A 230,686-nucleotide genomic window follows, 5' to 3' on the forward strand; every position below is an offset into this window, starting at 1 on the left:
CCCCCGCCCCCCGCCCCCCCCCGCCCCCCCCCGCCCGCGCCCCCCCCCCCCCCCCCCCCCCCCCCCCCCCCCCCCCCCCCCCCCCCCCCCCCGCGACCGGTAAAAGATTGGGAGCCGAAGACCGGCCCGAAAACAAAGAGAGAGTAAAATGAAATTTTACTCTCTCTTTGTTGCAGGGACACGCCCAAAAATTCTTTTATAGCCAACCCATTTGCTGCATCCACTCGTCATTATAGATTTTACCTACATAACGCGAGCCGTGGTCGTGCAGCAAAACAACTACCACGTCGTCTTTCGTGAACTGGTCTTTCATCTGAACCAACGCTGCGATGGCGCTACCAGCCGAATATCCGCAGAAAATGCCCTCTTCTTTAGCCAGTTTTCTTGCGTAGATAGCACCGTCTTTGTCGGTCACCTTTTCGAAGTGATCAATCACCATCATGTCGTAGTTTTCAGGGATGATATCTTCGCCAATGCCCTCTGTCACGTAAGTGTATGCGTGATCGTAATGCAGCTCGCCGGTCTCGTGAAACTCTTTAAGAATTGATCCGTAAGTATCTACACCGATGATTTTTATGTTCGGATTTTTCTCTTTGAAAAACGTTCCGCAGCCCGTTACCGTGCCACCCGTTCCGGCCCCGGCCACAAAATGCGTCAGTTTTCCGTCTGTTTGCTCCCAAAGCTCAGGCGCTGTCTGTTCATAATGCGCCTGACGGTTCGAGAGATTATCGTACTGATTCACGTACCAGCCGTTTTCGGTTTCCGCCGCCAAACGCTTTGAAACCGAGTAATAAGAACGCGGATCGGTAGGTTTTACGTCGGTAGGGCAGACAATAACTTCTGCGCCAACAGCGCGTAAAATATCACATTTTTCTTTAGATTGCTTTGAGTTGGTCACGAAGATACATTTGTAACCTTTCACGATCGCGGCCAACGCCAGTCCCATACCGGTATTGCCGGAAGTCCCTTCAATAATGGTTCCGCCGGGTTTCAGACGTCCGTCTTTTTCGGCATCTTCCACCATTTTCACGGCCATGCGGTCTTTCACCGAGTTTCCGGGGTTGAAAGTCTCAACTTTCGCCAAAACCAGCGCCGGAAAATCATCGCCCAGTACTTTGTTAAGTTTCACAAGCGGCGTATTTCCGATGGTTTCGAGTATATTTTGCGAATATTTCATATGATTTTTTTATTTATTTTCAGGAGCCACAAAAGTACGCATTCTCAGATATTTGGTACGCGCTTTACGCTGCAATCTTTTTTGCCGGCTTCGCATGCCTCAGCCGTCAAAAAAGGATTTCCGCTGCAATCGCGGCTAGAGGCGAGGGTAGCGCGCTTTCCGATGGTACTGTTTAGGTGTATTTAAGCGATTTCACAGGCGAAATCTTGCTGATGAGATAACTCGGTAGTATTAACGCAATCCCGGATACAACAAGGATTCCCAATGAGATTGCCAAGATATGCACGGCATTCAGTTCCACGGGAACCACGCTTATATAGTAGTTCTCAGGATTCAGTGTGATGATGCCGAAATATTTCTGGATAACCAGGAAACCGAGTCCGATAACATTCCCGAGAATTAAGCCGGGTACCATGATCAGCAATGTATAATTGATAAATATGGTGCGGATTTGCCCGTTTGTTGCGCCTAAAGTCTTAAGTAACCCGATAGATTTCGTTCGCTCGATAATTAGAATCAGCAGAACCATTACAATGTTGATAATTACTACGATAAGCATAATGCTGATAATCAGTGCGATATTAGTGTCGAAAATCGCGATGAAATCCATGATTTGCGGATATTCATCGGTCGCTTTTACGGTATAATTCCTGTAACCAACGAGCCTGTCGATTTTGGGTGCGTCTTCGTCAATGTAATTGATGTTTTTAAGGAAAACGTCGATGCCGCCTACTTCATTTCTTTTCATTCCCTGGATTCGGCGCGCATGATTGATATCGCCGATGATGAAGAGATCGTCAATCATCTTGATATCGGTTTTGTAGATTCCTACCACTTCAAACTTCCGGTAGAGCGGGCTTTGGTTACCTTTTGAAAATACGGCCACGATGCTGTCTTTCACGTTCAGATGCATGTCCTGCGCAATTTTCTGCGAGATGGTAATGCCGCTGTTGAAACCGTCTTCTGAGATTTTGGGCGTTTGACCGGCAACTAGGAATTTTTTGAACCGTTCAGCGTCGAAGTCCTTGCCAACACCTTTAAAAATAATTCCGGCGAAATTATGCTCATTCCGCATGATACCGCTTACAGCAACGTAATTTTGGGTGCCCGCGACATCCGGAATTTCATTTATTTCCTTAAGTTTTAAACCTTCTTTCTCCAGAACAGAGGAATTATAGGAATTGTTCGATTGCTTGGACTTTATCGAAATATGACCGGAAAAGTCCGCCATCCTTTCCTTGATCGCCCGTTTAGAACCGACTCCGGTAGAGACTGTGACCAGTGAAACGATTACGCCAAGTGCCACGGAAAGCCGACCAATAAAGACAATAACCCGTGAGAGATTATTTTTGTTATCTTTGGAAAAAGCTATTTTTTTTGAAAAATATAAAGGAAACTTCAAGCGATGATTTTAAGGTTCAAAATTAAAGATTTACTTCTGACTGTGCTAATTTATTTTGGACTTGCCCAAACTGGATTTGCTCAAAATACCGATAGACACTGCTTTAAGACCGGGGCAGACCGGCCGGAGCTCTATCTTCCTCAACTTCGGAACAAAAACATTGCCGTTGTAACGAACCAAACCGGCCGTCTGGCAGACGGAACTTTCCTCATCGATTTTCTGGTGAAAAACAATGTTAAGATAAAGTCGATTTTCGCGCCTGAACATGGTTTCCGCGGTGATGCCGACGCCGGCGAACACGTAAAGAACGGCACCGACAGCAAAACCGGAATTCCGGTAATTTCATTGTACGGCAGCAATAAAAAACCTACACCGGCGCAACTCAAAGATGTTGATCTTGTATTATTTGATATTCAGGATGTTGGCGTAAGATTCTACACTTATATTTCTACACTTACTTATTTGATGGAAGCTGCCGCCGAAAACGGCGTAGAAGTAATGGTGCTAGACCGCCCAAACCCGCACGATGGGTACATTGACGGTCCCATTTTAAAAGATAAATGGAAAAGTTTTGTCGGGATGCACCCTGTGCCTGTTGTTTATGGACTTACAATCGGTGAGTATGGACTCATGGTGAACGGCGAAAAGTGGCTTCAGAACGGTGTTGAGGCCAAATATACTTTAATTCCGATGTTAGGCTATCACAAGACGCAGCGCTACCAAATTTCGGATAAACCATCGCCAAACCTACCGAATGATCTCTCAATCAATCTGTATCCAAGTCTTTGTTTTTTCGAAGGCACGCAGGTTTCGGTCGGCCGCGGCACAGATTTGCCGTTTCAGGTTTACGGCAGTCCGTGGACCAAAAACTTGCCTTACCGCTTTACTCCAAAGCCGAATTTTGGCGCGAAAGATCCGTTTCTGAACGGCAAATTATGTTTCGGCGAAGATTTGTCTAATGAAAAGCGCGACCTGAGAGAATTAAATTTATGCTGGCTTTTGAAAGCGTATAAAAATTACAAAAATCCTGCACAGGATTTCTTCCTTAAAAATCTGTTTTTTGACAAACTCGCCGGTAGCGACGAATTGCGGAAACAGGTAATCGCAGGAAAGACGGAAGAAGAGATCAGAGATTCGTGGAAAAAAGATCTTGAAGATTACCAGAAAATCCGCAGCAAATATATCATTTATACAGACTGAGCGGTACTATAGTTCGCTTCCGAATCCTTCTAAAAACTCGCCTTTACCTGCATGGATCCGATATGGATCGTGCGTTCATTGCTGCTCCGACCCTCGTAATTTACGTTGAGCTGAATGAAAGAATTGATGCTTTGCTGCAGGAACACGGACCAAACCTGATTTTTTCCCGGTTTCAGACCATCGAGCATTTGGTTTCCGACAATCGAAAAACTGTTGCCCGTGAAATCATTATTAATAAATGAGAAGTTGCCGCGAACCGAGGTCTTCTTATGGTCCCACTGCAAACTTCCGGTGATATCGTAGGTTTTCAGAAGTTCTTCACCGTCCGTTCTTTGCTTTTGGCGGAGCGCAGACGAAAGTTCTGCCTGCAGCGTCGTTGTGAGTTTGTATGTGGCTTTCGGCTTGGTCTCAAAATTATTTAAAATGTAGTCGCGCGTTTTGAACATTTGCGACGAATTTTCAATGTAATGAAGCCCGTTTTCCCAGTCGAGACGGAAATCTTTATTAAACCAATATCCCACATTTAAAAGGTGTGAATTCTGGCCACGCTCTTCATTGCTGAAATTGGCGTTGATCAGATTTTGGTTGTCTATAAAACGGTAGTTTCCATTCCAGCCAGATTTGTCCGTGGGATTAAACTGTAGCGAAAGTAAAACATTCTGGCTTTTTAAAATCTGGTCGGCGTTTCGTTCAAATGGATTTAGAACCAAAACTTTCTCGCGTTTAAAAAAGGAGTTTTGAGAGTTGAGCGAGAGATTGACATTCCAGCGTTTCAAAAACTGATTATTTGAATTAAGGACTACGGAAGGATTCACGAAAAGTGCAAGTTGCAACTTGTTTTTGTTAGACGGGAGATAATTTACTGTATTAGTATAAATGCGGATATATTGCGCTAAATCGGCATATTCGGCCGTTTCAAATTCGTCGATTTGCTGCACGCCGTCACCGTTATAATCTGTCCATTTGTAGATTCCCTGACCATCGGTCACTTTGATGTACTGAAATTCGCGTTGTGCTTCCTGGCCGTTTCCAAGCTCGTAGAAAGTCTGCAAACGCATTCCGTTCCGGAAAAGCTGCTGGTTGTAAAGGATGTTGCCCACCACAAAATCATCATTGAATGTTGCTGCCAGGTCGCGGTTCTGAAAGAAGAATTTTCGGTAATGAACCAAAGCGTTAAGCGTGGTTTTTTCAGTTTTGATGATTTGGCTTTCCGCCATAAAACCTAAAATCTGGTTGATGTTCTGCAGCCTATTGTCGCGAACCGAATCATTGTCCCTAAAATACAACCTTGCAAGCAACCGCGTGCGCGTAGAATCACTTATTTTTTTCTGTACAAAAACTTCTTTCCAGCTAAAACTCGTAACATCGAGTTGGTTTGTTTCGTTGAATTTTTTCACATTGTGCTCCATGCTTGCGCCAACAGCCCAGCTACCGTTCGGACGTAAAATTTCCGAGATTATCCCGCCGCGCACAAAACGTGTGTCTTGAAAATCCTGTTGCGTGTCGAGGTACGAAAAGTTGCCTTTTGTGGTAAATTTCTCCCGGATCCAGCCAAAATCAAGGTCATTTTTTATACCGGTATAAAAATCTTGCTCATCAAGATAATTAAGACGGTAATTAAGGTAAGAGCGCTCTTTCCACTGGTTTAAAAAACTGAAAATAAAACGGTTCTGCGTCCGCTGATTAAATTCCTGTGTCAGGTTGAAATCCCGCGCAAATTCTACATCATTTATTCGGTCCAGGACATGGAAGCGTGAACTGATTCGCTGATACTCGAAATGAGGAGTTCCTTTCCAGTCCTTATACATATAGGTTTGATGCCCGAAAATTCTCGCTGCAAAACCCGTGTTTTCATCACTGTCTTTCGAAGAAAAGAGATTGGGATCGAAATTGCTAAGTGACACGTCCGCACCAATCTTTCCGCCGCGCAGCAGATATTCGGTATTTGCCGAAAAAACCTGCGTTTTCTGTGGTGCAGGTAATTTCCGGACGGCGCGGTAATCGCCCATGTTTTCGCCTACAAACTCAAAGACACGGCCATTGTTTGTGGTTTGCTTCAGGCGGTAATCGCCAAGGTTTTGCCCGAAGTAAGTAAATGCTACGGTGTAAAGTGTGTCCGCGCTGTCCGTCGAAAATTCATAGAAAAATCCGCCGGCAAATTCCGTTCGTTTGTAAAGAATCTTGTTTACATCAAATTCTGAGATGGTTCCGGATGGCGCGTACATCAATCCGGGATTATTGCCTGCATTCACGAGTATTTGTTGGTCTTCTTTGCTTATATTTAAGGCTAAAGGCGCGTTCTTATTGTCACTTTCAGTGAACCAGCTGAAACCGGTTTTTAGCCTTTCGCGCTCGTGGCGTAGATTTCCTGTAACTAAAAAGCGGGTGTAGTTGCGGTTGGTATAATTATACGAAACCGTAATAAAATTCTGACGTAAAATCGCGCGGAAGCTCGTAAAAGTAAGTTCGCCGGTGTTATAATTAATGATATAATCCTGGTTTTCGCCGCGCTTCATCAAAATTCCGTCGATGTAAACCTGTTCAGAACCTGAAATGATGGTGATAAACTGCTCGCCGTTTTTGCCTGTGAGACGGTATGGACCCTGATTTCCTTCGATTCCCTGAAACCTTATCCTGTGAAACTCGCTGCGCGCCACGCCACCGGAAACATCGATTGTGGTGAGATTCTCTTTTCCGAAAGCGGTTTGGAACTGAAGTCCCATGCTGCGTCTCTGGAACCGTCCGAAGTAGGTCTGCTCATCTGCAAGGTCTAGATGTCCGGCCCGCAGGATGGATTTATCGCGGATGTTGAGTTGCATGTAGATTTTATCGAATTCTTCCAGCGTCTGCGTATAACCATCCGCCTGAATTGGGAGGTTGTGGTCAGAAATCGAAGCCAAAATGGAGACATCGGGCGATAGTTTGCCGGAAATCTGAAGATCCATCGAACTCTGTACGCTTTGTCCCTGATTATTTCCGAATGTAATACCCCGAACGATGGAACCTTTGCTTTGAAGATCGCCTAAGACACCTGAACGCGACGGTTTTACAAGAATTCCCTCATCAACAATGACCTGGTTTTGCAGTCTGATGAAATCCAGGGTGTCGCGGGTGAAAAAATCGGTTTCGATCCTCGCGCTAAGTATTGAATCTTTCTTGGCTGAATCCGATGGGACATTTGGATTTTTCCAACTGAAAACCTGCGCATCTGTCCACAGGACTGCGAAAATTAAAGAAAGGGAAAAAAACGATTTTTTAAGCAATGCGATAAGCTACAGGCTGTAAAAATAACGAAAAAGTAGATTTAAAATTATGGGATATGTTAACGGTTAATTAACCTTAAAATTATGATATTACTAAAAAAGGCCGTATTTTTGCAGTATAAATTATTAATTATTTAAAATTTTAAAACAATGAAAAAATTCTATTCATTATTGGCAGCAATTGCAGTATCTGCTACTGTTTCTGCACAAGCTTTCACAGCAACTTATTCGTTCGACGGAACTCCGCCTGCAACAGCAGCGGCGACAACGGGCTCTAACTTCACTGCCTCTGCATTTTCGCAATCCGGCTACGCATCTACTACTACAGGTAACAGATATGCATGGAGCGACGCCCCTACAGCGAATACGCCAAGTGCTACCAAATATCTTCAGGTTACTGTAACACCTGCAGCAGGTTATTATTTAGACGTTTCTTCTATCACTTTCCGTGCACAGAGATCGGGGACAGGCCCAAGATATTATGCAGTAAGATCAAGCGTTGATGGTTATACAGCTAACCTTCCGGCGAGCATCGTGCCAGCAAACCAGGAATTGGAAGTCGTACCAACAAACCAGTTTCATTTTGTAAACGATATCAGTGTAGGTCAGGATGGTTCTACTGTTCAGCCAGCAGTTGTAGATCAGCCGGGAGCAGTAACTTTCCGTTTCTACTTCTATGGTGCTGAGGCATCTGGTGGTACTTTCAGTGTTGATGATGTAGTAATTACCGGTAATGTAGATACAACAGTTTTGGCTGTAGGTGATGCTTCTGCAACTAAAGCTTCTTTAGTAAAAAACACTGTGGTAGCCAATAACATCATTTTCAATACAAAAGCTGATGTACAGATCGTAAACATGAACGGACAGGTTGTAAAAAGCGCTTCTGTAAATGAAAATACATCAATTGATGTTGCTTCATTACCAAAAGGTACTTATGTTGTGACTGGCGTTGTAAACGGTAAGTCAGCTTCACAGAAAATTATCAAAAAGTAATTTAAAATTACTGTTAAACTTTAATACTTCCTCGGTTGAGGAAGTATTTTTTTGTAATTTTGGGCTAGAAATAAATTTTTAATACAATGAAAAAAATCTTTACTATTTTAGGATTAGCGGCATTCACTGCGGTTGCTACTGCACAAGTGAATTTGGTGCCAAACCCTGGTTTTGAAAACTGGGCTGACGGTAAACCTACAGACTGGTTTATCCCGACAGGAGTGACTATGGTGCAATCTACTACTGCTCATTCAGGACAATTTTCTGCAGGTCTTCCTTCACCGGCAACTGGAAATAGAACAATGAGCCCTACCGCTGATATTCCGGTAACACAGGGTCAGACTTATGTATTCTCTGGTTGGTATTTGGATAACACGCCTAATGCGCGTTTCAGATACTGGGGACAGTTCAGAACTGCAACAGCAGATACAGGTTCAAACAATTTGCAGGGTGCAGATTATTCTACAGATTCTCCAGCTTGGGTTTTCTTCACAGCAGAAGCACAGCCAAACCCAACATCAACTCTTTTAAGAGCTGGTTTGAGAGTTTATCCTGAGAACAACCAGGGTGACGGTGTAATTCTTTTCGATGACGTGATGGTTTATGACAAAGCTACAATGGCCGTTACAGACGTGAAAGCATTCGATAAAGAAGTGAAAATGAACACCGTGGTAGGTAACGAATTGAGAATTATCCTTCCTGGCAGAGCTACTGTGAACATCTACTCCGCAGAAGGACGATTGGTAAGCTCTAACCGTGTAAACAGCGGCGAGGGTATCAACACCTCTTCAATGGCGAAAGGTAACTATGTAGTGACTGTAGATAACGGTTCTGCAAAAGTGAGCAGAAAAGTTATTAAGAACTAAGAATACTTTTTTCAATACATTGCATGCCGCTTTTTTAAATGAAAGCGGCATTTTTAATTAAATTTTGCGCCTACCGTATCCGCAGTACCGCTTCAAAAAAATATTATCTTTGCTGACATGCAAGACAACCAAGACAAAAGGCTTTTCCTGATCGATGCATATGCGATGATCTTCCGTGGCTATTACGCCTTGATCCGTACGCCAAGGATGACCAGCGACGGTCGTGATACCTCTGCAATCTTCGGCTTTACCAACTCTTTGATAGAACTTATCCGGCGGGAAAAACCATCGCACCTCGCGGTTGTTTTTGATGTAGGTCAGGCCAGTGTGCGTACCGTAGATTTTGCCGAGTATAAAGCCAACCGGAATGAAACGCCGGAAGCTATCCAGCTGGCAATCCCATACATTCACCGCATCCTTCAGGCGATGCATGTCCCGATCCTGGGTGTTGAAGGTTATGAAGCCGACGATATAATCGGAACCATTGCCTGCAAAGCGGAAAAAGAAGGGTACACCACATTCATGGTAACGCCCGATAAAGATTTTGCTCAGCTTGTTACCGATAAAATTAAAATTTACAAACCGGGTCTCAAAGGTGCCGAATTCACCATCCTCGGCGTTGAAGAAGTTAAGGAAAAATACGAAATAGAAGATCCTAAACAGGTAATAGATTTTCTCGCAATGATGGGTGATTCCGTGGATAATATTCCCGGTTTAGACGGCGTCGGCGAGAAAACCGCTAAAAAATTCCTTAAAGAATACGGAAGTCTTGAAAACCTTTTGGCAAACACGCATGAGATCAAAGGTAAACTGCGTGAAAAAGTAGAGGCGAGCGCCGAGCGCGGAATCCTTTCAAAAAAACTGGCCACAATCATCTGCGACGCTCCGCTGGAGTTCCACCAGGAACAGTACGACCTCGAAACGCCCGATTGGGAAAAGGTAAAGGAGGTTTTTGATGAAGTGGAATTCCGCAGACTATATGAAAATCTCTACCGGGCTTTTGCCACGCCTACAGAAAATGTTCAGAATGTTCAAAAACCTTCTTCAACACCCGCCGGAAGTTCCTTGCAGCTAGATCTTTTTGCCAATTTTGAAGAACTCGATCATGCAACGCGCACAAAATCTACCTTTGAGGACAACGACGTCCTTTATCAGTACATTGATCTTCCAAAAGCCCAGAAGACACTAGCCTGGAACTTAATGTCGCAACCCGCAGTCGCTTTTGATACGGAAACCACTTCACTTGATGAAATGGAGGCCGAACTTGTGGGCATCAGTTTCTCGTACCGCAAAGGTCTGGCATATTACATTCCGCTTTCCGCAGATCTGGAAGAGGCTAAAGCGACTATTGAAATCTTCAGGCCATTTTTCGAAAAGCAGAATGTCATTAAGATCGCTCATAACTTAAAATTCGATTACAAAGTCCTGAAGCGCTACGGCGTGGACATGCAAGGCGCAATGTTCGACACCATGATCGCACATTACCTGCTGAATCCTGATGGGCGGCACGTAATGGATTATCTTTCAGAGGTTTATTTGAATTACAAACCTGTTGCCATTGAAACTTTAATAGGAAAGAAAGGTAAAAACCAGATTACGTTGCGCGATCTTCCCGTAGAAGAGCAAACAAATTACGCCGCTGAAGATGCCGATATCACTTTCCAGTTATACACTGTTTTTGCGCCTCAACTTCAGAAAGAGAACCTCGAAGATTTGTTTTATAAGGTTGAGATGCCGCTGATGCAGGTTTTGGCCAAAATGGAGCTCGAAGGTGTAGCGTTGGATAAAGAATGGCTCGAACAGGAAAGCACGGATCTTGAAACAGACCTGCGTGATCTTGAAAGGAAGATTTTCGAGATGGCAGATGTAGAATTTAATGTGAATTCACCACGACAGCTAGGTGAGATCCTCTTTGAAAAACTGCAGCTGGATCCGAAAGCCAAAAAGACTAAAACCGGTCAGTATGCCACGTCCGAGGATATTTTGCAGAAACTTTCGGCAAAGCACGATATCATCAAATACATTCTTGAATACAGAACTTACCAGAAACTGAAATCTACTTATGTTGATGCGCTTCCGCTACAAATTGACAAAAACGATAACCGCGTTCACACGAGTTTCTCGCAAACTACGGCAGCAACAGGCCGCTTGGCTTCGGTGAATCCGAATTTACAGAACATCCCGATCCGAACAGTGCGTGGACAGCAGATTCGCGGCGCGTTTGTCGCGGCGCCAGGGCACAAAATTATTTCTGCAGATTATTCACAGATCGAACTTCGCCTGATTGCGGAGATTTCGAATGAAGAAAATATGATCGAAGCCTTCCAGAATGGTGAAGATATCCACGCGTCCACCGCCGCCAGGCTGTTTGATATTCCATTGGAGGAAGTCTCAAAAGTCCAGCGCGGACAAGCTAAGACGGTGAATTTCGGAATTCTTTACGGCCAGGGCGCGTTTGGTTTGGCAGAACAGACCGGCCTTTCGAGGGCAGAAGCCAAGCAGATGATTGAGGCATATTTTGATACTTATCCAAGGCTTAAAAAATACATGGCCGAGCAGGTGGAAAAAGCCCGTGAAATAGGTTATGTGGAGACTATTTTGAAACGTAAACGCCATCTGAAAGACATCAATTCCGGAAATTTTGTCGTGAAAGCACATGCAGAGCGGAATGCCGTGAATGCTCCAATACAGGGAAGTGCTGCGGATGTGATCAAGCTCGCGATGATCAACATCGATAAAAAACTGACGGAATTAAATTTAAAGACAAAAATGCTGCTCCAGGTGCATGACGAACTTCTTTTTGAAGCGCCGGATGACGAAATCGATGTAGCCACGTCACTTATAAAGTCTGAAATGGAATCTGCGATTGAGACCAAAGTTCCGATGTTAGTAGAAGTGGGTGTTGGAGAAAACTGGCTCGAGGCTCATTAAATCTAAACCTAAACTCAGATTATGAAAACTGTAATTTTCTACGAAAACCGTGCAGATGCGACTATGGAACAGTTCATGGAGGTTTATCCGCGTCATCAGGAAAACGAGGAGAAATTTGTGAAAGCCGGAAAAGTTATCGGCATCGGTCCGTTTTCGGTGCCGGGTGAAGGCGCGATGGGCATTTTTGTGGACCGCGAGTCGGCAGAAGATTTTGTGAAGAACGATCCGTTCGTGCAGGAAGGTCTTGTCGCTAAAGTGACGATGCGCGAATGGCACGATGAACTGCTATAGCCAATGAAATTTCTGATCATTATCCCCACGCACAACGAGGAAAAAAATATCATTTTCTGTCTTAAGTCTTTGAAAGACCAGGCTTTTAAGGATTTTGAGGTGATCGTCGTCAACGATGGCTCTACGGATAATACACAAAATTTAGTTGAGGATTTTATACTGAATGATTCGCGATTTAAAATTTTGAATCTGAAAACGTCAGCACACGAACCTGGTGCAAAGGTGGTCCGGACTTTTAATAAAGGCTTACAGACAGCACATTTGAACAACTTCGACATCATCTGTAAATTTGATGCGGACATTATTTTTCCAAATAATTACCTCGAAGAATTGAATGCAGTTTACGTCGCCGATCCGAAAGTGGGAATGGTGTCCGGAATCGTAAAAATCAGTAAAAAAGTATTCGAAAAGTCGCTGGCTTTCGACTTTAACGACGAAAAAAAGCAGTGGATTTTCGAAGATATCTCCTCTAAAACGCACGTACGCGGACCCATAAAGTCTTATCGGAAAGAATGTTTTAATGAGATGGATGGCCTCAGAACTGTTCTTGGCTGGGATAACATTGATGTTATGCTCGCAAAAAAAGCGGGTTTCCGGACCGTCACGCTCAAGGATTTGTGGGTGAAACATCTTCGGCCCACCGCCTTTAAATATAAAAATCAGAAGGCTGAAAAACTTGGCGAATATTTTTACAATATTGGTTTGAATTTACCTTTAGCCATAGTTTCATCGGCAAAATCTTCACTGAAAAACCAGTCGGTTTCCGAGTTTTTTATAACGATAAATTCTTTCCTGAAACAAAATGAACCCAGACAGCTTGCAGCAGAGGAAGTAAAATTTATCCGGAATCTGCGCTGGAAACAAATGTTTAGAAAAAAGTAATTATGAAATATTTATTTGGAATTTTGGCCCTCATGATTTCAGTTTTCGCAGCGGCACAGAAATCGGTGGATCTGATTATACACAACGCAAAAATCTACACTGTAAACCAAAAATTTGACGTTGCTGAAGCGATGGCTGTGTCGGATGGTAAAATAGTTTCCGTCGGGACAAATAAATCTGTACTTAAAGATTTTAAAGCTAAAGACATTCAGGACTTCCAGGGGAAATCTGTGTTTCCGGGCTTTATTGATGCACATTGCCATTTCACCGGATACGCCACAGACAAATGGAAGTGTGAACTTTGGGGCACAAAATCCTGGGATGAAATCATTTCTAAAATGACCGAATATGCCAAAACAGCCCCGACGGAATGGCTTTATGGCCGCAGTTGGGACCAAAATGACTGGCCGGTAAAGGAGTTTCCAAATAAAAGCAGACTCGACCAATTGTTCCCGGACCGACCGGTTTATCTGAAAAGAGTGGACGGGCACGCGGCTGTAGCCAATCAAAAAGCCTTGGATATTGCGGGAATTACCACGGCTACGACGGTTGCCGGCGGCGAAATTGAAAAAATCAATGGAAAACTCACTGGCATCCTGATTGATAATGCGATGCTGCTTGTGGAGAAATACATTCCGGAGATCAGTGACGAGATGGCGATCGGATATTTTGCTGATTTGCAGAAGGTTTGTTTCTCGTACGGGCTTACCTCGCTGCACGACTGCGGCATTACGCCACACACATTTTCACTGCTAGAAAAGGCGCAGGACCAAAAGATTCTCGATATGAAAATTTTCGCGCTGCTGGAAGATAATCCTGCCACGTATGACGAGTGGATCAGGAAAGGTCGTTTCACGAACGGCAATATAACATTCGGCGGCTACAAAGTATTTTCTGACGGCGCACTGGGGTCTCGTGGCGCATGTTTGCTGCACGACTACGCTGACAAGAAAGATTGGAAAGGTTTTATGCTCCGCGACCCGGAACAATTCGGTAATTTAGCTAAAAGACTGAAAAACAGCGACCTGCAAATGTGTACGCACGCAATAGGTGACTCCGCGAACCGAACCATCCTGAAAATCTATGGCGAAACGCTCGGAATAAAAAGCGATAGAAGATGGCGGATCGAGCATGCACAGATCGTACAGGAACCGGATTTTGAACTGTTTGGAAAATATGGAATCATTCCGTCTGTTCAGCCTACCCACGCTACTTCTGACATGTATTGGGCGGAGCAGCGCATCGGTAAGGAGCGTCTGAAACATTCTTACGCGTACCAGAAATTGCTTCAGCAAAACGGTTGGCTGCCTCTCGGAACTGATTTTCCGGTGGAAGAAATTAATCCTATCAAAACATTCTATGCGGCTGTTGCCCGCAAAGATGCCAAACATTTTCCACCAAACGGTTTTCAGAAGGAGAATGCATTGACGCGCGAACAGGCCCTGCGCGGAATGACAATTTGGGCCGCAAAGGCTGGTTTCCAGGAAAATGAAGTTGGAAGTTTGGAAGTGGGTAAGGCGGCTGATTTCGTGGTGCTGAACCAGGATTTGATGAGAGCTGAAGAAGATGACATTCTGCAGACTACGGTTTTGGAAACCTTCTCGAACGGTAAAAAAGTGCATTAAAAATTGGAAAGAATCGCTTACATCGAGCTCGATACGCACGCGGAAATTGCGGGCAACTTTATGGAGTTGATGAAAGATTCCGAACAGTTTTCGGTTGATTATTATTTCAGTCCGAAAATCTTTAAGCAAATTGGGACCAATTCTCAGCGAGTTTTTGAGATTCGACCTGAGGCCCTTTTGGCAGTATTAAAGGAAGAAAAATACGCTCTTGTAATTATTGGCACTGTCCATCGATATTTCGATTTGTTTTTTAAGGTCACAGCACATTTCAATACGTCCGTAATAATTCATAACCTTAATTTCACAAAGATCTCAAGTCTTCAGCTGCTGGAAAATGTCTTTAAAAAAGACTTTACATACCGATTAAAACTTTTGCTCAAAGAAGATTTATTGTCTGCGCCGAAAGTATTTGAGAAGGCCGCAAATCTTTTGGTTTTGGATGAATCTTTACTCAAGACAAATCCTCGATCTAAATTGAATTCTTTGCCGGTTTTCTTTTTGAATGAATACGAAAGTGAAAGAAAATCAAATATTACGGTCGTGATTCCGGGAGCAGTTTCTCAGGAACGCCGGAACTACCGTCGTCTTTTGGAGCGCATTAAAACCTTCAGCGGAGAAAGGCATTTTCAGTTTGTTTTTTTAGGGAAAGCCGCCGGAAAGGAACTTCAATGGCTAAAGGATTTTGAAAAGGACAAACTTCAGAATATTTCCTTAAAGTATTTCACGGAAAAAGTTCCGCAGAAGCTGTTCGATGAATGGATGCAAAGAGCTGAGATTTTATGGTGTCCGTTGCAGCCTGAAACCGAATTTTTTAGCCAAAAAGAATATTACGGGATAACCAAGTTGAGCGGAAATTTGGGTGACGCCATCAAATATGGAAAAATCGCTGTTTTTCCCTCCGACTATCCAAATTCAAATCGATTTATCATCCCCGAACATGAAAATGTGGAAGACCAGCTTTATACTTTAACAAAAGTCACCGCGTACGATTTTAAGGAAAAATATGCAAAAGAAAAGGTGTTGAAAACTTTGGAAGAAACGCTCCGGAAATTTCTTTAAAACCTGAATAAACTTTTCAGAAAGTTGCGGTTAATATATTCTTCGATCGGGAATATTTTCAGGAAATAATTGCCTACAAAAAACATCACGAGTACGATTCCGGGTTTGTAGAATAAATTCAGCAGACTTTTCTCGAAATCAGGTAACAATACTGCGACAGTAATGCCTAAAGTTCCGATAATGAGCGCGTAAATCATTTCAATCGTCAAAGGAAAGACACGGAATTTTATGTAATTGAATGCGATTTTCGCAATATTGAACAGTGTGAGTGAGATGGCAGTGGCAATGGCAATTCCGAAAAGTTCTAGATTGGTATTTTTGAGGAAATAAATGTTTAATAAAACGGTAGTCAGCGCCAAAAACAGCATCACGACAATATTAAAACGGTAGTATTTGGAAAGCGAGATGATATGGCCATTGAAGCCGGTCGCCAAATCAAATAGCATCGCAAATCCCAAAACCCAAATCACAGGTTCAGACTGGCGCAGCAGTTCCCCGTTTTTGATGAAATGCGTCAGGTACGGAAATCCGACAAGTACGCAGGAAAGCAGGACGAAACCCAGAAAGAACAGAACCAAGGACGATTTCTTGTGCAGCCTATCAAGTTCTTCAAATTCATTATTTGCAATATGTCTGTTAATAATCGGGGCCGAAATACTGTACAAGCCCATGGCCGGCACGGTGATGAGTGAAATGATGGAGTAGAGCGTGTTGTAAACCCCGTTGGGTTCAAAACCGAGGAATTCACCGATCATCACGCTGTCTATACGCACCGCAATGAAATTTCCGATGTTGCCCAGAAATCCGTAGAAACTGTAATTCAGCACATCTTTCCAAAGGCCGTCTTTTTTAATGTAATCTGTTGAAAAATCGGGTTTCAGCTTCTCTAGACGGTTTGCATAATAGATGTAGCCGAAAAGTCCCACCACAAACATCCCGATAAAAAAGAGATATGCGGCCTTTTCGGGTAAACCGATGAAGAAGAACAGGCAAAAAGCGCCGAGATTGGCAATTTTGGGCAGTAAATTTTCAAATATATTCGGAATTACAATCCGCTTGAAATTTGAAAGGTATTTATTGAAAACCGTGCTGAATGCAAGAACCAGAATCAAAGGAAGAATAAGTCTTTTCATCTGCCACATCTCGGTATTCCGAAGATCGGGGAAAAGGAAATTTACAGCGAAGTAACCTAAAACAAAGAGGCTGAAATTAAATATGATACCCAGCAACGAAAGCGAAAGAAAATTTTGGTGTTTGCCGTCGTCGTGCGTTTTCGTGAAAAATTTCACGTTCGAAAATGAAAGGCCGAAAACTACGATGGGCAGAAGCATTTCAGCAGTAGGCAAAACGTAGCGGAGTTTACCGTAAAACTCCATGTCGTGCGGAAACACGAAAATTGCCGAAAAAGTTCCGAGTAGGAATCCGAGATAACCGATAACCGAATATTTGAATCCCTGTCGCGCGACCACACTCATCCGCTTAAATTTTTTAGGTTTGGCAATAGCTGAGTTCCGCGAATCGAAACTGTTCTTCTTGTTAAGCGGACAAAGATAATAAAATATGTTAAAGTAATGTTAAAATGATGTTCGTGAACGGTTCATTTTTCTTTAAAGATTGCATTTAGGCTACCTTTAGCAATCAATTTTTTACTATGAAAAAAATATTGCTTGTCGCAACTGCAGCTCTTTTTACATCATGTGCATCGGTTAAGAATTCCGAAAAACAACCGTTTACCTGGGAAGGCGCGAATGTATATTTTCTGCTGACCGACCGTTTCGCAAACGGAGATAAATCAAACGATGTGAATTTTGGCCGAACCGGAAAACCAGCTGTTCTTCGCGGTTTCGAAGGTGGCGATCTGCGTGGTATCATTCAGAAAATTGATGAAAATTACTTTACGGATTTAGGCATAAATGCAATTTGGATGACGCCCGTTGTGGAGCAGATCCATGGCGCGACAGATGAAGGAACGGGCAAAACATATGGTTTCCACGGCTATTGGACGAAAGACTGGACGGCGCTTGATCCCAATTTCGGTACAGAAGCTGACTTGAAAGAACTGGTAGAAAAAGCGCATGCAAAAGGTATCAGAATAGTTTTAGATGCGGTGATCAATCATACCGGACCCGTGACGCCACTCGATAACGTTTACCCGAACTCCTGGGTAAGAACTTCGCCGCAATGCCAATACAACAGTTATGAAAGCACCACTGCGTGTACATTAGTTGCGAACCTGCCGGATATTTTAACAGAGTCTGACGCGTCGGCAGAATTGCCACAAATGCTGGTTGATAAATGGAAAGCCGAAGGACGGTACGAAGCTGAAATGAGTTCGCTGAATGACTTTTTCGTGCGAACAGGCTTCCCGAAAGCGCCCAAATATTACATCATGAAATGGCTTGCCGATTATGTGGAAGAATTTGGAATCGATGGATACCGCGTTGATACAGTGAAACATACGAATGAGGATGTGTGGAAAGAATTTCAGCAGGTTTGTCAGCAGGCGTTCGATATTTACAAGACCAAAAATCCTGCGAATGTTCTTGATAAAAATCTGTTTTTCACCGTAGGTGAGGTTTACGGTTATGGAATTTCGCAAAAACAAAATTATGATTTTGGCGACAAAAAGGTCAATTATTACCAGAATGGTTTTAAGTCTCTGATCAATTTTGATTTTAAAGGTGACGCGAATAAACCATACGAAGAACTTTTCTCCTCTTACTCGAAAATGCTGAATGCAGACCTGAACGGCAAAACGGTGATGAATTATCTTACGTCACATGATGACGGTTCGCCTTTCGATAAAGACAGAAAAAGAACATTTGAAGCAGGCACAAAACTGCTTCTTGCACCAGGTATTTCGCAGGTTTACTATGGCGACGAAACCGCGAGAGATCTTACGATTGAGGGAGCGACCGGTGATGCCACGCTTCGCAGCAATATGAACTGGAGCGACATACGCTACAAACCTGCGACGGCAAAGTTGCTGTCGCACTATCAAAAATTAGGAAAATTCCGTGCAAATCATCCTGCGGTCGGCGCCGGAGTACATCAGATGATTTCGGACAAACCTTATTGGTTCTCGCGGGAATTTCAGAATGACAAAGTGGTGATCGGCCTTGAACTTCCGAACGGACTTAAAACAGTGAATGTTACCGGAATCTTTGAAAATGGTGCAAAACTTCGCGATGCTTATTCAGGAAAGACAGTGAAAGTGCAGAACGGCGCGGTAATGTTCGAGACCGAATTTTCAACGGTACTTTTAGAAAAAATTTAAATATTTAAATGAAGAAAATCCTCCAGATATTCGTTTTGCTGATGGCGACATGTGTTTTCGCACAGAAAATTCCCAAAACAAGCAAAACCGAGTTTTCAAAAGAATCATTAGCTCAGAAAATTACCTCCCAGAACGGAAAGAAGATTACTGTGGCAGATGTAATTAAAAAGCATGAAGGCAAGATCCTGATCATCGATTTCTGGGCGAGCTGGTGCCAGGACTGTATTCTCGCCTTGCCGGAAACGAAAAAACTTAAAGAAAACAACCCCGAGATTGAATTCGTTTATTTTTCACTCGACCGCTCGCATGCGCAATGGGAAAAAGGTCTGGCGAAATACGGAATCGAGGCGGAGGAAAATTATTGGTTTGATGAAGGCTGGAAGAACAGTTTTAATAATTTCATTGAACTCAACTGGGTTCCGAGGTTTATCGTGGTGGACCAAAACGGTAAGATTGCCAATTATTATGCGGTCAGCCCCGCAGATTCGGAAATGCGCGAAACGATTGAAAAACTCAAATCAAAAACCAATTAAATAAAAGGAGCATTCAGATAATCGTTCAGCGGTTTGATGCTTTTAAAAACCTTGGTAAAATCCGGGGCGGCAGTCTCAGACATTAGTGCTTCGTCTGAAATGGGATGAATCACATTGAAGCTTTTCAGTTTTAAAAATTCTGCCATCGGGTGGTCTTTATCATAACCGGCAGGCACGCGTTTCAGTTTATCTTCCACACTTAGTCCACGAAAATTGTTCCGGAATTCATTCTGGTTCAAAATTGCCAAAAATTCTTCCTGATTTTCTGCTATTTCTGCGCGGATTTTTTTCAATACTGCACTTTCAGGATGGTAAACACCGCCGGCCAGAAAAGATTTCTGCGGTTCTATATGCAGATAATATCCTGAAATCCGGTTGCCTTTTCCCATGCCAAGACTCGCGCCAAAATTGGTTTTGTAAGGTGTTTTGTCTAATGAAAACCTGGTGTCACGGTAAATCCGGAACATCGTTTTTTTGGCATCCAGTTTTTGGATCTCGGCATCAAACTTACCGGTTTCTTCGATTAGCAACTCTACAAATTCAGCCACGTTAGCCTGCGCCGCGAGATACCGATCTTTATTTTCGGAAAACCATTCGCGGTTGTTGTTTTTATTTAAATCTTTTAGAAACTGTAGGGTGGAATTGCTGACTGAAACTGACATCGAAATTGTATTTAGATGCAAATTTAATGTTTAAAGCTCACTTTACATTCAAAATAGTGCTTTAACAAAAGTTTAATGAATCGAGCTATTTTTTATCAATTCAAAAAAGCCTATCTTTGCAGAATATTTAAAATACTTAATGAATTTATTTACGGAAACCAATTTAAGTCCTGAAATCTTGAAGGCAATTGGCGAACTGGGCTTCGAAAGTCCCACAGAAATCCAAAAACAGACCATTCCATTTATCTCTACAGATATTCGCGATCTTATCGCACTTGCGCAGACTGGGACGGGCAAAACAGCAGCTTTTTCGCTTCCGATTTTGGATATGATTGACGAGGGTAGTCGCAAAATCCAATTTTTGGTGCTTTGTCCGACAAGAGAACTGTGTCTTCAGATTACAAAAGACATTAAAAATTATTCAAAATATATGCAAAACATCAAAACCACAGCGGTTTATGGTGGCAGCAGTATTATGGATCAGATCCGCTCTCTTCGTGATAAACCACAGATCATTGTGGGAACTCCGGGACGTGTGATTGACATGATTAACCGCAAGGCACTTGACTTCTCTGAAGTTCAGTGGGTTGTGCTTGATGAGGCCGATGAGATGCTTTCAATGGGTTTCAAAGACGATTTGGAAACCATCTTAAGCGAGACGCCAGATACAAAACAGACTTATCTGTTCTCGGCAACGATGAACAAGGAAGTAGAAAGAATTTCGAAGAACTATCTTACCACGCCGCACCGTATCTCGGTAGGTTCTATCAATGAGGTGAAGAAAAACATCAAGCACGAATATTATGTGGTAGGATACCGACATAAGAAGGAAGCTTTGAAACGTTTGATCGACGCAAATCCTAATCAGTATTCAATTCTTTTCTGCCGTACACGTATGGAGACGCAGGAAGTTGCGGACTTTTTGATGCAGAACGGTTATGCTGCCGATGCCCTTCACGGGGATCTTTCACAGGCACAGCGTGACACAGTGATGAAAAAATTCAGACTGAAAAACATCGATATCCTTGTAGCGACTGATGTTGCTGCACGTGGACTTGATGTAAATTCACTTACCCACGTTATCCATTATTCTTTGCCGGATGATCCTGAAGTTTTCGTTCACCGAAGTGGACGAACCGGTAGAGCAGGGAAAGACGGAATTTCAATGGCCTTGATTAAGCCTGAAGAGCAGCGCAAGCTTAAGCAGATCAAATCTTCCACGAAAATTGACATTCAGGAGAAAAAAATCCCGACCGGTGAGGCGATCATCAAATCGCAGGTGGCCGGAGTTTTCGAAGCTTTATTCACGGTTCATGAAGAGTTCTTCACGTTTGATGACGCTTTGATCCCGGATTTGTCTGAATTTTCTAAAGAAGAGTTGGTACACAAGCTTCTTCAGCTCCAACTTCGCGACGTGGCAATGTTCTACAAAGACAAAAATGACCTAGCGGACCAGAAATTCAACGCTGACGATCGCGGAGGAGACAGCCGAAGAGACCGTGACCGTGGTCGTGACCGAGGAAGAGACCGTGACCGTGGTGACCGCAGGGAATTCAGCCGTGACGGTGGTAGAGACAGAGACCGCAAGCCGCGCAGAAACAGTGGCGACATGGTGAGATTCTTCTTTAATTTGGGTAAAAAAGACCAGCTGAAAAAGATGGATATGCTTGAAATCATCAATAAGTCGACGGCAAAATCCAAGAAGCGTCCGGACATCGGCGATATCGAGATCCTGGAGAAATTTTCATTCTTTGAAGTAGAAAAATCGTTTAAAGATGAGGTTTTGAGAGGTATGCAGTCTCAGAAATTCAAAGGAAAAGAGATGCGCGCAGAGATAGCGGGCTAATCTTAGACTATACATTTTAAAAATCAGTTTTGTTCATTCAAAGCTGATTTTTTTTGTTATTCTGCAAATAGCGTTTTTGCTAATATGAATAAAAGTTAATATAAAAAGCGCTTTGTTTGAGACCTTTTTCGGAAATTTGCACCATAGAATTTAAAACGAAAAATTATGGGAATCGGTAACATTTTTAAAGCCTTCCAACCTAAAGACAAAGTGTTTTTTGTACTGTTTGAACGCGTTGCAGACACCTTAGTAGACATGTCTAAAGAGTTTCACGAAGGTCTGCTCGACTTTGACATCAATGATGACACCATGTTGACAAACATGAGTGACTACGAACACAAAATGGATGATATCACCCATGAAATTTTCGTTCAGCTTGGCGAAAACTTCATCACACCGTTTGACCGTGAAGACATCAGTCATTTGGCGAGTGGTTTAGATGATATTGCAGATTACATTTATGCATCTGCGAAGTACATTTATCTTTACAAGGCACCGCTTGATCCCGCTTACACAGAGTTCAGTCTTCTCATTTACAAATCCTGTATGGAGATCAAAACCGCAATGGAAAACCTGAAAGATTTCAAAAACGGCAAAGCGGTAAAAGAGTCTTCCATTAAAATTAATTCGTATGAAAACATCGCGGATGACGTACTTAGCCAGGCTATCGTAAGACTTTTTGAAACGAATGACGCCATCAATATCATCAAGGTGAAATCTGTGCTCGAATATCTGGAAATCGTGACAGACAAAGCCGAAGATGTGGCCAACACGATGGACAGTATTGTAATAAAATACGCTTAATCTGTTTCGCAATCTTTATATAGTGTAGAATGGATTTACCAGTATTATTAATAGTCATTATCGTCCTCGCGCTGATCTTTGACTATATCAACGGATTTCATGACGCGGCAAACTCTATCGCTACGATAGTTTCTACTAAGGTACTTACGCCGTTTCAGGCTGTACTTTGGGCTGCTGTATGGAATTTTGCCGCTTTTTTCGTCGCGATGTATATCATAGGCGAATTTAAAATCGGAAACACGATAGCAAAAACCGTCAATGAGGATTTCATCAATCTTGAAGTCATATTTTCCGGATTGATCGCGGCTATCGCCTGGAACCTGCTCACATGGTGGTTCGGAATTCCCTCATCATCATCACACACGCTCATTGGCGGATTTTTAGGAGCTGCTTTGATGCACGCTTTCGCGATGGATTATCACCAGGTAGTGCTCGCTCATCCAGATTTCACACTTTGGCAAAAAATAAAAGCGGCGCTTACCGAACTTATGACCCAGAATGTAGTGAAGCTAGAGAAAGTAATTCCTATTTTCCTTTTCATATTTATGGCACCGTTCATTGGGATGCTCGTTTCGATTGTGATTACGCTAATCATCGTTTTCTTCGCAAGGAACAGCAACCCGCGCAAGGCTGATGGACAGTTCAAGAAATGGCAGCTTGTTTCTTCAGCGCTGTTCAGTTTGGGTCACGGCCTGAATGACGCGCAAAAAGTAATGGGGATTATCGGTGCGGCTGTGATCTATTATCACGTAAGTATGATCGGCGGAACAGATGTATATGCTACGATGCCTTCTGCGGAGCGCTTCGCGCACTTTACCACCGACTATATGTGGGTACCGTTCGTATCCTTCCTTGCGATAGGTCTGGGAACTATGAGTGGTGGCTGGAAGATTGTGAAGACAATGGGGACGAAAATTACCAAAGTAACGCCGCTTGAAGGGGTAAGTGCTGAGTCTGCAGGGGCAATCACGCTGTTCCTTACCGACCATCTAGGAATTCCCGTTTCCACGACGCACACCATTACCGGTGCAATCATTGGGGTAGGGCTTACAAAAAGGGTTTCGGCAGTACGTTGGGGAATTACCGTGAGTCTGCTTTGGGCATGGATACTTACGATCCCGATTTCAGCGATTGTTGCAGGTGTCACCTATATGCTCGTAACTTATTTTACTTAAATTTTTTAAGGATTTTAATATCACTAAAACCACCGTCATGGTGGTTTTTTTGTGCCTTGGGAAGTCGAAAGCTTTTTTAAAATCGTATTTTTGTTCAAATACTATTTACCTATGCATTTTTTAGAAGAATATCAGGATATCGTCTCCAAAGCTATCGAGCGCTATACCTTCAAAGATAAGCCAGCGGAACTGTATGAACCGATGAATTATATCATTTCACACGGTGGCAAAAGATTGAGACCTATCATGGTGCTGATGGCCAATGATATGTTCGGTGGCGATATGAAGAAAGCCATAAAGCCCGCGCTCGCAATCGAGTTCTTTCACAATTTTACGCTGATTCACGATGATATCATGGACGAGGCACCCCTTCGACGAAATATGCCGACGATCCATACGCTGCACGGCATCAATACCGGCATCCTGTCGGGTGATGCACTGCTGATGAAGTCTTATAAGTTTTTCGAAGATCTGGAGCCGGAACTTTACAAAGCCTGCGTGCGCGTTTTCACGCATACCGGTTTGCTGCTCTGCGAAGGTCAGCAGTACGACATAAATTTCGAGACTTTGGGTGACGTGACTTTCAATGATTATATCCGGATGATTACGTACAAAACCGGTGTCTTAAGTGCGTCATCTTTTGAAATCGGAGCTTTGATCGCCGGAGCTGACTTCAAAGCGGCAAAAGCGATATTTAATTTTGGTAAAAACGTGGGGATCGCCTTCCAGATCATGGATGATTATCTTGATGTATTCGGTGACCAGGAGCAATTTGGTAAGAAACACGCCGGCGATATCTACGAAAACAAGAAAACCGTACTTTACCTTTTGGCAAGGGAGCACGGAACCGAAGAAGAGCGCAAAGAGCTTGATTTTTGGTATTCTAAAAAAACAGACAACGTCGATAAGGTATACAGTGTTGAGAAAATTTTCCGCCGCACGAAAGTAGACGAAAAAACATTGCTGCTGATCCAGAAATACAACGAAATCGCGCAGGGTTACCTGAACCAAATCGATGTTCCGGACGAAAAAAAGAAGCCGTTCATTGAACTGGCAAATTATCTTTTGCGTCGAGACAGCTAAATATTAGTTAAAATCAAAACTGTTAATTCTAATGAAATTTAGGACTGAAGTTGAATTACCGGTTTCAGAGGTGAAGATTGGCTTTGAAGACCGGCTCTTTTCGATGGGTTCATGTTTTGCGAGCGAGCTGTCTGCTTTGCTTTCAAAAGGTCAGCTTCAAACGCTGAACAATCCTTTCGGAACGCTTTTCAACCCGTTTTCGATAAATCAGGCCTTAAAAAAGCTTCACAAATCTGAGTTTTATACCGAAGAAGACCTGATAAAGTACAATGATGAGATCATCTCGCTCGATCACCACAGCGAGTTTAATTCGCGGTTTCTGCATCAGACATTAGATAAAATCAACAAAAATATCGAGGCCGGAAATCAGTTCCTGCAGTCTTCAAAATGGGTCATTATCACGTACGGAAGTTCATTTATTTACGAATTTCTGCCGAAGAATAAACTCGTCGCCAACTGTCATAAGATTCCGGCGAAACATTTCGAAAAAAGGTTGCTCACCCAAAACGAGATTTCAGAAAGCATTACGGAGACCATAAAAGTCCTGAAAGACATCTGCACACCGGGTGTGCAGCTACTTTTTACAGTCTCGCCGGTTCGGCACACCAAAGATGGCCTCATCGAAAATTTGCTGAGCAAATCGAAGGTCATCACCGCTCTGCACGAGGTGATTCCGCAGTTTGAGAACTGCCGTTATCTGCCGGTTTACGAGATAATGATAGATGATTTACGCGATTACCGCTTTTATAAAGAAGACCTAATTCATCCTAATTCGCAGGCGATACACTACATTTGGGAAAAGTTTGGAGTGGCCTATTTCGGTGAAGAAACCAGTGCTTTTGTGGACGAAAATTTTAAGATTGCCCAGGCATTAGCACATAAACCTTCCGATGATAAAAGCCCGAAACATCAGGAGTTTATGGAGAAAATCGAACAAAGAATCGCTGCGCAGCGCTCCAAAGTGAAGCATAAGATATTTTAGATTGATTTGGCAGCTTATCCGCCTTCCACTCCCGCTTTTTTGTTCCGCTTCGCTTCACAAAAAGAGCTCCGTTCAAGTCGGGCTGCATTTAAAACCATAAACAAATTATGATAGATACCCACACCCATCTATATTCCGATGAATTTTCAGATGACCGGCATGAAATGATTGAGAGGGCGCTCCACAAAGGCGTTTCAAAATTTTATCTTCCGGCCATAGATTCTACTACACATGAAAAAATGCTTGATCTGGAAAGCCAGTACCCGGAGCGCATGTTTGCGATGATGGGCCTTCATCCGTGCTCGGTTCAGCCCGAATCCTGGGAAAATGAACTGAAAACCGTGGAAAAATATCTGAACGAAAGGAGTTTTCCCGCTATTGGTGAGATCGGGATTGACCTCTATTGGGATAAATCAACCTTAGATATCCAGGTCAAAGCATTCGAAAAGCAGATCGATTGGGCCATTGAACGGGACCTGCCGATTGTGATCCATACCCGCGAAAGTTTTGATGAGGTTTTTGAGGTTCTCGAAAGAAAAAAACATCCGAAGCTTCGGGGAATCTTTCACTGCTTTTCCGGAAATCTGGAGCAGGCAGAACATGCCGTTGAAATAGGGTTTTTACTGGGGATTGGCGGCGTTGTAACATTTAAAAACGGAAAGATTGATCAGTTTTTGGACGAAATCCCATTGGATAAAATCGTCCTCGAAACCGATTCACCTTACCTCGCACCGGTTCCGCACCGCGGCAAGCGTAATGAAAGTTCTTACCTTGAGCTGGTGGCGGGCAAATTGGTTGATATCTATAAAGTAGATTTTGCGGAAATTGACCGCACTACCACCGAAAACGCTGAAAGACTGTTTGGCAAACAGTAACAAAATAACCGCGAATCTTTTCGCGGTTATTTTATTTTAAGCCCTAATTGTTTTATTTGTTTCTTGAGAAATTGCTCTTGTTCTTCGGTTTTTTGAAACCGATGTTTTCTTTTGTCTGCGGTTTTGCGCGCGGCGTGAAAGGTTTGTTGTTCGAATCGCGCTTTTCTACCACAAGATTATCGGTGTGGAAAGGATGGTCTTTTTCCACCGGAATTTTCTTCCCAATGAGTTTTTCCGTGCTTTTCAGGTTTAATAGGTCCAAACCGTCAACAAACGAGATTGAACTGCCGTCTGCACCCGCTCTGCCAGTTCTGCCAATTCGGTGAACATAAGTTTCAGATACGTCTGAAAGTTCAAAATTCACCACATATTTCAGTTCGTCAATATCAATCCCGCGTGCTGCAATATCTGTAGCGACCAAAATCCGTGTTTTGCCGGATTTGAAATTATTAAGTGCGTTCTGCCGCTGATTCTGGGATTTGTTACCGTGAATGGCTTCAGCGGAGATCTTATGCGACTGAAGTTTACGTGCTATTTTGTCGGCTCCGTGTTTCGTTCTCGAAAATACGAGTACTGAATCTGAAATGTCGTTTTTCAGGATGTGGGTCAGCAAGTCTAGCTTGTTTTCCTTTTCTACAAAATATACCTTTTGCTGTATGGTGTCGGCAGTTGCAGAAACCGGCGCAACTTCCACTTTTACGGGATTGGTAAGCATCGAATTGGCAAGTTTGCTGATCTCATCCGGAAAAGTAGCCGAGAAAAACAGGGTTTGTCTTTTCGGCGGTAAAAGTTTGATAATCCGCTTCACATCGTGTACGAAACCCATATCGAGCATACGGTCAGCTTCATCAAGAACGAAAATTTCAAGATGTTTTAGCGAGATGATGCCTTGTGAAATGAAATCGAGCAATCTTCCAGGAGTAGCTACCAGGATATCTACTCCGCGTTTTAGTGAAGTTTCCTGCGCGCCCTGCTTCACACCACCGAAAACCACGAGGTTTCTCAGGCGCAAATGTCGGCCGTACGCATTGAAACTATCCTCAATTTGGATGGCGAGCTCGCGCGTTGGCGTCAGAATTAAGGCTTTGATATTGTTGTTCCGAAGGTCTTTCTCGGTAAGGTTCTGCAAAATAGGGATTGCAAATGCGGCGGTTTTTCCGGTTCCGGTTTGTGCGGTTCCCAGGAGATCGCGACCCTGTAAAATGCTTGGGATTGCTTTCGCCTGAATGGGCGTCGGCTGCGTGTAACCTTCCTCCTGAAGCGCTTTGGCGATAGGATCAATAAGGTTTAAATCGTTGAAGTTCAAATGAATTGTTTTTTGATTAAATTAAAAATGACAGTGTCATTCTTTAAGTAATGAAGCGAGTGAATGAAAATGGAAACCGTGAAATTTCCAGGATACTGCGTGGCAGTTTTTTCATCAAGAATGACCCCGTTCATAAAAAATCCTTCCGCGCAGGAAGGAATTTTTCGTTTGGCAAAGATAAACTAAATAAATTTAGCAGGGAAACGCCTTTCAGTCAACTTTCGTCCAGGTTTGGGTTTTGCGCAGGCCTTCTACAAATTCATAAAACATCTGCAGTTTTTCGGTGCCGTGTTTTCCGTAATCTTCGATCTCTTTTGTGCTGCCGTCAGCAAAAGTAATTCTAAGTTTTGAAGTAGGGAGGTCGGTTACATTTTTGTTGCCGTAATAGGTTTTCAGCGTCTTCACATCAAGGTCGTCGAGCATTGAGATCATTTTTTGATAGTCAGTTGGTGTGATGGTGGCTGTGAAAATCCCTTCTTTTGGTCCGGAAAATTCGTCTTTTGAACGGCCTTCTGTAAATGTGAACCTTTCAGCATCAATCACCGCAGTGCGATCTGGATTCACAGTCATTTTATAAATCGGACAAAAACCAAAGCAAGCGCCGGCTTCATACTCAATTTTTGAATATTTAGAAGCATTACCGGCCGTGCAGGCCATTAGAAGTAAAGCGGAAAAAAGGGCTGCTATTAATTTCATTTTTAAATTTTTCAAAAGCCATCTCAACTACTATTCCAAAAAAAACCGGAACTGAGTCCGGCCTGTGTTTTTATCTGAATTGGTTTATCCGTGCAGTTTCTTCCAGATTGCATCTTTAAGTTCCATCAAGCCTTCCTGCGTAACCGCTGAAAAGAAGATTGGCTGGCGGTTTTCAGGGAATTTACCTGAAATTTCCTTCTTTAATTCTTCATCCAGCATATCTGCTTTAGAGACCGAAACAATGAAATCTTTATCTAAAAGCTCGGGATTGAATTTTTTAAGTTCATTCTCGAGAATCTCAAATTCTTTCAAATAATCTTCAGCATCCGCCGGAATAAGGAAAAGTAAAATAGAATTACGTTCGATATGTCTCAAAAAACGGTGTCCCAAGCCTTTACCTTCCGCCGCACCTTCGATGATGCCAGGAATATCGGCCATTACGAAAGATTTGTAATTCCGGTAATCTACGATCCCGAGATTCGGTGTAAGCGTGGTGAAGGCGTAATCTGCAATTTTAGGCTTCGCTGCGGAAACCGCTGCCAACAAAGTAGATTTTCCGGCATTCGGAAAGCCGACAAGACCAACGTCTGCCAATAATTTAAGCTCAAAAGTGATATAACCTTCCTCACCGGGCAACCCTGGCTGCGCATAGCGCGGCGTCTGATTGGTTGCTGACTTAAAATGTTCATTACCTAAACCGCCTTTTCCGCCGTGCATCAGGATGATTTCCTGGCCGTCTTCCAGGATTTCAGCGATTACTTCACCGTCTTCATTTTTCGCGATGGTGCCAATGGGAACTTCGATATAAACATCTTCGCCGTACGCGCCGGTAAGCTGGTTTTTGGAGCCGTTTTGCCCACGTTCAGCTTTGATGTGACGTGTAAAACGCAGTGGCAGCAGCGTCCATTCGTGCGCGTTACCTTTCATGATCACGTGGCCGCCGCGCCCGCCGTCGCCACCATCGGGACCGCCTTTGGGAATATATTTTTCACGGCGAAGGTGCGCTGAGCCTGCACCGCCATGGCCACTTTTGCAGTGGATCTTTACGTAATCTACGAAATTTGACATTTATATCTGATATTTTTTGAATTTGAAGAATGTTCTGCTATGAAGCTAAAGACAGTCTCAAATTATTTTACTTTGTCTACTTCGGCAAAAAGTTTGGCCGAAATTTCATCTATCTCTCCCACGCCATTTACCTCTACATATTTACCCTGCTGCTTGTACAGTTCTGCTACTTCGGCTGTTTTCAGGTAATATTCTTTGATGCGGTTCCGAATAATTGCCTCGTTAGAATCGTCAGTCCGGCCGCTTGTTTCACCTCTTTTCAGAAGTCTCTGCACCAGCACTTCATCATCTACAACCAGGGAAAGGCAAACTGTAATGTCTGCATCCAAATGGTCTTTTACGATTTTTTCCAGTGCTTCCGTTTGATTCGTGGTGCGCGGATAACCATCAAAAATAAAACCTTCGGTATCTGTGGTTTTTCTTAATTCTTCAATCAGCATATCCGTGGTCACCTGGTCCGGAACTAAATGTCCCTGGTCGATATAGGATTTGGCCATTTTGCCAAGTTCAGTTTCATTTTTCATATTGAAACGGAAGAGGTCGCCTGTTGAAATCTGTTTTAGCTTATATTTTTCTATCAGATGCTGCGCCTGTGTGCCTTTGCCGCTACCCGGAGGACCGAAGAGAACGATGTTTATCATTATTATTTATTGAAAATTTGACATTTTTATGTGTGGCCTTGAATTGACGTTAATTATTCATTTATTCTGCCTTCTTCAAGCTGATACAGGTCTTTAAGGTTGCGGCCCAGTTCATCATAATCCAAGCCGTAACCGAGAACAAATTTGTTTGGGATTTCCTTTCCGATGTAATCCAGCTTAAAATCTTTCTTATACACATCAGGCTTAAGCAGAAATGAAGCCAGTTTTACAGATTTTGGGCGTTGCGTCTCCGTAAAATATTTAAAAAGGCTTTCCACCGTATTTCCTGTATCCACGATGTCTTCAACCAAAATAATGTGACGGTCTTTGATGTCTTTGGTAAGTTCCATTTTCTGGTACACTATTCCCGTAGATTGCGTGCCGGCATAAGAACTCATCTGTATGAAGGCGATCTCGCATTTGCCGGGATAATGCTTCAGCAGGTCTGAAAAAAACATGATCACGCCATTCAGCACGCCTACGAAAATAGGTGTTTCGTCCTTGTAATCTTCATAGATTTTTTGGGCGGTGGCTTTTACTATTTCCTGTATTTCTGCATCCCGCAGGTAAGGGATAAAGGTTTTGTCGTGAATTTGAATTGATTCCATAGGTTTTTTTCCAAAGCGCAAATTTAGGCATTTTTTAAGGAATTTTTTTTCTAAAGATTTTGTGGTCTAATCTTGAGATTACTCAATTTCATAACTATAAAATCCTCCTTATTCTTTGCCTGCCTTTTTTTAATAATCTATTTTTGCACAAACCAATATTAAACCAATATTTTATGTCAACATACGTGGTGGTGGGTCTGCAGTACGGCGATGAAGGTAAGGGCAAGATAACCGATGTCCTTTCAGCTAAATCTGATTATGTGGTACGCTTTCAGGGCGGCGATAACGCCGGCCATACCGTTTACGCGGGAGAAGAGAAGTTTGTTTTGCACCTTTTGCCGTCGGGCGTTTTGCAATGCAGGGGCAAATGTATCATCGCAAATGGTGTGGTGGTGAACCCTAAAGCTTTCCTGAAAGAAATTGGTCAGATCGAAGAAAAAGGTCTTAAAACAGACCACGTTTTCATAAGCCGCCGCGCGCATGTCATCATGCCCTACCATATTTTACTCGACACGTACCGTGAGGAAGAGGCGGGCGGAACCCACATCGGAACCACGAAAAAAGGCATCGGACCGTGCTATGAAGACAAAATCGCGCGGGTGGGCATCCGTATGATCGATCTGCTGAATCCGGAGGTCTTAGCTGAAAAAATCCAGAAAAATTTAAAGATAAAAAATTCGCTCTTCGAGAAATATTTTGAGAAGCCAGCACTGGAGTTTGATGAAATTTATAACGAATTCCTGCAGCTTGGTGAGAAACTTCGGGACCGAATTGTGGATACGGAAGTGGAGCTGAACGAGGCGATTCGTGATAACAAAAATATTTTGTTCGAAGGTGCGCAGGCTGCCATGCTCGATATCGATTTCGGAACCTATCCGTTCGTTACGTCATCTTCTCCTACCACCGGCGGTGTATGTTCAGGCGCCGGCGTTCCACCGACAAGTCTGCAAAATCTCATCGGCGTAGCCAAAGCTTACACCACGCGTGTCGGCGAAGGTCCTTTCCCCACGGAGCTTGATAACGAATTGGGCGAAAAGATCAGAAAAATTGGTTTTGAATTTGGAGCTACCACCGGAAGACCGCGCAGAACGGGTTGGCTGGATTTGGTTTCGCTGAAACACGCCACGATGATCAACGGGATCAATAATTTAGTAATTACAAAACTGGATGTGCTTTCAGGGATTTCTCCGCTTAAAATCGCGACGAAATACCGCACGGAAGACGGCAAGATCATCGATTATTTCACATCATCTACAACCAAACTTTACAATTACGAGCCTATTTATGAAGAACTTGAAGGTTGGGACGAGGACATCACGCATGCACGAAGCTATGACGAATTGCCGCTAAACGCGAAAAAGTATATCGAGTTTATTGAGCACCATCTCGGGATCAATGTTTATCTGGTTTCGGTAGGGCCGGAAAGAAGCCAGAACATCATCAGGAAAGAATTATTCTAAAAATATAAAGCTGCGGATTCCGCAGCTTTTTTTCATTATAATCGGTTTACGAATATTTCTCGTACGCTTTCCGCAATTTTTCGTCGTATTTGTTCTGCTTATAGGCCGGACCGTTATATTTCTTCGCAACATTCGCCCAGTTCTTGTTGCGGAGATCGGTCATGATATTGTTGATCTCCAAAAATTTGCCGAAAGCTTTCAGATGTTCACGTTCATGGATGTGCATTCGGTCTACAAAATCCTGCACAGATGCGTATCCCAGGCTTTTCGCATGAAATCCCATGATCTGGAAACTGCCCCACGAACATGAAGCCAGCGCGGCCTCTTTCACTTTGGGATCGCTGCTGATGGCGATCGCTTCATCAAGTCGGTCATATTCTTTCGCGCCGCCCAGGTAGAAGGCTTTGGTCCATTTTTCATAAAGCACGTTTCTATTTGAACTGGTCAGCATTTTTTCCGGTTTCAAGGCTCTTTTCTTAAGTTGTTGCCAGAAAATATGCCCTTCGAAAAGGATTTTTGGTTTGCCGTTTATCAAAAAACCCTTTCCGCAACTTTCCACCTCGTTTACGGCTTTCACCGCGGCGAGTTCAAGATTAAAACTTTTAGCAAAATCTTTCAGATCCTGCTCGCTGAGGAAAAGATCGTTCGTCTTGAAGATCTTACTGCTCTTATCCAGCAGTACTTGCCAGGTTTTCATACCTACCACGCCATCTACAACAAGCGCGTTTTTTTTCTGGAAATCTTTCACGGCTGCATCCACCTCAGTCGTAAAAGAATCTGAAATCATGATGGGGTAACCTAATTTACTGAGCATCTCACACAGCGTGAAAACCGCTGCGTTTTTCGATTTTAGTTTAAGTGTGTTCATGGTATTGTGTTTAGTTTTACAAATGCAGTGCTTGAACAGGAAAAAGAAGTGGGGATTTGTCTTTTAATTCTGGAAAAATATAAATTTTTATGATCAAAATTATGAAATTAATTAGTTGATTTGTTCTAAATGTGTCATTTTATTAGTGACATTCAGTGGTTTATATAAATCATACAATCTGAAGCATTTACTTTAGTTCTGATATGTATTATGAGGTAAATAACGGTTTTTTAATATTGATGTAAATGTGGTAGTAAAATTGCTTTAATTTTATTGATGATATACCAATTATTTTAGATTGGTATTGATATCGAAAACGTTAGTTAACCTTTAAATTTTTAATGTTATGAAAAATCATTCAACCTTCGCACAGGAAGACCGGCTTACAGAGCTGCTTTTCGAAAACCGAAATAAAAATTACGGTGCCTACACATTACGGAAAGAACACGGAGCTGTGCAGCAGAAAGCGATGTTCATCGGCATTGCAATATTTGCCACTATAAGCCTGACTCCGCTTGTGATCAATTCCTTTATGCACAAAGATGTAAATGTAACTTCGGATAAAGGCGGATTTGATTTAACGCCAATAGATGAAGTTCCGGAAGTTCAACCTCCCGTAGAAATAGTGAAACCGCCCGCAGAGACGCAGGTCTCCACTGTGAAAATCGAGGTTCCGACACCCACGAAAAACCCACCGGTGGAAACGCCACCGCCTTCAGTTAGCGAAATCAACAACACCAATATTGGTCTCGATAATGTGAAGGGCGAAGATAATGTCACGAGCTATCTGCCACCGGTAACTGCGCCGAATGTTGGAGTCGCTCCCCTTGCGCCTGTGGCACCGGTTTCAAACGAACCTGCGACAGTTGTTGACGTTGAGGCGGGTTTCGCAGGCGGAATCAATTCTTTCAGAACTAAAGTGGTGCAAAACTTCAATGCAGACAAATTTGATGGCAGCGGTGACCTGATGCGGACTACGGTGACTTTCATCGTAGAGAAAGACGGAACCATCTCAAACATAAAAGCGAATGGTAAGGATGCCGCCTTCAATGCCGAAGCCGAAAAAACCATTAAAAAAATCAAGGGGAATTGGACGCCGGCAAAACTGAACGGTCAAAATGTTCGCAGCTATTTCAAGTTCCCGATCAGTATGCAGTTTGAATAATCGGGCAAATAACTAATCAATCTCACCTTATCCACAAAAACCCGCTTTTTGTGGATAATTTTTTTATTGTCTAAAATATTCATATTCAGTGAGGTGTGTACAATCTGAAAATGCATGTAGCTTTGAAAAGTGAGAAAAAAGTGTACTTTTGAGGATTAAATTTTAAAAGAATGGCTAAAATAATCGGCGTTGCAAATCAGAAGGGTGGAGTGGGTAAAACTACTACGGCCGTCAATTTGGCTGCTGCACTTGGAGTGTTGGAAAAAAAAATCTTGCTAATTGACGCGGATCCGCAGGCCAATGCAACTTCCGGTTTAGGGATTGACGAAGCGGGAAATTCCACTTACGATTTGCTTGAACACAGCGCCGATGCACGCAGCTGCGTACAGAAAACCGCATCGCCAAATCTGGATATCATACCGTCACATATCGACCTTGTAGCTGCCGAAATAGAGCTTGTAGACCGCGAAAACCGCGAATACATGCTGAAAAACGCGCTAAAAGACATTCGTGATGACTATGATTTTATCATTATTGACTGTGCGCCAAGTTTAGGGCTGATTACAATTAATGCGCTTACTGCGGCGGATGCTGTCATCATTCCGATTCAATGCGAGTATTTTGCACTTGAAGGTTTGGGTAAATTATTAAATACCATTAAAAACGTACAGAAAATCCATAACAAAGATCTCGATATCGAAGGTTTGCTGCTTACAATGTACGATTCGCGCCTTCGCCTTTCAAACCAGGTTGTAGAAGAGGTGAACGCACACTTCCCGGAAATGGTTTTCGAAACGGTGATCAGCCGCAATGTACGCCTCAGCGAAGCACCGAGTTTCGGGGAAAGTATCCTGAATTATGATGCCGAAAGCAAAGGCGCCATCCAATATTTGCAGCTGGCTGAAGAAGTACTGCTGAAAAATGATAACTTAGTAGATGCAAAAGCCTGATAAAAAGTTGTTTTTATAAAACATATGAGAGACAAGAAAAGAGCGATGGGGCGCGGACTAGGCGCGATATTGAGTGCTGAATCAAAGGCAAGTGTGAATTCGGCAACAGACGCGGGCGCTGATAAATTCGTAGGCAATATTGTGGAGGTTCCGCTGGAGGATATTTACCCGAATGCTACACAGCCACGTACCTATTTCGATGAAAAAGCACTGCAGGAATTAGCTGAGTCTATCAAAAGCTTGGGCATCATTCAGCCGGTGACATTGCGCAAAGATGGCGACCGCTTCGAGATTATTTCAGGTGAACGGAGATTCCGCGCGAGTAAGATTGCCGGTTTGGAGACCATTCCGGCATATATCCGTTTGGTGAATGATCAGGAGCTGCTCGAAATGGCTTTGGTTGAAAATATTCAGCGTGAAGACCTAGATGCGATCGAGATTGCGCTTACTTATCAGAGGCTTTTAGATGAGATCGGCATGACACAGGAAAACCTGAGTCAGCGTGTTGGTAAAGAACGGAGTTCCATTACGAATTCTATCCGTTTGTTGCGATTGAGTCCCGAGATTCAGGATGCGATTCGGGGTGGTGAGATCTCCGCAGGACATGGCCGCGCGATCATTAGTTTAGACGAGCCAGCGAAGCAAAATGAGCTTTTTCAAAAAATAGTCGATCAGAAACTCAGCGTAAGACAGGCTGAACAGGAATCTGCCAAACTTAAGAACAATGCCACCGCTGCGGTGAGACAAAAGGCTGCGCTTCCAAATAATTTCAAGAAAGCCGAGAAAAACCTGGCCGATATTCTGGAAGTGAAAGTGGAGATCAAAGCTTCCGCGAACGGAAAAAAAGGCAAGATCGTCCTCGATTTCAAGAATGAGCAGGAACTAGAAAACATCCTTTCCCATTTCAGATGATGTACAAATTTTTCGTGCTTTCATTTCTAATTTGCAGCATGCAAATCTTCGCGCAGATAAGTCCGAAAGACACCATTCGCGTTGAAAATTATCCGCGCGATTCCGTTTCTGCCACGACGCCTAAATCTGAGATTGAAGTATATGCCGATATTGAGGAATCTAATGCGCCTGTTGCAGTTCAAAAATTTAATCCCACAAAAGCAGGACTTTATTCCGCGGTACTGCCGGGTTTAGGACAATATTACAACCGAAAGTACTGGAAGATTCCGATTGTTTGGGGCGGAATAGGCACAGGAATCGGCATTACGCTGTGGAACCAGAAACAATATAACCGTTATCGCGATGCATTTGTAGCACAATTGAACGGGCAGACGCACGAGTTTTCCGATATTCCGGGCATCACGGCGGAGGCCTTGGGACGCACGCAGGATAGGGCACGGCGGCAGCGCGATTATGCAATCGCCGTCACGGCACTGGTTTATGTGCTGAATATTGTAGATGCGGTGGTAGATGCGCATCTTTACGAAGGCCGAAAAGATCCGGATCTGGCTTTAAATCCAACCTTTATTTTCGATGAATTCAGCTCGGATAATTCAAAAGCAGGACTGAGTTTTACGTATAAATTCTAAAATTAAAAATGAAAATAGCACTTGTAGGTTACGGCAAAATGGGCAAAATAATCGATGGTATCGCCACATCGCGCGGCCACGAAATTGTGTCGCGGCTCAATGAAACGCCTACTTCAGAAAACCTGAATGATCCGGATGTTGTAATTGAGTTTTCGAACCCTGAAGTTGCTTTTCAAAACATAAAAACCTGTCTGGAGCAAAGTATTCCGGTAATTTGCGGAACAACCGGATGGTTAACTCAAAAGCCCGAAGTGGAGCGGATAGCGGCCGCAAACAATACTTCATTCCTCTATGGTTCCAATTTCAGCCTTGGCGTAAACCTGTTTTTTGCATTGAATGAAAAGCTGGCTGACCTGATGAAAAACTTCAGTGAGTACAATGTCCAGCTTGAAGAGATTCACCACACGCACAAGAAAGATGCACCGAGTGGCACCGCGATTTCTTTGGCTGAAGGTATCATTAAAAATAACCCAAACTTTTCGGCCTGGAAACTTGAAGAAACCGCGGAGGACCAGCTGGGGATCTTTGCCATTCGCGAAGATGAGGTGCCGGGTACGCACAGCGTTTTTTACCGAAGTGATGTTGATGAAATCGAAATAAAACATACTGCCTTCAGCCGTGACGGTTTTGCGCTTGGAGCCGTAATCGCCGCAGAATGGATTCAGGGAAAAACGGGAAATTTCACCATGAACGATGTGCTTTTCGGGTAAAATAGGCTTCTGTACCACCACATTCCCGGATTTCATGTAACAAAAGGCCATCTTTGCAGCACTAATTCGCAACTTCAGCCTGCTAAAACTCTTAATTATGAATTATTTTCTTACCTACGCGGTCTATGTCCTCATCTTATCAGTATTGATGGGAATTTCTACGTGGAAACTATTTAAAAAAATGGGTTACAATCCGCTTTTTGCGTTTGTACCTTTCTATAATTATTTCATTATTCAAAAAGAAACCGGTCACCCGAAATGGTGGGTTGCCATCGCGTATCTACCGATTGTCGGCCCGATCATGATGACGGTTTTCCATCTTTTTTTAATGAAACACTTTGGCAAAAGCAGTTTCAGCCAACAGTTGCTGACGGTTATTTTGCCTTTCCTCTATATGGCCTTCGTTAACTATTCTAAAGATGCCGAAGTTCATAAGGAAGACGAATTATATCTAACGGAAGAAGAAAAACAGGGCAAAAAGAAAGAATCGTTTGTAGGTTCGATCACTTTTGCAGTGGTTTTTGCGACAATAGTTCACGTTTTTGTGACGCAGCCTTTCGGCATCCCGACAGGATCGATGGAAAGAACACTTCTGGTGGGCGACTTCCTGTTTGTGAATAAATGGACTTACGGTTTCAGAATGCCGATGCGTCCAGTAGCGATTCCTTTCCTGCAGGGAACGATAATGGATACCGGCGAAAAAGGCAATCCAAAAGATGATCCTAAATCTTATGTTGAGGGCATCAAACTTCCTTATGAGCGCATTTTCCAGTTTAAAAAACCACAGAAAAACGACATCGTAGTTTTCAACTATCCACAAGATTCGGTGCATAAGGCCATCGACAGAATGGATCCATATGTAAAACGTTGTGTGGCGGTTGCGGGTGACATAATCGAGATGCGCGCGGGCAGACTGTTTGTGAATGGTAAACCAGAGACAATTCTTGGTGACCAGCAAAAGCAACACAAATTCATCGCCGTGACCGGCAGTCAACTCGATATTCCGTCGCTTTACAGACAATACGGTTTTCTGCCGGTGCAGGAAATTCAGACGCAGACCGGTTTTATGTACGATTTTCAGGGACTGACGGATCAGACCGCGCGTGAAATCAAGGCTTTGCCACAAATCATAGAACTGCGGGAACATATTTGGCCAAAAGATTCTGCGGCGGTGGCTTACAAAGTAAACTCGACGCGTGATGCTTACACGAAGAATATTGACACTACACAATCCATCTTTCCGGTAAATAAAAAATGGAATCAGGATTGGTATGGCCCATTGAAAATCCCGAAAAAAGGCGATGTGGTAACTTTAAACCAGGAAACTTTGCCCGAGTATCAGTGGATTATATCAGAATATGAACACAATAAACTTGAAAACCGCAACGGTAAAATTTTCATCAATGGAAAGGAAACCACGCAGTACACCATTCAGCAGGATTATTATATGATGATTGGTGACAACCGCGATGCATCGCTGGATGCGCGTTTCTTTGGTTTTGTGCCGGAAGAGAATATCGTGGGAAGCCCGATGTTCACGTGGCTGAGCGTGGAAGGACTTTTCGCGGACAAGAGTTCAAGCTACCAGCCTGAAGGCAGGAAAGTGCGTTGGGACCGAATGTTTAAGGCAACAAACACCGGTGAGGCCCACAAAACCTCGTATTGGTGGGTTGCAGCCTTGATACTGATTCTCTTTTTCGGTTGGGATTACATTGCACGTTTATTTAAGAAAAAACCAAAAGAAGACTAATTCTCAGGAGCTTTTACCCGCTGTCCGCTATATCTTTTGCTCCGCTACGCTCTGCAAAAGGATGCCGCTGCCATCGGGGCTAGGGAGAATTTCCCAATTACAGAACCTTCAATATTTTGACATACATGAAAGTCCTTTTACCCATATTTTACCTACCGCCAATCTCGTGGTTTTCAGTTTTTCACAATGCTGAAGAGGTTTATTTTGAACAGTTCGAGAACTTTCCGAAGCAAACCTATCGAAACAGAACGGTGATTTATGGCGCCAACGGGCGCCTGCCGCTTATCATTCCGATAAGCCACAAGGGAACTCGTGCGCTGAACACGATTGAGATTTCCGAACGTGAAGACTGGCGAAGCCTGCACTGGAAATCTATTAAAAATGCTTACCAGAGTTCACCTTATTTTGAGTTCTATGAAGATCGTTTAGCCGAAATTTTCAGTTTTGCGAGCAGCTCGTTAGTAGATTTTAATCTGAACGCAATCAGCATCATCCAGAAAATTTTAAAAACAGAAAAACAGTTTCATTTAACTAATAGCTACGAATTTACTCCAATACAGCAGGATTTCAGGTCTGAATTTTCGGCAAAACAACCGAGTGCGTTTGAGCTTGAAGAGTACTATCAGACATTTTCGGATAAATTCGGATTTGAGCCGGATCTGTCTGTAATCGATCTTATTTGTAACAAAGGCCCTGAAACTTTGACTTATATCAAAAATATTATCACCAAATAATTATTAAGAATGAAGAAAATATTGTTGGCTGCCTCTTTTATGAGCGGGATGGTAGCGTTTGCACAAAATACCGCTGAGGCGCTTGATCCGATGAAAGACCGGGACTTGATGACCTGGTATCATAAGGATTTCTCGTCCGCAAATGTGTATGGCGTAAATACAGAGAACGCATACAAATATCTTGAAAGCAAAGGTCTAAAGGCTAAACCGGTAATTGTTGGGGTTTTAGACAGCGGTGTGGAAGTAGATCACCCGGGACTCGTAAAAAATATGTGGACCAACCCCAACGAAATACCAAACAACGGCAAAGATGACGACAAAAACGGCTATATAGATGACGTTCATGGCTGGAATTTCATCGGCGGAAAAAACGGCGATATCGATGTAGATAACATGGAAGTTACGCGGATCGTTAAAAAATATCAGTCAGTTTTCGAAGGTCCTGATTCTGCGGTGAACAAAGCAAATCAGGCTAAGATGCCCGAAGAATTTGCGATGTATATGAAGTCCAAAGAGATTTTCACCAAAAAAAGCATTGAGGCAAAACAGGGTTACGAAACGTATTCGAGGATCCAGAAGATGATCCCATCAATGGTAGCCATGCTGAACGGCCAGAACCTATCCGCGGAAGCTGTCAGTTCCATCAAACCTTCAACTCAGGAGCAGGCAATGGCGGTTTCCGTCCTTAGCCAGGTGGCAATGGATCCTGCTGTGCGCGGAAAATCACCGGCGGAAGTGCAGACATTCCTTGAGGCGCAAATGAAAGAGGCGCTTGATTATTATGGTCCGCAGGCCACAAAACAATATAATCTTGAGTTTGATCCACGCGCTGAGACCGTAGGTGACCGTTATGATGATTATTCGGAGAAGTATTACGGCAACAATAACTATGAAGGACCGGATGCTCAGCACGGAACTCACGTTGCCGGAATTATTGCAGGTTTACCAAACGGTACCGAAACTCAATATGGAGTAGGATATAAAACCGCAAAGATAATGACGGTGAGAACCGTTCCGAACGGAGACGAACGTGACAAGGACGTTGCAAATGCTATCCGATATGCGGTTGACAACGGTGCTAGAATTTTGAATATGAGTTTTGGCAAGCCGGTTTCTCCCGGAAAGAACGTCGTTTGGGAAGCATTTAAATATGCGCAGGATAAAGGTGTTTTGCTTGTAAAAGCTGCCGGAAACGAGAATGAGGATATCGCGGAAAATGTTTACTTCCCTACGAATTTTAAAAATGCTTCGGATCCGAAATCTTTTGTTGATAACATGATCGTGGTAGGAGCATCAACCAATAACAACGAGTTTCTGAGAGCAGGTTTCTCAAATTACAACCAGAAAATGGTGGATGTATTTGCGCCGGGTGAGAAGATTTACTCTACGGTTCCAGACGGCAAATACGAATATCTTCAAGGTACCTCAATGGCGTCACCGGTCGTAGCGGGCGCGGCCTCTGTACTTTTGGCTTATATGCCAAACCTTACGCCGGCACAGATTATAGAAGCACTTGTGATGACTTCGAACAAATCTACTGTCAACGCGATGCTGCCATCAAATACCAACAACAGATTTGATATGGTTTCGCGCGCCGGGGGTGTGATCGATGTAAGAAAAGCTGCGGAATATGCTTTCACTAATTTCTATAAAGCAGGTACGGCAACTAAGGCTTCACCGAAACAACCGGTGAGAAAGCCAGCGCAAAAAGCGAAAGCGCGCAAGTAAAAGGACAATTTAATATCTGAGCCCGGTTTTGTCCGGGCTTTTATATTTAAGGGTTTTTTAGAATGGCACAGTTTTTTGTAAGTGTATGGTAAATAATTTTATTACTATGAAAAATTTATTACTGGCCGGGATTTTGGGAGCATTCACCCTTTCCTGTAGTACTGCAAAGACTGCCCAATCTAACAGAGCTGAATTCTTGAAGCTGAAGGGCGACTGGGAACTTACAAGCGTGAATTACGACAATAACTATAAAGTAAAACCCTTTGATGAAGGTGCTGACGCGCAGTGCTTCGTTGGAAGCCACTGGAGACTGATCCCGAACAACTGGAGCGGTTCATACACCCTAAATGGTGGCGGTGCATGCCCGATCATAATTCAGCCGATCAAGTTTGAAGTAGTGAACGGAAATGAATTTAAATTCAAAAAACTTCTTGAAGGTTCAAAAGCAAAAGCAGTGACAGAAGGCTATTCACTTAATCTGATCAGCCAGACCGAAGACAATTTCAGTCTTGAACAGAATGTGCCGGCTGCCGGAGAAAATGTTAGAGTCGTTTATAATTTCGCGAGAACCGGAATGAAGTAATAATTATCAAAATAAAGAATATGAAAATTTTAAATAGAACTAACGTAGCAGCTCTTTTTCTGTCAGCTGGACTACTGCTGACGAGTTGTGAATCTGTACAGAACGCAAACAATCAGCAAAAAGGAACTGTGATCGGTACTGCCGCAGGTGCAGTAATCGGTGGTGTACTGGGTAACAACCTGGGGAAAGGTAAAAATGCTCCTGCAGGCGCTGTTTTAGGCGGAATCGTAGGCGGTGTTGCGGGTAACGTCATTGGCCGTAATATGGACAAGCAGGCGAAAGAAATCAAAGAAACTTTGCCGGGTGCTGAAGTGGAAAGAGTAGGAGAAGGAATCCGCGTAACCATGAAAGAGAATATGGTGAACTTTGGATTCGATTCTTCGGACCTTACTTCTTCTGCAAAAGCTAACCTTGATAAGCTGGCGGAAGTTTTAAAGAATAATCCTGATACCAATATCAATATTTACGGACACACAGACAGCAAAGGTACTGAAGCCTACAACCAGTCGCTTTCCGAAAGACGTGCCGCTTCTGTGAGAAGCTATCTTATTTCGAAGGGTGTAGCATCAAGCCGTATGATCACGATGGGCGTGGGTGAAAACGAACCTATCGCAACCAACGATACAGATGCCGGACGTGCAGAAAACCGACGTGTGGAATTTGCGATTACCGCAAATGAGGATATGATCAAAGATGCCGCTGACGGAAACTAACCAAATCACCCACATTATATTATTAAGGTCTGCTTCGGCAGGCCTTTTTTTATTTTAAAAAACACTATTTTTGTGAAACATTGCTTGCACGAATGACGAAATTTCTAAAGCTACTACGCGTGGAACAGTGGGTGAAAAACCTTTTCGTTTTTGTGCCTCTGTTCTTTTCCGGAAACATCACCAACTTAGATTTATTGCTCAAAAGCATTTTTGCTTTTGTTGTCTTTTCGATGATAGCCAGCAGCGTTTATATCTTAAATGATTATACCGATATAGAGTCGGATCGCAGGCATCCCGAGAAGAAAAACAGGCCGCTCGCCAGCGGCGCAATATCAAAAAGCACAGCGATTCTGGTTTTTATACTCCTAATGCTTTTTTCTGTAGCCTTGATTTTCTTTGGTCACGACTATTTTGCACGCGATCTTTCCCGGTTTGCAGCAGTAATTTATTTTTATTTTGCAATGAATCTTACGTACACGTTTAAGTTAAAGCATGTAGCGATCATCGATGTTTGCATCATTTCAATAGGATTTGTCCTAAGGGTTTTGGCGGGAGGATACGCGACCGGAATTTACATATCGCAGTGGGCAATATTGCTTACGTTTGTGCTTGCCTTGGTATTAGCGCTCGGAAAACGGCGCGGCGAACTGATCAACGCGCAGATTTCAGGGAAAACCCGCCGTGCACTAGATGGCTACAATGTACAGTTCGCAGACATCGCGCTGAGTATTAGCTGCACTTTAGCCATAATTTGCTATCTGATGTTTACGCTTTCCGCGGAAGTTCAGCAGAAATTTCACTCGCGTGTTTTTTACACGGTTATTTTTGTGGTTTTTGCTTTCCTAAGGTATCTGCAGCAGACTTTGGTGTACAACAAAACCGAATCGCCCACTAAGATTATTTACAAAGACCGTTATATTCAGATTACTCTTGTTCTTTGGCTCGCCGCATTTTTACTTCAAATTTATTTTAAGAAATGAAGGTAGATTTTGTGCAGAAAGTGAGCAACTGGGGAAATTTTCCTGTGGTGGAGAAAGAACTGAAATCTGAAGACTCTTTAATTAAAATTCAGGATTTCATAAAGTCCCGGAATGAGGTCATCGCACGCGGAAATGGCCGCTGCTACGGCGATGCTTCATTGTCAGAACATATTTTTTCGACAAAAAGACTCAATAAGTTCATCAGTTTCGATCGCCTGAACGGTATTATAGAATGTGAATCCGGCGTGCTGCTTTCGGAAGTTCTGAAAGTGATTGTGCCGCAGGGGTTCTTTCTGTATGTAACTCCGGGCACAAAATTCATCACCGTTGGTGGTGCAATAGCTTCTGATGTTCACGGAAAAAATCATCACGCTGAAGGCTGCTTTTCAGAGTACATTATTGATTTTTCGCTGTTGAATGAAACCGGTGAGGTCCTGCGCTGTTCGAGGACTGAAAATGAAGATAAGTTTTGGGCAACCATCGGCGGAATGGGCCTTACAGGCATTATTTTGCAGGCCAGATTTCAGCTTAAAAACATTGAAACCGCTTACATTTGCCAGGAATCTGTGAAAGCCAGGAATTTAGATGAAATTTTCAGGCTTTTTGATGAGAGCGAAAGTTGGACGTATAATGTAGCCTGGATTGACTGTCTTCAGAAAGGCGAAAATCTCGGAAGAAGCATCCTGATGCGTGGCGAACACGCTTTCCGCCATGAACTGGGTGCGAAAATGGCGCAGAAGCCATTAAGACTGAAAAAAAAATTCATACCAAGGATACCATTTTATTTCCCGGGATTTGTACTGAATAAATTCACTGTCAAATTATTCAACTACTTGTATTACAATCAACAGCGTCATACAAAACTCAAAAATATTGTAGATTACGAAACCTTTTTTTATCCGCTGGATGTGGTGGAAGACTGGAACAGAATCTACGGCAAGGCGGGTTTCATACAATATCAAATGGTGATTCCGAAGGAAAATGGGAAAGCCGGAATGCGGAAAATTCTGGAAACCATCGCAGCTAGTGGCAACGGCTCTTTCCTGGCGGTGCTGAAACTTTTCGGGAAAAATAATCCGCTTGCGTACAATTCTTTCCCGATGGAAGGCTACACGTTGGCGCTTGATTTTAAAGTAAATTCGAAGCTGAAAAAACTCGTTTCGCAACTTGATGAAATCGTGGAAGAATACGGTGGCCGCATTTATCTCACGAAAGACAGTATGAGCAAGCCTTCACTGACCAATTATCTGCAGAATGTGCAGAATCCTAAATTCGTGTCATTGCAGCAGAAACGTATTTCATCCAACCAGCAAAATTCTTAACACATGATCGTCCTTGGCAGCAATTCTGAAATAGCGCAGGCTTTCGTGGAAAAAGCCCTGGAAAGCGGTGAAACCTATCCGAAAATCTATCTTTTCAGTTCAAATCCGGAAACCACAGCCAAATTTGCGCGTCATATCGATGTTAAATATTTGCAGCCATCGGAGATTTTTCCACTCGATCTGCTCGAAACAGTTAATTATTCAGCGTTTGATCATATAAGTTCCGAAGTATTGTTTTGCGCATCTGGTTTTTTGGGTCAAAACAGTGAAGAAGGACTGTACAACGAGAAAAACACCACGCAGATCATTGATATCAATTTTTCAAAGCTTATTCCCGTACTCAATTTCTTTGCGGAGAAAATGGAAAGGCAGCGCACCGGGACAATGATCGTTTTGTCTTCTGTTGCTGGTGAACGCGGAAGGCAAAGCAACTTTATATACGGAAGCGCAAAAGCGGGTCTGTCGGCTTATTTAAGTGGTTTAAGAAACTACCTTTATCCACGCAGGGTGCATGTTCTGACAGTAAAACCGGGTTTTATGCAAACCAAGATGACGGAAGGTCTGCCTCTGCGTCCCAAACTCACCGCCACGCCGAAACAGGCCGCTGAGGTTATTTTTAAAGCTTTCAAAAATCGCAATAATGTGGTTTATGTATTGCCAGTCTGGTCTCTGATCATGCTGATAATTAGAAACATACCTGAATTTATATTCAAGAAAATGAAGCTGTAACTGATGAAGAAACTGTATTTATTCGATTTTGACGGGACGCTGACGCATACGGACACGATGTTTCTGTTCCTGAAATTTTACAGTCCGAGAAAATTCTATCTTCAGTTTATGAAGCATATTCCGCTTTTTATATTGCTCAAAACAGGTCTTGCCGACGCAGAAAAAGTGAAAAAAAGTTTCATAGGGTCAGTTTTAAAAGGTGAACGGAAAACCTCAATTCAAAAAAAAGCACAGGACTTCTTTGAAAAGCATGGAAATGAAATTCTGCGCGAAAATGCCCTCGAATTCATCAAAAAAATAGATCGTGCGCAAACCCAGTCTTATATTGTGACCGCTTCGCTGGATATTTGGGTACAGCCGTTTGCGGACAGCCTGAAGATGAAGTTGCTGGCCACGCAGGCCGAATTTCGTGATGAGATCTTTACGGGAAATTTCGTGGGCAAGAACTGCAACGGCGATGAGAAAAAATGCAGGATTGAAAACGAACTTGCAGGTAAAAAGTTTGATAAAACCCTCGCATTCGGTGATACCAAGGGCGACCGCCAAATGATGGATTGGGCTGACGAAAGCCACTTCAGATTTTTTCACTAATTTTATGACCTCTAAAAACCGGTAATTTACATGGACAAAATATATCTGGATAACGCCGCTACAACGCCGCTTTCAGCGGAAGTGATAGACGTAATGGTAGATGTGATGAAGGTGAACTATGGCAATCCGTCGTCCACACACAGCTTCGGGCAGGAAGCGAAGATTCTGATCGAAAATGTTCGGCGCAGCGTGGCAGATTACCTCAAAGTTTCGCCGTCAGAGATTATTTTTACCTCGTGCGGAACCGAATCGAACAACATGATCATCAAGTCATGTGTAGAACATCTGAATATAGAACGAATCATCACTTCTCCCCTCGAACACAAATGCGTGGCCGAAACCGTGCTCGACATGAAGAAACGCCACGGTGTGGAAGTGGTTTATTTAAGACCAAACCCAGAGGGTGACATCGATTTGGATAAATTGGCAGAAGCACTGAAAAGTTCCGAGAAGAAGACTTTGGTGACGCTGATGCATGCTAATAATGAAATTGGAAATATCCTCGACATCAAGAAAACAGCCTTAATCTGCAAAGAGCACGGCGCGCTTTTCCATTCAGATACCGTGCAGACAATGGCACATATGGAACTCGATTTTTCCGATATTCCGGTTGATTTTGCCTCTTGCTCTGCTCACAAATTCCACGGGCCGAAGGGTAGTGGTTTTGCTTTTGTGAGAAAGTCTTCGGGCTTGAAAGCATTGATTACAGGTGGTCCACAGGAAAGAAGTTTGCGGGCGGGCACGGAAAATGTGTGTGGAATAGTAGGTTTGGGCAAGGCTTTAGAACTTTCTGTACTTCACATGACAGAATATTCCGGACATATCAAAAACATTAAAAAATACTGTGTAGACAGACTTACGGAAGAGATTTCGGGCGTCAAATTCAATGGCCGGAGTGCGGGAGAAGAAAGTCTTTACACAGTTCTGAACGTTTTGCTCCCATTTAAAGACCCGATGATCGGTCTGAAACTCGATATGCGAGGCATCGCGATCTCGCAGGGAAGCGCATGCTCCTCAGGCGCCGCGAAGCCATCTATGGTGCTTATGATGCTGCTCAGTGAAGACGAATTGGAGAACTCCACTCCGCTTCGCGTTTCATTCAGCCATCTGACCACCAAAAATGAGATTGACGCGCTGGTGACCGCCTTAAAAGAAATCGCGAAAGATTTCACTATAGAAAATACAAATTCCGCTTATAGACAGTAATTGGGCCTATTGGGTTTAATTGTTGTAATTTTGTAGCTTAATATTAATTTTAAAAATATATATAATGGCATTAGAAATCACCGATCAATCGTTTCAGGAAACGGTACTATCATCAGACAAACCAGTATTAGTAGATTTTTGGGCAGTATGGTGCGGACCGTGCAGAATGCTTGGCCCAATCGTAGAAGAACTTGCCACCGAATTCGATGGTAAAGCTGTGGTGGGTAAGGTAGATGTAGACAACAACCAGCAGGTTTCTGTAGATTACGGTATCCGCAATATCCCTACACTTCTTATCTTCAAAAATGGTGAAGTGGTTGACAAAATCGTAGGTGTGGCTCCAAAAGAGACCATTGCTGCTAAATTGTCAGCTCATTTATAAAAATTTAATGTACTGAGACTAAATGCTTTCATGTTTTGAAGGCATTTTTTTTTGCCTTAATGTTTTGTAGATAGAAAGAAAGGTGTATTTTTGCACTCACCAAAACGGAAGAAGTTCTTTAGGTATTAATGATCCGGTAGTTCAGCTGGTTAGAATGCCGCCCTGTCACGGCGGAGGTCGCGGGTTCGAGTCCCGTCCGGATCGCATAAAGTTTTATTAATTACTTTTCAAAAAATTGATCCGGTAGTTCAGCTGGTTAGAATGCCGCCCTGTCACGGCGGAGGTCGCGGGTTCGAGTCCCGTCCGGATCGCAAAAAAAATCTCCCTTCAAGGAGATTTTTTTGTTTTGTATAAGATTTGAATTTGGGTTATATCACTTTCTGAATGTTCGGCGTGTAAGATTTCGACCTCGGATTTAGATTTCAAAAATTTTAGACTCCTCATTAATCTTTCTTACTACCGCTTCAGTTCTTTCTTTACTCGTATCGGTAATGAATATCTGGCCGAAATGCTCACGGTTCACAAGTTCAATAAGCTGTGCCACGCGTGTGTCATCCAGCTTGTCAAAAATATCGTCGAGCAGAAGGATTGGTGTTTTGCCGGTAAGCTCTTTTACACGGTTCATCTGCGACAGTTTCAGCGCGATCAGGAAAGATTTCTGCTGACCCTGACTGCCTGTTTTTTTCAGAGGTTGCCCGTTCATGTTAAACAGCAGGTCATCTTTGTGAATCCCGCGCGAGGTGTAGGTCAGAGCCCTGTCTTTTTCCAGATTTGTGCTGAGTAGGTCTTCAAAATTTTGATGAATAAGATCTGACCCGTATTCTACCGTGATCTTTTCGTTTCCTTTGGAGATGATTTCGTAATAGTTCTGGATGAGTTCGAGAATGGAATCGGTAAATGCGCGTCTTTTTTCAAAAATACGGCTGCCGAATTTAACAAGCGGTTCATCATAAATCTCCAGGCTTTCCGCATCAAAATATCGGTTTTTTGCAAAACTTTTCAGCAGTGCATTCCGTTGCTGAACGGTTTTCTGATACTGGATCAGGTTGAACAGGTAATCTGAATCGGTTTGCGAAATCATAGCGTCCAGAAACCTGCGTCGGCTTTCACCGGAATCGGAAATAAGGTTCGAGTCGTAAGGTGAAATGATAACGCTCGGAAGAAAGCCAATATGATCGGCCATGCGGTCGTAGGTCTTGTCGTTTTTCTTAATGATTTTTTTCGCGTCGCGCGGCATCTGAACTTTGACAATGCTTTCCTTTTCGCCATCAGAGATTATTCCTTCAATGCTGAAGAAATCTTCACCGTTTTCAATATTGTTTTGATCGGTGTTTCCAAGAAAACTCTTGCCCACCGAAAGGTAGTGCAGCGCATCCAAAACGTTGGTCTTACCCGCGCCGTTATTGCCTACAAAACAATTGATTTGCGGTGAAAATTCAAAATTTCTTTCGGGATGATTTTTAAAGTGGATGAGTTGGAGCTTTTGGATAACCATTTGTCAAAAATACTTCATTAAAATGGTAATTAAAAGCGGCATCGCCGAACATGATTCTACGCCAAAAGAAAAGTACGCATCCTTATTGGTGTTTTCAGAAAAGTAAACGAAGATCATGGAGATGACGTTGGTGATGACAAAAGCCGCAGCAAATTCTGTTTGGAGCGTAAAAATTGAAATAACTGCACCTGCGGTAAGCATTAGACTTGCCAGGTACTTCGTTTTCTGAACCCCAATCAGCCGGGGAAATGTCACAACGTCGTCGTGTTTCATATCGCGTATGTCGAAGGGAAGGACCAGCGCAGTTACGAAGAGCAGGCTCACTATAAATATGCCGGGATGAAAGTAGGGCAGTATCAACCAGGAATTAACCAGGGCCCATGTAAATCCCACATAAAACACCTTGAGAAGCGGAATTTTGCGGATGTAATTTTCCAGAAAAAAGGAATTATACAGCAATCCCAGAGCAACGATGCAAAGCCATTTCAGCAGCCGCACCTCATTGTGATTCAGTAGAATAAGTGCTCCGGATAAAACTCCGCAAATCATATTAAAAACCAGGATCTTGTTAAAGTGCCTGTGCTTTTGGTATTTGGTATACAGATAGCCGCTGAAGTAGGTGATGAAGATGAGCAGTACCGTGGGCCAGCGCAATACGTTCTGTTCCAGCATGAAGAACACAGCCATCGCAGTTCCCATAAGTGAAACGTAGAGTTGACTGTCAATGATATATTTTTTTGCTACTTTTAAGAACTGCATCGGCGCAAATTTAACCAATAAATGCCGGCTGCATCTTACTTACATTCAATTATAGATCTATGAAAAAGTTCATCCGGGTTTTTATGCTTTTGCTGCTCACCGCAGTCTTCTCACCACTTTTCGGCCAGAAGTACTATGACGACCAATGGAAGAAGGTAGCAGAAAACTATAAATCAGGTAAATTTAAGTCCAACCTCCCAATCATTTTAGAAATCCAAAAACAGGCGATGAAAGACGATAATGCCAACCAGCTTATACGCTCGCTGAAAGCGGAATTCAGCATTGTGAACCAAACGCAGGACGATGAGAACAACGATTCGGCCAGCCAGTTCTTTACAAAACTTTCTACGTTTGGCGACAAACTTAAAGGTGAACAGAAATTACTTTATGAGGTGCTTTTGGGCGAATTTTTTATTGATTATTACGAGAATGAATCATGGGAAATTAACCAACGTACGAACATTAACAATCAGGATTTCGCGCAGATTGAAACCTGGAGCAAACTCGATTTCAAGAATTTCCTCACCATACACTTTGCTCAACTCGAAACCAAAAAAGCAGCTTTACAGCTGGTTAAGCTGGGCAAATACAAAGATATTTTTGAAGGCACTGAAGATCTCGATTACTTCCCGACACTGTTTGACTGGAACACGGTGAATCAAATTGAGTTTTTAAAGAACAGTAACTTTTTCACACCAAATGAGCTCAAAGTTAATCATGCAAAAATCATAACTCTTTATGATGAACTAATCGCTAAAAATGCGGGTAATGCGAAGCTTTATTTTCAGCACAAGAAAATTAATTATAACTGTGGGTTCCTGAACTGTAAGGATAAATTTGAACAGCTTCAGACTCTTGTAAATTCCGGCATTGATGGCGATTACAAAGTATTGGTTATCGCAGAGATGATGGACTTGCTAACGGCTGACCAGAAGTTTACTCAAGCGCTTCAATTGGCTGACTCTGCAAAGAAACAGTATCCGAAATCTAAATTTCTCGATAATATTAAGAACCGCGAAAACCAGATTACCAATCCTTTGTTGATCATTAAATTTGAGGACCATACCCAATCCAATCGTCCAATACACCTTGTTGCCGAAGCAAAAAATGTAAATCAGTTTTCACTGAATATTTACGAGGTAAAAGAAGATGTACAGAACTTTATGAAGTATGTGCGCAATTCCTACGATAAAAACAGTTTTGCGGCGGTTAAAAAGTCTTTGGTCCGAAAAGACCTGTTTGAACTTCAGGACCTTAAAGATTATAAAACACACAAAACTTCACTTGAAATTAAGCCTTTGCCTTCGGGAATTTATATGGCTGAATACGTTGTGGATGGCGCCATCCAGGAACATTTTTATTTCATTGCGACCCAATCCCGTATTTTATATGATAAAAAGGACGACAGAAAGCCGCTCGAAAATCAGCTGAAGCTGGTGAACCGCGAAAACGGACAGTCGGTCTCAAATGAAGGACTTAAAATCTACGAATACAATGGCGCTAATACAGTAAACATAACGAGCCAAAACACGGATAAGGCCGCCAATTTTAGGTTTCCTGATTCCGGAAGTAAGGAGTATTACCGCTATTATCTGGTTCAGCAGCCTAAAACCAATGACTTTAACCTGATGCAGGTTTATGGCGACAGGTATTATGGCGGAGAGGATAATAACGACCGCGAAACTGCTCAAATATTCCTTGACCGGGCGATTTACAGACCCGGGCAGACGGTTTATTTTAAAGTGATTGCAACGGCTTTCAACGGAAAATCTAAAACAGAAAATGTAGTTTCAAAATCAAAACTGAACATAACGCTAAACAATGCAAATGGCGATGAAGTAAGTAAGCAACAGCTCACCACCAATGAATTCGGCTCTGTAAACGGATCATTCGTGCTTCCGCTTGGAAAACTGAACGGACAGTTTTATATTGAGGTTGACAATGATGATGAAGATTCGGATTTCTTGATTGATGGAACCAAATATTTTCAGGTTGAAGAATACAAACGACCCAAATTTGAGGTGACGTTTGAGCCTGTAAAATATGAATATAAGTATGGGCAGACAGTAGAAGTCAAAGGAAAAGCCATGATGTTTTCAGGCGTTCCGCTTAGCAATGCTACTGTGAACTATGAAATCAAAAAGAAGAATATCCGCTGGATGTACTTTTGGTGGTATCCGCGCGGAAACGACAATGAGAATTCCATCCTTGGTGATGTAAAAACCAATGAAAAAGGTGAATTCACGATCAGGATCGACCTTAAAAAGGATGAAACCCTGGACGGAATTCAGGTGGATAATTATGAAATTAATGCTTCGGTGACCGACATCAATGGCGAAACCCAGTCGGAAACCACCAATGTAAAGGTGGCCTCCGTGTCGCATTATATTAAAGCTGATGATATAAAAGACAGCTTCACCGATGAAAATATTAAGGTTAAGGTTGAGACTAAGAACTACAACGACCAGAACTTTAACAAGCCTTATCAGGTTAAACTGTCGAAGCTGCTGCCGCCTGAACGAATCTTCAGAAGTAATTTCCAAAATGAAATCCAGGATTTGCCTAAATTGTTAAAACAGGAATTCATCCAGAAATTCCCGCATGATTACTTTTCTATTGACGAGAAAGAACCTGCTGTTCAATCTGTCATTCTGAATGGAGTGCAGAAAACTGATGAATCTCTTGACTTGGGCAAACTCGCCGCCGGAAAATACAGTCTTGAACTCTACAATATTGAAGGGAAAGACACGATCAAAACGGAAAAAACCTTTGAAGTTTTCGACAAGAGATTTCTGGTAGATACCCAGAAACCTTTCCTCAAAGTACTTCAGCCAAAAAGTGAATTTAAACGCTCTGAAAAAGCAAGGATTTATGTGTATTCGGCCATACCGAATGCGCTGGTCAATGTATATGTGCAGAACGGAAACGGGGAAACCATTACTGAGCAGCGAAAGCTTAAGAACGGTGTTTTGGAATATGACATTGCCTTTCCTAAAGATGAAAGTATTGATCAGCTGAATGTTCAGTTTCAAATTGTCGCGTTCAATGATGTACAGACCGAAAGCATCAATCTTAAGATCAGTTCCGATAAAAAACCTTTAAGAATTGAGACCGTCACCTTCCGCGATAAACTGCAACCGAATTCAAAAGAGAAGTGGACTGTAAAAATCCTGGGTGATGACAAAGAAAAAGTAAGCGCCGAAGTTTTGGCAAATATGTATGATATGTCGCTCGATCAGTTTGCGGTAAACCGTTGGTCGTGGCAGCAATTATACCAGAAATATTTCAGAATGACTTCTTACGATGTCGATAAGAACCTGGCGCAGGAACATTATAGCAAAAGAGTTCCTTACATAAACCAGAAGAATATAAATATTCCTAATTTTAATTGGTTTGATGGTGGAGTATACGGAAGAATGGTTCGCCAGAATGAGGTCGTAGCCTATGCGGCCGATTCCGCAATGGAAAAACAGCAGATGAGTGCGCCATCTGCTTTACAAGGTAGGGTTGCTGGTGTTCAAATTTCCGGTCAAGGCTTGAAGGACACAGCGAATGTCAGACATGAAATTGAAGCAGTTGTTTTGGCTGGCGTGGGAAATGTGAATAGAGATTTAGGAGCTATTTCGATCCGCCAAAACCTAAACGAAACGGCATTTTTCTATCCGAATTTAATGACCGATAAAGACGGAAATGTCACCTTCGAATTTACTTCGCCCGAAGCGCTGACGCAGTGGAAACTCATGTTCCTGGCGCATACGAAAGATGCAAGAGCGGCAACTTTAGAAAAAGAAGTTGTAACGCAGAAAGAATTTTCTATTACACCAAATTATCCAAGATTTTTGCGTGAAGGAGACGAGCTGAACTTGCAGTCCAAACTTTCGAGTCTGGTAAGCCAGAGTTTAAATGGTACCGCACAACTTCAGATTTTGGATGCGTTTACCAATGAAGATATTTCAGGGAAATTCAGTTTAAAAGAAACTCAGAAATCATTTGAACTGGCTGAAAAAGGAAATTCTGTTGTCAACTGGAAATTAAAAGTTCCGAATGACGTTTCTTCAATTATCATTAAGGTAATCGCTCAGGCCGGAAACTTTTCTGATGGTGAGCAGAAAGCAATTGCTGTTCTGCCAAACAGAATGTTGGTAACCGATGCAGTTCCGATCTTCGTAAAAGAAGGCCAGACGAAAACGTTCACCCTGGAGAATTTAGCTAAAAACAATTCAACAACCGCCACGAACGTTGCCAATACTTTAGAGCTGACGACAAACCCGATTTGGGAAATCATGTTTGCCTTACCAAGCCTGAAAAACGATCAGAACGGTTCGGCTGATGTGGTTTTCAACAAATGGTTTGCGGATGTTCTGGCTTCAGAAATTTTTAAAGCCAATCCGAAACTTAAAACGGTTTTTGATGAATACCAGCAGAAAGGTTTATTAACTTCAAATCTTGAGAAGAATCAGGAGTTGAAACAATTATTGCTCGAAGAAACGCCCTGGGTGCTGGACAGTAAAAGTGAAACCGAGCAGATGCAGAAACTGGCCCGTCTTTTCGATGCCAATACAATGCGGAACTCCATTCAGACGGATTGGGCAGAACTGAAACAACTGCAGAATCCCGATGGAGGCTTCTCCTGGTATCAGGGTTATCCGAGTTCGTATTATACTTCACTATATATTCTTAAAAATCTGGGAAGGATCAATGAATGGCTGAAAGGAAATACAACGGATTACCAGTCCTCAAAACAGAACGAACTGGTTTCAAAACTCATCGGTTATGTAGATCAGGAAGTTATTAAGTATGGGAACATTGACAAAAAATTTGTGGTGAATAATTTCGTACTGGATTATCTGGATACCCGCAGTTATTGGGAGGCTCAGTATCCGCTGAAAGCAAAAGGAACAGCCCTGAAAAATGCTGTGATTTCAAAAGCCAAAACCGAGAAAATCACTGATTTCACCTTCTTTGGCCTGCACCGTCTGGCGTTGTTGTTTGATAAATATGGAATGAAAACGGAGTCCAAGAAATTCCTGAATTACCTAAAGGAAACCTCTACAGATACCGAAACTCAGGGCGTGTACTGGAAACAGAACCTGAACAACTGGGGTTGGTATTCGTCCAAAACGGTGAACCACGCCGGCGCTTTGGAAGCCTTTAACAAGCTTACTCCAAACGATACGGATTTCATTGAAGAAATGAAAATATGGCTCGTGACCCAGAAGGAAGTGAATTCCTGGGGAAGTTCGCGCGGAACGGCTGAAGTTATTTTTACGATGCTGAATTCCGGAAAATCATGGACAAGTCCGGAAAGTGATAAGGCAACAATTGTGTGGGGAGGGAAGGAGCTTGTAAACCCGGACACCAAAGCCACAGGTTATGTGAAAACATCTGTAAAGCCAGAACAGATTGACAAGACCTTAGGAACGGTGACCGTTACTAAACCCGGCCCCGGTGTTGTTCAGGGCGGACTGTTCTGGCAGTATTATGAAGATCTTGATAAAATTAAATCGTCCGAATCGTATATTTCCATCACCAAGGAACTCTACAAAAAAGTAAAGACCGTAAATGGGGAGGAACTTCAGAAAATAACCGCTGCAACACCTCTGAAAGTTGGCGATAAAGTTACCGTAAGAATGATCCTGAACACCGACAGGAATATGGAATTCATCCACCTGAAGGACATGCGCGCTGCCGGATTTGAGCCACTAAACGTGATTTCCGGTTATGAGTGGAAAAACGGATTGGGTTATTATCAGTCGACAAAAGATGCATCAACCAATTTCTATATCGAATATATGCCGAAAGGGAAGTATGTGTTTGAGTACGACTATATCTGTAATGCCTCCGGAACCTTCAGCAACGGAATTACGACGCTGCAGAACTATTACGCACCTCAGATGAGCGCGCATACGATGGGAACACGGGTGACAATTTCAGAATAGATTTAACTAAAAAAACGAGCCGTTTTACAATTTGTGAAACGGCTTTTTTTGTGTTTAAAACAGGCTTTTACCAGGACAGAAGTTTCCGGATCAGTGAAAGTTTTTTGGCTGTATATGGCGGATATTTAATGGCCGGTTCACCCCAGTTTTTCCTGTGCAGCACCGCCTTTTTATGTGAAAATGCCTCGAAGCCATATTTCCCGTGATAGTTGCCCATTCCGGAATTTCCCACGCCGCCGAACGGCAGCGCATCGTTGCTGAGGTGCATCATCACGTCGTTTATACAGCCGCCACCAAAAGAATAGTTGTCTTTAAAGAATTTAATCTCTTCCGGATTGTTCGAAAACAGGTAAGCTGCCAGCGGTTTTTCGAGTTGCGCCAGGTGATTCATCGCCTCCCGAAAATATTTATAGGAAACAACCGGCAGAATGGGCCCGAAAATTTCCTCGCGCATCACTTCATCATCCCAGTTTACATTGTCCAAAACAGTTGGCTCGATGTATCGTGTCCCGGGGTCCGTATTTCCGCCGAAATAAATTTTCCCGCGGTCAATCAGTTGCATAAGCCTCGCGTAATTTTTGTCATTAATGATTTGCGCATAATGCTCGCTACCAGCCTTATAATCGAATTTTTTAATATAATCCCGCAGATAATCGAGAAAATGATCCTTGATTTTCTCTTCTACCAGCACGAAGTCCGGCGCCACACAGGTCTGTCCGGCATTGATGAATTTTCCCCACACGATCCTGCGTGCGGCCACTTCCAAATCTGCGTCGGCCGTCACGATCGCCGGTGATTTTCCGCCGAGTTCCAAAACTACCGGCGTCAGGTTTTTTGCCGCGGCTTCATAAACAATCTTGCCGACCTGTGTACTTCCGGTAAAAAATATCTTGTCGAATTTTTGCTTTAATATTTCCGTAGTTTCCTCCACACCGCCTATGCACACGTGGAAGAAATCTGGTTTAAAGTGTTGGTTGATGAGATTTTGGATGACCAACATCGTGTGATGTGCGATTTCGCTGGGTTTTAGGATTACGGTGTTTCCGGCTGCGATTGCGGAAATGGCCGGCAACAGCGAAAGCTGAATAGGGTAGTTCCACGCACCAATGACCAAAACGGTACCCAAAGGTTCACTGTAAACCCTGCTTGAGCCCGGAAGATTCGCTAGGTTCGTCCATTTTCTTTCGGGTTTAGCAAGCTGCGAAAGGTTGCGCAAAAAATACTCAATTTCTTTATTGATGATTGAAATTTCAGTGGTGAAAGTATCGAACGCGGATTTTGCGAAATCTTTATAGATGGCCTCGTAGAAGGCTTTTTCGTTATCATTAACCAGTTTTTGCAGTTTTTTCAGTTGCTCTTTCCTGAAACGTATATCCTTGGTTTGGTGCGTGCGGAAGAATTCGCGCTGATTTTCTATGAGTTGCGTATAATCCATTAGTTGTTGGTATATTTCAGTTGAACTAATCAAAAGCGCTTCAAAATCCGCGCCTCACGCCGTCGATGCTGTTTTAACACAACTTGCAATGAGATTTAATTTTAAAAATAAAATTTAAAATCATCAAAACAACCTATTGAAAATGATCAATTCGGTCCCGAGCCCAATGTTTGAATGACTAAGCTAAAATTTTAGGCTCACCAGTGAAAGTTTTAGCTTGATGTGCTAAACATTTAGCTTTAAAACGTAATCATTTAGGTTAAAGACATAATCATTTAGGTTAAAGGCGCAATGGTTTAGGTTATGAAGCTAAAGTTTTAGGTAAAGGACGTAAATGTTTAGGTTCCTGACGTAAAAATATACGTCGCGGACGTAATCGTTTAGCCTGCGGCCTTAAACATTCCGCTGATTAACCTAAAGCTGTATGTTCCGATAAAAAAAATCCGCCTCCACTGAGGAAACGGATTTTGATTTTATTTAAATATGCTTTCTGGATTGGTTTTAGCCGCACTTGCTCGAGCCACAGTTTTTGCAAATCAGGCAACCTTCCTGATAAACCACCTGGTCGGAGCTGCAGTTGGAGCATTTTCCGGCAGCCTCAGTACCGTCGGCGATATACCGCTTCAGGGCGCGTGCTACACCAGCTTTCCAGTTATTGATCGATTCGGAATCGAGTTCGAGACGGTTGATCAGTTCCACTACGTTTTCAATCGGCATTCCGTGTCTCAAGGTGCCCGAAATCAGTTTGGCGTAATTCCAGAATTCAGGATTAAACTTATGCGAAAGCCCTTCAATTGTAGTTTTATAGCCACGAAGATTCTTAAACTGGAAATCGTAGCGTGATTTGCCGTTTTCGTCGCGGTTTTTAATGATGACCCCGTCATTTACCCAGCGTGGCAGCGCGATACCTTCTTCATCATCGGCCAGTCCGGTGAAGATTTCGTACGGTTTTTTATCGATCAGACCGATGAAGGCAATCCATTTGTCTTTATTGTTTTGGAAACGCACAATGTCGGTTTCCAGGATCTGAGGTCTTTTTTTCGGAAATGCAGTGCTGGCCGGAGATTCTTCTTTCTTTTCGTCGTTCGAAATCAAAACGCCGGAACGCGAACCGTCGCGGTAAACTGTCACGCCTTTGCAGCCCACTTCCCAAGCCTTGATGTAAAGCTGATTCACCAGTTCTTCTGTTGCATCATTCGGGATGTTGATCGTTACGGAAATAGAATGATCTACCCATTTTTGGATTGCACCCTGCATTTCCACCTTGCTGAGCCAATCAACGTCATTCGAAGTAGCCTTATAATACGGCGACTGCTCGATGATTTTGTTGATTTCTTCCTGGGTATAATTGCGTTCGGTATCGATACCGTTCACCTCCATCCACTGCTTGAAACGGTGGTGAAAAACGATGTATTCTTCCCAGTGATCACCCACTTCATCTACGAAATCTACGCGAACTTCCTGGTCGTTCGGATTCACTTTGCGGCGGCGTTTATACACTGGCAGGAAAACCGGTTCAATGCCGGAAGTCGTTTGAGACATCAGCGAAGTGCTGCCCGTAGGCGCAATAGTAAGCAACGCGATATTCCTTCTGCCGAATTTTTGAAGGTCTTCAAACAATTCCGGATCTGCATCTTTAATTCTTTGAACAAAAGGATTGTTTTTCTCGCGTTTCTCATCATAAATCGCGAATGCGCCGCGTTCTCTTGCCATTTCAACGGACGAACGGTAGGCTGCCAGCGCCAATGTCTTATGGACTAAAGTTGAAAATTCGTTCCCTTCTTTGCTGCCGTATTGTATGTTCAAAGCCGCCAGCATATCACCTTCTGCGGTAATCCCAACACCTGTTCGGCGGCCTTCGATCGTCTTTTTGCGGATGCTGATCCAAAGATTTCTTTCGGTTGCCTTAATCTCGTCGCCTTCCGGATCTGACTCGATTTTTTCTAAAATCGCATCAATTTTTTCAATCTCAAGATCGATGATATCGTCCATCATCCTTTGTGCATAACCGACGTGCTTTTTGAAAAGTTCGAAATTGAATTTTGCTTTTTTGGTAAACGGATTTTCTACATACGAGAACAGGTTCACCGCAAGAAGTCTGCACGAATCATACGGGCAAAGCGGAATTTCACCACATGGATTCGTGGAAACCGTTTCGTAACCCAGATCTGCATAGCAATCCGGCAAAGACTCTCGGATGATCGTGTCCCAGAAAAGAATCCCGGGTTCCGCAGATTTCCAGGCGTTGTGGATGATCTTATCCCAAAGCTCGGTCGCTTTCACTTCCTTTTCGAACTTCGGATTTTGGCTGTGTATTGGGTATTTCTGAATGTAATTTTCCTTGGCTACCACCGCGTTCATGAACTCATCATCAATCCTCACAGAAATATTGGCGCCCGTAATCTTTCCCTGCTCAAGTTTAGCATTCACGAAATCTTCAGAATCGGGGTGATTAATCGAAACCGAAAGCATCAGTGCGCCGCGTCGGCCATCCTGGGCTACTTCGCGTGTGGAGTTAGAATATCTTTCCATGAATGGCACCAAGCCCGTAGAAGTGAGCGCCGAATTTTTCACTGCGGAACCTTTCGGACGGATGTGAGACAGGTCGTGGCCCACACCGCCGCGTCTTTTCATCAGTTGCACCTGCTCCTGATCAATTTTCATGATGCTGCCGTAAGAGTCGCTTTGTGTGCCGCTGCCGATTACGAAACAGTTGGACAGTGAAGCAATCTGGAAATCGTTTCCGATTCCGGTCATCGGGCTTCCTTGCGGTATGATGTATTTAAAATTTTTAATCAGGTCAAAAACTTCATTTTCAGGTAAAGCATTGGGATAATTGGCTTCAATTCTTGCGATCTCTGACGCAATTCTTCGGTGCATATCATCCGGTGTGCGTTCGTAAATGTTGCCGTCGGAATCTTTCAGCGCATACTTGCTGACCCAAACTTTTGCAGCTAAATCATCGCCGTTAAAGTACTGTAATGTTGATTCATACGCATCCACGTAACTATAAATTGTGCCTTTGTGCTCGAGTTCCAGTGTATCCATAAATCTATCTTTATTAATTAAATAAAAATAGAACATTATTTCCACAAGGCAAAAAGTTTACAAACTTTAATTGTTATATCATTGATAACGAATTAATTAATTTTTCAAAAAGATTAAAAAGTTTACAAAAATGAAAACCGACTTGTTCTATTTAATTAAACTAGTTATCAGATTTTCGTATTTAAACATGATAAATTCTTTTGAAAACCGTGTGGCGATTGAGTGTCTGATTGAATCGCGGTCAAATTCCGCATTTACAAGTTCCCGGATTCGTCCTGCAAAAATTTCAGCCTGGTTGATGTCAAGTATTTCCCCGTTGATTTGATGCTCGATAATTTCCGAAATCCCACCCGGACAGTTATTTGCCAACGCGTAGGTGCCGCATGCGCCCGCTTCAAGAAGTACATTCGGAAAACCTTCGTAGCGTGAAGACAGCACGAAAAGATCCGCGAACAGTAGAAAGCGGTAAGGGTTTTCATGCTGCCCATGGAAAATGATATTTTCTAAGCCATGGTGCCTCCTCAAGTGCTGGAGCAACGCATAATCGCGACCATTTCCTACGATATGCAATAGAATTTTTTCGTTTTTAAGGTGTGAAAATACTTTCAGCAAATTATCAAAACCCTTTCTAGCAGAAAGATTGCCTATTGCCACCACATTTTTAAAATCGGGTTTAAAACTTTCGCATTTCTTCGCATTTTCCGTTTGGCTTCTAATGAAATCAAAATCGACCGGATTATTTATTTTGACGATTTTATGCTCGTCAATCCTTAAATTTTCGATGAGGTCAGTTTTCATATCATCGCTTTGTGCAATGATGCGGTGAAAATTATTATAAAAGCGGTAAAAGAACCGGATTTCCGGACGTTTTACGTGTTCCGAAACTACGTTTGTTTCGCGCGCAATAAATTTAGTTTTCGGAAAAAGCGGGATGAACAGGGAGATGTATGCGTTTATTTCACCATATCCGGAAAATACGATGTCCGGTTTCCGGCGTCTGATTTCAAGCAGAATGGGTTTTAAGGCAAACCGCATTTTCTGTGTTTTGATGTCGATGATTTCCACGTCTTCCTTCAAATGTTTCAGATAGCCACCTGCTCTCCTCATAAGCAGGATTTTTGGTTCAAAGAGTTCGCGCGGAAGATGATTCGCGATCGTGGTAATTACGCGCTCAGCGCCGCCGGTTTCAAGGTCGGGAAGGATGAAAATTATTGAGGTTTTGCTCATGAAGTTTATGCAGAAACTTTCAGAATGTGTTGCGTGCAGCTACAAAAGTTCAGGATATTCCTGCGAATGGTTGTTGAGAATGTGATTAACGGGGACGCGGTCGGCTTTCCGGTAAAAGAATACCAGGTCGTGCGCTGGTTGGCTTTGTATTTTATATAATGATGGCCGGAGTGTTTTAATTTACCACTGCTTTTTCCTTTCATCAAAATCATCTTTTACAGGATACGCAGTCGTTTCTTCGGCCACCTGCGGAACTTCCATCCGGTTTTTAATCCTTAAAATCTCCAGCAATACAGATTCGTCTTCAAGTGATTTTAGCCAGTCAGCGATTTCTGTTTTTAAAGTTTCCATGTTGTTTTCCATCTTTGTGCTATTTTGTGTTAAACGAATCAGTTAGCTACATCCGAAATAAATTTAATCCTAAGCATTCTTACCTCCTCGTCACTTAGATCGTCGCCAAATTCTGCCAGTAGAACCTTCATACTGTCACTTTCGCTTTCACTCATGAATTCCATGAAGCCTTCTACAATGTCTTCGTCGAAATTCTCGTCGATGTAATAATCAATATTAAGTTTAGTACCCTGATAAACAATACGTTCCATTTCTTTCAGCAAATCTTCCATCGAAAGGTTTTTTGCTTTTGCTATGTCTTCCAGGTCGATTTTCTTGTCCGTGCTTTGTATGATGAAAACTTTATGCGAAGATTTGTTAGCCACCTGCTTGATCACCATATCTTCATTACGTTCGATGCCGTTTTCTTCCACGTACTTCCTTATGTACTCTACGAATTCCTTTCCATAACGTTTCGCCTTGCCTTCGCCAACACCATATATTTTCGCCATTTCCTCAATAGTAGTAGGGTATTGAACCGTCATGTCCTCCAAACTTGGATCCATGAAAACAGTGTATGGTGGAACGCCGTGTTTCTTCCCGACGCTTGCCCGTAATTCCTTTAAATTGGAAAAAAGCACTTCATCCATGCTGCTGCCCTGCTGAGACTGTTCAGAATCTGCTTTTGTCTGTGCGAGGTCGTACTGGCGGTCTTCGGCAATCAGGAACGGTGTTTTATCTTTTCCGTTAATTATTTTCTGACCTTTTTCTGTGATTTTTAAGACACCATAAGTTTCAATGTCCTTTTGCAGATAATTTTGTACCGTAGCCTGACGGATGATCGTTTTCCAGAAATTCTCCGCGTGTTCCTTGCCAAAACCGAACTCTTTCCGCAATTCAAGCTTATAAGATTTTGTCACGGAGTTTTCTTTGCCTGCAATGACAGAGATCAGATCTTTAGTTTTAAATTTTTCTTCCAGGTCTTTCACAAGGTTCAAAACCTGTTTCAATTCTTTTGTAGCATCCTTCAGAACCGGGGGATTCGCGAAATTATCACACATCTGCGCGCCCGCACCGTTCACCGGATCGAACTGTTCGCCGAAATAATAGAGGATGTACTGCCGTCTGCTCATCGAAGTTTCGGCGTAACCTACCACTTCATTCAGAAGCTGTAGGCCGATTTCCCGTTCCGAAACGGGTTTTTGAGCCAGGAATTTCTCGAGTTTTTCAATATCTTTCGGGTCATAAAACGCCAGACAGTACCCTTCACCACCATCGCGGCCTGCGCGTCCGGTTTCCTGATAATAGCTTTCAAGCGATTTTGGGATGTCATAATGAATCACAAAACGCACATCAGGTTTGTCGATACCCATTCCGAAGGCTATTGTGGCCACAATGACGTCGGCTTCTTCCATCAGAAACTTATCCTGGTTCAGCACGCGTGTCTTTTGGTCCAGACCGGCGTGGTAGGGTAGTGCATTGATACCGTTGACCTGTAAGAGTTGCGCAAGTTCCTCCACTTTGCGGCGGCTAAGACAGTACACAATTCCGGATTTTCCTTTGTAGCGGTTGATGAATTTTACGATCTCGCGGTCAATATCTACTTTAGGTCGTACTTCATAAAACAGGTTTGGGCGGTTAAAACTTTCCTTGAACACCAGCGCGTTCGTCATGCCTAGTGTTTTCTGGATGTCATCCTGTACTTTTGGTGTCGCGGTAGCTGTAAGCGCAATCACAGGTACATCGGCAATTTTGTCTATGATGAGTTTTAGATTCCGGTATTCCGGACGGAAATCATGTCCCCATTCCGAGATGCAGTGTGCTTCGTCTATCGCGACAAACGAAATTTTCACTTCGCGCAAAAACTCCAGGTAATCTTCTTTTATTAATGATTCCGGCGCCACATAAAGTAGCTTCGTCCTTCCACGACGAATGTCGTCAAAAACCTGCTTGATCTGGGTTTTATTAAGTGACGAATTTAGCACGTGCGCCACGCCTTCGTCTGAAGAAAGCCCATTCACGGCGTCAACCTGATTTTTCATCAGAGCGATCAAAGGCGAAACCACAATCGCAGTTCCTTCCGAAATAAGTGCCGGCAGTTGATAGCAGAGCGATTTTCCGCCGCCGGTTGGCATCAATACAAATATGTCGTTGCCTTCGAGAAGACTCTTGATGATTTCCTGCTGCTGTCCTTTGAAGGTTGAAAAACCGAAATACTTCTTAAGTTCTTGCTGTATATCGGCGGTATTGTTTTTCATTAGTCTCAAGGTATTTTATGCATTTTTTCATTTTTAATTCTCCTTTTCATCATTGACAGAGGGAATGAATTAGTTTGCTAAATTTGCATATTACTCAAAGTTAAAAAATAATAATCAGAATAAAAAAAATCGGTGCCCGGCAGCGAAAATTAAGTTTCCCGCGGCACCTGATTTTAAATTTTAAATATGAACGACGAGTCTATTCTAAATGTTGCCCGTAAAGCCCTTGAGATCGAAATTACCGAACTTCAAAGTCTAAAAGACCGACTGGGAGACAGCTTCCTTAGAGCCATTGAAACAATCAACGGGAGCAATGGCAAACTCATCATCGTGGGCATCGGAAAATCGGCACATGTCGCCAACAAAATAGTAGCGACACTGAATTCTACCGGTACACCTGCGCAGTTTCTGCATGCATCCGAAGCGCTGCACGGTGATTTAGGCGTCATCCAGAAAAATGATGTGGTGCTTTGTATATCGAATTCAGGCAACTCACCGGAGATCGTAAACCTACTGACTTTTCTGAAACAGTATTCCTCAGCATTGATCGGGATGACCGGAAATTTAAATTCTAAACTAGCAGAAGCCTCAGATGTGGTGTTGGATACTTCCGTGGAAAAAGAAGCGTGTCCCATAAAACTCGCTCCTACAAGTTCCACTACAGTTCAGATGGCGCTCGGAGACGCGCTTGCGGTGTGTCTGATGGAAATCAACGGCTTTAAAGAAAGCGATTTCGCAAAGTTTCATCCCGGTGGTGCACTTGGGAAAAATCTTACGGCTACAGTGGAGCAGTTTTTATCCATCCAAAAACCTCAGGTCGCAGCCGATGCCGGCATTCGGGAAATAATAATCTCCATCAGCAGCTCCACGCATGGGGTTACCGTCGTGGCTGAGCATGATGAAATTTTAGGCGTAATCACAGACGGTGATCTTCGCAGGATGTTGCTGAGTCAGCAGAATCTTTCAAAAGTACGTGCGGGAGACATCATGAGTAAAAATCCGAAAGCGGTGGACAAAAACGCGCTCGCAAAAGAAGCGATGCAGATCCTGAAAAGCAACAATATCGGCCAGCTGATTGTTACCGAACACGGAAAATATTACGGCATCATCGATATCCACAGACTTTTAGATGAAGGTATTGCGTAACTCTCTGCCAAAAACCTCTTCCCGTGCAACATCTGATTTCGCAGATAATTCAGTAATTTCGCAGCGCTTTTCAGCAGCTGTATTAAATGAAATCATCTCAAAAATAATTTTTCCGTGAGCGTAAAGAAAGAAATGTCATTCTGGGGCCATATCGGCGAACTGCGCGGCCACATCATCCGCTCGCTCATCGCGATTGTCTTGGGTGCAATAATCGTTGGTATGAACGTGAACTGGATCATGGATCACATTTTCTTTGGGCCCACGCGCAACGATTTCTTTACTTTTCGGGTCGTGAATCACTTCTCGCGCGAACTTTTAGGCCATGACAGCATAATTTTGCCTGACCATTTTGCGGTTCAGCAGAAAAAGCTCTTTCAGCAATTCAATGTAATGATGTCTGTGTCTATTTTTGGCGGTCTCGTCGCGGCATTCCCTTACATAATCTGGGAATTGTGGCGTTTCATTTCGCCGGCGCTGCACCCGAATGAAAGAAAAAATTCGGTTTTCCTGATCAATTTTGTGTGGATATTGTTTTTGGTCGGTATTCTCTGCGGCTATTTTCTGATCCTGCCTTTCGCCATTAACTTTGGTTTACTCTTCAGTATTTCCGAATCAATCACGCAGTTATTTGACCTGAGTGATTATACAGCACTTTTCCTGCAGGTCGTGCTCGGGATGGGCGTCGTTTTTCTCTTTCCGGTCATCGTGTATTTCCTCACGTCAATCGGCATCCTCACCCCTGTTTTCATGCGTACTTACCGTCGCCACGCTATTGTTTTGATCATGGTGGTGGCCGCAATCATCACGCCGGCGGATGTGCTGAGTATGATGATGGCTGCATTGCCACTGCTTTTGCTGTATGAATTCAGTATCATGATGAGCGCATACACCTTCAAGAAAGTTCAGGCGCGCGATGCCGCACCGCGAATCTAAATTTTAAAGAGCAACACATTTTCCGCAGTTTCCGCAAAGGGTACCCGCTGTCGCTACTCGCTTCCTGCCACCTTTTCAGGTAGCGGGAGAGCTCAAACAGGCCGCTCCATCGGGGCTACAAACACGGAAACTTCACCTTTTGAGAGTTGTCACTTTGGAAAAAAGCGGAAATATCCGCTTACTTTTTCTCCACAAATTCTTTCAGGTCCGTACCTACAATTTCGTTCCAGCCTTCCTCAAAACTTTCGCGGCGAAAATCACTGCCAAGATGGTTTAAGTTTTCAAGGCCTTTATGCATCAGCGTGACGAGAGTTCCGTCCCCATCTTGCTCCAGACGCCATTTAACGATGGTTTTTTCTTTAGAAAATTCCGGATAACTCCACGTGTGTTTCAGTTTTTCGTTCGGAATCACTTCCAGGATTTCGCCGTGGTGATGAAATTTCTTCCCTTCACCAGGCTCGAAAAAATTAAATTCGCCGTGCTCAGTCAGTTCAAAATCAGGAATGTCGAAATACCATTCCTTCATCTGCTCTTTGTCAGTAAGCGCGGCCCACACCTTGTCTACCGGAGCCTCCATTTTTTGTTTTACAACTATATTATCGTGCATAATATTGGTTTTTTAAGTCTATTAAAATTAGTCAAAATATGTGAACATTTCGTGCAATCTGTAACTGACTTTATTCAGTATCTTATTTTAAAGTAAATTTGCCCGCATTTTGCAACCGCTTTTTTTATTTTAAACAAAAATGAGATTTCCGAAGATGATTGTATTTATAATTGCCGTCCTTATGCTGCTTACGGCCGGCACTTTACTGTTCCTCGCGCAGTCTCAGTTTGGAAAACACCCTTCGGGAGCACGTTTGGCAAGAATCTTGAAATCCCCTCATTACCAAAACGGCCGGTTTGATAATCTTAATAAAACACCACAGTTTGCAGAAGATACGTCGATGCCGGAAGTGATGTTTCGGCTTTTGTTTGGCAAAAAAGAAAATACGCGTCCGTCCAAACCATTCAAATTCAAAAAGACCGACCTGAATACACTTCGCCCCGATGAGAATGTCTTTATCTGGATGGGTCATTCGTCTTATTACATCCAGCTTCACGGTAAGAAAATTCTTGTAGATCCTGTTTTCAGCGGCAACGCTTCGCCGGTTTCATTTACTACAAAAGCATTTGCGGGCAGCGACATTTATTCAGCAGCGGATATCACCGAGCTTGATTACCTGATTATCACGCACGATCATTGGGATCATCTCGATTTTGAAACGGTAAAAGAACTGAAACCGAAAGTAAAGCACGTCATCACAGGTCTCGGAACCGGGGAACACCTGGAAAGTTGGGGTTATGAAAAGAACATACTGACCGAGCTCGATTGGGGTGAAAGTGCCGATTTGCAAAATGGTTTCAAAATCTATTGTGAAGCTGCGCGGCATTTTTCCGGGCGCGGTCTGCGGCGCGACAAGGCAATTTGGGCAAGTTTTGTGTTAGAGTCTCCCTCCCAAAGAATTTACATCGGTGGCGACAGTGGCTATGACGATCACTTTAAAAAAATTGGCCTGAAGTACGGAATTTTTGATCTCGCAATCCTGGAAAACGGTCAATACAACCGCGATTGGCGATATATCCACTTCCTCCCCGGTGAAAATATTCAGGCGATGAAAGATCTCAACGCGAAACGCATGATCCCTGTCCATAATTCCAAATTTGCATTGGCTTCTCACCCGTGGACGGAGCCATTAGATAAAATCATGGAACTTAACACCGAAAAACTACGCATCATCACCCCTGAAATAGGCGGGAAAGTAATGTGGCAGGACGATACGCGTGTTTATCCGCGCTGGTGGGACAAATACCGATAATATTTGGAATGATTTTTACTTCAGTGATGGTTAAATTCCAGCACTATGACCAGAACATTACAAATTGCTAACGGTATTGCGTTAGTTTTCACCATTTTATTTAATTATTTAAGTAATACTGGGGTTTTCAACGGAAAAACCATCGGCAATGTTTCCGATGAATACCACAATCTGTTCACGCCCGCGGGCTATGCATTTTCAATTTGGGGCCTGATCTATATTTTACTGTTCGCGTTCGTGATCTACACCGGAAGAAGCCTCTTCAAACCTGAAAAAAATGGAGGTGAGACCTTCGTGACCCGAATGGGCTGGTGGTTTGTGGTTTCCTGTATCGCCAATTGTCTCTGGATTGTCACCTGGCTTTTTGGCTACACGGGGCTTTCGGTACTTGTACTCGCCGCAGCATTCATTTCATTAATGGTAATTGTTCTTGAGGCTTTAAAATATTACCGCGGAAGTGCCGAAAAATGGTTTATCAATATCCCGTTCCAGATCTATGCAGGTTGGCTCAGCGTAGCATTGATCGCCGCGGCCGCGTCGTGGCTACAGAAGATTGGTTGGGAAGGTTTCGGATTGTCAGAAGAGGCATGGACGGTCATAATGATCACAGTTGCGGTCGCTGTTCACCTATTCATGACCTGGCAAAAAAGAGCTTTGGCTTTCGCGTTGGTCGCGGTTTGGGCATTGGTGGCAATCGCCGTCTCAAATCAGGATATAAATTATACCGTTTATGCTGCAGCACTTGTGGCAGCACTTATAATTGCGGTCAGCAGCGTCATCTTCCTTTTAAAACGAAGAGCGTTTGGGCCTCGATAGATTTTCGTAAATTGGTGGGATATGAAAATTCAGAATTTTAAATTTTTTACGCTTCTTGCGCTTCTTTTTTATGTAACTGTCTATGCGCAGGACGTTAGTAAACTTCAGCCACTTGATGCTGAGCTTTCGACGGTACAATATCCGTTTTCGGTTCATTTTAAGCGTATTGTAAATCAACAGCAAAAACTTAAAATGGCCTATATGGATGTGTTCCCTGCCAAACCAAACGGAAAAACCATCGTGCTGCTCCACGGTAAGAATTTTAACGGCTACTACTTTGAAGAAACCGCGATCCGCCTGCAGCAGGAAGGTTTCCGCGTGATCATGCCCGATCAGATTGGCTTTGGAAAGTCTTCGAAACCGCTTCAGTTTCAATACAGCTTCCAACAGTTAGCTGAAAACACGAAATCAATCCTTGACTCGCTGAAAATTGACCGGTTTGCGCTTTTGGGACACTCGATGGGCGGAATGCTCGCCACCAAAATGGCTGTGATGTATCCGGAGAATATTGATAAATTGGTGCTTGTGAATCCGATCGGACTCGAAGACTATAGGGATTTTTCTCCTTATCAAAACATCGACAAACTTTATACTTCCGAGCTCAAAAACACTTACGGGTCTTACAGGGATTATCAGCTAAAATATTACTATGACGGCAAATGGAAGCCGGAATATGACAAGTGGCTGAATTTACTTGCGGGCTGGACAATCCACAAAGATTTTCCAATAACAGCATGGAATGCGGCGCTCACAACCGATATGATCTATACGCAGCCTGTAGTGCAGGATTTTGAAAAAATTACCAGCCCGACCCTTCTTATAATCGGAACCCGCGACAGAACGGCGATCGGAAAAAATAATGCGCCTAAAGAAATTCAGCCCTTGATGGGCCAGTATCAGAATCTCGGCAGGCAAACACATCAAAGAATTAAAGGTTCAAAGCTTGTAGAGCTTCAAAATGTAGGGCATTCGCCGCATATCGAAGTTTTTGGCCGTTTTATCCAGCCACTGCTCGATTTCCTCAAATAACTTTTAATGAAAGGCTTCCCGCGGAAGCCTTTTTATTTTAATTTTACGCGACAAACTTAAATTTAATAATGGAAGACGCATATATCATATCCGGCACACGCTCGGCCATCGGAAATTTTAAAGGAAGCCTTTCTCACCTCCGCACGGATGACCTCATAGCAAATGTCATCAAAAATCTGATCGATAAAAACCCGGATTTTCCTTTTGATAAAGTGGATGACGTCATCATCGGTTGCGCAAACCAGGCAGGTGAAGACAACCGAAATGTTGCCAGAATGGCTTTGTTGCTTGCTGGCCTACCGGTGAACGTTCCAGGTGAAACTGTAAACCGCCTTTGCGCCTCAGGCATGAGTGCGATAGTGCACGCCGCGAGAGCTATAAAATCCGGTGAAGGTGACCTTTTCATTGCTGGTGGTGTGGAAGGAATGTCGCGGGCGCCTTACGTGATTTCAAAAGCAGAAAACGCTTTTGCGACTGACCAGAAAATGTACGACTCAAGTTTTGGCTGGCGTTTTATCAATCCTAAGATGGAAGATATGTACGGCACCGAAGCCATGGGTAAAACGGCTGAAAACCTTGCCCAGAAATACGAAATAAGCCGAGAAAGACAGGATGCTTTCGCGCTGAACTCTCAGCTGAAAGCTGCAGAAGCACAGAATAAAGGAAGGTTGGCGGAAGAAATATCCGCGGTGGCGGTCCCGAAAGGCCGAAAAGAAACGGTCTTTTTTGAAAAAGATGAGTTTCTGAAACCGGCGTCGAATATGGAAATTTTAGGTAATCTGCGGGGCGCGTTTTTAAGAGAAAACGGTACGGTGACGGCGGGTAATGCTTCGGGTTTGAATGACGGTGCGGCCGCAGTGATTGTCGCGTCTGGTGAAGCAATAAATAAATATTCCTTAAAGCCCCTGGCTAAAATTGTCGCATCTGCAGTGACCGGAACTAAACCCGGCATCATGGGAATCGGGCCGGTGGAAGCGAGCAAACTTGCGCTGAAACGCGCAGGGCTGACTTTGGACGAGATTGATATCATCGAACTGAACGAAGCTTTTGCTGCGCAAAGTATCGCCTGCCTGATGGAACTTGGAATTGCCGACGATGATCCACGTGTAAATGTGAATGGTGGCGCCATTGCATTGGGTCATCCGCTTGGTATGAGTGGTACGCGTATCACTTATTCGGCAGCGCTGGAGCTTTCCAAAACCGGAAAGCGCTATGCTTTAGCCACGATGTGTGTGGGTGTAGGGCAGGGATATGCGGTGGTTTTAGAGAATCCTGCCGTTTAAGAATGTCTTTAAAATATGAAAAGCAAAGCCGGAAATTTTCCGGCTTTTGTTATTCTAAATTAATCCTGGGGAAAGGTGCTCGTCCCTAACTTTTAGCCCCGATTGAAGCGGCCTCGCCGCCGAGGCGGGATATAGCGGAAAGCGGGTATGCTTTTCAGAAGAAGCTAAAATTTGGTAGCTCCTCAATCGAAATTTAATTGTGTTGCGAAGTTGCGGGTTCGTCATAATTGACCATCCACCTGATGCCGAATTTATCCGTCCACATGCCGAAGTACGCGCCCCAAAAGGTGTCAGCGAGCGGCATTGTAATGTTGCCACCTTCGGCCAGCCCGTAGAAAATGCGCTCTGCTTCTTCGCGCGAATCTGTGTTTATGGAAAGCGAAAAATTGTTTCCTGGTGTAAAATCGCCGTTCGGGTCCGCATTGGTGTCAGAACCCATCAAAACGGTTTCCAGCGAAATTGGAAGCGAGACGTGCATGATTCTGTTTCTGAGTTCTTCCGGCATCTGCTGACCGTCCTGCGCCGGCATATCGCCGAAGCGTGAAAATTGGCCGAACTCACCGCCAAAAACGGATTTGTAGAATATAAATGCATCTTCGCAGTTACCGTCGAATGTCAAATAGGCGTTAATCTGTGCCATTTTTTTAGTTTTTTTGAAGTGAAGTGGTGCTTCGTGCCAACGATCGGCCGGCCATTACGAGCCCCCAGGACGCAAGGCCCAGAACCCAGAACCAAAATGGTGTGGGCAGCGTAAGCATCATGTAGATTGAAATAAGTGCGAAGAGCGCACCGATGATAAATGCGGGTGCACGACTGCTGTCGCGCGCAATTTTAGTTGCTGTGAAGCCACCGCAGAACGCGCCGGCGGCGTAGGATAAAATGACGAAGAACAACGCCATGAACGGCGCGGTCTCCACATATTTTTTCAAAGATTCTGTATCGTTGAGATCAGCGCCCATTGGCGGCGGGTAGGCCTGCCGACCGAGCCACTGTACAATTCCCAGTACTACTGCAGTGACAATGATGCCTGCGATAACGGCTGCAATTTTTCTTAACATAGGTTGTAGTTTTTTAGGGTTGTACTTTTTAAACGCCAAATTGCTGAAGATGATGGTTTAAATGTTTGGCGAACATATTATTCCATTCCTGCGCGGTAAGTTTGCCAAATGAATGGTTTTCTTTACCGTCAAACGCATCCCGGCCCAGTTGCTGTGTTTTTTGGATGTAACCGATGAGTCTTTTCTTTTCAGCCTCGAAATCTTTTATGCCGGCAATTTTAAAAAGTGGGCTGGTAGGACCATTTTGAGGGTATGATTTTTCACCCATGACCTTCGCTTTTACAAAATTCTTCATGATAAACTTCGCGATGCCGCCCATTTTCTTAAACTTTTGAGGTTCGAATGCCAGCTCATAAGCCACGTTAAGGTGCGCCAACATTTGATCTACGGTCATCTGGCCCCAATTTGGGCTGCTTTCCGGTGTAAGTTTGTTGATTCTCGCGATGTAATCCTGCGCAGTGGAGGCATCGAAAATATTTTGCATGCGGGAAGATTTATTTCAACAAATGTATTTAAAAATTAAGTTTAAAGAAATGGGCGTACCGAATTTTAATTAAATACAGCACTTCAATGTTGTTCTAAAAGTCTGGTGTTTTGCGGCCTGTCATTAAATATATTTAAAGTACTAAAGGCTAAAGCCAAAGGCAAAATTTTCGTAAATTCGCGACACTTAAAGCTAACGTTTAAATACAAATAAAAATAACAATGAGTCAATTCGATGTTACCGTTATCGGTTCAGGACCTGGAGGATATGTTGCTGCAATACGCTGTGCGCAACTGGGTTTGAAGACCGCAATTATTGAGAAATATCCAACGATGGGCGGTACCTGTCTGAACGTGGGCTGTATCCCGTCAAAAGCTTTGCTGGACAGTTCGGAACATTTCGAGAATGCCAAACATAATTTTGCCAGCCACGGTATCATCATCGATGAGCCGAAAGCCGACCTTGCCCGTATGATCGCGCGTAAGAACGAAGTGGTGGACCAAACGACCAAAGGAATCCAGTTCCTGATGGACAAAAATAAGATCACCGTTTTTGAAGGTGTAGGTAGTTTTGAATCTTCTACGCAGGTTAAAGTAACTAAAAAGGACGGTTCATCGGAAATCATCGATTCAAAATATATCATTATCGCAACCGGCTCGAAACCAAGTTCGTTGCCCTTCATCAGCCTGGATAAAGAGCGTGTGATCACCTCAACCGAAGCATTGGAGCTTAAAGAAATTCCGAAACATCTTGTTGTGATCGGAGGTGGAGTGATTGGATTGGAACTTGGTTCTGTGTATAAAAGACTTGGTTCAGAGGTTACCGTGGTTGAGTTTATGGATAAAATCATCCCAACGATGGACGGTGCACTATCAAAAGAGCTTAATAAAGTTCTGAGAAAGCAGGGTATCAAATTCATGCTTTCAACCGCAGTTCAGGCTGTTGAAAGAAACGGAGATTCGGTGAAAGTTACCGCAAAGGACAAAAAAGGTGCTGAATTAGTTGTAGAAGGTGATTATGTTTTGGTTTCTGTTGGAAGAAAACCTTATACAGAAGGTCTTGGGCTTGAAAAAGCAGGTGTGGACCTTGATGAGAGAGGCAGAGTGAAGACAAATGCACATCTTCAAACCAATGTTTCAAATATCTATGCGATAGGGGATGTAGTAGCCGGCGCAATGCTGGCGCACAAAGCTTCTGAAGAAGGCGTTTTGGTAGCTGAGCAGCTTGCCGGACAAAAACCGCACATCAATTACAACCTAATTCCAGGCGTGGTTTATACATGGCCGGAAGTTGCGGCCGTGGGTAAAACCGAAGAGCAACTGAAAGAAGAAGGTGTTGCAATAAAAGTCGGTAATTTCCCTATGAGAGCGCTTGGCAGAAGCCGTGCCTCAGGTGATATCGATGGTTTCATCAAAATCATTGCAGACGAAAAAACCGATGAGGTTTTAGGCGTTCACATGATTGGCGCAAGAGCAGCGGATATGATCGCTGCTGCGGTTACAGCAATGGAGTTCCGCGCTTCAGCGGAAGATATCTCGCGCATGTCTCACGCACACCCAACATTCGCAGAAGCTATTAAGGAAGCGGCGCTGGACGCAACGGGTAAGATTGCGTTGCATATGTAAGAACAAAGTAAAAAGTGAAAGGAGCCAAGTAGGGACAGATTTGGCTGTCGTATAGGCAAAAAATAAAGAGAAGTTTCGGCTTCTCTTTTTTTGTACTTGATCTTACCATTATGAGGAGGCAGTAACTTTAATGACAATCATAGTTTAGAAAAAATATAGAGTATTTGTTTTGATGATTTAATAACTCAAATCCTGTTTTACTATCAAATATTTTAAAAACAAATGCATTATTTGAATATACAATTACGGAAATTGTTCCGCAATGTTGTTTTGCCATTTCTGGAGGTTGCGGAACCGTTTCTGACGACTGCTGGCCTGTTTCGCACGCACAAAATTTTATTTAAGCATCAGAAACTTTCGCGTATTTGAAAAAGGGTTTAATCTTTTTATTCAGATAAGTTCCTTTCGAAAAAGCCGCCCGGAACTCATCGAAAACTTCCTGCGGCACATCCAAATAATCGTAAATTGCGCCAGAAACATAGATGATGCGCAGGATTTCGAGCTCAGGTTTGTAAAAATATTTTCGGATGACGGAGGAAGGCATGCCGTGATTCTACAATTTCTGTTCCTTTAGATTTCATACCTTTGCGCATCTATATTACATTCCTTTATGATCCCAGGCAAAACTCAAATTCTAAAAATCGCAGAAAAAAACTACTCCGGACTTTTTCTTGAAGACGAAAACGGCGAACGGGCCTTTCTTCCGAAAATTTTCGCTTCTGAAAGTGCCGAAATTGGCGATGAAATGGAGGTATTTGTGTATCAGGATGATGATAAACTGAAAGCTACGACCGAAAAACCAAATGCCGAAGTGGGCGAATTTGCGGTGATGTCCTGCGTGCAGAGCCTTCCGAGCGGCGCATTTATGGATTGGGGAATCATCAAAGATCTATTTGTGCCGTACAAGCAGCAGAAGCAAAAGATCATTGAAGGAAGGCGATATCTTGTTCATGTTTTTGTGGACGAAATTTTAGGCCTGATAACCGGTACAACAACGTTCAAACGCAACCCGACTTACGAAGATCTACCTTTTCGAGTAGGGGATAAGGTGAGTCTGATCATCATGGGTGAAAGCGAACTGGGTTGGAATGTCGTCATTAATAAAAAATACATCGGGCTGGTGTATGCTTCCGACGTTTACAAAAAACTGTTCCCGCTTTCGGAGGAAACCGGTTATATAAAAACCATTCGCGAGGACGGAAAAATCGATGTGTCGCTGCAGCCGCAAGGTTATGAGAATATCGATGAGTTCCAGCAGATCATCTTGCAGAAACTTAAACAAAATTATGGTTTGCTTTATCTTTCGGATAAATCTGAGCCTGAAGAAATCAAAGACGAACTTCAGATGAGCAAGAAAAATTTCAAGAAAGCAATCGGTGGACTTTACCGCGATAAAAAAATCGAGATTTTTGAAGATAAAATTCGGTTGATTGACGAAGCTGAAGAAAATTAGATTGAAATAAATACAAAAAGAGCAGTGAATCACTGCTCTTTTACTGTTTGTCGGGATGACTGGATTCGAACCAGCGACCCCTTGCACCCCATGCAAGTACGCTACCGGGCTGCGCTACATCCCGAATTGCGGTACAAAAATATTAAATAGTTTGGCACTCTCAAAATGATTTTCGTATCTAATTTCTGTTTTTAATCAGCAGCCAGCCGTTGAGAATTCGGCCGTCGGAAACTTTAATCTGGTACCAGTAATTTCCGGTGGGAAGCGGGCGTGAATTTAATTTTCCGTCCCATTCGAAACTGCCTGTTGACACTTTATATAGAACCGCATTTCCCCAACGGTCTAAAACCGTGATCTCAGAATTGGGATAATTTTCGAGACCTCCAATTTTCCAAGTGTCGTTTTTACCGTCGCCGTTCGGACTGAAACTGTTGCTTACATTGAAAATCGTAAAATCCATCTGGCCGATCACGCAGCCACCGCTTGTTTTTACATAAACGGTATGATTTCCATTTGAAAGATTTGAAAATATATTTGAAATTTGCCACGTCCTGTTATCCAGAGAATATAGGAAGTCGCCGGTTTCCGACATTTGTACGGTTGCAGTATTGTTCACGATCTGAACCCTGGTAATAGAAGCTAACGGAGATTTTGTCACCGTAACGCTTGCGGAATTTTTACAGTTAAATGCGTTCGTGACAGTAACAGTATATTTTCCGATTTCAGCAGCCGTAAGTGTTTGGCTTGTTGAGATTACGTTCAAATCACTGTCTTTTGTCCATTCATATGACGAAAATCCCGCGCCGGCATCAAGCGTAACGGATTGTCCGTTGCAGAATTCCGCATTTGCGGGCAAGTTAACTACAGGTTTTGGGTTTAAGGTTAAATTAAGTTTTACGGATACAAAACAGCCTAAAGTATTTGAGATCTTTACATTGAATTCATTTGAACCAATCGTAAGCGTAACATTCGAAGGATTTAAAATAAGCTGATTTGAAGCGGTATAAAATTCGAAAATTAGTCCGGCGGTATTGGCATTCAATCCTGTTTTAAAATCATTAAGATCGACAATTTTAGAAGTTGAAACCGTGTCATTGCAAATGCTTTCAGCGTGATCCTTTGCTGGAATTCCGCCGTTCGCAACAGAAACCTTAACCGCCAGTTTCTTCGTGCTTTTGCAGCCGCTCACGGTTTGTGTGGCGTAATACGTTTCGCCATCAGTCAGTGGAGTTGAAATGGGAATAACGTTTCCTAGCGAATCATACCATTTAACATTAGTTCCGGAAACCGCGAGGTTTGAAAGGTCAGGATTCTGGGCTGAACAGAAATCCTGTTGAATATTTCCGGTTGGAGGCGCGGTATCATTGAGCGCAACGGTGATTTCAAATTTTGCGCTTTCGCAGCCACTCAAAGTTTGTGTCGCAAAATATTTAGTACCGTCGGTTAAAAGAGTGTTTGTGTTTAAAGCGTTTCCGGCTGCATCGTACCATTTAATAGATGTTCCCGCAATCTGAAGATTGGAAATTTTTGGAACATCGATTTTGCAAAAGGTTTGTATTGCATTTGCAATGGGCAACGGCTCACTAATGATCATTACATTCTGGTTTTGCGTGGAGATATTCCCGTTTCCGTCGTCATAATTCCAGGCAATCACATAGTTTCCCGGAAGCGAATACTGCAGCGGATCGGAAGTTGTTCCAATAATATTACCCATACAAACATCAGTTGCTGTTGGGATGGTGGAAATTACGGTTTTGCAGTTTCCGGTAATTGTTGGAAGTACGGCAATATTGGGGATGGGAGCGGTTTTGTCTTCTAGCTTAATGGTTGTTTCTGCTTTTTGACTTTCGCAACTGTTTATTGTTTGCGTTATAAAATATTTTTTACCGTTGATAAGAATAGTTTCCTCATCCAAAAGGTTGTTCAGTGAATCATACCATTTGATATTCTGCCCATTTATCTGGATGTCCTTTATTTTATAAGTTTTTGCCGGGCAAAGTTCGGTGACGTTACTGACGATGGGTTTTGGTGCAGTGGAATACACGGTAAAAGTGGTGGATAGTCCTTTGCACACTATATTTTGGTTGAAATTTACAAAATATACAGTATAGGTAGAATTAGCGACAATTAAAGTCTGGGGAGGGATGTCGCTGTTAACATTATTGGAAAATCGGAGATTATTGGGATTAATTGTTGGGAAGAGATCTTGAAGTCTCATAGTTCCCATATTGCATAAATACTGGTTTTGAATGTTGGGCTTATCTGGAGTTACTATGACATTTGCCCGAACTTTTAGTCTTGTAGGATTGATACCACATGATGCATCTGTAACAGAAGCATAATAATCCTTACCATCTTCTAAAATTGTATCATTTGAAAGTGGTATCGTTGAAGTTGGTGAATCGTACCAAGTCGTGTAAGAAGTCATAGGGTATAAATTGCTTATTCGTGCATTCGACGTAGAGCAATAGTTGACTACGCTATCACCATCTGGAGTTCCTGTATAACATTTTGATAGTTTCTGGACTGTTGAACCAAAGTATATCGTCGGTGCATTTGACACAATATCCTGATCTGGATCTAGATCAATAGCCGACATTGGTACAGCAGTATAATAATAGTGGTCGTTTTTTTTATCAAAAATAAGTGAATGGTTCCCACTGTAATAAGGGAACCCACTCTTGTTGTAAATTAATTTACCATCGAGATTATACCTTAGCCATATTGCTTCGCTAGTACTTTGTGTTTTTAAATATTCGATTTTGGAAAATTGATCCTTTGACTGCAGCGTTCGGTCAGAATTAAACGTCATGACATTTACTATTCCTCCATGTGAAAAATTTACTGATCCTTGTGAGAAACCACTTTCATAAATGGAAGAATGCCAGATATAATTTTTGTTTTCATCCATTTTCAGTACGATAACAGCATCTTTATTAAAAGCTTCAAAATTTATTGATTTATTGCTAAAAGCTATAGTCTGCTCTATACCGTTTTGGCATATAAGAACTATATTATTCTGTTCATCAATATCTAACTTATCATTATTTGCAGTATTGTAGTTTAAACTTCCGGATGGCAAGTATTGGAACCATTTGAAATTTCCGTTTTTATCTATTTTGCACAGATAATGTAAGTATGTGTTAGAGTTCTGAACTCGATATGGCGCGAGATTTTCGAACTGAAAATAATTTTCATTTCTACCACTTAAAACAATACTACCATTACTGTCAGTTTTAAGAGAGGTGATAATCGGGCTGTAATGTCCCTGCACGCTCACTGCCCATTTAAAATTTCCATTTTTATCATTTTTTAAAATGAAACCGCTTCCATTCGTACCCTGTAAGTTATAAGTTGCGTTAGGGTCGCTATCGAAATCCACATTGTCGTTTCCATATGATAGATAATTTCCGAAGGTGATAATATTGTTCTCGGAATCTAAGGAGGATTTGGCACCATCGCGTACTCCTTCATAGAAATTACCAAATTTATATACTCCGTCTTTGTCCAATTTTACGACAAAAGCGCCATATGTCCACGGACCTGAGTGGGTAGCTGTAACTATGTCCTGTTGAAGCGGATCCGGATTTAAATCAAATGTGTTTTGGAATTGACAGTAACCGGTTACAATTATATCTCCATTATTGTCAGTATTAAGGGAATAAACTTTACTTGAAAGATTAGAGTCGAAAGATTTTGACCATATATAGTCTTTGTCTTTGTTTAATTTATATATAAAACCAAAAGAATTAGCTGTACCGGTCAACTGGTACGTAGTGGGATCGCTGCTTGCGAAACCTATCTTATCACTGTAAGTGCCACCTGCATATAAATTTTCCCCATCATCCGTTGCAACGGAGAAAATGGCATTGTTCCGCAACATTGCAGGATCAAAATATGTTTCAGAATGCCAGATTAATTTTTGGGAAAAGACTAGGACAGAAATTGAAGTAAAGACAAGTAAGTAGATTTTTTTCATCAAATAAATTGTGCCCAAATATATATCATTCCTTTCGCACGAGCAATATCCAGTCTTCCTCAAGTAGTTTGTAGCCGATGTCGTACACGAAGCGGTATTCAGCGCCGTTTTTGTAGATTTTCAGGCTGGTGAAATATTCAAAATCGAAACCTTCGGAAGTGAGTTTGTTCCGCGTGGTTTTGGCCTTGCCTTCGGTGAATTTCTGCTCAGAAAGTATGCGGTGGTTTTTGCGCAGCTTGTTGTTGATGTTGCGCATCAGGTTAGACGAATCTTTATTGTGTTTGTTGTTGTAGGCGTTTCGGCAGCTGTCGTTGCAGAATTTCTTATCGCTTCGGCCGATGATCTTTTCGCCACATTCCAGGCAGTCTTGCATAGCAAACATTTGATAATCAAATATATAAAATTTATCTATGCTGGCTTTAAATTTTTCTGAATATTGGCTCTTAGCAATGTCTTAAGCTTCTGCGCTTTTATAATTAAATTTGCTGGATGGATTCACTTGAACAGATTATTGAATTTAAGACTTCACCCGAACTCATCTCAAAACTGCGCGAGCACAGCGTGGTGAAAACTTATACCGCCGGCGACCTGATCCTTGACGAAAATTCTGCAATCCGCGCCATCCCGATTGTGACAAAAGGGACGCTGAAAGTGATGAGAACCGAAGAAGACGGCCGCGAAATCCTGCTCTACTATATCACGGCCGGCGAAAGTTGCATCATGTCTTTCCTGGGCGGTATGCACGATGAAAAAAGTAAAGTGAAAGCGGAAGTGGAAGACGATGCCGAAATCATGTTCCTGCCAATGGAGAAAGTGCATCTGTTCATCAAAGAGCATCCCGAGTGGCTTGATTATATCTTCAGGCTTTACCATAAACGTTTTGAGGAACTGCTCGAGATTGTTAACGCAATCGCATTCCGGAAAGTGGACGAAAGACTGCTTTCACTTCTTCACAAAAAAGTGGAACTTACCGGTAGCAATACCTTAAATATCACACATGAGCAGCTCGCCAATGAACTCGGAACCGCAAGGGTAGTGGTCTCCAGGCTGCTTAAGCAGCTTGAGGAAAACGGTAATCTTCAGCTCGGACGCAACAAAATCATCCTTATGTAACCAAAGTAACTGTGCAGCGTTCTGGCTTGGTGCAATTTTGCAGCATCAAACAGAATTATGGACACAATAGGTTACTTCGCTTCAATATCCATCGGCATTTCATTAGGACTTATCGGCGGTGGTGGCAGCATACTCACCGTTCCTGTGCTGGTCTATCTTTTCCGTATAGACGCGGCGCTAGCAACGGTTTATTCACTTTTCATCGTCGGAATGACCAGTGTGGCGGGCTCATTTACCTATTTCAGAAAAGGTTTGGTAAATATGAAGACTGCGCTCATTTTCGGCATTCCTTCGATCATCTCCGTATTTCTGACCCGAACTTTTTTCGTTCCCGCCATTCCGGATGAGGTTTTTACACTTGCAAATTTCAGCTTGACCAAAGACATCATGCTGATTCTGCTTTTTGCAGTGCTGATGATTTTCGCGTCTTACAACATGATCAAAAAATGCAAAGGTGAAGACTGTTTTAAAACTGATAATAAGCCCGTAAGAAACACGGCAATTGTGCTGCAGGGCGCGGTGGTAGGCTTTGTAACCGGTCTTATCGGTGCAGGTGGCGGTTTTCTTATTATTCCGGCATTGGTTGGTTTGCTGAAACTCGACATTAAAAATGCCATCGGAACTTCACTTTTCATCATCGCGATAAATTCTCTGTTCGGCTTTGGTGTTTCCGTTATACATTTCATGATTGAGTGGAATTTAATCTTAAAGATTCTGGGTCTGGCAGTACTCGGCGTACTCATTGGGAGCTGGCTTTCAACGAAGATCGACGGCAAGAAACTGAAGCCCGCGTTCGGCTGGTTTGTCCTGGTGATGGGCGTCTATATCCTCATCAAGGAGACTTTAATTTAATTGAAATCAATCAATCAATCATTAACCATAAATAAAATTATTAATACCATGTCACAACCGCATTATTATGAAGTGAAAGCAGACTGGAAAAACGGTCGCGAAGGACTTTTGTCATCTCCCGTACTGAATGAAACAATAGAATGTGCCACGCCGCCGGAATTCCCAAAAGGTGAACCCGGAATCTGGTCACCCGAACATTTGTTCGCAGCCGCCATCAGCAGCTGTTATCTCTCGACTTTTTTGGCAATCGCTGAAAATTTCAAGCTCGATTTTCAAAGTTTTTCATGTAATACAATTTGCAAACTTGAATTGGTGGAAGGCAAATTCCAGATCTCTGAAGCGGAAATCACGCCTGAACTTGTACTTGCAGACCCCGAAAATGACCGCAAAAAAGCACTCAAAGTCTTGGAAAAATCTAAAGCGGCCTGCCTTGTGACCAATTCAATGAAAACGGCTGTGACACTTAAAAATCCCTTTAACTAAACCGTTATGTTCAATTTCATTAAAAATATTTTCGCAGGGCCAGCCAGCAGCGAGCCTGCTTTTGCCATCACCAGCGAAACTTTTCTTGTGGATGTGCGCACGCCCCGCGAATTCCGTTCCGGAAGCGTAAAAGGTGCCGTGAACATTCCACTCGATTCTATTACTAAACAATTGGGTAAATTTGCGGGAAAGAGCAGCACCGTGGTGTTTTGCAGGAGCGGCAACCGAAGCAGCCAGGCCAAAAAAATACTGGAGCAGAACGGCATAAGCAACGTGACCGACGGTAAAACCTGGCAAAACGTAAATAATTTGTTAAACAATTAAAAAAAAATATGTTAGAATTTCTTCAGCAGCCGTGGCCATGGTATGTCGCGGGCCCACTGATCGGTCTTACCGTCCCGGCGCTTTTAATCCTCGGGAACAAATCTTTCGGAATTTCGTCTTCGCTGCGGCACATCTGTGCCTCGTGTCTGCCGGCCAATATTCCGTTCTTTAAATACAACTGGAAGAAAGAAGCCTGGAATTTATTTTTCGTCTTCGGAATTTTCCTGGGCGGCATCATCACGATGATGTTTTTCTCAAATCCAAACCCTATCGAGGTTCATCCAAATCTGGTAAAAGAACTTGCCGGCTACGGAATTACAGATTTCAGCAATTTGGTTCCTACCCAACTGATGAACTGGGAATCACTGTTCACGCTGCGTGGCATGATCATGATGGTCGGCGGCGGATTTCTGGTCGGTTTCGGTACCCGATATGCAGGAGGTTGCACCAGCGGCCACTCCATCATGGGAATTGCGAACCTGCAGCTTCCGAGCCTAGTCGCCACAATCTTCTTCATGATTGGCGGATTTTTAATGGCCAACGTGTTACTTCCAATCATTCTTTCACTTTAAATTTTAAATAATAAATGTCTCAAAATATAAATCCACAGGAAGATCTGGACCTTAGGTCACTGGATACGATGTGTGTGAATGAAAGCCGTTTGCAGCACCAATGGTATCATAATTTGAAATATCTTGTGATGGGCATCCTGTTCGGCTTCGTTTTCATCAAAGCGGAAGTGATCAGTTGGTTTCGCATCCAGGAAATGTTCCGGCTGCAGTCTTTTCATATGTACGGCATCATCGGAAGCGCTATTTTGGTTGCGATGATCTCGATATTTTTAATTAAAAAATTCAAAATAAAAACCATTTATGGCGAAGAAATCATCTTCCATAAAAAAGAATTCAACAAAGGCCAGATCTACGGCGGACTGATCTTTGGTTTTGGTTGGGCAATCACCGGAGCCTGCCCGGGACCGCTGTTCGCGCAGATCGGAACAGGCGCGACAGTTATCGTTGTGACGCTTCTCAGCGCGATTGCCGGTACATGGGTTTATGGCTATTTCCGCGAAAAATTGCCGCATTAAAAGCTCAGCCAACAGCAACTAGCCGAAAAAACTTTCAATTTTATTTGCGCAGGCGGATAAATAAATTATAAATTTGTCCCACAAAATAAACAGAATGTTCAATCAACTACATCATCATCATTTTCATACTTGCACTCTCGCGAGCTGATTATGATATGCTGTAAATTCAACAAATATTTAATCCCGCCTGAGTAAATCAAGGCGGGATTTTTTTTGGTTTAGATCTAAAAAACCCACGTTTCGGTTTACTCACGCATTTAGAAATATAAAAATGAGTAAACTTAAAATTGCCATCCAAAAAAGTGGTCGACTCAGCCAAAAATCAGTCGCTCTTTTGGAAGAGTGTGGCCTGAAATTCCCCAACGGCGGCGGAAAACTGATTACCGAATGCACCAATTTCCCTGTTGAAATCCTTTTTCTGCGAGATGATGATATTCCGCAGTACGTGGAGCAGAATGTTGCACACATCGGCATCATCGGTGAAAATGTGTTTCTCGAAAGTGAAAAAGCGATTACAATCGTTGAAAAACTGAATTTTTCGGTTTGCCGTTTAAGTCTGGCAGTTCCGAAAGAGATTGATTATCCGGGTATAAATTTTTTCAAAGGAAAAAAAGTCGCCACTTCTTACCCCAATATTCTTCAGAAGTATTTTAAAGAAAATAGGATCGAAGCGACTGTTGAAGTCATCTCCGGAAGTGTGGAAATTGCGCCGGGTATTGGTTTGGCTGACGGAATCTGCGATATTGTAAGCAGCGGCTCTACCTTACTTTCCAATGGATTGAAGGAAGTGGAAACGGTAGTAAAAAGCCAGGCCGTGATGGTTGCAAACCCAAATCTGGATGAGGAAGCTCAACAGATTTTAAACAAACTGCTTTTCCGCATCCGTTCTGTCCAAAAAGCGAAAGAGAACAAGTACATCCTGCTGAATTCTCCTAACAGCCAGCTTGAAAAAATCATCCAAATCCTTCCCGGGATGAACAGCCCTACCATTCTTCCGCTCGCAAAAGATGGCTGGAGCAGCTTACACTCTGTCATCAGCGAGGATAAATTCTGGTACGTCATCGATGAGCTGAAAAAAGCTGGTGCTGAAGGCATCCTGGTGGTTCCTATAGAAAAAATGATTCTTTAAAATCAAAAAAAACCAAATGAAAAATATAACCAACCCGACAATTTCTGATTGGGCTAAAATTTGTAAAAGACCGGTTTTTCCCGCTGAAGATTTGGAAGACAAAGTCAAAAATATTCTTGAACTGGTGCAGCAGAAAGGCGATACGGCACTTAAAGAATTAAGTTTAAAGTTTGATAAAGCCGTAGTTGAAGAGCTGAAAGTAAGCGAAGCTGAAATAGAAGCTTCAAAAAAGCAGGTTTCAGAGGAGTTAAAAGTAGCGATTTCGGTTGCCGCAAAAAACATCAGATCTTTTCACGAAGCCCAGCAACTCACCGAAACCATTGTGGAAACAATGCCGGGAATCCAGTGCTGGAGAAAAAGTGTTGCGATCGAAAATGTTGGATTGTACATTCCTGGTGGTTCCGCGCCTTTGTTTTCAACAGTTTTGATGCTGGGAATTCCGGCGCTGATTGCTGGCTGCAAACAAATTGTATTATGTACACCTCCTGATAAGGACGGCAATATCAATCCCGCAGTTTTGTACACGGCAAATTTTCTGGGGATTACCCAAATATTCAAAGTGGGTGGCGCACAGGCCATTGCAGCATTGGCTTACGGGACAGAAACGGTTCCGAAAGTGGATAAAATCTTCGGACCCGGAAACCAATTTGTCACCAAAGCCAAAGAACTTGTTCAGAAAAACGGTATTGCCATCGATCTGCCGGCGGGTCCGAGTGAAGTCCTGGTGATTGCAGATTCAACTGCGGATGCGGATTTTGTTGCCTCCGATTTGCTTTCCCAAGCAGAGCATGGCCCAGACAGTCAGGTTGTTTTGCTTTCAGATTCTTCGGAATTTGTTGAGAAAGTTAAACTTGCTGTTGATGAACAACTGCGTGTTTTACCCCGAGCTGACATTGCAGCAAAAGCGCTTGAAAACAGCTTTTCGGTGATTTTCAATTCCATAGGAGAATGTGTGGAATTCAGTAACCGTTATGCACCCGAACACTTAATTCTGGCCATTGAAAATGCGCAAGAATTTGCCTACAAGATTCAGAACGCAGGTTCGGTTTTCATTGGAAACTATTCCTGTGAAAGTGCCGGCGATTACGCGAGTGGAACCAATCACACCTTGCCGACCAACGGTTATGCCCGAAGTTATAGTGGAGTTTCTTTGGACAGTTTTGTGAAGAAGATTACTTTCCAGAATATCAGTAGATTAGGTTTACAAAATATCGGCAGAACGGTGGAAGTGATGGCCGGGGCAGAACAGCTTTTGGCGCACAGAAATGCCGTTTCCATCAGATTAAAAAAAATACAGGATGAAAAGTAAAATTAATGAACTCGTAAGAAAAAATATTCAGGCTTTGAAGCCGTATTCGACCGCGAGAGACGAATATTCGGGGAAAGAGGGAATCTTTCTGGATGCCAATGAAAACCCTTTTGGAATCTACAACCGCTACCCCGATCCGTATCAACCGGCTTTGAAAAAGAAATTGGCAGAACTCAAAAATACGTCTCCCGAGCAGATTTTTATCGGAAACGGCAGCGACGAAATAATTGATCTGGCGTTCAGGATTTTCTGCGAGCCTGGTCAGGATAAAGCCTTGACTTTTGTTCCGACCTACGGGATGTACGAAGTTTCTGCAAACATCAATGATGTGGACCTCATTAAACTTCCTTTGAATGATGACTTTCAGATTGAAAAAGACCTTTTGCAGCCTTACTTTTCAGACCCAAATCTGAAACTCGTTTTTATCTGTTCGCCGAACAATCCGACAGGAAATTTATTGCGAACTGAAGATATTGAGTTTATTCTCAATCAATTCTGCGGAATTGTGATTCTTGACGAGGCTTACATTGATTTTTGTGACCGACCTTCCTTTATCGAAAAACTTACGGATTATTCGAACCTAATCATCATCCAGACTTTAAGCAAAGCCTGGGGTTTGGCAGGAGTACGCCTCGGAATCGGTTACATGAATGAGGAAATTCTGTCTTACTTCAACCGCGTGAAACCTCCTTATAACATCAGTTTGCTCAATCAGCAGACCGCGCTCGAAATTTTAAATGATAAAGCGGCTTATGATGATAAAGTAAAAAATATTTTAGCAGAAAAGGAGCAGATGATTCAAAGACTTTCCACTTTAAAGATGATAAGAAAAATTTATCCTTCTGATGCCAATTTCATTCTTGCAGAAGTGGAAAATGCAGATCAACTGTATGAAAAACTCGTTGAAAGAAAGATCATCATCAGAAACCGGAACTCCGTCATCAAAAACTGCGTGCGGATTTCAGTGGGAACATCCGAAGAAAATGAACAGTTATTAAATGCCTTAAAAGAATTCAGCAATGACTAAAAAAGTTTTATTTATAGATCGCGACGGGACCATCATCCGCGAACCCGAAGATTTCCAGATTGACAGTTTCGAAAAGCTCGAATTCTTACAAAATTCCATCAGCAATCTTGCTAAAATTGCCCGCGAATTGAGTTACGAACTGGTAATGGTGACCAATCAGGACGGTTTGGGAACCGATTCTTTTCCGGAAGACACTTTCTGGCCAGTGCAGAATTTCATCATCAATATGCTGAAAAATGAAGGTGCGGAATTTGCGGAAATCTTTATTGATCCGTCTTTTGAACATGAAAATAAGCCCACAAGAAAACCGGGAACGGGCATGCTTCAGAAATACATTTACGGAAACTATGACCTCGGAAATTCCTTTGTAATCGGTGACCGTGAAACGGATATTCAATTGGCAAAAAATTTAGGTTCAAAATCGATACTCATCAGCGATACTGAAAATGAAGCGGCGACCTTTTCCACTAATGATTGGAGCAAAATCTATCAGTTCTTAAAATCTGTCCCCCGAATTGGTAAAGTGAAAAGGGAAACCCTCGAAACTTCCATTAAAGTTGAAGTGAATCTGGACGGAACTGGCGTTTCAGATATCGATACAGGTCTGCCTTTTTTTGATCATATGTTGGAACAAATTTCCCGACACGGTAACCTCGACCTTAATGTCAAGGTGAAAGGTGATCTCGAAATCGATGAACACCACACCGTAGAAGATACCGCGATTGCTTTGGGTGACGCTTTTCTGCAGGCGCTTGGCAACAAAAAAGGCATTTCACGTTACGGTTTTTTATTGCCAATGGATGATTGTCTGGCGCAGGTAGCGGTAGATTTCGGCGGTCGGCCGTGGATTGTTTGGGAAGCGGAGTTTAAGAGGGAGAAAATCGGTGATGTGCCGACCGAACTTTTTTTCCATTTCTTTAAATCCTTCAGCGATCAGGCGAGATGCAACCTGAATATCAAAGCTGAAGGCGAAAATGAACACCACAAAATCGAATCTATTTTTAAAGCGTTCGCAAAAGCAATAAAGATGGCGGTAAGTAAAACCCAAAACTATAACATCCCCAGTACAAAAGGAATTTTATGATCGCAATATTGAAATACAACGCCGGCAACTCGCTATCCGTGGAAAATGCGGTAAAAAGGCTCGGTTATGAATCGGTTATCACCGATGATCCTGATGTTTTAAAAAATGCTGAAAAGGTCATCCTTCCGGGCGTTGGCGAAGCAGCCTCAGCAATGGAATATTTGAAGGAAAAGGGTTTGGATGAAGTAATTAAAAACCTTACGCAACCGGTTCTGGGAATTTGTCTGGGGATGCAGCTGCTCTGCGAATCTTCAGAAGAAGGTGATACTGAAACTTTGAGGATTTTTAAAACTAAAGTCAAGAAGTTCCCGCCTGAAGATCTTGTTCCTCACACTGGCTGGAACAATTTCACTTCCGTTAAAGGAAAGCTCTTTGAAAATGTTGAGACTGACGAAAATTGCTATTTTGTTCACAGTTATTACGCCGAACCCAGCGAGGAAACCGTGGCGGTCACAGATTATATCCTGCCTTTCAGCGCGGCCTTGCAGAAAGATAATTTCTACGCAACCCAATTTCACCCCGAAAAATCAGCTGCCACTGGAATGCAGATTTTAAAAAACTTTTTAAGCTTATGAGAATTATTCCGGCCATCGACATCATCGGTGGTAAATGTGTAAGACTGACGAAAGGCGATTATTCGACCCAGAAAATTTATAGTGAAAATCCGGTGGATATGGCGAAAATGTTTGAAGATAACGATATTAAATTTCTGCATGTCGTAGACCTTGATGGTGCAAAAACGAAGCAGATTGTCAATTATAAGACGCTGGAAATGCTTTCCTCAAAAACCGGACTCCAAATCGATTTCGGAGGCGGAATTAAATCAGAAACTGATATCAAAACCGCTTTTGAATGCGGCGCGAAACAGATAACCGTCGGAAGTGTTGCGGCGCAAAATCCAGAGTTGATGTTGGAATGGCTCGTGAAATATGGTGCTGAAAAAATCATTCTGGGCGCCGACTGTAAGAACAGGATGATTGCGACCAACGGTTGGCTCGAAAGCAGCAGTCTGGACGTGGTTGAATTTATTAAAGAATTCAATAAAAATGGCGGAACATACAGCATTGTAACCGATATCGATAAAGACGGAATGCTTCAGGGGCCGGCTTTTGGGCTTTATGAAGAAATCCTGGACGAAACAACAATCAGTTTGATTGCCAGCGGCGGAATCACCACGATTGAAGATTTGCAAAAGCTGAAAAAACTCGGCTGCGAAGGCGCAATTATTGGAAAAGCGATTTATGAAGGGACGATTACTCTTAAAGAACTAACAGAATTATGCTGAAGAAAAGAATCATTCCGTGTCTCGACATAAAGAACGGAAGGACGGTAAAAGGAATCAATTTTGTTGATATTCAGGACGCGGGCGATCCTTTGGAACTTGCGAAAAGATACGTTGACGAAGGCGCAGACGAGCTTGTTTTTCTCGACATTACCGCAACACTTGAGAACCGTAAAACACTCACGGAACTCGTGACCCGAATCGCTTCAGAAATTAATATTCCATTTACGGTCGGAGGTGGAATTAATACATTGGAAGACGCCAAAAAAATTATCGATTCCGGCGCGGATAAAATCAGTTTGAATTCCGCGGCAATTCTCAGACCTGAACTGATTACGGAGATTGCGCGTAAGTTTGGAAACCAGTGCGTCGTTTTGGCGATCGACACAAAGTTTGAAGATAATGAATGGAAAGTTTTCCGCAGTGGCGGTACAGTTTCCACAGAATTAAAAACCGTTGACTGGGCCAAAAAAGGTGCAGAATTAGGAGCTGGAGAAATCCTTTTGACGTCGATGAACAACGACGGAACAAAGAATGGTTTTGCAATTGAAATCAGTAAAGCGGTTTCGGAAGCGGTTTCCATTCCGGTGATTGCCTCTGGTGGCGCCGGAACGATGGAACATTTTGCGGAAGTTTTCAGCCAAACAAAAGTCACCGCCGCTTTAGCAGCCAGCGTTTTTCACTTCGGTCAGATCCCGATACCGGAACTTAAAAAATATTTAAAAACTCAAAATATCCCTGTGCGACTATGAAACCAAATTTTAATAAATCCAACGGCCTGATTCCCGTCATCATTCAGGATGAAATAACGCTGCAAGTTTTGATGCTGGGTTATATGAATGCAGAAGCGTTCAATAAAACCGTTGCAGAACAAAAAGTAACCTTTTACAGCCGCAGCAAAAACCGACTTTGGAAGAAAGGCGAAACTTCCGGAAACTTTCTTTGGGTAAAAGACATTAAGTTTGATTGTGATGACGATACTTTACTCATTTTTGCCAAAGCCGACGGACCAACGTGCCACAAAGGAACGGTTTCGTGTTTCAATACAGAGCCTAAAAAGGGATTTCTGTACCGTTTGGAACAAACCATCCATGAAAGAATTGATCAGAATGTAGAAAATTCCTACACGAATCAACTTTACAAAAAAGGCATCAACAAAGTCGCACAGAAAGTAGGCGAGGAGGCCGTAGAACTCGTGATAGAAGCTAAAGATAATGATGCAGAGCTCTTTAAAAATGAAGCAGCGGATTTACTCTATCACTATTTAATTTTGCTGAAATCGAAAGGTTTTACATTGGAAGAAATTGAAGCGGTTTTAAAAGAGCGGGAGAAGTAAATTTACGCCTTTTCAGTAACCAAATATTCCGGATCTTCCAGGATATTCACTTCGATAATTGCGGAAGCATTCTGCAAAAGCGTGCGGCAGTCTTTACTTAAATGTTTCAAGCGAACCGTTTTACCCAGTTTTGAATAGCGCGCTGTCAACGCATTTAAAGCATCAATCGCTGACATGTCAACAACGCGGCTTTCCGCGAAATCGATGATAATTTCCGGAGGATCATTCGCTACGTCAAACTTTTCAGCGAAACCCGTTACAGAGCCGAAAAATAATGGTCCATAGATTTCATAATGCTTTACACCGTTTTCATCAACATGCTTTCTCGCACGGATTCTTTTGGCATTGTCCCACGCGAAAACCAGAGCAGAAATAATCACGCCGATTAAAACCGCCAGTGCTAAATTGTGAAGGAACACCGTAATTAACGTCACCACAATCATCACGAAAATATCGGATTTTGGCATCCGTTTGAAAATCTTTAAGCTGGCCCATTCGAAAGTCCCGATCGCGACCATGATCATCACGCCTGTTAACGCCGCCATTGGCAGTTTCCCGATCACCGGAGCGCCTATTAAAATTATCACTAAAATCGTTAAAGCCGCCACAATACCGGATAATCTTGCGCGTGAACCAGCCGAAAGATTTACCAAAGTCTGCGCAATCATTGGGCAGCCGCCCATGCCGTAGAAAAATCCGTTCAGGATATTGGCGCCACCTTGCGCAACACATTCGCGGTTGCTGTTGCCTTTGGTTCCGGTGATTTCATCTACCAAATTCAGCGTTAAAAGTCCCTCCGTTAAACCTACCGCCGCCATAATTGCCGCATACGGAAAAATGACCTGCAGTGTTTCGAAGTTAAATGGAATATTAGGGATGTGGAATGGTGGCAAACTTCCGCTTACCGACGCAATGTCTGCCACACGTTTCGTATCGATGTTGAAAATCATTACCAATGCGAATACGACCATGATCGCAACAAGTGACGCCGGAACTTTTTTTGAGAATTTCGGCCACATCACTACGATTGCTATAGTCAGTGTTACAAGTCCGGCCATGATCAGAAACGGAGTTCCCGTAAGCCATTCCGTCTGTCCGTTGGTTGAGATTTTAAACTGCTCGAACTGCGACATAAAGATGACGATCGCCAGACCGTTTACAAAACCGAACATGACGGGTTGCGGAACCAATCTCACAAATTTCCCGAGTTTAAATACGCCCACCAGAATTTGAATAACGCCCGCGAGTGCAATCGCGCCGAAAACATATTCCAGTCCGTGAGATTTCATCAGTGCGATAAGAACAATCACCGTCGCGCCAGCTCCACCGGAAATCAGTCCCGGTCTTCCGCCAAAAATGGCGGTGACCAGACCCATGATGAAAGCACCGTAGAGTCCGACCAATGGAGGGAAACCGGCGAGTATCGCAAACGACAGTGATTCCGGAATCATGGTCATCGCCACGGTAAGTCCGGCTAGGATTTCGGTGCGGTAGTTTACTTTCTGAGAGAAATCGAATAGGTTGAGTGCTGCTTTCATGCGGTTTTGTTGCCGCAAAAGTAAGCGTTTAGAAGAAAAAAGCCATAAGTGGTGAAGGGTTTAAGTTGCGGAGAAATTTGCATTTTCATCCATAATCTTCTGCCGGAATCTGGCAGGACTTTCGCCCGTCGTTTTCCTGAAGTATTTTCCAAAATGTGACTTATCCGAAAAACCAAGTTCGTAAGCGATTTCAGTTACGGAAAGCGGCGTGTTGAGCAGAAGCCGCTCCGCCTCTAGCACCACGCGTTCACGGATGAACTGTTCGGCCGACATATCAGCCTTGTCTTTTACGATCGAGTTGAGGTAATTGGGCGTAATGTTCAGTTTTGCAGCGTAATCTGAGGTCCGTTTCAACTCCTTGAAGTGGATGTTCACCAGACTTTTAAAATCTTCGATATAACTCAGCGTGCGGCTGGCCCTAAACCCTGTAAAACCTCCACCACCCGTGCAACGGATGTACTTAAGCATGGCCGTTTTAAGCAATAAACAAATAATTTCCCGGCTCAGCACATCATCTTTCTGGAATTCGGTTTCAATGTCTTTTACGGTGTGAATAAAGGCGGCGAAATCGGGTTTAGAAAATTCGGCCAGCGAAGGTAAGTCGGAAAATGCGGTGTCAGTCTTGATTTTGCGGTTACCCGTATAAATTCGGTTGTAAAAAGAGCGCGTAAACAGAATAATTCGTGCAGAAAAGCTACCACCTTCAGTGAATTGGAAAATTTGGTTATAATTAATGAAAACAACGCGATTGGCCGCCAGTTCGTAAGACGTGTGATCAACTACTATTTCACACTTTCCTTTGTCGCAAATCAACAGTGTGTAAAATCTGCTTCGGTATGGCACACCTGCTTTAAATGCCTCTTCGGCAGCGGTCATTTTAGCCACGGCAAAATCGTCATCCAGGGATTTTAAGCCTTTCAGTTTTCGGATCGTGACAGATTCTACGGGTTGGTTTCCTAACATTAAAATACTACATTTTTCAAGCTGAAACGGTTTTCAACTCACTTGAGAAGTAAAGTTAATGTTTTCAGTTTGAATTTTCGGCCAGGCTTATCGCGGCACCCGATAGGACGTTTACCACTTTCTTGTCGACATAATCTGAATTCATCGCGCGCAAAACGGCCATATAATTCATGCTGAATTCTACATTATCACCGGTTTTTAGTCCGCGCTCATTTTCACCTAAATCCAGGATAAGCATATCGGAACTCGCGCCGATAATCTTAATGTCAGCGAGCATGGGCGTGATGTTTTTGGCGTCGATATCCAGCAGTCCGACGTCTACGATGGCACGAACGGATGTCTGGTCATATTCAGACTGATCGAAAGCCGGTGTGTCCCCCGTGAGGTTTGTTCCGGCCGTGCCAGAAGGTACACGAGGCTTTTCCGATAGTTCGATCACTTCTGCATTTAAGGTGAAAACTTCGCGATACATACCGTGGATATAGCCGTCAGCAAATACATCTGTGCCGAAAAACAGCGTTTCTCCCACACGGAAATGATTGATTCCTTCCGGCACTTCATTTCGGTAAATCAAAGGAACGGTAACGGATGATCCGCCTGAGATATACGGAATTTTCACACCGAATTTCTTTTCAAGAAGCGTTTTATACTGTGCCAGCGTTTTTAGTTTTTTCTCATCCGGTAAGATTCCGTTAAGACAACAAAGGTTTGTCCCGAGACCGACAACCTCCATATTAGGCAGTTGCAAAACAGCCCCGTAGAATTCCATTAACTCAGCAAGCAAAATGCCTTCGCGCAGCTCGCCCATTTCCGCCATCAAAACGACGCGGTGTACTTTATTTTGCTGCACAGCTTCTGCTGAAAGTGCTTTGAGTGTTTCGAGTTCGGTATTGAAACTTACATCGGCAAATTCCACGATACTTTTTGCCAGTCGCCTTGCGGGCGGTTTGATGTAAATGGTAGTGGTTTCTGGCGATAACTTTTTGATCGTTTTTAAATTGCTCAAACGGGAATCACAAATTTCCTTGTCTGAAATATTCAGCAAAACATCGAGGAATTTCTCATTCCCACACAGGAGTTTTGCCACGATTGCCCATTCGATGTTGTGTTGGCTGAAAAGGTCTTCGAGGAAAGTAAAATTGTGATATAGTTTCGCAGAATTTAGTGTAATATAAGACATGATTATTTTTTTAACCTCATTTCGAGGTATTTACTGGTGAAACCCAGCTTTGTATACAGGTTTTTGGCTGGATTATCGGGCTCACAATGCAGCGCAATATCACCTTCGCTTCGGTTGATCGCTTCCTGCAGAAGGGCTTTGCCGATGCCGGTGCCCCGTTTGTTGCTGTCTGTCGCGATATAAACGAGGATATTTTCGGGGATAAAACCTTCCATTCCCGTCTTGTTTACTACGACAGCGCCGGCTAATGCCTTTTCGTGTGTAGCAGTAATAATCAAACCGCCCGGTTTTCCGTTTTTCCCCATCGCATAATGAAGTGATTTTTCAATATCGGTTTTGCTGTCGCCATACTGTTCAAGATGCAGGTGCAGGAAATCCTTCACTTCTTCGAGTTGCGAATCTTTGGCGGTGTCTTTTTCGGTAAAAATTGTAAATGTTGTCATAGCTGTTCAGCCCGGAATCGGCATGGTTAGATCGTAGCCTGAATAAGTGGCAGGCTCGATGGTCACGGTATTTTTAGGTTTGATGAAAAGCAGTGCGCTTTCAGTATTGTTAATTATTTTTTTAAAGAAATTCTCCGCGAAAAGTGACTTCCATTTCATTTCATCTTCATAATTCAGCATCACGATATCGCAAGGTTTTTCAATGGAAAGTTTTGAGATCGTTTCCGCATTGTCGTCTGTGAGAACCAATTCGGATTGAAAGCGTTGTTTGCGGTTGCGGAGCGATCTTTTAAGCAATAAAAATTCCCGTTTAAGTTTAGGAAAGTTGTTGCTGCTACCGATTCCCGAGAGATTGATGATGCCGTCATTACGGTTTGCGATGGCGATGGCCAACCTAAGCTTTGTACGCAGATGATTGAGCGTGCGGACCGGAAAAAGAATATGCTTAAATGAAGTAGTTTTGAATTCTTCCGGCACCAGCATCACCGAACAGTTCAGGCTCGTCAGCATCGTATAAGAATAGGAGCCGAGTAACGCCTGTTTGAGTTTCTGATGGCCGGATGTTCCGATAACAGCGAGATCAATGTTGTGACTCACCACAATATCATTGAGCGCATCTGTTACCAAACCGGTTTGTACGATGGTTTCAATCTTCAGATTAGGATGTCGCTCGCTGAGAAGATCACGAAGACCCTCAAGCCTCCGTGTCGCAGCATCAATGTCCTGACTGATGCTTTCTCCACCAATGATCTGGCGGCCCGCACGGTCGCTTATAAAATAAGGATTCACCACGTGAACCAGGAAAATCTTCGCACGGTGCCGTAGTGCCATCTGCACGGCGGTCTTTACCGCGTTTTCACATTTTGGTGAAAAATCGATCGGTACAGCGATTTTCTTTATTGGTGATGCAGAAGTAGTAATTGATTCCATGGCTGCAAAATTAGGGTTTACAGCGCCTAAACCGTGTTAGTAATAAATGCAATCGTGGTATGAATTACTTATTATGTTGAGCGGAAATTGGATATAAGTGTTTTTAAGACGGACTTTCAATTCTTAGGCGATTAATTTAGACTTTTAAAAATCGATGGATTAAGAAATGACAAAAAAAACACGGTTGTTAACCGTGTTTTTGTTTTAATCCTGGTGGCCGTACATCTTATTGTAAAGCTTGATATACCGTTCTTTCAGTGCCTTCCGCTTCAGTTTGAGCGTTGGTGTGAGGATTCCCTGCTCAATACTCCACGCTTCAGGAGTAAGCTCGAATTTTTTGATCTGTTCCCAATTTCCAAGCTTGGTGTTTAGGTAATCAATCTCTTTACCAATACGCTCTTTCAGCTCGGTGCTATTGGCCATTTCAGCTGGTGTAGTTCCTATTTTGAAACCTTTTCTTTCAGCCCAGTGACCTGCAAAATTGAAATCTGGCTGCACGAGTGCACACGCCATCTTCTCACCGTCGCCCACCACCATGATCTGTTCAATAAATTTAGACGCTTTTGCTTGGTTTTCAATAACCTGTGGCGCGATATATTTTCCGCCGGATGTCTTGAACATCTCTTTTTTACGGTCGGTAATGTGCAGATAACCTTCGTCATCGATGTGCCCGATATCGCCGGTCTTGAAGAAGCCGTCTTCGGTGAATGCCTCTTTGGTTTGTTCTTCGTTTTTAAAATAGCCTTTGAAAACTGAAGGACCTTTTACCGTAATTTCGCCGTCCTCCTGAATCTTAACTTCAAGATTTTCAAGGATATGGCCTACAGTTCCAACTTTAATTTTACCGAAACTGTTAACCGAGATAACCGGAGATGTTTCCGTAAGTCCGTAACCTTCGAGAATTGGGATTCCCGCATTCTGGAACATCTTGTTGAGTCTTGGTTGAAGAGCCGCAGAACCGGAAACCAGCGTGATAATGTTGCCGCCAAGACCTTCACGCCATTTTTTAAAGACAAGTTTGTCGGCGATGATTTCTTTCAGACCAGAAGGCTTACCAATGTTCTGTTTCGCTTTGTTGACACCCAATGCCCAAAGGAATATTTTAGATTTTAATCCGCCCGCGCTGGTACCTTTATCGTAGATTTTATCGTAAACTTTTTCCACCAATCTTGGTACAACAGACATGATGTGCGGCTGCACTTCCTTGATGTTTTCGCCCATTTTATCGATGCTTTCGGCAAACGAAACCGAGTAACCATTATACTGATAAAGGTAAAACAGCATCCGTTCGAAAATATGGCAGATCGGCAAAAAGCTCAGGATTTTGATGTCCGAATATTCCAGTCCTTTGATTCGCGGGATTCTAGGGTTTGAGGCAAGTACATTGGATACAATATTGTGGTGGGTCAACATTACGCCTTTTGGCCTGCCGGTTGTTCCCGACGTGTAAATGATGGTGGCCAAATCCTCAGAATTGATGCTGTTCGCCAAATCTTCCACTTCGCCCTGTGTACTGTCATCGTTCCCAAGATCAAGCACTTCATGCCAGTTTGCGCTGCCTTCTATCAGATCAAAGGTGAAAATTCCTTTCAGTGAAGGCACATTTCCTTTAATTTTCAATACCTTATCAAGCAGGTCACGGTCTGAAACAAAACAGTATTGGATTTCAGCATTATTAAAGATGTAATCGTAATCTTCAGATGAAATCGTAGGGTAAACCGGTACAGATACCGCACCGATCTGCGAAATTCCCATATCCATCACTGCCCACTCAGTGCGCGTTGCGGTGGTGATCAGTGAGATTTTGTCCCCCGGCTTAATTCCTAGTTTCAAAAGTCCGCGCGAAATTCTGTTCGCCATGTTATGGAATTCCTGCGTGGAGGTCTTTTCCCACTTGCCGTTGTATTTCGTCACAAACATATCCTCACGCGGATAGTTTTCAAGGGCATGTTTTGGAAAATCGAAAATTCGTTTTATTGTCATCTTATATTTTTTAATGTAGAGCTAATTCCCCGTAAAAAACTATTGGGATAGTGGTAAAAATATCAATTTTATTTTAAACAGCAAAAAAGATTTGTTCAGCTTTATTCTTTATAGAAACGGGCTAAATTTTACTTTGTTTCTGGATATTTATACATTTTCCCGAGAATCTTCTAAACCTACTCTGTTTATTTTATACTTTTTAGAAAAATTGTAGCTTTACGCGCAAACAATTTTAAGATTTATGGACTTTAATTTATCCGAAGAACAGCTGATGATTCAGCAGGCTGCAAGGGATTTTGCGCAAACGGAACTTTTACCGGGCGTGATAGAAAGAGACAATGAGCAGAAATTTCCGCATGAGCAGGTGAAGAAAATGGGGGAAATGGGTTTCCTCGGAATGATGGTGGATCCGAAATATGGCGGTGCTGGTATGGACAGTGTTTCCTACGTTCTTGCAATCGAGGAAATCGCTAAGATAGATGCTTCGGCAGCCGTGGTGATGTCAGTAAACAATTCACTGGTATGCGCAGGACTTGAAAAATATGCGAGCGAGGAGCAGAAAATGAAATACCTGAAGCCACTTGCGAGTGGTGAGGTGATAGGCGCATTTGCGCTTTCTGAGCCGGAAGCCGGATCTGATGCAACTTCGCAAAAAACAACAGCGGTAGATATGGGCGACCATTATGTGCTGAACGGTACCAAAAACTGGATCACAAACGGTGGAAATGCAACGTACTACATCGTGATCGCGCAGACCGATCCTGAGAAAAAACACAAAGGAATCAATGCTTTCATCGTAGAACGCGGCTGGGCAGGTTTCGATATCGGACCTAAAGAAGACAAGTTGGGTATCCGTGGCAGTGACACGCATTCTTTGCTGTTCACGGACGTGAAAGTTCCAAAAGAAAACCGAATCGGTGAGGACGGATTTGGGTTTAATTTTGCAATGGCGGTTTTGAACGGCGGCCGTATCGGTATCGCTTCACAAGCGCTTGGAATCGCTTCCGGAGCTTACGAACTTGCCTTAAAATATGCCAAAACCCGTAAAGCATTTAAAACCGAAATCATCAATCACCAGGCGATTGCATTTAAACTGGCCGATATGGCGACCAGCATTATGGCGGCCCGGATGCTTTGTTACAAAGCAGCGACTGAAAAAGACGAAGGCAAAGACATTTCCGAAATCGGGGCGATGGCTAAGCTTTATGCTTCACAGGTTGCGATGGACGTTTCAGTGGAAGCTGTTCAGATTCATGGTGGTTACGGTTACGTGAAAGAATACCATGTAGAAAGAATGATGCGCGATGCCAAAATTACTCAGATTTACGAAGGAACTTCTGAAATTCAGAAAATCGTGATCTCGCGCAGCATTGCGAAATAAAAGCTAAATTCTTAAACCCAAATTGTGATGAAATACTTCTGGATCATTCTCGCTGCGGTAGTTTTGCTGCTTTCAGGCGTGCTTTATTACCGCTATTACTTTGTCTTTGGCGAAGGCGTGAAATCGGGCGTGCTCAATTATGCCGTGAAAAAAGGCAATGTCTTCAAAACTTACGAAGGCAAACTGATCCAGCAGGGTTTTGGCGCAAATCCGCGCACGGGAAGTCTCACCAGTTACGAATTTGAGTTCTCCATCGTGGACGAAGAAATTTTCAAGACGCTGGAGGTGAACAACGGCAAGACTTTCGATCTTCATTACAAAGAATACCATGGCGTGCTGCCGTGGCGCGGAAATACGGTTTACGTTGTAGACCGTATTGTCAATATGAAATAAACAAAGCCTTCCATTTTTTGGAAGGCTTTGTTTTTATTTGGGCATGTATTTAGAATAATCTGTATCGTCATCCTGTTTCGCATCTGGTTTAGGGTTTTCTGCGCTTGAGGTTTGGTTTTCAGTCGGATACATTGTAGTGTCAGTGATGATTTCCGCTTCTGTAATGGCCTGTTCCCTGCGTTTTCTCTGATTTTTCCGATGGATGAAATACCAAATCAATCCACCAATCACAAATACAGGCCAGAAGGGCAGCAGGAAGAGCAGTGCAGCGCCCAGCATATTGAAACCTTTCATGAACGCGGCGCTGAAACCTTCATCTTTTGGTTGTTCCTCGGTCTGCTGTGCGTCCACAGCCGCGATATTTTCGTTTTGCGCAAGTACAATTTCCACGTCGCAATACTGAGAAGCTACATAGTCAGAACCTTCTGTTTCTGTGTTTTTAGATTTAATGTCACCCAGATTTGAGGAGATATCGCTGACGAACCGGTCGAAATACTGCAAAGGAACTTTGGCGGTCACACGCTGACGCTGAATGCCTTCGTTCTGACTGAAATTATCGCTTACCAGATCAGCGTTATTTTCGCGGATTTTTTGTCTTAAAATTGCCTGAGCAGCAGCCAAATCTTCAACCTGTATTTCAAGTGTCGCAGTTTTTACAACCGGGTTCCGCTCGGGTAGTGGAGTAGGCACAGGTGTGCTTGCTGTCGGGTTGTTTTCCGGGGCGGTCTCAGCTTTATTTTTCGCAGGTTCCGCTGCTTCCGATTGCTTTTTTGTCTGTTTTAAAAGTTTATCGGCGGTTCGCGTCAGCACCTTCAAAGCATTTTCCCCATTCTGTAAAGACGTGTTCGCTGAATCAAGCGTCTTCGCGACTTCAGTTCCCACTACCACATTTTTGGTGATCTTCTCGATCTGTTTGTTAATTGAGTCTATCCGCCAGCCGCCTCTTTTAATCGTGGAATCAATGGATTTTTTTTGTTTCTGGATTTCGGGAATGATCACTTTTTTCGCAATTCCGTTGGAGTCGCTGATCGTCTTTGAAATCGAATCCAATGTTTTAATTCCCTGATTTGCTTTGGTAAAGAGGCTGTCGGCTCTTTTTATATTATCCGTGGTCTGCTGCAGGGTGTTTTTCTCACAGGAGACAAACAACACCGTTGTAAGCAGGATTAAGAAGAAGTTTTTCATTTATTTATTTAAAAAAATTAAGAACGCGAAATATAATCAAATTGTATTCCTCAATAATTGCTTTAAAAGGTAATCCGTTGATTTAAAGTAGATTGTAAAATATTTTGCTACCAGCTTTACAAAAAAATCTTCAGACTGGCTGAAGATTTTGTTTTTAAATGTTTTCGGTGCCGAAAATTTACGATGTATGCGTGCGGAATTCGCTAATGAAATGCAGTTTCACATTCGGGAATTTTTCCTGCGTCATATGGATCGTAAACGACGAATCTGCGAGGAAAACACGCTGGCCATATTTGTCACGCGCCATAAATCTTTGTTTAAGCCGCGCAAATTCCTTGAATTCTTCAGACTTTTCATCTGCTTCAATCCAACACGCTTTATGTATCGAAAGTGGCTCATAAGTGCATTTCGCGCCATATTCGTGTTCCAGACGGTACTGGATCACCTCGTACTGTAGTGCGCCTACGGTACCGATGATTTTTCGGTTGTTCATTTCGAGGGTGAAAAGCTGTGCTACACCTTCGTCCATGAGTTGGTCTATACCTTTCGCAAGTTGTTTTGCCTTTAATGGATCATCGTTGTTGATGTATCGGAAATGCTCCGGCGAGAAGCTCGGAATTCCTTTGAAACTGATTTTTTCACCTGCGGTAAGCGTGTCACCAATCCGGAAGTTTCCGGTGTCGTGCAGCCCGACGATATCGCCCGGGAAACTTTCGTCTACCACTTCTTTTTTATCTGCGAAAAATGCATTTGGTGAGGAAAACTTCATTTTTTTGTTTTCACGGACCAAAAGGTAATTCTCGTTTCGCTTGAACGTACCCGATACAATCTTTACAAACGCAAGCCTGTCGCGGTGTTTCGGGTCCATATTGGCATGAATTTTAAATACGAAACCGGTGAAGTTTTTTTCCTCAGGCTTCACGAGTCGCGTTTCAGATTCTTTAGGCTGTGGTTGCGGCGCAATGTCGATGAAAGCGTCAAGAAGTTCGCGCACACCGAAATTATTTAAAGCCGAACCGAAAAATACCGGCTGCAGATTACCGTTCATGTAATCTTCGCGGTTGAATTCCGGATAGACAGATTCTACAAGTTCAAGCTCGTCACGCAGTGTGGCAGCAGCCTTTTCGCCAATTACTTCATCGATTTTCGAGTCATTGATGTCTTCAAACTTAATGGTTTCCCCAACTTTCTGTTTTTTTTCTTCGAGGAAAAGCTGGATGTTTTTCTCCCAGATATTATAGATTCCCTGAAAATCACTTCCCATACCGATGGGCAGAGAAAGCGGGCAAACCGTCAGGCCTAATTTCTGTTCAACTTCATCTAAAAGATCGAATGCGTCTTTACCTTCACGGTCAAGTTTATTGATGAAAACCAGCATCGGGATGTTTCGCATGCGGCAGACCTGAACGAGTTTTTCCGTCTGTTCCTCCACACCTTTTGCCACATCGATCACCACGATTACGGAATCTACCGCCGTTAGAGTTCGGTAAGTATCTTCGGCGAAATCTTTGTGTCCGGGTGTATCGAGGATGTTGATTTTGTGATCCCTGTATTCAAATGCCAAAACCGAAGTAGCCACCGAAATTCCACGCTGGCGCTCGATCTCCATAAAATCGGAGGTTGCGCCTTTCTTGATTTTATTCGATTTTACGGCACCTGCTTCCTGAATCGCCCCACCGAAAAGCAGCAACTTTTCAGTAAGTGTTGTTTTCCCGGCATCGGGGTGGGAAATGATTCCGAAGGTTTTACGCCTTTCTATTTCTTTGGTGAAGTCTGCCATATACAAATTTGAGAATGCAAAAATCGTCTTTTTTTACCGAACATGAAAACTGCCTGAAAAGGCCACGCAAAACTTCGCTTTTGTCATATTTAAATTATATTTGTGCGCATTTACAGGTCTGTTGAAACCTGTATTTATTTATTTTATTATTTCAATTTCACCTATTCAACGCTAATGACTGAACCAAAATACCAGCCGGAGCACACATTCAACTGGAAAGGCGCACTTGCACTGATTGTCGGCATGATCGCGGGAACATCAGTTGTTTCTTCCATAAATGTGATTTCGATCTTTGTTTTCAATACCAACTTTCAGTACTCGAACTTTTACCTGATGGTAGTGAACGCCGCGGGTTTTTTAGGTGCGATCTTCACCTATGATTTAGCCATTGCACGTCCGCAAACCGGGCAGAAACTCGGTTTCAATCTGTCTGTAACTGATCTAAGTACGCATCTCATCATTTTTCCCTTCATGTTCGGCATGATGCTCATTGCGGAATTCATTACCTCGCAAATTCCCATCAGCGGACCGTTTTTCGGACCTTTTTATGAATTTTTTCAAAATCTGATGGCGAATATGACCGCAGACAAGAAAACCCTGCTTGTAATGGCGGTAGTGATGGCGCCACTCTTTGAAGAAATTATTTTCCGCGGAATCATTCAGAAAGGATTAATCAATAAGGGTATGAAGCCTGCAGCGGCAATTCTGATCGCGTCGGTCGTTTTCGGAATCGTACACGGAAATCCCTGGCAGTTTGTGGGCGCGGTATTGCTTGGCGTAGTGCTTGGTTTGGTTTATCACAGAACAAAGTCGCTGCTGCTGCCGATTTTGCTCCATGCGTTTAACAACCTTTGTTCCGCACTTCTTATTTTTTACGGTGATACCGAAAGTCTTGCCGAAGTGTTCAAAGTTTCAGAGTTTAAGGTTTTAGCTTTGGGAATCGTGCTTTTCAGTGTATTCTATTATCTTTTTAGCCGAAAGTTTTCTGTTAAACATTCCGAAAAATAAGTTTGTGCATTAAAAATAACTGTCAGTTTATGTCTAAAGAAATCCTTATCGCCACGCATAACCAACACAAGAAAGAAGAAATCCAGCAGATTTTGGGTGAAGAGTTTAAAGTAACTTCACTTACAGATTACGACCTGCATGACGAAATCATCGAAGATGGTAATACTTTTCACGCAAATGCGCTGATCAAAGCAAAATATTGCTTCGAAAAAACCGGTAAAGCAAGTCTGGGTGACGATTCCGGACTGGTGATTGACGCGCTCGACGGCCGACCGGGTATTTATTCCGCACGGTACGCTGGTGATCACGATTTCGCAAAAAACATGGCAAAAGTACTTGCTGAGCTAAAAGATATAGAGAACCGCGACGCCTATTTTGTGACCGTGATGTGTCTTGTTGACAACGGAGTTGAGGAATACTTTGAAGGCCGCGTCTATGGAAAGATCATCCATGAGATTCGTGGTGAAAAAGGTTTTGGCTACGACCCGATTTTTATTCCGAATGATTATGCGATCACATTTGCAGAAATGCCCGCCGAAGAGAAAAACGCCATCAGTCACCGCAAAAAGGCATTATCCAAATTTTTGCAATACCTGCAATAAGAATTAAATAATTTGAGAAAACGCAGGGTCCGCGCAATTTTTACAAGGGCTCTTTCAGCATTAAATTGTATTTTTGCGCTTCGATATATTACGAAAAGATGTTACAGAGAATAGACGATTTATTGGCCGAGGTGCAGAACTTTCAGACTTCTGAAAAAGGGGAAATAGAACAGTTCCGCATTAAGTTCAGCGGTAAGAAAGGGATTTTGAATGATATTTTTGCGCAGTTCAAAGATGTTCCGAACGAGCAGAAAAAAGAATTTGGCCAAAAGATCAATACTTTGAAACAGGCCGTGGAAGCCAAACTGGAAAGCCTGAAGAACAACGGTACACAAAATCTGATCCTCGAGAAGGAAGATCTTACGCGACCGGGTTTCCCGTCCGAGCTCGGCACGCGGCATCCGATCAATATCGTGAAAAATAAGATCATTGATATTTTTAAATCTATTGGTTTTGCTGTAGCAGACGGCCCTGAAATAGAAGACGACTGGCACAATTTCACCGCGCTGAACCTTCCCGAATATCATCCGGCGCGCGATATGCAGGATACATTTTTCATTGAAACCAATCCGGATGTGCTGCTCAGAACGCACACGTCGTCTGTGCAGATCCGTTATATGGAAGAAAATCAGCCGCCGATGCGTATTCTTTCGCCCGGCCGCGTTTTCCGTAACGAAGCCATTTCGTCACGTTCGCACTGCATCTTCCACCAGATCGAAGGTTTGTATATCGATGAGAATGTGAGCTTTGCAGATTTAAAACAAACCATACAGTTTTTCACCACAGAACTTTTCGGTAAATCAAAAATCCGTCTCAGACCATCTTATTTCCCGTTCACAGAGCCAAGTGCTGAAGTAGATGTGTATTGGGGACTCAATTCTGAGACCGATTACCGCATCACCAAGGGAACCGGCTGGCTGGAGATCATGGGTTGTGGAATGGTGGATCCGGCTGTTTTGCAGAACGTAAATATCGATGCCGACAAATATTCCGGTTATGCTTTTGGGATGGGCATCGAGCGGATCGTGATGTTGCTTTATCAGATGAGCGACATCCGCATGTTCTTCGAGAACGACAAGCGAATGCTGGAGCAATTCAGATCACTTTAAAAATACAGAAAAGACCGTTTCAATAGCAGAAACGGTCTTTTTTATTTGGGCGCTTTTTCCGGCTTTCACTACTCGCTTTCCGGTTCCTGGCGTCACCGGAAGAGCTCAGACAGGCCGTTCAATCCGGAGCGCGGAAACCGCACTATCCTGGTTTTGTTTCAATCAACCGATTTTATATCAGCCTTTCTTAAGCCACGTCTTCGCCTGGTTATAATCAATGTAGTAGGTAAGTTTTAGTGACAAACTGTTGATCATGGGCTCATCAAAAAGTTTCTCGAAGTTTTTGCTGAAACCGATGCGCGATTCTTCCAGATAATTTCCCACGGCATTTCGGTACAGTAAAGTGAGTTGGCTACCCGGTGCAAACCACCATGAATAGCGCAAATCTACATTCCAGGAGTTGAAAGTTCCATCCCGGTTTTCATTGAACAGATCAGTCTCTGTCACATCTCCGTCTACGTTTAAAGTTTCAAATTTTCGGTAGTGAACTTCAGAGAAATAATGGCGGAAAGAAAGATTCAGCGCCATTTTATTGTTGAATGTGTACTGCGATGATATGCCGTTTTCGGCAGTGAATCTGTTGCGGCTTCCCATGAAAATGTGCTGTGCATTTTTACCGGCGAAACCGCGGTCGTTTTGCTGATAATTAAAATTCGCATTATAGTAAAGACGAAGTTTGTCCGAGAACTTGTAGCTTGGATTTAGCTGGTAAATAAGTTGATATCGGCCCTTTTCATCAAATGCATAATAATCGATGTAGGTATTGATGCGGAATTTTCTGCGGTTGTCTGTATTGATAAAAATCCAGGGATTAATCATGGCCGGCACGTGCATAAAACGGCCTGCAGTTCGCGGTTCGTAGATATCGTTTTCGCCAAAAGGCCAAATCATCAGCCCTCCGCCAAAATTGAAAAATTTTTTGGTCTGCATGTCGATGCTGTTGTGAATTACAAACTGCGTGAAAAGATCATCATCCAGACGGCGGTTGTGTGAGACGTTCAGGTTATAATTCAGCGAATTCAGGTTGCCGCGCGGCTGCAGATAACGGTAAGAGTAGTTCGTATTCAGGCTGTGAAAGTTAGTCCGGTCATAATAACCAAGGTCCCCGATGTCATAATCTTTCGTTCGTACGAAATAATTCGCGCCGAAACGGTGTACACCGGCAACTTTATTAAAACCTAAAGTGCTTTCGTTCCCGAATTTGTTTTCACCGTTCATCACTAAACTTCCTTTGGTAGCACCAAAATAGCGGTATTTATTTTTGCGGTTCCTGATGTCGAAAAGCAGCGCCGTAGCGTTCGCATCCCGAAAATCGCCGTCCCGGATCACATTGGTGTTCACAAGCGAAACGGATGAGTTGCCGCGGAACCTTTGGTCGAGAACGAATACGTTATAGTTTGCCCACGGTTCGGTGGTTTCATATCTTGTTTCACCGGTTGCTGTATTGTAGATTTTTGCTGATGTTTTTTCGGTAACCGCATTGAAAAACCCGATTCCGAGGCCTTCGTTTGTCCGGCCCGAAACTTTTATCGCGTTGAAAAGTTTTACTTTTTCCGGATTTTCGATGATTTCTTCGTCTTCATTCAGGGTCGTGCTTCCGCTCGGATATCCACCTATTCGCCTGGAGTAGAACAAATCACCTTTGCTGAAAAGCTCGGTCCCTTCTGTGAAGAATGAACGCTGTTCCTGAAACTGCACTTCGAACGGCGAAAGATTCAGCACCGAACGGTCAAATGACGTTTGCCCAAAATCCGGAATTAGCGTTAAATCGAGCGTGAAAGCATCGTTGATGCCATATTTTAAGTCCATTCCGCCGTTTACATTCGCCGTGGTTTTACCGTCGTAATTGTTCACATACGTGGAGAAATAGGGCAGGAATGAAAGTCTGGTCGGTGGATTGATGTTTTTTATGCCATTGAGAACACCGTCGTACAGCATGTAGCTTCCTTTTTTGTTGTCCACGAAATTCCAGTCATAAACGGAGCTTGTACGGTTTACAAGCCTCAGGATGTTGATGCCCCATTGCTGAACTTCGCTTTTCGGAAAACGCAATTCTGAGTAAGGAATCTTCATCTCCACCGTCCAGCCGGTGTCGGTGATCTTTACCGCTGAAAACCAAACTGCATTCCAGCTGAAATCTTCGCCAAAATCGGTTGTCAGCTTCGCATCAGCCTGAACCCCTGCGGCGGTTACCAGAAATTCAAGGCTTTGCTGATGATCATTATAACCGTTCAGCGTAACGCCAAAAATATCATCGTTTTCCAAATTGTCGCGTTCGGTGAGTTCACGTGCAATCTTATCGGGTTGATTATCGTACAGTGTAGCGCCAATGTAGATTCCGGTATCGTCGTAAAGGATTTTGACCACACTTTTAGTTGTCGCCGGTTCCGGCTGGCCATTATTTGGACGTCTTTCTACGAAATTGCTGGCTTCCGACGCTGTTTGCCAGCTCTCTTCATCCAAAATTCCGTCAATTTTTATTGAGGTACTTATTGGGGAAGCCTGAATTCTCTTACGCTGTATGCTGTCGCTGCCGTTCTGTGCCGCGTACATGGCCGAAACCAATGTGAATGCGAAACATTTAATTATAGTTTTCATGGAAATTTAGTTTGCTGTGTATAAGACAGCAAAGCGCCTCATTTTGTTACAATGAGGCGCTTATTAAAAAGGATTATTTTCTATTTCGCAAATTTCAGAGGATATTTTACGTTTTTGTAGGATTCCAGACTGGCTTTCAGCGAACCCACCGCCAGTTCGGCTTTGATGGCTATCGGTACATAATTCCGGTCGTTGCTCACCCAGAGTGTCACGCCTTCCTTATCCCGAAAGACCCGGCCACTCATCACCTGCGGAACGATTTTCAGACAGTTGATGGTACCGAATTTCGTCCTGATGTTTTCGGTTCCCACCACTTTCACCTGAAACGGGAAAAGTTCGTCATCAATCCATACATTAAGTTTTTTGACGCTTCCGACCTTTAATTCAGACTGTTCCAAGCTTCTTAAGTAGTAAAATGCTGACAGCATGTCCTGTACACCTTTCACCGATTTCATATTCCTCGAAGAATTTTTCTCCTTATCAGTAAGAATCAGCGTTTGGCTGTCATGATTAAAAACCGTCTGCAAGTGCTGTGTGTACCCGCCTTCCTGCACATTCCGCACGTAATAGCTGGGCAAACCTGTTCGGTAATTGATGTAACTTTCGTAGTTGTCTTCTACCTTAAAGAACGCTCGCACAGCCCCTGTGGTACGTCCGTAACCTTTTACATAAATATGTGGCTGGCCCCTGTAATTGGTTTTCTGGGCAGAAAGAGTTGCTGTACCTGCATTAAGTAAACCGTAATGTATTCTATAGTTTAAAACCTCGCCGGACTGAATATTATCTAATTTTTGGGAAAACCCGAGGGCAAAAAAAAGGATGCCCCACAAACTAAAAAAATTTCTCATGCACATAGATTTGCAAATAATTTGCCACAAATATAAAACATCGGCTGGTACGCCGTTTTGACGCACATGTCCATATTTGTCGCCCGGCTTTTTTCTATTATTTTTCTTAAATTTGCCGAACTAAATTTTAAATATGATATCTACTGATATATTGATTATAGGTGCCGGCCCGACCGGTCTTTTTGCAGTTTTCGAAGCGGGTTTGCTGAAGATGAAATGCCACATTATTGATGCACTGCCCCAGCCGGGCGGTCAGCTTACAGAACTTTACCCAAAGAAACCTATTTTCGATATTCCAGGTTTTCCCTCGATCAACGCAGGGGATTTGGTAGATAATCTGATGGAACAGATCAAGCAGTTTCAGCCTGGTTTTACTTTGGGTGAAACAGCACAGACACTTACAAAACTTGAAGACGGCACTTTTGAAGTAATAACGAACAAAGGTACTGTTCATCACGCAAAAGCAGTGGCTATCGCAGGCGGATTGGGTACTTTCGAACCAAGAAAACCTACGATTTCGAATATTGACCAGTACGAGGAAAAGGGTGTGGAATATTTCATTAAAGAACCCGAACATTTCCGCGGTAAAAAAGTGGTGATAGCAGGTGGTGGTGACTCTGCACTTGACTGGAGCATTTTTCTGGCTAACGTGGCTGATGAAGTGACTTTAATTCACCGCCGCAACGAATTCCGTGGCGCGCTGGATTCTGTAGAGAAAGTGCAGGCGTTAAAAAATGAAGGTAAAATAAACCTGATAACGCCCGCAGAAGTGGTTGGAATCAAAGGTGACGGTAAAGTTTCCGCGATTACGATTGAAAAAGAGGGCGAATCTTTCGATTATGAAACCGATTATTTTATTCCACTGTTCGGTCTAACACCGAAACTTGGTGACCTAGCCAACTGGGGCCTTGAAATAGAAAAGAATGCAATTGTTGTAAACAACGCGCTCGATTACCAAACAAATATTACGGGTGTGTACGCAATCGGCGACATCAATACCTATCCCGGAAAACTCAAACTGATCCTTTGCGGCTTCCACGAGGCGACGCTGATGTGCCAAAGCGTTTACAATATGCTGAATCCGGGTAAAAAATATGTACTTAAATATACCACTGTAAGCGGAGTGGACGGTTTCGACGGTAGCCGGAAAGAAGCGGAAAAAGCCGTGGTGAAGAAGATTGAGTAGAGCCAAGGAATCAGTGACTGAACTCAATCAATAATTCAAAATCAAAAAATTAAAATTTTTCGATGCAGGATATTAATATAAAAATTACAGACCGACACGGTGAAACGCACGACATAGCTGCACCCACAGACATGTCGATGAATCTGATGGAAGTTATCCGCTCTTATGAACTGGCGGATGAAGGCACTATCGGCGTTTGCGGCGGAATGGCCATGTGCGCGTCCTGTCAGGTTTACGTGATCGACGGCGCAGAAAAACTGGTGGAAATGGATGCTGAAGAAGACGCAATGCTGAGTGAAGCTTTCCATGTAGAACCTAATTCACGCCTGAGTTGCCAAATCCATATCACGGAGCAGATTGACGGATTGGAGGTTCAGATCGCGCCATATCCGTAGGGTTTGAGTGTTGAAGAGCGGGAGAGTTTGAGAGTTTGGAGTTATTGAATGTGAGTCTTTGAGTGTTTGAGTTCGGTCAATAGAGTTTAGAAATTAAACCCGCAATTTTCCGCGAAAGCCTCGTGCGGCGTAGTAAGAATCGGCACCGTTGTGATAGATAAATACGTTTCCATACCGGAAATCGCCGAAAATGGCGCCACCAAGATTGCGGATGTCTTCGGGCGTTTTTAGCCAGCTCGATGTCTTATTATCGAAGCGTCCAAGGGTTTGCAGGAAGCGGTAATCTGTTTCATCCAGCAATTCTATTCCGATTTCAGCCGCGGCATCCAAAACGTTATTTTTTGGTTTATTCTCCTTTCTTCTTTCAAGCGCAGCTCTGTCATAACACAAACTTCGGCGTCCGCCGGGACTTTCGGTAGAACAGTCAATGAAGATGAACTCACCAGAATTTTCATCGATTTTTACGACGTCGGGTTCACCACCTGAGGACTCCATCTTTAATAAAATTTCAATTTTCTCCGGATTTGACCTTAATTTCTCCTCAATTGCTTTCCAATCGAGTTCATTACGCCGTTCAGGATGCGTGTTGAAGCGGTTTTCCAGTACTTTAAGAAATTCATCGTGAGTCATTGCATTATTTTTTATTTAAATGTACTTGACTTATTTTCAAATATTTATTTAAAATTAATTAAAATTTTAATTTGAAAAAAGGTCAATAAAAAGCTGTTCCCTTTTGAGAAACAGCTTTTATAAATAATTCAAACAGCCCTAATCTTCAACGTCCAGTTCGCCGATGAGCGACCGTAAATCAAGTGGCCGCGTATACATGATGATACTACCGTCGGATTCATATTCCCACAAATCTTTCGGGCGGTCCCAATACAGTTCCACGCCGTTTCCATCGGGATCATTCAGATACAGTGCCTCCGAAACACCGTGGTCGCTGGCGCCGGTAAGCGGATATTCGGCCGCACGCAGACGCATGAAAATAGCCGCCAGATCCTTTCTTGTAGGGTACAGGATTGCGGTGTGGTACAAACCTACGCTATGCGGCGGGGCAGGTGGTTCATTTTTGCTTTGCCACGTGTTCAGACCAATATGATGGTGATATCCGCCGGCGGACAGAAACACTGCCTGGTCACCATAATACGTGGTCACTTCAAACCCGAGCAGATCACGGTAAAATGCAAGTGCACGTTGTAGATCTGCCACTTTCAGATGGATGTGGCCAATGCGCGTTTGCGCGGGAAGTGTATATCCGTTTGACATGATTTGTGTTTTTAAAATGACTTTAGAAACTTATTATTTTTTTGGGATCTCCTTTAAAATTTCTTTCAGGAATGCCCAGAATTTCTGTGCTGAAGGTATGTTCGCTCTTTCATCGGGCGAGTGCGCACCACGGATTGTCGGGCCGAAACTCACCATTTCCATTTCGGGATAGTTGGCGCCGATGATGCCACACTCAAGTCCTGCATGGCAAGCTACGACGTGCGGTTTTGCACCGAAATCCCGTTCGTAAAGTTTTTCCATCAGTTTTACGATGTCCGAACCCGGTCTTGGTTTCCAACCCGGATATGAACCGCTGAATTCCACTTCCATACCAGCCAGTTCGAAGACAGATTTAAGCTGTTCCGCTACTGCAAACTTCGTGGATTCTACAGAAGAGCGGGAAAGGTTCAGTATTCTTAAATTACCATCCTTAAGCTCAACACGTGCGATATTGTTCGATGATTCCACCAAATCCGCGACGTCCGGACTCATCCGGAAAACACCGTTATGTGCAGCTTTCAGCGCTAAAATGATCATTCGCGAATCATTTTCACTGATTGCTTTGTCAGTACTTGAATAAGTTTCGATATTAACGTGAAGGTCTTTTTCGACGGCCGCGAATTCTTCCAGAATTGCATTTTTCAGCGTAGTGGCGCCTTCGATGAACTCCGCTGAATTCCGGACAGAGAGAATTGCTACAGCTTCACGTGGAATCGCGTTGCGCAGACCGCCGCCGTCTATTTCGATCAGTTGGATATTCTGATTTTCAACTCCTGTGTAAAGCAAACGGCCCAAAATCACATTTGCATTTCCGAAACCCTTATGGATGTCCATGCCCGAATGTCCGCCCTGCAGGCCTTTAATCTCAATTCTTACAATCTGTCCTTTAGATTCGGTGAGGTCATAGGTTTGCGATGCCGTGACATCTACACCGCCGGCGCAGCCGATATCGATCTCGTCATCTTCTTCAGTATCCAGATTAAGTAAGATTTCGCCCTGGAGCTGACCGGGTTTCAGACCCATGGCGCCTGTCATGCCGGTTTCTTCGTCGATCGTGAACAATGCTTCCAGGTCAGGGTGTGCAATGTCATTACTTTCGAGAATACTCATGATGGCCGCCACACCCAGGCCATTGTCTGCACCCAGCGTGGTTCCTTTTGCTTTCAGCCAGTCACCATCCACTTCCATTTCTATTCCCTGGCTCTCAAAATCGAATTGTATATCCGAATTTTTTTGGTGAACCATGTCGAGGTGAGATTGCAGGATCACTGCTTTCCGATTTTCCATACCCGCAGTTGCAGGTTTTTTGATGATCACATTTCCTACATCGTCAACCATGGTTTCTAGTCCCAGGTTTTCACCAAAATTCTTTATAAATTCTATTACTTTTTCTTCTTTTTTTGAAGGTCTCGGAACCGCATTCAATGCTGCAAAGTTTTTCCAGACGATTTTAGGTTCTATTTGAGAGATATCCATATTGGTTTTTATTTAAATCAAATTTACAATTATTAAAAGGCTTCAAACTCAAAATAAGTTATTAGCAGCCACATTCTCCGTAGATTGGGCTCAAGGTTTTCTCGCCTGTTTTCTTATTTTCAACGGTCATTTGGCCGCTAAACATCATCACTTCTTCCTGCTCGCTCAGTTTCTTTCCGGTCATTTTTACTTTAAAATCACCGTTTTCAATCGTTTTAGTGAAATTTGAAGGATCAAAATCGCCTTCTTCCATCGGAATTTTTATCATTTTACCGGCAATCTGAACGTACGCACTGTTTCCGTAATCATCCACATAGATATACCGCTCGTTTTCAAAATTCTCTTTCGTATCGCTGAAATAGCACGAACAGCCTTCCACCTGCGGCGGCATCCCGAATTTATCGAGTTTCAGGGTGCTTATAGCTGCAACGGAATCCGCAGGAACGGGCGCTGTGACAGCGATACTATCTGTGGTCGTGTTTTCTGTCACGGCAGGTTCTTTCGAACAGGATTGCGCAGTTAGCAATAAAATCAAACCAAAAAAAATTGTTTTTACGGTATTCTTCATTTTTGAAATTAAATTTTTAAAGTTTAGCCCCGGCTTCTTTCTAAAAGTACCATCATCAATAAGCTGAGGATTACCAGCGATTCATCTTCACCATCAATATCGATCAACCGATCAAGCTGAAAGCGGCGCCCGAACAGTGACGGCATCTTTTTGAGCCTGAAATATTCTTTACCTGAGCTGTCTTTTACGGTGTAAGACGGATTAAGGAAATAACCTGAAAACATGCCCACGACAGGAATCTCACCGATGATGCCATCGATGACTTTTATCCACGCATTATCCTCATTGATCTGATATTTGGTCTGATCGTTTTCATCGTAGATGTCATATTGAGACTTCCAGAGGGAGCGCATTCCGCGCCGTGCCATACGCCCGAATTTCTTGCCTGAACCAGGTTCTGTGATGGCGTAGGAAGCATTAAAATCAATCCATTGATTTGCCTGGATGCGAAACATCTCCTCCACACGCCGTTCGTCACTGAAAACGATCACGTCTTCTTTTAGTTTGAACATTTTCTGCCGCACATACGCCACGTAATTGCCGTTGTTGTCGGTAATGTTGAAGTCGCTGGAAAGGGTGGTGATTTTGAATTTGAAATCCAGCGGATAGTTGAGATTTTTAAGTACCATAGAAAGTATTAACCTCAAAGATAATAAAAGAGGGGAAATTTGTGGTGTGAGGGATTAAATTTTATTTTTGTGGAATGGACTATCCGAGTAAGGTTTTAGCGAAAGCAGTAGAAGAGATTTCCGGGTTGCCGGGAATCGGCAAAAAATCGGCTTTGAGGCTTGCGCTTCATCTTCTGCGGCAGCCGCAATCTCAAGCTATTGCCCTGGGTGATTCTTTAAAAAAACTTGTGACAGACATTAAGTATTGCCGGGATTGCTATAACTTTTCGGATACTGAAATCTGCGAGATTTGTTCTGATCCGAAACGCAGCGAAGATACGCTGTGCGTGGTGGAAGATGTACGCGATGTGCTTGCGATAGAGAATACCGGAAAATACCGCGGAAAGTACCTGGTGTTGGGGGGCAAGATCTCCCCGATCGAAGGCGTGGGCCCCAACCAGCTGAATATTTCGGCTCTCGGCCGCAAGCTCGAATCTGGCAGTACGAAAGAACTTATCTTTGCGCTCAGCGCCACGATGGAAGGTGATACCACCTCTTATTATATTTTCCGCAAATTTAAGAACCTGAATGTGAAGTTTTCAACCATTGCACGCGGAATCTCGGTAGGCGATGAGCTGGAGTATGCTGACGAAATTTCGCTCGGACGTTCGATCCAGAACCGTTTGCCTTATGAGGAAAATGCATAATTCTTTCTAAATTTAAATTTGAAAACGCACGAAGTGACTGATCTGATTTCGGTAATAATTCCGGTTTACAATGCTGAAAACAGCATCGGAACTACTTTGGACTCTGTGCGGAAACAGACTTGGAAGGGAAGTTTTGAAATTATCATCATCGACGATGGGTCTACGGACCGCAGCATTGCGATTGTGGAAAGTTTCCGTTTAAATAATCCGTCTTTGGACATAAAAATCGTCCGCCAGTCAAACCGTGGAGTTTCGGCAGCCCGAAATAGAGGTCTGAAGATGGCCACGGGAAATTTTCTAGCACTGCTGGATGCTGACGACGTTTGGCTCCCGGAAAAAACCAAACTTCAAATGCATTATTTGAAAAACGATTCCCTAGATATCGATTTTCTATCATGCGTGCGCGTGGGTCACCGCGTGAAATTTCCCTATTCCGCAGATCAAAATGGTCTGATACCGGTTACTTTTCAAAAGTTGCTGCTTCGGAATGAAATTCCAACCCCGACGGTTATTTTTAAGAGAAAAATTCTCGAAAACACGGGCTTTTTCAGTGAGTCGCACAGGTTTGCGGAGGATCATAATTATTGGTTGAAGATCGCGCGCAAAAACCGTATGTTTATTTTGAATAAAGAACTGGTCGTTGCCGGCGGCGGAAAAAGGTCTTTCGGCGCAAGCGGATTGTCTGGAAATCTCCGGGAGATGGAAAAGGGTTTCCAGAAAACACTGGTTGAGATGAAGGAATTGACATTTTTAAGCCCTTCGCAATATATTTTCTATAAAATTTTCTATTCTTCAAAATATATTTTAAGACTTGCGCGAAACCAGTATTATAAGCTAAAGGGAAGATGAAAGTATCGATAATAATTGTCCATTACAACGTGGCTTCGCTTCTGCGCAAGTGTCTGCAATCCCTCGCAAGATATGCGCAGGATGTCAGCCATGAGGTGATTGTAGTAGATAACCAATCGCCGGATGCGGAATGGAAAGATTTGATCAAAGAATTTCCGGATGTAAGGTTTATCGAAGCTGAAAAAAATGCCGGCTTCGCTGTGGCGAATAATTTAGCTGCAAAAGAAGCAGGTGGTGAATACATTTTACTTTTGAACCCCGATACCGAATTTGAAGGATATTACCTCAATGAAATTTTAGATTTTGCGGACAGTAAGCCGCGTTTTGGTGCGTTGGGTGTCCGTATGCACGATTCTCAGGATCGTTTCCTGCCCGAAAGCAAGCGTTCTGTACCTGATATGTTCAATTCTTTCCAAAAACTTTTCGCAGGATTAAGCCGCAACAAAAACCGAAAAACCTATTATCGTAATGATATTGGCGAATTTGAGATTGCGCAGGTCGAGGTTCTTACCGGCGCCTTTTTGCTGATGAAAACCAACGTTTATCTGGAAGTTGGCGGTCTGGATGAGACTTACTTCATGTACGGCGAAGATATCGACCTGTGTTACACGCTGCTGCAGAAAAACTACACAAACTGGTACTATGGAAAGGTTTCGATCTTACATCACAAAGGCGAAAGTACCGTGAAAGATCATACTTACCTGGAAAGGTTTTATGGCGCGATGCAGATTTTTGTGGATAAATACTATAAGACAAAGACGATTCAGCATGCCTTTCTTTCAGCCGGTCTTAAGCTGAGACACAGGATCGAGCTGCGCCGTTACCAAAAAAAATGAGACCCCTTTTGGAGTCTCACTGTATATTTTATTGTTTGCTGATTAATTTCCGGCTGGCGTAGCTGGAAGTGTTGCAGGGCTGTTCGTTCCAGGCGCAGTTTGAGGAGCCGGGCTTTCAGTTCTAGCCGGAGCTGCTTGCTGTGGAAGCGCGATCGACGGTTTTGCTGTAAGAATTACACTTAAAAGGATAAGGAAAACAATACTTCCGCCTAAGATCCAAGTTGCTTTTTCCATGAAGTCATTGGTTCTCTGTACGCCAAACTGCGCTGAAGATGTTCCGCCGAAAGTCCCGGAAAGGCCGCCACCTTTGGGGTTTTGTGCCATAACGATGATGATTAGCAAAACGCTCAGGATCATGATGAGGATCATGAATAAGGTAAATATTGTGCTCATTCTGTTTTTAAATATTTTTAAGAGTTTGCAAATATAATATTTTTTTCCCTTGGTGAAAGAATAATATATAGAATGCATCGCGGGCTAATCGGAAGATTTATTTTAACTGGTAAAAGAAGAATTGCATTTATTTAACATAAAATATGCTAATTTCGTATTTATGAAAAATCTTCTACTCAAACACGTCAATTTCGATTCGCTTATTACGCTTTTCAGCCAAGCGCCTGTTGCCCTGGCGATGCTGATGGGTGATGACCAGAGGGTGGAGGTTGCCAATAATAAAGTACTGGAACTCTGGGGCAAGGATGAAAGCGTGATTGGTCTGCCTATTTTGGAGGCACTGCCCGAAATTCGTGATCAGGAATTCCCAGGTATATTAAAAAACGTCTATGAAACCGGAATACCGTACAAAGGTGACGGTGTTCTGGCAAAGCTTGTTCGCAACGGCATCATCACAGATTGTTATTTTGATTTCGTTTATTCACCGATCCTCGATTTTGGGAAAATCACCGGTGTCAGCGTAGTTGCGACTGAAGTAACGGAAAAGGTGAAATCTGAGTTAAAATTGCGTGAAAGTGAATTGCGATTCCGGAATCTCATGGAGATTTCCGACTATTCTACCGCTATTTATCGCGGAAGTGATCTTGTGATTGAATTTGCCAATAAGCAGATGATCAAAACCTGGGGCAAAGATTTATCGGTAATAGGTAAAAAGTTGGAGGACGCTCTGCCGGAACTTGCCGGTCAGCCTTTTGTACAGATTTTGCACGATGTTTACAATACGGGCCGGTCATACGTGGCCAAAGAAGACAGGGTAGATTTAGTGGTAGACGGGGTACTGCAGACGTTCTACTATAATTTTTCATACAAAGCACTTCGCAATCAATATGGTGAGATCTACGCAATAATGAACGTTGCGATGAATGTAACCGAACTGGTGCGCGCGCGGGAAAATCTTCGTTTGCAAAGCGAAGAGTACAGCACGCTAGCTGAAGCGATGCCGCAAATGGTGTGGACAGCTACCGCTGAAGGTAAAATAATCTACGCCAATAATAATATGTGCACAAGTTTGGGTTCCTCGCCCGAAGACCTCGTGAGAGAGTATTTTGCGACATTAATTCATCCGAATGACGTACGGCAGCTAAAGCAGGAGTGGAAGACAGCGTCATTAACGAAGCAGGATTTTGAACTTGAGCTCCGCATGCTCGAAGCTACGACCGGCAAATATATGTGGTTTCTCAGCCGCGCGAAACCTGTGATTGTGGATGGCGTCATCACAAAATGGGTAGGAACATGTACGAATATCAATGAATTTAAAAATTTATCAACCCAAAAAGATACCTTCCTCGGTATTGCGAGTCATGAACTGAAAACACCGCTCACCTCGCTGAAGCTTTACGCCCAGGTTTTGGAGCGAATGTTGATCAAAAGTGGCGACGAAAAAAATGCAGATTTGGCCCGTAAAATGGATCTTCAGGTTGTGAAACTTACCTCACTGATCTCAGACCTTCTTGATGTGACTAAGATAAACGCGGGCAAAATTCATTTGAATGAAGCTTATTTCGGTTTCGATGAATTGATAAAAGAGACCATTGAAGAGCAGCAAATGTCAACATCGAAAAAAATTGAAACAAACCTTGTTGTTACAGGTACGGTTTTTGCAGACAAAGAGCGGACCGCGCAGGTAATGACGAACCTGATCTCTAATGCGATAAAATATTCTCCGGCAGCGGACAGAATAATTGTAAGCAGCAAGGTGCAGGATGGCAATGTGATTTTTTCAGTGCAGGATTTTGGCATAGGGATGCCAGCCGATAAGTTAGAGAAAGTTTTCGACCAGTATTACCGCGTAGCTGAAGACCAAAACAATACATTTCCCGGCTTGGGCCTTGGCCTTTACATTGCTGCGGAAATTATAGAGAGGTCAAATGGTAAAATATGGGTTGAGAGTGAACTGAATAGGGGCTCTACATTTTATTTCTCTCTCCCGCTAGCTCAAAATGATTGAAAAAATGCACGCGAAAAGGATAGCGATTGTAGATGACGATACGTCAATTTTAGATAGTTTAAGTGTAATGCTCGATTTTGAAGGCTTTGAAGTAAAAGCTTTTGAGCGGGGATCTGATATCTTCTCGATGCTTGAAACACGTTTGATTCCTGATGTAATCATGCTTGATATTTCGTTGGCCGGCGAGGATGGACGTGATATTTGCAAAAAACTTAAGCAAAATGAAGTGGCCAAAGATATCCCTGTAATAATGATGTCGGCAGGACGCGAAATGAAGGATGAAGCTTTAAATTCCGGCGCATGCGAATTCATTGCGAAACCCTTCGAACTTGAGGATGTAATAGGCAAAATCTACCAACTTACATCCTAATGTTTTTTTTTTGAATTTAAACCCTTACCACGTCAAAATTGAATGACGTGTTAAAATTCATTTGGAAATTTGAGTTGAGTCTGTATTTCAGCTTTTTTGAAATTTCACTCAGCAGATTGAAATAATCTGTCTTTTCCAAATCATCATCCAGCCGCTGTTGACTGTTCAGCAGGATGCCGCTGTCATCAAACCTGATGTATTGTAAACCGTACGTGGTGTGCAGTTTTTCCAGGAATTTAAGATCTTCTAAAGAGAGTATATTTTCAGACATGATTTCAGTTTTAGTTAATACAGTTTAACAATTTTTATGCCTTTTCTCTTTAAGTTACATTCTTTTAACAATAAATCTTAAAACAAAAAAAACGGCAGCTTTCGCCACCGTTTACTCAATATGTTTAAATTTTTTTTATTTAAAGTCTGCGTCTTTTGCCTGATTGAGTTGGTAAGATGACACCGTGAACTCAAGCGGCATTCCACCGATATTCTGTGATATCTTATAAGGAAACAGTACGCCTGAAACTGTTTTGTAATCGGAGAAATTAGTGGGAATTGCCATTTCACCCTGCGGACCTTTCTGCATCTTTATCTCGCCAATCTTTATACCGGTTTTGGTGCTGTAGAAATAAGAATTAGAACCTTTTTTTACAACATACGCATCTTCGTTCTCGATTTTTTCAATGCCATTTAATGTATAAGCTCCGGACGTTGCAAAACTAAGTTCAGGAAAAAGGTCAGACGCAGCAGCAAGTTCCTTCTTCATTTCATCTGGCAAAGGCGTTTTCTGGCCCTGTGCCTCCATGTAGCCGTCTTTTCCGTCAAAAACCATTTTCTGAAGCGTGTTTCCCATCATCTTAAGTTCCATCTTCATCTTTCCGCCACGGGCCTGTACCATATTCATATTCACGTCCATGCCCTGAACTTTGGCTGATGCGTCTGTGGTGATAGAGTTTACTTTTTGAACTGCAGCCAAACCACCGATAGCCGTAATGTATTTATCAGCCACGGTTTTCAGTGTAATACTTGGATCCAGTTTTTTGCCTGAAGGTTTCCCTACGGCATTGGCTTCATTGTCAAAATAATTTACAGGATATCCTAATTTATCAAGACCTTCAGCGATATCAGCGGCTTTTCCGGCCACGAAAATCCTGCTCTGATTCTGTAGAATGTTGGCTTTTACAGCGTCTGAAACCTGCGCAGCCGTTACATTATCGATCGATCTCAGATAATTGGTATAAATATCAGCACGTAGATTCTGCACTTTCTCGTTTACTGCAAACCTTGCAATTGTTTCCGGTCTTTCAAGCGAGCGGATGAAATCTCCTTTAAGTTTGGCTTTTGCGTTTGCCAATTCATCAGGTTTGATGGTTGAAATATCCTTGATTTCATTCATAAATTCCTTCACTGCTTTGTCCGTCACCTCATTTCGTACGCTCGCATTTGCAGTGAAGCCAGGAGTATATTTGCTCGCTGTCATTGATGAGTAAGCACCATATGTGAAACCGTTCTTTTCCCGCAGGTTCATGAAAAGACGTGATTCACCGCCACCCCCGAGGATGTAATTCGCGATCATTGCAGGGAAATACTGCGGATCGTTCATTTTCAGGTTGTTGATGTTTCCAACCATTACCACAGACTGCACCGCTGTTGGGACATCCACCACATTGATTTCTGTCTTAGCGACATTTGCGGCCGGCTCCAAAGCTGGGAACTGCGTTCCGGCTTTATTCCAGTTGGAAAAGGATTTTTCAATCAGTTTCTTCGCATCATTAAATTTTACATCGCCAACAATCACGAGGTATGCATTGTCTGGAGCGTAATATTTTTTATACATATCCTGAACATCGGCCAACTGCACGTTCTTGATCGTACTTTCAGTTTCAAATTCACCACGGGATGTATTTTTACCGTATGTCAGCGCCGTAGAAACGCGGTTTGCGATGCTGCTTGCATTTTTTTCGTCGGCTTTGAGGCCTTCGATCATGCGGTCTTTCGAATTCTGCACTTCCGATGCCGAGAATTTTGGATTAACTATAGCGTCGGCCATCAAACCTAAAACCTGCGGAAAATATTTTGAAAGTGTGTTCGCGGAAGCGCCGGTGGCAGAAAAATCGAGGTTTGCGCCCAGGAAATCGATTTTTTTATTGAACTGGTCTTTGGTCAGGGTAGTGGTTCCGCTGCCAAGCTGATCAGCCATTATCTGGCTTAGACCTGCCTTATTACCTTCTACAATTGGGGGTCTGTCCATCGTAAGGCTCATGTTTACACGCGGCAGTTTGTTATTTTCCACCACCATCACTGTCAGACCGTTTTTCAGGGTGAAAGTTTTGGGTTTGGTGATGTTTATCGTAGGTGTGGGGCCGGGTTTCGGCATTTCGTCCCGGTTAATTTTCTGTGCAGAAAGTGCACCTGAGATCAGGAAAGCGGCTGCTATATATTTAAAATTATATTTCATAGATTATTTTTTTTCAGGTAAGTAATTGACAACAACTCTTTGGTTCGGGTTCAGATATTTTTTCGCAGCATTCATCAGATCCTGGCGCGAAACCGAACGGTAAACCTCCAGTTGCTTGTTAATCAGGTTGGTGTCACCCATCAGGACGTAATTGGTAGCAAGTGAAGACGCAATTCCCTGGATAGATGAGTTGGCATTCACAAACTGGTTTTCATATTGGTTTTGAAGCTTTTGATAATCTTCTTCAGAAATCATCGTAGTCTGAAGTTTTTTTATTTCTGCGTCGATGTCTTTCTGAAGCGTGTCCTTAGACGTTGCTCCCATCGGAATCGCAAAGAATGCGAAAATACCCGCATCTTCAAGACCCATGTTGAAAGCCTGAACCTGAAGCGCTTTCTTCTCTTCATCTACCAGTTTTTTGTACAGGACAGAAGATTTTCCGCTGCTCAGGTAAGATGACAGCATATCAAGCGTATACGCATCTTTTTCTTTGTTTGAAGGTGTTCTGTAGGCAAAAACATACGCCGGAAGCTGAATGTTTTTGTCAGTAACGGTCACTTCTTTTTCCTTCGTGATGGGTTCATCTTTAGGGAAGTTCTTCGGGTAAACAGTTCCTTTCGGGATGTCACCATAATATTCGTTGATCCATTTTTTGGTCTGTTCCGGATTAATATCGCCGGCTACAACAAGCGTGGCGTTGTTTGGAACGTAATATTTCTTATAAAAATCCTGGAATTCTGCCAGCGTAGCTGCGTTCAGGTCATCCATAGAACCAATGGTGGACCAGTGGTACGGATGCTTTGTGAAAAGGTTGTTTTGCACAGCAGTGAAAAGGTTTCCATAAGGTTGGTTGTCCATTCTGAGACGTTTTTCTTCCTTCACCACTTCGCGCTGCGTATCAACACCGATCTGGTTCACAGTGCCGCTTTTTAGCCTTTCACTTTCCATCCAAAGTCCAAGCTGTTCATTATTTGACGGGAAAGTTTCATAATAATAGGTGCGGTCATTCGTCGTGTTCGCATTGTTGGTTCCGCCGTTTGACGAAACGATTTTAAACCATTCACCGCGCTTGATGTTTTTTGTCCCTTCAAAAAGCAGGTGTTCAAAAAAATGCGCCATGCCGGTTCGTCCTACAGCTTCATCTTTTGCGCCTACATGATACATCACACCAGTTGTGACTACCGGTGCTGAATTATCCTGATGCAGAATGACGTGAAGCCCGTTGGGCAGATCGTACTCTTCAAATTTAATTTTCTGTGCCTGCAGCGCTATTCCGAGAAAAGCCACAGCAGCAGCAGATAAAAGTCTTTTTTTCATAAACTGTACAATTTTTAATTATTGGTAGGTCTTCTTTGGCTAAAGTTACACAAACTGTGCTGTTGTACGGGTTTCTTTCACGGAAAATGTCCACGAATGCTGTTCAAAAAGCAATATGGATATATTTCCGTATCTTTGTGCTAGAAATCAGAAGTTCTGCAACTACCTGTTTACAATTAGACCGATTTAGCGGTTTCCACCTTTTTATTATCTACTTTACTTTTTGCAGGCTTCTTTCTGGCGAACTTTTCGTAAATTTAAATCTGCGTTGTTACACTTCGGTTTAGTAAGCGCAATTCATCAAACAAACTTTTTAATACTCATATAATTTATGGCAGATTCTTTTTCAAAAAAAGAAAACTTTAAGAAAAAACAACAGAAACTAAAGGAGAAAACGGCGAAACGCGAAGAGCGCAAAACCAATAACAACAAAGGCAAAGGCCTTGATGAAATGTTTCTTTATGTGGACGCAAACGGGCAACTGACCTCTACACCACCGGATCAGCAAGACCGTGAAGGCATCAACCTGGATGATATCCAGCTAGGCGCAGCGCCAATAGAAGCTGAAGAAACAGTGAAAACAGGTGTGGTAACTTTCTTAAGCGACAAAGGTTACGGATTTATCACGGAAGCCGGCTCGCAGGAAAACATCTTCTTCCACGAAAACAATTGTGCGCACCAGGTGAAGAAAGGCAACAAAGTGTCATTCGAAAAAGAAAGATCGCCAAAAGGTTTCTCCGCGATCAATATCCAGATCGTCAAATAAGTTTTGTTTGCTAAATTTTTAGCACTGAATATATTCAAAGCTCCTTTTTTGGAGCTTTTTTCGTCCCAATCATTGTCTTAAAAATGGCCAGCCATTGTCTTGAATGATTTGGCTTCCGTTTATATTTCACTAAATTTGTGTCCCAAATTTTTTTGCCCTGATGGATTACTTAAAAGGATTAAATGAAGCTCAATATGAAGCGGTTACCACACTCGAAGGCCCGCTGATGGTGCTTGCTGGCGCAGGTTCCGGCAAAACGCGCGTACTTACGATGCGCATCGCTCATTTGATCACCAATCTGGTGGATCCGTTCAATATACTTGCGCTTACATTTACCAATAAAGCGGCGAAAGAAATGAAGGAGAGGATCGCAAAAGTAGTCGGGCAAAGCGAAGCGCGCTCACTTTGGATGGGAACTTTTCACTCGGTTTTTGCGCGCATTTTACGCAGCGAGGCGCACTATCTTGGGTTTCCATCGAACTTTACGATCTATGATTCTCAGGATTCGCTGAATGTTCTTCGGAAAGTATTGAAAGATTTAAGTATTGATGCAGATCTTTACAAGCCTAAAAAAGTTCAAGCGCGTATTTCAAGCTATAAGAACAATCTGATTACGGTTAAAGCTTATTTTAATAATCCCGAACTTATTGAAAATGATGAACGCGCCAATATGAAGCACATGGGCGCCATTTATCAGAAATATGTGGACGCATGTTACCGCAACGGTGCGATGGATTTTGATGATCTTTTGCTGCGTACGAACGAACTGCTGACGCGTTTTCCGGAGGTTTTGGCGAAATATCAGGACAGGTTCCGTTATATTTTGGTTGATGAGTACCAGGATACCAACCACTCCCAATATCTCATTGTGAAAGCATTGGCTTCCAAATTTGAAAATATCTGCGTCGTGGGAGATGATGCACAATCGATTTATTCATTCCGTGGAGCAAACATTTTTAATATTTTAAATTTTAAGAAAGATTATCCGGACGCTGTTACGGTCTCGCTGGAGCAAAACTACCGTTCCACACAAAATATCGTAAATGCGGCAAATGTTGTTATCTCTAAAAACGTACAGCAGTTTAAGAAAAACGTCTTCAGCGATAACGAAGAAGGCGAAAAAATCAAGGTTTACCGCTCACTTTCAGATGCGGATGAAGCCAATTTCGTAGCGTCAAACATTTGGGAACAACACAATTCTTTGCAGCGCAGATTCAGTGATTTTGCGATTCTTTACCGTACCAATTCGCAGACCAGGGCGTTCGAAGATGCGCTGCGACGAAAGAATATACCTTATAAAGTTTATGGCGGCCTGTCTTTCTATCAGCGAAAGGAAGTCAAGGATTTGATCGCTTATTTGCGTTTGCTGGTTAACGAAAACGATGCAGAGGCGCTTACAAGAATTATAAACTATCCTGCGCGTGGCATTGGCGAAACCACCCAAAATAAACTCACCGTTTTTGCTGACAAAAAAAGTGTGGCGATTACTGAAGTTCTCGGCAATCTGGGTCATTACGCACCTGAATTGGGGTTGAATAATGGAATCCTAACGAAACTTTCTGATTTTTGGGCCATGATCAAAGCCTTTCAGGTAATGCTGAAAAGCGAAAACGCCTACACCGTCGCGATGGAAGTAGCGAAACGGAGCGGCTTAATTAAGTTTTTAAAAGACGACCAGACACCCGAAGGCATTTCACGCGTTGAAAACGTTCAGGAACTAATGAACTCTATGCAGGGTTACATCGAAGAACAGCAGCAGCTTGAAGACGGAGACCCGTCGCTTTCGGGATTTCTAGAGAACATTGCGCTGTCTGCAGATACGCAGAATGACAAAAATGAAACCGGCGACCAGGTTTCTCTTATGACAATTCACCTTTCAAAAGGTCTTGAGTTTCCGGTTGTACACCTGGTGGGTCTTGAGGAAAACCTTTTCCCGAGTTTTATGAGTTCGTCTACGCGCGAGGAAATAGAGGAGGAAAGACGTTTATTTTACGTTGCGCTTACGCGTGCGGAGAAGCAGGCGTATTTTTCGTATGCCGTTTCGCGTTTTCAGTGGGGCAAAATTACGGATGCAGAACCTTCACGCTTCCTGAGTGAAGTAGATTCACAATATTTGGAATTCATTAATCCGGCCGTGGAAAGCAGGTTTGTGAACCATTCCGGTTTAAAATCGAATATATTTGATGAACACCCGTCAGAGCCGCGGTCATTCACCAGGAAATCGGAGAAAAAAACAATTGAGCGCAGCGAGCCTCAACCTGTGCCGCAAAACCTGAAACCTGTTGCTACCGCGAGAATCATCAATCCGAGTGGCGCTTCATCAGAAAATATCGAGGTGGGCGATCAGGTACGTCATGACCGTTTTGGCGTGGGTGAGGTGATGTTTCTGGATGGTACCGATCCGCAGAATATTAAAGCCAAAGTAAAATTCCAGCACGAAGGCGAGAAGAATCTGATTTTAAAGTTTGCGAAGCTGACGAAGATTTAATTTCTGGATTTTATTGAAATTTTACCAGAACTATTTGATTTAAAGTGCAGTGGCCGATTTTAAATTAAAACTATTTCACTAGTTCTTCGAACAATCTCTCAAACGTAGCATCCAAATCCTTGGTTTTGCCCGGATGCGGGCGTGAAGTCTGAATCACAGAACTCCTAACCGCTGTCAGCCACCGGAATCTTTCCGGAATGTCAAAAGCTGCAATTTCACCGCCTGCTTTGCTGCCTTGTGCAACATGATTGAAATTTTCGAGATTTTTCATCACATCCTCATAATCAAGTTTTGAATGCATCAGCTCGAATTTTTTAGGACACAGATGGAATTCTGCGCGGATGTATTTTTCCTTTTTCGAAAACATCACGAGCCCGATATTGAAAAACTCTTCGCGCTCCACCTTAGGTACCAGGCGGATGACGGCGTATTCGTAAATTTTAAGCTCTTGCATTTTTTGCTTCGTTTACAAAGTTAGACGAGTTCTCTAGACGGGTTATGAGGAAATTGTAATAAATGTCTTTTATTTCTTCCGGCGAATCATCAGTGTCGCGCCACTCCAGCCAGTCGGGTGGAATAAGTTCTACGATTTCGCGCAGGATTCTTTCATTTAAAACAGATTTTGCGAAAGCATCGGCTTCATCGAGCATCGAAGCCTGAGACAGAAGCACGTGATCTTTCACATAAACAAACGGACTTAGCGCCTGTTTTTCAAAGTTCATCCACGAGTGGTGGAAGAAGAATGACGCACCGTTGTCAATCACCCAAAGTTCTTTGTGCCACAAAAGCAGATTCGTGTTTTTGTGCGTCCGGTCAATATTGGTGATGAAGGCGTCGAGCCACACGATTTTCGAAGCAAGCAGCGGATCAACTTTCACCGACGCATCATAGGCGATGGCTCCTGAGAGGAAATGCAGCGCGAGGTTTAGACCTTCGGAAAACTTGAGAAGGTCCTGAATTTCTTCATCTGCCTCCGTTCTACCGAAATCTACATCGAGATTTGCAAAAACGAGTTCAGGAATTTTCAAGCCTAAAACTTCCGCAATTTTACCGCCCAGAAGTTCAGATATCAGCATTTTCACGCCGTGGCCGGCGCCGCGGAATTTTAAGACATATTTGAAATCGTCATCGGCTTCGGCGAGTGCCGGCATAGATCCGCCTTCGCGCAGAGGCAGGATGTAGCGCATGACGGTGACGGTGCGTAAAGAAAGATCCATGGCTTCAAAAGTACGCAAAATAGGCGACGTGAAAAGTGGATAGTTGATTTTACCGGGCTTATTTCCTGCGGATATTTAATCGTTGTGGTACGGTTTCCTCTGCAAAATTTGGTCTGCACGGTAGAGCTGTTCCAAAATAAAAAGGCGAATCATCTGGTGTGTGAAGGTCATTTTGCTCAAAGACATCTGCATATTTGCACGCTGGTAAATTTCAGGCGAAAAGCCATAAGCGCCGCCGATAAATATCGAGACTTTCTTCACGGCCGAGTTCATCCAGCTGTCAATATTAGCCGCAAATTCCCGACTGGTAAACTGTTTTCCTTTTTCATCGAGCAAGACGATAAAATCCGTACTTTCGGTTTGGGCGAGGAACAGTTTTGCTTCTTCTTTTTTCAAAAGCTCCGGCGAAAGATTACGCGCGTTCTTTACGTCGGGAATTTCGGTCAATTCGAAGTTCCAGTGCCGTGGTAGCCGGTTTTGGTAATATTTCACGAGGTGAGCGATTTCTTTATCATCGGTTTTGCCGATGCAGACCAAATTGATTCTCATTTCTTACCTTTGAGCTGCAAATATAGATTAATGGGCCTTAAAACTCCTAAATTCCTCCTCCGAATCCACGACTATCTCGACGATCTGCACATCCCTTTCCTGGGCATTTCTCTCTGGAAAATGTTCGAAATTTATGGGCAGGGCGTGTTCAAGATGCAGATCGGGAGAAGTGCTGCGAGCATTTCGTGGAGTTTTTTCCTGAGTCTTTTCCCTTTCATCCTTTTCCTGCTGTCGGTTTTGCCGAATCTTCCGCACTACGACAAACTCCAGTTTTATATTTTCGATGTGTTGATGCTCAATATCTTTCCGGCTCACATCCAGAAAGACGTCACAGGCTATATTAACACCTTCATCGTGCCGAACATGAAGAATATCAGCAACCTCACGATTATTTTTGCGATGATTTTCGCAGTGAACGGTACGCATTCGCTTATCAACGGATTTAACCTGAATACCAATCTTCAGCGTGGGGTTGTAAAAGAATATTTTGTGGCGTTCGGCATCACCATCGCGTTTGTCGTTTTGGTCATCGCATCACTTTTTGGCGTGTATTACAGTGAGGTCGTATTAAAACTTTTCACGCCAGAGATCAATATCTCCTGGTTGGTGAGAAACATGACGAAGATCATCGGATTTATCTCGTTTCCGGTTTTTTATCTGATTTTGCTGGCGCTGTTCTACTGGGTTGGTTGTCTGAAAATCACCTCGTTTAAACAAGCGCTGCCGGGAGCCGTGCTCACAACGGTGCTGTTTGTGATCCTGACCTATATTTTTGCCATTTATGTCCGGGATTTCGCGCGCTACAATGTGATTTACGGCTCCATCGGAACCATTATTCTTGTGATGGTTTGGGTGAATTTAAATATCATTCTCATCCTGCTGGGAAATGAACTAAACATCGCGATCAAAAAAGTGCGAGTAGAAAAAATGATTGCCGATGAAATGAAAGCCAATGCAAAGCATTTCGATACCGCAATTCTTCCGGAACTCGAAGAAGAACCGTCGAATACTCAGACGCTGAAATTATAGTGTTACGAAACTGATTTCGCTGAAGCTTTTAGCAGTAAAAATCCGCTTGCACCTGCGATTAAGGAAGCTACAAGAATCGCAAATTTGGCTTCATCCTGAATTTCCGGATGTCCTTTGAATGACAGCAGCGCGATGAAGATCGACATTGTAAAACCGATTCCGGCTAAAAGTCCCGTTCCAACCATCTGAGTCCAGTTGCTTTTATCTGGCAGCGAACTGATTTTCAGCTTGATAAAAATCCAGGAGAACAGATTGATCCCGACTACCTTCCCCAAAATAAGTCCTAAGATAATGCCGTAACCTAATGATCCGAAAAGACCGTCTACCATGCCGTCCTTGAATGTAATGTTGGTATTGGCGAGCGCGAAAAGCGGCATCACGATAAAATTCACCGGTAAGTGAAGCTTCTGTTCGAGTTTTTCCAAAGGTGAGATTTCGGTGTCGGATACATTTGTAGGAATGGTAAATGCAAGCAGAACCCCGGCGATAGTTGCATGAATCCCGGAATGGTGCATGAAGTACCAAAGCAAGATACCCGGAACTACATAAAATACGTGTTTTTGGAATTTAAAGAAATTAAGCAGAACCAACACCAAAACCATCAGCGCGCTCCACAACAGATACATCCAGTGGATCTGTTCAGTGTAAAAAACCGCTATAACGACGATGGCACCCAGATCATCTACGATGGCCAATGCCGCCAAAAATATCTTTAACGAAAGCGGAACGCGTTTCCCCAGCAGTGAAAGAATAGCCAGAGAAAATGCGATGTCGGTGGCCATCGGTATTGCCCATCCTTTTGCATATTCCGTGTCCTGATTAAAGAAGAAATAGATCGCCGCAGGCACTATCATTCCGCCAAGCGCGGCCACAATGGGAAGTGACGCGTTCTTAAAATTTGAAAGTTCGCCTTCTACGATCTCCCGCTTTATCTCGAGCCCGACAAGCAGGAAGAAGACAGCCATTAGACCATCATTCACCCAAATACTCAGCGGATACCGCAGGCCAAACAGGTCTGTACCGATATTTTTATCCAATATATGCTGAAAACCTTCAGCGAGAGCAGAGTTCGCAATAACTAAAGAAAGGGCAACGCAGAAAATCAACAAGATGCCTGATGACTGCGAACTGTGTAGAAATTTTTTGAAATACGTGGTAATCAGCATAAATTAGAAAATATTTATAACCTTCGGACGCGTGATACGCCATTTATGTTTTTAAGTTGTTTGAAAGTTTCTTCCAGTTGACTTTTGTTACGGACCTCAAGATTGATGTTGCCCAGGAAAATACCGTTGTTTGATTCTATTGACATGCTCTTCATGTCCATGTTCATTGAGTTTGAGATGACCGCGGTGATATCGTTGATCATCCCCATTCGGTCCAGACCTTCAATCTCTATTTTGATTCGGTTTTTGAAGCTTTCTTCATTTACCCACTTGGCGGGAAGTACGCGGTAATCGTACTGTGCACGGAGGTTTATGGCGTTGGGACAATTGTCATTATGCACTTTGATTCCTTCGGAAATAGTGATGAAACCGAAAATTTTATCGCCCGGGATTACCGTGCAGCATTTAGAAAAAGTATAGTTCAGTTTTTCTTCATCCTTTCCGAAAACAATCATATCAAGATTAGATTCCGGATGTTCCGTGAAAACTTCGTTTTTACTTGGCGACTTGCGGAAACGCTGAATGATATTGCTGAAAATTCCCTTGCCTTCCGTGTATTTTTTGATGTCGCTAATGTCAAGTGACCCGTTTTGGAAGCTCAGGAAAAGGTCCTGTGAAGTTTTAAGGTTGAAGAATTTCTGCATTTTATTGATTTCTTCATCATTAAAATTCAGCTTTGCATGACGCATTTTTCGCTGCAGGATTTCTTTCCCTTCCTCAGACAAATGGTTTTTCTCTGAATTCAGAATCGCCTTGATTTTCGATTTGGCTTTGGAAGTCACCACGAAATCCAGCCAGTCGGGCTTCGGTTTTTGATTTTGGGAAGACAGGATGTCAACCTGGTCGCCGTTCTGCAACACGTACGAGATGGGCACCAGTTTACCGTTCACTTTAGCCCCGAGACATTTCGTGCCGAGGTCTGAATGGACTGAGAAGGCGAAATCGAGCGCGGTAGAACCGATTGGTAGGATTTTGATCTCACCTTTTGGCGTGAAAACAAAAACTTCCTTCGAATATAGATTGAGTTTTATGTTATCCAGCAGTTCTGTGGTGCTAAGCGCCTGTTGATTTTCCAGCACTTCACGTATTTCACGTACCCATTTCTCAAAGTTTTTCTCATCCGTATTCTGGCGGAAGCCTTCTTTGTATTTATAATGGGCAGCTACGCCTTTTTCGGCGATATCGTCCATCCTTTCGGACCGGATCTGCACTTCAATCCATTTTTTGTCCGGACCTAAAACCGTAAGATGCAGACTCTCATAACCAGTGGACCGGGGACGTGTGATCCAGTCGCGCATCCGCTGTGGATTGCTGTGATAGAGGTCGGTAACAACGGAGTAAATCTTCCAGGCCAGGAATTTTTCATTCTTCGCATCAGAACGGTAAATGATGCGTATCGCGTAGTTATCATACACTTCATCGAAAGTGACACCCTGTTTCAGCATTTTCCGGTAAATGGAAGAAATCGCTTTTGCTCGGCCTTTGATTGAAGTTTTTAATCCTTCAGCTTCCAGCTGTTCTGAAACTTCTTTTTTAAATTCTTCGATGTATTTTTCGCGGCTTTCCTTTGCAAGTTCCAGGCGTTCGGAAATGTCAAAATAAACCTCAGGATTGTTGAATTTAAGCGAAAGATCTTCAAGTTCAGACTTGATATTGTAGAGTCCGAGACGGTGCGCCAAAGGCGCATAGATGTAAACCGTTTCGGAAGCGATTTTTTTCTGCTTTTCCGGCGTCATGCTTTCCAAGGTACGCATGTTGTGCAGCCTGTCAGCAATTTTGATCAGTATCACACGGAAGTCCTCGGAAAGTGTGAGCAAAAGTTTACGGTAATTCTCAGACTGTATGGAAATGTTCTGATGGTTCATTACCGAAATTTTCGTCAAACCATTGACAATTCCGGCGATTTTGGCTCCGAAAAGCTTTTTCAGATCCTCATAGGTATAATCTGAATCTTCTACAACATCGTGCAGAAGCGCACACGCGATGGATGTCGCACCCAGGCCGATCTCGTTCGCCACGATTTTCGCCACTTCGATGGGGTGATAGATGTACGGCTCGCCCGTTTTCCGGCGCTGGTCTTTGTGCGCATCCAGCGCAATATCAAAAGCCTTCCGGATGAGTTTATTGTTCTCCTCATCCAGCGTGCGGTAAGTATTCGAGATCAAATCTTTATAGCGCGCAAGGATTTCCTTATTTTCCTGTTCTAGATCATAAACCATTTAAGAAAGTGCTTTAGGTAACGAAAATAGGGAAATTAAATAAAAAAATCCGTCTCATCGGAAACAGATTTTAGTGGAATTTCTCAGGTCTTGCCGAATGTCACTTCCGCATTCATGCCATTTGCCTTTTCGTGATGTCGCACTTCCGGTGTTCTGGCAATCTGCGATTTTGCCCGAAGTGAAACGATCCGCTTCAGGAACTGCAGTGACATGGCATCCCGGAATCTGATATTTTCGAAAAAATGGCTGCGAATTACGCCATTCGCTTCAAAAATTCTATACGTTTTCTGTTCGCATTCCAGTGTACGCACACGGACGCTCACTACGAGGCTGTCGTCTTCAAGTTTGGTCTGGTCGCGAAAGAAAGACTGCCAGATAGAGGTTTTCACTTCTTTGCTCACATTTTTATCCTGAAGATAGATTATGAAGTCTTCGCTCGCGAAACCTGCCTGCTCTAAGTCTTCGGAAATCTTGCGTGCCTGGGTTTGGCTTTTGAACAAGCCCGTAATAATTGAGGCCATAACGATAAATTTTTAAGATTTTCATACAAATTTTACAAAAATTTTAGCAGATGTGCAAGCATTTACATTAAAACTTTAAGAGTTCTGGTTGAGACATGTAGGCGCATAATTATTAATATATTTGAACAGAAAATGTTTCAAAAATATGCACAAACTACTTGCAATAGCTCTTTTAAGCTGCAGTTTTACATTCGGACAAGGGACCGCACAAAAATTACAGCAGGCAACAGCAGATCTTATGGCGAGTTCGCCGGCGTACTCTGCAAACCTTTCATTTTTTGTAAGTGATGAATCAGGTAATTTGGTGTACGAATATCAGGGTAATAAAGGGCTTTCCTCAGCTTCCACACAAAAGATTTTCACTGCGGCGGCGGCGCTCGAAACTTTAGGTTCAGATTATCAATACACGACTACGGTTTTACATACAGGCGCAATAAACGGAAACACGCTGGACGGAACTCTGATCATCAGTTCAAATGGCGATCCCACGTTGGGAAGCTGGCGCTATGACGGCTATAAACCGCAAAACTTCAAGGCCAAATTGCTCGCAGCACTAAAAGAAAATGGTATCCAAAAGATCACAGGTGATCTCTATATAGACGATTCATATTTTGATTTTCAAACGGTGCCTGGCGGCTGGCCGTGGAATGATATCGGCAACTATTATGGAGCCGGCGTGTGGGGAGTAAACTGGCGCGAAAACCAGTTTGATCTGGATATGACCGGTAAACAAATGAATGGTGTAAATGTGGAACTGCCCGGTGTAAAATGGATTAATGACCTGAAAACAGGCGGCTCGTCTGACCAAAGTCTCATTTATACAGCACCGTTTTCAGAAGCAGCGCACATCAACGGAGTACTGCCTGCAAGACGTATTACAGTTTCGGGTTCGATGCCTAATCCGCCATTAACATTAGGAACAGAAATCGCAGCGTGGTTTAAAGATTCGGGTGTTACGTTCACTGGAAATATTCAGTCGGCGTCGATGCAGCGACTCAATGGAGAAACATCGCAGCCAACGCAGGGTAGTAAGAAGATTTTGGAATATAAATCGCCCACACTCGACAAGATTATCTATTGGTTTATGCGTAAAAGTGTGAATTTATACGGCGAAAATTTAATAAAGACACTTGGCAGGGAAAAAAAGAATGAAGGAAGTTTTGATGCGGGAATAACTTTTCTCAAAGACTTCTGGAAAGCCAAAGGTATCAACACTTCGATGATCAATTTTGCCGACGGCAGCGGACTTTCTCCTCAAAACTATGTGTCGGCCAGAGCCGAAGTGCAGGCGTTGCTATGGAGCAAAAAGCAGCCCTGGTTCAATGATTTTTTCGAAGGTTTTCCCACACAGGGCAACGGGATGAAGATGAAAAGCGGCACCATGAAAAACACCAAGTCTTTTGCGGGTTATTATACTTCCAAAGACGGCAAAAACTATGTTTTCGCAATCATCATCAATAATTATCAGGGTGCGAACAGCAGCGATGCGTTGTATAAAGTGCTGAATATTTTAAAGTAGAAAACCAGCATGAAACGCAGAAGCTTCCTTTCAAAAATTAATAATTGGGTCATCTATATCCTTTTAACGCTCGCTGTGACAGGTGTCGTCGTGGCCTCCGTAATCCTTATCGATTACCTGCGCAAAGAGGAGATAAAGCGGATCGAACTGTTCGCCACTGCGATGAAATACCAACAGGAAGAGATTATCGAAGATCCGATGACGCTGGACCTGTTGCTGCAGATCAGCAAGACAAACAATACGATACCCGTGATCGTTACCGATAAGAACAAGAAACCCATCGGTCCCGATTTCCAAAAGAATATTCCTCAAAATGTACTGGAAAGCCCGCAGAAAATGCAGCAGCTGCTGAGTAAAATGGAGAAATCTTACAGACCGATCGAGCTGCAGATGCCGGACGGGAACAACCAGTATGTTTTCTACATGAACTCCAACCTTCTCAATAATCTCCGTTACTCGCCGTATATCCTTGGACTTTTGATAATTGCGTATATTTCCTTCTCCTTTTGGTTTCTGCGCACCATCAAGAAAACCGACGAAGGCTATGTTTGGGCAGGATTGGCGAAGGAAACCGCTCACCAGATCGGTACGCCTCTCTCCTCGATGATCGGTTGGATCGAGATTCTGCGGATGGAAAATGAAGAAAGCGAAGGAGTGCGCGAAATTGAAAACGACATCAACCGTCTGAAGACCATTTCCGAAAGGTTTTCAAAAATCGGTTCGGTGCCGGAACTCAACGATCTCAATATCAATGAAACGCTGCAGCAAAATTTCGACTATTTAAAATCGAGGATTTCTACTAAAGTGCGGTTTATGCTGATTCTTCCGCCGCACGAAGTTCTGATTCCGCATAACCGAATCTTGCTGAGCTGGGTTATCGAGAACCTCGTAAAAAATGCCGTAGATGCAATGAAAGGCGAGGGAAGGCTGGAGATCGAACTCTACGAAAAGAGCAAATCTATTGTCATCGATTTCAAAGACAGCGGTTCCGGAATGACAAACTTCCAGGCCAGCAATGCGTTTAAAGCCGGATATTCTACGAAAAAGCGCGGCTGGGGCTTAGGTCTTTCTTTGGCCAAAAGGGTAATAAAGGAATACCACCGCGGCGATATAAAAATAGTGCATACCGAAATCGGGAAGGGAACAACGTTCCGGATTTCCATTAGAAACGTGTAAATCCGCTCTAAGGCTTTACGTCTAAATATTCCACATAATAATTTCGGTTCCACTGCACGGTTTCGGCGCTTTTAAGCTGAACAGTCTGCCATTGATCTGTAGGTATTATGGTTTGGCTTTCACTGATTCTAATTGGGAGTTTTAAGCCTTTTACTGTATTTACATATCTAAATTTCAGCGTTTTACCGTTTTGAGAATATTCCAGTGCCGGAATTTTTGTGGTACGCAGATACTGATCAAAAACGGTGGAAAAATCGATGCCGGATTTTGTTGTGATATAATCCTCAACCTGCTTCGTAGTGACCGTCTGCAGACCAAAATCTCTGTTCAGGCCCCGAAGTATATGTCGGAATTTTTCATCATCACTAATCACCTGGCGAATCATATGCAGCATATTTGCGCCTTTGTAATACATATCACCGCTGCCTTCATTCCGCACACCGTATTTTCCGATGATTGGGATGTCATTTTCTATGTTGCCCCGAATTCCCTGCACGTAAATTTCACCTGAAGCTTTGTCCATATATTTTTCGGTAAAGAGCGTTTCGGAATAACTGGTGAAACCTTCGTGAACCCACATATCCGCCTGGTCTCTCGCGGTGATGTTGTTCGCGAACCATTCGTGTCCTGTTTCGTGGATGATGATGAAATCCCAGTTCAAACCTACGCCCGTTCCGGAGAGGTCACGCCCGAGATAGCCATTTTCGTACCGGTTGCCGTACGCCACATTGCTCTGATGCTCCATACCGAGGTAAGGCGTTTCAACCAATTTGTAAGAATCTTCGTAAAACGGATAAGGACCAAACCAATATTCAAAGGCCTGCATCATCGGTTTTACCTGCTGAAACTGCTTTTTTGCCTTGTCTAAATTATAATCAAGCACCCAATAATCAAGGTCGAGCTGACCTTTCTCTCCGTTGTAAGTTTCTTTAAAATTGACATATTTACCAATGCTCGGCACGATACTGTACGCATTGATGGGGTTCTTAACCTCCCACACAAAGATGTTTTTGTTTTTTTCGGTGGTTTGTGAAATCAGCCTTCCGTTTCCGACGCCTGTTAAATCTCTTGGCGTTATGATTTTCATTAAGATTCCGTTATCCGGCTCGTCACTCCAGATATCTTTTACCGGCAACCAAACCGAAGTGCCAATCCCTTCCTGAGCCACACTGACGAATGGGTTTCCGCTTTCGTCTTTTTTGAAGACCCAACCGCCGTCCCAAGGTGCATTTTTCGCCACAACAGGGTTTCCGGAAAATTCAAAAGTAAATGAATGCACTTCGCCTTTTTTGTAAGATTTATTGGTTTCTACAAATATAAAATCGCCTTCACGTCTTGAAGTACAGAGTTTGGTGCTGGAATCTACAATCTTATAAGTCATAGGCTGCTGCAGGTCGATTTGAAAAACAGGATTTACAACATCTTTTGTGATTTCGAAAATTATCCTGTTCTGGCCCGCAACGCTTTGGCTTGCAAAATCTGCTTCTACAGAAAGTTCATATTTTTTCACATCCCAGAAATCGCGGAATCTGGTGTTTGAACCTTTTAAAGTATCCTGCCGCGTGAAGTTTTGGGCTAATGACATCGCAGAAATAAAAATTAGTGGTAAGAAAGGTTTTTTCATTTTTTTGGCTGTAGAAAAGCAAAGATAAATAATTCGGCAATGTGCTTCAGCTAATCTTACATAGCTTCGGAAGTAATAAAATTTAAGTATTTTTGAAAAAAATATTTCAATGAATAATCGCTTTTTGCTGCTGATGCTGGCATTTTTGTTTTTCACCGCATGTAATAAGGATAAGGAAATCCTAAACACGCTGAACGATTATAACCTGTCTATGGAAAGCAAAGGTTACCATTTCGGTGACGCGCTGAATTTGCCCGCAGAAGTGACCGAAAACGCGGAAAGTATCTCAATAAGTTTTGGCGACAAAGAAACTTCCAAACTTTTCGTGGACCCGAATTTTTTCACGCTCGGCGACAACGCGGTGACATTCAATATCAAAAAGAAGAACGGTGAGATCATCACGCAGGATGCTACCATCAACGTTTTTGCTAAAAATCCCGAAGTTCAGCTTAGCTACGAGATAATAAAAGAGTATCCGCATGATCCGGCCAATTTTGTGCAGGGATTTTTGCTTGAAGGAAACACGATCTATGAGTCGGACGGCCAAAAAGGTTCGTCCAGAATTATTAAATACAGCCTTGGCAGTACCACGCCGATTGTCTCTACACCGCAACCTGCGGAAATTTTCTCTGAAGGCGCGGCTATCGTGGGTGACAAGATTTACCAGTTGACGTGGATGCACAAAAAAGGCTTCATTTATAACAAAAGTGACCTGAGCCTTATCGGTGAATTTGCCTATCCGAATGTGGTTGGCGAGGGTTGGGGACTTACGTACGACGGTAAAAACCTGATACTTTCAGACGGTACGAAGAATATCTATTTCCTGCAGCCGAACAATCCTTCAGTAATTGACAGATTTATTTCTGTAGCGGGACATACCGAAGCTTACGACAGGCTGAACGAACTTGAATTCCACAAGGGTTTCATCTACGCAAATGTTTGGCAGAAACCGATCATTTTAAAAATCAATCCCGCGAACGGGGAAGTGGTGGGTAAATTTGATTTTACGGAAATCGCGAAAAAACATACCACCAATGAAGACGATGTCTTGAACGGAATCGCTTTCAAGGGCGAAAATATGCTTGTGACGGGAAAAAATTGGGATAAGATCTACGAAGTAGTCATTAAAAACTAATACACGCAGAGCGAAAATGAAAACCTTTTATTTCATATTGCTTTCGCTCTTTTCGCAAGTTTCGGCGCAAGAGATTTTTAACGAAAAACCTTTCGCGTTTGAAAATATTTCGGATTTATTTGCAGACGATTACGGCAATATTTATATCTACAAAAAGGCTGATTTCAGCTTTACGAAGTACAGCCCGGCCGGAAATCAGCTCGGAAAGCTGATGTTTACGCTGCCGTTCAAAATCCAGTCTGTACAGAATCCGCTCAGCATTCCCGCGTTTTCGGAAAATGCGCAGGAACTTCGCTTTTATGACCAAAATCTCAATCTTGTTCAGACGGTGGAGTTTACGCCGAGATTCGGTTTCGTGAAAATGGCGTACGCCGAAGATCTGCAACAGATTTGGTTGCTGGATGAAAGCTCGAAAAATTTGATTCTGTATAATTTTCGCGACGATTATGTGATTGCTTCGTTTCCTTTCAAGGCAGATTTTGATTTGATTTTGGATCTCTTGGTTTACGAAGATGTCGCTTATATATTACATCGTAACGCATTAAGTATCTTTAAATTTAAATCAGGGGAAATACAGGAAATCCCGGTAAGTAATCCGCGCAGACTGTTGCGTGAAAACTCGCAGATATCATTAGTGACGAAAAACAGTATTTTAGGTTTGGAGAATAATTCTTTCAAAGTGGTTTTTGAGAGTGACACTGCAGATTTTGTGGATAAAAACAGCAACGCTTTCTTTGAAATCAAGGATAACAAACTTTATCTTTACCCGATTAAAAAATAAGCTTGCCACAGCCAAAAAAACTGTGCCGCAGCCCTCTTCAACCATCTAAAATTTTTTTATGCACATCGCGGTTACAGGAAACATTGGCGCCGGAAAAACTACGCTAACTACCATGCTTGCAAAACATTACGGCTGGCATGCACAATTCGAGGATGTAGATCACAATCCTTATCTCGAAGATTTTTACGCCGATATGAGCAAATGGAGCTTTGCGCTGCAGATCTATTTTTTAGGAAGCCGTTTCCGCCAGGTGAAAGAAATTCGCGACAGCGGAAAAAACATCGTTCAAGACAGAACGATCTATGAAGATGCGCATATCTTCGCGGAAAATCTCAATGATATGGAACTCCTTACAGACCGCGATTTCAACAACTATTCGGCTATCTTTGATCTAATGAAAAGTTTTGTATCGGCACCGGATCTCTTGATTTATTTAAAGTCTGATGTTCCGAATCTTGTAAAGAAAATCTATAAACGCGGACGTGACTATGAAGCGTCGATCTCGATAGAATATTTGGCAAAACTTAACCAAAAGTACGAGAAATGGATATCCGGTTACAAAGAGGGGAAACTTCTGGTCATCGAAGTTGATGATCTGGATTTTGTTGAAAGACCGGAAGATTTTGGCTATATCCTCGAAAAGATAGAAACAGAGCTGCACGGCCTTTTTTAAATTTAATATTAAATCTTACTTCCAATGATCAAAGTGCTTCACAACAATTCATGCTCGAAATCCCGCGCGATCCTTGAGCATCTTGATGAAAATAATGTGGCTTTTGAAATTATTGACATCATACAAAACCCGCTGAGCGAAACAGAACTTAAAACTGTTCTGAAAAAAATGAATGCCGATGTGCATGCAATTATCCGCAAGAACGATCCTTTATTCCATGAAAAGTTTGAAGGGCAGGAACTTTCTGAAGAGGAATGGATTAAAATTTTAGTTGAAAATCCGTCACTGATCCAAAGACCCATTCTCATCAAAGGACCTGTGGCGATGCTCGGTCGCCCTATTGAAAATGTACGTTTGTTTATTGAATAACGGTTAGAATCTTGATTCTCAGACCAAATCTTTGAAAGCTTTTTCTAACGTAGAAAATTTAAAATCAAATCCCAGCGATTTGATTTTTTTGTTGCTTACCCTTGAACCTTCCAGAATGATCGAACTCATTTCGCCCAGCGCAAATTTCAGCGTCCATGACGGAACATTAAATGGTAAAAATGGTTTTTTTGCCGCGCCGGCCAGGCTTTTCGTAAAATCTTTGGCTCGAACAGTATCATCAGCAACCGCATTGAAGTTGCCGGAAACCACCTTGTTTTCAACTGCGAAAACGTACAGATTCACCAAATCTTCCAGATGGATCCAGTTCATCCACTGCTGTCCGGAACCCGTGGCAGCGCCGGCATAATAATCAACACTTTTTTTTAATAGTTGGAATGCGCCAGCGTTTTTAGCCAAAACCATCGCAGTTCTAACACACACAACGCGGTCTGAAATATCTGCAAACTCGTATGCAGCGGCTTCCCAGTCTTCACAGAGCTTTGCAAGAAAGTCTTTTTTGATGACGCCGTCATCTTCCGTTAAAATGCGGTCTGAAGTAAAAGTGCCGTAGTAGTTGACACCGGATGCTGAGATAAAAGATGTAAGACGGACGTTCAGGCGCTCGCAGTATTTTTTAAGTAGCGCGGCTGTGGAAATCCGACTTTCATACAGCTCTTTTCGATATTTTGCAGTCCAAGGTTTGCTGATGCTGGCGCCGGCGAGATGTATTATTGAATCTAGATTTTCAAACGCCCCGTCATCGATGTGATTTTCTGCGGGATTCCACTGAAATACATCGGGCTTACTGCTTTCCTGGCGTGATAAGATGCGCACATTATGATTCCGGCCACGAAGCACATTCGTGAGCGATTGGCCAATCAGTCCGCTTCCGCCGGTGATTAAAATGTTCATCTGGAGGGTTTACTGAAATTATTTAAAGCATCATTACACCCGGAATTTGCCCAACTTCCTTGTATATCCGGATCACCTGATCGGCATCGAGCACAAATGCGCTGATGCTTATGGCGCTGTATTTTCCGTTTTTGCTTTCACGGGTATTGAGCGTGAATTTTATCCCGTCGAAAATTCTGTAAATCTCGGTATGCCGCGAATCTTCGTTGGTAAGTATAAATTTGAACAGATAGTCTTCGGGGAAATTGTGCGTGGCCTCCAGCTTTTCTTTCAGTGAAGCATAAAAATCGTCGGGATTGATGTTCTCATGTGGTTCCGAAATATTAATCATGACATCTTCTTTTAAGTTTAAAAAAAATTCCGGACCAGCCGGAATGTAAATTTATGAAATATTTGATGACTATTTTACTGAGGTAAGCGAATTGAGAATCGCAGTTTGGTTTTGCTTCTCGTGGTTTTCAATAATATTAAACAACCCATTCACCATTTGCTGCGAAGCAAAACGGCTCAGGCCTCCAGTCACAGAACTTGTAGAATTCTGGTTTCCAAAAAGACCGCCTAAGAGATTCGTTCCGGAAAGTGCTGAATTTAATGAACTTACCAAGCCAAACTCATTAAGCTTAGCATCTACTTTTGGCGCAATGGCTGCCATCAACTGTTCAGATGTACGTTCCCTCAAGATTTGCGTTGCTGCGCCGCTGCCACCCTGGATGATTCTTGCGGCATCATCGGCAGTAAGACTGTTCACGGCATTCACCAAAATAGGTTTTGAAGTTTCCACGGTAAAAGCTGCGGCTCTTGCGATATATTCTTTCTCCTTTTGAACAAGGCTGTTAAGCCCCAATTTTTGCAGGGTACTGTTGAGGTCTTTAAGTTGCTGGGGAAGCGCAGCATCAATGAGCTGATTCGCCAAAAAACTGTCTTTATCACTGAAGATATTGAGGCCTTTTGTGATTCCGCCCAATAATATCTGTTTCAAAACTGCTAATCCTACACTTGAAGTGGCAAGTGCCAGGCAAGATTGTGTAGTAGTGCCTAGTGTGGCAACGGCCATGGTGGCAACTAAAATCGTATTTCTGTTCATTACTTTAAAATTTAATGATAATTGAGCTGATTTTCAAATATTAAGCCAAATGGAGTTTGTGTCTCTGCGGAACAAATTGAAATTAATATTTTTTTAACGTTTAAAAATAATTTTTAACTTTGAGTGAACATAAGGCGAAAGCGCTTCTAAAGAGAAAAATAAATTAATAATTATATGAAACACAACATCTTAAAGTTTCCTTGCATGATCGCTGTTTTTTATTTCGGCATGAATGTAAGCGCGCAGGAAACACCGCGGGACTCCAGCAGTCGGGAACAAAAAATTGAGGAAGTAGTGGTGATCGGGTACGGTACCGCCAAAAAGCGGGATCTCACCGGATCCATCGTGAAAGTGTCTGGTGCGGAGATCAATGATAAGCCGGCTTCGAACCCGGTAAACTCATTACAGGGGAAAGTAGCTGGTCTTTCGGTTGTAAACTCCGGTCAGCCGGGATCGCAGGCCGATGTTCGGATCCGCGGTACGGTGACCATCAACCAAACGCAGCCTGTATACATTGTAGATGGTGTTTTCGCTAATAATATCGATTTCCTGAACCCAGCAGATATTGAATCGATGGAAATCCTCAAAGATCCGTCATCACTCGCCATTTTCGGTAACAGAGGCGCGAACGGAGCGATCATCGTGACGACCAAAAGAGGTCGTTCGGGCAGAACCAGTGTCACACTTACGTCATCGCTTGGTGTGAAATCATTGGACAACCGGCCCGATTTGGCTGATGGAGACCTTTTCCGTACACTTTTCAATGAAGATTTAGCATACCAGGGTTTACAGCCTTACGATTTTTCGCTCTTTAACGGGAATACGAATTGGATCGATGAAATAGCGCAAAAGGGTGGGATCATTAACCAGCATAACGTGACAATCTCTAATGGAAGCGAAAAGAACCGTGTAAGTTTCTCATTCGGTTATCATGATGAGGATGGTTCCATCAAATATGAAAAATACCAGCGTCTCACATTCAAATTTAATGATGACCTGAAAATATCTGACCGTTTGCGTGCGGGAATTGGCCTGAACGGTTCTTACTCAAAATTACCGCAGCTAAGAAGTTTCGGCAGCGCACTGAATGCCACTCCGGTAGTGACGCCGCGAAATATGACGGCAGGTGAGTTCTATGGCTATTACAACTCTTTGCCACAGCAGATTGGTGGGCCGCAAATCGGCAACCCATTAGCGGCAATAGAAGCGACGCAGTATACGCAGCTCAACCGCGACATCCAGTTTAACCCAAATGCATATCTGGAGTTTGATTTCCTGAGAAATTTTACGTTCCGCTCTAATTATTTTGTGAACTACCGAAGTAATTATGGACGTGGTTACAGCCCGATCTTCGATATTTATATTCCGGAAACGAATACAATTGCACCTTACTCAGGACAACTTCTTACAAGTGTAAATCAGTTTGAAAGACGCAATCTTGTTTTCCAACAAAGTCAGTTATTAACTTACAAAAATGAGTTTGGAAAACATGATTTGACGGCATTGCTGGGTTTCGAAACTACGGATGACAATCTCACAGGGATGAATGGTTCCGTTCGCAGTAGCCTTTCCGGGCCGCTTGGACAAATCCCAAATGACCCGCGTTTTTGGTATTTAGGAACAGATTATGGAGACACCAACACGCGCTCGGTGAATAGTGAGCAATCAAGACTCCGAACCGCATCTTACCTCGGCCGCGTGCTGTACAATTATGACAGCAAATATCTGCTAAACGCATCGCTGCGCTATGACGGGTCATCTGCACTCGCAGCGGGCAAGAAATTCGATTGGTTCTGGTCTGTAGGTGCTGGTTGGGAGGTTTCGCGTGAAGAATTCCTTAGAGAAAATCCGGTCATTAATTATTTAAAATTAAAAGGATCTTATGGCGATTTAGGAAACCAATATGTACCCTACAACTACTTTGCATATCCGCCATATGTGCCAGGGGCTACCGGAGTTTTCGGTGACAGTGTTTATCCGGCACTGAGTTTCGCGTGGCGTCCGGGTCTGGGAATAGGCTGGGAGCACGTGAAGTCCTACGAATTTGGCTTCGAGTCTCAACTATTTGACAGAAAACTGTCATTTGATGCAACCTATTACAACAAAGAAACGTACGATCTACTCAACCTTGTAGAAGGTAATCCTGATTTTTTCCTGAATTCAGGCGCAATACAGGCAAAAGGTTTTGAATTTACCGCAGGCTGGAAAGATAATGTTACAGATGATTTCACCTGGTACGCCAATGCGAACCTTACTACGACCAAAACAAAGGTTTTGGAAACTCGGGGCGAAGGATATATCGGATACTATGGCCCGGCAATCTATCAGGTGGGGACACCGATCGGTGCTTTTTATGGCTATGATGTAGAAGGCATTTTCCAGTCCTATGCTGAGATCTTAGGATCGCCAGCATCAACCATAGGCGATGTAGCTCCGGGCGATTTTAAATACCGTGATGTAAACGGTGATGGTAAGATTACACCTGATGACAGAACAGTGATTGGCGACCCAACACCGGATTTCACTTACGGCTTCACGCTGGGTGCAGACTACAAGGGCTTTTTTGTTGACGCAGATTTCTACGGCGTTTATGGAAATGAGGTTTTCAGAACCTGGGGCAATGGAAGTTCATTTGCACCGTTCAATTATAGAGCAGAACGCGCTGACCGGTGGACAGGACCGGGAACTTCAAACTGGGAGCCGCGCAGCTATACCGCATCTGGATATAACCGTGAAAACTCCTCGTATATGATTGAAGATGGAAGCTTTTTCAGAATCCGTAACGTACAGCTCGGGTATAACTTTAATAAAAACCTTATTGCAGGTTTAAGTTTGGAAGCACTGAAAGTGTACGTCAACGTACAAAACCTAAAAACTTGGGACAATGTAAACGGTTTTACCCCTGAAGCCGGCGGTAGCGCAACTTCATTTGGGATCAACGGTGCAGGGTATCCTAACCCGCGAATTGCCACATTTGGTATAAATGCAACTTTTTAAAATAAAAACAATGAAAATAATATCTTTTAAAAACCTGCTCTTTCTTGGAGCGTTATCTGCCGCAAGCTTCTCGTTCCAGAGTTGCACGGAAGACTGGCTTGATCTGAGACCTGAAGGCCGTCCTACCGGCGATGAGGTGCCTATTGGTGGTTTGGAAGCTAGCGCATTTGGTCTTTATGCGAGTTTGAGAACCAACAGTGGCCTCAGCGATTTTTCCTATTTGTGGACACACAGCATACGTGCAGATGATAATGAGAAGGGAAGTACAGCGTCTGATGCGTCTACCGACGGCAATGTCTTTAATAATTTTGCATACGTAGCCACGAACGGACACATTGCAAACGCCTGGAACGGACCTTACAGACTTATTTATGATGCGAATGACCTCATAACAAAAGGTGAAGCCCTCACAGATGCCACCACCGGTACATTGGTGAATATTGCAGAAGCCAAAGCCATCCGTGCTTATGCCTTTTTCCAGCTTAGACGTGATTTCGGCGAAGTTCCTGTAAATCTTAAACTGATCACTTCTCCTGAAGACGAGATCGCACCGAAAAATACAATTGCGCAGGTAGAAGCCCAAATAATCAGCGACCTGATGGCTGCCCGCGAACTTTTACCTGTTCAGTGGCCTGCTGCGTACCGTGGCCGCGCCACAAAAGGAATGGCGAATGCACTTTTGGCCAAGACCTATTTGCTTCAGAACAATTATCCGAAAGCACTTGAGCATTCAATGGAAGTTATCAATTCTGGTGCATACACGCTGAATCCTTCCTACGATGCCGAGTTTACAAAAGCCGGGAATAATTCTACAGAGTCAATCTTTGAAGTGCAGAAAAATTATAGCAACCCTACCAAATATTCCAACAACTATTACGAAAGCCAAGGCGTTCGCGGTTCCGGAGTTTGGGATCTTGGCTGGGGCTTCAACGTACCCTCTGAAGGTTTGGTAGCGGCTTACGAACCGGGTGACAAACGCAAAAAAACAACCATTTTGGTATCCGGTGGACCTGATATCTATGATACCCCAAATCTTGTGCTTCCTGCTTCCCCGCCATTGGCGCAGCAATACTGGAACGGAAAAGCGTATACTTTGCCGGCCGAAAGAACACAGTTTGCGGAGAACAAAAACCATTGGGAAAATATCAAGCTGATCAGATACGCTGATGTATTGCTGATGGCTGCAGAAGCTGCAAACGAAATGGGACAGATAGCCACGGCTACTACTTATGTCAACATGATCCGCAGCAGAGCCGGTCTGCCTGCTACTACGGCACTTAACCAGGGAACAATGAGGGATGCAATCAAGCATGAAAGAAGGATTGAATTTGCGATGGAATCTGAAAGGTTCTATGACCTGGTGCGATGGGGTGATGCTACCACCGTCCTGGCAGGTTTAGGCTACGCTCCGCGTAATATGTATTTCCCGATTCCTCAAAGTGCCATAGACAAGAGTCAGGGAATCCTTGTTCAAAATCCTAATTATTAATTTAAAGTCATGAAAAATAAAATTATCAATATAATCGGAGCCTGCGCGATGGCACTTTTTGTCTTTTCGTGTCAGGATCTGGATCGTCCTGAACTCGGAAATTATCCGAAGGACGCCGCTCTACCTGGCGGTCCGCTAAAATTTTATGTTGCTTTTGATGGTACTTCGAGCAACCCGCTGATGAATGCCGTAGACAGCATAAAAGCCAAATTTCCGTCTGACAATCCGCTGACCTCTATTGACGGTATATCTGCGAAAGGTGTGCAGGGCGAAAAGTATAAATACATCAAGTACACCAGCGCAAACGATTTCGCACAGACTGCCGGAAGTTTCACCGTATCAGTTTGGATGCAGAAAAATCAGCAGCGAACAGACCATATCTTCAGTATGCCCGCTGCATCCGACTATCATTGGTCCGGAGGTTCTATGTTTTTATTGACAGAAGGTCCGGTTTCAGGTCCGGTGGTAAAATTTTTCGTCAAGGATAAAACCGGCGAAAAATGGTTCGAATGGGTGGGCGCCAATGCTGTGAACGGACTCTATAACGGACAGTGGCATCATCTGGCTTTTGTGTATGATGGCTCAACATCTGTAATGACACTTTATGTGGATGGACAGCCTCATTCGTTTAAATCTGAATGGGCAAACCACGGAAACATCGTTCTTGAACCTTCCAAAATTACCGCACTGAAGATTGGCGCAGGACCACAAGAATTCACCGCGACGGAAATCGCAAATAATGGCGATGACTGGCTCAAGAATTCTTTCGTCGGTGGTATAGATCAGTTTAGAATGTATTCTTCTGCGCTTACCGCCACCGAGGTTCAGACTTTATTCACCAAGAAAAAGTAAATGAAATTTAACCGTATATTAAGTTTTTCTTTAGCAACTGCCATACTTTTCAGTTATGGCAGTTGTTCTAATGAGCGTACGCCATCTGCGCCCGAACCACCCATTGATCCACCAAAACCTGCTACATACACCGATGTTCAGATTATCGACATGGTTCAAAAAGAAACCCTTAAATATTTCTGGGATTTCGCTGAGCCGAATTCAAAGCTTGCACGCGAACGCTATCATACCGACAATCCGGGTATGGATGCGGGCGTCATCAGCACGGGCGGGTCGGGTTTTGGTTTAATGAATATATTGGTGGGAATAAAAAATGGACATATCCCGCGTAACGAAGCTGTCTCGCGTCTCACCACAGCACTGACCTTCCTGGAAAATGCGGACCGGTTTCATGGCGCCTGGCCACATTGGCTCAATGGAAGTAACGGCCAGGTAATCCCATTCAGTACCATGGATAATGGCGGAGATCTTGTCGAAACAGCATTTCTGGTACAGGGATTAATATGTGTCCGTGAATATTTTAAAACATCAGCAGACAGCGCCGAACTCGCTTTAGCTCAAAAGGCTGACAATCTTTGGAAAGGAGTAGAGTGGAACTGGTACACCAAAGGTGAAAATGTCCTCTATTGGCACTGGTCTCCAGACTATAGCTGGCAGATGAACCACAGATTGCAGGGCTTTGACGAGACACTGATCACTTATATTCTGGCTGCTGCATCACCCGATTTTTCCATTTCAAAAGAAGTCTACACACAGGGTTGGGCAAGAGGCGGTGCAATAAAAAGTGCCGGTTCCCAATACGGAATCCCGCTCATTGTAAATCATAATGGCGCTGGCCAGACCGTGGGCCCGATGTTCTTCTCGCATTACAGTTTCATCGGTCTTGATCCGCGCGGTCTGACGGATGAATTTGTAAATTATGGCGCAGCAACTGCCAACCATGCAAAGATCATGCATCAGTATGCCGTCGCAAATCCCAAAAACTGGAACGGATATTCCGCTAAAAATTGGGGGCTCACCGCAAGCTATTCGCGGAATGCAGATGGTACCACTGGCTATGCTGCTCATCAGCCGGGTAATGATTTGGGAGTGATTTCGCCTACTGCCGCCATTTCCAGTTTTCCGTACACACCCACAGAAAGTATGGATTATCTCCGTTTCCTGTATAATGAAAATCCAAAATACATCGGTATCGCGGGACCTTACGATGCCTATTCGGTTCATCATAACTGGCTCACGCCACGATATCTCGCTATTGATCAGGGACCCATGTCACCCATGATTGAGAATGCAAGGACCTCATTCCTCTGGAATTTATTTATGAATGCTCCCGACGTTAGGCAGGGATTAGTGAAGCTTGGCTTTCATTCCACCCAACACGGTTTTTAACTTAAATAAATAAAAAATTAAAAATGTTTAAATTTTTCACTGGTATCGCTTTGTCTTCTGCTGTTTTGCTGTCGTGCGGCAGTGCTGCAACGGCTGATACCGCTTCGGTTACGCAAAAGCTTACAGATGAACAGCTAATGGATAAAGTTCAGCGTGAAACACTGAAGTTTTTCTGGGATTTTGCGGAACCTAATTCCCTAATGGGGCGCGAACGCTATCACGAAGATTTTTATCCGAGAAATGACGCGAATGTTGTGACAACAGGTGGCTCAGGCTTCGGATTGATGACAATCATTGTCGGCGTAGAACGCGGTTTCATTGCGAGAAAAGAAGCGGTGAAAAGACTTACGCACATCGCCGATTTCCTTGCAAAGGCTGACCGCCACCACGGTGCCTGGCCACATTGGCTTGATGGTGAAACCGGGAAAACGGTGTCATTTGGCAAAAAAGACAATGGTGGCGACATTGTGGAAACCGCTTTTTTAGTGGAAGGCATCATCACCGTCCGGGAATATTTTAAAAATGGCAACGCCGAAGAAAAAGCGTTAGCCAAAAAAATGGACGAACTTTGGAAAGGAGTGGAGTGGAACTGGTACACAAAAGGCGGCGAAAAAGTGCTTTATTGGCATTGGTCGCCGGTCAACGGTTGGGAAATGAACCACAAACTTCAGGGTTACGATGAAACGCTGGTAACGTATATTCTGGCCGCTTCGTCGCCTACGTATCCAATCGATGCCGAAACCTTCTATCAGGGCTGGACGCGCAACGGAACATACGCCACAGACCGCGAGAAGTATGGTTTGCCGCTTTACGTGAAGCACAATGGTGCCGAAGAATACGGCGGGCCACTCTTCTGGTCGCAATATTCATATCTTGGGTTGGATCCTACGGGCCTTTCGGACCGTTTGGTGAAAAACTACTTCGATCTGAACCGTAATCACGCGCTCATTCAGTACAATTACAGCCTTGAAAATCCTAAGAATTTCAAGGGTTACGGTAGCAATTATTGGGGCTTCACGGCGAGTTATACAAGAAATCCTGATGGTACGGTAGGTTATCGTGCGCACAATCCGAAAGAAGATAATGGCGTCATCACGCCTACCGCTGCACTGAGCAGTTTCCCGTACACACCCAAAGAATCGATGAACGTATTGCGCTTTTTATATGAAGAAAAACCCCATTTCATCGGGTCTGCGGGGCCTTATGATGCCACTTCGGTGCATTTTGACGACTGGTTTACGCCGCGTTATCTGGCCATCGATCAGGGTACTATTGCGCCGATGATCGAGAATTACCGCACGGGTCTGATCTGGAAACTATTTATGAACGCACCGGAAATTAAAGCCGGACTGAAGAAATTGGATTTCAAATCGACTAAGTACGGGTTTTAGAAGCTTTGGTTCGGTTCGAAAGGTTTTTTTTGGAGCTATTTCCCGCTTTCCGTTGCAATCTTTTTATTTTTCCTTCCGGAAAAAATAAAAAGGATTTCCACTGCAATCGGGGCTAGGGGACATCTTTTAATAAGAAGTTTAAGCCTGGAATCGATTAAATATTAATGTTAAAATATCTGAATTACATGAAAAAATTTAAAATATTATTCCCGCTGAGTTTGCTGCTGATTTTTGGCAATCTACATTCGCAGGAAATCAAAAGTTCGCTGAATAAGGAAATAAGTAAAACCAAACAGATATCGTACATTTTAGATTATCCCGCCAACGCTAAAGGCAAAGTGCCGCTCATGGTTTTCCTGCATGGCTCTGGAGAAAGGGGAAACGACCTTGAAAAAGTGAAAGTGAACGGTCCGTTTCAGTATAAAAATCTGATTCCTGAGCCCGTCGCTATCCTTGCGCCACAGTGCCAGGCCGGCGAGTGGTGGGACACGGAAGCGATCTTCTATCTGATCAAAGAAATCCAGCAGAAATACAGGATAGATGACTCGAAAATCATCCTTACCGGCCTTTCGATGGGCGGTTGGGGAACTTTGAAATTAGCCATGGAGCATCCGGAAGTCTTTTCGGCCGTGGTGCCTGTCTGTCCGCCGGTTGACCGACTGATGAAGGTTCGCGCGGCGCAGTATTCAGAATTGCCCATGAAAATCTATCACGGTGCCAATGACGATATTGTTTCACCGATGAATTCAATCGAAATTTATCAGGAAATAAGGAAAACCAATAAGAATGTGGAACTTATTCTATTCCCGGATGATAATCACAACTCCTGGGATTCTACCTATTCGGATCCTAAACTTTATGAGTGGATGCTCGCTCAAAGCAAGAAAAAGTAAATTGTTATATTATGAAAAAATTAGTTTTAGTAGCGGCGCTGGCACTCTCGCACGTGGTCTCGGCGCAGGAAACCGTCTCGAAACCGGTACAGTCTTACCAAACGCAGCAATATAAAACCAAAAAGGAGGCTTTCGTCAATTCGCTTTTAGCCAAAATGACGCTGGATGAAAAGATTGGACAGCTCAATTTACCGAGTGCCGGCGACTTCACCACAGGTCAGGCCCAAAATTCCAACATCGGCAAGAAGATAGAAGAAGGTTCGGTAGGCGGACTTTTTAATATCAAAGGTGCTGAGAAGATACGGGCGGTACAGAAAGTGGCGGTAGAGAAAAGCCGTCTGAAAATACCTTTGATTTTCGGTATGGACGTGATCCACGGCTATGAAACCACGTTCCCGATTCCACTGGGTCTTGCCGCCTCCTGGGACATGAACCTGATTCAGCAGACGGCGCGTGTTGCAGCTAGTGAAGCTACATCGGACGGTATTTCGTGGACATTCTCTCCCATGACTGACATTTCACGTGAACCACGATGGGGTCGTATTTCGGAAGGTTCAGGTGAAGATCCTTACCTCGGAAGTGAGATTGCGAAAGCGATGGTTTACGGTTATCAGGGCAAAGATTTATCGCTTAAAAATACCATCCTGGCATGTGTAAAACACTTCGCACTCTACGGAGCCGGTGAAGCCGGAATGGACTACAATACCGTTGACATGAGCCATGTGCGCATGTTCAATGAATATTTTCCACCTTACAAAGCTGCGGTAGATGCAGGTGTAGGAACAGTGATGGCTTCCTTCAACGAAGTAGATGGCATACCGGCGACCGGCAACCGCTGGCTGCAGACTGAGGTTCTGAGAAATCAATGGGGCTTCAAGGGTTTCGTGGTAAGCGATTACACCGGTATCAATGAGATGATCGATCACGGAATGGGAGACCTGCAACAAGTTTCGGCATTGGCACTGAAGGCAGGTATCGATATGGATATGGTAGGTGAAGGTTTCCTGACGACTTTAAAGAAATCATTGCAGGAAGGTAAAGTCACACAGGCTGAAATCGATCTTGCTGCAAAAAGAGTTCTGGAAGCGAAATACGATTTAGGTCTTTTCGATGATCCATACCGATATGGTGATCCTAAAGCTGCCGAAAAGGAAGTCTATAGCCTCAAAAACCGCGAAATCGCGCGTAGTGCGGCCGCACAGTCGGTGGTTTTAATGAAGAATGAAAACAATGTTTTACCATTGAAACCCGGTGGAACTGTTGCAGTAATCGGACCGTTGGTTAATAATGCACTGAATATGGCCGGAACCTGGAGCGTGGGTGCAAAGCATTCAAATTCAGTGTCTTTAATGAAAGGTCTGCAGGAAAACTTTGGAAAGAATACTAAGTTTATCTCCGCAAAAGGTGCGAATATCGATTACAGTGAAAAATTGGAGAACATCTACGCCGCACACGGCAAACTGACGGACCGCGATAACCGCCCAGCAGATGTAATCTTAAAAGAAGCGGTGGAAGTTGCGAAAAAATCGGATGTTATCGTTCTGGCCATTGGGGAATCTGCCGAAATGAGCGGTGAATCGTCATCAAGAACTGAAATTGATATTCCAAAATCTCAGGTTGATCTGTTGATGGAACTAAAGAAAACGGGCAAACCAATTGTAATGGTGCTGTTTACTGGCCGTCCACTCGCGCTTACCAATGTAAAAGAGGTTCCAGATGCCATATTAAATGTTTGGTTTCCGGGAACTGAGGCCGGGCATGCGATCACAGACGTTCTTTACGGCAAAGTGAACCCTTCCGGAAAATTACCGGTAACCTTTCCACGTAGTTTAGGCCAGGTTCCGATTTATTATAATCATAAAAATACGGGCCGTCCGCTGAACAGTGAGAAAGTGGATAAATGTGAATATGAGCGTTTCCGCGCCAATTATATGGATGAATGCAACACACCGCTGTATCCGTTCGGCTACGGACTCAGTTATACAACATTCAGCTATTCGGATATGAAGGTCTCAAACACCAATCCGAAAGGAGACACCTCTGTCACCGCAAGTGTAAACCTGCGCAATACCGGAAACTATGACGGTTCCGAAGTAGTGCAGCTATACATTCGTGACTTGGTGGGAAGCAACACCAGACCGGTGAAGGAGCTTAAAGGTTTCGAAAAAGCATTCCTGAAAAAAGGCGAAAGCAAAACGGTGACATTCACCATCACGCCGGAGGACTTGAAGTTCTACAATCACGAACTGAAGTTCGATTGGGAACCCGGGGAATTTGAGATCATGATCGGAACCAACTCTGCCGATGTGAGCAAAACCAAAATAAACTGGAGTAAATAGATGCTTTTAATAAAACCACTTTCTATAATGAAAGTGGTTTTTTTAGTCGGTTTATTATTGGTAAATTTGAGGTCATTTTTTAATCAAAATAATAATGAGAGACAAGTTCATTAAATATGGTATTATCGTGCTTATTTTGGTGTGGGCAATCTCACTTCTCATAAGAGCACACTACTGGATCCCGATTCTGCTGACATGCATCTACGCAATTGGGATTTACAACGCCTTCCAGACTAAACATGCAATCCTGCGGAATTTTCCGGTTTTGGGTTACTTCCGTTATTTTTTCGAAAGTATCTCCCCCGAAATGCAGCAATATTTCATCGAGCGTGAAACAGACGGTAAACCATTCCCGAGAAACGAAAGATCCGCAGTATACAGACGCGCCAAGAACATCAGCGATACTGTGCCGTTCGGGACGCAGCTGGAAGTGAACCACCGGAAATATGAAGGGATAAAACATTCCATTTACGCAAAGTCACCGAACGAAGAGTTACCCAAAGTTTGGGTAGGCGGCGAGCAGTGTACACAGAAATACGAGGCTTCATTGTTTAATATTTCTGCGATGAGTTTTGGTTCCCTGAGCGACCGGGCCCAGATGGCACTTAACAAAGGCGCAAAAAAAGGTCAGTTTTACCACAATACAGGTGAAGGCGGAATTTCACCTTATCATCTGGAAGGCGGTGACCTGTGCTGGCAAATCGGTACCGGATATTTTGGCTGTCGTGATGATGACGGACGTTTTTCACCTGAAATCTTTACTAAAAATGCTTCGTTGCCCAACGTGAAAATGATTGAAATCAAGCTTTCACAAGGCGCGAAACCAGGCCATGGTGGCGTATTGCCGGGTTCGAAGAATACGCCCGAAATCGCGGCAATCCGACATGTACGTCCTGGACTGACGATTATTTCTCCGCCATCACACTCGGCATTTTCTGATCCGGCTGGTTTATTGAGATTTGTGCAGCAACTGCGCGAACTTTCAGGAGGAAAACCTGTTGGTTTTAAGCTTTGCATCGGTGATACCAAAGAGTTTGAGGACATTTGCGTCCAAATGAATGTACTGAAGATCTATCCGGATTTCATCACCGTAGACGGTGCGGAAGGCGGTACTGGAGCTGCTCCGCCGGAATTTTCGGATGGTGTTGGTATGCCACTGGAGCCTGCGCTGATCTTTGTCAACAGAACCTTAAAAGATCTTAATCTGCGTGATAAGATCAGGATTATTGCGAGCGGAAAAGTGCTTACAGCTCTTGATATCCTGCGCGCTGTGGCGATGGGTGCAGATATGTGTAACAACGCGCGCGGTTTTATGTTCGCACTGGGTTGCATTCAGGCTTTGAGATGTAATACGAATAACTGTCCAACCGGCGTTGCTACTCAGGACAAAATGCTCATCAAAGGCCTTGATGTCACTGATAAGAGCGAACGTGTGTATCATTTCCATAAAAATACGCTCCGTACATGTAATGAACTGATTGCCGCAGCCGGTCGCAGTTCATATGATGAGGTAGATGCTTCAATGTTTATGCGCGGTGACGAGTTTGAGCATCTTTCAGACCTTTATTTCCCGGATATTTTGGGGAACATTAAAGAAAGGCTTACGAAATACTAAACGCAAATTTTTTTACATAAAATAGAATCCGATAATTTATTGTCGGATTTTTTTATTTGAATTTTCCAGTGCGGTCTCGCTTCTTATTTCTGCCAGGTATGTTGTTTTTAGGGCGTCATATAATGACCTGCGGCTGATCATTAGTGAAACAATCGAAGAAACCATTCCGGCAAGCATCAGATGAAATATAAGCGAATGACGGTCGGTCATTTCAAGTACGATAATCGCAGATGTAAATGGTGCGCGCGTAATTCCCGTGAGAAATGCGACCATTCCGGAAAGGATCACCACATTGGTCTCGTTCGGCGTCAATTCAATCCAACCTGAAATCACGGATCCAATACTCGCGCCTGCAGAGAGGGCCGGTGCAAAGATACCGCCGGCACCGCCTGAAGTGAACGAAACTGCGGGCCCGATCATCCTAAACAACGGCATGTACCACTCTTCATGTTTATCGTCGCTGAAGAGCGTCCTGTCCATGATTTCCTTTCCTGAGCCAAGAATTTCACGGTTGACAAAGTAGGCGAGTGACGCGATGAAAAGCGCGGACAGCACAAGAAATAGTATATGTGCCCTCTGTGTTTTTAAATTTTTCTTCCAGGCATTTATTTTAAGCATCAAGACCGAAAGCTGGCTTGCAAAAACACCCGAAACACCTGAAACCAGCATCACGGGAAACATTACAGTCAAAGCTACATCTGATGTTTTGGGATAACCAAGGTAGAGATAGGAACCGGCAAGCGTCTGGGCAGTGAGGCCGGCGATGATGACGGCGGTAAACAAAGCGGTTTTAAAGTAATTGATATGCGTCTTCGAAAGTTCCTCTACCGCGAACACGATTCCGCCCAGCGGCGTATTGAATGCCGCTGAAAGACCGGCCGCCGCGCCAGTCATAATCATGTTTTTCTTCGATATTTTCGGCCACCATTCCGGCAGGTATTCATTTACTTTCCGGAAAACGGAGCCTGCAATCTGTATCGTCGGGCCTTCGCGGCCCACCGCGCCACCTCCGATGATCAGCGAGAGGCTCGACAGAACTTTAAGGATGATGATCTTTAAGCTTAATAGATTCCGGATTTTTTTGTGTTCGCGCGGATTGGCCAAATCTACGGCTGCCATCACCTGCGGTATTCCGCTGCCTTTGGAATAGGGCGCAAATTCTTTCACCAACCACCAGGACAGTACAAAACCAATCGGTGCAATTATGAAAATCATCCACGCGTTCCAGTCGAGGATAAAATTCATTAGTTTTTCGCCCCAGGTGAATATTTTCGCGTACATCACCGCAAATACGCCGGTGATCAGCGAGCCAATCCAGAACGGAATGGCCTGCAGCAGATTATGTTTTAGCTTTTCATTGTGAAGGTTGTCGAACGCTTTTTTTAAACTGCGTCTTAAGTAAACGAGGATCCGAAGCATAAACAAAAATAACCTTTTAATTAAAAATCAGCGCTGAACAAACACAAAAAAAGAATCCGGCAAATAAATTTACCGGATTCTTTTAAAAATATTGTGGAAGAATTAAGCTTCTTCTGAAGTAGTTTCCTCTTCTGTCTGCTTTTTCGCAGGAGCTGCTTTCGGAGCTGCCGGTGCAGGAGGCGCATCAGATACGATTTCGAACTCGTATGTGTGCTCTACATTTCTGTGGAGTCTGATGATTGCTTCTACTTTACCAGTTCTCTTGATTGTGTTCCCTGGAATTTTGATGTATTTTTTGTCAACGTTTACACCTGCTTTCGAAAGTTCGTCTGAAAGGTCAGCATTGTTGATAGATCCGAAAAGTTTGTCACCTGCACCTACTTTGGTAGCGATAGTGATGTTTGTTTTCTTCAGTTGCTCAACGATCGCGTTAGCGTTTGCTACCAATTTCGCTTCTTCATCTTTACGTGCTTCAAGAGTTGCTTCAAGATTCGCTTTGTTCTTTGGCGTAGCCAAAAGTGCCAATCCCTGTGGAAGCAAATAGTTTCTTGCGTAACCAGGTTTTACGTTTACTGTATCAAACTCAAGTCCTAAGTTTTCTACGTCTTTTTTTAAGATAATTTCCATTGTTGTTGTCTTGTTTAGATTTTAGAGGTTAGAAGCTAGAGCTTAGAAATTAAAAATAGGAAACGAATCGTAGATCTAATGGCTAAAATCTAAAGTCTAATATCTAAAACAGTTAGAATTAATTAGTATTCAGCAACAAAAAGCCAAAAGCGAAAAACTAATGGCTAATTGCAATTTTTTTTTATTTAAGCAAGTCAGCTACGTAAGGCATCATCGCAAGGTGTCTTGCTCTTTTGATGGCTGCGGAAACTTTTCTTTGGTATTTCAAAGAAGTTCCTGTGTATCTTCTTGGTAAAATTTTACCCTGCTCGTTTACGAACTGAAGAAGGAAGTTAGCGTCTTTATAATCTACATGCTTGATTCCGTATTTTTTGAATCGGCAGTATTTTTTGTCTGTTTTTGTATTGATGTCAAGCGGAGTAAGGAATTTTACTTCAGATTCTCCACCGGCTGAGGCTTGTTTAGCCATATCGTCTATTGCCATTGTTGTAAATTTTTGTGTGGGTTAAAATTAAGCTTTCGCAGATTTGTTTTTAGATCTTCTCGTCACGGCGTAATCGATCGCGTGCTTGTCTAATTTTGTTGTAAGGAAACGGATGACTCTTTCATCACGTTTGAAAGCAAGTTCCAAATCTGCAACCACAGTTCCTTCACCTTTAAACTCAATCAGCGTGTAGAAGCCATTCTTCTTAAGCTGAATAGGGTAAGCAAGTTTCTTAAGTCCCCAATTTTCTTTGGCAACGATCTCGCAATTGTGTGAAGTCAATAGATCTTCGAATTTTTGCACTGCTTCCTCCACCTGAGTATCAGACAGAACGGGAGTTAAAATGAAAACAGTTTCGTAATTGTTCATAATGTTAAATAAATTGTTAGATATTTCGAGGTGCAAAAGTAATCATATTTTGATAAACTACCAATGTTTCAATTAAATAAATCAAAAAAAGGCCTGCTAAATTGCAGGCCTTCCTATTGATTCAGATTAAATTATTTTTTAATCATTTTTACTGTCTGTACACCTTTGTCAGTTACAATATTCACTACATAAACTCCTGAAGCTAATGCTGAAAGATTAACCTGGGATTTTGATGCATTCAGAACATGTGTGGAAACTGATCTTCCGGTAGCGTCAAATACGGTTATTGATTTCACTTTATCCGGTGATTCAATGTTTAGAACATCCACTACAGGATTTGGATAAACTTTCACAGCGTTTTTAGCCTGATCGCTTACGCCAAGAGCACCCACGGTAAGCGTATAATCTTCGATCTGGCCGAATGAAGCTCCTGCGCAAGGGTCAAGATAATTGGTAGTTCCGAAGATCTTTTTCACTCTCATTCTGGTATTACCAACCACTGCATCTGTAGGTACTGCCAGGGTCTGTACAGCCTGCACACCATCTGTTCCGCTGGAATTCACGATGGTTTGTGTGATCTGATACACTTCACCGGCATCATTCAGTACACCGTTTTGGTTCCAGTCTATAAACACCACGAATCTGTTGGTGAAGTTTCCGTCTGTATTGCCTTTTAGCGTAATGGTGTGAGAGCTTCCCTGTGTTACGTCGCCTACAATACTTGTAAAGTTCTCGTGATCCGGCGTTCCGTTTACCGTTTCTGAAGTTGTGTTATTTATTCCGGCAAAATTAACAAGTGTGATCGGTTCCGTATTGGATGTGAAAGCAATCGGTCCGCAATATGGCGCAAAAGGATTGTCCATCGTAGTGAATGAAAACTCTGTACATCCAGTCGCGTCTCCGGCGCCGTTTTTAGCAATTACCTTCCAGTAGTAGGTAGTAGAAGCAGCGAGTCCGTTTGCTACCGTACTTGTACCTGTAACATTCGCAAGCAGGGTGGTAGGGTTTGGCGAAGTGCCGAGATACACATCGTAGCTTGATGGAGTAGTTCCGGTAGTAGCGGCAGACCAGGAAAGGGTTACCGGCGCAGTGTAATCTATTCCGGTTGCCGCGTTTGCAGGAGCAACCTGCGTTACACAGTCAGGAGGCGAAGTTGGCGCCAGGTTCACTGAAATGTTATCAATTAACAGGACAAACTTATCATTTGAATTATTAACAAATGCAACGCGTACTGTTGTCCCTGAATAGGCTGCGAGATTTACAGTGCGTGTAACCCACGTAGCGCTTTCAGCAGTAGTGTTGTATAGCTCTACAGTAAAATCGCTTACGGTATTTCCTCCGTTCGGAGCCAACATTACCTTGTAACCGTCGGGATAAAGTGCATCCTGTGCTTTAGAATCCCATTGCAAAAAAGTGTTTGCAGCAGGAAGTGTGATTTGTGGCGAAATCAACCAGTCATTCGAAGCTCCCGGAGGGCTGTACCACGACGAACTCATGGCAGCATAATCATTATCCGGTCCTCCGTAATTCGGAGTTGGTCCACCTCGGTCTTTTCTGATCCAGGCACCGGCATCAAACTCTGCTACAGTGGCATCGTGGGTAAGACCATCGACGTCAATCAGTGTCCAGGCTGAGAAACCGGGTCCTGCTCCGTCAAAATTTTCCTGAAAAATTTGCGCGTTCCCGAAGAACGGAATTGCCAAAAATGAGGCAAATAGTAAAATTTTTTTCATAAGAACTAATTTAATTTGGTTAAACTTACTCTCAAAGCTAAGTATAAAAAATTAAATCACCAATGAAAACGAGCAATTTTACCGAAATTAATATCTTATTTAATTAAAGTTTATTAATTTATCAATGACGTTATGATTGGAATCATACCTGACCTGACTGTTTAAAAACAATTAAAATCCCAGCTTCCGACGAAAGCAAACGGACATTATTTATCCTACTATAGAAAAAATTTCAGGGCCGCCCTCAATTTTTTTGCAATGTTATGCGGAAATTATTTAAAGGCTTTAAAGCTGAAAAAATGCATTTATTTACCCAATTTAACTTTCAGGTTTTTAAGCATGTCTTGGGTCATAGAGGTTACATCAAAATCATATGTCAGTCCCCAATCTTTCTTCGCTACCGAATCATCTATCGATGCCGGCCAGGAGTCTGCTATTGCCTGTCTGAAATCGGGTTTATAGTCAATTTCGAAATCCGGTATTTCTTTTTTGATTTCTGCTGCGAGTTCCTGCGGTGTAAAAGACATCCCACCCAAATTATAGGCGGTGTGTACGGTAAGATCTTCCTTCGGTGCATGCATTAACTTCAAAGTCGCATTGATGGCATCATCCATGTAAAGCATTGGCATCGCGGTACTTTCTGAGATGAAACTCGTGTATTTGCCTTCTTCCACTGCTTCGTAAAAAATCTCAACTGCATAATCGGTTGTGCCGCCTCCTGCGGGCGTTTTCCAGGAAATAAGTCCCGGATATCGGATGCTTCTTACGTCAACACCGAATTTGGTATTGTAGTATTCGCACCATTTTTCGCCGGCCATTTTAGAAATTCCGTAAACAGTGGTTGGGTTCAGCACCACGTCCTGACCAACATTTTCTTTGGGAATTCCGGTTCCAAATACGGCGATAGAACTTGGCCAGAAAATTTTCTTCAGCAAACCTTCTTTCGCCATCTCACAAAAATTCAGCAATGGTTCCACATTCAGTTTCCAGGCGAAAAGTGGCTGTTTTTCCGATGTTCCTGAAAGCAGTGATGCAAGGTGATAAACTGTAGTGATTTCATAATCTTTAATGATTTGTCTCACCAGCTGCGTGTTCGAAACATCCATCCTCTCATAATATCCGGCGGATGTGAGGTGTTTGTCCCACCGGTCCAATCCGGAAGCGATCACATTTTCAGCGCCGTGAATTTCTACTAATTTATTGGTAAGTTCGGTGCCGATCTGGCCGAGTGCACCGGTTATGAGGATTTTTTCCGTGGTGGAGTTCATATCAGGGTTTGCTTTTAAGCAAATTTAAAAAAATAAGGGTGGAAAACGAAATCTGCCGTTCATTAAATTATTGAATAGAGTTTAGGCAGCCAGTTCACGCGCATAATGCTTTGGAACACTTCTGTTTTTAGTACTTTTGATAAAATTCTTTCAATGAAAAAGTTACTTGTTATTTGTCTGTTTCTGAGCAGTTTGGCCTATCCCCAATTCACGGATATCAACATTGTAAAAGAGATCCGCACGAAAAGCAAAGGTTTGGTTGTCTCGGCACATCCGCTGGCAAGTGAAGTAGGCGCGATGGTGATGAAAAATGGCGGGAATGCTTACGATGCGGCCATCGCAACGCAATTTGCACTGGCCGTGGTCTATCCGCAGGCCGGCAATATTGGCGGAGGCGGATTTTTAGTGGGTGTGAAACGAAACGGCGACAAATTCACCATTGATTTCCGGGAAACTGCGCCTGCAAAGTCTTCGCGGGATATGTACCTCGATAAAAAAGGTAATGCAATTACCGATCTTTCGCAAAACGGAAGGTTGGCTGTTGGCGTTCCGGGTTCTGTAGCTGGTTTTTATGCTACATTAAAACATGCAAATCTCCCGATGGAGAAACTCATTCAGCCTGCGATCGATCTCGCGGAACAGGGTTTTGCAATCACTCAAAAGGAAGCGGATTTGCTCAATCATCAAATGCAATTTATTAATGAACATAATAAAATTCCCACTGTTTTCCAAAAAAATTCCGACTGGAGACAGGGTGATATTTTGATTCAAAAGGAGCTGGCCGAAACACTTAAACGGATTCGAAAAGACGGCCCAAAAGGCTTTTACGAAGGTAAAACCGCGGAACTGATCGTAGCGGAAATGAAGCGTGGCAACGGAATTATTTCGCTTAGTGACCTAAAAAATTACAGAGTTGTCGAACGTGCGCCACTTACATTTAACTATAAAGATACCGAGATTGTTTGCATGCCTTTGCCTTCAAGCGGTGGAATTCTTCTGGCGCAAATGCTGAAGATGTCGGCGTTTGAGAATTTGTCGCAATATCAGCAAAACTCCGCGGAAGCTGTACAGATTATGGTTGAAGCCGAACGTCGTGCGTATGCGGACCGTGCAGAATATATGGGCGATCCTGGTTTCATCAGGGATCAGACGACAATGTTGATTTCGGAGGAATATTTAAAAAACCGCTGGAAAAATTTCAGTAAAACCAAAGCGACAGCCAGTGCTGACGTGGGCAAGATCATCTCGCAGCCAAGAGAATCTGCGGAGACAACGCATATTTCGATTGTGGATAAAGACGGAAACGCAGTAGCTGTCACCACCACGCTTAATGGGCTCTATGGAAGTAAGGTGGTAGTCGCCGGTGCGGGATTTTTTCTTAATAATGAGATGGATGATTTTTCAATCAAGCCCGGCGTCCCCAATATGTTTGGCGCTGTGGGTGGTGAAGCCAACGCCATTTCGCCCGGCAAACGGATGCTGAGTTCGATGACGCCCACAATTGTCCTTAAAAATAACCGGCCATACATTATCGTGGGAACGCCGGGTGGAACTACGATTCCGACCTCTGTTTTCCAATCCATTGTAAATATCGTCGATTTCAAACTCAACCCGAATGTTGCGGTGAACGCGCCGAAATTTCATCATCAATGGCTTCCGGAAAGTGTTATGGTAGAGAAAAACTTTCCCCAAAGTACAGTAAAAGCTTTAGAAACGATGAATTATAAGTTGGAATTTGTGTCGCAAATTGGCCGGACGGAACTCATTGTTATCGACGAAAACGGCAATGCAACCGCCGTGGCAGACGGGCGTGGAGATGATTCTGTGGCGGTAGAACAAAAATAATATGATAACAGACAAAGCGAATAAAGATTTTGCAAGAGCAAAAGTGCTTTCATACAAGCCGGATTTTGATTTGGAAATCCTCGAGCTGGGTTTAGATGAATTCGAAGTTTGGGACTGTAAAAGCGGAGCCTTCATTTTAAAAGCGGGTGAAGTGTGTAAAAGGATTTTTATGGTTGAAAATTCTATTACGCGCTGCTATTTCGTAGATAAAGACGGCGAAGAAAAAACTATGTGGCTGGAGCAGGAAAGTACCGTGATCACGGAGTATGAAAGTTTCAGTTCACAAACGGTGAGCAAATGTGATATCTGCTGTTACGAAGATTCGATGGTATATTCGATCGAAAAGGAAAAGTTGATGAAACTTTACGCAAAATACCACGATTGGGCCCTATTCGGACTACTTGTGATGGAGGAGCATTACGTGAACCTGCTCAAATTCAGCAATACAAGAAGTTTTAATAAGGCAAGCGAAAATTATGATCTTGTCGAAAGCTATTTTTCCCGCTATCTGGATGTGGTTCCGCTGAAGCATCTCGCTTCCTGGCTCAATATTTCTCCTGTTCATCTGTCCCGCATTCGCAAGGAAAGAAGTAAATTAAAGTAAATTAACAAATGTTAAGTGGTGTTTGATATCCGCATAATATCTTTGTTGAGATTGCAGAACACAAATGATGAAGAGAAATTGCAGTCTGTCTTATTTCTTGCCTTTGTTGCGTTAATTTTAAAATAATTCAACAAAGCGCAAGATTTTTCTTTTCACAGCTATTATTTCCCGGCCAGCTTCTTCAGCATTCCATTAAAAATAAGTCCGTGAAAAGGCAAAACGGAATACCAATAAAGTCTTCCGGATAATCCTAACGGCCGGAAAGTCGCTTCCTGATGCAGGATTCCGTCTTTTATTCTGAATTCGAGCCACGCCTCACCCGGCACTTTCATTTCCGCGAAAAGCAAAAGTCTTCTCTCGGCTTTGTCTGCATACAGGACACGCCAAAAATCGACCGAATCGCCCGCTTCCAAATCATTTAGATTGCGTCTTCCACGGCTTACGCCTACGCCGCCAACAAGCCGATCCAGGAATCCGCGGATTCGCCACAGAAAATCTGCATAATACCAGCCGCGCTTGCCACCGATGCTGAATATGCGCTCCATAGCCAACTCTTCGTCGTCAACTTTCATCTGCCGGACATCTTTGAAGGTGCCTTTGCCCGGAACTTCCAGATATTGCCAAACATTCCGGTCGTGAAACGGTGCCGAAAACGAGTCGTACCAACTTGAAAGAACGTCGTTTTGCTTTATTTTATCGAACGCCAGCGCTATGGCTTCTCTGTATGAAAACAACTCGATTCCCAGTTGCGCCGATAGATCATTTGGCTTCGCGATTACGTCTGTCTTCATACTGCTCACCAGATTTTTTGCTAACGGATAGGTGGTGCTGGTAATAAAATAAAGCCAATACGAAGACATTCTCGGCGTCATAACCGGAACTGTGTAAATGTGCCGTTTGAGACCTCGGACTTCCGCATATTGTAGCAGCATTTGTTTATAGGTGTACACTTCAGCACCGGCGATATCGAAATTGCGATTGTAAGTAAAGGTTTTGCCCATCACACCGATGAGAAACTGGATGACATTCCGGATCGCAATAGGTTGGCATTTCGTACTGAGCCATTTTGGGGCAATCATCACCGGCAGTTTTTCGACAAGGTCGCGGATGATTTCAAATGAGGCGCTTCCGGAACCCACAATTATACCCGCCCGCAAACTCGTAAGCGCATATTTTTCACTGTGCAGGGCTTCTTCAACGTTTTTTCTCGACTGCAAATGCTTCGAAAGTTTGTCATTATTAATGATTCCTGTGAGAAAGATGACTTGTTTAACCGCGGTTTTTTCTAAGGCTTTCCTGAAATTGTCTGCGCTCTGTTTCTCTTTTACCGCAAAATCACCCTCTTCTGAAGACATCGAATGAATCAGATAGTACGCGAAATCAATATCATGTGGAATGTTCTGAAGTGAGGATTCAATCAGGAAGTCGTTTTCAATTATTTCAAGTTGCTCAAGATGACTTTTGTAAAGTTTGGTGCTGAACCTTTTTCGGTCACGAACGGAGCAAACCACGGTGTGGCCTTCTTCCAAAAGCTGGATCAGAAGCCGTTTACCGATATAGCCGGTAGCACCGGTGAGAAAAATTTTCATCAGCCTAATATTTTAGTGAGTATTTGCCGCCGACCTTCAAATATGCGCGTGACTTTATCGGAAACCAGTTTGCCCGCAAGAATTTGACCTAGAAATCCAAGCGGCATCTTATAATTTACGATGTCGGTCATTTTTACATTTCCATTTTCAAGTTCTTCAAAATGGTGCTCGTGATGCCACATTGCATACGGCCCGAAGCGCTGTTCATCTACGAAAAAAGCTTTCTTTAAATGAATTCCGGCTGGCGTTTTCAGATGTGTGATCTCGGTGATCCAGTTGCTTTTAATGAAAGGCAAAATACCAATTTTGTAAGTGATGATCTGGCCTTCATACGTTTCGGAACCCGGGTTATTGGTGATAAAAAACTTCATGTCAGCCGGCGTAATCTTATCCAGATTTGTGGGTAACGAAAAGAAATCCCACGCTTCATCCATCGTTATCGGTAAGACCTGTTCTGAAGTGAGCGTATAGATTCCGGACTGGCGGACGGTTTTACTTGGCATATTCAGCTTTTGAAGGTGGATAATTCCATTTATTCTTTAAATATTCGAAGACCAAAACAATACCGTAAAGCAGTGTGAAGCAATAAAAACTGTCTTCGAGAGGCATTGTGCCCACGCGGATTCCAAGGTTCTCCGTATCATCATAAAACACGACCGGATTTTCCGAGTAATTACCGGTAAGTGCATTGTTCACAAAATAGAAAGGGATGTAAATAATGATGAAACTTAGGTAAAACCGGTTCGCATCTTTCCATTTAAAAATGATCTGACCCAGCATGAGCAGGGCAAAAAGCCCGAAACTGCAAAGTGTATAAATCTTATTTAAATTGAAAACTGCAACACCCAAACCCACCGCGAACAGCACATACGTAATGGCGTTGGTGATTTTTTGGTTCAGTATGATTTTTGGATAAAAATATTCGAGGGAATAATGAATGAAAACGCTCGCATATGGTATCAGCAGGAAGAAAAGGTATTCCTCGAGCGGCATCCGGAATATCCTCAAACCTATCAGATATTCATCGTTAAAACCCCAGACGTTCATGTAGGTAAAATAGATGTCCCACGCGATAAAAAACAGCCCGACAAGCAGAATGGCGCTGAAAAATGCTTTCCAGTACTGGATGAAATACATCCGCTTGCGCTCAAAACTGAACAGAAAGGGAACCGAAAAACTTAGGATGTCAAGAAGTAAGTAGTAATATGCCTGCAAAATATATGTTTTAGGAACGGATCGCTTTTGCTTCACGGAAATATTTAAACGGAACGAAAAGCATCCCGAAACATTCACCGTGCTCTTTGTTTAAATGTTTGTGGTGGATCTTATGTGCCTTGCGCAAACCCCGAAAGTACCAGTTGTTGGTCTTGTCAAACCATTTGAACCGTCTGTGAATCAATACATCATGGATCAGGAAATAGCAGATTCCGTAAATCAAAATGCCGAGACCCACAAAAAACATCCAGTTTAGTTCGCCACGGGAGCCGAAATAGAAAAGCAGGATGCTCGGAATGGCAAAGATTACGAAAAAGAAATCGTTTTTTTCAAACACATGCGGATATCCCGGCTGATGGTGATCTTCGTGAAAATACCAGCCAAGCCCGTGCATAATGTACTTGTGTGTGAGCCAGGTGACGGCTTCCATGCCGACAAAAACGCTCAGCGTAATCAGTATAAATCCAGTAGTTTCCATCATTAACCTATTTTGAAGTGACGTTTTATTCTCTGAACCAAATCTTTATCCTCTAAATTTTTGTACTCTCGCAGAATAAGTTCTTTATCCGCTTTCATGTCTTTATTGTAGCCCAAAAACGCCGGCGCCTGCTGTTGTGTAACATATCGCAGAAATCGGATCTCAACATTCTTCGGATCTGTTTTTGCGGCATTGTCGAGCGCAGTTTTCCCTTTTCTGAAATAGGAAAACCGCTTCATCGGATTGCCCGCATGCTTGGCCAACAGTAAATTTCCCATCGCATAGAATGCTTCAAAAATGGGTTTTTTAGTAGACTCAAATGCTTTTTTGGAATTTTCTACCAAAGTTTTGGTTGCGGTTTCGCTTTCTACGCCTTTCTTCATCAAATCCCGGTAAGAAACCAGATTTTGTGCATTCAAAGTGAGTGTAGAGACTGAAAATATTAATATAAGGAGACTTTTCATTAAACTAAATTAAGGTTTTTATTAATCATCATTTCGCCGAAAAGATAGATTTTGCGGGCATTGGATACGCTGATGCGGCTCGTCAGCAGCAGTTCGGGCTTCGTCTTACGGATTTTTTTAAGCAGATTGTTATAATATTTATACGCCATGAACACTGCGATACGGCTGGATATCGGCAGCATCTTGATGCCTTTGTACGCGTGCGCAAAGTCTGATGCAATGTCCGCCTCGATTTCCTGCTTGTCCTTTAAACTAAATTTCCGGAAATCAACATTCGGGAAATATGTTCGGTTCAGATCATTAAAATCTGCGCTGATATCACGAAGAAAATTGATTTTCTGGAATGCGGCGCCCAAACTCTGGGCATATGGTTTCAGTTTCTCGTATTCCGCCACGTCTCCGTTCACGAAAACTTTTAGGCACATTAAGCCTACAACCTCCGCTGAGCCGTAGATGTACTCATTATATTTTTCGTCATTGAGGTCCTTTATCTCGCCCAAATCCATCTTCATGGAGTGTAAAAATGAATCTACGAGATGCTGCGGAATGTTTTTCTCCCGCTGCGTCTGGCAGAACGAGTGCAGTATCGGATTCAGCGAGATTCCGTTTTCAAGCGCTTGGCGGTAACCGTTTTCGAACTCGTCCATCAGCTTTGCTTTATCAAACTCATGAAAAGTATCAACGATCTCATCGGCAAACCGCACAAATCCATAGATATTATAGATGTGCTGGCGAATCTCCGGCTGAAACAGGGTAGAAGCGCGCGCAAAAGAGGTACTGTATTTTTCAGTCACCATTTTGGAAGAAAGTCCGCAAACCGAGTGGTAGATTTCTAAATTATTCATCGCTTATGTATTTGCTAAAATTTTATGGGTACGCTTCAGGATATAATCGGTCACTACTTTCGCAGAGATAAGCGCCGGAGGCACACCCGGACCCGGAACCGTAAGCTGCCCGGTATAAAAAAGATTCTTTACTTTAAAATTATTGATGGCGGGACGCAAAACCGACGTTTGCCGCAGTGTATTGGCAAGTCCGTACGCATTGCCGCGGCACGAATGATACCTATCCTTGAAATCCTGCACGCCGAAACTTTTCTTGAAAAGTACCGAAGACCGTAAGTCAACGCCGATATTTTTCTCGATACGGCTCATGATCACTTCAAAATACTTTTCATGGATATCCTCCGAATCTTCGAGATCTACTGCGACCGGAACCAGAAAAAATCCGACTTCCTTGCCTCTAGGGCAAAGCTCGGGATCCGTTTTGCTCGAAAAGTTCGCGTAAAACAAAGGTTTTCTTGGCCACTGCTGGGTATCGTAGATTTCTTCCGCATGTTTTTCAAAATCGGTATCGAAAAATAAATTGTGATGCTGTAGTTCCGGCACCATTCTGTCAAAAGCCACGTAATATAAGAGTGAAGACGGTGCGAAAGTTTTCTTATTCCAGTATTCACTGGAATAATTCCGGACTTCTTTGTTTAAAAGACTTTCGGTGTGGGCATAATCGGCACCGGAAATGAAGATATCTGCTTCGTATTGGCCGTTTTTGGTTATAATTCGCGTCGCAACACGATCTTCATTCACTATTTCAGTGATCTCTTCATTAAGAAGAAACTTCACGCCCAAATCTTTCGCGAGCCTTGCAATTCCTTTAGCTACGGCATTGAAGCCGCCTTTCGGATACCACGTTCCGAGACCGAAATCAGCATGATTCATAAAATTATAAAAAGCCGGCGTATCACTGGGTTTCGCTCCTAAAAAAAGCACAGGAAATTCGAGGATGCTTCTCAGTTTTGGATTTTTAATATTCCTGCGGACAGTTTGCGAAATATCCTGTACAAAAAGCGGCAGACGTTTTGCGGTCTCTACGGAAACCAGCTCTAGCAAAGATTTCCCGGGATTGTAAACCAAGTCCTGCATCGCAATCCCGTAGTTTGCTTTTGCCTTCTTCATGAAATCCTGCAGATGCTTGCCGGAACCTGCTTCGTGGCGCTCAAAAGTTTTTACAATTTCCTCCGGATCGTCGGAAATATCGATGAAATCGTCTTTCCCGAAATAAACCCGGTAGGCAGGTGAGAGTTTTTCCAGCGAATAATAATCGGACACCTTTTTGTCAAAATCCGCAAAAAAACGCTCAAAGATGTCGGGCATCCAGTACCAGCTTGGTCCCATGTCAAATTTGAAACCATCCATTTCAAGCATTGAAGCACGGCCACCAATCTGCTCGTTTTTTTCGATCACAGTCACATCAAAACCGGCCTGCGCCATGTAACAGGCTGATGCAAGTGATGAAAATCCGGAACCCAGGACGATGACTTTTTTCATAGTTTCAAATTATTAGTACAAAAATATACTTTATTGTTTAAAATGGAAATATTATTTCCTAAATTTGTCTTAAAATTTCAGGATAGAAATTTTTCAGAAGCGGTGTGCTTTTGTTTATATTGTATAATATTGTCATTAAAATTAGTAAATCAACTAAGATAAATTGTATTTTACAGATATTATTTACTTTTTTAATTTTGCACGTCGCGCTTCAAAGCCAATTTTTAAGCCATATTGTATCTGAACATACTTTTATGTGGCTTATCTTTGCAATATTGTTAGTTTACCGCATTCATGCCTATTTAGTAAGGATGAAGCGCAGACTTTAAACCGGAATAAATGGAATTAAATCTAATCATTGAGACGTTAACGCAGCTTGACAATTACCTTAAAGGTGCGCCTTCGGGTGGTGGCAATCTCGATGATTTCCGGCTTTATCTGAACCAAAAGGCTTACGAGCACGAAAACCCGCGCAACTTGACCGAAAAGTTCGACCTTGATGTATACGACCTTGAAAATGAGATTGCCAAACAGGTGATTTTGCTGGGCAGATATTCAAAACAACTGATCCGAAAGTCGCTTGAAAATCATCCGGCACTGGTGAACGAAGACTTTACCTATCTTTTCCGCATGATGGATTATGACAGCCTCACGAAAATGCAGCTAATCGAAAAAAATGCCCATGAAAAGCAGACCGGAATCGAAATTATAAAAAGGCTTGTAAAGAACGGACTGTTCGCCGAAAGTCCCGATGAACACGACAAACGAAGCACACGCATCACCGTGACGCCAAAAGGTAAAAAAGTCTTCCGCGAGTCTATGCAGGATATCACGGTTGTTTCTAAAATTATGTGCGGACAGCTCGATACAAAAGAGAAGGAAGCGCTTTTGGCCTCGCTGAAAAAGCTCAACACCTTCCATCACACGGTATATTGCAACTTCAAGAATGAGGATACGGCAGAAATCCTTAAACTTATTTAGCCGCTGGCCGAACTACTGTAAAATATTCAGGCTTTTCGGCTGCACGACAATCCGCACCGGGGATTCTATTCGTGTGTATTCGCCGTCTAGATGCCAGTTCGTCGTACTTATTTCCAAATTGGCTTCACACACCGGAACATACTTGATGTACTGATCGTCCTCAAGCTTTTTAGTGAACATTTTATAGGCAAAAACAGGCGCATAACGCACGGGAAATTTCCGCACCAGAACCAAATCTACAAGACCGTCACTTTTGCTGGCTTTCGGCGCGATGTAGGCGTTGTTGCCAAACTGGCGCGTGTTTGCGACATTCAACATTAGATATTCGCCGCTGTATTTCTGCAGATTTTGGCTGATGAAGTTGATGTTGATCGGCTTGTAACTCAGATACGTTTTGAGCGAAACTTTGATGTAATTTTTAAATCCACGTGTTGTTTTTTCAAATTCTTTCGCCACTTTTCCGTCAAATCCGGTTCCGGAAACATTGATTGAAAGTTTACCGTTTACTGTAAAAGTATCCACGCATTTGATTTTTCGTGCTTTTATTTTCCGCAGAAGTTCATCCAAATCTGCATTAAAATGGGTCTCCTTTGAGAAGCCGTTTCCCGATCCAGCCGGATAAATCGCTAAAATACGGTCTGTATTGATGATTTTTTGTGCAACAGTGGAAATGGTGCCGTCTCCTCCAACAGCCACGAAGATATCGACAGTTTCCCAATGACTTTCGATAAATTCAAACGTGCCGTTAATGGATTCTGAAATGTAAACCTTAGCCTCCGGAATTTTCTGCTTTAAAGCCTCGAAGAATGGCTCGTAGTTTTTTTTGGCCGAAAACGGGTTGATTATAAAGGCAACATTTTCCATTCTGAAATTTAAAGGCTAACTATCAATTACTTAAGATTGATTCTGGTTCTGAAGTTGGGCTGCAGAAAGGGTTTAATTTCGCTGAACGGAACTTTTATCAACACCGGACCGGCTGCATACGCCGCAATTTCATACTGATTATAAAGAAAATAAAGATTCGCATTATCGAAATAAAAGTTGTTATTCAATGGAATGTCCTTTACCAAAAGCATTTCAGCCTGACCTCGGTCTAAATCTCCCTGCAGGAACTGAGTCATCAGGATCCGTGACCAAACCTGCGCATCCTGATTGCTAATTACGTCATTAAGTGTAATCTGGCGACCGGATTTAAGATCGAAAACGCGGTACATTTCGTTGTAATAACCGTGCGCACCGCCCGTGTAACCATCACTTAGGTAAGTAAGTGTAAGGATATCGTCTTTGTGCGAGAAGACTTTCATCGAAGAGTTCTGCGTCCATTCCTGTGCAAAACCGGGCATGAAATCAGTCAGTGATTCTTTAGTTTCGCTGAAATAATTATTCTTTAAGCTGTCGATCGCGCGCTGTAAGTCTACTTTGCTGAATGCGCCTGTTTTAATGTTTTGGCCGGCGTAAATGCTGTCGAGAATTGTTTTGTTAAGAATAGTTGGGAAAACTAAAGTTGTCATTTTAAATGACGCAGTGACGCTGTCGGCCACCATTACGCTGTCTGCAGCCACTACAGAATCTACTTCAAAAGCTGCAATCTTATCTTCCGACGGTTGTGCGCCGGACTTCTCGGTTTGCTTTTTCTGAGAACAAGCTGTAAAGAGAACGGTAAGCGCGGTAAAATGGAGCAGAAGCGTTTTCATAAAAAGTAAGTTTAGGTTTGGTGGTGCAAAAAACCGTCCATTGCTGAACGGTTTTCTGTAGTAGTCTTCCTAAAAATTAAACATCGATTTTGGCGTAAACCGCATTTTTCTCAATGAATTCACGTCGCGGCGGCACTTCGTCACCCATCAGCATTGAAAATACGTTATCAGCATCTGCAAGGCTCTCAATTCCTACCTGTTTCAGGATTCGGTTCTCAGGATTCAGCGTGGTTTCCCAAAGCTGTTCAGGATTCATTTCACCCAAACCTTTATAGCGCTGTACTTCTACGCCTTTTCCGTCCGGAGCGAGCTCAAGTGTAAATTCTTCACGTTCTTTTTCATTGTACGCATAGATCTTCTTGTTCCCTTTTTTAAGGAGATAAAGCGGCGGCTGGGCGATGTAGATATAGCCGTTTTCGATGAGTTCCTTCATGTATCTGAAGAAGAACGTCAGGATCAACGTGGAGATGTGCGATCCGTCAATATCCGCATCGGTCATGATCACGATTTTGTGATAACGCAGTTTGCTGATATTTAAAGCCTTACTGTCTTCTTCGGTTCCTACGGAAACGCCAAGGGCGGTGTAGATGTTCTTGATCTCATCATTGTCGTAGACTTTGTGAAGCATCGATTTTTCCACGTTCAGGATCTTACCTCTTAGCGGAAGAATGGCCTGGAAATGGCGGTCACGACCTTGTTTAGCCGTTCCGCCTGCGGAATCACCCTCTACCAGGAATAATTCGGATATCTCGGGATCTTTTGATGAGCAGTCGGATAATTTTCCCGGAAGTCCGCTTCCGCCCATCGGCGATTTTCTTTGAACAAGTTCACGTGCTTTTTTCGCGGCCTGACGTGCTTTCGCCGCCAAAACCACTTTCTGAACGATGATCTTAGCCTCGTTTGGATTTTCTTCGAGGAAGTTGCTGAGCATCTCGCCCACAATCTTGTCCACCGCTCCTGAAACCTCAGAGTTTCCAAGTTTTGTTTTGGTCTGGCCTTCAAACTGTGGTTCCATTACCTTTACGGATATCACTGCGGTAAGACCTTCGCGGAAGTCATCACCGGTAACTTCCACTTTTTCTTTTGCCGGAATACCAAGTTCGTCCGCGAATTTCTTTAAAGTTCTCGTCAATGCACGGCGGAAACCTGCAAGGTGAGTTCCACCTTCGTGCGTGTTGATATTGTTTACGTATGAATGGAGATTTTCATTGTAAGAAGTGTTGTAGCGCATCGCAACTTCCACAGGAATGTCATCTTTGTCACCTTCCATGTAGATCACATTGCTCATGATCGATTCTCTGTTACCATCGATGAATTCTACGAATTCTTTAAGCCCGCCTTCAGAGTGGAAGGTTTCAGTGATATTAGAACCGTCTTCATTTTGGCGTCTTTCATCGGTTAGGGTGATGGTGATGCCTTTATTCAAAAATGAAAGTTCACGCAGACGTGCTGCAAGCGTATCGTAGTTGTAAACGGTTTCCTGGAATATTTTTTCATCAGGCTGGAAGAATACTTCGGTACCACGTCTGTCAGTAGTCCCGATTTCTTTCACTGGATCCAGTGCTTTACCTTCTGAGTATTTTTGCTGATATACCTTGCCGTCACGGTTTACAGTCGCTACAAGCGATGTGGAAAGGGCGTTTACACAGGAAACACCTACACCGTGAAGTCCACCGGACACTTTGTAGGAATCTTTATCAAATTTACCACCTGCACCAATCTTGGTCATTACCACTTCAAGCGCCGATTTCTGTTCCTTTTCGTGCATATCCACCGGGATACCGCGGCCGTTATCTTTTACGGTAATACTCTCGCCTTCGTGGATCGTTACCGAGATAGTATCACAATGCCCGGCCAGTGCCTCATCAATGGAGTTGTCTACTACTTCGTAAACCAGGTGATGCAGACCTCTGGTGCCTACGTCCCCAATGTACATTGAAGGTCTAAGCCTCACGTGTTCCATCCCCTCCAATGCCTGAATGCTACTCGCCGTGTATTCTTTTTGACTCATAATCTTATTTTGTCCAACCTCAGTTTCAGCTGGTTTGCTAAGTTTGTTTTAGTATAAATTTTTTGCAGTTTATCCCCGTGTTTTCGTGGATAATAAAGACCAACAAATATACGCAATTTATACCAAAATTGAAAGTATTTCCAAGGCGCAATTGTAGCTGCTGACATCAAAAAAAACCTCCGCATCGGGAGGTTAATGTTAGTTTTTAATGGATTTAAAAGTTTCGCTCGGCCTGTCATGAAAATCAATTTGAATATGATAAATCCCGCGCGTTAGATTTTGGGTCTGAATCTCGCCTGTTGAACCGACTGTTGCGGCTTTTCCCGAGGCGTCGTAGATCGAAACCTTCTTTATTTTATTAGCTGTCGAAATTTTAAGTTGATCGCGGAAAGGAGTGGTGATCCTTGTTTCCGTTAACTGTGTGCTTTGCGTGTCAAGCAGAGTTGATTTGTATTTGATGACATATAGATCGTGGTTAGCGGAGTTACGAACCATGACGAAAAGGTTCGGGCCATTGGGCAACATAGCTACCCATTGATCTGCCGAGACATTTTCATAAAATTCTTCAAGACCATTCACGGTTGATTTCACACCATTAAAATCATAAGCCATCATCACTGGTTTACCTTCTTTTTTACCCGCAAACAAATAATGGTTTTGAAGTGAAACTGCATCAGTTATCGCGGTATTTATATTAGATAAACCAAAATCAAGGTAAGTCTTTCCGTTAATGTTTTTGGGTTGTGCCGTACTTGAGAGAATAGCCGCCCGCGTCTCCTCGTCGCCGCTGTTTGGATCTACGCCATATAAATACAGAATCTCATTTCCAGGTGTAAGGACAAACTTTTTAGGATACACGGAAATACCGTTTGAAGCGCCCGCGTAATCATAAAGATGCGCGTTCATCAGGTCGTAGGTCGTAAACTGATGCGGTGAATTTTCGTTGCTGACTGCAATTTCATAATGGTACTTGTTCAGGAAGTTTTTTCCGTTACTGTTCCCGAAATAGCTGTACAGTTCCATGTATTCCTGCGGAAGACCATTTACGATCGGATTTTGGTTCCCCGCGTTGCCGTAGCCGTTATTGATGGCTCCGTTCGGTAAATATGCGGTGATTTTTCCCCAAAGATGATAGAAACCGTTTTGCTGGAAACTGATTTGGTTATAGAACAAATCCGGTCTGGCCGTCATGGTGCCATTAATCCCGAAAGTTGTGTCTGTCTTTCCGTCGGGCAGAAAGCGCTTGAGCATTGTGCGGGACGTACCTGCATCAGTGTCTTTCACGTAAATCGCGATCATTTTCTGACCTTGCTGCGCAAACTGGATGCCGCTGCCACTGTCACCTTCAAGAACAACCTTTCCACTAGTTCCATAACTTACGTCCAGCGCGCCGGAAGAGGTGAGTTTGGCCATCATCCCGGAATGAACGTTGCCCTCAGACCCAAGCGTCAGCGTAAGCGAGCCGTTCGGATTCAGGAAAATCTTTTCGAATTGCGTTTCCGAAAGTGTGGAAGGATAAGAGATTTTTGCGATGCCGCCGTTCCCGAAAGTGGCGTCTTTTACCAGCGAAATCTGGCTTGAGAGGGATATGCACGAAAGCATACCCAAGAGGGTAAATTTTAGTTTCATAAATCATTTGTGTGTTGCGGTAAATATACAAATCTTTTATGAAACAGAAAACCCCGGGTGATGGCCTGGGGTTCTGAAAATTAATAGTTTAAAGCAGAATCATATTCACCTTTTCATCGGTCTTCTCTACTTTAATCAGATTGTTTTTGGTTAAATTTTTCGTGGCTTTATCCCATTTTTTACCGGAGAGCTGTGAGCGGTTTTTTACTTCCGCAATCTCCATCGGCTCTTCCTGAGATTTTAGGATCTCCAAAATCATTTTTTCGTCTTCGCCGAGTTCAACCTGTGGAACCACTTTTTCAGGTTTCATCTGTGGAAAGAAAAGTACTTCCTGGATCGACGGATTATTTGTTAAAAACATGATCAGGCGGTCCATTCCGATACCTAAACCTGACGTTGGCGGCATACCGTATTCAAGGGCGCGTAAGAAATCATTATCGATGAACATGGCTTCATCATCTCCCCGTTCGGAAAGTGCCATTTGGGATTCGAAACGTTCTCTTTGGTCTATTGGGTCATTTAATTCTGAATATGCGTTGGCGATTTCCTTGCCGCAAACCATCAGCTCAAAACGTTCTGTAAGTCCTTCTTTGCTGCGGTGCTTCTTGGTCAAAGGTGACATCTCCACCGGATAATCGGTAATGAATGTCGGCTGGATGAAATTTCCCTCACATTTTTCGCCGAAAATCTCATCGATGAGTTTTCCTTTGCCCATCGTTTCATTTACTTCGATGCCGATTGACCTGGCAAAATCAAATAATTCCTGTTCAGATTTTCCGGTAATGTCAAAACCAGTGAATTTCAAGATGGCATCTGTCATTGAAATCCTCGGATATGGCGCTTTCCAGTTAATTGAATGTTCACCAAAAGTTGATTCAGCGGTACCGTTAACCTGCAGGGCGCAGAATTCCAGAAGTTTTTCGGTAAAATCCATCATCCAGTTGTAGTCTTTGTAGGCTACATAGATTTCCATTGCGGTAAATTCCGGGTTGTGCGTTCTGTCCATTCCTTCATTTCTGAAGTTTTTCGAGAACTCATAAACGCCGTCAAAACCTCCTACGATAAGCCTTTTAAGATAAAGCTCGTTGGCAATTCTCAGATATAATGGTATATCGAGCGCATTGTGATGCGTTATGAATGGTTTCGCTGCCGCACCGCCGGGAATCGACTGAAGAATAGGAGTTTCCACTTCGAAATAGCCCGCGTCATTAAAAAATGTACGCATTGCATTAAAGAGTTTTGTACGTTTCACGAAAACGTCTTTCACCTGCGGATTCACGATCAAATCTACATACCGCTGACGGTATCTAAGCTCAGGATCATTGAAAGCATCATGCGTAACCCCATTTTCGTCCGTGCGCGGCTGTGGCAGAGGGCGCAGTGATTTGGTCAAAATCTTAAAGCTTTCCACCTTCACGGTCATCTCGCCAACCTGCGTGGTGAAAAGTTCACCTTCAAGTCCGATGATGTCGCCGATATCCAACAAATGTTTATAAACCTCGTTATACAGGGTTTTATCTTCGCCTGTGCAGATCTCGTCCCGGTTAAAATAAACCTGAATTCTACCTTCCGAATCTTGCAGTTCGGCAAAACTCGCCTTACCCTGAATCCGGCGGCTCATCAGTCGACCTGCGATTTGAACTTTTTTGCCTTCTTCAAAGTTGGATTTTATCGTAGCGGTAGTCTCGGTGATATTATATTCCTCAGCCGGAAATGCATCTATACCCATTTTCTGCAGGGTTTGTAACTTTTCTCTTCTGATGATTTCCTGTTCTGATAACTGCATTATTCTTAAGTTTTTAAGGCTGCAAATTTACACAAATTCCGCTAAATACAGCCGTTTCTGATCACCAAAAAAGCAGCGCCAAGGCTGCTTTATAAATTCTTTAAGACAAAAACGCGTTAGTGTATTACTTAACGTCAGTTTGTGGATCGATTGCAACCGAGTCCGGTGCTTCCGGCGAACCGTTACCATAGGCCTTTGTAGGAGAATCCTGAACGGCCGACGAATCTGAAACGCTAGTTGCTACAGGCTCCTGCAGCATGCTGTCAGATTCCGTAGTGGTTTCTTTCTTAGAACAGCTGGCTACTGCCAAACCACTGATTAGTGCAAGTGCGAATAATTTTTTCATTGTAATTTAATTTGAACAAAAATAGAAATTTAAGAATGAACGAAAGATCAGGGCGATTTTATTTTTATTTAAAGTAAATACAAATTGATAAGTTTCGGGTAACTAAGCTTTTGAATGTCGTAAATTTGAGTTGTGAAAAGGTTCGTTATTTACATGTTCGTCTCCATTTATCTTTTTTCGTTTGCAGAGATGAGGCAGGTGCTGAAATTTCCGAATTTCATAGAACATTACCTTGCGCATAAAATCACAGACCGTAGCACATCTGTGTTTTCGTTCCTGAAGATGCATTACCTGAATGATCATCCGGTAGATGCAGATTATCAGCAGGATATGAAGCTGCCTTTTAAAACTCACGAAGCCAATACCATCGTTTCTAATCCGCTCATCATCCCGGAAAATTTCAGTTTTGCGCTGACTCCGCCGCGGTTTTTCACGGTAAAATCCCATATTTATTCTCACAGCTCCCATTACGCGTCCAATCTCTTGGGATTCATATTCCGGCCGCCGATTTTAGTTTAAATATTTAAGCAGCACGCGCAGAATTTCAATAATTCAGTTATTGACGTTTTCGCGATACCATTATTTAAATTTAAAATCAAACAAAATGAACAATACACATCTGCATTTGGTGGTAAACCATTTGCCAATCATATTTCCGGTCGTAGGATTGATAATTCTAATCATCGGTATTTTCACTAAAACCGAAATTTCAAAACGTAACGCGTACATCACATTTATTATAGGCGCAATAGCGTCGATAGCCGCGATGGCTACAGGCGAAGGGGCCGAACATGGCGTAGAAAATCTTCCCGGCGTTGCAGAAAGCCTGATTGAAACACATGAAGAAGCAGCCGAACTCTTTGCAGGTCTGTCTTATATTTTAGGTGGAGTGAGTACTGTAGCGCTTTTCGCGAGTTTCCGAAGCTATACATTTTCTAAAATAATGCCTTTCATCGTCGGTTTATTTGCCTTAGCAACCTTGTTTTTTGCCCAAAAGGCTGGCACAACCGGTGGTGAAATCCGTCATACGGAAATTAGAAGCGGAGCTGCGGCCCAAAATGGAAATGCTTCTAAGGATGGCGGCGATAATGATTAATTTCACTTTAAAGTTATTTTATCATAAATCTCTTAAAATGAGCATTTTAGTTTGTAAATTTATTATGGTGATCATTAATTATAAAGTGAAAAAATGTTAGACAGAATCATAAGTTTTTCCATAAAAAATAAGCTGATCATCTTGTTGATGACCTTGGGCTGGATTATTTATGGAATAATAGAACTCAGAAAATTACCTATTGATGCGGTGCCTGATATTACGGATAATCAGGTACAGCTGATTACGTCGTCGCCAAGTTTGGGCGCTCCCGATGTGGAACGGTTTATTACTTTTCCGTTAGAACAGGCGATGAACAATATACAGGGAATCAAACAGATGCGAAGTTTTTCGCGTTTCGGTCTTTCTGTTGTGACCATTGTTTTCGAGGAAGACGTAGATCTTTATCTCGCAAGGCAGCAGGTTTCCGAACGGTTACAAAATGTTTCCAAAGATATTCCCGTAACGCTTGGAGTCCCAGAAATGGCCCCAATTTCTACTGGTTTAGGCGAAATTTATCAGTATGTAATACGTCCGAAAACCGGTTACGAGAACCGTTACACTGCTATGGAGCTCCGTACCATTCAGGATTGGATTGTAAGACGACAACTCCTGGGTACTGAAGGTGTTGCTGATGTTGCCAGTTTTGGCGGAAACCTGAAGCAGTATGAAGTTGCAGTAAATCCTGCGCAACTTAAAGCGATGGGAGTTACGATGCAGGAGGTTTTCACCGCTCTGGAAAACAATAACCAGAATACCGGTGGTGCATATATTGAAAAAGGTCCTACAATTCTCTACATCAGAACAGAAGGTTTGATGGGAAAGATTCATGACATCGAAAAAACGGTTGTTAAAAATCTTCCCGATGGAACGCCTGTTTTAATTGAAAATATTGCAAAAGTGCAGTACGGAAATGCGATCAGATACGGTGCAATGACTTATAACGGAAAAGGGGAAGTGGCCGGTGCGGTGGTGATGATGATGAAAGGTGCCAATTCCAATAAAGTTATTGAGAATGTAAAAATCCGCATCGACGAAATCCGTAAAACCCTTCCGGAAGGCGTGGTGATTGAACCGTTTCTTGACCGGACCAAGATGGTAAACAATGCAATCAGCACAGTTTCAAAAAACCTTTTGGAGGGCGCATTAATCGTCATTTTTGTTCTTGTAGTTTTCCTCGGAAATCTTAGGGCAGGATTTATCGTTTCGTCTGTCATTCCGCTTTCCATGCTTTTTGCATTTATCATGATGAATATCTTCGGGGTTTCCGGAAATCTGATGAGTTTAGGTGCACTCGATTTCGGATTGATTGTGGATGGTGCCGTGATTATTGTGGAAGCCATTCTACACAGGCTTCACGGCCCAACGCTCGCCAACAAAAACTTCCTTACCGCCAAAGAAATGGACGAAACCGTGGAAAGTTCAGCTGGTAAAATGATGAATTCGGCGGTATTTGGACAGATAATTATTCTGATTGTTTACTTGCCAATCTTGACGTTGGAAGGGGTGGAAGGTAAAATGTTCAAGCCCATGGCGCAAACGGTGATTTTTGCACTTTTAGGTGCATTTATCCTGTCTTTAACGTATGTCCCGATGATGAGCGCGCTCTTTCTGTCCAAGAAAATTACACATAAGAAAAATTATGCCGACCGGATGATGGATAAGCTTGAAGCGGTTTATGATAAAATTCTTAAGGTAGTTTTAAAATTTCAGAATCCTTTATTTTTCAGTGTTTTAGGGCTTTTCTTCTTCTCGGTTTTTATCATGACTAAATTAGGTGGAGAATTTATTCCCACACTTCCCGAAGGCGATTTTGCCGTTGATACAAGGGTTTTACCTGGAAGTAACCTTAAAACTTCAACTGACGCAGTTTTAAAAAGCCAGCAAATTCTACTGAAAAAATTCCCTGAAATTGAAAAAATTGTAGGGAAAACCGGAAGCAGCGAAATTCCAACCGATCCAATGCCGATCGATGCGAGCAACATGATGATTATCCTGAAACCGCGTAAAGAATGGACTTCCGCCAAATCATATGACGAACTTGCCGAAAAAATGTCTGCGGAACTCAAGAAAAATATCGTGGGCGTAACTTATTCCTTCCAATATCCGGTTAACATGCGGTTTAATGAACTGATGACCGGTGCAAGACAGGATGTTGTATGTAAAATTTTCGGCGAAAATCTCGATTCGTTAAAGATTTATGCTGAAAAATTGGGCGAAATTTCTAAGAAAATTGATGGAGCAGAAAATATTTATGTTGAGCCGGTTTCCGGAATGCCCCAAATTTTAATTGAATATAACCGCGCCGCGCTGTCGCAATATGGATTAAGCATTGGTGAGGTCAACAGAATGGTGAATACTGCTTTTGCGGGCCAAAGTGCGGGTTCTGTTTTCGAAGAAGAGAAAAAATTTGATTTGGTAGTCCGTCTGGATGGGGAACTCCGGAAAAATCTCGAAGATGTAAAAAATCTTCTGATTCCAACACCAACTGGTGTCGAAATTCCTTTAAGCGCAGTAGCTCAGGTGGAACTGAAAGAAAGTGTAAACCAGATCCAGCGCGAGGAAGCACACCGCCGAATCATTGTTGGATTCAATGTGAAAGAACGCGACATTCAGTCGACCGTGCAGGATTTACAGCAAATGGTTGATAAGAATTTAAAACTTCCCGTAGGTTATACCATCAAGTACGGCGGAACGTTCGAGAATCTTCAGCATGCGCAGCAACGTCTTGGTATTGCGGTTCCTATCAGTTTGGCTTTAATACTTCTGATGCTTTATTTCGCCTTCAGTTCAGTGAAATATGGTTTGATTATTTTCACCACAATTCCACTTTCTGCGATTGGTGGAATTCTGTCACTGTGGGCTCGGGATATGAACTTCAGTATTTCTGCGGGGGTGGGTTTTATCGCTCTTTTCGGAGTCGCGGTGCTTAACGGGATTGTCCTTATTGCAGAATTTAACAGGCAGAAAGAAATCCATTCAGATTTAAACGAAGTGGTGCGGGTTGGTGGTAAAATGCGCCTCCGTCCGGTACTGATGACCGCTTTGGTAGCCTCTCTCGGATTTTTGCCTATGGCGATAAGCCAGGGTGAAGGTGCAGAAGTGCAACGACCGCTCGCAACAGTAGTGATCGGAGGTTTACTTCTCGCGACATTCCTCACCCTTTTCATCTTACCAACTGTTTATATCTGGTTTGAAAAACATTTTCCACAACGTAAAAAAACCATTAACCTCGATGAATAATTTTAAAATAATGAAACCTCAATATCTCAGTCTCTTTTTTCTAATATTTTTTCTAAAATCCTTTTCGCAGACTCCAATTTCTTTGGAAAATGCGTACGACAGAGCAATTCAAAACAATTTGAATTTAAAATCGGGTCAGCTGAAAGTTGATTATCAGAACCGCATCCAAAACTCTGCTGTAGCGATAGATCCTTTGAATATTAATGCAGAAATCGGACAAATTAATTCTGCATATGTGGACAATGCTTTTTCCGTTAACCAAACGCTGCGGCTGCCGAAATTCTATAAAACCCAAAAACAGGTTTTAACGGAACAGTGGAAAAACGCAAAGCTGGGTCTGGATGTTCAGAAATGGCAACTGAAAAAGGAAATCGCTTTAGTTTACAATAATCTAAATTATCTGGACGAAAAACAGAAACTTCTGAAAAAAGCTGACAGCATCTATTCAAATTATTACAAACGATCTGAATTAGGTTGAAAGCAGGCGAAAGTAACATTCTGGAAAAAACCACCGCTGAAGCTTACCGAAGCCAGGCCGAAATTCAGCTCCAAAGTTTGCTGAAGGACCGCGAAATTTCAATTCATCAGTTTAGTTATCTGATTAATGATGGTGAAATGTATCAGAATGAAAAAGGGAGTTTTTATCTTTTGAATTTGGATTTTGATGAGAATTTTAGCGGAAACCCTTTAGTTCTGTCGCAACTCGAGCGTCAGAAAAACATTGAAAATGCAAGACTTGAAGCTGAAAAAGCCAAACTTTTACCGAGTTTCAATCTTGGGATAAATTCCACAACTATGAAAGGAAACGGCTCAGATGATAAGTTTTATAACGGAACTCACCGCTTTCAGACCGGTTTGGTGGGCGTGGCGCTTCCAGTTTTTAATTCTGCACAGAAATCCCTGATTGAAGGGCAGAAAATTAACCAGCAGATTGCCGAAAACAATTACGATATCGCTGTTCGTGACTTTAAAAACAGATATGCAAAAACCTACAGCGAATACCAGAAACTGAAATCTGAAATCGATTATTATAAAACAAAAGGTTTAAAAAACGCTCAAACCATCCTGTTTACAGCAGATCTACTGTCTAAAGAAGGTGAAATCAACTATCTGGAATATACCATTTTAGTGAATCAGTCGCTTGATATTCAGAACAAGTATATCGACGCTGAAAACACTTTGAATGAGAAAATTATTGAACTTAATAATCTTAAAAATAAATAAAGAATTTTTTGCTGCGAAGTTTCAAATAGAACTTCAAAACGAAATTTAAAAATAAGGCTATGAAAAAATTCACAACACTCCACAGGCTCATCCACTGGTTAATCGCAGTTTCAATGCTGGTGCTTTTTGCCACCGGATTTTTAAGAATGTACTGGATGTCAAAAAAAACCATCACTACCGCAATTTCTGCAGAACTGGGCAAAAATAATGTTCAACTACCGCAGGAAAGTGTAGTTGGCATCGCGAAAAGCATCATTAACCCAATGTTCGACTGGCATATCAATTTCGCGTATGTGCTTGTTTTCGCTTATATTTTAAGAATTATATATCTTTTAGCTAAAGGCGTAAGATACCCTAATCCTTTCCCCAAATCATCTACAGGAAAAGAGAAACTTCAGGGGACTGTGTACAGTATTTTCTATATTTTGCTGGCGGTACAAATGGTCACCGGTTTTGCGCTGATGTGGGAGCTTGCTTCAGAACAGGCGCTGGAAAGGGCAGAAGAGATTCACAAATTTGCGGTCTACTGGATGCCTATATTTGTATTGCTGCATTTTGCTGGAATTACAGTAGCAGAACTCACGAATAAAAAAGGAATTACCTCCAAAATGATTGGCGGCGAATAATTAAACCGTTAAAAAAAAATGAAAAAATCAATTAGAGTAATGCTTTCCGGGGTTCTTTTATTCTCCTGTTCCAAAAAGGAGGAAACGGTAACCCAGGAAACATACGCCATTTCCGACGACCAAATCACACTGACCGATTTGCAAAAAAAAACGGCTGCCATTGAAACTACAACACTTAATAGTGAGAATATTGCCAACAAAATTCTCCTGACCGGGCAAATTGATGTGCCGCCAACAGGAATGGCAGGTGTTTCTTCTTCAACAGGAGGAATTATAAAAACTGCACGTTTTGTACCGGGAAATTATGTAACCCGCGGTCAAACTTTAGCAGTTGTTGAAAATCCGGACTTTGCGAGACTTCAGCAGGACTATCTTCAGGCAAAATCGAATTTGGGGTATGCGCAGAAAGATTATGACCGCCAGAAATATTTGAATAAATACCAGGCAAGTTCCGACAAGGTTACTCAGAAAGCTGCCAACGAAGCCCAATCACAGGGTGCTGCCGTTCGCGGAATTGAATCTCAACTGCGGTTTTACGGAATAAGCCCTGGAAGTGTGAGTTCCGGCAATATCAGAAAATCTGTGGCAGTAGTCGCACCGATTTCGGGTTACATTTCAAGAGTAAACGCGACTATTGGCCAGTATGTTTCTTCCGCCGATGTTTTGTATGAAATTGTAAATAACGGACAGATCCACTTGGCTTTAAAAGTCTTCGAAAAAGATCTGAATAAAATTTCAGTCGGACAAAAAGTCTATTCATTTACAAACCAGAACCCAACAAAAAAATTCGCCGCAACGGTGAAATTAATCGGTAAAGATTTTGCGCCGGACCGCAGCGTTCTCATCCATTGTGATCTGATCTATAAAGATGAAAGCCTTATTCCTGGAACCTTCATGAATGCAGAGATTGAAGTGAATGCAGAACAAGGATTTGTAATTCCAGACGATGCAGTTGTAACCTGGGAAGGGAAACAGTATGTTTTTGAAGAAGTAAAACCCAAAACGTACAAAATGTTTCCTGTCACGATAGGAAATTCTGAAAACGGTTTAACCGAACTGCTGAATTTTGACATTAAAAATGCGAATAAAGCCTTTGTAACTAAAGGCGCATATCATTTGCTGATGGCACTGAAAAATGTTGAAGAGTAATTTTTCTAATTTTTTTCTTTTTAAATTAGAAATGATTTCTATATTTGTCCCAATGATAACGATCAACAATACAAACTGGTGGTGGCCTCAAAACTTTCAAAGTCTTGAGCACTGTTCTTTTGTGTAAATATATCCCACCAAAAAAATAAGAAGACTTTGACGAATGCGTTGAAGTCTTTTTTTTATTTCTAAAACTTAAATCCAAACATGAAATTTAATCAAAATATCAAACTGAAAACCACCGTAAAATCGACGTTGAGCGATCTTTTTACGCCAATCGGAATTTACCTCAGGCTACGTGATCAGTTTCGGGATACCATCCTTTTGGAAAGCGCCGGAAACCAAAATACCGATAACAATTTCTCCTTTATCGCGGTGAATGCCATTGCCGGAATTGAAATTCGGAATTATACCGAAGCTCAAATTAAGTTTCCGCTCGAAAGTGCTGAAAAAATAAATATCGAGACTCAAAAACTGACGGATTTACTGCAGGAATTCTCAAATTGTTTTGATTGTCAGGAGCCGAATTTGCCAATTGGAAAGACCGCGCAGGGTTTTTACGGTTACACATCGTACGACGCGATTCCTTTTTTTGAAAGCATCAAGTTTAAAGAGATGTCAGAAGAAAACAGGATTCCGCTGCTGCGCTACCGCCTTTATCAGTACGTCATTGCGATCAATCATCACAATGATGAAATGTTTCTGATCGAAAATAAAATTGATGGATTGAAATCTGAGGTCGCAGTGGTAGAAAATTTAATCCAGCAAAAGAATGCACCCATTTTCCCATTTAAAAAAGCGGGCGCTGAAGAATCAAATCTCACCGATGAAGAATACCGAATCTCGGTTGAGACCGCCAAAAAACACTGTTTCCGGGGTGATGTTTTTCAGTTGGTGTTAAGCCGCAGGTTTCAGCAGAAGTTTGTGGGCGACGAATTCAATGTCTACCGTGCTTTGCGGAATATCAATCCGTCGCCATACCTGTTCTTTTTTGATTATGGAGATTATAAACTGATGGGTTCGAGCCCGGAAAGTCAGCTGATCATCAAAGACAACCGTGCGATCATTCATCCGATTGCCGGCACATTCAAACGTACCGGAAACATTGAAGATGACCTTAAAGCTGCTGAAGAACTAACGCAGGATGCAAAAGAAAACGCGGAACACACCATGCTTGTTGATTTGGCGAGAAATGATTTGAGCATTCTCGGAAAAAACACCAAAGTTTCCAAGCTCAAAGAAATCCAGTTTTTTTCGCATGTGATTCACATGGTTTCAGAGGTTACCGCCGATGTTTCAGAAGATCAGAATCCGTATGAAATGATTGCAACCACCTTTCCTCAGGGAACTTTAAGCGGAGCGCCGAAATACCGCGCCATGCAGCTGATCGATGAGTATGAAAAAACTTCGCGCAGTTTTTATGGCGGTTCGATCGGTTTCGTTGGTTTTGATGGAAGCTGCAACCAGGCGATCATGATCCGCACCTTTTTAAGCAAAAACAATACACTTTTTTATCAGGCCGGTGCCGGCATCGTGGCCAAATCTTCCCCGGAAAATGAACTGCAGGAAGTTAATAATAAATTGGGCGCGCTGAAAAAGGCAATTGTGAAAGCGGAAAAACTTACATAAAAGTCACCAAGTGACGGCTAAATTAAGGACAGGAAGAATTCCTGTCAGGCTTAATAAATGATCGGAAGAATTCCTCTAAAAATCCAAAAAAGACAACATGAAAATATTAGTTTTAGATAATTACGACAGTTTTACTTACAATCTGGTTCAGATGATTGAGGAAATTGTCATTGAGAAAGTAGACGTTTTCCGCAACGACCAAATTTCATTGGAAGACATTGATAAGTACGATCAAATTATCCTTTCCCCAGGACCTGGAATCCCCGAAGAAGCCGGAATTCTTCTTGAAGTTATTAGAAAATATGCGCCGACAAAATCGATTCTCGGCGTTTGCCTTGGTCAGCAGGCGATTGCAGAAGCTTTTGGCGGAAGTCTGATCAATCTTTCGGAGATCTATCACGGCGTCGCCACGGAATCTACAAAGGTTTCGGAACATCGGATTTTCCAGAATTTACCAGATAATTTGGAGGTCGGCAGATACCATTCCTGGGCAGTAAATCCTGAAGATTTCCCTGAAGAATTAGAAATCACGAGCATCGATAAAAACGGAATGATTATGAGTTTAAAGCACAAAATCTACGATGTTCACGCAGTTCAGTACCACCCGGAAAGTATTTTAACGCCGGACGGAAAGCAGATTTTGGAAAACTTTTTAAAATAGTTGATAGATTTCGGTTGATAGTTCTGAGCCATTCAGAACTACACATTAATACCTGACAACCAACAACTAACAACCAGCAACAAATTATGAAACAGATATTACAATATCTATTCAACCACAACACGCTTTCAAAAGCAGAAGCCAAAGCCATTCTCACCGAAATTGCCCAAAACAAATTCAATGAGAATGAAGTCACCGCTTTTGTCACGGTTTTTCTGATGCGCAGCATTACCCTCGAAGAGATTGAGGGTTTTCAGGACGCGCTCTTGCGGCTTTCTGTAACGGTTGATTTGGGTACCGGCGATTTGGTAGATATCGTAGGTACCGGCGGTGACGGAAAAGATACGTTCAATATTTCCACGCTCGCAAGTTTCGTGGTGGCAGGAACCGGGCAGAAAGTGGCAAAACACGGCAATTACGGCGTTTCTTCCATTTCAGGTTCTTCAAATGTGCTTGAGGAACTGGGATATCAGTTTAAAACCAGTTCAGAAGATTTACGCGCAGATTTGTCGAAAGGAAATATCTGTTTTCTTCATGCACCGCTGTTTCATCCCGCGCTTCGCTCTGTGGGACCTTTAAGAAAGGGATTGGGGCTAAGAACTTTTTTCAATATTTTAGGTCCGCTTGTAAATCCTGCGAAGCCAAAATTTTCGATGATCGGCGTATACAGCTTAGAAATCGCAAGGATTTATCAGTATCTGCTGCAGAAAAAACAAGAGAATTTTCTTCTTGTTCATGCACTCGACGGTTACGACGAGATTTCGCTGACCTCGGACACCAAGATTTTCGATAAATCGGGCGAATATATTTTCTCCGCGCAGGAATTGGGTTTCAAAAACATCACCTCCAACAGTATCTTCGGCGGAAACACGAAACAGGATGCGGCAAAGATCTTCAGGTCGGTTCTCGAAGGCAACGGAACTTATGAACAGAATGCTGTTGTACTTGCAAATGCTGCGATGGCCTTAAAAAACACCGGTAAACATGGAGATTACAAACATTGTCTTGCACTGGCGACGGAAAGTTTAGAAAGCGGCAACGCATTAAAATCTCTCGAGAGTATTATCAAATAGATTTTTATGGCGACATTTTCCGTCTTCCACTTCCGCTTCCGCCGCGGCGGAGAGCTCCGTTCAAGCCGGGTCGCGGTCCTTTCATAACCGAAAACTCTTTTATAATGACAATTTTAGATCAGATAATAACAAGAAAAAAGCAGGAAGTTTCCTATTCAAAATCGGCTGTTCCTTTAGAACAACTTAAAGATTCTGAATTTTTTGACCGTGAGACCTATTCACTTAAAGAAACTCTAAAATCCAGATCCGGAATCATCGCTGAATTTAAACGCAAGTCGCCAAGCAAAGGCGTAATCAGTGAAAATGCAGATGTTTTGGATGTGGCAAAGTCTTACGAAAATTTTGGCGCGAGCGGAATTTCAATTTTAACGGATTCTAATTTTTTTGGCGGAAATTTTGCAGATGTTCTAACGGTCAGAAAAGAAATTGATATTCCCCTTTTGCGCAAAGATTTCATGATCGATGAATACCAGTTTTACGAGGCGAAGTCAATCGGAGCGGATGTGGTTTTGCTGATTGCTGCATGTCTTTCGGTCAGCCAGGTGCAGGAATTTACTGATCTTGCACAGGGCCTGGGCTTGGAAGTACTGCTCGAAATCCATACCGACGACGAACTCGCACATTACAACGAAAACGTCGATTTAGTCGGCATTAACAATCGTAATCTGAAAGACTTCAAAGTAGATTTACAGCATTCTGTGAATCTGAAAAATCTGCTTCCTCAAAACACCTTGTCAGTTGCCGAAAGCGGAATTTACAGTGTTGAAGATTTCAGATTCCTCAAAAAAAAAGGCTTCGACGGTTTCCTGATGGGCGAATATTTCATGAAAAGTGAGAATCCGGGAGAAGCGTTTGACAAATTTATAAACGAAATTTCATCATGAAAATAAAAGTCTGCGGTCTCACAAAGCCTGATCAGATCGAGCAGTTAATTGACTTAAAAACAGATTTTCTCGGCTTTATTTTCTACCCGAAATCGTCGCGATATGTTTTGAACCATTTAAATGCAGGCCAGATTTCAGTTATTCCTCATAGTGGAAAAGTGGGTGTATTCGTAAACGAAACCGTAGAAAACATTGTGAAGATGGCAGAAGAATGTTCCTTAAATTATATCCAGTTGCACGGCGATGAAGACGAAAACTATATTGATGAATTGCGAAATAGCCTGAATAAAGAAACTATGATTATCAAAGTTTTCAGAATTGGACAGCATTCAGAAAATCTAAAATCTAAAATTCAAAATTTAAATTTCAATTCCGACTACCTTCTCTTCGACACAGATTCCGAATCATTTGGCGGCACGGGAAAAACCTTTGACTGGCAGATTTTGAATGATTTAGAAATTGCAAAACCCTATTTTTTAAGTGGCGGAATCTCCCTCGAAAATATCGACAAACTCACAACAGTCAAACATCAACCTTTTGCGCTCGACATCAATTCTAAATTTGAAACCGAACCTGGTGTAAAAGACATTGAAAAAATAAAACAACTTTATGAAAAACTATAAAAATCCTGATAAAAACGGCTATTACGGCGAATTTGGTGGCGCATTCATCCCTGAAATGCTTTTTCCAAACGTTGAAGAACTGCAGGCAAACTACCTGACAATTACCGACTCTCCGGAATTCCAGGACGAGTTCCGCGCTTTACTGAGAGATTACGTGGGAAGGGCCACGCCACTGTATTTTGCAAAGAATTTAAGCAAAAAATACCGTACGCAAATCTATCTGAAAAGAGAAGATCTGAACCACACCGGCGCGCACAAAATCAATAACGCCCTGGGACAGGCATTGCTCGCCAAAAAACTCGGCAAAGAGCGAATCATCGCCGAAACCGGCGCCGGACAGCATGGCGTCGCCACCGCCACAGCCTGCGCATTACTCGGATTGGAATGCATCGTCTACATGGGAGAAATCGATATTGCAAGACAGGCTCCGAACGTCGCACGGATGAAAATGCTCGGCGCCACCGTAATTCCGGCAACTTCAGGATCCAAAACGCTGAAAGATGCGGTAAATGAAGCGTTACGCGACTGGATCAATAATTCCACCACCACACATTACATCATCGGAAGCGTGGTTGGGCCGCATCCGTTTCCCGATTTGGTGGCGAGGTTCCAGAGCGTTATTTCAGAAGAAATAAAATGGCAGCTGAAAGAAAAAACCGGCACTGAAAATCCGGATTGCGTGATTGCGTGTGTCGGCGGCGGGAGCAATGCTGCAGGCGCTTTCTACCATTTCGTGAATGAGCAAAAAGTAAAGCTGATCGCGGCCGAAGCGGGTGGTTTTGGCGTAGATTCGGGCAAATCTGCGGCCACCACATTTCTGGGAACTTTAGGCATTCTGCATGGCAGCAAAAGTCTCGTGATGCAGACTGATGACGGCCAGGTTATCGAGCCGCACAGCATTTCTGCGGGCCTTGATTATCCGGGCATCGGACCGTTTCATGCGAACTTATTCAGGGAAGAACGCGCAGAATTTTTCTCCGTAAACGATGATGAGGCACTGAAATCAGCTTTCGAACTTACCAAACTTGAAGGAATCATCCCAGCGCTCGAATCTGCGCATGCACTGGCGGTCTTAGAAAAGAGGAAGTTCGCGGAAAATGAGGTAGTGGTGATTTGTCTGAGCGGTCGCGGCGACAAAGACATGGAAACTTATTTGAAACATCTTTAGCCTTATTTGGGCGCCATTTCCGTCCTCCGCTCCCGCTTTTTTGCTCGTCGTACCTCCTCGCAAAAAGAGCTCCGCTCAGGCCGGGGCGCAGACCACGGCATTTAAAAACAAATTTACTAAATCGAAATATGAATAACACAGATAACATCCAGCCTTCAGCATCCAACATCCAACAGCACAAAAAACTCAATATCTATTTCACCGCAGGAATTCCGCGACTGAACGACACCGCCGAAATTCTGAAAATAATTCAAAGTTCCGGTGCTGAAATGGTTGAAATCGGCATGCCATATTCTGATCCCGTGGCAGATGGGCCGGTAATCCAAAAAGCGCATGAACTCGCGCTGAGAAACGGAATGACGATCGCCACACTTTTTGAGCAACTCAAATCTGTGAAATCCGAAATCCATATTCCGATCGTACTGATGGGTTATATCAATCCCGTCCTTCGTTTCGGATTCGAAATTTTCTGCCGCGAATGTGCCGCCTCGGGCGTTTCCGGCCTGATTATTCCGGATCTGCCGCCCATTGAATTCGAAAAGAACTATCAGCCGGTCTTAAAACAGTACGGCCTCAACTTCATTTTTCTCGTAACTCCGGAAACCTCCAATCAACGGATAAAATACCTCGATTCATTAAGCTCCGGATTTCTTTACGCCGTATCAAGTTCTTCCACCACAGGGAATAATTCGAAAGAAGTGAATAACGAAGAGTACCTGCACCGTTTGGCAAGCCTGAACCTTAAGAATCCGGTAATGATCGGCTTCGGTATCAAAAACAAGGAAGATTTTCAGAAGGTAACGCGGAAAGCGGCTGGCGGAATCATCGGGACGTCTTTCGTCAGCATTTTGCTCGAAAACGACGGCTGGAAAAAAAAGACGGCCGAATTTATCCATATCATAGTTGATTAAAATCGTATTTTTGGCACCGTAAAATCGGGTGCAGGTACTTCGCAATAGGGATTGCAACGGAAAGCCCGGCCCCGCGCGGCTGGCAAAGCTTTGGCCAGGGGATTGCCCCGAAATAAGTAGTAAAAAATGACAGCTATACAGAACAGAACACTGCAGTTTCAGGACCTCGGCTTGATGGAATATGAGGCGGCATTTGCGTTTCAGGAAAAACTGATGCAGAAAATCATAGATTTAAAACTGGAAAACCGCAGTAAAACTCCGGATTTACAGCTCGAAACGCCCAATTATCTGCTTTTTGTGGAGCATCCGCATGTGTACACCATCGGGAAATCGGGCGACGAACAAAATATGCTGGCAAATGCCGAAAAACTGAAGGAAATCAACGCAACGTACGTGAAGACGAACCGCGGCGGCGACATTACTTACCACGGTTTCGGGCAGTTGATCGGCTATCCCGTGTTGGATCTGGATAATTTCTCGTCGGATATTTTCCTGTATATGCGCAATTTGGAAGAAGTGATCATCCGCGTTCTGGCCGAATACGGCATCAAAGGAATGCGCAGCGAAGGCGAAACCGGCGTATGGCTCGATGTGGGCAAACCCTACGCAAGGAAAATCTGCGCGATGGGCGTGAAGACTTCAAAGTGGGTGACGATGCACGGTTTCGGGCTGAATGTGAATACAGACCTGCGCTATTTTGAATACATTATTCCATGCGGGATCAGAGATAAAGCGGTGACATCCATCAGCCGCGAACTTGAACGCACGTTTTCCGACGACGAGATTTTAGACCTTAAAATTAAGATCAAAAAGCATTTCTGCGACGTTTTCGAAGCGCAGATTATCTAAAAAAGTTTGGCGCCGCGGTAAACTTCAGCGCTGCTTTCGAACAGTGGTGCAGCGGCTTTACGGAAATCGGCGAGATGCTCGGACGCGTTGTGCTCACGGTGATGCGCTTCACTTTCCCAAAGTTCCATCAGGAAGAAAACGCCTTTATTCTCCGATTCTTCTATGAGGTCATATTGCAGACAACCGTCTTCTTTTCGTGTTTCAGTCACCAGTTTTTCGAGCAGTTCGAGTGCATCGGTAAGATGGTTTTCCTTGAAATGAAACAGCGCGACGATATATAATTTAGACATAAATTGAAGTGTTTGTCCGGCAAATTTAAGCTAAAATTCCGCTCTTTTTATGCTGTTCAGGTTTTTGCAGGAATGTCAGAAAAGCGGCTTATAATTTCAGATTTCTTTAATCGACAAAAAATTTTATCTTTGTCAAAACCGAATTATCAAAATGGCAGAATATAAATTAATACTTCCTTCGATGGGAGAGGGCGTGATGGAAGCTACTATCATCAGTTGGCTTTACGCGGAAGGCGACACAGTGAACGAAGATGATTCCGTTGTGGAAATTGCGACCGATAAAGTAGATTCAGATGTTCCGACACCCGTTTCGGGAAAGATTGTAAAAATACTGAAGCAGAAAGATGAGGTAGCCAAAATTGGTGAAGCCATTGCGATAATGGAGATCGCCGGTGAAGGCGGTGCCGTGGCTGATCAGCCGCAGGAGCCGAAGACCGCTGAAGATGTTCAGACCGATATTCCGCAACTCAGTGACGAAGAAGTAAAAGAGCTTGAAAAACCGCTTTCAGCTACCAATAAAACGGAATTTTCCGGCGATATTTACCTTTCACCACTTGTGAAAAGCATCGCGCAGGAGGAAAATATTTCCGAAGCCGAACTTAAGTCGATCAAAGGTACAGGTCTTGAAGGCCGAATCACCAAAGAAAACATTCTTGCATACCTTGAAAACAGAAATGTTTCCGCACCTGCACAGGCTGCCGCGCCACAAAGCGCACCTGCACAGGTTGCCCAAACGCCCGCGCCTGCGCCCGTTTCGGCTCCGGTACCTGTGGGTCAGGGTGATGAGGTGATCCAAATGGACCGCGTGCGCAAGATCATTGCAGACGCAATGGTGAACTCAAAACGTATTTCGCCGCATGTTACCTCATTCATCGAAACCGATGTGACCAATGTCGTAAAATGGCGCACGAAACACAAGGATATCTTTGAGAAACGCGAAGGCGAAAAACTAACTTACATGCCGATTTTCGTAAAGGCGATCGTAAAAGCCATTCAGGATTTCCCGCTGATCAACGTATCGGTAGACGGCGATAAAATCATTAAGAAGAAAAACATTAATATAGGGATGGCTACGGCGCTTCCGGACGGTAACCTGATCGTTCCCGTGATCAAAAATGCCGATCAGCTCTCGCTTTCCGGTCTTGCGAAGACCATCAACGATCTGGCTTACCGCGCGCGCAACAAGAAACTCAGACCCGAAGATACGCAGGGCGCTACATATACAATTTCCAATGTGGGCGGTTTCGGAAACCTGATGGGAACACCGATCATCCCGCAGCCGCAAGTCGCGATTTTGGCGGTGGGTGCCATCGTGAAGAAGCCTGCGGTCCTGGAAACAAAAGACGGCGATGTGATTGCGATCCGCAGCCTCATGTTTATGTCACATTCTTACGATCACCGCGTGGTTGACGGCTCGCTGGGCGGCATCTTCCTGAAACACGTGCACGATTATCTGCAGAACTGGGATCTTAATACCGAGATTTAACATAGAAACCTAAATATTAACCTTCGGATTTTCCCGGAGGTTTTTTTTATGCCTCACTTCGCAGAAAAGCACTTTTAAATTTAGATTAGAAGCTATTTCCCGCTTTCACTACTCGCTTTTTTCGGCGGCGGCGAAGCCGCCGCCGAAAAAGAGCTCAAACAGGCCGTTCAATCGGGGCTAGGGGTTTACGTACTTTAGAAAGGTCGTTTAAAAACATTATTTTTACGCTTTAAAATCAAAATGCATTATGTTTACAATCCGCAAAGCGATTCCTTCAGACACGCCGGTAATATTTGATTTAATTAAAAAACTCGCGGTGTACGAAAAACTCGAAAACGACGTGGTGACTTCCGTGGAAGAACTGCACGAAAATATCTTCACAAGGAACTTTGCTAAGGTTTTGATGGCAGAAGAGGATGGTGAACCGGTCGGTTTTGCGCTGTATTTCTATAATTTTTCCACGTTTGTCGGCAAGCCCGGAATCTATCTGGAAGATTTGTTCGTGGAGCCCGAACATCGCGGCAAAGGTTACGGCAAAGCACTTTTAGTAGAACTTGCGCGGATGGCTGCCGCTGAAAACTGCGGCCGTCTGGAATGGTCTGTGCTCGATTGGAACACACCTGCGATCGAATTTTACAAATCGCTGGGTGCCAAACCCATGGACGAATGGACGGTCTTCAGATTGGACCAGCAGGCCATCACCAATCTTTCAGAATAAAAAAAGTGCGGCCTTGCGGGCCGCACTCAGTATTTTTAGTAAATCTTCGCAATTTCGTCGCAAAGCCATTCGAGCATCTCCCGGTCTTCATCCGTGAAAGGATCAAGCGTATGCGAATCGATATCAATCTGACCGATGTTTTCACCGTTTTTGATGATCGGAACTACAATTTCCGCTTTCGTATCGATGGAGCAGCTCAGGTAATTATCTTGTTCATGCACATCGGGCACTACGAATGTTTCATTGGAAACCGCTACCTGGCCGCAAATTCCCTTTCCAAACGGAATAATCGTGTGATCCGTCTCGGCGCCGACATACGGCCCTAAAATGAGCTCATTCTTATCGCCGTTTTTGAAATAAAAACCAGTCCAGTTGAAGTACGGGATTTCCTGATCGAGCAGTTGACAAACCTTTTGCAGTTTATCATTCAAATCATTTGTGGGGCTTTCCAGAATGATGGAAAGACGTTTCTTTATTTCAGACATTGTTGAGATTTTAAGGTTTTAAGAGAATTCTTTCAGCTTCAGTTCTTCCTTGTAGCCGAACATACCGCGTTCTATAATCATTTCCGCAACACCTTCTGGCACCTGATTTTCCCAGCCTGAGATGTGGTGCGCGATTTTGTGCAGGATGTCCCGCGAGTAGATTTCCGAATGGTTCGGGTTATAATCATTGATATCAACGATGCGGCGGTTCTGTTTGAAGTATTTGTACAGCTGCTTGAGGTTATCGCTTACTTTGAGGTTGTTTGAGGTCAGCAGTTCGTGCGTCTCCGGATCTTTATATGGGTACAGATAAACCGTCATGTCCTGTCTGAAGAACTTACCGAAAGCTTCGAGGATTCCACCGGAAAGATTACGGTAATACTTTTCGTCAAATACGTCCAGCAGGTTGTTTACGCCCATTGCCACACCAATTTTTCCGTTCGTGTAGTTAGCGAAATAATCGATCAGACGGTAATATTCGGAGAAATTGGAAATGATAACGGTATAGCCCAGTTTTGCGAGCACATCTACGCGGTCAAGGAAATCGCGTTCGTCAATGTCGCCGGCGGCGCGAAGATTTGAGATCGTTATTTCGAACAAAACCACCGTTTCGTCCACCCCACAGTTCGAATCCTGCATGAACATCTCGAGGCCGCGTTCGAACATATCAATATTCACAAGTGTAACTGGCCTGAAACTGCCGCGAACCGCGAAAATATTCTTTTTGTAGAGCACGTCTGCGGGCAGCATATTGTTTCCTTCAGAATTAAATATCACTGCATCTGTCATCCCGTTCTTCACCAGTTGCAGACTCATAAGGCGGTTATCAACGTACGCAAACGCAGGCCCGCTGAAATCAATCATATCAATGTCTACATTATCCATCGAAATGTCGTCGTAGAGCGATTCGATCAGTTTACGCGGATTGTCGTGCAGGTTAAAGGCACCGTAGATAAGGTTTACACCAAGGCTGCCGAGCGTTTCCTGCTGCAGCGTGGCGTCGTTTTCCATGAATTTTACGTGAAGTACGATCTCGCTGTAATCTTCATTTTCATCGAGCTGGAAGCGCAAGCCTACCCAGCCGTGGCCTTTCATGGTCTTATTGAAATTGATGGTAGTTACCGTGTTGGCATAGGAGAAAAACTTGCGTCCCGGGTTATTTTCGCGGGAAAGCCTTTCTTCAATAAGAGAAACCTCATAGCGCAGCATCTTGCGCAGACGGTTCTGTGTTACATATCGGTTTTTTGCTTCCTTGCCATAAATAGCGTCGCTGAAATCTTTGTCATAGGCAGACATGGCTTTCGCGATCGTACGTGAAGCACCTCCGGCACGGAAAAAGTGCCGAACCGTCTCCTGGCCGGCGCCTATTTCAGCGAATGTACCGTAAATATCTGCATCTAAATTTATAGCTAAAGCTTTCTGCTTTGGGGTCAATTTCGGAAGGATCACGTGCAATTTTTAAATTTTTGTAAATTTACTCATAAAATATAGCAAGGCAAAAAAAATGAAGTTGAAATTTCTGGGCAGCGGTACCTCGCAGGGAGTGCCCGTTATTGGTTGCCACTGCGAAGTCTGCACGTCCGGAGACCCCCGCGATTCCCGTACACGTTCCTCTGTTCTCGTGACTACAGACCAAAACAAAAAAATCCTCATCGATTGCGGTCCTGATTTCCGCTTTCAGATGCTGCAAAACAATGAAGACCATATCGATGCGGTGCTGTTGACACACGAGCACAATGACCATGTGATTGGTTTGGATGATTTGAGACCGCTGATTTTTAAAAATCATGGTGATATGTCGCTCTACTGCATGTCACGCGTAGGAGAGGAGGTGAAAAGCCGTTTTTCATATGCCTTTGCTGCCGAAATATATCCGGGCGCGCCTTCTTTCCAGTTGAATGAAATCAATGGTGATTTTACGCTCTTCGATGCGGCGGTGACACCGGTTTCGGTAATGCACTACAGGCTGCCAATTTTGGGTTTTAAATTTAAAAGACTCGCGTATATTACAGACGCGAGCCAAATTCCGGCACATGAAATTTCTAAACTTCAAAACCTGGATTATCTGATCCTCAACTGCATCCGAAAAGAAGTTGAGCATCCGGCACACTTTATTTTGCCGCAGATTCTCGACCTGTACGCGCAACTCAAGCCTAAACAGATGTATCTGACCCATCTGTCACATCATATGGGATTATATGAGGTCACCGAAGCGGAACTTCCGGCGGGCCTGCACCTGGCTTATGATGGACTTGAACTGGAATTTTAGGTTTGACAGTAGCTGAAACTCTAGCAGTAGGTTACTGAAAGCGTAGAAGCATCTTCTACTTTGACATTATCCACATTTATTCCTCTTGCCCGGTTTGAGGTGCCTTCAAAAGCAATCTGATAGTTATCCGACTTATTCGGTAGCGGAATAGTCACATCTGTCCAGCTGCTGTGTTCTGTAGTGTAAGTGCTTACGATCGGTGTCTAGGCATCTGCCTGATCCACTGTATAATAGATTCGCAGTTCATCCACATCACCAAACCAGTTCACATTTGCGAAACTGAATTAAAGCTCCGGCAAAAAGAGCCACTTCAAGACCGCAAGTTCTGGCTAACGAAATGTATGGGAACCAATGGTGTTTGCAGGGGGGAAACCGGTTTGGTCAGAACTTCGGTATTGTTATGATAAAAGTAATACATGTTTTATTTTCAATATTAAATTTGGGACGAAATGCAGAATCTGTGGACGAACGAGGCTTTTATATAGTACTGTTGTTTCTTCGCCGCATATAACGGACCTACAACCCTGTTTTATGGGGGCTCTGATACTTTTGGAAAAAATATTTTTGAGGAATTCAAAAAAAATCTATATTTGCACACCAATTTACGGAGCCCAGTTGGCGGAATTGGTAGACGCGCTAGACTCAAACTCTAGTACCGCAAGGTGTGCCGGTTCGATTCCGGCACTGGGTACAAAACCTCAGCTTCTTCAGAAGTTGGGGTTTTTTGTTTCCTGCATCTTATACTCCTGCATTTCTTTGCAGACTCTTAATAATATACCCTTATTTTTTAAAATTTGTCATCAAAACATATGATTTCCGTCAATGTTTAAACGGTAAAGCGTCCGATCTTTTTTTAATTCTTCATCTTGACAAACATTATTTTAGTATTAATTCAAAACACTTGTTTTAAAATTAATAAAATGGTAAATAAATAATGAATGTTTTGTTATTAATTGAATTTAAATTGCAAATAAGATATATATCATACGGTTATTTTGCTTAAATATTAGCAGATAATTAAAATACCATTTACCTTTGTCTTATCAAAAAGCAAGAAAAAATATTAAAATTAGATACAATGAAAAATTTAGCAAACTTCAAGATTCTCGTGTTGGCATTCGGACTTTTCTCTGGCCTTGTTGCCGGTCAAAAAATCAGCAGCAAGAACGTGAAAACAACCGTAACCGGAACCTCTACTATGCACGACTGGACGATGACTTCAAACACCGGTACTTTCAGCGCGAATGTTTCAGGGAACACCCTTACAGACATTACCTATACTTTAGGAGCCAAAACCCTAAAATCTGGCAAAGGTGCAATGGACAACAATGCGTACAAAGCGATGGAAGCCGATAAATATCCGAACATCACCTTCACCGCCACATCAGTAAACGTAGGAAAAGGAACGATCACCGGAAAACTGAAAGTGACCAACGTAACAAAAACCGTAAGCTTCCCGGTGACAGTAGCGAAAAGCGGAAACGGATACACCATCACCGGTACAGAGACCATCAAGATGAGTGACTACGGGGTGACACCTCCTTCATTCATGATGAACACGGTAAAAACCGGAAACGATATCAAAATTACAGTGAACGTAAGTGCAAATTAAACAGAGAGAAATCAATTAAAATTTAAAATTATGAAAACGATGTTAATGAGAGCTTCAATGCTTGCAGTAATCTTCTCAGGAGCCGGCCTCTTACAGGCCCAGGACACCACCTCAATAATGCGCGACTATTTAGCGCCTGAAAAAGCTTCCCGAAATGTTTTTGAAGATCCAAAAGTAGCTTCTCCGGAATATGATGGTGTGAAAGTGTCTGTAGGTGGTGATTTTGCACTGCAGTTCCAGGCAATCGACCATGAAACCAAAGCGCCTTCGCTCGGCGTGGTTACCGGCAGTAATCCTGCAACGCCAAACACATTGGTAGTGATGGGTTCAGATTTTAACCTTCCTACCGCTAACTTAGACGTGAATGCTTACCTCGCAAAAGGTTTGAAAATGCATCTAAGAACCTATCTATCTGCACGTCACCACAACGAAGCGTGGGTAAAAGGCGGTTATATTCAGGTAGATGACCTTGATTTCATCTCAGAAGGTTTTGCCTCAAACATCATGAAGCACGCGAGAGTGAAAGTAGGTATGGATGAGATCAACTACGGTGATGCGCACTTCAGAAGAACAGATAATGCGGAAGCGATCAACAACCCATTCGTAGGCAATTACATCATGGACAGTTTTACTACTGAAGCTTTTGGTGAGGTTTACGGCTTCTTTAATAACTTTTCAGCAATGCTTGGGGTTTCAAACGGTAAACTGAACCAAACACCAGTGAAAGGTACAAACTACAATTCACCGTCCGTATATGCAAAACTGGGTTGGGACAAGCAGATCAATGAAGACCTTAGAGTAAGACTGACGGGATCTTTCATCCAGACCAACGGTTTGTCTACAGGTGGTAACCTTTACAGCGCGGACAGAGCGGGTTCAAGATACTATTATGTACTGCTTACCCAGAATGATGCGATGGGAACATCAAACTATGCTACCGGCCGTTTCAACCCTGGTTTCAAAAAAGTGAAAGCGGTGATGGTGAACCCATTCGTGAAATACAACGGACTTGAGTTCTTCGGATTGTACGAGCATGTATCCGGCAACAAAGCAGCAGGACTTACAGAAAGACCTACAGACGGAGATTACACCCAACTTGGAGCAGAATTGCTATACAGATTCGGTAACAAAGAACAGTTTTACTTCGGTGGCAGATACAACACCGTGAACGGTAAAGATGACGAAGTTTCTGACGAAAGAAAAATTGAAAGATTCAACCTTGGCGGTGGCTGGTTCATGACGAAAAACGTACTTGCAAAAGTAGAATACGTATCTCAAAACTATAATGACAGTGCCGTGTGGGGAGCAACCAGTGCACTTCGTGGCGGTAAATTCAACGGTCTTATGCTTGAAGCGACCATCGGTTTCTAATTTTTAATATTTTTTTGGAAGGGGTTTTCACGAACCCCTTTTTTTATCTTAGTGTCATGAAAAATTACAGATTAATCCTCCTGTTCCTCCTGCTTCCGCTGGCTGCCATCGCGCAGAAGAACAATGTGGTGATCAATGGCTGGACCAATATCGGAACATTTAAGTGCGCGAATGATAATTTCCAAAACTCCCGTTCGGTCTACTCATTCAGTGGAAACGCATTGCCAAACATTGTACTGAAAGTGGTGGATTTCGATTGCCGCAACAAAGTGATGACCGCCGATTTCCGCAAAACCCTGAACGCACAGGCTTACCCGACGCTAACCATCAGATTCCTTCATTTCGAAAAAGTCCGCACAAACTTTTTTGCTGCGACGGTGGAAGTGAAGATGATGAACGTGAGCAGAAAGTATAATATCGAGTTCAGTGAGGCAGACGGTAGTTTGGTTGGAAATAAGCGACTTAAGTTTTCAGATTTCAATATCGTTCCTCCAAAGAAGATGGGCGGGATGGTGTACGTAAAGAATGAGATCGACCTGTTTTTCAGCCTGGCACTGCGCTAGTTTTTTTTAAATTGTATACAGCATATCAAATTAAGTTTTTCATTATAATTGAGTGTTGACGGTGGGCTTCCGGTTTCGGAAGTCCATTTTTTATGGAATTTATGATGCGCGTACGGAGGTTGTATGCTGATTATTCTTAATTTTAGAAATAAACAGACCGTATATGCAACAAAAATCTAGAGAGAAAAGTAAACTGAAAGTCCGCGTGAAAGTTGCACCTAAACGTACCCAGGGAAAACGCTAAAGTTTTTTTCCGTTTAAAATGAAGTCGATATTACGTTTGAGTCCCGCGAATTTGGTCCTTTTCACCGGCGATTTCCGGAAGATTTCTGAAAAAATTTCCTGTGAAAGTTCGCGCCAGTCACCTGTGTTGTGACTTAAAATTTCATCCTTAGCACGGAATTTCGGTTGGTTGTGCGGTGACGCAAACCGGTTCCACGGGCAGACATCCTGGCAGATATCGCAGCCAAACATCCAGTCCGCCATCTTTCCGCGGAAACTTTCGGGGATCTCATTTTTAAGTTCAATAGTGGCATAGGAAATACATTTGCTGCCATCCACTATTCTGTCGCTTATGATGGCGTCGGTAGGGCAGGCATCGATGCATCTGCGGCAGCTTCCGCAGTGGTCGGTGGTCGCAAAATCGCTTTCAAGTTCAAGGTCGCAGATTATTTCGGCCAGAAAATAAAACGAACCGTGCTGTTTCGTAAGCAGATTCGCGTTTTTGCCTACCCAGCCGATGCCCGATTTCCGTGCCCAGCTTCGTTCGAGGATAGGAGCCGAGTCAGTGAACACGCGGCAGTCGAAATCACCGATCTCTTCTTGAAGCTCAGCGACCATTTCACGCAGGATTTCTTTGATCACTTCGTGATAATCTTCTCCGTAGGCGTATTTCGAAATCTTCAGTTCCGAAAATTTTCCCGCATCGATCTCTGGATAATAATTGTAGGAAAGTGAAATTACAGATTTTGAACCTTCCACGAGTAGGGTAGGATCAAGTCTTTTATCGAAATGATTTTCCATATAAGACATTTCGCCATGATGCCCGTTTTGGAGCCACGTTTCAAATGGCGTGACATCTTCTTCAAGAAAGCCCGCTTTCGAAATGCCACAGCTTTGAAAACCGAATTTTTTGGCTTTCGTTTTTATGATTTCTGCGTATTTCCGGGCGTTTGCATTCATTTTAATGGTGCAAAATTAATCTTATTTATTAACTTTGTTACTGTGGCTTCAGGTTTTTAAAACTTGAATTCTATTCTTAAATAATTCATCCAACTTAAACAATTTACTATGTCATTAGCTGAAGTACTGCAAACCGGAAACTACCATCTGATCGATGTTCGCGAACCTATGGAACTGGAGATGGACGGCCATATCGAAGCAGCCCAAAACATCCCGCTCGGCGAACTCGAGCAGCGTAAACAGGAAGTCCTGAACCTAAGCGGAACCAAGATTTTCTTCTGCCGAAGCGGGAACAGAAGCGGAAAAGCCGTGGATTATTTCAAGTCTGAAGGCATGACCGATGTGTACAACGGCGGCGGCTATGCGGATATGAAAGAATTACTTGAAAAAATGTAATTCAAAGTCTGCCAAACCCATAAACTGCATTTATGTCACATCTAAATCTAAATGATTGTTTAACTTTTTTATGTTCGTAAGTTATTGGTTTACAATAATCTAATGGATTAAATTTAAATTTGCCCCTCCTGCCTCATCGGATTTGGCACGATTTTGCCAAGTATGCAGGGTGTAAAACAAAAATTAAAAGTTATGAAATCAATGAAGAAAACAATCCTTGCATTAGGATTAATGACGGCAGGTTTAGTAAGTGCTCAAAGTGCAGATATGCGCAACATGCTGAAGGTAGGTGTAAACGGCGGTATCGCTGTTCCTGCTGAGAACGCAGGCGGAAACCTTGGTTTGGATCTTTCATACCAGAATCTTGTGACCCCTGGTTTCGGTTTAGGTATCGCAACAGGTTACAGCCACTTTTTCGGAAGAGAAAATGATGGGATCGATAACAACGATTTTGGAGTAATCCCTGTAGCAGCTTTGATCCGTGTATATCCAAAACAGACCGGTTTCTATCTGGGAACTGACTTGGGTTACGGTTTCATCGTAGGTGATGACCAAGTGGCTTCAAACAGTACAGTAGCAAGACCTGACGGCGGTTTCTACATCAAACCTGAAATCGGTTACCACAACCAGGACTGGAACTTTGCACTGCAATACCAAAAAACCTTCACAGGGGATAAAGGCGAGATTGGCAGCCAAAGTTACAATGCTGGTGCCATCGGAGTGGGCGTAGGCTACAACATTCCGCTAGGCAAATAAGACCTTAAAAATTTCTTTAAACCTTCTTAAACTGACCATTTAAGAAGGTTTTTTATTTTTCACGCTATTTTTCAAAACTATTATTATCTTTGGTTTCTAACATTAAAAAGATGGACTCTAATAATAAATTCAAGCTGTATCTACCCGCCATTGCGGATGAAAGCAACAACAATATTTCGCTCATCGCGGCGGACGTCCGTGGTGAGATCACATGTTTTGCGCATTACACCACTGAAAATCAAAATCTGGTGCTACGCGCCGAAAAAGAGTACAGGACAGGTGAATTCTCTTCATTTGCAGCCATTGCAGAACGGTTCATCGGTGAGTTTTCGCTTTCCGGTATTACTAAACTGGCCGTAGCGGTGCCCGGACCCGTGATTTCCCGCACATCCGCGCCGCAAAGGCTTTCATTTGCGCTGAATGCCGATGAAATAAGTCGGCAGCTGAACATTCCAAGCGTGTACCTGATAAATGACCTTGAAGCTTCTGCGTATGGTCTTGGAAATGATGACGAGCAGTGTTTCCATACGATTCACCACACGCAGAACATGGTGCCGGGAAATATCGCCGTGCTCGCACCGGGCGCAGGCCTGGGTGAAGCCGGACTTTTTTGGGACGGGCAATACATGCGCCCTTTCGCCACGGAGGGTGGACATTGTGAATTCTCGCCGCGCACCAGTGATGAGGTTGAATTTTACCAGTTTCTGCACAAAATCTATGGCATCGTAACCTGGGAATCGGTGTTGTCGCACGACGGTCTTTTTAATATTTACCGTTTCCTGCGCGATGTGAAACAGCAAAAACAGCCGGATTGGCTCACGAAAGAGATCGAAGCCGGAAATTTCTCCAAAGCCATCATCGAAGGCGCGCTGCAAAGCCGGGACCGCATCTGCAATATGACCATTGATACATTCATGATATTTTTGGCGCGCGAAGCCAACAGTTTGGTTTTGAAACTGAAAGCTACGGGCGGACTGTTTATCAGCGGAGATATTCCGGTGATGCTGCAAACGTACCTGAACAAAGAAAAGTTTTACAGAAACTTTATCGTAAGTGATAAGATGGACGACCTTCTTCGTGATGTGCCGATCTATCTTGTGAAAGATCAGAAAACCATCATCCAGGGTGCGGCGCTCTATGCTGCGTTTTCTGGAGAGTAGCGGTCTGCAAGCATTGTATTTAACTGAAAAAAGAGCCGTCGTGCTCTTTTTTCTTTTTTAAATTTTAGCTAATTTTAGTTTGATGAAATTATACGTGGTAAGCGGACTCGGCGCCGATTTTAAAGTTCTTGACAAACTTAAATTTCCCGAAAACCTCGAACTGATTTTTCTTGATTGGCTCATACCGGTTCGTAACGAAAGTTTTCAGGATTATATAACCAGGATGGCCGACCGCGTGGATGCCACCAAACCGTTTTGCTTGCTTGGATATTCTTTTGGTGGCATTGTGGTGCAGGAAATCAACAAACTGAAACCTGCGCGGAAAACGGTCATATTGGCGAGCATAAAATCACATCACGAAAAATCCCGCTTTATAAAATTGGGGGAGCGCACGGGTTTGCCGAAATATTTACCCGAAAGGATTTTCACCACGAAATCCGCTTTAGCGTACTCGTTCGTAAGGAAGTTTTTTGATCCCCAAAATCCGCGGCTGATGCAGTATTTCAATGTCCGTGAACCCTATTATCTGAAATGGTGCATTGAAAAAATTTCAGGCTGGAAATTTGAGGAATGCCCGGACGTCGTACAGATCATGGGTGACCGTGATATCGTATTCCCCATTAAATATTCGAAACCCGACTACATCATTAAAAACGGAACCCATCTTTTTCCGGCCACAAAACCGCACGAAACCTCTGAGATTCTCGCCAAAGTTTTTGGGGAAACGGCTTGAAATAAATATTTAAATAATCTTCAAATTCATCTTCTTTTATTTGATTTAAGTTCTTCATCGTTAAGAATCATCTTTAAAACCAGCCAAATACCAAAAAGTGCCGCTGCTGAAAAGAAAATCATAGCCAAACCCGGATATCCCAGAATCACGAATGTTGTTGGAACACGCATGAGCAACGCCGCCCCGATGATGAGTGCCGCAATCACCAGTCCGATTGAAATACGGTTGGCTACTTTTTGAAATCCATCGGTGAGCCTTTTTTCGTCGATCGCATCGATCTTGATTTCGAACTCATTGTTTGCGAGTCTTTCGGTAATGGTATTAAGGCGTTCGGGCAGTTTTTCTGCGAGTTTCTTGGTCTCAATAAGCTGTGAAAGAAAATTCTCGGGTTTAAGGTCCTGCAGCATTTTTTTCTGCATCATTTTCTCCACATTTTCTTCGATGGATTTTTGCAGGTCATATTCGGGCGCGAGCACGGCCACAATCTGGTCGAGTTGCATGAGAATTTTTCCGAAAATGTTGAGTTCCACCGCCAGTTTTATTCCGTGTTCAGCGGCCACACGGTTCATCTGGATGAGGAGCGGCGCCGTTTTAAGGTTACCGGCCGATTTATTTTCGGCCTCCAGCACAAGGCGGTTAATTTCCTTCTGAAATTTCTGTACATCGGTTTCCTTTCCGTATTCGCTCATTTGAAGTAAAGCATTGGCGGTTTCCACACCATTGTATCGACTGATCGCGATAATGAGCTTCAGGATATCATCGCGCATTTCGAGACCGAATTTTGCCACCATACCGAGATCCATCAGCGCAATTCTGCCATCCTGTGTGAGATGGATATTGCCCGGATGCGGATCCGCGTGCGCAAATCCATCGATGATAATTTGCTTCATATAAGCTTCCACGAGCTCATCTACCAGAGTACTGTAATCATTTTCTGTCCTGCTGAGCGGTGAAACCGACGTGATTTTCTGGCCTTTCACAAACTCCATAGTTAAGATTTTGGAGGTGGAGTAGCCATCGACCGGTTGCGGAACAAAGATCTTCCTGAAATTTTGCAGATTATTCGCGAGCACGCGCAGGTTTTCTGCCTCCTTCACGTAATCGAGTTCATTAAGTAGGATGAATCTGAACTCGTCGAGGATTTCATCCACCGCATATTTTTTAGCGGCATCATTGTGTTTCACCGCAAAATCAGTCATTTCTTTCAGTGTATCGAGGTCTTCAAGGAACTTTTTCCGGATTCCGGGCCGCTGGATCTTTACCGCGACCATCTTGCCGGAGCGGAGCGTTGCCTGATGAACCTGCCCGATAGAAGCACTTGCGAGCGGCTCAGTATCAAAACTTTCAAAAGCCTTGGAGATTCGCTGTCCGGTTTCTTCTTCAACGATTTCCTGCACCATGCTGTATGGGATGTTTTCTACGTCGTCCTGCAGCGTTTCAAGTGCCTGCAGATAATTTGGCGGTAAAAGGTCGGGCCGCGTACTGAGTAACTGTCCCAGCTTTACGTAGGTAGGCCCCATCTTTTTAAGGTCTTCCACCAATTCTTGGGGACCGTGGTAATCGTCCGTTTCCCCATTTGATTCCGTTTCCGCCTCTATATTCAGCGCATTTTCACTCGCGCCGCGCAAGACATCGCTGTTCCAGTATTTGTATATGAATTTGATGAATTTCGAATAATTATTGAACTTTTCCTGTACGGTAGACATGTTTTTTTGATTTTGCCAAGACTGATTACAAAAAGCGTGCATTCCGCAACACAGATTACGGCAACACACTTAATTTCGCTAAATTTGTAAAGCTAAAGGTTCAGTACATTATGGAGTCAATCAGTGTTTTTGAAATTATAAAAGTGGGCATTGGCCCGTCGAGTTCGCACACGATGGGACCCTGGAATGCGGCCTCAAATTTTCTGCAGCGTGTTCAGGATAGGCAACCAATAAGCAAAGTAAAGGAAGTTTACGTTGAATTTTTCGGTTCGCTGGCAAAGACAGGTGTCGGCCATGGCACGGATATCGCGGGCATGCTTGGGCTTTCAGGCGAAGACTTTAAGCTGATTGATACCTCTAGGATCGATGAAAAAATTGCACAAATCAAGAACTCGGGACAACTCAATCTGGGTGGCCGCCATGTGATTCCATTTATCTACGGCGAACATTTAATTTTAAATAAACAGAAATCACTCGAATTCCATCCAAACGGAATGATATTCCGGGCGGTCTTTAACGAAGGCCAGGAGTTTGAGCAGGATTATTACTCCGTGGGCGGCGGTTTTATCGCTACAAAGGAAGAAAGCTCTTACGAAAAACATTGCGTAAGGACTTTATATCCATGTCACCACGGTCGTGATGTCATCGCAAATATTCAAAAGTTAGGTCTGACCAAGATTTCTGATCTGATTTATCTGAATGAAGAAAGCTGGCGCAGCCGTGAAGAAACCGATGCCGAAGCGCTGTACATCTGGCAACAGATCAAAGAATGTATCTATAAAGGAGTCCATAAAGAAGGCATTCTGCCCGGTGGCCTGAATGTATCACGCCGCGCTGCGGGACTCAACCGCAAACTTTTAGGAGAAAAAATCTACCGTAACATTGATGAGTGGTTCCAGTTGGTCGTGGAAACCGAGGAAACTTTTACCAATATCAACAAATGGGTTTCGTGTTTCGCGCTGGCCGTGAATGAGGAGAACGCGAGTTTCGGAAGGATCATTACAGCGCCTACGAATGGCGCCAGCGGGGTAATACCGGCGGTGCTGATGTATGCACAGGCTTTCACAGAATTTACTTCCAATGATGACATCATTCGCTTCCTTTTGGTTGCTGGTGAAATCGGGACCCTGTTCAAGAAAAACGCCACGATCTCTGCCGCCATGGGCGGTTGCCAGGCAGAGGTGGGTGTATCAAGTGCGATGGCCGCTGCCGGACTGACCGAAATAATGGGTGGAACACCCGGACAGGTCTTGATGGCCGCAGAAATCGCGATGGAACATCACTTGGGAATGACATGTGACCCCATTGCCGGACTGGTACAGATTCCTTGTATTGAGCGCAACTCAATGGGTGCGATCAAGGCAATCACTGCCGCGAATATCGCAATAGAATCTGATCCTGCGAAAGCGCGCGTAACTTTGGACGAGGTGATACAATCAATGTGGGAAACGGCGCAGAGTATGAGCGACCGCTTTAAGGAAACGTCTGAAGGCGGTCTCGCAATAGCCGTGAATGTTGCTGAATGCTAAGCTAGTAGCTGTATCCTATTTCTGAAGGATGCTGCGTATCTTGTTTGCATTTGAAATCAGGTCTGCAAGCACTTCAAAATCTTTATTTTCAAGGGCTTCTTTGAATTTATTCAGCTGCGAAATATGTTCATTCAAGACATCGAGCACGTTTTCGCGATTCTGTTTGAAGATCGGAACCCACATTTCGGGATGCGACTTGGCGAGTCTTACGGTACTTGAAAAACCGGTGCTGGCGAGCTGAAAAATGGTTTCCTCTTCCTGTTCCTTTTCAAGTACGGTATTGGCAAGCGCGTATGACGTGATATGCGAAATGTGCGAAATATAAGCAGTGTGCAAATCGTGATCTGCTGCGCTCATATAAATCAGATGCATCCCAAGTGATTCAGCTACATTTTCAACTGTTTTTAATGCGTCTTCCGCCGAATTTTCGCGGTCGCAGATCACTGCAGCACGACCTGAAAAACTGTCGTAAACCGCCGCTTCCGGTCCGGAATTCTCCGTTCCCCACATCGGGTGGAATGCGACAAATCTGCTTCTCTTCGGATGATCTTTAATGCTTTCTACGATGCCGGCTTTGGTGGATCCCGCATCCATCACGGTTTGATGAGGTTTTATTAAATCTAAAACTGTGGAGATAAGTGCTTTGGCAGCATCGACGGGAATCGCGAGAATGATTAAATCTGAATTTTCCACCGCGTTTTCTAATGTAGAAATCTCATCGATAATCGCAAGTTCTTTAGCCGTTCTCAGATGCGCATTATTCATGTCAATGCCTAAAATGTAGGTGGCAGAGCCTCCGGCTTTAAGTTTTAAAGCCATCGAACCGCCTATCAGGCCGACACCAATCACCGCAATTTTCATTTAAATCTGAATATGAAATCTAACGAATCTTCTTTAAACGCTGGTAAGTGGTTTCCGCGCTGCATTTCTCAAATGTGATCTCAAACCTTGGGTTTTTCTTTGGGTAATACAGAATGTAACTCGGGCAGGGTTGTTTCTGCGCCTGGCTCTTATCAAAATCGATGTTACCTTCCGTCATAATGCTGTCTTTCAGAAATGTTTCATCGACATTGTTTTCAGCCATCGCTTCCGAAAAATCTGCGCTGTAGACGGGTTTTTTCGACAGTGATTCTGCGATAACGCGCGAGTTTGGCAGATATCCGCTGCAGCTTGCGCCTTTTTTGTTCAGGATAAAAAATACGAGTAACAGACCGGGTATCATACCGATCATGAAAAACTTCAGTTTTCTCATTTAGAAGATTAGAAGGTTGATATCGTGATAATTAAGATTGAAACGGTCGCAAATCAACTTCTTTGTGTGACGGCCTTTGTACATGTAAAGTGACTGCTTGATTTCGTTCTTGCGCACCAGCATGTTTTCGAAACCGCCCTCTTCATCATAGTTTAACAGGTAGCTAAGGAAAAAATTAGAGATCGCTTTGGTCGTTGTGCGCGGCATTTTTGACGTAAGATTCGGAAGTCCGCAATGAATGACACCGTGCTTGATAATAAAAGGATTTTCCATGTCGGTGAGCTCCGAAGTTTCAATCACTTTACCGTTGTCAATGGTCACATCAATGATCACGCTGCCTTTCTTCATCTGTGCGACCATTTCTTCCGTGATGATAGGTGACAGACTGATTTTAGACAGCGCTCCAATCACCACATCAGCACGTCTAAGGCTTTTTGCAAGTTCCTTGGGATCAATTATGGATGTAGGAACGCGGCCGTCGACCATCATGTGCAGGCGGCGAAGTTTCGAAAGTGAATTGTCGAAAACTTTTACGCTTGCACCCAGTCCCAATGCGGCTTTCGTAGCAAATTCGCCTACGATTCCGGCACCGATGATGACGACTTCAGTAGGCCGCACACCGGTGATTCCACCCAGCATAAGTCCATTCGAAAGGGCGAGGAGTTCGGCAGCATAAAGAATCGAAATGTTGCCCGCAATCTCACCGATCAGCCTTACCAATGAAAGTTGTTTGTATTCATCCACGATGAACTCAAACGCGATCGCGTTCACTTTCTTTTCCGCGAGTTGCTTGAAATAATCTCTGTCGCGCAGATTGATCTGTAATGCAGAAATAAGGTACGCACCGTTTTTAAGGTAGTCGATTTCTTCCGAAGTCGGCGGATTGATCTTTAAAACCAGATCCTGCGAGAATGCTTCCTTAGCGTCCGGCGAGATCCGTGCTCCCGCTTCAGAATATTGCAAATCCGTGAAAAAAGATCCTTCACCTGCGCCGGTTTCGACCACAATCTCATGTCCGCTTTGTACCAAAACCTGCACTGCGTCGGGCGTGATGCATGTTCGGCGCTCATTGAGGCAGGTCTCTTTTGGGATCCCGATTCCGAACTGTTTACCTTTTTTTACAACTTCCAGTTTTTCTTCGTGCGGCATAAGTTCCTGCTCCGAAAATGGCGTGAAAACGTGTGTACTGCTCATATCTTAATTGTTGCAAATGCAATTTTTAATGCTTTGATTTATCTTTAAATGCAACGCTGCAAATATACGATGATATTTCGGTACCGTATTGCTGCTAAAGGAATGTAATATGCCGTGCATCATCCTCCGTGCCGATCTGCATCTCGTGATGAGGCGCTGCCTGAAGCTCTTCCTCAAAAATTTCAGGCCATTCTATGATGCACAGGTAAGCGCTGTCAAGATATTCTTCGATGCCGATGTCGTACACTTCACCAATATTCTTCATGCGGTACAGGTCAAAATGATAAACCAAACCTTTTGGTGTTGCATATTCGTTCACGATGGCGTATGTAGGTGAGGAAACCTCGTCGGTACTGCCCAGATTTTTAAGCAAAACTTTCGTAAAAGTTGTTTTTCCGGCACCGAGATTTCCTTTTAGCAAAAGCACAGGATGTTTCAGCTGTGGCAAAATCTGGTCCACCACATCCTGCCACTGCTCCAGCTTATCAATTTTAAAATTCATCATGATTATTTATAAATCTGTACATCTATTTCACCTTTTTCAGTCACCGTTCCGCGGTACATGCCAGCGGTATTGAAAGGCATGGCTACATGGCCGTCTCTATCGAGCGCAATAAGGCCGCCGTCGCCGCCCATTGCACCGATTTCATCGATTACCTCCCGTGCGGAAGATTTAATGTCCTTATTTTGGTATTCCATTTTGGCGGCGACAGTTCGTGCGGCGGTAGCGCGGATGAAATATTCGCCCCAGCCGGTTGCGGAGATTCCGACTTGCGCATTGGCAAAGGTTCCGGCGCCGATGATGGGTGTGTCTCCGATGCGGTTCCATTTTTTGTTGGTCATGCCGCCAGTAGAAGTGCCGGCTGCCAAATCTCCGTTTTTATCCAATGCCACGGCGCCAACAGTTCCGAACTTTTGGTCAATTTCAAAGGCGTTTTTTGTATTGTTTTTTGAAGTTTTGTCTGACTTTTCCTTCTGTCGGGCCCGTTGCAGACCATCCCAGCGCTCTTTGGTCCAAAAATAAGAAGGCAGCACAATGTCAAGACCTTTTTCCCGCGCAAATTCTTCGGCACCGCGCCCGATCAGAATCACATGCTGCGACTTCTGCATCACCGCGATAGCCGCTTTTATCGGATTTTTAATGGTGTGAACACCGGCAACCGCGCCTGCCGATTTATCTTTGCCGAACATGATTGCTGCGTCCATTTCATTTTTGCCATCATGAGTGAAAACCGAACCTTTTCCGGCGTTAAACAGCGGCGAATCTTCAAGGATTACAATGCTTGCAGCCACCGCCTCCACGGCAGATTTTCCGTTTTGGATCTCATTGTAGCCGGTTTGCAAAGCTTCCGTCAGCTTTTGGCGGTACGCCGCTTCTTTTTCGGGTGTCATGGATTCGCGTGTGATGGTGCCGGCGCCGCCATGAATCACCATTACGTATTTTGTCTGCGCAAAAAGGAGTGCAGAAACGGGAAACAATAGTAGTAGCGCGAGTTTTCTCATGTGAAAGATTTCGTCAAAATTAGCGAAAATTTCGGGGCGCGAGCGCAGCGAGCGCCGATGAGTGCTTTTGTCACGCAGCCATGTCTGACTTTGACTGCGCGGAACCGTCTTTCCCGAAGCTTCTGCGTAAGGGATCGCAGCGGAAAGCCCACAGCCGCGGCGAGGACTTGCAGCGAAGAGCCCGACCCGGGCGGCTGCAGAATACCGCGCCTCAATTGTAAGCGCTGGCAAGGGATACGCCCAAATATTTGTAACTTTTAGTAAACAAATTCGCTATTTTTACCGGATGATTTCTAAAGCCACCATCGATAAAATATTTTCTACAATCCGCGTGGAGGAAATCATAGGCGAATACGTACAGCTGAAGCGCGCCGGCTCAAATTTCAAAGGGCTAAGCCCCTTCCACGACGAGAAAACGCCCAGTTTCGTAGTTTCACCAAGCAAACAGATCTGGAAGGACTTTTCCAGCGGAAAAGGTGGAACTGCCATTTCCTTTCTGATGGAAATTGAAAGTTTCACCTATCCGGAAGCGCTGCGACATGCCGCCAAGAAATATGGAATTGAGATTGAGGAAGACAAGCGCGAGCTTACGGTAGAGGAAAAACAGTCGCAGACGGATAAGGAACTGCTTTACAAGATTCACGAGATTGCCAACGGTTTTTTTCAGGAGCAGCTGCAAACGGAGGAGGGCAGGGCGATTGGGTATTCTTATTTCAAAGAGCGTGAGCTGCGCGACGACATCATTTCTAAATTTCAGTTGGGATACGCGCCCGAAAAAAAGGATGCGTTCACCGAATTCGCTATTGAAAAAGGCTATTCTAAAGAAATTCTGGAGAAATCAGGCCTTTCAATCTTTCCCGAAAATGCTCCCAACGGTATCGACCGCTTCCGCGACCGCGTAATTTTTCCTATTGACAGTTTTTCAGGCCGCGTGCTTGGTTTTGGCGGCAGAATTTTGCGGAATAACGTGAAAACCGCGAAGTACCTGAATTCTCCCGAAACCGAAATTTATCACAAATCACAGGTTCTTTACGGCCTCAACCAAAGCAAGCAGGCGATTTCAAAAAACAACCTCTGCCTTTTGGTGGAAGGCTATATGGACGTGATCGCGCTTCATCAGGCGGGGATTGAGCATGTGGTTTCAAGTTCGGGAACCGCGCTTACGGTAGAGCAGATTAAGCTTATCAAACGTCTGACCGAGAATGTGACAATATTGTTTGACGGTGATACGGCCGGAATTAAAGCCAGTTTCCGTAGCATAGACATGCTGCTCTCGGAGGCGATGAACATCAGGATTTTGCTGTTCCCGGATGGCGATGATCCCGATTCTTTCGCAAGGAAACATCCGCAGGAATATGTAGAAAATTTCATTAAGACCGAAGCGACAGATTTCATCGACTTTAAGGCTGAAATCTTACTGAAAGAAGCGACAAACGACCCAATAAGAAAGGCGGAAGCCATCCGCGATATTGTAAAGTCGGTTGCATTCGTTCAGAATGCGCTGAAGCAGGAGGTTTATTTAAAGGAAGTCGCAACAAAATTCGGACTTTCGGAACAATCGCTGTTCAACGAACTCGATGTTCAGAAACAGGTCAAGAAACAGCAGGTTACGCCGCAGCAAAGACAGGAACAGCAAGCCGCACCAAAGTTGGAAAAAGTTCCGGAACCGGAAGTTACCATCAATCCTTTACTCGTTTTGGAGGAAAAGATGGTAGAACTGATGCTGAAATATGGCGATATCGTGCTGAACCGCAAAGATGACGAGCAGAATGAATATCAGATTACGGTAATCGAGGAAATAATCGGCCATCTGGAGGAAGATAACTGCGAGATCCAGTCCGAACTCAATAAAAAAATCATCGACGAGATAAAACTTGGTATTGCTGAAAACGAACTGCGTTCGGGCAACTTTTTCATGACATTACTCGACGAAAATATTTCGGGTAAAGTTGCGGACGCGCTCGTAGAGCCTTATGAAACCAGTGACTGGGGCAAATATCAGATCTTTTTCAGTTCAGAAGAAGAAGTGCTGCCGAAGCTCGTTCAGGATGTGATTTTCCGTCATAAAAGAGAGTACATTCTGAAAATCATTAATGACCTAAAGAACGCGCTGTCAGCCGACGAAGACAATATGGAGACGTATAAGAAAATCATTACGCTGACGCATCTGCGCAAAGAACTCGATGAAAAACTCTTCCGGATTTTGTGACAGTTTGTCGGTGTTTTATTTTGGAATGCCGTTTGTGTACTTTGGTTAGCTAAAATTTAAGTAAAAAACATATAAAAATGGATATAAAAAAGGATTTCAGAGATTTCTCTGTGAAGCATTTAGGTAACAGCGGTCTTGCGACCGATCAATATATGGGAATGTACGGCCCAACCAACCTTACGCCTTACATTATGGAAGAACGCCGTCTGAACGTAGCTCAAATGGACGTTTTCTCCCGTCTGATGATGGACCGAATCATCTTCCTCGGAACCGGTATCGACGATCAGGTAGCGAATATTGTGACTGCGCAGCTTCTGTTTCTCGAAAGTTCCGACGCTTCCAAGGATATTCAGATCTACATCAATTCCCCTGGAGGCAGCGTTTATGCAGGTTTGGGGATTTATGACACCATGCAGATCATCAAACCCGATGTTTCCACGATTTGTACCGGAATGGCAGCATCAATGGGTGCGGTACTTCTGGTTGCAGGAGAAAAAGGAAAACGTTCGGCACTGAAACATTCACGCGTGATGATTCACCAGCCTTCCGGTGGCGCGCAGGGTGTGGCTTCGGATATGGAAATCAATCTGAGAGAAATGCTCAAACTTAAAAAGGAACTTTACGATATTATCTCAATTCACTCCGGACAGACTTACGAATGGGTTGAAAAAGCGTCTGACAGAGATTACTGGATGACTTCTTCTGAAGCGAAGGAATTCGGGATGGTGGATGAAGTTTTGGAAAGAAAAATCGGGAAATAACATCAATTCCAATCAAATAGAAACGCGCTGAATTTTCAGCGCGTTTCTATTTTATAATAAAAGGGACTTTCGACTTTTTACTTTTGACTTGATTATTAATTAAATCCTTCAATAATCTTACTGAAGTCATCGATCTTGAGTGCTGCACCGCCGATTAATCCGCCGTCAATATCGGGCTGCGAGAAGATTTCTTTGGCATTATCGGGCTTTACGGATCCACCATAAAGAATTGAAATCTCGTCCGCGATTTCTTTGCCATATTTGTTGGCGATCAGACTACGGATGTGCGCATGGATTTCCTGCGCCTGCTCCGGACTTGCGGTTTCACCGGTTCCGATGGCCCAAACCGGTTCGTAAGCGATCACAACTTTTTTGATTTCTTCTGCGGTAAGCGTAAATAAAGCCGTTTCGGTTTGGTTTTTTACCACTTCCAGATGCTGTCCGGATTTTCTCTGTTCTAAAGTTTCGCCGTTGCAATAAATTGGGATCAGACCTTTGTCCAATGCCAGTTTCACTTTCCGGTTGCAGTGAGAATCGGTCTCGCCGTGATACTGGCGTCTTTCAGAATGCCCGATGATTGCGCCTGTAGCCTCGATAGAATCGAGCATAGCTGCCGAAATTTCGCCAGTATACGCACCGCTTTCATGTTCGCTCATGTCCTGCGCGAAAACACCGATCTCGTCCTGTTCATAAAGATCCTTTGCCATCATGAGATAAAGCGAAGGTGGCGCGATCCAAACTTCACAGTTCGTACTGTTGTTTTTTTTGTATTCGAGTAACTGAAACATCAGCTGCTGCGCCTCGATTACGTTCTTATTCATCTTCCAGTTTCCGGCGACGATATTTTTTCTCATAGCGATTAATTATTTTTAAAGTCTTTAATTTTATTTTTTAATACCTTCAAGTTTGAGCAGAAAAGCATAAACCAACGCTACATCTTTCAGATAATCAAATCTCCCCGATGCGCCACCGTGTCCGAACGCCATGTCCGTTTTAAGCAAGATCACATTATTTCCTATTTTGATGTCGCGAAGTTTTGCGGCCCATTTTGCCGGCTCGAAATACTGAACCTGGGAATCGTGTAAACCTGTGGTTATTAGAAGATTCGGGTAATTCTTTTTGGTGATATTCTCATATGGAGAATACGATTTCATGTAGCGGTAAGCTGCTTCGGTATTCGGATTTCCCCATTCATCATATTCATTCGTGGTAAGCGGAATACTCTCATCAAGCATCGTATTCACCACATCCACAAACGGAACCTGCGCGATGATACCATTGAAAAGTTCAGGTTTCATGTTCATTACCGCGCCCATCAGAAGCCCGCCGGCGGAACCGCCCTGCGCGTACAAATGCTGCGGAGAGGTGAATTTCTCTTTCACTAAATATTCGCCCGCATCGATGAAATCGGTGAATGTGTTGATTTTCTTCATCATTTTTCCGTCTTCATACCACTGTCTTCCCATTTCCTGGCCACCGCGGATATGCGCGGTCACGAATGCAAAGCCCCGGTTCAGAAGGCTGAGCCGTGGTGAACTGAAGGTAGCTTCCATAGAATTTCCATATGATCCGTATCCGTAAAGTAACACCGGGTTTTTACCGTTTTTCACAAATCCTTTCTTATAAACTACCGAAAGCGGAATTTGAGTTCCGTCTTTCGCTGTCGCGAAAAGTCTTTCGGTTACGTATTGCGATTTGTCATAACCGCCCAAAACTTCCTGCTGCTTCAGCAATGTTCTAGCACCTGTACGCAGGTTTTGCTCGTACTGCGAACTCGGTGTAATCATCGAGGTATAGACAAACCTGAAATTATCGGTGTTATAATCAGGGTTTTCCATTGGACGAACAGTGTAGGTGGGTTCGTCAAATTTCAAAAAATCCTTTTTCTGCGTCTTTCGGTCGAGGATCGCAAGCTGGGATAAACCATTCTGCCTTTCATTAAAAACAAGGAAATTCCTGAATTCATCTATCCCTTCCACCAAAACATCCGGCCGGTGCGGCAGCACTTCCTTCCAGTTTTGAAGCCCGGTTTTATCCAAAGGCGTTTCCATCACTTTAAAGTTGAGCGCGTCCTTATTGGTTAAGATCAGGAACTTTTCTTCCAGCGGATACACATCGTAAAGCACGTCCTTCATTCGTGGCTGAAACACTGAGAAAGCTGCGTTAGGCTGGTCCGTCGGCAAATACCGGATTTCACTGCTTGTCGTGGCCGCGGAATAGATGAAAATATATTTCTGGTTCTTCGATTTAGCTACGCCAAGATAATTGCTCTTGTCTTTTTCTTCGTAGACCACCACATCCTTAGCCGGATCTGTACCTAATGTATGGCGCTTGATTTTTTCCGAAAGAAGCGTCACATCATTCTTTGCCGTGTAAAAAAGCGTTTTGTTATCAGCTGCCCAGATCGCGTCACCTTCTGTATTCTTAATTCCTAAATCAGTGATTTTCCCGGTACGTAAATCTTTAAGGTAAATCCGATACTGACGGCGCGAAACATCATCCACACCAAAGGTCATCATCGTATTATCAGGCGAAACATTGAAGTGTGCAGCCGCAAAATATGGTTTTCCTTCTGCCATCTGGTCCACGTCGAGCAAGACTTCTTCAGGCGCAGAAAGACTACCTTTTTTTCTGCAATACTTGAAATACTGCTTTCCTCTTTCGGTTCGCGAATAATAATAGTAGCCGTTCTTGTAAACCGGCACGCTTTCGTCCTTTTCCTTAATCCGCGCTTTCATTTCGTTAAAAAGCTCGGTCTGCAGCGGTTTTGTGTCGGCCATCATGGTTTCCACATACGCGTTCTCAGCCGTAAGATAATCTACAACTTTGGTGGAATCTTTTCCTTTTTTGAAGTAATCGATCATCCAGTAATAGGGATCCGCAACTTTGTCGCCATGGATATCGCGTACATGATTTTGCTTTTCGGCAACCGGTGGTTTGGTATCAGGCCAGTTTTGTGCGTTCATCAGACAGGTAAAAGTGAGAAGTGAAGCAGCGAGCGTTTTTTTCATCGGTGTGGTTTTTAGTTTTTTATTGAAAGCTTCAGTCGAGCTTCCAGATTTTTTTTAGCTGAAGATAGTAGTCGTGTTCCTTGTCAGTTACGTCTTCATCGGCTTTGATAAGTGATTTGGCAAACTCCGCGAAAGATTTTCTTTCCTCGTCGGTAGAATCATCATAGAAACACTGCGCATGAAACTCGAAATGCTCCTGCCATTTGTCCGGATGAAGTGTGGCGATGATGTCGAGTTCGTCATCAAGATCTACTTTGAACGGGAATTCTTCAGCAAGGAATTCCTGGAATTTCAAGCCTTCTTCAGGCGCAAATTCGCCGTCAACAGACGATAAAATCATTAGAATATGATAACCTGCGATTGATTTATTAGATTTTTGCATTGTTTTATTTTTTTTAAAATTGTTATAGTTCAAAATTGTTTTAAAGTTTCTTTGTCCAAAGTTTTAAAGCAGCCTAAAAGATGCGGTTTCTAGCTTATACTCTTATATTTACTGTGTCAGATAATCTTTCGCCGACATTTTATCTACGATTTTTCCGTTCTCTAAAATCACCACAAACGGATTGCTTCGTGCAATGGTCTTTATCGCAGTACCGTCCATCAGTGCGTTTTTGATTGTTTTAAAGGTGTTTGGATCCGTTGAAATTCCCAAAACATACGTGTTTTTTTGGCTTAAAAGATTATACTCCGTTTCCCTGATAAGCTGCGCATCTGCGTTTTTCGGATCGTAAGAAAAGACCAGAATTGCTTTTGGCGCGTTGATGATTTCGATGGTCAAATCAATCCCTTCCGACGTTTCAGGTTTGAATTTTGCAATCTCGGAACTGTAACCTTCCTTCACGATTTTTGATGAGGTTTTCCCATCCTCGATCTTCCACGGCGAGCCTTCTTCCCAATATTTTTTGTCGTTCACATATTCATCTTGGTTCACCTCGATGACTTCAGAAGTTTTCTGATTTTTCAGTGAATAGAAAGTCTTGTATTCAGAAGGATTTTTCTCGATCTTAATTTTTTCCTCTTTCAAATCGGTCCCGATTTTATAATCGCGGAAATCGATCAGCGGTTCATGTAGGATGCCGTGAATCGTAATCAGACCCATTGTGATAACCAGAACCGAGAACACGATATATTTGGCAGGCCTTTTTGGCTGTAAAAGCCCAAAAGAATTTCTGTACAGCAGCCACAACACGATAAGACCAAGCAGCAAAATAATGTCTTTAAAGAAACTTTGCCACGGCGTGAATTTGATGGCATCACCAAAACATCCGCAATCGGTCACTTTGTTGAAATATGCGGAATAAAACGTGAGGAAAGCGAAGAAAATGCACAAAGCGATCAGCGCCGCAAGTGAAAACCGCAGCCTGATTTTCAGCAACAGAAGAAAGCCCAAAACCAATTCGAGCGCCACCACCAAAATAGCGATTGGTAGCGCGATGCTTTCAAAAAAAGGCATGTTGAAGACCGTTGGCGAAAAATATTCTTCAAGTTTAAATGAAAAACCTACGACATCCACTGCCTTTACGAAACCGGAGGCAATGAAAATAAGTGCAACAGCAATCCGTAAAACTGATTTCATAATGGCTTAATTTTCAGAAGTTTTTACCGTTGGAAAACTTTTTTCACGCAGGCGGATCAGGCAGAAAGCTGCATAATTCAGCATATCAAAATAGTTCGCATCAATGCCTTCTGAAACCACCGTTTGTCCTGCGTTGTCTTCAATCTGCTTGGTTCTGAGCACTTTCTGATAAATTAAATCTGTGATTGATGAGATTCGCATTTCGCGCCAGGCTTCACCATAATCGTGGTTTTTTCGCAGCATCAACGCTTTGGCTTCACCCGCAAAATGGTCATAAAGATGTAGCATTTCTTCCCGGTCTTCACGATAATCATCCGCAACACCTTTTTCTAGCTGGATCAGGCCAATAATGGCATAATTGACAATCGCAATGAAATTTTCTTCCTCAGATTCGCCAACTTTTGAGGTGCCGGTGGTTTGAAATGTACGGAGACTTTTTACTTTGATGAAAATCTGGTCTGTGAGCGAAGGCGCGCGTAAAACGCGGAAGGATGGGCCGTAATCGGACAGCTTTTTGGTGAAAAGATCACGGCAAAGCGTGATGACATCGTCAAATTGTGCGGACGTTTTTTGCATAAAAATTCAAATCTTTCCAAAGATAAGGATTTTAAAACATGCCTAAAACCTTTGCTGCCCCTATTTATTATGCGCTTTTAGCTAATTTTGCGCTATGGATAAGGTTTTCAACGCGTTCGGTTCATCAGTATTTTCTATTAATTGCCGCGGAAGGTTAGTCCGTCTTGAGGTGCCAAAAATTATGGGCATCCTGAATATTACGCCCGATTCTTTTTCAGATGGAGGAAAATTTAATGATCACAATGACGCATTAAGACAGACTGAAAAAATGCTTCGTGATGGTGCCACCTTCATCGATATCGGCGCACAGTCTACGCGCCCAAAATCGCAATATCTTACGGCCGAAGAGGAAATAAATAGGCTCGGAAAACTGATTTCAACCATTAAAATAGAATTTCCGGAAACGCTGATTTCACTGGACACCTTCCATTCTGAAGTCGTCAGCTTTGGTTTTGATGAGGGAATTGATGTGGTGAATGATATTTCAGGCGGAATGTTTGATCCCAAAATGTTCGGAACTGTCGCAAAAATCGGCTTGCCCTACATTTTGATGCATGTGAACCCGACCTATGATGAAATGCACAGCCAAATGCTGCAAGGTGATCTTTTGGTTGAAATCAACCGCTATCTTTCTGAGAAGATTCTGGAATTGAGGAGTCTGGGCGTTAAAGACATCATCGTAGATCCGGGATTCGGTTTTGGTAAAACGGTAGAGCAGCAGCACGATTTGATCGATAGGGTGCAGCATATAAATTTTGGCCAAAACCCAATGCTGATTGGTATTTCCCGCAAATCATTCATCTACAAACCGCTGGGTAAGTTGCCGCATGACATCAATGAAGAAACACAGAAACTGCATCTGAAAGTCTTACAGAAAGGTGCAAAAATCCTTCGCGTTCACGATGTCGCTGCCGCCCAAAATACGCTCGCTGAATTTTTAGAATCTAATTAAGACCTGAAAGTTTAGCGGAATATTCCTTTGCGAACTGCGCGCGGTCTTCGTTGAGCTGTTCCAAAGTCTTAGGCAGCGTATAATTAAAAAGTACCTGGTCATGGTCATCCAGAAAGATCAGTTCTTTTACTTCACCGTCAATCATCTGCGCGAAAATTTCCCACATTGATGCATCTTTCATTTTTAAAAGCTCAAAAAACTGCTCTGCTTTAATCTGAATAGTTTTCATAATCTAAAATCCTAATACATTTAGTTTCAGTTGGACCGCAAAATTTTCCTTGAATGCGTCTGTCGCATAATATCCGACACGGTAGAAAAAGCCAAGGTTAAAGGGAGTTCCAAGGAAATGATTGACCTCAAAGCCGACTTCCTGATATAGGTGATCCAACTTGCTGAACTCAAAATTATGCGGTTCCGGATTCTTCATGTCGCCGCTTACTCCGCGGTAAATAATGTCAAAACTGGAAGTGGTTTTCCCAAAAGTCCTGAAATACCACGGGATGCGGTGCGTAATGTAGAAGCCTGCGAATTTATCGTTAAAATATTTTCCGCTTTCCATCGTCGCAAAACCAAGGAAAGACGTTAGGTTATAGTTGAAACCGCTGCCGTCTGCGGCGCCCAGGCCATTCATGGTGAAATGGTGCCAAATCGGCGTCTCACCGGTAACGATTCCGCCATAAAGACGCAATCCGGTAACGCCCGCTTTCGTCTTGAAGCTGTGCTGCGCCAGTGCATCAAATCTGCTGTACTGTAAATCTCCGCCAAGTGCATTCAGACCCTGTTCATAATTAAAGAAAAACTCAGGATAATTTTGTTCGTAAGTAAACTTTCCGGCTGGCGTCATTATATTTTTAGAGCGTGGCGAATACTTCAATGTAAGTTGCGTTGCAAAATTCTGGAACCGGGCACCGCGCTGCATAAAATCGTAATCAAATGTTGCTTCTTCGCGGTCTTTCTTCGCCGATGCACGAAGGGTCAGGTCATTATTTAAGTCGTGTTCAAATGAAAGTTTGAAACCGTCATAACTATAGAACCGGTCGTTTTTAAGGTCGATGCCGGCGTTCATTATCTTCATCCTGAAATTCCAGAGATTTTCACTGAAGCGGCCCGCAGCCATCACATCACGATAGTATTCCGCGCGGAAAAAGGAGTTCTTTTGAAGTGTGGTTTTTACGTCCAGTCCCGCCCCGTATTTCCAGTTATGATCTTTAAATCCGTATGCGATGTAAGCATCGGGTGAAATATACGGATGAAAACGTTCGTTCAGTTTGGCCGCGATACCGAGCCTTGCGCCTTCATACAAATTGTATTTAATGACTTGCGAAAGGTCAAAATCAACTTGACCGGCCCGAAATTTTCCGCGGATAAGGCCGCTGAAACCGCTTATTTTCTGATCAAGTTTATACTTTTTGCCTACGCTGTCTATCTTTTCGTACGATAGTTTTTCACGTGCGGAAAGTGAATCTGTGCGGAAAGCATCGAGTGATTTTCCGTCTGCGTTCTGCACGGACATCGTGTAGCCGCTGAAATCTTTGCTTTGAACGTCGATCGGCGACTTAAAATCAAAATAATCAGCCATCATGTACACGTAATTCCCGAATTTCTGCTTTTGATCCTTCGTTTCATCCTGCGCATTTTTGCTGTCAAAAACCGTGGATCCCATTTTTATTTTTAAGTTTTCCTTGCTAAGAAACCATTTTCCGTCCATGGGTTTCCAGATACTGGTGATGCTGCCCTCAGACTTTTTCTTGCTATTGCTTTCGAGCTTTTTCAGACCGTAGGTTTCGGCATCTACGTACAGATATCCATTGAACCGGCGTTTGTTCAGGGGCTGTTTATAATCGACCTGGCGAAACCGGATGACATAGTTCTTTCTTCCTTCAATTTCAATTGAATCGGTAAGGAAAAAACGGTAAAGTGATCGGTTTTCTTCACGGATCTCGCGCGGCATCGTATTCCGGTTAGACCGCAGGGTCATCATTTCGTAGATCGGATCTTTGAGGCCGGCCACGCGGTTATCCAGGATGTTGATCTTTTCGCCGTACTTCTTCGAATACAAAAATTCCGATGCACGTTCCCAAAGAAAGAGTTTACTTTCAGACATCAATTTGAGCACATTTACGCTCTCGGTTGAATCTTTTTTCTTTTGTTCGCTAACCTGTACCGTGGGCAGTAAACTCAGTGAATCGAGACGGTGCTGCAGAAAGGTATTGTACTGTTTAATGCTGTCCTCATCCAGGTCCAGCGAGATTTTTTCGTAAGATTTAAAACTGTAAGAATCAAGACTTAGCGGGGAATTGTCTTTATATTTCTCATTAACTTTTTTTAAAATGGCCAGAGCCAGCGGATCACTGCTGTCATTGATCAAAACTGTTTCGATAGATTGAACTTTAGGATCCACCTTGGCAAGTGAAACTTCCATCACACGGTCAACAACCGCTTCATCATCGTAGAAGCCGGCTGCTTTTACATCCACTTTGGTGCATTTGGTTTTAAAGGTTAGCACGCCTTCATAATTGGTTCTGCCGATAAGTTTTTTGCTGCAGAAAACGGAAGCGCCGGCAACCGGATTTTCGGTGCCCGCTTCGCTCACTTTTAATTTATTTTGTGCGAACGAAATGAAGGGAAGGGAGAGGAAAAGAAAATATATAAGTTTTTTCATATAAATGAGGTGTAATGAGTAAGCAGATGACGTTGTCTAGATGCTGCCTTTATACTAAAAATTGTGCCGCAAAACGAAGGCAATAATCTCTAAGAAATCCGACCCCATTTGTTTTTCCCGCGGTATTGCTGGTTATAATATTTTTTCAGGGACTGATGATCTGCGGTCTCCAGTTTAGGGTCAAATGAAAGTAGGTTTTCCACCGCATCTTTAGCAGCTTTAATGATTTTCCCGTCCGCAATTAAATCAAGTTTTTTGAAATCTACAACGCCGCTTTGCTGTGTCCCCAAAATATCACCGGGCCCGCGCAGCTGCATGTCCACTTCTGAGATTTTAAAACCATCGTTCGTCTCTGTCATTGTTTTTATGCGTGTACGGCTTTCTTTGCTGAGTTTGTCTGAGGTCATCAGGATGCAGTAGCTTTGTTCCGCGCCACGGCCGACACGTCCGCGAAGCTGATGAAGCTGCGAAAGCCCGAACCTTTCAGCACTTTCGATGACCATCACAGACGCGTTCGGTACATTCACGCCCACTTCAATCACCGTAGTTGCAACCATGATCTCGGCTTTACCCGAAGCAAAATACTGCATCGCAGCGTCTTTTTCGACGGGTTTCATCCGGCCGTGGAGCATGGTGACATTTTTCCCTTCGAAAAAATCAACGATATGCCCGAAATTTTCCATCAGGTTTTTGTAATCTAGGGTTTCAGATTCCTCAATCAGTGGATAGACGAAATAGATTTGCCGGCCTTTTTCAATTTCTTCTTTCGCAAACCGGAAGACGGACAACCTGTTTTTTTCACGTCTGTGGGCAGTAATGATCGGTTTCCGTCCCACGGGCATTTCATCGATCACAGAAACATCAAGATCACTGTAGAAACTCATCGCCAATGTTCTCGGAATCGGGGTCGCCGTCATAACCAAAATGTGTGGTGGAATCTTATTTTTCGCCCAAAGCCTTGCGCGTTGTGCCACGCCAAAACGATGCTGTTCATCAATGATCGCCAAACCGAGATTTCGGAATTTAACCACGTCTTCAAGGACCGCGTGTGTACCTACTAAAATGGTAAGTTCACCGCTCAAAAGCTCCTCGTGTAAGATTTTTCGCTCCGCCGGCCGGGTGCTGCCGGTAAGTAATTTCACTTTAATGTCTGTGCCCTGCAGAAGTTCCTTCACCGAATAGAAATGTTGCTGCGCAAGGATTTCAGTCGGGGCCATCATGCAGCTCTGGAAACCGTTGTCAAGCGCAATCAGCATCGCAAGGAGGGCGACCATCGTTTTGCCCGAACCTACATCACCCTGCAGCAATCGGTTCATCTGCACAGGCCTTTTCATGTCCAGCCGGATTTCCTTCAAAACCCTTTTCTGTGCATTTGTAAGTTCAAATGGTAGCTTTTCAGCATAAAAATGTTTAAAATTCTCGCCCACGTGCCTAAACGGATTGCCAACAGCAGTAGATTTGTGATGAATTTTCTTTAATGCATAGCTCAACTGAAACATGAACGCTTCCTCAAATTTAAGCCGGCGGTTTGCATGATCAGCAGAATTTTTATTCTTAGGAAAATGGATGTGATAGTATGCGTGCTGGCGGCCGATCAGCCTGTATTTTTCCATGACGGAGGCCGGGAGGTTTTCCTCAATGAGTTGTGGCAAGTTTCTGAGAACCTCACTCAGAACCTGTTGGAAAAATTTATTGTTGAGGCCGCGTTTCGCTAATTTTTCGCTTCCCGGATAAACTGGCAACAGTGAACCGGACACCGCTTTTTTTTCGTCTGTTTCTATTTCGGGATGTGCGATGGAGTATATGCCATTAAACTCATTCAGTCTTCCGAAAACAATGAGCTCTGTAAGTATCGGGATCTGTTCCTTCATCCATTTAGAATATCGGAACCACACCAGTTCGATTGATCCCGTTTCATCCCTGAACTTGGCTGAAAGTCTTTTTTTTCCGCTTCCATACGCTATTTCCTGCAAATCTGTGATTTTTCCTTTAAGCTGGATTTCAGTATCCACGTTCTCTGCAAGTTCTGAAATCTTGAAAATTCTGCTTTTGTCGATGTACCGAAGAGGGTAAAATGTAAGGAAATCTTCAACTACCGAAAAACCCAAGACATTTTTAATGAATTTGGCTCGTTCGGGACCAATCCCTTTAAGAAATTCTATGGGTGTATCTAGATTCAAGTGCAGTACGTGAAGGATTTATTTTTCGCGGAAGGCGAATTTCGTAAAAATAAAAAGGACTTGCAAATAGGGTATTTACAAGTCCTTTTCAATTAAATATTCTTACTCAATGATACTCGATTTAAACTTTCGCTGGTAGTTTTCCCACTGCTCGCGCGTGGTAATTTTTTTATAACCATCGCTTGCCATGAAGGGTAGGTAAGGTTCCAGCTCCTGAGCGGTGAACGCGCCCTGCAAGATGGTGATGGGCATGCTGTGCTCGTCCAGGAATACGATGGTCGGGACCGCAGATACATTCATGTACCGCGTGAATTCGTGCAGCGAATTGCGGCGTTTCCCAGGTTCAAAACCGGGATTTACGAAAGCACGGCCGCCATATGTTACTTTTTCGCGGGATTCTGCGTCAAATTTCACGGCATAATATTCCTCATTTAAATATTTTGCGATTAACGGATGTCCGTAGGTGGTCTTGTCCATTATCTTGCACGGTCCGCACCATTCTGCGTAAAAATCAATGAAAATCTTACGTGGTGCAACTTTTTGTGCGCTTAGAGCTTCTTCCAGCGACATCCACTTCACCTGCGCGTGCGCTGAAGTCATTAAAAAAAGGAAAATTATACTGAAAATGTTTCTCATAGCAATTTGGATGGCTATTATCAGGATTAGTTAAATAAGGATTACCGCACGTCCTGCATCAGTTTTTTTACAAACGGAGAAATTACCATAAGGATTACACCAGCAAGCACTGCATATAAGCCGAGTTGTTTGTAACCTTCAGTGTACGCAATCAATGCATCCATATTTGAGGAACCTTCTTTTGCGGTGGCCATATTCGCACCAATGATTCCCGCGACGTACTGTCCATACGCTGATGCCAGGAACCAGAGTCCCATCATCATACCCTGAAGTTTCTCTGTGGATAGTTTGGTCATGATCGAAAGACCAATCGGAGAAAGGCAAAGTTCACCAAAAGTGATGACCAACAGTGCGATGGTGAATATATTTAAGGAGGTCACGCCCTGTAAATCGGCGAAGAAACGTGTCGCAAAAAGTACGTAGTATCCCAGTCCGAGGAAAATGAATCCGAGTCCGAACTTGATCAGTGTATTTGGTTCAAGCCTTCTTTTGCTCAGCCAAATCCACAAAAGACCCAGCAGCGGTGCTAAAAATATGATGAAAAATGCGCCTCCGGAATTATTCACCCCATTTGGATCAAGACCCAACAGATCTTTGTTCAGATTATTGGCCGCGAAAATACTCAGTGAACCGCCCGATTGCTCATAAATTCCCCAGAAAAGGATTGAAAATATGATGAATACCAGTGCAGCCCAAAGCTTGTTGCGTTCAGGTGCTGAAACTTTAGACATTTCAAAAAACAGATAAATCAATGTCAAAGGACCGACAGTCCACATAAAATAATCGGTGTACTGCGGTACCGAAACCATAATCATGATAAGCGGTACAAATAATAATGTGAGCGCATACACACCGTAAATCTTCCACTTTTCAGTTGGAATCAATGTACCGTCTGCTGCAATTTTTTGCGGCATCAAACCGATGGGTCCCAGTCTGCGCTGTGTAAATACAAAATTGATCAGACTGATGACCATTACGATGGCGGCCAGACCAAAAGCCACATTCCATCGTTTATCTTCCGGAATTATATTAGTTAACATTTCGCCCTTTCCAATCGCGATACACAGATAGCCGCCGAGCAGCGCACCTAGATTAATCCCAGCATAGAACAGCGAGAAACCGGCGTCACGACGGGAATCATCGCCCCGATACAGTTTTCCCACCATAGTGGAGATGTTTGGTTTAAAGAAACCGGTTCCCACAACGGTAAACGAGATGCCGAGAAAGAAAAAGTCGTGAGGGTTTGTGGCAAGGATCAAACTTCCAACGATCATCAGAAGGCCGCCCCAGAACAGCGATTTCCGGAATCCCAGGATCTTATCCGCAAAAAGGCCGCCTACAAAGGTGAAAGCATACACGAAAGCCTGCGTGGCACCGTATTGCAGATTGGCTTTTTCGTCATCGAATTTCAGTTCAGAAATCATAAAAAATACCAGCATACCGCGCATCCCGTAAAAGCAGAAGCGTTCCCACATTTCCGAGAAAAACAGGGACCATATCTGTTTCGGA

Annotated in this window: 211 protein-coding genes and 4 tRNA genes (1 of these 215 cut by a window edge); 120 read left to right on the plus strand and 95 right to left on the minus strand. The window is 43.3% G+C overall.

Features of this window, described 5'->3' with window-relative positions; translation table 11 throughout:
- Positions 1-196: 196 nt before the first annotated feature.
- A complete protein-coding gene (locus QEP06_RS00005; protein ID WP_285268532.1) occupies positions 197-1,177 on the minus strand; it encodes a PLP-dependent cysteine synthase family protein in 981 nt (326 codons plus the stop codon).
- Positions 1,178-1,349: 172 nt separating this feature from the next.
- The gene (locus QEP06_RS00010; RefSeq protein ID WP_285268533.1) at positions 1,350-2,579 is read right to left on the minus strand and encodes an ABC transporter permease; all 1,230 of its coding nucleotides are present in this window, start codon (positions 2,577-2,579) and stop codon (positions 1,350-1,352) included.
- 3 nt (positions 2,580-2,582) lie between these two features.
- Between QEP06_RS00010 and QEP06_RS00015 the strand changes: the two genes are divergently transcribed.
- Positions 2,583-3,779: an exo-beta-N-acetylmuramidase NamZ family protein gene (locus tag QEP06_RS00015; RefSeq protein WP_285268534.1), complete on the plus strand. Its 1,197-nt coding sequence runs from the start codon at positions 2,583-2,585 to the stop codon at positions 3,777-3,779.
- Positions 3,780-3,808: 29 nt separating this feature from the next.
- Here the strand turns inward: QEP06_RS00015 and QEP06_RS00020 are convergent, their stop codons facing one another.
- Positions 3,809-7,042: a hypothetical protein gene (locus tag QEP06_RS00020; RefSeq protein ID WP_285268535.1), complete on the minus strand. Its 3,234-nt coding sequence runs from the start codon at positions 7,040-7,042 to the stop codon at positions 3,809-3,811.
- Between the two features lie 150 nt (positions 7,043-7,192).
- On the opposite strand from QEP06_RS00020, the gene QEP06_RS00025 reads away from it, so the two are divergent.
- From QEP06_RS00025 to QEP06_RS00055, 7 genes are all read left to right on the plus strand, one after another.
- Positions 7,193-8,035 carry a T9SS type A sorting domain-containing protein gene (locus QEP06_RS00025; RefSeq protein ID WP_285268536.1) on the plus strand — a complete coding sequence of 281 codons (843 nt, stop codon included), beginning with the start codon at positions 7,193-7,195 and terminating at the stop codon, positions 8,033-8,035.
- Between the two features lie 86 nt (positions 8,036-8,121).
- A complete protein-coding gene (locus QEP06_RS00030; RefSeq protein ID WP_251833701.1) occupies positions 8,122-8,901 on the plus strand; it encodes a T9SS type A sorting domain-containing protein in 780 nt (259 codons plus the stop codon).
- Between the two features lie 117 nt (positions 8,902-9,018).
- The gene (polA, locus tag QEP06_RS00035; RefSeq protein WP_285268537.1) at positions 9,019-11,832 is read left to right on the plus strand and encodes a DNA polymerase I; all 2,814 of its coding nucleotides are present in this window, start codon (positions 9,019-9,021) and stop codon (positions 11,830-11,832) included.
- Positions 11,833-11,853: 21 nt separating this feature from the next.
- A complete protein-coding gene (locus QEP06_RS00040) occupies positions 11,854-12,123 on the plus strand; it encodes a YciI family protein (protein WP_285268538.1) in 270 nt (89 codons plus the stop codon).
- A gap of 3 nt (positions 12,124-12,126) precedes the next feature.
- Positions 12,127-13,005, plus strand: coding sequence for a glycosyltransferase family 2 protein (locus tag QEP06_RS00045; protein WP_285268539.1), 879 nt, complete (start codon positions 12,127-12,129; stop codon positions 13,003-13,005).
- Positions 13,006-13,007: 2 nt separating this feature from the next.
- Positions 13,008-14,630 (plus strand): amidohydrolase, encoded by a 1,623-nt coding sequence (locus tag QEP06_RS00050; RefSeq protein WP_285268540.1) that lies wholly within the window; start codon positions 13,008-13,010, stop codon positions 14,628-14,630.
- A gap of 3 nt (positions 14,631-14,633) precedes the next feature.
- On the plus strand, positions 14,634-15,689 hold the full coding sequence (locus QEP06_RS00055; protein ID WP_285268541.1) for a hypothetical protein: 1,056 nt from the start codon (positions 14,634-14,636) through the stop codon (positions 15,687-15,689).
- Here the strand turns inward: QEP06_RS00055 and QEP06_RS00060 are convergent.
- On the minus strand, positions 15,686-17,164 hold the full coding sequence (locus QEP06_RS00060; protein WP_285268542.1) for a lipopolysaccharide biosynthesis protein: 1,479 nt from the start codon (positions 17,162-17,164) through the stop codon (positions 15,686-15,688). The genes QEP06_RS00055 and QEP06_RS00060 overlap by 4 nt on opposite strands.
- A 176-nt stretch (positions 17,165-17,340) precedes the next feature.
- On the opposite strand from QEP06_RS00060, the gene QEP06_RS00065 reads away from it, so the two are divergent.
- On the plus strand, positions 17,341-18,966 hold the full coding sequence (locus tag QEP06_RS00065; protein ID WP_285268543.1) for an alpha-amylase family glycosyl hydrolase: 1,626 nt from the start codon (positions 17,341-17,343) through the stop codon (positions 18,964-18,966).
- A gap of 8 nt (positions 18,967-18,974) precedes the next feature.
- Complete coding sequence (locus QEP06_RS00070; RefSeq protein ID WP_285268544.1) at positions 18,975-19,499, plus strand: TlpA family protein disulfide reductase; 525 nt, start codon at positions 18,975-18,977, stop codon at positions 19,497-19,499.
- Here the strand turns inward: QEP06_RS00070 and QEP06_RS00075 are convergent.
- A complete protein-coding gene (locus QEP06_RS00075; protein WP_285268545.1) occupies positions 19,496-20,161 on the minus strand; it encodes a DUF2461 domain-containing protein in 666 nt (221 codons plus the stop codon). The genes QEP06_RS00070 and QEP06_RS00075 overlap by 4 nt on opposite strands.
- Before the next feature lie 139 nt (positions 20,162-20,300).
- Here QEP06_RS00075 and QEP06_RS00080 point away from each other — a divergent pair, with 139 nt between their 5' ends.
- The 6 genes from QEP06_RS00080 to QEP06_RS00105 all read left to right on the plus strand — a co-directional run bounded on the left by QEP06_RS00080 (position 20,301) and on the right by QEP06_RS00105 (position 26,926).
- On the plus strand, positions 20,301-22,007 hold the full coding sequence (locus tag QEP06_RS00080; RefSeq protein WP_285268546.1) for a DEAD/DEAH box helicase: 1,707 nt from the start codon (positions 20,301-20,303) through the stop codon (positions 22,005-22,007).
- 165 nt (positions 22,008-22,172) lie between these two features.
- Positions 22,173-22,811 (plus strand): DUF47 domain-containing protein, encoded by a 639-nt coding sequence (locus QEP06_RS00085; protein ID WP_251833690.1) that lies wholly within the window; start codon positions 22,173-22,175, stop codon positions 22,809-22,811.
- Positions 22,812-22,840: 29 nt separating this feature from the next.
- Positions 22,841-23,986 carry an inorganic phosphate transporter gene (locus tag QEP06_RS00090; RefSeq protein ID WP_251833689.1) on the plus strand — a complete coding sequence of 382 codons (1,146 nt, stop codon included), beginning with the start codon at positions 22,841-22,843 and terminating at the stop codon, positions 23,984-23,986.
- Between the two features lie 111 nt (positions 23,987-24,097).
- On the plus strand, positions 24,098-25,069 hold the full coding sequence (locus QEP06_RS00095) for a polyprenyl synthetase family protein (protein ID WP_251833688.1): 972 nt from the start codon (positions 24,098-24,100) through the stop codon (positions 25,067-25,069).
- Positions 25,070-25,100: 31 nt separating this feature from the next.
- Complete coding sequence (locus tag QEP06_RS00100) at positions 25,101-26,051, plus strand: GSCFA domain-containing protein (protein WP_285268547.1); 951 nt, start codon at positions 25,101-25,103, stop codon at positions 26,049-26,051.
- 107 nt (positions 26,052-26,158) lie between these two features.
- Positions 26,159-26,926: a TatD family hydrolase gene (locus tag QEP06_RS00105; protein WP_285268548.1), complete on the plus strand. Its 768-nt coding sequence runs from the start codon at positions 26,159-26,161 to the stop codon at positions 26,924-26,926.
- A gap of 52 nt (positions 26,927-26,978) precedes the next feature.
- Here QEP06_RS00105 and QEP06_RS00110 read toward each other — a convergent pair whose 3' ends face one another.
- The 5 genes from QEP06_RS00110 to hpt all read right to left on the minus strand — a co-directional run bounded on the left by QEP06_RS00110 (position 26,979) and on the right by hpt (position 31,245).
- The gene (locus QEP06_RS00110; protein ID WP_285268549.1) at positions 26,979-28,232 is read right to left on the minus strand and encodes a DEAD/DEAH box helicase; all 1,254 of its coding nucleotides are present in this window, start codon (positions 28,230-28,232) and stop codon (positions 26,979-26,981) included.
- A 210-nt stretch (positions 28,233-28,442) separates the two neighbouring features.
- Positions 28,443-28,928 carry a DUF6438 domain-containing protein gene (locus tag QEP06_RS00115; protein WP_285268550.1) on the minus strand — a complete coding sequence of 162 codons (486 nt, stop codon included), beginning with the start codon at positions 28,926-28,928 and terminating at the stop codon, positions 28,443-28,445.
- An 84-nt stretch (positions 28,929-29,012) separates the two neighbouring features.
- Positions 29,013-29,996, minus strand: coding sequence for a GTPase ObgE (gene obgE / locus QEP06_RS00120; protein ID WP_251833682.1), 984 nt, complete (start codon positions 29,994-29,996; stop codon positions 29,013-29,015).
- Positions 29,997-30,058: 62 nt separating this feature from the next.
- A complete protein-coding gene (locus QEP06_RS00125) occupies positions 30,059-30,637 on the minus strand; it encodes an adenylate kinase (protein ID WP_285268551.1) in 579 nt (192 codons plus the stop codon).
- Between the two features lie 53 nt (positions 30,638-30,690).
- Positions 30,691-31,245, minus strand: a complete 555-nt coding sequence (hpt, locus tag QEP06_RS00130) for a hypoxanthine phosphoribosyltransferase (protein ID WP_251833680.1) — start codon at positions 31,243-31,245, stop codon at positions 30,691-30,693.
- 173 nt (positions 31,246-31,418) lie between these two features.
- On the opposite strand from hpt, the gene QEP06_RS00135 reads away from it, so the two are divergent.
- A complete protein-coding gene (locus QEP06_RS00135; protein ID WP_251833679.1) occupies positions 31,419-32,705 on the plus strand; it encodes an adenylosuccinate synthase in 1,287 nt (428 codons plus the stop codon).
- Between the two features lie 46 nt (positions 32,706-32,751).
- Here QEP06_RS00135 and QEP06_RS00140 read toward each other — a convergent pair whose 3' ends face one another.
- A complete protein-coding gene (locus QEP06_RS00140; RefSeq protein WP_285268552.1) occupies positions 32,752-33,573 on the minus strand; it encodes an N-acetylmuramidase domain-containing protein in 822 nt (273 codons plus the stop codon).
- Positions 33,574-33,919: 346 nt separating this feature from the next.
- On the opposite strand from QEP06_RS00140, the gene QEP06_RS00145 reads away from it, so the two are divergent.
- The 18 genes from QEP06_RS00145 (at position 33,920) to QEP06_RS00230 (ending at position 48,968) form a co-directional block, all read left to right on the plus strand.
- On the plus strand, positions 33,920-34,738 hold the full coding sequence (locus QEP06_RS00145; protein WP_285268553.1) for an energy transducer TonB: 819 nt from the start codon (positions 33,920-33,922) through the stop codon (positions 34,736-34,738).
- 170 nt (positions 34,739-34,908) lie between these two features.
- Entirely contained in the window at positions 34,909-35,688 is a 780-nt protein-coding gene (locus tag QEP06_RS00150; protein ID WP_285268554.1) for a ParA family protein, read from the plus strand.
- 24 nt (positions 35,689-35,712) lie between these two features.
- On the plus strand, positions 35,713-36,600 hold the full coding sequence (locus QEP06_RS00155) for a ParB/RepB/Spo0J family partition protein (RefSeq protein ID WP_285268555.1): 888 nt from the start codon (positions 35,713-35,715) through the stop codon (positions 36,598-36,600).
- Between the two features lie 38 nt (positions 36,601-36,638).
- Complete coding sequence (locus tag QEP06_RS00160) at positions 36,639-37,229, plus strand: DUF5683 domain-containing protein (RefSeq protein ID WP_251833674.1); 591 nt, start codon at positions 36,639-36,641, stop codon at positions 37,227-37,229.
- Between the two features lie 8 nt (positions 37,230-37,237).
- The gene (dapB, locus tag QEP06_RS00165; protein ID WP_285268556.1) at positions 37,238-37,939 is read left to right on the plus strand and encodes a 4-hydroxy-tetrahydrodipicolinate reductase; all 702 of its coding nucleotides are present in this window, start codon (positions 37,238-37,240) and stop codon (positions 37,937-37,939) included.
- A gap of 97 nt (positions 37,940-38,036) precedes the next feature.
- A complete protein-coding gene (lepB, locus tag QEP06_RS00170) occupies positions 38,037-39,689 on the plus strand; it encodes a signal peptidase I (protein ID WP_285268557.1) in 1,653 nt (550 codons plus the stop codon).
- Between the two features lie 125 nt (positions 39,690-39,814).
- A complete protein-coding gene (locus QEP06_RS00175; RefSeq protein WP_285268558.1) occupies positions 39,815-40,423 on the plus strand; it encodes a WbqC family protein in 609 nt (202 codons plus the stop codon).
- A gap of 9 nt (positions 40,424-40,432) precedes the next feature.
- Complete coding sequence (locus QEP06_RS00180) at positions 40,433-42,151, plus strand: S8 family serine peptidase (RefSeq protein WP_285268559.1); 1,719 nt, start codon at positions 40,433-40,435, stop codon at positions 42,149-42,151.
- Positions 42,152-42,257: 106 nt separating this feature from the next.
- Complete coding sequence (locus QEP06_RS00185; protein ID WP_285268560.1) at positions 42,258-42,734, plus strand: lipocalin family protein; 477 nt, start codon at positions 42,258-42,260, stop codon at positions 42,732-42,734.
- Between the two features lie 20 nt (positions 42,735-42,754).
- The gene (locus QEP06_RS00190; protein WP_251833668.1) at positions 42,755-43,447 is read left to right on the plus strand and encodes a YiaD family glycine zipper/OmpA-like lipoprotein; all 693 of its coding nucleotides are present in this window, start codon (positions 42,755-42,757) and stop codon (positions 43,445-43,447) included.
- Positions 43,448-43,539: 92 nt separating this feature from the next.
- Positions 43,540-44,427 (plus strand): decaprenyl-phosphate phosphoribosyltransferase, encoded by an 888-nt coding sequence (locus QEP06_RS00195; RefSeq protein ID WP_285268561.1) that lies wholly within the window; start codon positions 43,540-43,542, stop codon positions 44,425-44,427.
- On the plus strand, positions 44,424-45,749 hold the full coding sequence (locus tag QEP06_RS00200; protein WP_285268562.1) for an FAD-binding oxidoreductase: 1,326 nt from the start codon (positions 44,424-44,426) through the stop codon (positions 45,747-45,749). Before QEP06_RS00195 ends, QEP06_RS00200 begins: the two co-directional genes overlap by 4 nt.
- A 3-nt stretch (positions 45,750-45,752) precedes the next feature.
- Positions 45,753-46,478, plus strand: coding sequence for an SDR family NAD(P)-dependent oxidoreductase (locus tag QEP06_RS00205; RefSeq protein WP_285268563.1), 726 nt, complete (start codon positions 45,753-45,755; stop codon positions 46,476-46,478).
- A gap of 3 nt (positions 46,479-46,481) precedes the next feature.
- Positions 46,482-47,069 (plus strand): HAD family hydrolase, encoded by a 588-nt coding sequence (locus tag QEP06_RS00210; RefSeq protein ID WP_285268564.1) that lies wholly within the window; start codon positions 46,482-46,484, stop codon positions 47,067-47,069.
- A 30-nt stretch (positions 47,070-47,099) separates the two neighbouring features.
- Positions 47,100-48,275 carry a cysteine desulfurase family protein gene (locus tag QEP06_RS00215; RefSeq protein WP_285268565.1) on the plus strand — a complete coding sequence of 392 codons (1,176 nt, stop codon included), beginning with the start codon at positions 47,100-47,102 and terminating at the stop codon, positions 48,273-48,275.
- Positions 48,276-48,339: 64 nt separating this feature from the next.
- Positions 48,340-48,657, plus strand: a complete 318-nt coding sequence (gene trxA / locus QEP06_RS00220) for a thioredoxin (protein ID WP_251833662.1) — start codon at positions 48,340-48,342, stop codon at positions 48,655-48,657.
- A 130-nt stretch (positions 48,658-48,787) separates the two neighbouring features.
- Positions 48,788-48,861: transfer RNA gene (locus tag QEP06_RS00225), tRNA-Asp, on the plus strand.
- A gap of 33 nt (positions 48,862-48,894) precedes the next feature.
- A tRNA-Asp gene (locus QEP06_RS00230) sits at positions 48,895-48,968 on the plus strand.
- Between the two features lie 104 nt (positions 48,969-49,072).
- Here QEP06_RS00230 and recF read toward each other — a convergent pair.
- Both recF and QEP06_RS00240 read right to left on the minus strand, forming a co-directional pair.
- Positions 49,073-50,152 carry a DNA replication/repair protein RecF gene (recF, locus tag QEP06_RS00235; RefSeq protein WP_285268566.1) on the minus strand — a complete coding sequence of 360 codons (1,080 nt, stop codon included), beginning with the start codon at positions 50,150-50,152 and terminating at the stop codon, positions 49,073-49,075.
- 3 nt (positions 50,153-50,155) lie between these two features.
- On the minus strand, positions 50,156-50,911 hold the full coding sequence (locus QEP06_RS00240) for a UbiA prenyltransferase family protein (protein WP_285268567.1): 756 nt from the start codon (positions 50,909-50,911) through the stop codon (positions 50,156-50,158).
- Positions 50,912-50,970: 59 nt separating this feature from the next.
- On the opposite strand from QEP06_RS00240, the gene QEP06_RS00245 reads away from it, so the two are divergent.
- Entirely contained in the window at positions 50,971-56,850 is a 5,880-nt protein-coding gene (locus QEP06_RS00245) for an alpha-2-macroglobulin family protein (protein ID WP_285268568.1), read from the plus strand.
- 67 nt (positions 56,851-56,917) lie between these two features.
- On the opposite strand, the gene QEP06_RS00250 is transcribed toward QEP06_RS00245, so the two are convergent.
- The 5 genes from QEP06_RS00250 to recQ all read right to left on the minus strand — a co-directional run bounded on the left by QEP06_RS00250 (position 56,918) and on the right by recQ (position 65,148).
- Complete coding sequence (locus tag QEP06_RS00250; RefSeq protein ID WP_285268569.1) at positions 56,918-58,285, minus strand: aldehyde dehydrogenase; 1,368 nt, start codon at positions 58,283-58,285, stop codon at positions 56,918-56,920.
- 501 nt (positions 58,286-58,786) lie between these two features.
- The gene (locus QEP06_RS00255) at positions 58,787-61,333 is read right to left on the minus strand and encodes an adenosylcobalamin-dependent ribonucleoside-diphosphate reductase (protein ID WP_285268570.1); all 2,547 of its coding nucleotides are present in this window, start codon (positions 61,331-61,333) and stop codon (positions 58,787-58,789) included.
- Between the two features lie 147 nt (positions 61,334-61,480).
- Positions 61,481-62,560 (minus strand): glycosyltransferase, encoded by a 1,080-nt coding sequence (locus tag QEP06_RS00260; protein WP_285268571.1) that lies wholly within the window; start codon positions 62,558-62,560, stop codon positions 61,481-61,483.
- A gap of 180 nt (positions 62,561-62,740) precedes the next feature.
- Entirely contained in the window at positions 62,741-62,923 is a 183-nt protein-coding gene (locus tag QEP06_RS00265; RefSeq protein WP_285268572.1) for a hypothetical protein, read from the minus strand.
- 26 nt (positions 62,924-62,949) lie between these two features.
- Complete coding sequence (gene recQ / locus QEP06_RS00270) at positions 62,950-65,148, minus strand: DNA helicase RecQ (protein WP_285268573.1); 2,199 nt, start codon at positions 65,146-65,148, stop codon at positions 62,950-62,952.
- 186 nt (positions 65,149-65,334) lie between these two features.
- Between recQ and QEP06_RS00275 the strand changes: the two genes are divergently transcribed.
- Together QEP06_RS00275 and tatC are read left to right on the plus strand one after the other, a co-directional pair.
- Positions 65,335-66,294, plus strand: coding sequence for a KpsF/GutQ family sugar-phosphate isomerase (locus QEP06_RS00275; protein ID WP_285268574.1), 960 nt, complete (start codon positions 65,335-65,337; stop codon positions 66,292-66,294).
- 114 nt (positions 66,295-66,408) lie between these two features.
- Positions 66,409-67,227, plus strand: a complete 819-nt coding sequence (tatC, locus tag QEP06_RS00280; protein ID WP_285268575.1) for a twin-arginine translocase subunit TatC — start codon at positions 66,409-66,411, stop codon at positions 67,225-67,227.
- 178 nt (positions 67,228-67,405) lie between these two features.
- Here tatC and QEP06_RS00285 read toward each other — a convergent pair whose 3' ends face one another.
- Positions 67,406-67,834 carry an SRPBCC family protein gene (locus QEP06_RS00285; protein ID WP_285268576.1) on the minus strand — a complete coding sequence of 143 codons (429 nt, stop codon included), beginning with the start codon at positions 67,832-67,834 and terminating at the stop codon, positions 67,406-67,408.
- 154 nt (positions 67,835-67,988) lie between these two features.
- On the opposite strand from QEP06_RS00285, the gene QEP06_RS00290 reads away from it, so the two are divergent.
- From QEP06_RS00290 to QEP06_RS00305, 4 genes are all read left to right on the plus strand, one after another.
- A complete protein-coding gene (locus tag QEP06_RS00290) occupies positions 67,989-69,086 on the plus strand; it encodes an MBL fold metallo-hydrolase (protein ID WP_285268577.1) in 1,098 nt (365 codons plus the stop codon).
- Positions 69,087-69,131: 45 nt separating this feature from the next.
- The gene (locus QEP06_RS00295) at positions 69,132-69,902 is read left to right on the plus strand and encodes a tryptophan-rich sensory protein (RefSeq protein ID WP_251833649.1); all 771 of its coding nucleotides are present in this window, start codon (positions 69,132-69,134) and stop codon (positions 69,900-69,902) included.
- 21 nt (positions 69,903-69,923) lie between these two features.
- Positions 69,924-70,931: an alpha/beta fold hydrolase gene (locus tag QEP06_RS00300; protein ID WP_285268578.1), complete on the plus strand. Its 1,008-nt coding sequence runs from the start codon at positions 69,924-69,926 to the stop codon at positions 70,929-70,931.
- 68 nt (positions 70,932-70,999) lie between these two features.
- Positions 71,000-72,214, plus strand: coding sequence for an acetyl-CoA C-acyltransferase (locus QEP06_RS00305; RefSeq protein WP_285268579.1), 1,215 nt, complete (start codon positions 71,000-71,002; stop codon positions 72,212-72,214).
- 193 nt (positions 72,215-72,407) lie between these two features.
- On the opposite strand, the gene QEP06_RS00310 is transcribed toward QEP06_RS00305, so the two are convergent.
- From QEP06_RS00310 to QEP06_RS00320, 3 genes are read right to left on the minus strand one after another with little or no spacing between them, the layout of a single operon-like run.
- Complete coding sequence (locus QEP06_RS00310) at positions 72,408-72,854, minus strand: VOC family protein (RefSeq protein ID WP_285268580.1); 447 nt, start codon at positions 72,852-72,854, stop codon at positions 72,408-72,410.
- A 4-nt stretch (positions 72,855-72,858) separates the two neighbouring features.
- Entirely contained in the window at positions 72,859-73,272 is a 414-nt protein-coding gene (locus QEP06_RS00315) for a hypothetical protein (RefSeq protein ID WP_285268581.1), read from the minus strand.
- 28 nt (positions 73,273-73,300) lie between these two features.
- Positions 73,301-73,756 (minus strand): DUF1569 domain-containing protein, encoded by a 456-nt coding sequence (locus tag QEP06_RS00320; protein WP_285268582.1) that lies wholly within the window; start codon positions 73,754-73,756, stop codon positions 73,301-73,303.
- 221 nt (positions 73,757-73,977) lie between these two features.
- Here QEP06_RS00320 and lpdA point away from each other — a divergent pair, with 221 nt between their 5' ends.
- Positions 73,978-75,381, plus strand: coding sequence for a dihydrolipoyl dehydrogenase (lpdA, locus tag QEP06_RS00325; RefSeq protein WP_285268583.1), 1,404 nt, complete (start codon positions 73,978-73,980; stop codon positions 75,379-75,381).
- Between the two features lie 340 nt (positions 75,382-75,721).
- Here lpdA and QEP06_RS00330 read toward each other — a convergent pair whose 3' ends face one another.
- Positions 75,722-75,925, minus strand: a complete 204-nt coding sequence (locus QEP06_RS00330) for a KTSC domain-containing protein (RefSeq protein ID WP_285268584.1) — start codon at positions 75,923-75,925, stop codon at positions 75,722-75,724.
- Positions 75,926-75,991: 66 nt separating this feature from the next.
- Here QEP06_RS00330 and QEP06_RS00335 point away from each other — a divergent pair, with 66 nt between their 5' ends.
- Positions 75,992-76,834: a CvfB family protein gene (locus QEP06_RS00335; RefSeq protein WP_285268585.1), complete on the plus strand. Its 843-nt coding sequence runs from the start codon at positions 75,992-75,994 to the stop codon at positions 76,832-76,834.
- A gap of 50 nt (positions 76,835-76,884) precedes the next feature.
- Here the strand turns inward: QEP06_RS00335 and QEP06_RS00340 are convergent.
- The 3 genes from QEP06_RS00340 to QEP06_RS00350 all read right to left on the minus strand — a co-directional run bounded on the left by QEP06_RS00340 (position 76,885) and on the right by QEP06_RS00350 (position 81,186).
- Positions 76,885-76,958: transfer RNA gene (locus tag QEP06_RS00340), tRNA-Pro, on the minus strand.
- A 54-nt stretch (positions 76,959-77,012) separates the two neighbouring features.
- Positions 77,013-80,813, minus strand: a complete 3,801-nt coding sequence (locus tag QEP06_RS00345) for a T9SS type B sorting domain-containing protein (protein WP_285268586.1) — start codon at positions 80,811-80,813, stop codon at positions 77,013-77,015.
- 25 nt (positions 80,814-80,838) lie between these two features.
- Complete coding sequence (locus QEP06_RS00350) at positions 80,839-81,186, minus strand: hypothetical protein (RefSeq protein WP_285268587.1); 348 nt, start codon at positions 81,184-81,186, stop codon at positions 80,839-80,841.
- A 116-nt stretch (positions 81,187-81,302) separates the two neighbouring features.
- Here QEP06_RS00350 and QEP06_RS00355 point away from each other — a divergent pair, with 116 nt between their 5' ends.
- From QEP06_RS00355 to hisIE, 14 genes are all read left to right on the plus strand, one after another.
- The gene (locus QEP06_RS00355) at positions 81,303-81,926 is read left to right on the plus strand and encodes a Crp/Fnr family transcriptional regulator (RefSeq protein WP_285268588.1); all 624 of its coding nucleotides are present in this window, start codon (positions 81,303-81,305) and stop codon (positions 81,924-81,926) included.
- Between the two features lie 57 nt (positions 81,927-81,983).
- Positions 81,984-82,778 (plus strand): sulfite exporter TauE/SafE family protein, encoded by a 795-nt coding sequence (locus tag QEP06_RS00360; protein ID WP_285268589.1) that lies wholly within the window; start codon positions 81,984-81,986, stop codon positions 82,776-82,778.
- A 48-nt stretch (positions 82,779-82,826) separates the two neighbouring features.
- A complete protein-coding gene (locus tag QEP06_RS00365) occupies positions 82,827-83,261 on the plus strand; it encodes an OsmC family protein (RefSeq protein WP_285268590.1) in 435 nt (144 codons plus the stop codon).
- Positions 83,262-83,267: 6 nt separating this feature from the next.
- The gene (locus QEP06_RS00370) at positions 83,268-83,585 is read left to right on the plus strand and encodes a rhodanese-like domain-containing protein (RefSeq protein ID WP_285268591.1); all 318 of its coding nucleotides are present in this window, start codon (positions 83,268-83,270) and stop codon (positions 83,583-83,585) included.
- An 8-nt stretch (positions 83,586-83,593) separates the two neighbouring features.
- Positions 83,594-84,157 (plus strand): YeeE/YedE family protein, encoded by a 564-nt coding sequence (locus QEP06_RS00375; protein WP_251833635.1) that lies wholly within the window; start codon positions 83,594-83,596, stop codon positions 84,155-84,157.
- A 14-nt stretch (positions 84,158-84,171) separates the two neighbouring features.
- Entirely contained in the window at positions 84,172-84,672 is a 501-nt protein-coding gene (locus QEP06_RS00380) for a DUF6691 family protein (RefSeq protein ID WP_285268592.1), read from the plus strand.
- A gap of 271 nt (positions 84,673-84,943) precedes the next feature.
- The gene (hisG, locus tag QEP06_RS00385) at positions 84,944-85,801 is read left to right on the plus strand and encodes an ATP phosphoribosyltransferase (protein WP_285268593.1); all 858 of its coding nucleotides are present in this window, start codon (positions 84,944-84,946) and stop codon (positions 85,799-85,801) included.
- 16 nt (positions 85,802-85,817) lie between these two features.
- A complete protein-coding gene (gene hisD, locus QEP06_RS00390; protein WP_285268594.1) occupies positions 85,818-87,110 on the plus strand; it encodes a histidinol dehydrogenase in 1,293 nt (430 codons plus the stop codon).
- Entirely contained in the window at positions 87,100-88,137 is a 1,038-nt protein-coding gene (hisC, locus tag QEP06_RS00395; protein WP_285268595.1) for a histidinol-phosphate transaminase, read from the plus strand. The genes hisD and hisC overlap by 11 nt, the downstream gene beginning before the upstream one ends.
- On the plus strand, positions 88,130-89,221 hold the full coding sequence (gene hisB, locus QEP06_RS00400) for a bifunctional histidinol-phosphatase/imidazoleglycerol-phosphate dehydratase HisB (protein ID WP_285268596.1): 1,092 nt from the start codon (positions 88,130-88,132) through the stop codon (positions 89,219-89,221). Before hisC ends, hisB begins: the two co-directional genes overlap by 8 nt.
- Entirely contained in the window at positions 89,218-89,796 is a 579-nt protein-coding gene (hisH, locus tag QEP06_RS00405) for an imidazole glycerol phosphate synthase subunit HisH (RefSeq protein ID WP_285268597.1), read from the plus strand. Before hisB ends, hisH begins: the two co-directional genes overlap by 4 nt.
- A complete protein-coding gene (hisA, locus tag QEP06_RS00410) occupies positions 89,793-90,506 on the plus strand; it encodes a 1-(5-phosphoribosyl)-5-[(5-phosphoribosylamino)methylideneamino]imidazole-4-carboxamide isomerase (protein WP_285268598.1) in 714 nt (237 codons plus the stop codon). The genes hisH and hisA overlap by 4 nt, the downstream gene beginning before the upstream one ends.
- The gene (hisF, locus tag QEP06_RS00415; protein WP_285268599.1) at positions 90,500-91,255 is read left to right on the plus strand and encodes an imidazole glycerol phosphate synthase subunit HisF; all 756 of its coding nucleotides are present in this window, start codon (positions 90,500-90,502) and stop codon (positions 91,253-91,255) included. Before hisA ends, hisF begins: the two co-directional genes overlap by 7 nt.
- On the plus strand, positions 91,252-91,839 hold the full coding sequence (hisIE, locus tag QEP06_RS00420) for a bifunctional phosphoribosyl-AMP cyclohydrolase/phosphoribosyl-ATP diphosphatase HisIE (RefSeq protein WP_285268600.1): 588 nt from the start codon (positions 91,252-91,254) through the stop codon (positions 91,837-91,839). The genes hisF and hisIE overlap by 4 nt, the downstream gene beginning before the upstream one ends.
- Positions 91,840-91,841: 2 nt before the next feature.
- Here the strand turns inward: hisIE and QEP06_RS00425 are convergent, their stop codons facing one another.
- The 6 genes from QEP06_RS00425 to QEP06_RS00450 form a co-directional block, all read right to left on the minus strand.
- Complete coding sequence (locus QEP06_RS00425) at positions 91,842-93,377, minus strand: SulP family inorganic anion transporter (protein ID WP_285268601.1); 1,536 nt, start codon at positions 93,375-93,377, stop codon at positions 91,842-91,844.
- Between the two features lie 60 nt (positions 93,378-93,437).
- Entirely contained in the window at positions 93,438-94,340 is a 903-nt protein-coding gene (locus QEP06_RS00430; protein ID WP_251833624.1) for a helix-turn-helix domain-containing protein, read from the minus strand.
- A gap of 64 nt (positions 94,341-94,404) precedes the next feature.
- Complete coding sequence (locus QEP06_RS00435; RefSeq protein WP_285268602.1) at positions 94,405-95,520, minus strand: alanine racemase; 1,116 nt, start codon at positions 95,518-95,520, stop codon at positions 94,405-94,407.
- Between the two features lie 2 nt (positions 95,521-95,522).
- Complete coding sequence (locus QEP06_RS00440) at positions 95,523-95,963, minus strand: GNAT family N-acetyltransferase (protein ID WP_285268603.1); 441 nt, start codon at positions 95,961-95,963, stop codon at positions 95,523-95,525.
- 6 nt (positions 95,964-95,969) lie between these two features.
- Positions 95,970-96,893: a universal stress protein gene (locus tag QEP06_RS00445; RefSeq protein ID WP_285268604.1), complete on the minus strand. Its 924-nt coding sequence runs from the start codon at positions 96,891-96,893 to the stop codon at positions 95,970-95,972.
- A 204-nt stretch (positions 96,894-97,097) separates the two neighbouring features.
- Positions 97,098-98,876, minus strand: a complete 1,779-nt coding sequence (locus tag QEP06_RS00450) for an AMP-dependent synthetase/ligase (protein WP_285268605.1) — start codon at positions 98,874-98,876, stop codon at positions 97,098-97,100.
- A 241-nt stretch (positions 98,877-99,117) separates the two neighbouring features.
- On the opposite strand from QEP06_RS00450, the gene QEP06_RS00455 reads away from it, so the two are divergent.
- Positions 99,118-100,257 (plus strand): acyl-CoA dehydrogenase, encoded by a 1,140-nt coding sequence (locus QEP06_RS00455; RefSeq protein ID WP_285268606.1) that lies wholly within the window; start codon positions 99,118-99,120, stop codon positions 100,255-100,257.
- Positions 100,258-100,284: 27 nt separating this feature from the next.
- The gene (locus tag QEP06_RS00460; protein WP_285268607.1) at positions 100,285-100,650 is read left to right on the plus strand and encodes a hypothetical protein; all 366 of its coding nucleotides are present in this window, start codon (positions 100,285-100,287) and stop codon (positions 100,648-100,650) included.
- Positions 100,651-100,683: 33 nt separating this feature from the next.
- Here QEP06_RS00460 and QEP06_RS00465 read toward each other — a convergent pair whose 3' ends face one another.
- Complete coding sequence (locus tag QEP06_RS00465; RefSeq protein WP_285268608.1) at positions 100,684-101,835, minus strand: DUF4349 domain-containing protein; 1,152 nt, start codon at positions 101,833-101,835, stop codon at positions 100,684-100,686.
- Positions 101,836-102,013: 178 nt separating this feature from the next.
- Positions 102,014-103,615: a peptide chain release factor 3 gene (locus QEP06_RS00470; protein ID WP_251833616.1), complete on the minus strand. Its 1,602-nt coding sequence runs from the start codon at positions 103,613-103,615 to the stop codon at positions 102,014-102,016.
- Positions 103,616-103,789: 174 nt separating this feature from the next.
- Between QEP06_RS00470 and QEP06_RS00475 the strand changes: the two genes are divergently transcribed.
- The 3 genes from QEP06_RS00475 (at position 103,790) to pheS (ending at position 106,334) form a co-directional block, all read left to right on the plus strand.
- Positions 103,790-104,623 (plus strand): CPBP family intramembrane glutamic endopeptidase, encoded by an 834-nt coding sequence (locus QEP06_RS00475; protein WP_285268609.1) that lies wholly within the window; start codon positions 103,790-103,792, stop codon positions 104,621-104,623.
- A 29-nt stretch (positions 104,624-104,652) separates the two neighbouring features.
- Positions 104,653-105,225, plus strand: coding sequence for an RdgB/HAM1 family non-canonical purine NTP pyrophosphatase (gene rdgB, locus QEP06_RS00480; protein WP_285268610.1), 573 nt, complete (start codon positions 104,653-104,655; stop codon positions 105,223-105,225).
- 98 nt (positions 105,226-105,323) lie between these two features.
- Positions 105,324-106,334: a phenylalanine--tRNA ligase subunit alpha gene (gene pheS / locus QEP06_RS00485; protein WP_285268611.1), complete on the plus strand. Its 1,011-nt coding sequence runs from the start codon at positions 105,324-105,326 to the stop codon at positions 106,332-106,334.
- Positions 106,335-106,511: 177 nt separating this feature from the next.
- On the opposite strand, the gene QEP06_RS00490 is transcribed toward pheS, so the two are convergent.
- A complete protein-coding gene (locus tag QEP06_RS00490) occupies positions 106,512-108,932 on the minus strand; it encodes a DUF5916 domain-containing protein (RefSeq protein WP_285268612.1) in 2,421 nt (806 codons plus the stop codon).
- 80 nt (positions 108,933-109,012) lie between these two features.
- A complete protein-coding gene (locus tag QEP06_RS00495) occupies positions 109,013-109,780 on the minus strand; it encodes a DUF3108 domain-containing protein (protein ID WP_285268613.1) in 768 nt (255 codons plus the stop codon).
- A gap of 133 nt (positions 109,781-109,913) precedes the next feature.
- On the opposite strand from QEP06_RS00495, the gene QEP06_RS00500 reads away from it, so the two are divergent.
- Positions 109,914-110,966 carry an NAD(P)/FAD-dependent oxidoreductase gene (locus QEP06_RS00500; protein WP_285268614.1) on the plus strand — a complete coding sequence of 351 codons (1,053 nt, stop codon included), beginning with the start codon at positions 109,914-109,916 and terminating at the stop codon, positions 110,964-110,966.
- A gap of 62 nt (positions 110,967-111,028) precedes the next feature.
- Entirely contained in the window at positions 111,029-111,361 is a 333-nt protein-coding gene (locus QEP06_RS00505) for a 2Fe-2S iron-sulfur cluster-binding protein (protein ID WP_251833608.1), read from the plus strand.
- Between the two features lie 93 nt (positions 111,362-111,454).
- Here the strand turns inward: QEP06_RS00505 and QEP06_RS00510 are convergent, their stop codons facing one another.
- The 5 genes from QEP06_RS00510 to QEP06_RS00530 all read right to left on the minus strand — a co-directional run bounded on the left by QEP06_RS00510 (position 111,455) and on the right by QEP06_RS00530 (position 115,303).
- On the minus strand, positions 111,455-111,991 hold the full coding sequence (locus QEP06_RS00510; protein ID WP_251833607.1) for a DUF4256 domain-containing protein: 537 nt from the start codon (positions 111,989-111,991) through the stop codon (positions 111,455-111,457).
- 138 nt (positions 111,992-112,129) lie between these two features.
- Positions 112,130-112,630, minus strand: coding sequence for a VOC family protein (locus QEP06_RS00515; RefSeq protein ID WP_285268615.1), 501 nt, complete (start codon positions 112,628-112,630; stop codon positions 112,130-112,132).
- A gap of 33 nt (positions 112,631-112,663) precedes the next feature.
- Positions 112,664-114,106, minus strand: a complete 1,443-nt coding sequence (locus tag QEP06_RS00520; protein WP_285268616.1) for an aminoacyl-histidine dipeptidase — start codon at positions 114,104-114,106, stop codon at positions 112,664-112,666.
- A gap of 61 nt (positions 114,107-114,167) precedes the next feature.
- Positions 114,168-114,674, minus strand: a complete 507-nt coding sequence (locus tag QEP06_RS00525; protein ID WP_251833604.1) for a hypothetical protein — start codon at positions 114,672-114,674, stop codon at positions 114,168-114,170.
- A gap of 23 nt (positions 114,675-114,697) precedes the next feature.
- Positions 114,698-115,303, minus strand: a complete 606-nt coding sequence (locus QEP06_RS00530; RefSeq protein ID WP_285268617.1) for an LURP-one-related/scramblase family protein — start codon at positions 115,301-115,303, stop codon at positions 114,698-114,700.
- A 74-nt stretch (positions 115,304-115,377) separates the two neighbouring features.
- Between QEP06_RS00530 and recR the strand changes: the two genes are divergently transcribed.
- Genes recR through QEP06_RS00545 form a run of 3 tightly spaced genes read left to right on the plus strand, consistent with a single transcriptional unit; the run spans position 115,378 to position 117,674 of the window.
- Complete coding sequence (gene recR / locus QEP06_RS00535; RefSeq protein ID WP_285268618.1) at positions 115,378-115,989, plus strand: recombination mediator RecR; 612 nt, start codon at positions 115,378-115,380, stop codon at positions 115,987-115,989.
- An 18-nt stretch (positions 115,990-116,007) separates the two neighbouring features.
- Positions 116,008-116,838, plus strand: coding sequence for a glycosyltransferase family 2 protein (locus QEP06_RS00540; RefSeq protein ID WP_251833601.1), 831 nt, complete (start codon positions 116,008-116,010; stop codon positions 116,836-116,838).
- Positions 116,835-117,674: a glycosyltransferase family 2 protein gene (locus QEP06_RS00545; protein WP_251833600.1), complete on the plus strand. Its 840-nt coding sequence runs from the start codon at positions 116,835-116,837 to the stop codon at positions 117,672-117,674. The genes QEP06_RS00540 and QEP06_RS00545 overlap by 4 nt, the downstream gene beginning before the upstream one ends.
- A gap of 42 nt (positions 117,675-117,716) precedes the next feature.
- On the opposite strand, the gene secG is transcribed toward QEP06_RS00545, so the two are convergent.
- A complete protein-coding gene (gene secG / locus QEP06_RS00550; protein WP_251833599.1) occupies positions 117,717-118,067 on the minus strand; it encodes a preprotein translocase subunit SecG in 351 nt (116 codons plus the stop codon).
- A 160-nt stretch (positions 118,068-118,227) separates the two neighbouring features.
- On the opposite strand from secG, the gene QEP06_RS00555 reads away from it, so the two are divergent.
- Together QEP06_RS00555 and QEP06_RS00560 are read left to right on the plus strand one after the other, a co-directional pair.
- Positions 118,228-120,075 (plus strand): PAS domain-containing sensor histidine kinase, encoded by a 1,848-nt coding sequence (locus QEP06_RS00555; RefSeq protein WP_285268619.1) that lies wholly within the window; start codon positions 118,228-118,230, stop codon positions 120,073-120,075.
- 4 nt (positions 120,076-120,079) lie between these two features.
- Positions 120,080-120,445 (plus strand): response regulator transcription factor, encoded by a 366-nt coding sequence (locus tag QEP06_RS00560; RefSeq protein WP_285268620.1) that lies wholly within the window; start codon positions 120,080-120,082, stop codon positions 120,443-120,445.
- 16 nt (positions 120,446-120,461) lie between these two features.
- On the opposite strand, the gene QEP06_RS00565 is transcribed toward QEP06_RS00560, so the two are convergent.
- The 3 genes from QEP06_RS00565 to QEP06_RS00575 all read right to left on the minus strand — a co-directional run bounded on the left by QEP06_RS00565 (position 120,462) and on the right by QEP06_RS00575 (position 124,214).
- Positions 120,462-120,716, minus strand: a complete 255-nt coding sequence (locus QEP06_RS00565) for a hypothetical protein (RefSeq protein ID WP_285268621.1) — start codon at positions 120,714-120,716, stop codon at positions 120,462-120,464.
- 135 nt (positions 120,717-120,851) lie between these two features.
- A complete protein-coding gene (locus tag QEP06_RS00570) occupies positions 120,852-122,897 on the minus strand; it encodes a M16 family metallopeptidase (protein ID WP_285268622.1) in 2,046 nt (681 codons plus the stop codon).
- A gap of 3 nt (positions 122,898-122,900) precedes the next feature.
- Positions 122,901-124,214, minus strand: coding sequence for a M16 family metallopeptidase (locus tag QEP06_RS00575; RefSeq protein ID WP_251833594.1), 1,314 nt, complete (start codon positions 124,212-124,214; stop codon positions 122,901-122,903).
- 331 nt (positions 124,215-124,545) lie between these two features.
- Between QEP06_RS00575 and QEP06_RS00580 the strand changes: the two genes are divergently transcribed.
- Positions 124,546-124,980, plus strand: a complete 435-nt coding sequence (locus QEP06_RS00580) for a cold shock domain-containing protein (RefSeq protein ID WP_251833593.1) — start codon at positions 124,546-124,548, stop codon at positions 124,978-124,980.
- A gap of 160 nt (positions 124,981-125,140) precedes the next feature.
- The gene (locus tag QEP06_RS00585; protein WP_251833592.1) at positions 125,141-127,468 is read left to right on the plus strand and encodes an ATP-dependent helicase; all 2,328 of its coding nucleotides are present in this window, start codon (positions 125,141-125,143) and stop codon (positions 127,466-127,468) included.
- A 70-nt stretch (positions 127,469-127,538) separates the two neighbouring features.
- On the opposite strand, the gene QEP06_RS00590 is transcribed toward QEP06_RS00585, so the two are convergent.
- The 3 genes from QEP06_RS00590 to QEP06_RS00600 form a co-directional block, all read right to left on the minus strand.
- Complete coding sequence (locus QEP06_RS00590; protein ID WP_251833591.1) at positions 127,539-127,922, minus strand: DUF3037 domain-containing protein; 384 nt, start codon at positions 127,920-127,922, stop codon at positions 127,539-127,541.
- Positions 127,909-128,685 carry a HipA family kinase gene (locus QEP06_RS00595; RefSeq protein WP_285268623.1) on the minus strand — a complete coding sequence of 259 codons (777 nt, stop codon included), beginning with the start codon at positions 128,683-128,685 and terminating at the stop codon, positions 127,909-127,911. The genes QEP06_RS00590 and QEP06_RS00595 overlap by 14 nt, the downstream gene beginning before the upstream one ends.
- Positions 128,686-128,760: 75 nt before the next feature.
- Entirely contained in the window at positions 128,761-129,234 is a 474-nt protein-coding gene (locus QEP06_RS00600; RefSeq protein ID WP_285268624.1) for a 23S rRNA (pseudouridine(1915)-N(3))-methyltransferase RlmH, read from the minus strand.
- A 30-nt stretch (positions 129,235-129,264) separates the two neighbouring features.
- Here QEP06_RS00600 and QEP06_RS00605 point away from each other — a divergent pair, with 30 nt between their 5' ends.
- Positions 129,265-130,263, plus strand: coding sequence for a YihY/virulence factor BrkB family protein (locus QEP06_RS00605; protein ID WP_251833588.1), 999 nt, complete (start codon positions 129,265-129,267; stop codon positions 130,261-130,263).
- A gap of 2 nt (positions 130,264-130,265) precedes the next feature.
- Here the strand turns inward: QEP06_RS00605 and nhaA are convergent, their stop codons facing one another.
- The 3 genes from nhaA to QEP06_RS00620 all read right to left on the minus strand — a co-directional run bounded on the left by nhaA (position 130,266) and on the right by QEP06_RS00620 (position 134,169).
- Positions 130,266-131,429, minus strand: a complete 1,164-nt coding sequence (gene nhaA / locus QEP06_RS00610) for a Na+/H+ antiporter NhaA (protein WP_285268625.1) — start codon at positions 131,427-131,429, stop codon at positions 130,266-130,268.
- A 14-nt stretch (positions 131,430-131,443) separates the two neighbouring features.
- Positions 131,444-133,648, minus strand: coding sequence for a RelA/SpoT family protein (locus tag QEP06_RS00615; RefSeq protein ID WP_285268626.1), 2,205 nt, complete (start codon positions 133,646-133,648; stop codon positions 131,444-131,446).
- An 83-nt stretch (positions 133,649-133,731) separates the two neighbouring features.
- A complete protein-coding gene (locus QEP06_RS00620) occupies positions 133,732-134,169 on the minus strand; it encodes a hypothetical protein (RefSeq protein WP_285268627.1) in 438 nt (145 codons plus the stop codon).
- A gap of 145 nt (positions 134,170-134,314) precedes the next feature.
- Between QEP06_RS00620 and dacB the strand changes: the two genes are divergently transcribed.
- Both dacB and QEP06_RS00630 read left to right on the plus strand, forming a co-directional pair.
- Positions 134,315-135,688: a D-alanyl-D-alanine carboxypeptidase/D-alanyl-D-alanine endopeptidase gene (dacB, locus tag QEP06_RS00625; RefSeq protein ID WP_285268628.1), complete on the plus strand. Its 1,374-nt coding sequence runs from the start codon at positions 134,315-134,317 to the stop codon at positions 135,686-135,688.
- A gap of 9 nt (positions 135,689-135,697) precedes the next feature.
- Positions 135,698-136,864, plus strand: a complete 1,167-nt coding sequence (locus QEP06_RS00630) for a sensor histidine kinase (protein ID WP_251833583.1) — start codon at positions 135,698-135,700, stop codon at positions 136,862-136,864.
- 7 nt (positions 136,865-136,871) lie between these two features.
- On the opposite strand, the gene QEP06_RS00635 is transcribed toward QEP06_RS00630, so the two are convergent.
- Positions 136,872-138,488, minus strand: coding sequence for a M1 family metallopeptidase (locus QEP06_RS00635; protein ID WP_285268629.1), 1,617 nt, complete (start codon positions 138,486-138,488; stop codon positions 136,872-136,874).
- A gap of 109 nt (positions 138,489-138,597) precedes the next feature.
- On the opposite strand from QEP06_RS00635, the gene QEP06_RS00640 reads away from it, so the two are divergent.
- From QEP06_RS00640 to QEP06_RS00655, 4 genes are read left to right on the plus strand one after another with little or no spacing between them, the layout of a single operon-like run.
- On the plus strand, positions 138,598-139,623 hold the full coding sequence (locus tag QEP06_RS00640) for a glutaminyl-peptide cyclotransferase (RefSeq protein ID WP_285268630.1): 1,026 nt from the start codon (positions 138,598-138,600) through the stop codon (positions 139,621-139,623).
- A gap of 16 nt (positions 139,624-139,639) precedes the next feature.
- Positions 139,640-140,404: a hypothetical protein gene (locus QEP06_RS00645; RefSeq protein WP_285268631.1), complete on the plus strand. Its 765-nt coding sequence runs from the start codon at positions 139,640-139,642 to the stop codon at positions 140,402-140,404.
- A 58-nt stretch (positions 140,405-140,462) separates the two neighbouring features.
- Entirely contained in the window at positions 140,463-141,077 is a 615-nt protein-coding gene (locus tag QEP06_RS00650) for a deoxynucleoside kinase (protein ID WP_251833579.1), read from the plus strand.
- A 24-nt stretch (positions 141,078-141,101) separates the two neighbouring features.
- Positions 141,102-141,446 carry an arsenate reductase family protein gene (locus tag QEP06_RS00655; protein WP_285268632.1) on the plus strand — a complete coding sequence of 115 codons (345 nt, stop codon included), beginning with the start codon at positions 141,102-141,104 and terminating at the stop codon, positions 141,444-141,446.
- Between the two features lie 18 nt (positions 141,447-141,464).
- Here the strand turns inward: QEP06_RS00655 and QEP06_RS00660 are convergent, their stop codons facing one another.
- From QEP06_RS00660 to QEP06_RS00670, 3 genes are all read right to left on the minus strand, one after another.
- Positions 141,465-142,358 carry a TIGR01777 family oxidoreductase gene (locus QEP06_RS00660; protein WP_285268633.1) on the minus strand — a complete coding sequence of 298 codons (894 nt, stop codon included), beginning with the start codon at positions 142,356-142,358 and terminating at the stop codon, positions 141,465-141,467.
- A 22-nt stretch (positions 142,359-142,380) separates the two neighbouring features.
- On the minus strand, positions 142,381-142,689 hold the full coding sequence (locus tag QEP06_RS00665; RefSeq protein WP_251833576.1) for a DUF493 domain-containing protein: 309 nt from the start codon (positions 142,687-142,689) through the stop codon (positions 142,381-142,383).
- 69 nt (positions 142,690-142,758) lie between these two features.
- Positions 142,759-143,442 (minus strand): DUF4197 family protein, encoded by a 684-nt coding sequence (locus QEP06_RS00670; RefSeq protein ID WP_251833575.1) that lies wholly within the window; start codon positions 143,440-143,442, stop codon positions 142,759-142,761.
- A gap of 174 nt (positions 143,443-143,616) precedes the next feature.
- Between QEP06_RS00670 and QEP06_RS00675 the strand changes: the two genes are divergently transcribed.
- From QEP06_RS00675 to QEP06_RS00710, 8 genes are all read left to right on the plus strand, one after another.
- Positions 143,617-146,439 (plus strand): SusC/RagA family TonB-linked outer membrane protein, encoded by a 2,823-nt coding sequence (locus QEP06_RS00675; RefSeq protein ID WP_285268634.1) that lies wholly within the window; start codon positions 143,617-143,619, stop codon positions 146,437-146,439.
- A 10-nt stretch (positions 146,440-146,449) separates the two neighbouring features.
- The gene (locus QEP06_RS00680; RefSeq protein WP_285268635.1) at positions 146,450-147,928 is read left to right on the plus strand and encodes a RagB/SusD family nutrient uptake outer membrane protein; all 1,479 of its coding nucleotides are present in this window, start codon (positions 146,450-146,452) and stop codon (positions 147,926-147,928) included.
- 9 nt (positions 147,929-147,937) lie between these two features.
- Positions 147,938-148,780: a LamG domain-containing protein gene (locus QEP06_RS00685; RefSeq protein WP_285268636.1), complete on the plus strand. Its 843-nt coding sequence runs from the start codon at positions 147,938-147,940 to the stop codon at positions 148,778-148,780.
- Complete coding sequence (locus QEP06_RS00690) at positions 148,781-150,169, plus strand: glucoamylase family protein (protein ID WP_285268637.1); 1,389 nt, start codon at positions 148,781-148,783, stop codon at positions 150,167-150,169.
- 23 nt (positions 150,170-150,192) lie between these two features.
- The gene (locus tag QEP06_RS00695) at positions 150,193-151,560 is read left to right on the plus strand and encodes a glucoamylase family protein (RefSeq protein WP_285268638.1); all 1,368 of its coding nucleotides are present in this window, start codon (positions 150,193-150,195) and stop codon (positions 151,558-151,560) included.
- A 185-nt stretch (positions 151,561-151,745) separates the two neighbouring features.
- The gene (locus QEP06_RS00700) at positions 151,746-152,453 is read left to right on the plus strand and encodes a carboxylesterase family protein (protein WP_285268639.1); all 708 of its coding nucleotides are present in this window, start codon (positions 151,746-151,748) and stop codon (positions 152,451-152,453) included.
- Positions 152,454-152,464: 11 nt separating this feature from the next.
- Positions 152,465-154,792 (plus strand): beta-glucosidase BglX, encoded by a 2,328-nt coding sequence (bglX, locus tag QEP06_RS00705; protein ID WP_285268640.1) that lies wholly within the window; start codon positions 152,465-152,467, stop codon positions 154,790-154,792.
- A gap of 94 nt (positions 154,793-154,886) precedes the next feature.
- Positions 154,887-156,407: an FMN-binding glutamate synthase family protein gene (locus QEP06_RS00710; RefSeq protein WP_251833567.1), complete on the plus strand. Its 1,521-nt coding sequence runs from the start codon at positions 154,887-154,889 to the stop codon at positions 156,405-156,407.
- A gap of 36 nt (positions 156,408-156,443) precedes the next feature.
- Here the strand turns inward: QEP06_RS00710 and QEP06_RS00715 are convergent, their stop codons facing one another.
- The 6 genes from QEP06_RS00715 to QEP06_RS00740 form a co-directional block, all read right to left on the minus strand.
- Positions 156,444-157,826, minus strand: coding sequence for a chloride channel protein (locus QEP06_RS00715; RefSeq protein ID WP_285268641.1), 1,383 nt, complete (start codon positions 157,824-157,826; stop codon positions 156,444-156,446).
- Positions 157,827-157,928: 102 nt separating this feature from the next.
- Positions 157,929-158,453 (minus strand): 50S ribosomal protein L9, encoded by a 525-nt coding sequence (gene rplI, locus QEP06_RS00720; protein WP_251833565.1) that lies wholly within the window; start codon positions 158,451-158,453, stop codon positions 157,929-157,931.
- Between the two features lie 181 nt (positions 158,454-158,634).
- Positions 158,635-158,937, minus strand: a complete 303-nt coding sequence (gene rpsR / locus QEP06_RS00725; protein WP_015806249.1) for a 30S ribosomal protein S18 — start codon at positions 158,935-158,937, stop codon at positions 158,635-158,637.
- A 27-nt stretch (positions 158,938-158,964) separates the two neighbouring features.
- Positions 158,965-159,306 (minus strand): 30S ribosomal protein S6, encoded by a 342-nt coding sequence (gene rpsF / locus QEP06_RS00730; protein WP_251833564.1) that lies wholly within the window; start codon positions 159,304-159,306, stop codon positions 158,965-158,967.
- A 131-nt stretch (positions 159,307-159,437) separates the two neighbouring features.
- Positions 159,438-161,039: a T9SS-dependent choice-of-anchor J family protein gene (locus QEP06_RS00735; RefSeq protein WP_285268642.1), complete on the minus strand. Its 1,602-nt coding sequence runs from the start codon at positions 161,037-161,039 to the stop codon at positions 159,438-159,440.
- A gap of 305 nt (positions 161,040-161,344) precedes the next feature.
- Positions 161,345-162,307 carry an NAD-dependent epimerase/dehydratase family protein gene (locus QEP06_RS00740; RefSeq protein WP_285268643.1) on the minus strand — a complete coding sequence of 321 codons (963 nt, stop codon included), beginning with the start codon at positions 162,305-162,307 and terminating at the stop codon, positions 161,345-161,347.
- Positions 162,308-162,460: 153 nt separating this feature from the next.
- Between QEP06_RS00740 and ggt the strand changes: the two genes are divergently transcribed.
- Complete coding sequence (gene ggt, locus QEP06_RS00745) at positions 162,461-164,152, plus strand: gamma-glutamyltransferase (RefSeq protein ID WP_285268644.1); 1,692 nt, start codon at positions 162,461-162,463, stop codon at positions 164,150-164,152.
- A gap of 1 nt (position 164,153) precedes the next feature.
- Positions 164,154-164,756 (plus strand): Crp/Fnr family transcriptional regulator, encoded by a 603-nt coding sequence (locus tag QEP06_RS00750; protein WP_285268645.1) that lies wholly within the window; start codon positions 164,154-164,156, stop codon positions 164,754-164,756.
- A 161-nt stretch (positions 164,757-164,917) separates the two neighbouring features.
- Here QEP06_RS00750 and QEP06_RS00755 read toward each other — a convergent pair whose 3' ends face one another.
- Genes QEP06_RS00755 through QEP06_RS00785 form a run of 7 tightly spaced genes read right to left on the minus strand, consistent with a single transcriptional unit; the run spans position 164,918 to position 170,829 of the window.
- Positions 164,918-166,345 (minus strand): SDR family oxidoreductase, encoded by a 1,428-nt coding sequence (locus tag QEP06_RS00755; protein ID WP_285268646.1) that lies wholly within the window; start codon positions 166,343-166,345, stop codon positions 164,918-164,920.
- Positions 166,345-166,848 carry an SRPBCC family protein gene (locus tag QEP06_RS00760; RefSeq protein ID WP_285268647.1) on the minus strand — a complete coding sequence of 168 codons (504 nt, stop codon included), beginning with the start codon at positions 166,846-166,848 and terminating at the stop codon, positions 166,345-166,347. The genes QEP06_RS00755 and QEP06_RS00760 overlap by 1 nt, the downstream gene beginning before the upstream one ends.
- A complete protein-coding gene (locus QEP06_RS00765) occupies positions 166,838-167,560 on the minus strand; it encodes a lycopene cyclase domain-containing protein (RefSeq protein ID WP_285268648.1) in 723 nt (240 codons plus the stop codon). The genes QEP06_RS00760 and QEP06_RS00765 overlap by 11 nt, the downstream gene beginning before the upstream one ends.
- 10 nt (positions 167,561-167,570) lie before the next feature.
- Positions 167,571-168,038 (minus strand): sterol desaturase family protein, encoded by a 468-nt coding sequence (locus tag QEP06_RS00770; RefSeq protein ID WP_251833725.1) that lies wholly within the window; start codon positions 168,036-168,038, stop codon positions 167,571-167,573.
- A 2-nt stretch (positions 168,039-168,040) separates the two neighbouring features.
- The gene (locus tag QEP06_RS00775; protein WP_285268649.1) at positions 168,041-168,502 is read right to left on the minus strand and encodes a hypothetical protein; all 462 of its coding nucleotides are present in this window, start codon (positions 168,500-168,502) and stop codon (positions 168,041-168,043) included.
- On the minus strand, positions 168,502-169,347 hold the full coding sequence (locus QEP06_RS00780; protein ID WP_251833555.1) for a phytoene/squalene synthase family protein: 846 nt from the start codon (positions 169,345-169,347) through the stop codon (positions 168,502-168,504). Before QEP06_RS00780 ends, QEP06_RS00775 begins: the two co-directional genes overlap by 1 nt.
- Positions 169,348-169,350: 3 nt before the next feature.
- Positions 169,351-170,829 (minus strand): phytoene desaturase family protein, encoded by a 1,479-nt coding sequence (locus tag QEP06_RS00785; RefSeq protein WP_285268650.1) that lies wholly within the window; start codon positions 170,827-170,829, stop codon positions 169,351-169,353.
- 339 nt (positions 170,830-171,168) lie between these two features.
- Between QEP06_RS00785 and QEP06_RS00790 the strand changes: the two genes are divergently transcribed.
- The gene (locus tag QEP06_RS00790) at positions 171,169-171,810 is read left to right on the plus strand and encodes a MarR family winged helix-turn-helix transcriptional regulator (RefSeq protein WP_285268651.1); all 642 of its coding nucleotides are present in this window, start codon (positions 171,169-171,171) and stop codon (positions 171,808-171,810) included.
- A 12-nt stretch (positions 171,811-171,822) separates the two neighbouring features.
- On the opposite strand, the gene QEP06_RS00795 is transcribed toward QEP06_RS00790, so the two are convergent.
- From QEP06_RS00795 to QEP06_RS00820, 6 genes are all read right to left on the minus strand, one after another.
- Entirely contained in the window at positions 171,823-172,674 is an 852-nt protein-coding gene (locus QEP06_RS00795; protein ID WP_285268652.1) for a diacylglycerol/lipid kinase family protein, read from the minus strand.
- Positions 172,675-172,700: 26 nt separating this feature from the next.
- Complete coding sequence (locus tag QEP06_RS00800) at positions 172,701-173,504, minus strand: DUF3298 and DUF4163 domain-containing protein (RefSeq protein WP_285268653.1); 804 nt, start codon at positions 173,502-173,504, stop codon at positions 172,701-172,703.
- A gap of 76 nt (positions 173,505-173,580) precedes the next feature.
- Positions 173,581-175,515: a DNA topoisomerase (ATP-hydrolyzing) subunit B gene (gyrB, locus tag QEP06_RS00805; RefSeq protein WP_251833550.1), complete on the minus strand. Its 1,935-nt coding sequence runs from the start codon at positions 175,513-175,515 to the stop codon at positions 173,581-173,583.
- A gap of 198 nt (positions 175,516-175,713) precedes the next feature.
- A complete protein-coding gene (locus tag QEP06_RS00810; protein WP_285268654.1) occupies positions 175,714-177,144 on the minus strand; it encodes a T9SS type A sorting domain-containing protein in 1,431 nt (476 codons plus the stop codon).
- 88 nt (positions 177,145-177,232) lie between these two features.
- Positions 177,233-178,930, minus strand: a complete 1,698-nt coding sequence (lysS, locus tag QEP06_RS00815; RefSeq protein ID WP_251833548.1) for a lysine--tRNA ligase — start codon at positions 178,928-178,930, stop codon at positions 177,233-177,235.
- A 124-nt stretch (positions 178,931-179,054) separates the two neighbouring features.
- A complete protein-coding gene (locus QEP06_RS00820; protein WP_285268655.1) occupies positions 179,055-179,276 on the minus strand; it encodes a hypothetical protein in 222 nt (73 codons plus the stop codon).
- 132 nt (positions 179,277-179,408) lie between these two features.
- On the opposite strand from QEP06_RS00820, the gene QEP06_RS00825 reads away from it, so the two are divergent.
- The 15 genes from QEP06_RS00825 (at position 179,409) to lipB (ending at position 194,409) form a co-directional block, all read left to right on the plus strand.
- Complete coding sequence (locus QEP06_RS00825; RefSeq protein WP_285268656.1) at positions 179,409-179,795, plus strand: hypothetical protein; 387 nt, start codon at positions 179,409-179,411, stop codon at positions 179,793-179,795.
- Positions 179,796-179,880: 85 nt separating this feature from the next.
- Positions 179,881-180,372: a hypothetical protein gene (locus tag QEP06_RS00830; RefSeq protein ID WP_285268657.1), complete on the plus strand. Its 492-nt coding sequence runs from the start codon at positions 179,881-179,883 to the stop codon at positions 180,370-180,372.
- A 93-nt stretch (positions 180,373-180,465) separates the two neighbouring features.
- Entirely contained in the window at positions 180,466-183,612 is a 3,147-nt protein-coding gene (locus QEP06_RS00835; RefSeq protein WP_341850000.1) for an efflux RND transporter permease subunit, read from the plus strand.
- A 118-nt stretch (positions 183,613-183,730) separates the two neighbouring features.
- A complete protein-coding gene (locus tag QEP06_RS11640) occupies positions 183,731-184,090 on the plus strand; it encodes a hypothetical protein (protein WP_341850001.1) in 360 nt (119 codons plus the stop codon).
- Complete coding sequence (locus QEP06_RS11645) at positions 184,087-184,836, plus strand: TolC family protein (protein WP_341850002.1); 750 nt, start codon at positions 184,087-184,089, stop codon at positions 184,834-184,836. Before QEP06_RS11640 ends, QEP06_RS11645 begins: the two co-directional genes overlap by 4 nt.
- A gap of 59 nt (positions 184,837-184,895) precedes the next feature.
- A complete protein-coding gene (locus QEP06_RS00840; RefSeq protein WP_285268658.1) occupies positions 184,896-185,462 on the plus strand; it encodes a cytochrome b/b6 domain-containing protein in 567 nt (188 codons plus the stop codon).
- Between the two features lie 18 nt (positions 185,463-185,480).
- Complete coding sequence (locus tag QEP06_RS00845; RefSeq protein ID WP_285268659.1) at positions 185,481-186,611, plus strand: efflux RND transporter periplasmic adaptor subunit; 1,131 nt, start codon at positions 185,481-185,483, stop codon at positions 186,609-186,611.
- A 207-nt stretch (positions 186,612-186,818) separates the two neighbouring features.
- On the plus strand, positions 186,819-188,240 hold the full coding sequence (locus tag QEP06_RS00850; protein WP_285268660.1) for an anthranilate synthase component I family protein: 1,422 nt from the start codon (positions 186,819-186,821) through the stop codon (positions 188,238-188,240).
- A 97-nt stretch (positions 188,241-188,337) separates the two neighbouring features.
- Positions 188,338-188,901 (plus strand): anthranilate synthase component II, encoded by a 564-nt coding sequence (locus QEP06_RS00855; RefSeq protein ID WP_285268661.1) that lies wholly within the window; start codon positions 188,338-188,340, stop codon positions 188,899-188,901.
- Between the two features lie 86 nt (positions 188,902-188,987).
- The gene (trpD, locus tag QEP06_RS00860; protein ID WP_285268662.1) at positions 188,988-189,974 is read left to right on the plus strand and encodes an anthranilate phosphoribosyltransferase; all 987 of its coding nucleotides are present in this window, start codon (positions 188,988-188,990) and stop codon (positions 189,972-189,974) included.
- Between the two features lie 104 nt (positions 189,975-190,078).
- Positions 190,079-190,858, plus strand: coding sequence for an indole-3-glycerol phosphate synthase TrpC (gene trpC, locus QEP06_RS00865; RefSeq protein WP_285268663.1), 780 nt, complete (start codon positions 190,079-190,081; stop codon positions 190,856-190,858).
- Positions 190,855-191,481, plus strand: coding sequence for a phosphoribosylanthranilate isomerase (locus tag QEP06_RS00870; protein WP_285268664.1), 627 nt, complete (start codon positions 190,855-190,857; stop codon positions 191,479-191,481). The genes trpC and QEP06_RS00870 overlap by 4 nt, the downstream gene beginning before the upstream one ends.
- On the plus strand, positions 191,468-192,649 hold the full coding sequence (trpB, locus tag QEP06_RS00875; protein ID WP_285268665.1) for a tryptophan synthase subunit beta: 1,182 nt from the start codon (positions 191,468-191,470) through the stop codon (positions 192,647-192,649). The genes QEP06_RS00870 and trpB overlap by 14 nt, the downstream gene beginning before the upstream one ends.
- A gap of 128 nt (positions 192,650-192,777) precedes the next feature.
- A complete protein-coding gene (trpA, locus tag QEP06_RS00880) occupies positions 192,778-193,560 on the plus strand; it encodes a tryptophan synthase subunit alpha (RefSeq protein ID WP_285268666.1) in 783 nt (260 codons plus the stop codon).
- A gap of 126 nt (positions 193,561-193,686) precedes the next feature.
- The gene (gene lipB, locus QEP06_RS00885) at positions 193,687-194,409 is read left to right on the plus strand and encodes a lipoyl(octanoyl) transferase LipB (RefSeq protein WP_285268667.1); all 723 of its coding nucleotides are present in this window, start codon (positions 193,687-193,689) and stop codon (positions 194,407-194,409) included.
- On the opposite strand, the gene QEP06_RS00890 is transcribed toward lipB, so the two are convergent.
- The gene (locus QEP06_RS00890; protein WP_285268668.1) at positions 194,406-194,699 is read right to left on the minus strand and encodes a putative quinol monooxygenase; all 294 of its coding nucleotides are present in this window, start codon (positions 194,697-194,699) and stop codon (positions 194,406-194,408) included. The two genes, lipB and QEP06_RS00890, sit on opposite strands and share 4 nt — an antisense overlap.
- A gap of 151 nt (positions 194,700-194,850) precedes the next feature.
- Between QEP06_RS00890 and QEP06_RS00895 the strand changes: the two genes are divergently transcribed.
- Positions 194,851-196,185: a dihydrolipoamide acetyltransferase family protein gene (locus tag QEP06_RS00895; protein WP_285268669.1), complete on the plus strand. Its 1,335-nt coding sequence runs from the start codon at positions 194,851-194,853 to the stop codon at positions 196,183-196,185.
- A gap of 247 nt (positions 196,186-196,432) precedes the next feature.
- Positions 196,433-196,903 (plus strand): GNAT family N-acetyltransferase, encoded by a 471-nt coding sequence (locus tag QEP06_RS00900; RefSeq protein ID WP_285268670.1) that lies wholly within the window; start codon positions 196,433-196,435, stop codon positions 196,901-196,903.
- 35 nt (positions 196,904-196,938) lie between these two features.
- Here the strand turns inward: QEP06_RS00900 and QEP06_RS00905 are convergent, their stop codons facing one another.
- On the minus strand, positions 196,939-197,388 hold the full coding sequence (locus tag QEP06_RS00905) for a GAF domain-containing protein (RefSeq protein WP_285268671.1): 450 nt from the start codon (positions 197,386-197,388) through the stop codon (positions 196,939-196,941).
- An 18-nt stretch (positions 197,389-197,406) separates the two neighbouring features.
- Positions 197,407-198,834, minus strand: coding sequence for a TonB-dependent receptor (locus QEP06_RS00910; protein WP_425256184.1), 1,428 nt, complete (start codon positions 198,832-198,834; stop codon positions 197,407-197,409).
- 58 nt (positions 198,835-198,892) lie between these two features.
- On the opposite strand from QEP06_RS00910, the gene QEP06_RS00915 reads away from it, so the two are divergent.
- Positions 198,893-199,657, plus strand: a complete 765-nt coding sequence (locus QEP06_RS00915; RefSeq protein ID WP_285268673.1) for an MBL fold metallo-hydrolase — start codon at positions 198,893-198,895, stop codon at positions 199,655-199,657.
- 20 nt (positions 199,658-199,677) lie between these two features.
- Here QEP06_RS00915 and QEP06_RS00920 read toward each other — a convergent pair whose 3' ends face one another.
- Positions 199,678-199,812: a hypothetical protein gene (locus QEP06_RS00920; RefSeq protein ID WP_285268674.1), complete on the minus strand. Its 135-nt coding sequence runs from the start codon at positions 199,810-199,812 to the stop codon at positions 199,678-199,680.
- 454 nt (positions 199,813-200,266) lie between these two features.
- On the opposite strand from QEP06_RS00920, the gene QEP06_RS00925 reads away from it, so the two are divergent.
- The 4 genes from QEP06_RS00925 to QEP06_RS00940 all read left to right on the plus strand — a co-directional run bounded on the left by QEP06_RS00925 (position 200,267) and on the right by QEP06_RS00940 (position 203,203).
- Positions 200,267-200,348 (plus strand) — tRNA-Leu (locus tag QEP06_RS00925).
- Between the two features lie 387 nt (positions 200,349-200,735).
- Positions 200,736-201,269 (plus strand): YceI family protein, encoded by a 534-nt coding sequence (locus tag QEP06_RS00930; protein ID WP_251833527.1) that lies wholly within the window; start codon positions 200,736-200,738, stop codon positions 201,267-201,269.
- A gap of 30 nt (positions 201,270-201,299) precedes the next feature.
- A complete protein-coding gene (locus QEP06_RS00935; protein ID WP_285268675.1) occupies positions 201,300-202,640 on the plus strand; it encodes a hypothetical protein in 1,341 nt (446 codons plus the stop codon).
- Positions 202,641-202,696: 56 nt separating this feature from the next.
- The gene (locus QEP06_RS00940; RefSeq protein WP_285268676.1) at positions 202,697-203,203 is read left to right on the plus strand and encodes a YceI family protein; all 507 of its coding nucleotides are present in this window, start codon (positions 202,697-202,699) and stop codon (positions 203,201-203,203) included.
- 240 nt (positions 203,204-203,443) lie between these two features.
- On the opposite strand, the gene queG is transcribed toward QEP06_RS00940, so the two are convergent.
- The gene (queG, locus tag QEP06_RS00945) at positions 203,444-204,385 is read right to left on the minus strand and encodes a tRNA epoxyqueuosine(34) reductase QueG (RefSeq protein WP_285268677.1); all 942 of its coding nucleotides are present in this window, start codon (positions 204,383-204,385) and stop codon (positions 203,444-203,446) included.
- A gap of 108 nt (positions 204,386-204,493) precedes the next feature.
- Between queG and QEP06_RS00950 the strand changes: the two genes are divergently transcribed.
- The 4 genes from QEP06_RS00950 to QEP06_RS00965 all read left to right on the plus strand — a co-directional run bounded on the left by QEP06_RS00950 (position 204,494) and on the right by QEP06_RS00965 (position 207,430).
- Positions 204,494-204,781: a rhodanese-like domain-containing protein gene (locus tag QEP06_RS00950; RefSeq protein WP_285268678.1), complete on the plus strand. Its 288-nt coding sequence runs from the start codon at positions 204,494-204,496 to the stop codon at positions 204,779-204,781.
- A 192-nt stretch (positions 204,782-204,973) separates the two neighbouring features.
- Complete coding sequence (locus QEP06_RS00955; RefSeq protein WP_285268679.1) at positions 204,974-205,537, plus strand: hypothetical protein; 564 nt, start codon at positions 204,974-204,976, stop codon at positions 205,535-205,537.
- Positions 205,538-205,647: 110 nt separating this feature from the next.
- The gene (locus tag QEP06_RS00960; RefSeq protein WP_285268680.1) at positions 205,648-206,697 is read left to right on the plus strand and encodes a glucokinase; all 1,050 of its coding nucleotides are present in this window, start codon (positions 205,648-205,650) and stop codon (positions 206,695-206,697) included.
- 82 nt (positions 206,698-206,779) lie between these two features.
- The gene (locus tag QEP06_RS00965; protein WP_285268681.1) at positions 206,780-207,430 is read left to right on the plus strand and encodes an alpha/beta hydrolase; all 651 of its coding nucleotides are present in this window, start codon (positions 206,780-206,782) and stop codon (positions 207,428-207,430) included.
- A 26-nt stretch (positions 207,431-207,456) separates the two neighbouring features.
- Here QEP06_RS00965 and QEP06_RS00970 read toward each other — a convergent pair whose 3' ends face one another.
- Complete coding sequence (locus tag QEP06_RS00970) at positions 207,457-209,136, minus strand: ABC1 kinase family protein (protein WP_285268682.1); 1,680 nt, start codon at positions 209,134-209,136, stop codon at positions 207,457-207,459.
- 110 nt (positions 209,137-209,246) lie between these two features.
- Between QEP06_RS00970 and QEP06_RS00975 the strand changes: the two genes are divergently transcribed.
- Entirely contained in the window at positions 209,247-210,665 is a 1,419-nt protein-coding gene (locus tag QEP06_RS00975; protein WP_285268683.1) for an L-serine ammonia-lyase, read from the plus strand.
- A gap of 15 nt (positions 210,666-210,680) precedes the next feature.
- Here QEP06_RS00975 and QEP06_RS00980 read toward each other — a convergent pair whose 3' ends face one another.
- From QEP06_RS00980 to QEP06_RS01000, 5 genes are all read right to left on the minus strand, one after another.
- Positions 210,681-211,526 carry a prephenate dehydrogenase gene (locus QEP06_RS00980; RefSeq protein ID WP_285268684.1) on the minus strand — a complete coding sequence of 282 codons (846 nt, stop codon included), beginning with the start codon at positions 211,524-211,526 and terminating at the stop codon, positions 210,681-210,683.
- Between the two features lie 19 nt (positions 211,527-211,545).
- Positions 211,546-211,917 (minus strand): hypothetical protein, encoded by a 372-nt coding sequence (locus QEP06_RS00985; protein ID WP_285268685.1) that lies wholly within the window; start codon positions 211,915-211,917, stop codon positions 211,546-211,548.
- Positions 211,918-213,111: an alanine dehydrogenase gene (locus tag QEP06_RS00990; RefSeq protein WP_285268686.1), complete on the minus strand. Its 1,194-nt coding sequence runs from the start codon at positions 213,109-213,111 to the stop codon at positions 211,918-211,920. It abuts the gene before it with no gap.
- A 94-nt stretch (positions 213,112-213,205) separates the two neighbouring features.
- The gene (gene tsaE / locus QEP06_RS00995; RefSeq protein WP_285269362.1) at positions 213,206-213,613 is read right to left on the minus strand and encodes a tRNA (adenosine(37)-N6)-threonylcarbamoyltransferase complex ATPase subunit type 1 TsaE; all 408 of its coding nucleotides are present in this window, start codon (positions 213,611-213,613) and stop codon (positions 213,206-213,208) included.
- 5 nt (positions 213,614-213,618) lie between these two features.
- Entirely contained in the window at positions 213,619-214,614 is a 996-nt protein-coding gene (locus QEP06_RS01000; protein WP_425256185.1) for an isoaspartyl peptidase/L-asparaginase family protein, read from the minus strand.
- Positions 214,615-214,900: 286 nt separating this feature from the next.
- Between QEP06_RS01000 and dnaG the strand changes: the two genes are divergently transcribed.
- A complete protein-coding gene (dnaG, locus tag QEP06_RS01005) occupies positions 214,901-216,823 on the plus strand; it encodes a DNA primase (RefSeq protein ID WP_285268688.1) in 1,923 nt (640 codons plus the stop codon).
- A gap of 77 nt (positions 216,824-216,900) precedes the next feature.
- Positions 216,901-217,584 carry an ATP-dependent Clp endopeptidase proteolytic subunit ClpP gene (gene clpP / locus QEP06_RS01010; protein WP_251833512.1) on the plus strand — a complete coding sequence of 228 codons (684 nt, stop codon included), beginning with the start codon at positions 216,901-216,903 and terminating at the stop codon, positions 217,582-217,584.
- Between the two features lie 95 nt (positions 217,585-217,679).
- Here the strand turns inward: clpP and tpiA are convergent, their stop codons facing one another.
- The 5 genes from tpiA to QEP06_RS01035 all read right to left on the minus strand — a co-directional run bounded on the left by tpiA (position 217,680) and on the right by QEP06_RS01035 (position 222,747).
- A complete protein-coding gene (gene tpiA, locus QEP06_RS01015) occupies positions 217,680-218,438 on the minus strand; it encodes a triose-phosphate isomerase (RefSeq protein ID WP_285268689.1) in 759 nt (252 codons plus the stop codon).
- Between the two features lie 30 nt (positions 218,439-218,468).
- Positions 218,469-220,595, minus strand: a complete 2,127-nt coding sequence (locus tag QEP06_RS01020; RefSeq protein ID WP_285268690.1) for a S9 family peptidase — start codon at positions 220,593-220,595, stop codon at positions 218,469-218,471.
- A 31-nt stretch (positions 220,596-220,626) separates the two neighbouring features.
- The gene (locus QEP06_RS01025; protein ID WP_251833509.1) at positions 220,627-220,977 is read right to left on the minus strand and encodes a tellurite resistance TerB family protein; all 351 of its coding nucleotides are present in this window, start codon (positions 220,975-220,977) and stop codon (positions 220,627-220,629) included.
- Positions 220,978-221,085: 108 nt separating this feature from the next.
- Positions 221,086-222,171 carry a BT_3928 family protein gene (locus QEP06_RS01030; RefSeq protein ID WP_285268691.1) on the minus strand — a complete coding sequence of 362 codons (1,086 nt, stop codon included), beginning with the start codon at positions 222,169-222,171 and terminating at the stop codon, positions 221,086-221,088.
- Positions 222,172-222,177: 6 nt separating this feature from the next.
- Positions 222,178-222,747: a DUF1599 domain-containing protein gene (locus QEP06_RS01035; protein WP_285268692.1), complete on the minus strand. Its 570-nt coding sequence runs from the start codon at positions 222,745-222,747 to the stop codon at positions 222,178-222,180.
- 94 nt (positions 222,748-222,841) lie between these two features.
- On the opposite strand from QEP06_RS01035, the gene folP reads away from it, so the two are divergent.
- A complete protein-coding gene (gene folP, locus QEP06_RS01040; RefSeq protein ID WP_285268693.1) occupies positions 222,842-223,699 on the plus strand; it encodes a dihydropteroate synthase in 858 nt (285 codons plus the stop codon).
- Here folP and QEP06_RS01045 read toward each other — a convergent pair.
- The 5 genes from QEP06_RS01045 to QEP06_RS01065 all read right to left on the minus strand — a co-directional run.
- Positions 223,692-223,928 (minus strand): hypothetical protein, encoded by a 237-nt coding sequence (locus QEP06_RS01045; protein ID WP_285268694.1) that lies wholly within the window; start codon positions 223,926-223,928, stop codon positions 223,692-223,694. The genes folP and QEP06_RS01045 overlap by 8 nt on opposite strands.
- 3 nt (positions 223,929-223,931) lie before the next feature.
- The gene (locus QEP06_RS01050) at positions 223,932-226,361 is read right to left on the minus strand and encodes a DUF5686 family protein (RefSeq protein WP_285268695.1); all 2,430 of its coding nucleotides are present in this window, start codon (positions 226,359-226,361) and stop codon (positions 223,932-223,934) included.
- A gap of 89 nt (positions 226,362-226,450) precedes the next feature.
- Entirely contained in the window at positions 226,451-228,541 is a 2,091-nt protein-coding gene (gene recG, locus QEP06_RS01055; protein WP_285268696.1) for an ATP-dependent DNA helicase RecG, read from the minus strand.
- 102 nt (positions 228,542-228,643) lie between these two features.
- Entirely contained in the window at positions 228,644-229,141 is a 498-nt protein-coding gene (locus QEP06_RS01060; RefSeq protein ID WP_285268697.1) for a thioredoxin family protein, read from the minus strand.
- A 77-nt stretch (positions 229,142-229,218) separates the two neighbouring features.
- Positions 229,219-230,686, minus strand: partial view of a peptide MFS transporter gene (locus QEP06_RS01065; RefSeq protein ID WP_251833501.1) — the 3' portion only. Its footprint extends 44 nt past the window's final position; only the last 1,468 of its 1,512 coding nucleotides appear in the window; the start codon falls outside the window, past its right edge; its stop codon occupies positions 229,219-229,221.

The organism is Kaistella rhinocerotis, assembly GCF_030243905.1.
GTDB lineage: Bacteria > Bacteroidota > Bacteroidia > Flavobacteriales > Weeksellaceae > Kaistella > Kaistella rhinocerotis.

What these genes read in the sequence shown, in the direction of transcription:
- QEP06_RS00780 (WP_251833555.1), bottom strand. Translation starts at nt 169,347, where the DNA reads ATGAATAATTTAGAAATCTACCACTCGGTTTGCGGACTTTCTTCCAAA.
- QEP06_RS00635 (WP_285268629.1), bottom strand. Translation starts at nt 138,488, where the DNA reads ATGAAAAAACCTTTCTTACCACTAATTTTTATTTCTGCGATGTCATTA.
- QEP06_RS00160 (WP_251833674.1), top strand. Translation starts at nt 36,639, where the DNA reads ATGCAAATCTTCGCGCAGATAAGTCCGAAAGACACCATTCGCGTTGAA.
- QEP06_RS00175 (WP_285268558.1), top strand. Translation starts at nt 39,815, where the DNA reads ATGAAAGTCCTTTTACCCATATTTTACCTACCGCCAATCTCGTGGTTT.
- QEP06_RS00300 (WP_285268578.1), top strand. Translation starts at nt 69,924, where the DNA reads ATGAAAATTCAGAATTTTAAATTTTTTACGCTTCTTGCGCTTCTTTTT.
- QEP06_RS00100 (WP_285268547.1), top strand. Translation starts at nt 25,101, where the DNA reads ATGAAATTTAGGACTGAAGTTGAATTACCGGTTTCAGAGGTGAAGATT.
- QEP06_RS00605 (WP_251833588.1), top strand. Translation starts at nt 129,265, where the DNA reads ATGGGCCTTAAAACTCCTAAATTCCTCCTCCGAATCCACGACTATCTC.
- QEP06_RS00275 (WP_285268574.1), top strand. Translation starts at nt 65,335, where the DNA reads ATGAACGACGAGTCTATTCTAAATGTTGCCCGTAAAGCCCTTGAGATC.
- hisA (WP_285268598.1), top strand. Translation starts at nt 89,793, where the DNA reads ATGAGAATTATTCCGGCCATCGACATCATCGGTGGTAAATGTGTAAGA.
- QEP06_RS01050 (WP_285268695.1), bottom strand. Translation starts at nt 226,361, where the DNA reads ATGAAAAAACTTATATATTTTCTTTTCCTCTCCCTTCCCTTCATTTCG.
- tsaE (WP_285269362.1), bottom strand. Translation starts at nt 213,613, where the DNA reads ATGAATTTTAAAATTGATAAGCTGGAGCAGTGGCAGGATGTGGTGGAC.
- QEP06_RS00185 (WP_285268560.1), top strand. Translation starts at nt 42,258, where the DNA reads ATGAAAAATTTATTACTGGCCGGGATTTTGGGAGCATTCACCCTTTCC.
- QEP06_RS00985 (WP_285268685.1), bottom strand. Translation starts at nt 211,917, where the DNA reads ATGAGAAAACTGAAGTTTTTCATGATCGGTATGATACCCGGTCTGTTA.
- QEP06_RS01035 (WP_285268692.1), bottom strand. Translation starts at nt 222,747, where the DNA reads ATGCAAAAAACGTCCGCACAATTTGACGATGTCATCACGCTTTGCCGT.
- QEP06_RS01020 (WP_285268690.1), bottom strand. Translation starts at nt 220,595, where the DNA reads ATGAAAAAAACGCTCGCTGCTTCACTTCTCACTTTTACCTGTCTGATG.
- QEP06_RS00015 (WP_285268534.1), top strand. Translation starts at nt 2,583, where the DNA reads ATGATTTTAAGGTTCAAAATTAAAGATTTACTTCTGACTGTGCTAATT.
- QEP06_RS00795 (WP_285268652.1), bottom strand. Translation starts at nt 172,674, where the DNA reads ATGGAAAATGTTGCCTTTATAATCAACCCGTTTTCGGCCAAAAAAAAC.
- QEP06_RS00940 (WP_285268676.1), top strand. Translation starts at nt 202,697, where the DNA reads ATGAAAAATTACAGATTAATCCTCCTGTTCCTCCTGCTTCCGCTGGCT.
- QEP06_RS00890 (WP_285268668.1), bottom strand. Translation starts at nt 194,699, where the DNA reads ATGTCTAAATTATATATCGTCGCGCTGTTTCATTTCAAGGAAAACCAT.
- rpsR (WP_015806249.1), bottom strand. Translation starts at nt 158,937, where the DNA reads ATGGCAATAGACGATATGGCTAAACAAGCCTCAGCCGGTGGAGAATCT.
- hisH (WP_285268597.1), top strand. Translation starts at nt 89,218, where the DNA reads ATGATCGCAATATTGAAATACAACGCCGGCAACTCGCTATCCGTGGAA.
- QEP06_RS00735 (WP_285268642.1), bottom strand. Translation starts at nt 161,039, where the DNA reads ATGAAAAAAATTTTACTATTTGCCTCATTTTTGGCAATTCCGTTCTTC.
- QEP06_RS00005 (WP_285268532.1), bottom strand. Translation starts at nt 1,177, where the DNA reads ATGAAATATTCGCAAAATATACTCGAAACCATCGGAAATACGCCGCTT.
- obgE (WP_251833682.1), bottom strand. Translation starts at nt 29,996, where the DNA reads ATGTCAAATTTCGTAGATTACGTAAAGATCCACTGCAAAAGTGGCCAT.
- QEP06_RS00260 (WP_285268571.1), bottom strand. Translation starts at nt 62,560, where the DNA reads ATGAGCAAAACCTCAATAATTTTCATCCTTCCCGACCTTGAAACCGGC.
- QEP06_RS00285 (WP_285268576.1), bottom strand. Translation starts at nt 67,834, where the DNA reads ATGCACGATAATATAGTTGTAAAACAAAAAATGGAGGCTCCGGTAGAC.
- trpC (WP_285268663.1), top strand. Translation starts at nt 190,079, where the DNA reads ATGACAATTTTAGATCAGATAATAACAAGAAAAAAGCAGGAAGTTTCC.
- QEP06_RS00895 (WP_285268669.1), top strand. Translation starts at nt 194,851, where the DNA reads ATGGCAGAATATAAATTAATACTTCCTTCGATGGGAGAGGGCGTGATG.
- QEP06_RS00080 (WP_285268546.1), top strand. Translation starts at nt 20,301, where the DNA reads ATGAATTTATTTACGGAAACCAATTTAAGTCCTGAAATCTTGAAGGCA.
- QEP06_RS00585 (WP_251833592.1), top strand. Translation starts at nt 125,141, where the DNA reads ATGGATTACTTAAAAGGATTAAATGAAGCTCAATATGAAGCGGTTACC.
- lipB (WP_285268667.1), top strand. Translation starts at nt 193,687, where the DNA reads ATGACAGCTATACAGAACAGAACACTGCAGTTTCAGGACCTCGGCTTG.
- QEP06_RS00210 (WP_285268564.1), top strand. Translation starts at nt 46,482, where the DNA reads ATGAAGAAACTGTATTTATTCGATTTTGACGGGACGCTGACGCATACG.
- QEP06_RS00320 (WP_285268582.1), bottom strand. Translation starts at nt 73,756, where the DNA reads ATGCAAAATATTTTCGATGCCTCCACTGCGCAGGATTACATCGCGAGA.
- QEP06_RS00740 (WP_285268643.1), bottom strand. Translation starts at nt 162,307, where the DNA reads ATGAACTCCACCACGGAAAAAATCCTCATAACCGGTGCACTCGGCCAG.
- QEP06_RS00650 (WP_251833579.1), top strand. Translation starts at nt 140,463, where the DNA reads ATGCACATCGCGGTTACAGGAAACATTGGCGCCGGAAAAACTACGCTA.
- rplI (WP_251833565.1), bottom strand. Translation starts at nt 158,453, where the DNA reads ATGGAAATTATCTTAAAAAAAGACGTAGAAAACTTAGGACTTGAGTTT.
- trpA (WP_285268666.1), top strand. Translation starts at nt 192,778, where the DNA reads ATGAATAACACAGATAACATCCAGCCTTCAGCATCCAACATCCAACAG.
- QEP06_RS00190 (WP_251833668.1), top strand. Translation starts at nt 42,755, where the DNA reads ATGAAAATTTTAAATAGAACTAACGTAGCAGCTCTTTTTCTGTCAGCT.
- QEP06_RS00700 (WP_285268639.1), top strand. Translation starts at nt 151,746, where the DNA reads ATGAAAAAATTTAAAATATTATTCCCGCTGAGTTTGCTGCTGATTTTT.
- QEP06_RS00200 (WP_285268562.1), top strand. Translation starts at nt 44,424, where the DNA reads ATGAAGGTAGATTTTGTGCAGAAAGTGAGCAACTGGGGAAATTTTCCT.
- QEP06_RS00060 (WP_285268542.1), bottom strand. Translation starts at nt 17,164, where the DNA reads ATGAGTGTGGTCGCGCGACAGGGATTCAAATATTCGGTTATCGGTTAT.
- QEP06_RS00515 (WP_285268615.1), bottom strand. Translation starts at nt 112,630, where the DNA reads ATGTCAAACGGATATACACTTCCCGCGCAAACGCGCATTGGCCACATC.
- QEP06_RS00575 (WP_251833594.1), bottom strand. Translation starts at nt 124,214, where the DNA reads ATGAAAAAAAGACTTTTATCTGCTGCTGCTGTGGCTTTTCTCGGAATA.
- QEP06_RS00955 (WP_285268679.1), top strand. Translation starts at nt 204,974, where the DNA reads ATGAAATCAATGAAGAAAACAATCCTTGCATTAGGATTAATGACGGCA.
- QEP06_RS00095 (WP_251833688.1), top strand. Translation starts at nt 24,098, where the DNA reads ATGCATTTTTTAGAAGAATATCAGGATATCGTCTCCAAAGCTATCGAG.
- QEP06_RS00655 (WP_285268632.1), top strand. Translation starts at nt 141,102, where the DNA reads ATGATCAAAGTGCTTCACAACAATTCATGCTCGAAATCCCGCGCGATC.
- QEP06_RS00290 (WP_285268577.1), top strand. Translation starts at nt 67,989, where the DNA reads ATGATTGTATTTATAATTGCCGTCCTTATGCTGCTTACGGCCGGCACT.
- hpt (WP_251833680.1), bottom strand. Translation starts at nt 31,245, where the DNA reads ATGGAATCAATTCAAATTCACGACAAAACCTTTATCCCTTACCTGCGG.
- QEP06_RS01045 (WP_285268694.1), bottom strand. Translation starts at nt 223,928, where the DNA reads ATGAAAACTATTCAGATTAAAGCAGAGCAGTTTTTTGAGCTTTTAAAA.
- QEP06_RS00580 (WP_251833593.1), top strand. Translation starts at nt 124,546, where the DNA reads ATGGCAGATTCTTTTTCAAAAAAAGAAAACTTTAAGAAAAAACAACAG.
- QEP06_RS00495 (WP_285268613.1), bottom strand. Translation starts at nt 109,780, where the DNA reads ATGAGAAATTTTTTTAGTTTGTGGGGCATCCTTTTTTTTGCCCTCGGG.
- hisD (WP_285268594.1), top strand. Translation starts at nt 85,818, where the DNA reads ATGAAAAATATAACCAACCCGACAATTTCTGATTGGGCTAAAATTTGT.
- QEP06_RS00845 (WP_285268659.1), top strand. Translation starts at nt 185,481, where the DNA reads ATGAAAAAATCAATTAGAGTAATGCTTTCCGGGGTTCTTTTATTCTCC.
- QEP06_RS00215 (WP_285268565.1), top strand. Translation starts at nt 47,100, where the DNA reads ATGGACAAAATATATCTGGATAACGCCGCTACAACGCCGCTTTCAGCG.
- tpiA (WP_285268689.1), bottom strand. Translation starts at nt 218,438, where the DNA reads ATGAGAAAAAATATCGTCGCCGGAAACTGGAAGATGAATAAGAACGTA.
- QEP06_RS00670 (WP_251833575.1), bottom strand. Translation starts at nt 143,442, where the DNA reads ATGAACAGAAATACGATTTTAGTTGCCACCATGGCCGTTGCCACACTA.
- secG (WP_251833599.1), bottom strand. Translation starts at nt 118,067, where the DNA reads ATGAGCACAATATTTACCTTATTCATGATCCTCATCATGATCCTGAGC.
- QEP06_RS00660 (WP_285268633.1), bottom strand. Translation starts at nt 142,358, where the DNA reads ATGAACATTTTAATCACCGGCGGAAGCGGACTGATTGGCCAATCGCTC.
- QEP06_RS00255 (WP_285268570.1), bottom strand. Translation starts at nt 61,333, where the DNA reads ATGGATACACTGGAACTCGAGCACAAAGGCACAATTTATAGTTACGTG.
- QEP06_RS00065 (WP_285268543.1), top strand. Translation starts at nt 17,341, where the DNA reads ATGAAAAAAATATTGCTTGTCGCAACTGCAGCTCTTTTTACATCATGT.
- QEP06_RS00590 (WP_251833591.1), bottom strand. Translation starts at nt 127,922, where the DNA reads ATGCAAGAGCTTAAAATTTACGAATACGCCGTCATCCGCCTGGTACCT.
- dnaG (WP_285268688.1), top strand. Translation starts at nt 214,901, where the DNA reads ATGATTTCTAAAGCCACCATCGATAAAATATTTTCTACAATCCGCGTG.
- QEP06_RS00350 (WP_285268587.1), bottom strand. Translation starts at nt 81,186, where the DNA reads ATGCAAGACTGCCTGGAATGTGGCGAAAAGATCATCGGCCGAAGCGAT.
- QEP06_RS00150 (WP_285268554.1), top strand. Translation starts at nt 34,909, where the DNA reads ATGGCTAAAATAATCGGCGTTGCAAATCAGAAGGGTGGAGTGGGTAAA.
- gyrB (WP_251833550.1), bottom strand. Translation starts at nt 175,515, where the DNA reads ATGAGTCAAAAAGAATACACGGCGAGTAGCATTCAGGCATTGGAGGGG.
- QEP06_RS00715 (WP_285268641.1), bottom strand. Translation starts at nt 157,826, where the DNA reads ATGCTTCGGATCCTCGTTTACTTAAGACGCAGTTTAAAAAAAGCGTTC.
- QEP06_RS00490 (WP_285268612.1), bottom strand. Translation starts at nt 108,932, where the DNA reads ATGAAAACTATAATTAAATGTTTCGCATTCACATTGGTTTCGGCCATG.
- QEP06_RS00520 (WP_285268616.1), bottom strand. Translation starts at nt 114,106, where the DNA reads ATGGATATCTCTCAAATAGAACCTAAAATCGTCTGGAAAAACTTTGCA.
- QEP06_RS00685 (WP_285268636.1), top strand. Translation starts at nt 147,938, where the DNA reads ATGAAAAATAAAATTATCAATATAATCGGAGCCTGCGCGATGGCACTT.
- QEP06_RS00545 (WP_251833600.1), top strand. Translation starts at nt 116,835, where the DNA reads ATGAAAGTATCGATAATAATTGTCCATTACAACGTGGCTTCGCTTCTG.
- QEP06_RS00530 (WP_285268617.1), bottom strand. Translation starts at nt 115,303, where the DNA reads ATGGTACTTAAAAATCTCAACTATCCGCTGGATTTCAAATTCAAAATC.
- QEP06_RS00645 (WP_285268631.1), top strand. Translation starts at nt 139,640, where the DNA reads ATGAAAACCTTTTATTTCATATTGCTTTCGCTCTTTTCGCAAGTTTCG.
- QEP06_RS00085 (WP_251833690.1), top strand. Translation starts at nt 22,173, where the DNA reads ATGGGAATCGGTAACATTTTTAAAGCCTTCCAACCTAAAGACAAAGTG.
- QEP06_RS00835 (WP_341850000.1), top strand. Translation starts at nt 180,466, where the DNA reads ATGTTAGACAGAATCATAAGTTTTTCCATAAAAAATAAGCTGATCATC.
- QEP06_RS00980 (WP_285268684.1), bottom strand. Translation starts at nt 211,526, where the DNA reads ATGAAAATTGCGGTGATTGGTGTCGGCCTGATAGGCGGTTCGATGGCT.
- QEP06_RS00620 (WP_285268627.1), bottom strand. Translation starts at nt 134,169, where the DNA reads ATGGCCTCAATTATTACGGGCTTGTTCAAAAGCCAAACCCAGGCACGC.
- QEP06_RS00840 (WP_285268658.1), top strand. Translation starts at nt 184,896, where the DNA reads ATGAAAAAATTCACAACACTCCACAGGCTCATCCACTGGTTAATCGCA.
- QEP06_RS01000 (WP_425256185.1), bottom strand. Translation starts at nt 214,614, where the DNA reads ATGAGAAAACTCGCGCTACTACTATTGTTTCCCGTTTCTGCACTCCTT.
- trxA (WP_251833662.1), top strand. Translation starts at nt 48,340, where the DNA reads ATGGCATTAGAAATCACCGATCAATCGTTTCAGGAAACGGTACTATCA.
- QEP06_RS01030 (WP_285268691.1), bottom strand. Translation starts at nt 222,171, where the DNA reads ATGAAATCAGTTTTACGGATTGCTGTTGCACTTATTTTCATTGCCTCC.
- QEP06_RS00470 (WP_251833616.1), bottom strand. Translation starts at nt 103,615, where the DNA reads ATGGCAGACTTCACCAAAGAAATAGAAAGGCGTAAAACCTTCGGAATC.
- QEP06_RS00615 (WP_285268626.1), bottom strand. Translation starts at nt 133,648, where the DNA reads ATGGTTTATGATCTAGAACAGGAAAATAAGGAAATCCTTGCGCGCTAT.
- QEP06_RS00155 (WP_285268555.1), top strand. Translation starts at nt 35,713, where the DNA reads ATGAGAGACAAGAAAAGAGCGATGGGGCGCGGACTAGGCGCGATATTG.
- dacB (WP_285268628.1), top strand. Translation starts at nt 134,315, where the DNA reads ATGCACAAACTACTTGCAATAGCTCTTTTAAGCTGCAGTTTTACATTC.
- QEP06_RS00125 (WP_285268551.1), bottom strand. Translation starts at nt 30,637, where the DNA reads ATGATAAACATCGTTCTCTTCGGTCCTCCGGGTAGCGGCAAAGGCACA.
- QEP06_RS00475 (WP_285268609.1), top strand. Translation starts at nt 103,790, where the DNA reads ATGACTGAACCAAAATACCAGCCGGAGCACACATTCAACTGGAAAGGC.
- QEP06_RS00090 (WP_251833689.1), top strand. Translation starts at nt 22,841, where the DNA reads ATGGATTTACCAGTATTATTAATAGTCATTATCGTCCTCGCGCTGATC.
- QEP06_RS00445 (WP_285268604.1), bottom strand. Translation starts at nt 96,893, where the DNA reads ATGGAATCAATTACTACTTCTGCATCACCAATAAAGAAAATCGCTGTA.
- QEP06_RS00755 (WP_285268646.1), bottom strand. Translation starts at nt 166,345, where the DNA reads ATGAAAATTTTTCTCACCGGTGCTACCGGCTATATCGGTAAACGGCTT.
- nhaA (WP_285268625.1), bottom strand. Translation starts at nt 131,429, where the DNA reads ATGCTGATTACCACGTATTTCAAAAAATTTCTACACAGTTCGCAGTCA.
- QEP06_RS00935 (WP_285268675.1), top strand. Translation starts at nt 201,300, where the DNA reads ATGAAAACGATGTTAATGAGAGCTTCAATGCTTGCAGTAATCTTCTCA.
- QEP06_RS00905 (WP_285268671.1), bottom strand. Translation starts at nt 197,388, where the DNA reads ATGTCTGAAATAAAGAAACGTCTTTCCATCATTCTGGAAAGCCCCACA.
- QEP06_RS00305 (WP_285268579.1), top strand. Translation starts at nt 71,000, where the DNA reads ATGGAAGACGCATATATCATATCCGGCACACGCTCGGCCATCGGAAAT.
- QEP06_RS00600 (WP_285268624.1), bottom strand. Translation starts at nt 129,234, where the DNA reads ATGAGAATCAATTTGGTCTGCATCGGCAAAACCGATGATAAAGAAATC.
- QEP06_RS00105 (WP_285268548.1), top strand. Translation starts at nt 26,159, where the DNA reads ATGATAGATACCCACACCCATCTATATTCCGATGAATTTTCAGATGAC.
- QEP06_RS00135 (WP_251833679.1), top strand. Translation starts at nt 31,419, where the DNA reads ATGTCAACATACGTGGTGGTGGGTCTGCAGTACGGCGATGAAGGTAAG.
- QEP06_RS00750 (WP_285268645.1), top strand. Translation starts at nt 164,154, where the DNA reads ATGATAACAGACAAAGCGAATAAAGATTTTGCAAGAGCAAAAGTGCTT.
- QEP06_RS00355 (WP_285268588.1), top strand. Translation starts at nt 81,303, where the DNA reads ATGGATTCACTTGAACAGATTATTGAATTTAAGACTTCACCCGAACTC.
- QEP06_RS00595 (WP_285268623.1), bottom strand. Translation starts at nt 128,685, where the DNA reads ATGGATCTTTCTTTACGCACCGTCACCGTCATGCGCTACATCCTGCCT.
- QEP06_RS00240 (WP_285268567.1), bottom strand. Translation starts at nt 50,911, where the DNA reads ATGCAGTTCTTAAAAGTAGCAAAAAAATATATCATTGACAGTCAACTC.
- QEP06_RS00640 (WP_285268630.1), top strand. Translation starts at nt 138,598, where the DNA reads ATGAATAATCGCTTTTTGCTGCTGATGCTGGCATTTTTGTTTTTCACC.
- QEP06_RS00025 (WP_285268536.1), top strand. Translation starts at nt 7,193, where the DNA reads ATGAAAAAATTCTATTCATTATTGGCAGCAATTGCAGTATCTGCTACT.
- QEP06_RS00800 (WP_285268653.1), bottom strand. Translation starts at nt 173,504, where the DNA reads ATGAAAACGCTTCTGCTCCATTTTACCGCGCTTACCGTTCTCTTTACA.
- QEP06_RS00665 (WP_251833576.1), bottom strand. Translation starts at nt 142,689, where the DNA reads ATGATTAATATTTCGGAACCACATGAGAACATCAATCCCGACGATTTT.
- QEP06_RS00770 (WP_251833725.1), bottom strand. Translation starts at nt 168,038, where the DNA reads ATGGAAACTACTGGATTTATACTGATTACGCTGAGCGTTTTTGTCGGC.
- QEP06_RS00435 (WP_285268602.1), bottom strand. Translation starts at nt 95,520, where the DNA reads ATGTCTTATATTACACTAAATTCTGCGAAACTATATCACAATTTTACT.
- recF (WP_285268566.1), bottom strand. Translation starts at nt 50,152, where the DNA reads ATGGTTATCCAAAAGCTCCAACTCATCCACTTTAAAAATCATCCCGAA.
- QEP06_RS00690 (WP_285268637.1), top strand. Translation starts at nt 148,781, where the DNA reads ATGAAATTTAACCGTATATTAAGTTTTTCTTTAGCAACTGCCATACTT.
- QEP06_RS00245 (WP_285268568.1), top strand. Translation starts at nt 50,971, where the DNA reads ATGAAAAAGTTCATCCGGGTTTTTATGCTTTTGCTGCTCACCGCAGTC.
- QEP06_RS00775 (WP_285268649.1), bottom strand. Translation starts at nt 168,502, where the DNA reads ATGAAAAGTCTCCTTATATTAATATTTTCAGTCTCTACACTCACTTTG.
- QEP06_RS00465 (WP_285268608.1), bottom strand. Translation starts at nt 101,835, where the DNA reads ATGAAAAACTTCTTCTTAATCCTGCTTACAACGGTGTTGTTTGTCTCC.
- QEP06_RS00500 (WP_285268614.1), top strand. Translation starts at nt 109,914, where the DNA reads ATGATATCTACTGATATATTGATTATAGGTGCCGGCCCGACCGGTCTT.
- trpD (WP_285268662.1), top strand. Translation starts at nt 188,988, where the DNA reads ATGAAACAGATATTACAATATCTATTCAACCACAACACGCTTTCAAAA.
- QEP06_RS00820 (WP_285268655.1), bottom strand. Translation starts at nt 179,276, where the DNA reads ATGAAAAAATTATTCGCACTTGCACTAATCAGTGGTTTGGCAGTAGCC.
- QEP06_RS00295 (WP_251833649.1), top strand. Translation starts at nt 69,132, where the DNA reads ATGACCAGAACATTACAAATTGCTAACGGTATTGCGTTAGTTTTCACC.
- hisIE (WP_285268600.1), top strand. Translation starts at nt 91,252, where the DNA reads ATGAAACCAAATTTTAATAAATCCAACGGCCTGATTCCCGTCATCATT.
- QEP06_RS00970 (WP_285268682.1), bottom strand. Translation starts at nt 209,136, where the DNA reads ATGTCTACCGTACAGGAAAAGTTCAATAATTATTCGAAATTCATCAAA.
- QEP06_RS00915 (WP_285268673.1), top strand. Translation starts at nt 198,893, where the DNA reads ATGAAGTTGAAATTTCTGGGCAGCGGTACCTCGCAGGGAGTGCCCGTT.
- QEP06_RS00505 (WP_251833608.1), top strand. Translation starts at nt 111,029, where the DNA reads ATGCAGGATATTAATATAAAAATTACAGACCGACACGGTGAAACGCAC.
- QEP06_RS00570 (WP_285268622.1), bottom strand. Translation starts at nt 122,897, where the DNA reads ATGAAATATAATTTTAAATATATAGCAGCCGCTTTCCTGATCTCAGGT.
- QEP06_RS00525 (WP_251833604.1), bottom strand. Translation starts at nt 114,674, where the DNA reads ATGAAGAATACCGTAAAAACAATTTTTTTTGGTTTGATTTTATTGCTA.
- folP (WP_285268693.1), top strand. Translation starts at nt 222,842, where the DNA reads ATGGATAAGGTTTTCAACGCGTTCGGTTCATCAGTATTTTCTATTAAT.
- QEP06_RS00930 (WP_251833527.1), top strand. Translation starts at nt 200,736, where the DNA reads ATGAAAAATTTAGCAAACTTCAAGATTCTCGTGTTGGCATTCGGACTT.
- clpP (WP_251833512.1), top strand. Translation starts at nt 216,901, where the DNA reads ATGGATATAAAAAAGGATTTCAGAGATTTCTCTGTGAAGCATTTAGGT.
- QEP06_RS00345 (WP_285268586.1), bottom strand. Translation starts at nt 80,813, where the DNA reads ATGAAAAAAATCTACTTACTTGTCTTTACTTCAATTTCTGTCCTAGTC.
- QEP06_RS00455 (WP_285268606.1), top strand. Translation starts at nt 99,118, where the DNA reads ATGGACTTTAATTTATCCGAAGAACAGCTGATGATTCAGCAGGCTGCA.
- QEP06_RS00050 (WP_285268540.1), top strand. Translation starts at nt 13,008, where the DNA reads ATGAAATATTTATTTGGAATTTTGGCCCTCATGATTTCAGTTTTCGCA.
- QEP06_RS00900 (WP_285268670.1), top strand. Translation starts at nt 196,433, where the DNA reads ATGTTTACAATCCGCAAAGCGATTCCTTCAGACACGCCGGTAATATTT.
- QEP06_RS00855 (WP_285268661.1), top strand. Translation starts at nt 188,338, where the DNA reads ATGAAAATATTAGTTTTAGATAATTACGACAGTTTTACTTACAATCTG.
- QEP06_RS00830 (WP_285268657.1), top strand. Translation starts at nt 179,881, where the DNA reads ATGAACAATACACATCTGCATTTGGTGGTAAACCATTTGCCAATCATA.
- QEP06_RS00630 (WP_251833583.1), top strand. Translation starts at nt 135,698, where the DNA reads ATGAAACGCAGAAGCTTCCTTTCAAAAATTAATAATTGGGTCATCTAT.
- recQ (WP_285268573.1), bottom strand. Translation starts at nt 65,148, where the DNA reads ATGAAAAACAATACCGCCGATATACAGCAAGAACTTAAGAAGTATTTC.
- QEP06_RS00145 (WP_285268553.1), top strand. Translation starts at nt 33,920, where the DNA reads ATGAAAAATCATTCAACCTTCGCACAGGAAGACCGGCTTACAGAGCTG.
- QEP06_RS00375 (WP_251833635.1), top strand. Translation starts at nt 83,594, where the DNA reads ATGTTAGAATTTCTTCAGCAGCCGTGGCCATGGTATGTCGCGGGCCCA.
- rdgB (WP_285268610.1), top strand. Translation starts at nt 104,653, where the DNA reads ATGTCTAAAGAAATCCTTATCGCCACGCATAACCAACACAAGAAAGAA.
- QEP06_RS00790 (WP_285268651.1), top strand. Translation starts at nt 171,169, where the DNA reads ATGGAATTAAATCTAATCATTGAGACGTTAACGCAGCTTGACAATTAC.
- QEP06_RS00335 (WP_285268585.1), top strand. Translation starts at nt 75,992, where the DNA reads ATGATCCCAGGCAAAACTCAAATTCTAAAAATCGCAGAAAAAAACTAC.
- lpdA (WP_285268583.1), top strand. Translation starts at nt 73,978, where the DNA reads ATGAGTCAATTCGATGTTACCGTTATCGGTTCAGGACCTGGAGGATAT.
- QEP06_RS00680 (WP_285268635.1), top strand. Translation starts at nt 146,450, where the DNA reads ATGAAAATAATATCTTTTAAAAACCTGCTCTTTCTTGGAGCGTTATCT.
- QEP06_RS00675 (WP_285268634.1), top strand. Translation starts at nt 143,617, where the DNA reads ATGAAACACAACATCTTAAAGTTTCCTTGCATGATCGCTGTTTTTTAT.
- lysS (WP_251833548.1), bottom strand. Translation starts at nt 178,930, where the DNA reads ATGCAGTTATCAGAACAGGAAATCATCAGAAGAGAAAAGTTACAAACC.
- QEP06_RS00850 (WP_285268660.1), top strand. Translation starts at nt 186,819, where the DNA reads ATGAAATTTAATCAAAATATCAAACTGAAAACCACCGTAAAATCGACG.
- bglX (WP_285268640.1), top strand. Translation starts at nt 152,465, where the DNA reads ATGAAAAAATTAGTTTTAGTAGCGGCGCTGGCACTCTCGCACGTGGTC.
- QEP06_RS00460 (WP_285268607.1), top strand. Translation starts at nt 100,285, where the DNA reads ATGAAATACTTCTGGATCATTCTCGCTGCGGTAGTTTTGCTGCTTTCA.
- QEP06_RS00045 (WP_285268539.1), top strand. Translation starts at nt 12,127, where the DNA reads ATGAAATTTCTGATCATTATCCCCACGCACAACGAGGAAAAAAATATC.
- QEP06_RS00140 (WP_285268552.1), bottom strand. Translation starts at nt 33,573, where the DNA reads ATGAACACACTTAAACTAAAATCGAAAAACGCAGCGGTTTTCACGCTG.
- QEP06_RS00265 (WP_285268572.1), bottom strand. Translation starts at nt 62,923, where the DNA reads ATGGAAAACAACATGGAAACTTTAAAAACAGAAATCGCTGACTGGCTA.
- rpsF (WP_251833564.1), bottom strand. Translation starts at nt 159,306, where the DNA reads ATGAACAATTACGAAACTGTTTTCATTTTAACTCCCGTTCTGTCTGAT.
- polA (WP_285268537.1), top strand. Translation starts at nt 9,019, where the DNA reads ATGCAAGACAACCAAGACAAAAGGCTTTTCCTGATCGATGCATATGCG.
- QEP06_RS00180 (WP_285268559.1), top strand. Translation starts at nt 40,433, where the DNA reads ATGAAGAAAATATTGTTGGCTGCCTCTTTTATGAGCGGGATGGTAGCG.
- QEP06_RS00310 (WP_285268580.1), bottom strand. Translation starts at nt 72,854, where the DNA reads ATGGCACAGATTAACGCCTATTTGACATTCGACGGTAACTGCGAAGAT.
- QEP06_RS00030 (WP_251833701.1), top strand. Translation starts at nt 8,122, where the DNA reads ATGAAAAAAATCTTTACTATTTTAGGATTAGCGGCATTCACTGCGGTT.
- QEP06_RS00960 (WP_285268680.1), top strand. Translation starts at nt 205,648, where the DNA reads ATGGACTCTAATAATAAATTCAAGCTGTATCTACCCGCCATTGCGGAT.
- QEP06_RS00760 (WP_285268647.1), bottom strand. Translation starts at nt 166,848, where the DNA reads ATGCCAAGTAAAACCGTCCGCCAGTCCGGAATCTATACGCTCACTTCA.
- QEP06_RS00695 (WP_285268638.1), top strand. Translation starts at nt 150,193, where the DNA reads ATGTTTAAATTTTTCACTGGTATCGCTTTGTCTTCTGCTGTTTTGCTG.
- pheS (WP_285268611.1), top strand. Translation starts at nt 105,324, where the DNA reads ATGTTACAGAGAATAGACGATTTATTGGCCGAGGTGCAGAACTTTCAG.
- QEP06_RS00205 (WP_285268563.1), top strand. Translation starts at nt 45,753, where the DNA reads ATGATCGTCCTTGGCAGCAATTCTGAAATAGCGCAGGCTTTCGTGGAA.
- QEP06_RS00330 (WP_285268584.1), bottom strand. Translation starts at nt 75,925, where the DNA reads ATGCCTTCCTCCGTCATCCGAAAATATTTTTACAAACCTGAGCTCGAA.
- QEP06_RS01025 (WP_251833509.1), bottom strand. Translation starts at nt 220,977, where the DNA reads ATGCAAAAATCTAATAAATCAATCGCAGGTTATCATATTCTAATGATT.
- recR (WP_285268618.1), top strand. Translation starts at nt 115,378, where the DNA reads ATGGACTATCCGAGTAAGGTTTTAGCGAAAGCAGTAGAAGAGATTTCC.
- hisC (WP_285268595.1), top strand. Translation starts at nt 87,100, where the DNA reads ATGAAAAGTAAAATTAATGAACTCGTAAGAAAAAATATTCAGGCTTTG.
- QEP06_RS00365 (WP_285268590.1), top strand. Translation starts at nt 82,827, where the DNA reads ATGTCACAACCGCATTATTATGAAGTGAAAGCAGACTGGAAAAACGGT.
- QEP06_RS00440 (WP_285268603.1), bottom strand. Translation starts at nt 95,963, where the DNA reads ATGACAACATTTACAATTTTTACCGAAAAAGACACCGCCAAAGATTCG.
- QEP06_RS00975 (WP_285268683.1), top strand. Translation starts at nt 209,247, where the DNA reads ATGGAGTCAATCAGTGTTTTTGAAATTATAAAAGTGGGCATTGGCCCG.
- hisB (WP_285268596.1), top strand. Translation starts at nt 88,130, where the DNA reads ATGACTAAAAAAGTTTTATTTATAGATCGCGACGGGACCATCATCCGC.
- hisG (WP_285268593.1), top strand. Translation starts at nt 84,944, where the DNA reads ATGAGTAAACTTAAAATTGCCATCCAAAAAAGTGGTCGACTCAGCCAA.
- QEP06_RS00510 (WP_251833607.1), bottom strand. Translation starts at nt 111,991, where the DNA reads ATGACTCACGATGAATTTCTTAAAGTACTGGAAAACCGCTTCAACACG.
- QEP06_RS00360 (WP_285268589.1), top strand. Translation starts at nt 81,984, where the DNA reads ATGGACACAATAGGTTACTTCGCTTCAATATCCATCGGCATTTCATTA.
- QEP06_RS00450 (WP_285268605.1), bottom strand. Translation starts at nt 98,876, where the DNA reads ATGACAATAAAACGAATTTTCGATTTTCCAAAACATGCCCTTGAAAAC.
- QEP06_RS00555 (WP_285268619.1), top strand. Translation starts at nt 118,228, where the DNA reads ATGAAAAATCTTCTACTCAAACACGTCAATTTCGATTCGCTTATTACG.
- QEP06_RS01060 (WP_285268697.1), bottom strand. Translation starts at nt 229,141, where the DNA reads ATGACTTCAGCGCACGCGCAGGTGAAGTGGATGTCGCTGGAAGAAGCT.
- QEP06_RS00965 (WP_285268681.1), top strand. Translation starts at nt 206,780, where the DNA reads ATGAAATTATACGTGGTAAGCGGACTCGGCGCCGATTTTAAAGTTCTT.
- QEP06_RS00870 (WP_285268664.1), top strand. Translation starts at nt 190,855, where the DNA reads ATGAAAATAAAAGTCTGCGGTCTCACAAAGCCTGATCAGATCGAGCAG.
- QEP06_RS00990 (WP_285268686.1), bottom strand. Translation starts at nt 213,111, where the DNA reads ATGAGCAGTACACACGTTTTCACGCCATTTTCGGAGCAGGAACTTATG.
- QEP06_RS00250 (WP_285268569.1), bottom strand. Translation starts at nt 58,285, where the DNA reads ATGGATTATACGCAACTCATAGAAAATCAGCGCGAATTCTTCCGCACG.
- QEP06_RS00040 (WP_285268538.1), top strand. Translation starts at nt 11,854, where the DNA reads ATGAAAACTGTAATTTTCTACGAAAACCGTGCAGATGCGACTATGGAA.
- QEP06_RS00195 (WP_285268561.1), top strand. Translation starts at nt 43,540, where the DNA reads ATGACGAAATTTCTAAAGCTACTACGCGTGGAACAGTGGGTGAAAAAC.
- QEP06_RS00560 (WP_285268620.1), top strand. Translation starts at nt 120,080, where the DNA reads ATGCACGCGAAAAGGATAGCGATTGTAGATGACGATACGTCAATTTTA.
- QEP06_RS00710 (WP_251833567.1), top strand. Translation starts at nt 154,887, where the DNA reads ATGAGAGACAAGTTCATTAAATATGGTATTATCGTGCTTATTTTGGTG.
- QEP06_RS00565 (WP_285268621.1), bottom strand. Translation starts at nt 120,716, where the DNA reads ATGTCTGAAAATATACTCTCTTTAGAAGATCTTAAATTCCTGGAAAAA.
- trpB (WP_285268665.1), top strand. Translation starts at nt 191,468, where the DNA reads ATGAAAAACTATAAAAATCCTGATAAAAACGGCTATTACGGCGAATTT.
- ggt (WP_285268644.1), top strand. Translation starts at nt 162,461, where the DNA reads ATGAAAAAGTTACTTGTTATTTGTCTGTTTCTGAGCAGTTTGGCCTAT.
- QEP06_RS00075 (WP_285268545.1), bottom strand. Translation starts at nt 20,161, where the DNA reads ATGTCAGTTTCAGTCAGCAATTCCACCCTACAGTTTCTAAAAGATTTA.
- queG (WP_285268677.1), bottom strand. Translation starts at nt 204,385, where the DNA reads ATGAATGCAAACGCCCGGAAATACGCAGAAATCATAAAAACGAAAGCC.
- QEP06_RS00380 (WP_285268592.1), top strand. Translation starts at nt 84,172, where the DNA reads ATGTCTCAAAATATAAATCCACAGGAAGATCTGGACCTTAGGTCACTG.
- dapB (WP_285268556.1), top strand. Translation starts at nt 37,238, where the DNA reads ATGAAAATAGCACTTGTAGGTTACGGCAAAATGGGCAAAATAATCGAT.
- QEP06_RS00070 (WP_285268544.1), top strand. Translation starts at nt 18,975, where the DNA reads ATGAAGAAAATCCTCCAGATATTCGTTTTGCTGATGGCGACATGTGTT.
- QEP06_RS00785 (WP_285268650.1), bottom strand. Translation starts at nt 170,829, where the DNA reads ATGAAAAAAGTCATCGTCCTGGGTTCCGGATTTTCATCACTTGCATCA.
- lepB (WP_285268557.1), top strand. Translation starts at nt 38,037, where the DNA reads ATGAATTATTTTCTTACCTACGCGGTCTATGTCCTCATCTTATCAGTA.
- QEP06_RS00810 (WP_285268654.1), bottom strand. Translation starts at nt 177,144, where the DNA reads ATGAAACTAAAATTTACCCTCTTGGGTATGCTTTCGTGCATATCCCTC.
- QEP06_RS00430 (WP_251833624.1), bottom strand. Translation starts at nt 94,340, where the DNA reads ATGTTAGGAAACCAACCCGTAGAATCTGTCACGATCCGAAAACTGAAA.
- hisF (WP_285268599.1), top strand. Translation starts at nt 90,500, where the DNA reads ATGCTGAAGAAAAGAATCATTCCGTGTCTCGACATAAAGAACGGAAGG.
- QEP06_RS00425 (WP_285268601.1), bottom strand. Translation starts at nt 93,377, where the DNA reads ATGAAAGCAGCACTCAACCTATTCGATTTCTCTCAGAAAGTAAACTAC.
- QEP06_RS00370 (WP_285268591.1), top strand. Translation starts at nt 83,268, where the DNA reads ATGTTCAATTTCATTAAAAATATTTTCGCAGGGCCAGCCAGCAGCGAG.
- QEP06_RS00315 (WP_285268581.1), bottom strand. Translation starts at nt 73,272, where the DNA reads ATGTTAAGAAAAATTGCAGCCGTTATCGCAGGCATCATTGTCACTGCA.
- QEP06_RS00950 (WP_285268678.1), top strand. Translation starts at nt 204,494, where the DNA reads ATGTCATTAGCTGAAGTACTGCAAACCGGAAACTACCATCTGATCGAT.
- QEP06_RS00115 (WP_285268550.1), bottom strand. Translation starts at nt 28,928, where the DNA reads ATGAAATTAATAGCAGCCCTTTTTTCCGCTTTACTTCTAATGGCCTGC.